Annotated in this window: 190 protein-coding genes (2 of these 190 cut by a window edge); 108 read left to right on the forward strand and 82 right to left on the reverse strand. The window is 62.3% G+C overall.

Annotated features, from left to right (window positions below):
* Window positions 1–398, reverse strand: partial view of a dihydrodipicolinate synthase family protein gene (locus tag P1M51_RS17380; RefSeq protein WP_276275212.1) — the 5' portion only. The gene continues 505 nt to the left of window position 1, outside the view; only the first 398 of its 903 coding nucleotides appear in the window; the start codon lies at window positions 396–398; its stop codon lies off the left edge, out of view.
* A gap of 145 nt (window positions 399–543) precedes the next feature.
* Here P1M51_RS17380 and P1M51_RS17385 point away from each other — a divergent pair, with 145 nt between their 5' ends.
* Window positions 544–981 carry a universal stress protein gene (locus P1M51_RS17385; RefSeq protein WP_276248867.1) on the forward strand — a complete coding sequence of 146 codons (438 nt, stop codon included), beginning with the start codon at window positions 544–546 and terminating at the stop codon, window positions 979–981.
* A gap of 2 nt (window positions 982–983) precedes the next feature.
* On the opposite strand, the gene P1M51_RS17390 is transcribed toward P1M51_RS17385, so the two are convergent.
* On the reverse strand, window positions 984–2,519 hold the full coding sequence (locus tag P1M51_RS17390) for an amidase (protein ID WP_276248866.1): 1,536 nt from the start codon (window positions 2,517–2,519) through the stop codon (window positions 984–986).
* A 152-nt stretch (window positions 2,520–2,671) separates the two neighbouring features.
* Here P1M51_RS17390 and ilvD point away from each other — a divergent pair, with 152 nt between their 5' ends.
* Entirely contained in the window at window positions 2,672–4,396 is a 1,725-nt protein-coding gene (gene ilvD / locus P1M51_RS17395) for a dihydroxy-acid dehydratase (protein WP_276248865.1), read from the forward strand.
* 15 nt (window positions 4,397–4,411) lie between these two features.
* On the opposite strand, the gene P1M51_RS17400 is transcribed toward ilvD, so the two are convergent.
* Window positions 4,412–4,663, reverse strand: a complete 252-nt coding sequence (locus P1M51_RS17400) for a MoaD/ThiS family protein (protein WP_276248864.1) — start codon at window positions 4,661–4,663, stop codon at window positions 4,412–4,414.
* A 74-nt stretch (window positions 4,664–4,737) separates the two neighbouring features.
* Here P1M51_RS17400 and P1M51_RS17405 point away from each other — a divergent pair, with 74 nt between their 5' ends.
* Window positions 4,738–5,019 (forward strand): ubiquitin-like small modifier protein 1, encoded by a 282-nt coding sequence (locus tag P1M51_RS17405; protein WP_276248863.1) that lies wholly within the window; start codon window positions 4,738–4,740, stop codon window positions 5,017–5,019.
* Here the strand turns inward: P1M51_RS17405 and P1M51_RS17410 are convergent.
* The 5 genes from P1M51_RS17410 to P1M51_RS17430 all read right to left on the reverse strand — a co-directional run bounded on the left by P1M51_RS17410 (window position 5,016) and on the right by P1M51_RS17430 (window position 12,397).
* Complete coding sequence (locus tag P1M51_RS17410; protein ID WP_276248862.1) at window positions 5,016–6,686, reverse strand: aldehyde ferredoxin oxidoreductase family protein; 1,671 nt, start codon at window positions 6,684–6,686, stop codon at window positions 5,016–5,018. The two genes, P1M51_RS17405 and P1M51_RS17410, sit on opposite strands and share 4 nt — an antisense overlap.
* 476 nt (window positions 6,687–7,162) lie before the next feature.
* On the reverse strand, window positions 7,163–9,115 hold the full coding sequence (locus P1M51_RS17415; protein WP_276248861.1) for an archaea-specific SMC-related protein: 1,953 nt from the start codon (window positions 9,113–9,115) through the stop codon (window positions 7,163–7,165).
* Between the two features lie 89 nt (window positions 9,116–9,204).
* Window positions 9,205–9,843 (reverse strand): rod-determining factor RdfA, encoded by a 639-nt coding sequence (rdfA, locus tag P1M51_RS17420; RefSeq protein ID WP_276248860.1) that lies wholly within the window; start codon window positions 9,841–9,843, stop codon window positions 9,205–9,207.
* A gap of 226 nt (window positions 9,844–10,069) precedes the next feature.
* Complete coding sequence (locus P1M51_RS17425) at window positions 10,070–10,849, reverse strand: IclR family transcriptional regulator (protein ID WP_276248859.1); 780 nt, start codon at window positions 10,847–10,849, stop codon at window positions 10,070–10,072.
* 342 nt (window positions 10,850–11,191) lie between these two features.
* Window positions 11,192–12,397, reverse strand: coding sequence for an acyl-CoA dehydrogenase family protein (locus P1M51_RS17430; RefSeq protein ID WP_276248858.1), 1,206 nt, complete (start codon window positions 12,395–12,397; stop codon window positions 11,192–11,194).
* 167 nt (window positions 12,398–12,564) lie between these two features.
* Here P1M51_RS17430 and P1M51_RS17435 point away from each other — a divergent pair, with 167 nt between their 5' ends.
* The 5 genes from P1M51_RS17435 to P1M51_RS17455 all read left to right on the forward strand — a co-directional run bounded on the left by P1M51_RS17435 (window position 12,565) and on the right by P1M51_RS17455 (window position 19,354).
* Window positions 12,565–14,019, forward strand: a complete 1,455-nt coding sequence (locus P1M51_RS17435; RefSeq protein ID WP_276274999.1) for an acetyl-CoA hydrolase/transferase C-terminal domain-containing protein — start codon at window positions 12,565–12,567, stop codon at window positions 14,017–14,019.
* A gap of 58 nt (window positions 14,020–14,077) precedes the next feature.
* Window positions 14,078–14,635: a MaoC family dehydratase gene (locus P1M51_RS17440; protein WP_276248856.1), complete on the forward strand. Its 558-nt coding sequence runs from the start codon at window positions 14,078–14,080 to the stop codon at window positions 14,633–14,635.
* Window positions 14,636–14,707: 72 nt separating this feature from the next.
* Window positions 14,708–15,445 (forward strand): aspartate/glutamate racemase family protein, encoded by a 738-nt coding sequence (locus tag P1M51_RS17445; protein ID WP_276248855.1) that lies wholly within the window; start codon window positions 14,708–14,710, stop codon window positions 15,443–15,445.
* A 79-nt stretch (window positions 15,446–15,524) separates the two neighbouring features.
* Window positions 15,525–17,291: a hydantoinase B/oxoprolinase family protein gene (locus tag P1M51_RS17450; RefSeq protein ID WP_276248854.1), complete on the forward strand. Its 1,767-nt coding sequence runs from the start codon at window positions 15,525–15,527 to the stop codon at window positions 17,289–17,291.
* Window positions 17,291–19,354 carry a hydantoinase/oxoprolinase family protein gene (locus tag P1M51_RS17455; RefSeq protein WP_276248853.1) on the forward strand — a complete coding sequence of 688 codons (2,064 nt, stop codon included), beginning with the start codon at window positions 17,291–17,293 and terminating at the stop codon, window positions 19,352–19,354. The genes P1M51_RS17450 and P1M51_RS17455 overlap by 1 nt, the downstream gene beginning before the upstream one ends.
* Window positions 19,355–19,399: 45 nt before the next feature.
* Here the strand turns inward: P1M51_RS17455 and P1M51_RS17460 are convergent, their stop codons facing one another.
* A complete protein-coding gene (locus P1M51_RS17460; protein ID WP_276248852.1) occupies window positions 19,400–20,311 on the reverse strand; it encodes an ABC transporter permease in 912 nt (303 codons plus the stop codon).
* Window positions 20,312–20,382: 71 nt separating this feature from the next.
* Window positions 20,383–21,774 carry a substrate-binding domain-containing protein gene (locus P1M51_RS17465; RefSeq protein WP_276248851.1) on the reverse strand — a complete coding sequence of 464 codons (1,392 nt, stop codon included), beginning with the start codon at window positions 21,772–21,774 and terminating at the stop codon, window positions 20,383–20,385.
* Window positions 21,775–21,964: 190 nt separating this feature from the next.
* On the opposite strand from P1M51_RS17465, the gene P1M51_RS17470 reads away from it, so the two are divergent.
* Both P1M51_RS17470 and P1M51_RS17475 read left to right on the forward strand, forming a co-directional pair.
* Entirely contained in the window at window positions 21,965–22,732 is a 768-nt protein-coding gene (locus P1M51_RS17470) for an SDR family NAD(P)-dependent oxidoreductase (RefSeq protein ID WP_276248850.1), read from the forward strand.
* A gap of 4 nt (window positions 22,733–22,736) precedes the next feature.
* Window positions 22,737–23,153, forward strand: coding sequence for a DUF3830 family protein (locus P1M51_RS17475; RefSeq protein ID WP_276275000.1), 417 nt, complete (start codon window positions 22,737–22,739; stop codon window positions 23,151–23,153).
* A 17-nt stretch (window positions 23,154–23,170) separates the two neighbouring features.
* Here P1M51_RS17475 and P1M51_RS17480 read toward each other — a convergent pair whose 3' ends face one another.
* On the reverse strand, window positions 23,171–24,016 hold the full coding sequence (locus P1M51_RS17480) for an ABC transporter permease (RefSeq protein ID WP_276248848.1): 846 nt from the start codon (window positions 24,014–24,016) through the stop codon (window positions 23,171–23,173).
* A 96-nt stretch (window positions 24,017–24,112) separates the two neighbouring features.
* Window positions 24,113–24,868: an SDR family NAD(P)-dependent oxidoreductase gene (locus tag P1M51_RS17485; RefSeq protein WP_276275001.1), complete on the reverse strand. Its 756-nt coding sequence runs from the start codon at window positions 24,866–24,868 to the stop codon at window positions 24,113–24,115.
* 81 nt (window positions 24,869–24,949) lie between these two features.
* On the opposite strand from P1M51_RS17485, the gene P1M51_RS17490 reads away from it, so the two are divergent.
* On the forward strand, window positions 24,950–25,576 hold the full coding sequence (locus tag P1M51_RS17490; protein ID WP_276248846.1) for an isochorismatase family protein: 627 nt from the start codon (window positions 24,950–24,952) through the stop codon (window positions 25,574–25,576).
* A 6-nt stretch (window positions 25,577–25,582) separates the two neighbouring features.
* Here the strand turns inward: P1M51_RS17490 and P1M51_RS17495 are convergent, their stop codons facing one another.
* From P1M51_RS17495 to P1M51_RS17520, 6 genes are all read right to left on the reverse strand, one after another.
* A complete protein-coding gene (locus P1M51_RS17495; RefSeq protein WP_276275002.1) occupies window positions 25,583–26,620 on the reverse strand; it encodes an LLM class flavin-dependent oxidoreductase in 1,038 nt (345 codons plus the stop codon).
* Window position 26,621: 1 nt separating this feature from the next.
* Window positions 26,622–27,857: a Zn-dependent hydrolase gene (locus P1M51_RS17500; protein ID WP_276248844.1), complete on the reverse strand. Its 1,236-nt coding sequence runs from the start codon at window positions 27,855–27,857 to the stop codon at window positions 26,622–26,624.
* 69 nt (window positions 27,858–27,926) lie between these two features.
* Window positions 27,927–29,120 carry an ABC transporter ATP-binding protein gene (locus P1M51_RS17505; RefSeq protein ID WP_276248843.1) on the reverse strand — a complete coding sequence of 398 codons (1,194 nt, stop codon included), beginning with the start codon at window positions 29,118–29,120 and terminating at the stop codon, window positions 27,927–27,929.
* Window positions 29,121–29,122: 2 nt separating this feature from the next.
* Window positions 29,123–30,271 carry an ABC transporter ATP-binding protein gene (locus P1M51_RS17510; RefSeq protein WP_276248842.1) on the reverse strand — a complete coding sequence of 383 codons (1,149 nt, stop codon included), beginning with the start codon at window positions 30,269–30,271 and terminating at the stop codon, window positions 29,123–29,125.
* 106 nt (window positions 30,272–30,377) lie between these two features.
* Entirely contained in the window at window positions 30,378–30,812 is a 435-nt protein-coding gene (locus tag P1M51_RS17515; RefSeq protein WP_276248841.1) for a universal stress protein, read from the reverse strand.
* Window positions 30,813–30,891: 79 nt separating this feature from the next.
* On the reverse strand, window positions 30,892–31,320 hold the full coding sequence (locus P1M51_RS17520) for a GNAT family N-acetyltransferase (RefSeq protein ID WP_276248840.1): 429 nt from the start codon (window positions 31,318–31,320) through the stop codon (window positions 30,892–30,894).
* Between the two features lie 197 nt (window positions 31,321–31,517).
* Here P1M51_RS17520 and P1M51_RS17525 point away from each other — a divergent pair, with 197 nt between their 5' ends.
* The 3 genes from P1M51_RS17525 to P1M51_RS17535 are packed head-to-tail and all read left to right on the forward strand — an operon-like array spanning window position 31,518 to window position 36,856.
* Window positions 31,518–33,617: a hydantoinase/oxoprolinase family protein gene (locus P1M51_RS17525; protein WP_276275003.1), complete on the forward strand. Its 2,100-nt coding sequence runs from the start codon at window positions 31,518–31,520 to the stop codon at window positions 33,615–33,617.
* Window positions 33,614–35,431 carry a hydantoinase B/oxoprolinase family protein gene (locus P1M51_RS17530; protein WP_276248838.1) on the forward strand — a complete coding sequence of 606 codons (1,818 nt, stop codon included), beginning with the start codon at window positions 33,614–33,616 and terminating at the stop codon, window positions 35,429–35,431. The genes P1M51_RS17525 and P1M51_RS17530 overlap by 4 nt, the downstream gene beginning before the upstream one ends.
* A gap of 60 nt (window positions 35,432–35,491) precedes the next feature.
* Window positions 35,492–36,856, forward strand: coding sequence for an MmgE/PrpD family protein (locus tag P1M51_RS17535; protein WP_276275004.1), 1,365 nt, complete (start codon window positions 35,492–35,494; stop codon window positions 36,854–36,856).
* A gap of 28 nt (window positions 36,857–36,884) precedes the next feature.
* Here the strand turns inward: P1M51_RS17535 and P1M51_RS17540 are convergent, their stop codons facing one another.
* From P1M51_RS17540 to P1M51_RS17560, 5 genes are all read right to left on the reverse strand, one after another.
* Entirely contained in the window at window positions 36,885–37,724 is an 840-nt protein-coding gene (locus P1M51_RS17540; protein ID WP_276275005.1) for a polysaccharide deacetylase, read from the reverse strand.
* A 165-nt stretch (window positions 37,725–37,889) separates the two neighbouring features.
* Entirely contained in the window at window positions 37,890–39,659 is a 1,770-nt protein-coding gene (locus tag P1M51_RS17545; RefSeq protein WP_276275006.1) for a TCP-1/cpn60 chaperonin family protein, read from the reverse strand.
* 54 nt (window positions 39,660–39,713) lie between these two features.
* The gene (locus P1M51_RS17550; protein WP_276248834.1) at window positions 39,714–41,093 is read right to left on the reverse strand and encodes a dihydroorotase family protein; all 1,380 of its coding nucleotides are present in this window, start codon (window positions 41,091–41,093) and stop codon (window positions 39,714–39,716) included.
* A gap of 81 nt (window positions 41,094–41,174) precedes the next feature.
* Window positions 41,175–42,602: an amidase gene (locus tag P1M51_RS17555; RefSeq protein ID WP_276248833.1), complete on the reverse strand. Its 1,428-nt coding sequence runs from the start codon at window positions 42,600–42,602 to the stop codon at window positions 41,175–41,177.
* Window positions 42,603–42,720: 118 nt separating this feature from the next.
* On the reverse strand, window positions 42,721–44,061 hold the full coding sequence (locus P1M51_RS17560; RefSeq protein WP_276248832.1) for an aspartate aminotransferase family protein: 1,341 nt from the start codon (window positions 44,059–44,061) through the stop codon (window positions 42,721–42,723).
* A 159-nt stretch (window positions 44,062–44,220) separates the two neighbouring features.
* Between P1M51_RS17560 and P1M51_RS17565 the strand changes: the two genes are divergently transcribed.
* Entirely contained in the window at window positions 44,221–44,982 is a 762-nt protein-coding gene (locus P1M51_RS17565; protein ID WP_276248831.1) for a LamB/YcsF family protein, read from the forward strand.
* Window positions 44,983–44,994: 12 nt separating this feature from the next.
* On the opposite strand, the gene P1M51_RS17570 is transcribed toward P1M51_RS17565, so the two are convergent.
* Window positions 44,995–46,341 carry an acetyl/propionyl/methylcrotonyl-CoA carboxylase subunit alpha gene (locus P1M51_RS17570; protein ID WP_276248830.1) on the reverse strand — a complete coding sequence of 449 codons (1,347 nt, stop codon included), beginning with the start codon at window positions 46,339–46,341 and terminating at the stop codon, window positions 44,995–44,997.
* 122 nt (window positions 46,342–46,463) lie between these two features.
* On the opposite strand from P1M51_RS17570, the gene P1M51_RS17575 reads away from it, so the two are divergent.
* The 9 genes from P1M51_RS17575 (at window position 46,464) to P1M51_RS17615 (ending at window position 59,361) form a co-directional block, all read left to right on the forward strand.
* Window positions 46,464–47,369, forward strand: coding sequence for an allophanate hydrolase subunit 1 (locus P1M51_RS17575; protein ID WP_276248829.1), 906 nt, complete (start codon window positions 46,464–46,466; stop codon window positions 47,367–47,369).
* On the forward strand, window positions 47,366–48,343 hold the full coding sequence (locus P1M51_RS17580; RefSeq protein WP_276275007.1) for a biotin-dependent carboxyltransferase family protein: 978 nt from the start codon (window positions 47,366–47,368) through the stop codon (window positions 48,341–48,343). Before P1M51_RS17575 ends, P1M51_RS17580 begins: the two co-directional genes overlap by 4 nt.
* A gap of 72 nt (window positions 48,344–48,415) precedes the next feature.
* Window positions 48,416–48,658: an acetyl-CoA carboxylase gene (locus P1M51_RS17585; protein ID WP_276248827.1), complete on the forward strand. Its 243-nt coding sequence runs from the start codon at window positions 48,416–48,418 to the stop codon at window positions 48,656–48,658.
* Window positions 48,659–49,538: 880 nt separating this feature from the next.
* On the forward strand, window positions 49,539–50,654 hold the full coding sequence (locus P1M51_RS17590; RefSeq protein ID WP_276248818.1) for an FAD-binding oxidoreductase: 1,116 nt from the start codon (window positions 49,539–49,541) through the stop codon (window positions 50,652–50,654).
* Window positions 50,655–50,860: 206 nt separating this feature from the next.
* Window positions 50,861–51,694, forward strand: a complete 834-nt coding sequence (locus tag P1M51_RS17595; RefSeq protein WP_276275008.1) for a phage integrase SAM-like domain-containing protein — start codon at window positions 50,861–50,863, stop codon at window positions 51,692–51,694.
* A 69-nt stretch (window positions 51,695–51,763) separates the two neighbouring features.
* The gene (locus P1M51_RS17600; RefSeq protein WP_276248816.1) at window positions 51,764–52,063 is read left to right on the forward strand and encodes a tyrosine-type recombinase/integrase; all 300 of its coding nucleotides are present in this window, start codon (window positions 51,764–51,766) and stop codon (window positions 52,061–52,063) included.
* Window positions 52,064–52,837: 774 nt separating this feature from the next.
* The gene (locus tag P1M51_RS17605; RefSeq protein ID WP_276275009.1) at window positions 52,838–57,202 is read left to right on the forward strand and encodes a heparinase II/III family protein; all 4,365 of its coding nucleotides are present in this window, start codon (window positions 52,838–52,840) and stop codon (window positions 57,200–57,202) included.
* Window positions 57,203–57,921: 719 nt separating this feature from the next.
* Entirely contained in the window at window positions 57,922–58,296 is a 375-nt protein-coding gene (locus P1M51_RS17610) for a Rid family detoxifying hydrolase (RefSeq protein WP_276248814.1), read from the forward strand.
* Between the two features lie 3 nt (window positions 58,297–58,299).
* On the forward strand, window positions 58,300–59,361 hold the full coding sequence (locus tag P1M51_RS17615) for a glucose 1-dehydrogenase (protein WP_276248813.1): 1,062 nt from the start codon (window positions 58,300–58,302) through the stop codon (window positions 59,359–59,361).
* A gap of 9 nt (window positions 59,362–59,370) precedes the next feature.
* Here the strand turns inward: P1M51_RS17615 and P1M51_RS17620 are convergent, their stop codons facing one another.
* Window positions 59,371–60,108 (reverse strand): glutamine amidotransferase, encoded by a 738-nt coding sequence (locus tag P1M51_RS17620; protein ID WP_276248812.1) that lies wholly within the window; start codon window positions 60,106–60,108, stop codon window positions 59,371–59,373.
* Between the two features lie 45 nt (window positions 60,109–60,153).
* Window positions 60,154–61,473 carry a neutral/alkaline non-lysosomal ceramidase N-terminal domain-containing protein gene (locus P1M51_RS17625; RefSeq protein WP_276248811.1) on the reverse strand — a complete coding sequence of 440 codons (1,320 nt, stop codon included), beginning with the start codon at window positions 61,471–61,473 and terminating at the stop codon, window positions 60,154–60,156.
* A 97-nt stretch (window positions 61,474–61,570) separates the two neighbouring features.
* On the opposite strand from P1M51_RS17625, the gene P1M51_RS17630 reads away from it, so the two are divergent.
* From P1M51_RS17630 to P1M51_RS17660, 7 genes are all read left to right on the forward strand, one after another.
* On the forward strand, window positions 61,571–62,575 hold the full coding sequence (locus P1M51_RS17630; RefSeq protein ID WP_276248810.1) for a Gfo/Idh/MocA family protein: 1,005 nt from the start codon (window positions 61,571–61,573) through the stop codon (window positions 62,573–62,575).
* Window positions 62,572–63,834 carry a CapA family protein gene (locus tag P1M51_RS17635; protein ID WP_276248809.1) on the forward strand — a complete coding sequence of 421 codons (1,263 nt, stop codon included), beginning with the start codon at window positions 62,572–62,574 and terminating at the stop codon, window positions 63,832–63,834. Before P1M51_RS17630 ends, P1M51_RS17635 begins: the two co-directional genes overlap by 4 nt.
* A gap of 112 nt (window positions 63,835–63,946) precedes the next feature.
* Window positions 63,947–64,963 carry a Gfo/Idh/MocA family protein gene (locus P1M51_RS17640; protein WP_276248808.1) on the forward strand — a complete coding sequence of 339 codons (1,017 nt, stop codon included), beginning with the start codon at window positions 63,947–63,949 and terminating at the stop codon, window positions 64,961–64,963.
* A gap of 50 nt (window positions 64,964–65,013) precedes the next feature.
* Window positions 65,014–65,904 carry a Gfo/Idh/MocA family oxidoreductase gene (locus P1M51_RS17645; RefSeq protein ID WP_276248807.1) on the forward strand — a complete coding sequence of 297 codons (891 nt, stop codon included), beginning with the start codon at window positions 65,014–65,016 and terminating at the stop codon, window positions 65,902–65,904.
* Window positions 65,905–65,966: 62 nt separating this feature from the next.
* Complete coding sequence (locus P1M51_RS17650; RefSeq protein WP_276248806.1) at window positions 65,967–66,944, forward strand: Gfo/Idh/MocA family protein; 978 nt, start codon at window positions 65,967–65,969, stop codon at window positions 66,942–66,944.
* Complete coding sequence (locus P1M51_RS17655) at window positions 66,941–67,927, forward strand: Gfo/Idh/MocA family protein (protein WP_276248805.1); 987 nt, start codon at window positions 66,941–66,943, stop codon at window positions 67,925–67,927. The genes P1M51_RS17650 and P1M51_RS17655 overlap by 4 nt, the downstream gene beginning before the upstream one ends.
* Before the next feature lie 65 nt (window positions 67,928–67,992).
* Window positions 67,993–68,955 (forward strand): aldo/keto reductase, encoded by a 963-nt coding sequence (locus P1M51_RS17660; RefSeq protein WP_276248804.1) that lies wholly within the window; start codon window positions 67,993–67,995, stop codon window positions 68,953–68,955.
* 22 nt (window positions 68,956–68,977) lie between these two features.
* Here the strand turns inward: P1M51_RS17660 and P1M51_RS17665 are convergent, their stop codons facing one another.
* A complete protein-coding gene (locus P1M51_RS17665) occupies window positions 68,978–69,742 on the reverse strand; it encodes an IclR family transcriptional regulator (protein WP_276248803.1) in 765 nt (254 codons plus the stop codon).
* A 291-nt stretch (window positions 69,743–70,033) separates the two neighbouring features.
* Between P1M51_RS17665 and P1M51_RS17670 the strand changes: the two genes are divergently transcribed.
* Window positions 70,034–71,011: an LLM class flavin-dependent oxidoreductase gene (locus tag P1M51_RS17670; RefSeq protein WP_276248802.1), complete on the forward strand. Its 978-nt coding sequence runs from the start codon at window positions 70,034–70,036 to the stop codon at window positions 71,009–71,011.
* A gap of 4 nt (window positions 71,012–71,015) precedes the next feature.
* Window positions 71,016–72,071: a Gfo/Idh/MocA family protein gene (locus tag P1M51_RS17675; RefSeq protein WP_276248801.1), complete on the forward strand. Its 1,056-nt coding sequence runs from the start codon at window positions 71,016–71,018 to the stop codon at window positions 72,069–72,071.
* A 16-nt stretch (window positions 72,072–72,087) separates the two neighbouring features.
* Here P1M51_RS17675 and P1M51_RS17680 read toward each other — a convergent pair whose 3' ends face one another.
* From P1M51_RS17680 to P1M51_RS17690, 3 genes are all read right to left on the reverse strand, one after another.
* Window positions 72,088–73,065, reverse strand: a complete 978-nt coding sequence (locus P1M51_RS17680) for a Gfo/Idh/MocA family protein (protein WP_276248800.1) — start codon at window positions 73,063–73,065, stop codon at window positions 72,088–72,090.
* A gap of 32 nt (window positions 73,066–73,097) precedes the next feature.
* Window positions 73,098–73,967, reverse strand: a complete 870-nt coding sequence (locus P1M51_RS17685) for a sugar phosphate isomerase/epimerase (protein ID WP_276248799.1) — start codon at window positions 73,965–73,967, stop codon at window positions 73,098–73,100.
* Between the two features lie 68 nt (window positions 73,968–74,035).
* A complete protein-coding gene (locus P1M51_RS17690; protein ID WP_276248798.1) occupies window positions 74,036–76,021 on the reverse strand; it encodes a hypothetical protein in 1,986 nt (661 codons plus the stop codon).
* A 75-nt stretch (window positions 76,022–76,096) separates the two neighbouring features.
* Between P1M51_RS17690 and P1M51_RS17695 the strand changes: the two genes are divergently transcribed.
* Complete coding sequence (locus P1M51_RS17695; protein ID WP_276248797.1) at window positions 76,097–77,326, forward strand: DegT/DnrJ/EryC1/StrS aminotransferase family protein; 1,230 nt, start codon at window positions 76,097–76,099, stop codon at window positions 77,324–77,326.
* 27 nt (window positions 77,327–77,353) lie between these two features.
* Here P1M51_RS17695 and P1M51_RS17700 read toward each other — a convergent pair whose 3' ends face one another.
* Together P1M51_RS17700 and P1M51_RS17705 are read right to left on the reverse strand one after the other, a co-directional pair.
* A complete protein-coding gene (locus P1M51_RS17700; RefSeq protein ID WP_276248796.1) occupies window positions 77,354–78,337 on the reverse strand; it encodes a GNAT family N-acetyltransferase in 984 nt (327 codons plus the stop codon).
* A 125-nt stretch (window positions 78,338–78,462) separates the two neighbouring features.
* Window positions 78,463–79,911, reverse strand: coding sequence for a hypothetical protein (locus P1M51_RS17705; protein WP_276275010.1), 1,449 nt, complete (start codon window positions 79,909–79,911; stop codon window positions 78,463–78,465).
* 151 nt (window positions 79,912–80,062) lie between these two features.
* On the opposite strand from P1M51_RS17705, the gene P1M51_RS17710 reads away from it, so the two are divergent.
* The 9 genes from P1M51_RS17710 to P1M51_RS17750 all read left to right on the forward strand — a co-directional run bounded on the left by P1M51_RS17710 (window position 80,063) and on the right by P1M51_RS17750 (window position 96,043).
* Window positions 80,063–80,905 carry a GNAT family N-acetyltransferase gene (locus P1M51_RS17710; RefSeq protein WP_276248794.1) on the forward strand — a complete coding sequence of 281 codons (843 nt, stop codon included), beginning with the start codon at window positions 80,063–80,065 and terminating at the stop codon, window positions 80,903–80,905.
* Between the two features lie 46 nt (window positions 80,906–80,951).
* Entirely contained in the window at window positions 80,952–82,934 is a 1,983-nt protein-coding gene (locus tag P1M51_RS17715; protein WP_276248793.1) for a S9 family peptidase, read from the forward strand.
* A gap of 39 nt (window positions 82,935–82,973) precedes the next feature.
* Window positions 82,974–83,735, forward strand: a complete 762-nt coding sequence (locus P1M51_RS17720) for a sugar phosphate isomerase/epimerase (RefSeq protein ID WP_276248792.1) — start codon at window positions 82,974–82,976, stop codon at window positions 83,733–83,735.
* A 94-nt stretch (window positions 83,736–83,829) separates the two neighbouring features.
* Window positions 83,830–87,747 carry a heparinase II/III family protein gene (locus P1M51_RS17725; protein WP_276248791.1) on the forward strand — a complete coding sequence of 1,306 codons (3,918 nt, stop codon included), beginning with the start codon at window positions 83,830–83,832 and terminating at the stop codon, window positions 87,745–87,747.
* 73 nt (window positions 87,748–87,820) lie between these two features.
* Window positions 87,821–88,717, forward strand: coding sequence for an amidohydrolase family protein (locus P1M51_RS17730; RefSeq protein ID WP_276248790.1), 897 nt, complete (start codon window positions 87,821–87,823; stop codon window positions 88,715–88,717).
* A gap of 763 nt (window positions 88,718–89,480) precedes the next feature.
* Window positions 89,481–90,503, forward strand: a complete 1,023-nt coding sequence (locus P1M51_RS17735) for an ABC transporter permease (RefSeq protein ID WP_276248789.1) — start codon at window positions 89,481–89,483, stop codon at window positions 90,501–90,503.
* A gap of 3 nt (window positions 90,504–90,506) precedes the next feature.
* Entirely contained in the window at window positions 90,507–91,526 is a 1,020-nt protein-coding gene (locus P1M51_RS17740; RefSeq protein WP_276248788.1) for an ABC transporter permease, read from the forward strand.
* Window positions 91,527–91,642: 116 nt separating this feature from the next.
* Window positions 91,643–93,571, forward strand: coding sequence for an ABC transporter substrate-binding protein (locus tag P1M51_RS17745; RefSeq protein ID WP_276248787.1), 1,929 nt, complete (start codon window positions 91,643–91,645; stop codon window positions 93,569–93,571).
* A 306-nt stretch (window positions 93,572–93,877) separates the two neighbouring features.
* Window positions 93,878–96,043 (forward strand): alpha-L-arabinofuranosidase C-terminal domain-containing protein, encoded by a 2,166-nt coding sequence (locus P1M51_RS17750; RefSeq protein ID WP_276248786.1) that lies wholly within the window; start codon window positions 93,878–93,880, stop codon window positions 96,041–96,043.
* 43 nt (window positions 96,044–96,086) lie between these two features.
* Here the strand turns inward: P1M51_RS17750 and P1M51_RS17755 are convergent, their stop codons facing one another.
* Window positions 96,087–96,314, reverse strand: coding sequence for a hypothetical protein (locus P1M51_RS17755; protein WP_276248785.1), 228 nt, complete (start codon window positions 96,312–96,314; stop codon window positions 96,087–96,089).
* A gap of 58 nt (window positions 96,315–96,372) precedes the next feature.
* The gene (locus tag P1M51_RS17760; RefSeq protein WP_276248784.1) at window positions 96,373–96,741 is read right to left on the reverse strand and encodes a hypothetical protein; all 369 of its coding nucleotides are present in this window, start codon (window positions 96,739–96,741) and stop codon (window positions 96,373–96,375) included.
* Window positions 96,742–96,828: 87 nt separating this feature from the next.
* Between P1M51_RS17760 and P1M51_RS17765 the strand changes: the two genes are divergently transcribed.
* From P1M51_RS17765 to P1M51_RS17780, 4 genes are all read left to right on the forward strand, one after another.
* Window positions 96,829–97,098: a hypothetical protein gene (locus P1M51_RS17765; protein WP_276248783.1), complete on the forward strand. Its 270-nt coding sequence runs from the start codon at window positions 96,829–96,831 to the stop codon at window positions 97,096–97,098.
* Between the two features lie 57 nt (window positions 97,099–97,155).
* Window positions 97,156–98,289: an ABC transporter ATP-binding protein gene (locus tag P1M51_RS17770; protein WP_276248782.1), complete on the forward strand. Its 1,134-nt coding sequence runs from the start codon at window positions 97,156–97,158 to the stop codon at window positions 98,287–98,289.
* On the forward strand, window positions 98,286–99,419 hold the full coding sequence (locus tag P1M51_RS17775) for an ABC transporter ATP-binding protein (RefSeq protein WP_276248781.1): 1,134 nt from the start codon (window positions 98,286–98,288) through the stop codon (window positions 99,417–99,419). Before P1M51_RS17770 ends, P1M51_RS17775 begins: the two co-directional genes overlap by 4 nt.
* A gap of 188 nt (window positions 99,420–99,607) precedes the next feature.
* Window positions 99,608–101,503, forward strand: coding sequence for an ABC transporter ATP-binding protein (locus P1M51_RS17780; protein ID WP_276248780.1), 1,896 nt, complete (start codon window positions 99,608–99,610; stop codon window positions 101,501–101,503).
* A gap of 33 nt (window positions 101,504–101,536) precedes the next feature.
* Here the strand turns inward: P1M51_RS17780 and P1M51_RS17785 are convergent, their stop codons facing one another.
* Window positions 101,537–103,075 (reverse strand): sulfatase-like hydrolase/transferase, encoded by a 1,539-nt coding sequence (locus P1M51_RS17785; protein ID WP_276248779.1) that lies wholly within the window; start codon window positions 103,073–103,075, stop codon window positions 101,537–101,539.
* On the reverse strand, window positions 103,072–103,272 hold the full coding sequence (locus P1M51_RS17790) for a hypothetical protein (RefSeq protein WP_276248778.1): 201 nt from the start codon (window positions 103,270–103,272) through the stop codon (window positions 103,072–103,074). Before P1M51_RS17790 ends, P1M51_RS17785 begins: the two co-directional genes overlap by 4 nt.
* 94 nt (window positions 103,273–103,366) lie before the next feature.
* Between P1M51_RS17790 and P1M51_RS17795 the strand changes: the two genes are divergently transcribed.
* The 3 genes from P1M51_RS17795 to P1M51_RS17805 all read left to right on the forward strand — a co-directional run bounded on the left by P1M51_RS17795 (window position 103,367) and on the right by P1M51_RS17805 (window position 109,541).
* Window positions 103,367–104,611 carry an Nramp family divalent metal transporter gene (locus tag P1M51_RS17795; RefSeq protein ID WP_276248777.1) on the forward strand — a complete coding sequence of 415 codons (1,245 nt, stop codon included), beginning with the start codon at window positions 103,367–103,369 and terminating at the stop codon, window positions 104,609–104,611.
* A gap of 84 nt (window positions 104,612–104,695) precedes the next feature.
* Window positions 104,696–108,409 carry a heparinase II/III family protein gene (locus P1M51_RS17800; RefSeq protein ID WP_276248776.1) on the forward strand — a complete coding sequence of 1,238 codons (3,714 nt, stop codon included), beginning with the start codon at window positions 104,696–104,698 and terminating at the stop codon, window positions 108,407–108,409.
* Window positions 108,410–108,482: 73 nt separating this feature from the next.
* Window positions 108,483–109,541: a Gfo/Idh/MocA family protein gene (locus P1M51_RS17805; RefSeq protein WP_276248775.1), complete on the forward strand. Its 1,059-nt coding sequence runs from the start codon at window positions 108,483–108,485 to the stop codon at window positions 109,539–109,541.
* A 25-nt stretch (window positions 109,542–109,566) separates the two neighbouring features.
* Here the strand turns inward: P1M51_RS17805 and P1M51_RS17810 are convergent, their stop codons facing one another.
* The 7 genes from P1M51_RS17810 to P1M51_RS17840 all read right to left on the reverse strand — a co-directional run bounded on the left by P1M51_RS17810 (window position 109,567) and on the right by P1M51_RS17840 (window position 118,771).
* Window positions 109,567–110,643, reverse strand: coding sequence for a Gfo/Idh/MocA family protein (locus P1M51_RS17810; RefSeq protein ID WP_276248774.1), 1,077 nt, complete (start codon window positions 110,641–110,643; stop codon window positions 109,567–109,569).
* Between the two features lie 67 nt (window positions 110,644–110,710).
* Window positions 110,711–110,980: a hypothetical protein gene (locus tag P1M51_RS17815; RefSeq protein ID WP_276248773.1), complete on the reverse strand. Its 270-nt coding sequence runs from the start codon at window positions 110,978–110,980 to the stop codon at window positions 110,711–110,713.
* Between the two features lie 85 nt (window positions 110,981–111,065).
* Entirely contained in the window at window positions 111,066–113,168 is a 2,103-nt protein-coding gene (locus tag P1M51_RS17820) for an ABC transporter permease subunit (RefSeq protein ID WP_276248772.1), read from the reverse strand.
* Between the two features lie 63 nt (window positions 113,169–113,231).
* Window positions 113,232–115,070, reverse strand: a complete 1,839-nt coding sequence (locus P1M51_RS17825) for an ABC transporter substrate-binding protein (RefSeq protein ID WP_276248771.1) — start codon at window positions 115,068–115,070, stop codon at window positions 113,232–113,234.
* Between the two features lie 107 nt (window positions 115,071–115,177).
* The gene (locus P1M51_RS17830) at window positions 115,178–116,608 is read right to left on the reverse strand and encodes an arylsulfatase (protein ID WP_276275011.1); all 1,431 of its coding nucleotides are present in this window, start codon (window positions 116,606–116,608) and stop codon (window positions 115,178–115,180) included.
* 50 nt (window positions 116,609–116,658) lie between these two features.
* Window positions 116,659–118,560 (reverse strand): heparinase II/III family protein, encoded by a 1,902-nt coding sequence (locus P1M51_RS17835; protein ID WP_276248769.1) that lies wholly within the window; start codon window positions 118,558–118,560, stop codon window positions 116,659–116,661.
* On the reverse strand, window positions 118,553–118,771 hold the full coding sequence (locus P1M51_RS17840; protein ID WP_276248768.1) for a hypothetical protein: 219 nt from the start codon (window positions 118,769–118,771) through the stop codon (window positions 118,553–118,555). The genes P1M51_RS17835 and P1M51_RS17840 overlap by 8 nt, the downstream gene beginning before the upstream one ends.
* A gap of 460 nt (window positions 118,772–119,231) precedes the next feature.
* Here P1M51_RS17840 and P1M51_RS17845 point away from each other — a divergent pair, with 460 nt between their 5' ends.
* From P1M51_RS17845 to P1M51_RS20160, 4 genes are all read left to right on the forward strand, one after another.
* A complete protein-coding gene (locus P1M51_RS17845) occupies window positions 119,232–120,359 on the forward strand; it encodes a GNAT family N-acetyltransferase (RefSeq protein WP_276275012.1) in 1,128 nt (375 codons plus the stop codon).
* 40 nt (window positions 120,360–120,399) lie between these two features.
* Window positions 120,400–121,245, forward strand: a complete 846-nt coding sequence (locus tag P1M51_RS17850) for a GNAT family N-acetyltransferase (protein ID WP_276248766.1) — start codon at window positions 120,400–120,402, stop codon at window positions 121,243–121,245.
* A gap of 79 nt (window positions 121,246–121,324) precedes the next feature.
* Window positions 121,325–122,389, forward strand: coding sequence for an ABC transporter ATP-binding protein (locus P1M51_RS20155; RefSeq protein ID WP_369685320.1), 1,065 nt, complete (start codon window positions 121,325–121,327; stop codon window positions 122,387–122,389).
* Complete coding sequence (locus P1M51_RS20160; RefSeq protein ID WP_369685321.1) at window positions 122,386–123,495, forward strand: oligopeptide/dipeptide ABC transporter ATP-binding protein; 1,110 nt, start codon at window positions 122,386–122,388, stop codon at window positions 123,493–123,495. Before P1M51_RS20155 ends, P1M51_RS20160 begins: the two co-directional genes overlap by 4 nt.
* Before the next feature lie 21 nt (window positions 123,496–123,516).
* On the opposite strand, the gene P1M51_RS17860 is transcribed toward P1M51_RS20160, so the two are convergent.
* Window positions 123,517–123,738, reverse strand: a complete 222-nt coding sequence (locus P1M51_RS17860) for a hypothetical protein (protein WP_276248765.1) — start codon at window positions 123,736–123,738, stop codon at window positions 123,517–123,519.
* A 75-nt stretch (window positions 123,739–123,813) separates the two neighbouring features.
* On the reverse strand, window positions 123,814–124,242 hold the full coding sequence (locus P1M51_RS17865; RefSeq protein WP_276248764.1) for a hypothetical protein: 429 nt from the start codon (window positions 124,240–124,242) through the stop codon (window positions 123,814–123,816).
* A gap of 92 nt (window positions 124,243–124,334) precedes the next feature.
* Here P1M51_RS17865 and P1M51_RS17870 point away from each other — a divergent pair, with 92 nt between their 5' ends.
* The 3 genes from P1M51_RS17870 to P1M51_RS17880 all read left to right on the forward strand — a co-directional run bounded on the left by P1M51_RS17870 (window position 124,335) and on the right by P1M51_RS17880 (window position 126,599).
* On the forward strand, window positions 124,335–124,940 hold the full coding sequence (locus tag P1M51_RS17870; RefSeq protein ID WP_276248763.1) for a hypothetical protein: 606 nt from the start codon (window positions 124,335–124,337) through the stop codon (window positions 124,938–124,940).
* 2 nt (window positions 124,941–124,942) lie between these two features.
* Entirely contained in the window at window positions 124,943–125,797 is an 855-nt protein-coding gene (locus P1M51_RS17875) for a metallophosphoesterase (RefSeq protein ID WP_276248762.1), read from the forward strand.
* 67 nt (window positions 125,798–125,864) lie between these two features.
* Window positions 125,865–126,599 (forward strand): fumarylacetoacetate hydrolase family protein, encoded by a 735-nt coding sequence (locus tag P1M51_RS17880; protein ID WP_276248761.1) that lies wholly within the window; start codon window positions 125,865–125,867, stop codon window positions 126,597–126,599.
* 38 nt (window positions 126,600–126,637) lie between these two features.
* Here the strand turns inward: P1M51_RS17880 and P1M51_RS17885 are convergent, their stop codons facing one another.
* Window positions 126,638–127,606, reverse strand: coding sequence for a mannonate dehydratase (locus P1M51_RS17885; RefSeq protein WP_276249005.1), 969 nt, complete (start codon window positions 127,604–127,606; stop codon window positions 126,638–126,640).
* A 100-nt stretch (window positions 127,607–127,706) separates the two neighbouring features.
* Between P1M51_RS17885 and P1M51_RS17890 the strand changes: the two genes are divergently transcribed.
* Window positions 127,707–128,408: a PIG-L deacetylase family protein gene (locus P1M51_RS17890; protein WP_276248760.1), complete on the forward strand. Its 702-nt coding sequence runs from the start codon at window positions 127,707–127,709 to the stop codon at window positions 128,406–128,408.
* A gap of 386 nt (window positions 128,409–128,794) precedes the next feature.
* Here the strand turns inward: P1M51_RS17890 and P1M51_RS17895 are convergent, their stop codons facing one another.
* Entirely contained in the window at window positions 128,795–130,000 is a 1,206-nt protein-coding gene (locus P1M51_RS17895) for an aminotransferase class V-fold PLP-dependent enzyme (RefSeq protein WP_276248759.1), read from the reverse strand.
* A gap of 322 nt (window positions 130,001–130,322) precedes the next feature.
* Between P1M51_RS17895 and P1M51_RS17900 the strand changes: the two genes are divergently transcribed.
* The gene (locus P1M51_RS17900; RefSeq protein WP_276248758.1) at window positions 130,323–131,957 is read left to right on the forward strand and encodes an alkaline phosphatase family protein; all 1,635 of its coding nucleotides are present in this window, start codon (window positions 130,323–130,325) and stop codon (window positions 131,955–131,957) included.
* Between the two features lie 48 nt (window positions 131,958–132,005).
* Here the strand turns inward: P1M51_RS17900 and P1M51_RS17905 are convergent, their stop codons facing one another.
* Together P1M51_RS17905 and P1M51_RS17910 are read right to left on the reverse strand one after the other, a co-directional pair.
* Complete coding sequence (locus tag P1M51_RS17905) at window positions 132,006–132,395, reverse strand: hypothetical protein (RefSeq protein ID WP_276248757.1); 390 nt, start codon at window positions 132,393–132,395, stop codon at window positions 132,006–132,008.
* Window positions 132,392–133,186 (reverse strand): ParA family protein, encoded by a 795-nt coding sequence (locus P1M51_RS17910; RefSeq protein WP_276248756.1) that lies wholly within the window; start codon window positions 133,184–133,186, stop codon window positions 132,392–132,394. The genes P1M51_RS17905 and P1M51_RS17910 overlap by 4 nt, the downstream gene beginning before the upstream one ends.
* Before the next feature lie 490 nt (window positions 133,187–133,676).
* Here P1M51_RS17910 and P1M51_RS17915 point away from each other — a divergent pair, with 490 nt between their 5' ends.
* Entirely contained in the window at window positions 133,677–134,027 is a 351-nt protein-coding gene (locus P1M51_RS17915; protein WP_276248755.1) for a DUF6788 family protein, read from the forward strand.
* A gap of 163 nt (window positions 134,028–134,190) precedes the next feature.
* On the opposite strand, the gene P1M51_RS17920 is transcribed toward P1M51_RS17915, so the two are convergent.
* A complete protein-coding gene (locus P1M51_RS17920; RefSeq protein ID WP_276248754.1) occupies window positions 134,191–135,360 on the reverse strand; it encodes a mandelate racemase/muconate lactonizing enzyme family protein in 1,170 nt (389 codons plus the stop codon).
* A gap of 1,656 nt (window positions 135,361–137,016) precedes the next feature.
* Here P1M51_RS17920 and P1M51_RS17925 point away from each other — a divergent pair.
* Window positions 137,017–138,261 carry an orc1/cdc6 family replication initiation protein gene (locus P1M51_RS17925; protein ID WP_276248753.1) on the forward strand — a complete coding sequence of 415 codons (1,245 nt, stop codon included), beginning with the start codon at window positions 137,017–137,019 and terminating at the stop codon, window positions 138,259–138,261.
* A gap of 575 nt (window positions 138,262–138,836) precedes the next feature.
* Here the strand turns inward: P1M51_RS17925 and P1M51_RS17930 are convergent.
* Window positions 138,837–139,340, reverse strand: a complete 504-nt coding sequence (locus P1M51_RS17930; RefSeq protein WP_276248751.1) for an Lrp/AsnC family transcriptional regulator — start codon at window positions 139,338–139,340, stop codon at window positions 138,837–138,839.
* 318 nt (window positions 139,341–139,658) lie between these two features.
* Here P1M51_RS17930 and P1M51_RS17935 point away from each other — a divergent pair, with 318 nt between their 5' ends.
* The 6 genes from P1M51_RS17935 to P1M51_RS17960 all read left to right on the forward strand — a co-directional run bounded on the left by P1M51_RS17935 (window position 139,659) and on the right by P1M51_RS17960 (window position 145,711).
* Window positions 139,659–140,951, forward strand: coding sequence for an ABC transporter substrate-binding protein (locus P1M51_RS17935; RefSeq protein ID WP_276248750.1), 1,293 nt, complete (start codon window positions 139,659–139,661; stop codon window positions 140,949–140,951).
* A gap of 50 nt (window positions 140,952–141,001) precedes the next feature.
* Entirely contained in the window at window positions 141,002–141,712 is a 711-nt protein-coding gene (locus tag P1M51_RS17940) for an ABC transporter ATP-binding protein (protein ID WP_276248749.1), read from the forward strand.
* Window position 141,713: 1 nt separating this feature from the next.
* Window positions 141,714–142,433 (forward strand): ABC transporter ATP-binding protein, encoded by a 720-nt coding sequence (locus P1M51_RS17945; RefSeq protein ID WP_276248748.1) that lies wholly within the window; start codon window positions 141,714–141,716, stop codon window positions 142,431–142,433.
* Window positions 142,434–142,478: 45 nt separating this feature from the next.
* Complete coding sequence (locus P1M51_RS17950; protein WP_276248747.1) at window positions 142,479–143,354, forward strand: branched-chain amino acid ABC transporter permease; 876 nt, start codon at window positions 142,479–142,481, stop codon at window positions 143,352–143,354.
* Window positions 143,351–144,343, forward strand: coding sequence for a branched-chain amino acid ABC transporter permease (locus tag P1M51_RS17955; protein WP_276248746.1), 993 nt, complete (start codon window positions 143,351–143,353; stop codon window positions 144,341–144,343). The genes P1M51_RS17950 and P1M51_RS17955 overlap by 4 nt, the downstream gene beginning before the upstream one ends.
* A gap of 78 nt (window positions 144,344–144,421) precedes the next feature.
* Window positions 144,422–145,711 (forward strand): ArgE/DapE family deacylase, encoded by a 1,290-nt coding sequence (locus tag P1M51_RS17960; protein WP_276248745.1) that lies wholly within the window; start codon window positions 144,422–144,424, stop codon window positions 145,709–145,711.
* A gap of 21 nt (window positions 145,712–145,732) precedes the next feature.
* Here P1M51_RS17960 and P1M51_RS17965 read toward each other — a convergent pair whose 3' ends face one another.
* Window positions 145,733–146,173 (reverse strand): hypothetical protein, encoded by a 441-nt coding sequence (locus P1M51_RS17965; RefSeq protein ID WP_276248744.1) that lies wholly within the window; start codon window positions 146,171–146,173, stop codon window positions 145,733–145,735.
* A 165-nt stretch (window positions 146,174–146,338) separates the two neighbouring features.
* Here P1M51_RS17965 and P1M51_RS17970 point away from each other — a divergent pair, with 165 nt between their 5' ends.
* From P1M51_RS17970 to P1M51_RS17980, 3 genes are all read left to right on the forward strand, one after another.
* Entirely contained in the window at window positions 146,339–146,923 is a 585-nt protein-coding gene (locus P1M51_RS17970; RefSeq protein ID WP_276248743.1) for a TetR/AcrR family transcriptional regulator, read from the forward strand.
* Window positions 146,920–148,368: an MATE family efflux transporter gene (locus P1M51_RS17975; protein WP_276248742.1), complete on the forward strand. Its 1,449-nt coding sequence runs from the start codon at window positions 146,920–146,922 to the stop codon at window positions 148,366–148,368. Before P1M51_RS17970 ends, P1M51_RS17975 begins: the two co-directional genes overlap by 4 nt.
* An 82-nt stretch (window positions 148,369–148,450) precedes the next feature.
* Window positions 148,451–149,485 (forward strand): M48 family metalloprotease, encoded by a 1,035-nt coding sequence (locus tag P1M51_RS17980; protein WP_276248741.1) that lies wholly within the window; start codon window positions 148,451–148,453, stop codon window positions 149,483–149,485.
* A gap of 5 nt (window positions 149,486–149,490) precedes the next feature.
* Here P1M51_RS17980 and P1M51_RS17985 read toward each other — a convergent pair whose 3' ends face one another.
* The 4 genes from P1M51_RS17985 to P1M51_RS18000 form a co-directional block, all read right to left on the reverse strand.
* The gene (locus P1M51_RS17985) at window positions 149,491–150,822 is read right to left on the reverse strand and encodes a PQQ-binding-like beta-propeller repeat protein (RefSeq protein WP_276248740.1); all 1,332 of its coding nucleotides are present in this window, start codon (window positions 150,820–150,822) and stop codon (window positions 149,491–149,493) included.
* Window positions 150,823–150,900: 78 nt separating this feature from the next.
* A complete protein-coding gene (locus tag P1M51_RS17990) occupies window positions 150,901–151,722 on the reverse strand; it encodes a hypothetical protein (RefSeq protein WP_276248739.1) in 822 nt (273 codons plus the stop codon).
* Window positions 151,723–151,809: 87 nt separating this feature from the next.
* Window positions 151,810–153,150, reverse strand: a complete 1,341-nt coding sequence (locus tag P1M51_RS17995) for a S8 family serine peptidase (protein WP_369685129.1) — start codon at window positions 153,148–153,150, stop codon at window positions 151,810–151,812.
* Window positions 153,147–154,466: a M14 family zinc carboxypeptidase gene (locus tag P1M51_RS18000; RefSeq protein WP_276248738.1), complete on the reverse strand. Its 1,320-nt coding sequence runs from the start codon at window positions 154,464–154,466 to the stop codon at window positions 153,147–153,149. Before P1M51_RS18000 ends, P1M51_RS17995 begins: the two co-directional genes overlap by 4 nt.
* A 203-nt stretch (window positions 154,467–154,669) precedes the next feature.
* On the opposite strand from P1M51_RS18000, the gene P1M51_RS18005 reads away from it, so the two are divergent.
* Entirely contained in the window at window positions 154,670–155,143 is a 474-nt protein-coding gene (locus tag P1M51_RS18005) for a hypothetical protein (RefSeq protein WP_276248737.1), read from the forward strand.
* A gap of 103 nt (window positions 155,144–155,246) precedes the next feature.
* Window positions 155,247–155,636 (forward strand): hypothetical protein, encoded by a 390-nt coding sequence (locus tag P1M51_RS18010; protein ID WP_276248736.1) that lies wholly within the window; start codon window positions 155,247–155,249, stop codon window positions 155,634–155,636.
* Between the two features lie 19 nt (window positions 155,637–155,655).
* Here P1M51_RS18010 and P1M51_RS18015 read toward each other — a convergent pair whose 3' ends face one another.
* Together P1M51_RS18015 and P1M51_RS18020 are read right to left on the reverse strand one after the other, a co-directional pair.
* Window positions 155,656–156,150 carry an MOSC domain-containing protein gene (locus tag P1M51_RS18015; RefSeq protein ID WP_276248735.1) on the reverse strand — a complete coding sequence of 165 codons (495 nt, stop codon included), beginning with the start codon at window positions 156,148–156,150 and terminating at the stop codon, window positions 155,656–155,658.
* A gap of 62 nt (window positions 156,151–156,212) precedes the next feature.
* Entirely contained in the window at window positions 156,213–159,863 is a 3,651-nt protein-coding gene (locus P1M51_RS18020; RefSeq protein ID WP_276248734.1) for a glycoside hydrolase family 97 catalytic domain-containing protein, read from the reverse strand.
* A 274-nt stretch (window positions 159,864–160,137) separates the two neighbouring features.
* On the opposite strand from P1M51_RS18020, the gene P1M51_RS18025 reads away from it, so the two are divergent.
* Window positions 160,138–161,529: a GntP family permease gene (locus tag P1M51_RS18025; protein WP_276248733.1), complete on the forward strand. Its 1,392-nt coding sequence runs from the start codon at window positions 160,138–160,140 to the stop codon at window positions 161,527–161,529.
* A 54-nt stretch (window positions 161,530–161,583) separates the two neighbouring features.
* Here the strand turns inward: P1M51_RS18025 and P1M51_RS18030 are convergent, their stop codons facing one another.
* The 3 genes from P1M51_RS18030 to P1M51_RS18040 form a co-directional block, all read right to left on the reverse strand.
* A complete protein-coding gene (locus P1M51_RS18030; protein WP_276248732.1) occupies window positions 161,584–161,787 on the reverse strand; it encodes a hypothetical protein in 204 nt (67 codons plus the stop codon).
* 91 nt (window positions 161,788–161,878) lie between these two features.
* On the reverse strand, window positions 161,879–163,171 hold the full coding sequence (locus tag P1M51_RS18035; protein ID WP_276248731.1) for an LVIVD repeat-containing protein: 1,293 nt from the start codon (window positions 163,169–163,171) through the stop codon (window positions 161,879–161,881).
* Between the two features lie 69 nt (window positions 163,172–163,240).
* Entirely contained in the window at window positions 163,241–164,875 is a 1,635-nt protein-coding gene (locus P1M51_RS18040) for a multicopper oxidase family protein (RefSeq protein ID WP_276248730.1), read from the reverse strand.
* A 355-nt stretch (window positions 164,876–165,230) separates the two neighbouring features.
* Between P1M51_RS18040 and P1M51_RS18045 the strand changes: the two genes are divergently transcribed.
* From P1M51_RS18045 to P1M51_RS18075, 7 genes are all read left to right on the forward strand, one after another.
* Entirely contained in the window at window positions 165,231–166,175 is a 945-nt protein-coding gene (locus P1M51_RS18045; protein WP_276275013.1) for a peptidoglycan-binding protein, read from the forward strand.
* Window positions 166,176–166,288: 113 nt separating this feature from the next.
* On the forward strand, window positions 166,289–167,860 hold the full coding sequence (locus P1M51_RS18050; protein ID WP_276275014.1) for a lamin tail domain-containing protein: 1,572 nt from the start codon (window positions 166,289–166,291) through the stop codon (window positions 167,858–167,860).
* A gap of 107 nt (window positions 167,861–167,967) precedes the next feature.
* Window positions 167,968–169,104 (forward strand): citrate synthase/methylcitrate synthase, encoded by a 1,137-nt coding sequence (locus P1M51_RS18055; protein WP_276275015.1) that lies wholly within the window; start codon window positions 167,968–167,970, stop codon window positions 169,102–169,104.
* A 256-nt stretch (window positions 169,105–169,360) separates the two neighbouring features.
* Complete coding sequence (locus P1M51_RS18060) at window positions 169,361–169,741, forward strand: hypothetical protein (protein WP_276275016.1); 381 nt, start codon at window positions 169,361–169,363, stop codon at window positions 169,739–169,741.
* 62 nt (window positions 169,742–169,803) lie between these two features.
* Window positions 169,804–170,550 (forward strand): hypothetical protein, encoded by a 747-nt coding sequence (locus P1M51_RS18065; protein WP_276275017.1) that lies wholly within the window; start codon window positions 169,804–169,806, stop codon window positions 170,548–170,550.
* 110 nt (window positions 170,551–170,660) lie between these two features.
* A complete protein-coding gene (locus P1M51_RS18070) occupies window positions 170,661–171,452 on the forward strand; it encodes a helix-turn-helix domain-containing protein (RefSeq protein WP_276248724.1) in 792 nt (263 codons plus the stop codon).
* Between the two features lie 91 nt (window positions 171,453–171,543).
* The gene (locus P1M51_RS18075; RefSeq protein WP_276248723.1) at window positions 171,544–171,726 is read left to right on the forward strand and encodes a hypothetical protein; all 183 of its coding nucleotides are present in this window, start codon (window positions 171,544–171,546) and stop codon (window positions 171,724–171,726) included.
* Window positions 171,727–171,772: 46 nt separating this feature from the next.
* On the opposite strand, the gene P1M51_RS18080 is transcribed toward P1M51_RS18075, so the two are convergent.
* The 3 genes from P1M51_RS18080 to P1M51_RS18090 form a co-directional block, all read right to left on the reverse strand.
* Window positions 171,773–172,375, reverse strand: a complete 603-nt coding sequence (locus P1M51_RS18080) for a TetR/AcrR family transcriptional regulator (RefSeq protein WP_276248722.1) — start codon at window positions 172,373–172,375, stop codon at window positions 171,773–171,775.
* 300 nt (window positions 172,376–172,675) lie between these two features.
* Window positions 172,676–175,123: an RND family transporter gene (locus P1M51_RS18085; protein WP_276275018.1), complete on the reverse strand. Its 2,448-nt coding sequence runs from the start codon at window positions 175,121–175,123 to the stop codon at window positions 172,676–172,678.
* The gene (locus tag P1M51_RS18090; RefSeq protein WP_276275019.1) at window positions 175,124–177,007 is read right to left on the reverse strand and encodes a CARDB domain-containing protein; all 1,884 of its coding nucleotides are present in this window, start codon (window positions 177,005–177,007) and stop codon (window positions 175,124–175,126) included.
* A gap of 321 nt (window positions 177,008–177,328) precedes the next feature.
* Between P1M51_RS18090 and P1M51_RS18095 the strand changes: the two genes are divergently transcribed.
* The 7 genes from P1M51_RS18095 to P1M51_RS18125 all read left to right on the forward strand — a co-directional run bounded on the left by P1M51_RS18095 (window position 177,329) and on the right by P1M51_RS18125 (window position 187,414).
* A complete protein-coding gene (locus P1M51_RS18095) occupies window positions 177,329–178,081 on the forward strand; it encodes a TrmB family transcriptional regulator (protein WP_276275020.1) in 753 nt (250 codons plus the stop codon).
* A 173-nt stretch (window positions 178,082–178,254) separates the two neighbouring features.
* Complete coding sequence (locus tag P1M51_RS18100; RefSeq protein ID WP_276275021.1) at window positions 178,255–180,267, forward strand: alkaline phosphatase D family protein; 2,013 nt, start codon at window positions 178,255–178,257, stop codon at window positions 180,265–180,267.
* A gap of 84 nt (window positions 180,268–180,351) precedes the next feature.
* Window positions 180,352–181,572: a CBS domain-containing protein gene (locus P1M51_RS18105; protein ID WP_276275022.1), complete on the forward strand. Its 1,221-nt coding sequence runs from the start codon at window positions 180,352–180,354 to the stop codon at window positions 181,570–181,572.
* A 216-nt stretch (window positions 181,573–181,788) separates the two neighbouring features.
* Entirely contained in the window at window positions 181,789–182,997 is a 1,209-nt protein-coding gene (locus P1M51_RS18110; protein ID WP_276248717.1) for an Nramp family divalent metal transporter, read from the forward strand.
* Complete coding sequence (locus P1M51_RS18115; RefSeq protein WP_276275023.1) at window positions 182,998–185,028, forward strand: hydantoinase/oxoprolinase family protein; 2,031 nt, start codon at window positions 182,998–183,000, stop codon at window positions 185,026–185,028.
* The gene (locus P1M51_RS18120; RefSeq protein ID WP_276275024.1) at window positions 185,025–186,680 is read left to right on the forward strand and encodes a hydantoinase B/oxoprolinase family protein; all 1,656 of its coding nucleotides are present in this window, start codon (window positions 185,025–185,027) and stop codon (window positions 186,678–186,680) included. The genes P1M51_RS18115 and P1M51_RS18120 overlap by 4 nt, the downstream gene beginning before the upstream one ends.
* Window positions 186,680–187,414, forward strand: a complete 735-nt coding sequence (locus P1M51_RS18125) for an aspartate/glutamate racemase family protein (RefSeq protein ID WP_276275214.1) — start codon at window positions 186,680–186,682, stop codon at window positions 187,412–187,414. Before P1M51_RS18120 ends, P1M51_RS18125 begins: the two co-directional genes overlap by 1 nt.
* Window positions 187,415–187,449: 35 nt before the next feature.
* Here P1M51_RS18125 and P1M51_RS18130 read toward each other — a convergent pair whose 3' ends face one another.
* Together P1M51_RS18130 and P1M51_RS18135 are read right to left on the reverse strand one after the other, a co-directional pair.
* The gene (locus tag P1M51_RS18130) at window positions 187,450–189,945 is read right to left on the reverse strand and encodes a DEAD/DEAH box helicase (protein WP_276275025.1); all 2,496 of its coding nucleotides are present in this window, start codon (window positions 189,943–189,945) and stop codon (window positions 187,450–187,452) included.
* A gap of 1 nt (window position 189,946) precedes the next feature.
* Window positions 189,947–191,401 (reverse strand): ribonuclease H-like domain-containing protein, encoded by a 1,455-nt coding sequence (locus P1M51_RS18135; protein WP_276248713.1) that lies wholly within the window; start codon window positions 191,399–191,401, stop codon window positions 189,947–189,949.
* A 261-nt stretch (window positions 191,402–191,662) separates the two neighbouring features.
* Between P1M51_RS18135 and P1M51_RS18140 the strand changes: the two genes are divergently transcribed.
* Together P1M51_RS18140 and P1M51_RS18145 are read left to right on the forward strand one after the other, a co-directional pair.
* On the forward strand, window positions 191,663–192,079 hold the full coding sequence (locus P1M51_RS18140; RefSeq protein WP_276248712.1) for a DUF2178 domain-containing protein: 417 nt from the start codon (window positions 191,663–191,665) through the stop codon (window positions 192,077–192,079).
* Window positions 192,076–192,282, forward strand: a complete 207-nt coding sequence (locus P1M51_RS18145; RefSeq protein WP_276275026.1) for a helix-turn-helix transcriptional regulator — start codon at window positions 192,076–192,078, stop codon at window positions 192,280–192,282. Before P1M51_RS18140 ends, P1M51_RS18145 begins: the two co-directional genes overlap by 4 nt.
* 19 nt (window positions 192,283–192,301) lie before the next feature.
* On the opposite strand, the gene P1M51_RS18150 is transcribed toward P1M51_RS18145, so the two are convergent.
* Entirely contained in the window at window positions 192,302–193,060 is a 759-nt protein-coding gene (locus tag P1M51_RS18150; protein ID WP_276248710.1) for a hypothetical protein, read from the reverse strand.
* Between the two features lie 251 nt (window positions 193,061–193,311).
* Here P1M51_RS18150 and P1M51_RS18155 point away from each other — a divergent pair, with 251 nt between their 5' ends.
* Window positions 193,312–194,190 (forward strand): WD40 repeat domain-containing protein, encoded by an 879-nt coding sequence (locus tag P1M51_RS18155; RefSeq protein WP_276275027.1) that lies wholly within the window; start codon window positions 193,312–193,314, stop codon window positions 194,188–194,190.
* A gap of 35 nt (window positions 194,191–194,225) precedes the next feature.
* Here the strand turns inward: P1M51_RS18155 and P1M51_RS18160 are convergent, their stop codons facing one another.
* Complete coding sequence (locus tag P1M51_RS18160; protein WP_276248708.1) at window positions 194,226–195,689, reverse strand: ATPase domain-containing protein; 1,464 nt, start codon at window positions 195,687–195,689, stop codon at window positions 194,226–194,228.
* Between the two features lie 387 nt (window positions 195,690–196,076).
* Here P1M51_RS18160 and P1M51_RS18165 point away from each other — a divergent pair, with 387 nt between their 5' ends.
* From P1M51_RS18165 to P1M51_RS18180, 4 genes are all read left to right on the forward strand, one after another.
* Entirely contained in the window at window positions 196,077–197,066 is a 990-nt protein-coding gene (locus P1M51_RS18165; RefSeq protein ID WP_276275028.1) for a MarR family transcriptional regulator, read from the forward strand.
* A gap of 137 nt (window positions 197,067–197,203) precedes the next feature.
* Window positions 197,204–197,767 carry a HalX domain-containing protein gene (locus tag P1M51_RS18170; protein WP_276248706.1) on the forward strand — a complete coding sequence of 188 codons (564 nt, stop codon included), beginning with the start codon at window positions 197,204–197,206 and terminating at the stop codon, window positions 197,765–197,767.
* Window positions 197,768–197,938: 171 nt separating this feature from the next.
* Window positions 197,939–199,375 carry an ATP-binding protein gene (locus tag P1M51_RS18175; protein WP_276275030.1) on the forward strand — a complete coding sequence of 479 codons (1,437 nt, stop codon included), beginning with the start codon at window positions 197,939–197,941 and terminating at the stop codon, window positions 199,373–199,375.
* A gap of 693 nt (window positions 199,376–200,068) precedes the next feature.
* On the forward strand, window positions 200,069–201,634 hold the full coding sequence (locus tag P1M51_RS18180; protein WP_276275031.1) for a hypothetical protein: 1,566 nt from the start codon (window positions 200,069–200,071) through the stop codon (window positions 201,632–201,634).
* A 21-nt stretch (window positions 201,635–201,655) separates the two neighbouring features.
* On the opposite strand, the gene hemG is transcribed toward P1M51_RS18180, so the two are convergent.
* From hemG to P1M51_RS18200, 4 genes are all read right to left on the reverse strand, one after another.
* Entirely contained in the window at window positions 201,656–202,222 is a 567-nt protein-coding gene (gene hemG / locus P1M51_RS18185) for a menaquinone-dependent protoporphyrinogen IX dehydrogenase (RefSeq protein ID WP_276275032.1), read from the reverse strand.
* A gap of 83 nt (window positions 202,223–202,305) precedes the next feature.
* Window positions 202,306–202,707, reverse strand: coding sequence for a MaoC family dehydratase (locus P1M51_RS18190; RefSeq protein ID WP_276248702.1), 402 nt, complete (start codon window positions 202,705–202,707; stop codon window positions 202,306–202,308).
* 90 nt (window positions 202,708–202,797) lie between these two features.
* A complete protein-coding gene (locus P1M51_RS18195) occupies window positions 202,798–204,072 on the reverse strand; it encodes a transposase (RefSeq protein WP_276275033.1) in 1,275 nt (424 codons plus the stop codon).
* A 179-nt stretch (window positions 204,073–204,251) separates the two neighbouring features.
* Window positions 204,252–205,244 (reverse strand): helix-turn-helix domain-containing protein, encoded by a 993-nt coding sequence (locus tag P1M51_RS18200; protein ID WP_276275034.1) that lies wholly within the window; start codon window positions 205,242–205,244, stop codon window positions 204,252–204,254.
* Between the two features lie 223 nt (window positions 205,245–205,467).
* On the opposite strand from P1M51_RS18200, the gene ppc reads away from it, so the two are divergent.
* Entirely contained in the window at window positions 205,468–208,206 is a 2,739-nt protein-coding gene (gene ppc, locus P1M51_RS18205; protein WP_276275035.1) for a phosphoenolpyruvate carboxylase, read from the forward strand.
* Between the two features lie 25 nt (window positions 208,207–208,231).
* Here the strand turns inward: ppc and gfo6 are convergent, their stop codons facing one another.
* Entirely contained in the window at window positions 208,232–209,308 is a 1,077-nt protein-coding gene (gene gfo6 / locus P1M51_RS18210; RefSeq protein ID WP_276248698.1) for a D-xylose 1-dehydrogenase Gfo6, read from the reverse strand.
* Window positions 209,309–209,383: 75 nt separating this feature from the next.
* On the opposite strand from gfo6, the gene dgoD reads away from it, so the two are divergent.
* The 3 genes from dgoD to P1M51_RS18225 all read left to right on the forward strand — a co-directional run bounded on the left by dgoD (window position 209,384) and on the right by P1M51_RS18225 (window position 213,209).
* Complete coding sequence (gene dgoD, locus P1M51_RS18215; RefSeq protein ID WP_276248697.1) at window positions 209,384–210,538, forward strand: galactonate dehydratase; 1,155 nt, start codon at window positions 209,384–209,386, stop codon at window positions 210,536–210,538.
* Between the two features lie 171 nt (window positions 210,539–210,709).
* Window positions 210,710–212,518 (forward strand): SLC13 family permease, encoded by a 1,809-nt coding sequence (locus P1M51_RS18220; RefSeq protein ID WP_369685326.1) that lies wholly within the window; start codon window positions 210,710–210,712, stop codon window positions 212,516–212,518.
* Window positions 212,519–212,579: 61 nt separating this feature from the next.
* The gene (locus P1M51_RS18225) at window positions 212,580–213,209 is read left to right on the forward strand and encodes a rhomboid family intramembrane serine protease (RefSeq protein ID WP_369685322.1); all 630 of its coding nucleotides are present in this window, start codon (window positions 212,580–212,582) and stop codon (window positions 213,207–213,209) included.
* A gap of 1 nt (window position 213,210) precedes the next feature.
* Here P1M51_RS18225 and P1M51_RS18230 read toward each other — a convergent pair whose 3' ends face one another.
* Entirely contained in the window at window positions 213,211–213,675 is a 465-nt protein-coding gene (locus P1M51_RS18230; protein WP_276275037.1) for a GNAT family N-acetyltransferase, read from the reverse strand.
* Between the two features lie 28 nt (window positions 213,676–213,703).
* Between P1M51_RS18230 and P1M51_RS18235 the strand changes: the two genes are divergently transcribed.
* The gene (locus P1M51_RS18235) at window positions 213,704–213,865 is read left to right on the forward strand and encodes a hypothetical protein (RefSeq protein WP_276248694.1); all 162 of its coding nucleotides are present in this window, start codon (window positions 213,704–213,706) and stop codon (window positions 213,863–213,865) included.
* A gap of 43 nt (window positions 213,866–213,908) precedes the next feature.
* Here P1M51_RS18235 and P1M51_RS18240 read toward each other — a convergent pair whose 3' ends face one another.
* Genes P1M51_RS18240 through P1M51_RS18250 form a run of 3 tightly spaced genes read right to left on the reverse strand, consistent with a single transcriptional unit; the run spans window position 213,909 to window position 216,350 of the window.
* Window positions 213,909–214,562 carry a hypothetical protein gene (locus P1M51_RS18240; RefSeq protein WP_276275038.1) on the reverse strand — a complete coding sequence of 218 codons (654 nt, stop codon included), beginning with the start codon at window positions 214,560–214,562 and terminating at the stop codon, window positions 213,909–213,911.
* A 4-nt stretch (window positions 214,563–214,566) separates the two neighbouring features.
* On the reverse strand, window positions 214,567–215,415 hold the full coding sequence (locus tag P1M51_RS18245; protein ID WP_276248692.1) for an ABC transporter permease: 849 nt from the start codon (window positions 215,413–215,415) through the stop codon (window positions 214,567–214,569).
* Window positions 215,412–216,350 carry an ABC transporter ATP-binding protein gene (locus tag P1M51_RS18250; RefSeq protein WP_276248691.1) on the reverse strand — a complete coding sequence of 313 codons (939 nt, stop codon included), beginning with the start codon at window positions 216,348–216,350 and terminating at the stop codon, window positions 215,412–215,414. Before P1M51_RS18250 ends, P1M51_RS18245 begins: the two co-directional genes overlap by 4 nt.
* 252 nt (window positions 216,351–216,602) lie before the next feature.
* On the opposite strand from P1M51_RS18250, the gene P1M51_RS18255 reads away from it, so the two are divergent.
* The 3 genes from P1M51_RS18255 (at window position 216,603) to P1M51_RS18265 (ending at window position 220,148) form a co-directional block, all read left to right on the forward strand.
* Window positions 216,603–218,207 (forward strand): Na+/H+ antiporter NhaC family protein, encoded by a 1,605-nt coding sequence (locus tag P1M51_RS18255; RefSeq protein ID WP_276248690.1) that lies wholly within the window; start codon window positions 216,603–216,605, stop codon window positions 218,205–218,207.
* A gap of 111 nt (window positions 218,208–218,318) precedes the next feature.
* Window positions 218,319–219,098, forward strand: coding sequence for a hypothetical protein (locus P1M51_RS18260; protein ID WP_276248689.1), 780 nt, complete (start codon window positions 218,319–218,321; stop codon window positions 219,096–219,098).
* 51 nt (window positions 219,099–219,149) lie between these two features.
* Window positions 219,150–220,148: an NAD(P)-dependent oxidoreductase gene (locus tag P1M51_RS18265; RefSeq protein WP_276275039.1), complete on the forward strand. Its 999-nt coding sequence runs from the start codon at window positions 219,150–219,152 to the stop codon at window positions 220,146–220,148.
* Here P1M51_RS18265 and P1M51_RS18270 read toward each other — a convergent pair.
* A complete protein-coding gene (locus P1M51_RS18270) occupies window positions 220,145–220,708 on the reverse strand; it encodes a metal-dependent hydrolase (RefSeq protein ID WP_276248687.1) in 564 nt (187 codons plus the stop codon). The two genes, P1M51_RS18265 and P1M51_RS18270, sit on opposite strands and share 4 nt — an antisense overlap.
* Window positions 220,709–220,789: 81 nt before the next feature.
* Here P1M51_RS18270 and P1M51_RS18275 point away from each other — a divergent pair, with 81 nt between their 5' ends.
* The 3 genes from P1M51_RS18275 to P1M51_RS18285 are packed head-to-tail and all read left to right on the forward strand — an operon-like array spanning window position 220,790 to window position 223,106.
* Complete coding sequence (locus P1M51_RS18275; protein WP_276248686.1) at window positions 220,790–221,068, forward strand: hypothetical protein; 279 nt, start codon at window positions 220,790–220,792, stop codon at window positions 221,066–221,068.
* On the forward strand, window positions 221,065–222,114 hold the full coding sequence (locus P1M51_RS18280) for a DUF4350 domain-containing protein (RefSeq protein ID WP_276275040.1): 1,050 nt from the start codon (window positions 221,065–221,067) through the stop codon (window positions 222,112–222,114). Before P1M51_RS18275 ends, P1M51_RS18280 begins: the two co-directional genes overlap by 4 nt.
* Window positions 222,111–223,106, forward strand: coding sequence for a MoxR family ATPase (locus P1M51_RS18285; protein ID WP_276248684.1), 996 nt, complete (start codon window positions 222,111–222,113; stop codon window positions 223,104–223,106). Before P1M51_RS18280 ends, P1M51_RS18285 begins: the two co-directional genes overlap by 4 nt.
* Window positions 223,107–223,115: 9 nt before the next feature.
* On the opposite strand, the gene P1M51_RS18290 is transcribed toward P1M51_RS18285, so the two are convergent.
* Window positions 223,116–224,054, reverse strand: a complete 939-nt coding sequence (locus tag P1M51_RS18290; RefSeq protein WP_276275041.1) for a DMT family transporter — start codon at window positions 224,052–224,054, stop codon at window positions 223,116–223,118.
* Between the two features lie 160 nt (window positions 224,055–224,214).
* On the opposite strand from P1M51_RS18290, the gene P1M51_RS18295 reads away from it, so the two are divergent.
* Complete coding sequence (locus tag P1M51_RS18295) at window positions 224,215–224,994, forward strand: winged helix-turn-helix domain-containing protein (protein ID WP_276275042.1); 780 nt, start codon at window positions 224,215–224,217, stop codon at window positions 224,992–224,994.
* A 407-nt stretch (window positions 224,995–225,401) separates the two neighbouring features.
* Here P1M51_RS18295 and P1M51_RS18300 read toward each other — a convergent pair whose 3' ends face one another.
* From P1M51_RS18300 to P1M51_RS18310, 3 genes are all read right to left on the reverse strand, one after another.
* The gene (locus P1M51_RS18300) at window positions 225,402–226,247 is read right to left on the reverse strand and encodes a hypothetical protein (RefSeq protein ID WP_276248681.1); all 846 of its coding nucleotides are present in this window, start codon (window positions 226,245–226,247) and stop codon (window positions 225,402–225,404) included.
* Window positions 226,244–226,696, reverse strand: coding sequence for a hypothetical protein (locus P1M51_RS18305; protein ID WP_276275043.1), 453 nt, complete (start codon window positions 226,694–226,696; stop codon window positions 226,244–226,246). The genes P1M51_RS18300 and P1M51_RS18305 overlap by 4 nt, the downstream gene beginning before the upstream one ends.
* A 69-nt stretch (window positions 226,697–226,765) precedes the next feature.
* A complete protein-coding gene (locus P1M51_RS18310; RefSeq protein WP_276275044.1) occupies window positions 226,766–227,815 on the reverse strand; it encodes a hypothetical protein in 1,050 nt (349 codons plus the stop codon).
* A 283-nt stretch (window positions 227,816–228,098) separates the two neighbouring features.
* On the opposite strand from P1M51_RS18310, the gene P1M51_RS18315 reads away from it, so the two are divergent.
* Window positions 228,099–230,264 (forward strand): PGF-pre-PGF domain-containing protein, encoded by a 2,166-nt coding sequence (locus tag P1M51_RS18315; protein WP_276275045.1) that lies wholly within the window; start codon window positions 228,099–228,101, stop codon window positions 230,262–230,264.
* Between the two features lie 119 nt (window positions 230,265–230,383).
* Window positions 230,384–230,686, forward strand: partial view of an ABC transporter ATP-binding protein gene (locus P1M51_RS18320; RefSeq protein WP_276275046.1) — the beginning only. It continues 441 nt past the right edge of the window; the window shows 303 of its 744 coding nt (coding positions 1–303); the start codon lies at window positions 230,384–230,386; its stop codon lies beyond the right edge, outside the window.

The following is a 230,686-nucleotide window of genomic DNA, read 5'->3' on the forward strand; positions in this document are numbered from 1 at the left end:
GCGGCGTCGTCCGCCACCCCGGTGAGAAACGCCTCGTTGCCGGCCGGGTCGTTCGCCCCGTGGAAGTAGGGTAGCACGATGAGCGCCGCATCCGCGCCCGCCTCGGCAGCGGTGTCGATTCGCGACAGCGTGCCTGAAACGGTGGTGTGGGCGGTCCCCGCCATCACCGGGAGGTCGGTCGTTGCCTCGACCGTCGTTTCGAGAACGCGACGGTACTCTTCGTCCGTGAGACTTGCGAACTCACCTGTCGTCCCCGTCGGAACGAGGCCGTCCATCCCTGCAGATTCGAGGTGGCCGACGAGGTCCGCGAGTGCGGCCTCGTCCACTCCGTTGTCGCCGTCGAACGGCGTGACCAGCGGGCACAGTACGCCTTCTATCGCTGTATTCGCACCTGACATGGCCCGATAAAGAGGGGGCAGGCAGTTAATTCTTCCCAGTGTCCCGAATCTTGCCCGCGGTGTCGGTGGCTGGCCACAGACACACCGGCAAGTGCTGCGCTATCACGGCACAATGTTTAATAGACGGTTCTGTGTTCTCCGTACCATGACGATACTGGCAGCGGTGGACGGTGACGTGACCGAAGACAACGTCGTAACCGTGGGTGCCGACATGGCCGACGCGTACGACGACGACCTGACCGTCATCAACGTCCTCTCGCAGGAAGACTTCGACGACCGGCAGGCAGACCGAGCCGATTCCGACATCGAGTACTTCGTGGACGACGGCATCGCGGACGCAGCGAAGGTCGCCGCGGAAGTCGTCGAAGGGACGGTCGAAAAACCGGGTCGAATCGACGCGAAAGGGCGCGTCGGTGACGTGACGGAAGAACTGCTCGACGAAGCGGCTCGCCAGGACGCCCGCTACCTCGTCATCGGCGGGCGAAAGCGCACGCCGGTCGGGAAAGCACTGTTCGGAAGCACCACCCAATCCATTCTGCTGAGCGCCGAGTTGCCCGTGGTCGTCGTGATGAGCGACCCGTAGGGTCACTCGGCGACGAACTGTTCGAAGGCGTGGCCCACTTGCAGGACCTGCTGGTCTGCGTTTTTCGCACCGATGAACTGGATGCCGACGGGCATGCCGTCCGCGGTGCCACCGGGGACCGAAATCGCGGGAATCCCGGCCAGGTCGGCGGGGCGCGTGTTCACCGCGAGCGGCACGTCGAGTGCGTTCTCGTCGTCACCCTCGCTAAGCGGTTGCCACGCCCCAATTTCCGGCGCGACGACGGGCATAGTGGGCGAGACGAGGGCGTCTACGTCCGCGAGCGCCGCGTCGAATTCCTGGCGAATCCGGTCGCGAACGGTCTGGGCCCGGACGTAGTGGCGGCCGCCGTAGGTGTGGAGCAGGTGTGCCCCCTTGACGAGGTTCCGCCGGAGCACCGCCCCGAACTGGTTTTCGTTGGCTCGCACACCCGCGATAACGGCGTCGTACCAGTCCACGTCGAAGGGGCCGCGTCGCTCGACCGGCGTGACCGTCTGCCCGAACGCCGCCGCGAGTTCCGTGTTCGTAATCGTATTCCAGGCAGGGACGCCGTCGGCGAGCGACGGGATGGACACCTCGACGAAGTTCGCACCCGCTTCGTCGAGTTCGTCCAGTCGCGTCTCGAACACCTCGCGAACGCCCGGCGAGACGTGGTCTGCGACCAGTTGCTCGGGGACGCCGAGAGTGAGGTCGCCAACGTCGGGACTGGTAGCGAGTGAATCTGCGGTCTCGCCGACGCCGATTCGACCGGCGAGGGCGGAACTCGGGTCGCGGACGTCGTAGCCGGCAATGGCGTCGAACACGCGCGCCGCGACTTCGACGTTGCGGGCGAGTGGGCCGATGTGGTCGAGGGTGTAGGCGAGGTCGACGAATCCAGTTCGGGGGACGGCCCCCCACGTCGGTTTGAAGCCGACGACGCCACAGAAAGCGGCCGGGATACGAACGCTCCCGCCCGTGTCGCTGCCGAGGGCGGCGTCTGCATCACCGGCGGCCACCACCGCGCCGCTGCCCGAGGACGATCCGCCTGCGACGCGAGTTTCGTCGTGAGGGTTCGAGACGGGGCCAAAGCCGCTCGTCTCACTCGTCGGGCCGTAGGCCATCTCGTCCATGTTCGTCTTCCCAGTAAGGGTGGCTCCGGCCGCGAGGAGTCTATCGACCACGGCGGCGTTCTCGCTCGGGACGGCCGCAGAGAGCGCGCGCGACCCGCAGGTCATCGGCACGCCCGCCACCGCCATGTTGTCCTTGACCGCGACTCGAAGGTCTGCGAGGTCGGTGTCCCCGTCCGCGTCCGTCGCCTCGAACGTCGTGACGTAGGCGTTGTGCGGGTCACGCTCCGGGCCAGGGTGGCGGACAACCGACGAGAGGTCGAACGTCGGGCGTGTCGAGGCCTGCGTCGCCGCTTCGAGCGTCTCTGCGTCGGCGTTCGCGTCGGCCACCGCGTCCTCGTATTTTCGGCGCTCCCGGTCGGACAGTGAGAGGCCGACGTGCGCGCCGAGGTCGCCGATTCCCTCCGAGGCGACGCGTCTGAATCGGTCGTTCACGCCGTCCCACCCGTGTGTCGATTCCCGACCGCAGTCGTGTGTTGCCGTGCCATACCACCTTCTCTCGATGGTCGCGCAAAAAGCTTCGCCCGCCGTCGCACAAATTCCCGGGTCGTGAACACTTATTAGCACACGGGACACACGTTGAGGCCATGAGCCTCGAAGAATCAGAGCGCAGCAAACGGCCGGACCTCCCCAGCAACGACGTGACGGAGGGACCGGAGCGAGCACCCCATCGGTCGATGTTCCGGGCGATGGGGTTCGACGACGAGGACCTCGCCTCGCCGATGATCGGCGTCCCGAATCCGGCGGCGGACGTCACCCCGTGTAACGTGCATCTGGACGACGTGGCCGCCGCCGCCATCGAGGGCGTCGACGAAGCAGGTGGCATGCCAATCGAGTTCGGCACCATCACCATCTCGGATGCGATTTCCATGGGCACAGAAGGAATGAAGGCGTCGCTCATCTCGCGGGAGGTCATCGCCGACAGCGTCGAACTCGTCGCCTTCGGCGAACGACTCGACGCGCTGGTCACGGTGGCTGGCTGTGACAAAAATCTCCCGGGGATGATGATGGCGGCCGTCCGCACGGACCTGCCGAGCGTCTTCCTCTACGGCGGTTCGATTATGCCCGGCCAGCACAACGGCCGCGACGTGACCATCCAGAACGTCTTCGAGGGCGTCGGCGCGTATGCCGAAGGTGAGATTAGCGAGGACGAACTCGACGACCTGGAGCGAAACGCCTGTCCCGGCGCGGGGTCCTGCGGGGGAATGTTCACGGCGAACACGATGGCTTCCGTCAGTGAAGCCATCGGCCTCGCCCCCCTCGGATCTGCGGGTCCACCGGCGGAGGACGACGACCGTTACGAGGTCGCGGCAGAAGCGGGGGAAATCGTCCTCGACTGTGTGGCAAACGACCGCCGCCCCTCCGACATCCTCACCCGGGAATCCTTCGAGAACGCCATCGCCGTGCAAGTCGCACTTGGCGGTTCGACGAATGGGGTGCTGCACCTGCTGGCGATGGCCGCCGAAGCAGGAATCGACCTCTCCATCGACGACTTCGACGAAATCTCCCGGCGTACGCCGAAAATCGCCGACCTCCAGCCGGGTGGGTCGCGGGTGATGAACGACCTCCACGAGATTGGGGGCGTCCCGGTGGTCATCCGTCGCCTGCTGGGAGCCGGTCTCATCCACGGCGACGCGCTCACGGTGACGGGTCGAACCATCGCAGAAGAGCTCGACCAGCTCGACTTACCCGCAGACGAGGACATCGAAGCCGACTTCCTCTACACCGTCGAGGAGCCAAAACACGACGAAGGCGCGATTAAAATCCTGAAGGGGAATCTCGCACCCGACGGCGCGGTGTTGAAGGTCACTGGCGACGACAAGTTCCACCACGAGGGCCCTGCCCGGGTGTTCGAGGATGAGGAAAAGGCGATGGCCTACGTCCAGGAAGGACACATCGAATCGGGCGACGTCCTGGTCATTCGGAACGAAGGACCACAGGGCGGGCCCGGAATGCGTGAGATGCTCGGCGTCACCGCAGCCGTCGTCGGCGCGGGCCACGAAGACGACGTCGCCCTCCTCACCGACGGGCGGTTCTCCGGCGCGACGCGCGGCCCCATGATTGGTCACGTCGCTCCAGAAGCGGCGGTCGGTGGCCCAATTGCGGCCATCAGGGAGGACGACATGGTCACGGTGGACATCCCAGACCGCACCCTCGAAATGGACGTCTCGGACGCGGAACTCGCTGAGCGATTGGACGACTGGGAGGCCCCCGAGCCGAATTACAGCGCGGGCGTCCTCGCCAAATACGGGCAGACCTTCGGGTCTGCGGCAAGCGGCGCAGTCACGAATCCGGGCGCGAAACGCGACTAACTGCTCTCACGATTTTTAGTCCTCGACCATCGGCGGGTTCGAGACGCTCAGCACGTCACCGGCAGCGAGAATCGTCTCCGTTTGGACGTGTGTTCCTTCCCGCATCAGCACGAGTTCTGTATCTCGCTGGTCGGAGAAATCGGCGTGAGTCGACGCGAGTTCGTCGAGGGCGTCTTCGACCGTGGCTTCGGCGGGCACGTCCACGGAGACTACCTTCTGGCCGGTCGCCGCTCGGACACTGCCGTAGCACTTTACGTTTACCTTCACAGCGAGGCCTATGAAGGGAATGAGCAAGGGCGTTTCGACGCAGGAACCAAGTCATCCGACGCCGAAGGCAGGCTATGAACATCGAGGTAAATCTGTTCGGTCCCTTCCGCGAGGCGGTCGGTGAGAAGACCGTTCGCCGCGAGCTGCCCGACGGAGCGACCGTCGCAGACCTCTTCGCCGAACTCGCAGACGCCCATCCCGACCTGGAGGGACGAGTGCTCACCGCCGAGGGTGACCTCTCGGGAGCGGTCACGGTGACGAAAAACGGGAAGCCGGTGTCGCTGTTCGACGGCCCGGCGACCGAACTCACAGACGGCGACGTGATTCGAGCCGCGCCGCCGGTCCACGGCGGTTAGTCGGCGTTCGAGTAGGCCGCGACCGTCTCGTCGGGAACGGTGCCGTCGTCGTTCCAGCCGCGCAGTTCGTAGTACTCAGTCAGTGCGTCTTCGATGCCCGGCAGGTCGTAGGGGAGGCTGTCGTCGGCGCGGTCCATCCCACGCTTGTTGTTGAAGTGGCGTTCGAGTTCGACCACGCGTGACCCGACAGCGAGCAGGTCCTCGTAGTCACAGCCGAACAGTACTTCGTGTTGCTCGGGGTTGATGAGTTCCGTGCCGCCCGCGAACGCACAGACGATACCGCTGTCGCGGAACGCAGCGTGGTCCTCGCGCTCCCGGACGATTTCGGCTTTCCCGTCTAAGCCCTCCGGGTCGATTTGACCGGAGTATTCGAGCCGGAGCGTCGTCGAGTACATGTGGTCGCCGCCGCGGTTGGCGACCGCGTAGGAGAGGCCCTGTCCGTGAAGGACGCGGCCGTCGTGGGCGGCGAACTCCATGTCCTTTACCGTGTAGTTTCTGACCCCGAGGTCGTCTGCGAACCGTGAGATTCCCTCTGCGAGAGTGTCGCCGATGCCCTCTCTGTGAGCGATTTTCTCGACGAGTTCGTGGACGAGGTCCGCGTTACCGAACTCGTCTTCGGCCTTGAGGTAGGCGGCGACGGCGTTGCCGGCGCTGATGGTGTCGAGCCCGTAGATGTCACAGAGTTCGTTCGACTTCATCACGTCCACGATGTCGTCGACCATGAGGTTCGACCCGAACGAGAACACCGTCTCGAACTCGGGGCCTTCGGTTTCGACGCCGCGCGCTTCGTCGCGGGTGGGGAGCTTGCACGCGAAGGCACAGACCGAACAGGCCGCCTTCTTGTACTTCTTTTCCTCCACAGCATCGCCGCCGATTTTGTCCGCGTGCTCGAAGTGGTACTCCTCGAAGTACTTCGTCGGGAGCGAGAAGTTGTCGTTGATGAACTCCGTCCCCTGCGTCGTCCCCTGACGGCGCATCATGTCGTCGGACGTGGCCGCATTCTGGTGGACGGTGGACTGGACCTCCTCGTCCATCTCGATTTCTGGCGGCGAGTCGCCCGCGAAGGTCACGCATTTGACGTTCTTCGCACCCATCACCGCCCCGAGTCCACCCCGCCCGAAGGCGCGACTGTCGTAGGTCATCACGCAGGCGTAGCGGACCAGATTTTCACCGGCAGGCCCGATGGTAATCAGGTTCTCCGCTTCGAGGCCGTGGTGCTCGTTCATGTATTCGGTGACCGCCGGAACCTCCGCCCCTTCGAGTTCGGGCACTTCTTCGAAGGAGACCCCGTCGTCGGTGACGTGGACGGCGAGCAGTTCGTCGCTCTCCCCGGCCAGTTCGAGAACGCTGATACCCGTCCCGGTGAAGTTCCGCGACAGGTATCCCCCGGCGTTCGTCGAGAGCAGGCCGTCCGTGAGCGGCGAGAGGCCCGTCATGTTCATCCGCCCGGTGAAGCTCATGTTCGACATCTGAAGTGGCCCCGTGGACAGATACACCCGATTCTCCGGGCCGAACGGGTCCGCGTCGAACGGAATGCGGTCGTGGGCGAGTTTCGTCGCCACGCCGCGGCCCCCGATGAACGTTCCCAATTCGTCGTCGATGTTCGTCTCGGTCGCTTCTCGCGCCCCCACGTCCACTGTCAGTAGTGGACCGACTGCGTGCATCATGTGGTTTGTCACACAGTGGCAAGAGCAATAAACCCCTGCGCTTTTCGAGTGACTGGTTCCGACCACCCACATAAATCCCTGCATTCCGCCCACCAATCCAAACCAGAAAAACTATACAAACTATCAAAAATTACGTGCGATAGAGAGGAGGTTAAGATTGGACATGGTAAACTCATCAATTCTACAGCCATATTATTATCACCTTCATTCTATTTATGCTAGTAGAATTTGATTGAGTCTTTAGTTGAGAATATGCAATAATTATCGCAAATTCAGAACTATATCCGCGTATTCTAGTATTTAGTAATAATTACGTGATATACTGCCAGATATTAATTCCGGGCCAAAGAAAGAATTGGCTCGGTTTATGTTTTTGACTGGAATTGTACGTTTTTATTGTAAAATTAAAATATATTCGGCGCACGTGACTCGGGACGATTTCTCAAACCGCAACACGGCCGAAAATCGACCGGCGATTAAATCGTGGTGACTCGCTGGTACTCGTCCGAGAGTGCGGCGGCGTCTTCGGGGAGCAACGCGACCACGAGGTACGAGGAGTAATCGGCGAGGTATTCGAGGAGCGTCGCGATGCGCTCTGAGTCGATGGCTTCGAGCGAGTCGAGCAGCATGAACGGGACCGATTCGTGGACGTCGTGGGCGAGGTAGCCGGCGAGGGCGAACACGAGGCCCGTCACCTCGCGCTCACTCTCGCTCAGGTGGTCGACCGTGTCCTCGTAAGTCGCCCCGGACGCCGTCGACCGGATGACGTGCAGTTCGAAGATGCTCTTGCTGACCTTGCGGCGGCCCTCACGGACCTCGCGTTCGACCCGTTCGAGCCAGATGCGCTCGATGTTCGCGTAATCGAGGAGTTCGAGCACGGTGTCCATGTGCTCGTTGAAGCCTTCGATGGCCTCGTCCTCGATGCGCTCGATTTTCGTCCGGAGTTCCTCGATTTCCGCCTGTACCTCGTCGCGTTCGGCCTCGACGGCGTCGCGCTCGGCGATACGGGATTCGAGGGACTCGATTTCGTCCTCGACGCGTTCGAGGTCGTTTTCGAGTTTACCGAGTTCGTATTCGAGTTGGTTAGCCGCCTTGTGAACGTCGAGAATCTCGCTGTAGGAGTCGTCCTCCAGGTCCTCGACTTCTGCTTCGATGGCTTCGATCTCCTCCGTGAGTTCGGTACGGCGGTCACGGAGCGTCTCGATGTTCTCTTCGCGTGCCTCGATTTCGGATTCGATGTCGGCGAGGCGGCGTTCGACCTGTTCGCGCTGTTGCTGTTTCTTCTCTAAGTCACGGCGTTCGGTCTTCAGTTCGTCCAAGTCGTCTTGAATCTCGTTTACCGACGAAATCTTCTCGCGATTGATCTCTTTGAGCTGGTCGACCGTGGTCTGAATCTGGTCGGTTTCGACCGTGCTCCCGCACGTCCAGCACGTCGTCGCGTCGTCTTCGAGCAGTTTGTCCGTCACCGACCCGGACTCGTCTGCACGCTTCGCCGAGAGCACCTGGAGCACCTCGCGGTTCGACCCTTCGAGCATCTCCTCGTTGAAGCGGATAGTGCTCTGGAGCTTGTTGATTTCAGTCTCGATAGTCTGCTTTCTCGAACGGAGGCGCTCGACTTCCGACTCGATTTCCTTGATTTCGCCGACCGGTGCCTCGGGAAGGTCCGCGTCTTCTGCTTCGAGTTCGTTCTGCTCGCCCGTGAGCGCGTCCAGACTCTCCTGTTCGGTTTCGAGGTCGTAGCGAACGTCGTCGAGCGCCGACCGCTTCGACCGGAGGTCAGAAAGCCGGTCTTCGAGTTCGGCTTTCTCGTCGCGGGACTCCTCTACGTCCGCGTCGATAGCCTCCAGTTCTTCTTCCTTCGCTTCGAGTTCGACTTTCTTCTCCTCGATTTGGTCCTGGAGGTTGCCCCGCTCGGTTTCGAGTTTCGGCAGGTTCCCCTTCAGCGAGTCGATTTCGTCGAGTTCGCTTTCGAGGGATTTGCGCTCCGCGACCAGCCGGTCGATTTCGGCCTGTATCTCGTCGGTATCGACCGGACGCATGATGAGTTCGCGCAGGTCCTCGCTCAGCGCGACGGCCCGCCGTGCCTCATTCGATTCGAGGAGGAACGCGAACAGGTCTGCGAGCATCGAATCGTCCAGAAGCGGGTCGCCGTCCCCGCTCACGACGCCATTGTGTCGCGACAGCGACCGTGTGTACGTCTCATCGCCGAGTGTCAACTCGACGTAGGCTTCGTCTGCGTCGCCTTTGACGGAGACGTTGTCACTCCCACAGACGGTCATAATCGCCTGCAGAAACGACGTTCGGTTGGTCGCGTTACGACCCGCAAGAATGGTAACACCGGGTGAAAACGCAAGGTCGGTCTCTTCGATTCCGCCCACGTTCTCGACGTGGATACGGGCACCTTCCTCGACTGGTTGTTCTATGCTCATTCTTAAGGTTAATTGAAAGCGAGTGGCCTTAAGTGTTCAGGGTGTCTCGAACCCAGCGCAGGGAGCGGAATCGGGGTAATAGAATTCCCTCAGAGGGAGGGAGAACAGTCACAGCCACCACGACCGAGGAGTTCTCCGAGTTCGAACTGGCCGCCACAATCTTCACAGAAAACCCGAACGCTCACCATGACGCGAAACTCTCCGAGCGTGAGGTCTTCACTGGTTGCGAGTTGGGAGAGTTTGCTCTGGGTGACCGTCTCGGTCCGCCCGCGAAGCTTCTGGAGGCTCTGATTGGTCCGTTCGAGACGGTTTTCGTCGTCCGATTCGTACTCGACGCCGCGATACTTCGTTAAAAAGGTCCGAATCGCCTGATACGAGACGAAGTCCCGCTCTAACTGGTCCACGTCCACGCCATCGCGCTGTAGCCTGCGTCTGAGCCTGAGTCGGTCGCCCGAACTCGCCTCTTCGTCGGTCAACAGTCGATAGGCTGTCTCCACGTCGCCTTCGAGAGTCTGCATCCCGGCCTCCGTCATCGCGGATTCGAGCATCGCGGTGTTGAAGTACGTCGCGAGTTCGCGGAGGCTTCGCTGTTGGGTGCCGCCCGTGCCGTTCCACGACCGCTCCAGTTCGCCCGCCAGGTGGGTCAAGTCGTACGTTTCGAGTTGCCGTTCTACTTTGCTCCGTCGTCCGGACGAACGCCCTGTCGTTCCGTCGTTTTCGTCGGCCATCGGTTGTGGGTACGTTGGATGCTGACCAACTTCACTGTTTCCATCACAGTAGTACAGCTGTTATGAGTAAGGGGTGGGAATTCGATCGAATTCGACTGCCATCGTTCAGTTCCATGGTGTAGCCCAGGTTTGGTCCGAACGCGGAAGTGTTCGGGAGGGTGGAACACGGTTCGTGATAGCACGAGTGGTGCAGCGTCGAGAACGGTCGAAATTTGTGGGGGCAGACTCACCGAGGATACGCCAGATTCAGTTCGATTTCGTTGGCGAGTCCCAGCATGAAGTCGGGGATCTCCTGTTCGAAGTACTGGCCCTTGAAGCGGTGGGAAGGGCCGGAGACGCTCATCGCCCCGAGGACGCCGTCGTTGGGGTCTCGAACGGGGACGCCGACCGCGTTGAGGCGCTCTAAGTTCTCCTCGCGGTTGAACGCGTAGCCTTGCGAGCGGATCTGCTTCAACTCGGCGAACAGTTCGTCCTCGTCGATAATCGTATAGGGAGTGACGGCAGGCAACCCCCAGGTGTCGATGATTTCGTGGATGCGCTCGGGGGGCATGTGGGCAAGAATCGCCTTGCCCGCGGCAGTCGAGTGGAGATAGATGCGTTTGCCGACGCCGGAGTCGGTCCGCACGGCGTGGCGACCGGTCTCGCGAAACAGGTAGACGCCGCGCCCGTTCTCCTCGACGATGAACTGGGCGCGCTCCTCGAAGTGCGTCGCGAGGTTCTCCGTGTGGCGCTGGAACAACTGGTATTTCGGGTGGTTGTCGCGAATCTCCTCGCCCAGTTCGAGGAACCGCCAGCTGAGTCGATACTTGTCACCCTCTCTGACGACGTAATCGAGATGGCACATCGTCTTGAGGTGGTTGTGCACCGTGCTCTTTGCGAGGCCCAATGTAGTGGCGATGTCCGTAACTCCCGTCTGCTGGGTGTCTGCGAGGAGTTCCATGATGGCGAACGCCGTTTCGACCGATTTGATGGTTCCCGTCCCTGTTGGCGTTTCCGACATGTCCATGTAATCACTTACCACAGTGGGACAAAAGTGTTCCGTCTGGAAAACCCCCGATTCGTGGGCTACAGCACTCATATCTGTCATCTAACCGTTCGTGAGGTGCGAACACGTGCCACGTACAGGGGAAGTTCAAGCATGTCCGAATGTGTTACCCAGTGACGCGCGTTTTCGGGACTATTTCCGATATTCCAGATTATTTGCGGACAGGGTTCGATAATTTCGCTGGATAACAGACGGATATTCAGTTGTCTTGTGTTCCACGCTGCCGAACGCGGCAATCTATGCGTCGTCTTGCGGCTCGACAGACCTGTCGGTTCGGCGAGGCGAATGGCCAAGACCAGCCCGTCAGTAGGAACGGGGAAGGTTGAGCACTTTCGTCCCTACGTAGTTGAGCACGAGTTCCTGCGTAATCGGGACGAGGCGCGTAAGTCTTGCCTCGCGGAAGTAACGTTCGACGTGGTACTCCCGAGCGATACCGAACCCGCCGTGGCACTGCACCGCCGCGTCCGCGGCCTCGAACGCGGCATCCGCCGCGAGGAACTTCGCCATGTTCGCCTGTGCACCCACGTCACGGCTCGAATTGCCGTCGACGTCCGCCGCCGCGCTGTAGGTCATCTGTTTCGCCGCCTGCACCCGGGCGTACGCCTCGGCCAGCGGGTGCTGGATGGCCTGATTCGAGCCGATTGGCCGGTCGAACACGACCCGGTCGCGGGCGTACCGCACGCCACGGTCGAGCGCCAGTTCGCCGAGGCCGATGCACTCGGCGGCGATGACCAGTCGCTCCTCGTTCAGCCCGTCGAGCAGGTGGTAGAAGCCCTTACCCTCCTCACCGATGCGGTTGGCCGTCGGCACGCGCAGGCCCTCGAACCAGAGTTCGAAGGCGTGGACGGCGTTGCTCGCAGACTTCGGAATCGGCTTCATTTCGAGTTGGCCGTTCGCCTTCGCCTCCTCGATATCGACGAGGATGAGAGAGATGCCACGCGTCCGTTTCTCGACCTCCGACTTCGGCGTCGTTCGCGCGACGACGAGGAGATAATCGCTCGCGTCCACCCGCGAAATCCAGATTTTCTGGCCGTCGATGACGTACTCGTCACCGTCTCTGGTCGCTGTCGTCTCGATAGACGTCGAGTCTGACCCGGCGTTCGGTTCGGTCAGCCCCAGCGACTGAATCGCCTTTCGGCCGTCTGCCACCTTCGGGAGCAGGTCGGCTTTCAACTCGTCGCTGCCGTACTTGACGATGGGGACGCTGTTGTAGATGCCACCGTGAATAGCCTGCGCCGCGGCGAAGCCCCCGCCGCTCGCGGCGATTTCTTCCATCATCACGACCGTTTCTCTCGTCCCCATGCCCGCGCCGCCGTACTCCTCGGGAATGAGGATACCAAACCAGCCACCCGCCGCGAGTTCGTCGACGAACGCCTGCGGGTACTCGTTGTTCTCGTCTTTCTCCTGCCAGTACTCGTCGTCGAACTCGCTACAGATGTCCCGAATACTGTCACGCACCAGTCGCTGTTGTTCCGATAGCGCTACCGTATCGGTCGGTATCTCGACCATCGCCTTCTGCTTCGCGGCCGCATCAATAAAGCTATGCGACGAGTCGGGATAGTTGGCTCGAGGCAAACGCTTAACACCTATTCACACCGAGTGTAGGTGTCAGCCGCACGATCTGGTGTCAGAGAGCGGAGACACTCGTTCGACTGGCAACACCGAGAGACCGAGCTATGGACCTACCCCCAACTCGAACGAGCGGTGCATTGCCCATCGGCTCGCCAGCGACGGCAGCCGAACGTATCAGCGACGATGCCACGCTCGTCTTGAGCGGGTTCGGCCGAGCCGGCTATCCGAAGGCCGTCCCACTGGCGCTCGCAGAGAGCGACCGGGACCTGTCGCTCACCATCGTCTCCGGCGGCAGCGTCGGCGACGAAGTCGATACCGCGCTGGTCGAAGCCGGCGCAATCGCGCGTCGGTTCCCCTATCAGGCAACCGCGAGTGCGCGGGCGGCGGTCAACGACGCGACCATCGCGTTCCACGACCGCCACATTTCTCGACTCGGCGACGAGGTGGCGCTCGGCCACTACGGCGACCCGGACGTTGCCATCGTGGAGGCAGTCGCCGTGGGCGAAGACTGGCTCATTCCGACGACGTCCGTGGGTCACACGCCGTCGTACGTCCAGAGCGCGGAGAAGCTCATCGTCGAGGTGAACCACGCACAACCGCTCGCGCTCGCGGCACTCCACGACGTGTACCAGCGGGCGTTGCCACCACGGCGCGAACCAATTCCCTTGCGCGGGCCCGGCGACCGAATCGGGTCTGCGAAGGTATCGTTCGCGCCAGAGAAACTGGAACTGGTGGTGGAAACAGATCGGCCTGACAAACCCTACGAGTTTCGCGAACCGAACGGCGCAGACCGGCAGGTAGCAGCCAACCTCGCCGGGTTCCTGGCTTCGGAATTTGCCGAGAGTCCGCTGTACGAGGAGGCGGTCAATCTCCAGTTCGGCGTCGGCAGTCTCGGGAACGCGCTCATGGCGTCGTTCGAGGCATTCGACTTCGGCGACCGCGCCGTCGCCTACTACGGCGAGGTCATCCAGGACGGACTGCTCGACCTCATCGACGCCGGCACCCTCGACTCGGCGAGCGCCGCGTCGCTCGCGCTGTCCGCCGCGGGCCAGCAACGATTGTTCGAGGACATCGACCGGTACGCGGAGTCCGTCGTCGTGCGAAACGCGGACATCTCGAACAGTCCGGCGCTCATCGACCAGTTGGGCGTCATCGGCGTGAACAGCGCACTCGAGGTCGACATCTTCGGAAACGCGAACTCGACGCACATCGGAGGCACCCACATCGTCAACGGCATCGGCGGGAGTGGCGATTTCAGCCGCACGAGCACGCTGGCTGTCATCGCCCTCTCGTCGACCGCGAAGGACGGCGAAATTTCGCGAATCGTCCCGTTCGTCCCGCACGTAGACCACACCGAACACGACATCTGCGTCGTGGTGACCGAACAGGGCGTCGCCGACCTTCGCGGCCTCTCTCCCAGAGAACGGGCGACAGCACTCATCGAGAACTGCGCCCACCCACGGTACGAAGAGGCACTCACTACCTACTTGCGGCGGGCCGAATCGAGCGGCGGGCACATCCCGCTCGATACGGCTGCCGCATTCGACTGGACCGACTGAGCGAGTCTGTCACGATGCAAATCTTCCTATAGGGCGAGGGCGTGTGTTGGAGTGACGCATGACCGAAACTACCGACCGACGGCTGGTCGCCGGATGGGAAGGACGTTACTACGAAGATTTCACCGTCGGTGACATCTACAAACACCCATACGGCCGTACCGTCACTGAGACTGACAACGTCTGGTTCACGAACATCTCGATGAACCTGAACCCAATGCACTTCAACGAGGCGTACGCTGCCCAGACGGAGTTCGGCGAACGACTCGTAGACGGCACGTTCGTCATCGCGCTCGCCGTCGGGATGAGCGTCATCGACGTGTCGGCGAACGCGACGGCGAACCTCGGTTACGACGCCATCCGCCACCACGGACCCGTCTACCACGGCGACACGCTGTTCGCAGAGAGCGAAGTGCTCGAAAAGCGCGAGAGCAGTTCCCGCGACCACGTCGGCATCGTCACGACCGAACTTCGCACCTACAACCAGGACGGCGACCTCGTCCTCTCGCTCGAACGCACGCCGATGGTGCTGAAACGCGAGTACGCGAAACCGTCGGCGGCGAAACCCACTGGCTGGCCTGAAGGCATCGGGACTCAGTCGGAGGACCTCGACGACTGAGGGCGAACCATTTATCGTCTGAGAGTCGATTGTCACCGTACCGCACGGACCAGCCGTCCGTGAGTGACGCCAATGAAAATCAAAGCCATCAACCCGAACACGACCCAGGAAATGACCGAGAACATCGGACGGGTCGCGGACCGATACACAGCCGACACGACGGAAATCGTGGCCGTTTCACCGGCACGGGGACCGGTTTCCATCGAATCCTACTACGACGACTACCTCGCGGTTCCGGGCCTCTTAGAAGAGATACTGAACGATCCAGACGAGGAGTTCGACGCCTTCATCGTCGCCTGCTGGGGCGACCCCGGCATCGAGGCCTGTCGCGAGGTAACCGAGAAACCGGTGGTCGGCATCGCCGAAGCCTCGATGTACGTCGCGAACATGCTCGGCGCGAAATTTTCCGTCGCCACCATCCTCCCGCGCGCGAAACACTTCATCGAGGCCGCGGTCATCAAAACCGGCCTCCAGTCGCAGTGCGCCTCGGTGCGCTGTACCGACCTCACTGTCATCGAGACGGAGACGGCGCGGGAGGCGACGGTAGAGGGACTCCTCGAAGTGAGTTGGCAGGCCATCGAAGAAGACGGCGCGGAGGTCATCTGCCTCGGGTGTGCGGGCATGGGCGGCCTCGACGAGGCACTCGAAGCCGAACTGCCGGTTCCCGTCATCGACAGCGTCGGCGCGGCCGCCGTCCTCGCAGAGTCGCTGGTCTCGCTCGGGAAGTCAACGAGCAAGATTATGACGTTCAAGCCCCCCGAGGCGAAGGAAATCAAGGGATACGGCGACCTGTACCAGCACACTGACTGAACGTCAGCGTGCGGGAGTGTCTCGATTTCGGGGCCAACCCTCCGCTACACCTATTTAGGTGGTATGCGAGTCAGTAACTGTGACACGAAGAGAGATAGACCCGATTACCCTCTCGGTTGTCCAGGGGGCACTCGAGACGGCGCAACGGGAGATGACGACGACGATGATGCACACCGCCCGGTCGAGTGTGCTCAACATCGCCCGGGATTACTCGAACGCGCTGTTCGACGCTGAGGGCCAGATGCTCATCCAGGGCCAGGACATCCCGATTCACCTCGGCAGTTTGATGCCGGCGACCAAGGCCATCATCGAACGGTTCAAAGACGACGTCGAACCCGGCGACGTGATGTACCACAACGACCCGGCGCACAAGGGCAGTCACATCCTCGACTGCTGTATGTACAAGCCGGTGTTCGTCGACGACGAACTCATGTACTGGACCGTCTCGAAGGGTCACGTGACCGACATCGGCGGCCCCGTCCCGAGCGGTTACAACCCCGAGGCGACCGAGATTTACGCGGAAGGCCTTCGCATCCCACCCATCAAACTCTGGGAGGCTGGCGAACTCAGAACCGACGTGCGCGACCTGTTGCTCGCGAACGTTCGTTCAGCCGAGGACTGGAAGGGCGACCTGAACGCCCAACTCGGCGCGGTTCAGATTGGTGAGCGACACCTCGTCCAACTCGTCGAACGCTACGGTGCGGACACCGTAAACGCCTGCTTCGACCAATTGTTAGACCGTGCAGAAGAACAGATGCGCGAGGAAATCGAGACGATTCCAGACGGCACGTATACCGGGACGGTGCCGCTCGAAGATTCCGGCCACGGCCTCGGGGAAATCGACATCACGGCCCACGTGACCATCGACGGCGACGAGGCACACGTCGAACTCGAATCCCCCGAGCAGTTGCCCTACTACATCAACTCCTACGAGGCAAACTCGGTAAGCGGTATCTACCTCGGGTTCATGATGTTCATGCAACTCGACCCGCCGTACAACGAGGGGCTCTACCGACCCATCTCGGCGGACGTGGGCGAACCCGGCACGATGACGAACGCGACGTCACCGGCCCCGCACGTAAACTGCACGACGACGCCGAGCGAGACGATTACGGACGCGGTTCGGACGGCGCTCGAACACGCGGTTCCAGAACGCGCTGTCGCGTCCTGGGGTCACACGAGTGGCGTGAACATCGCCGGAACGAAACCCGACACCGGGGCCGCCTATACGACCATGGTGCTCGCCTCCATCATCAGTGGTGCCGGTGCCTCGAACGACGACGACGGCTGGCACTCGCGCGGGCCGCTTTGTTGCTTCGGCGCGCTGTCGAGTGGCGACGTCGAAATCATGGAGCACATGTACCCGTTCATCCTCCACCAGTACGCGCTGCGCCCCGACAGCGGCGGAGCGGGCCACCACCGCGGCGGCTGTGGCACGATCTGGGAGGTCGAACCGCGTGACCACCAGATGCAGGTCATCATGTGGGGCGAAGGGCGCAAGAACGAGACGCCGAACGCGCTCGGGTCGTACAACACGCTCACCGAACCGAAACTCGGTCGCGTCGAACACGAGACGGCGGACGGAACCGTGACCGAGTACCGCGAGAACACCATCATCGAGGTGGCCCCCGGCGAGCGGGCGCGGAACTACAACCCCGGGGGCGGCGGCGTCGGTGACCCGATGACCCGCCCAATCGAACTGGTCGAAGCAGACCTCAAAAACGGCATCGTCACCGCAGAAGGGGCGACGACGGAGTACGGTGTCGTGGTGAACGAAGACGGAACCGTGGACGTGACACAGACGACACAGCGCCGCGAAGCCGCGGCCAACGGAGGGGCGAACTGATGTACCGACTCGGCATCGACAGCGGCGGAACGTTCACCGACTTCGTCCTCGCGGGCGACGGCACGCTGAACGTCTACAAGACGCCCTCGACCCCAGACGACCCCTCGCAGGCGGTAGTCGATGGCCTCGAACTCATCGCCGCGGACCACGACACCAGCGTCTCCGGCCTGCTCGAATCTATCAACATCATCATCCACGGGACGACCGTCGCCACGAACGCGCTCATCGAACACACCGGCGCGAAGACGGGCCTCATCTGCACGGCGGGCCACGAGGACTCCCTCGAAATCCGGCTCGGCCACAAGGAGGACGGCCACCGCTACGACGCCTCCTACCCGATGGCGGAGATGCTCGTCCCCCGCCACCTCCGGATGCCCGTCCGCGGGCGCATCCTCTCGGGTGGCGAAGAACACGAACCGCTGAACGAGGAGGACGTGTACGCCGCCGTCGAACGCTTCCGCGAGGAAGACGTAGACGCCGTCGCCGTCTCGCTCGTCTGGTCGTTCGAGAACCCGGCCCACGAGGAGCGAGTCCGAGAGATTCTGGAAGCAGAACTGCCAGACGTCTACACCTCCGTCTCCGTGGACGTACTCCCGCAGATTCGCGAGTACACCCGGACGAGCACCACCGTCGTGAACGCCTACGTGAAGCCGACGCTCGACCAGTACGTCGCCCGCGTGGACGACTACCTGGAGGAGAACGGCTTTACCGGGCAGATTCGCTACATCCAGGCCAACGGCGGCATCGCCAGCAGCGAACTGCTCCGCGAGCGCCCGGCCTACGCCATCAACTCCGGGCCAGCGGGCGGGCCGGCAGCAGGACTCCACCTCGGCCAGCAGTTTGGCTCCAGCGACGTCATTACCATCGACATGGGCGGGACGAGTTTCGACGTGAGCCTCACGAAAGACGGCGCGACGGAGATTCGCAAGGACTTCGACCTCATGCGCTATCGCATGGGTTTGCCCATGTTGCAAGTCGAGACCATCGGCGCGGGTGGCGGGTCCATCGCTGCGTTGAACCGCGGCGTCCTCGAAGTCGGCCCCGAAAGCGCCGGCGCAGAACCCGGCCCGGCCTGCTACGACCGCGGCGGGACGAAACCGACCGTCACGGACGCACTGGTCGTCCTCGGCTACCTCAACCAGGAGGAACTGCTCGGCGGACGCATGCAAATCGACGCCGAGGCGTCGCGCCGCGCCATCGAGACGAACATCGCCGCAGATTCGCAGTTGGACGTGGAGACGGCCGCCGCGGGCATCCTCGAAATCGTGAACAAGCGCATGGTCGCCGGCATCCGGCAGGTGAGCATCGAGAAGGGTCACGACCCGCGTGACTTCACGATGGTGTGTGGCGGCGGGGCCGGCCCCGCCCACGCGACTGGGCTCGCGGACGAACTCGGCATCCGGCGCGTGCTCGTTCCGAAGACGGCGAGCGTGCTCTGTGCCTACGGTGAGGTCGTCTCGAACTACCGGCACAACCACCTCGCGTCGTATCCCTCGGCTATCGGGGACATCGACGCCGCAGACCTTGAGGCGCAGTTCGCCGCCCTCGAAGCCGATGCGACCGACCAGTTGCTCGCAGAGGGTATCGACGAAGAAGACATTCGCTTAGAGCGCGTCTTCGAGATGCGCTATCAGAATCAGATCAAGGAGTGTGAGGTGTCGATGCCGGCCGAGGAGATAACCGACGAGTGGCTCGCCACGCTCCGCGACGCCTTCGACCGTCGCCACGAGGAACTCTACACCTACGCCGAACCCGAAACGCCGGTCGACCTCATCAACATCGAGAGCGTCGCCCACGGTCGGGTCACTCCCCCGGACATCACCGGCGATATGCCCGAGGGGACCGACCTCGCGGCGGCACAGGAAGGAACTCGCGAGGCGCTGTTCGAGGAAGAGACGGCCGCAAGTTCGGTGCCCGTCTACGACGGCGAGCGAATCCCCGTGAACGCGAGCGTCGAGGGGCCGGCCATCATCGAGGAACCGACCACGACCATCGTGGTAAATCCTGCGTGGACCGCACGACTCGACGAGTCCGGAGTCTACGAACTGACGAAGGCAGACTAAAGCGGTCGCTCGACGGGCGAGCATTTTTTCGAAAAAGAAAGCAGCTCAGTTTTGCGCGATGTCCGTGATGTCCACGTAGCGCGTGAGCAGGTAGACGATACTGAAGATGATGATGAGCAGCGTGATAGAGAGCGCCGCTGCGTCGGGGTAGTTGAGCCCGTTGTTCACCGAGAGGTAGATGAGCGTCGTAATCGTTCCCGTCCCGCCCGAGAGGAACTGGGGCACGGTGAAGTCACCGATGGAGAGGACGAACACGAAGATGACGCCGATGATGACGCCCGGCATCGAAAGCGGCAGCGTGACGTGGCGGAACGTGTCGAGCGGGTTGCCACGCAGCGTTTCCGAGGCGTCGAGCAGGTCCTCGTCGATTTGCGCCAGCGAGATGTAGATTGGCGAGGCCATGAACACGACGAACGCTGCGATGTAGCCCACCGTCTGTGAGAACGGCGAGAACAGCAGGAACCCAAGCGGTGCGTCGATGAGGCCCCACGAGATGAGGAGTTTGTTCACGACGCCAGTCCGGCCGAGAATCGGGTACCAGCCGATGGTGCGGATGACCGCAGAGGTCCAGAACGGGATGACGAGGAACAGCAACAGCAATATGCCGCCGTTCTGGCTCATGTAGAACCGCATGTAGTAGGCGAGCGGGTAGCCGACGACGAGCGTGAGCACCGTGACCACGACGCCGATGAGGAGCGAACTCGCGAACACGCTGTAAATCGTGGGCTGGAACACAGCCTCCCACGCCGCGAGCGTGAACGTGAACTCGACGTTGAAGCTCGTGTAGGTGAGGAAGCTGTAGTAGAGGATGACCACGAGCGGTGCGAGCAAGAACAGCGCAAACCAGAGAATGGTCGGCCCGACCAGCAACTGGATTTCGCCGATGCCATTGTGCCGAATCCGCTGGGGGAGGCTTTGCTCCTGGCTGACAACTGTGTCTGATGTTTCCGAACTCATTGGTTGACGATAACGCTTATCATGAATGTAGGTTTCGGTTGGTCGTGAAAACGAAAGGGTCGTCGTGCGCTCTACGCGCTCGTGAACTCCTTCCAGCGTTCTAACATGTAGTCTGCGTTGCTCGGCCAGATCTGGAAGAAGCCAATCCGGTCGATGCGTTCTTCCACGGGACCACTGTTACGAACCTGTCCGTCCGAGGCGGGCGAGCCCTCCTCCATCGACCACTCGTACTGCTGTGGGTCGAACAGGCCGGGTTCGTCCACGGACTGGTAGGTCGCCTTACCTTCGTATGCCCAGTCGTAGTACTCTGGACCCATGCCCTCCCCGGAGTCGTCGGAGCCGTCGCGGACGAGTTCCTTGTTCGGGTAGTGGGGCACGGAGTAGCCCCATCCCTGGATGAAGCCGGGGAACCACGCGCCGTAGTGGACGTCGTTGATGAGCTGGTGGACCTCGTCTACGTTGTTGCGGTCGGACGCACCGGGGTTGAGCGGTGCGATACCACCGAACCAGTAGCGGTAGCCCTGGATACCGTCTTCCATCGTCGCGTAGGTACACGGCGTCCCGGCGCGGCGAACGTCCAGACAGGCTGGCTGCCAGATGTCGCCGATGATGGCTTCCTCACTGGACATGAGGTTCACGGAGTTACCGTACGCCACCCACGTAGAGCGGAACTGGCCGGACTGCTTTTGCTTGATGAGGAAGTCCACGGCCGCGTCGAGTTGGTCCTCGGATGGGTTGTTCAGGTCGCCCACCTCGCCCTCGATCATGTCGTTGTCCATGAGGTGCATCAGCGCCTCGGGGATGCTGATGGCAGAGGTCGCGCCCATCGCGACCTTCCCCTTGTACTGTTCGTCGAACAGCGCGCTCCACTTCGAGACGGAACTCTCGTCGACGAATTTCGGGTTGAGCCCGATCGCGTCGAAGTTGTACACGTGCGGCGGGAAGCGGAGTTCGGTCTTCTCGTCGTCAGCCCACAGTTCGTCGAGCATCGTGTCGGTCTGTGCGCCAAGATAGCTAACGCGCTCTCCGGGGTTCGTGAACAGTTCCGTAATCTTCTCTTCGTCCCATTTGTCGAGGGCGTCCTTCGGAACGGACAGACTCGCGTCGTTGTCCTTCGTGAGTGCGCCGGCACCCGACGAGTCGATGGAAAAGGCGTCGAAGTTGGCCCGGTCACCGCTCAGCAGTTTCTGCTGGGTGGTGGGGATGTCCGCCGTCGTCGTTTCGACGTCGATGCCCGTCATCTCCGTATATTTCTGTGCCTGCCCGTCCCGCACGGCCCAGGCCGGTCCCATCCACTTGAGTGGGCGAGAGCCGTCGTCGGTGGAACCGCCGCCGCCGCCACCGCCGTTGCCGTCGCCATTTCCATCGCCGCCAGTGCCACCAGTGCACCCGGCGAGTGCGAGTGCTCCTGAGACTGCGCCAGCGCGAACCATGAAGTTGCGCCTATTGATACCACTTGGCATTGTTTGTGAGTGGTCAGCCTGAGTACTTATAGATTCACATATATACACTGAGATTGGCTTGCACCAAACGTTTTTTCGGATTTCTGACTTATTTTGTCACCGTCTCGACGCATCTGCCAGCCGCCGTGATACTGGTCAGCCGGAGGTCTCGCGCCGATAACGCTATTCCAGTCGGGATGAATGGGTTGGTATGTCACGGCTAGCAGACAGAGTCGCACTCGTAACGGGTGCAAGCTCAGGAATCGGTAACTCCATCGCCGCCACGTTCGGGCGTGAGGGGGCGAAAGTGGTCGTCGCGGACGTTCGAAAAGAACCGAAACTCGACGACGAACGCTCCGTCTTCGACCAGTTAGACGACTCCGGGGCCGAATACTCGTTCGTCGAAACGGACGTGACGGACCCAGCCCAGGTGCAGGCGGCGGTTGACGTGGCCGTCGATGCGTTCGGCGGCCTCGACGTCCTCGTGAACAACGCGGGCATCTACTACCAGTACGCCGTCGGCGAGACGCCATTCGAAGAGTGGGACGAAATCCTCGACGTGAACCTTCGGGGACTGTTTCTCTGCTGTAAGGCGGCGCTCCCCGAACTCGAAAAGAGCGACCACGCGAAGATAATCAACCTCTCTTCGATCTACGGGCTGGTCGGCGGGAAAGGCAGCGGGGCGTACTGCGCCTCGAAGGGAGCCGTCTCGAACCTTACTCGACAGATGGCACTGGACTATGCCGCGGCAGAAATCAACGTAAACGCCCTCGCGCCGGGCATCATCGAGACCGCCCAGAACGCCGAGTGGCGCGAGACCGACCCCGAACTCCTCGAAGACTGGCAGCGGGCCACGCCGTGGCCGCGATTTGGCAAGCCACAGGACGTCGCCAACGCCGCGCTGTTTCTCGCGAGCGACGAGAGCGACTTCGTAACGGGAACCGTTCTGAGCGTCGACGGCGGCTGGACGGCGAGGTGATAGCATGAGTGAAATCGAATTCGTCGTCGGCGACAAGACGTACACCGGAACGCTCCTCGAAGACGAAGCCCCAGAATCCATCGCGGCGATGCGGGACTTCCTCCCGCTCGAATCCGAGATTCAACACGTCCGCTGGAGCGGCTATGCGGGCTGGGTCAACATCGACGACGTTGACCTCCCCGACATTCCACGGGAGAATCACACCGTCTACCCTTCACGGGGCGACGTGTTATTGTACCCGGGCTACCGGAACGAAAAGGAGATTCTCATCGCTTGCGGGCCGACCTGCTTCAAGAGCCCCGCGGGCGAACTCGCGGGCAACCACGTCGCCATCCTCGACGCGACCCGTGAGGAACTGGCGGCGCTCGAAGTCTCGCTACTGAAAGACGGCGCACAGGACATCACGGTTCGGATAAAATAGGCGGCCCCTTTTTGGCGTTACTTGGTTCGCCCGTAGAACACCAATAGCCCGGCGAAGGCGAGCAGGATGGTCGAGGCGATGGTGGTCACGCTCCCCAGCGCGAACAACACGGGCGTCGCCCGCGTCGCAGAGGCGATGGAGAACACTTCGAGGGGCATCGTGTTGCTCCCACCGAGGAGCAACAGGCTGCGGGTCGCTTCGTTGTACGAGAGGGTGAACGCGAACACCGCCGCGCCGAGCACCGTCGGGGCGATTTGAGGGAGGATAATCTTCCGGAACACGGTGACCTTGTCTGCGCCCATGACGCGGGCGGCTTCCTCGTTTTCGGCGAGGTTCGGCGGGAAGCCGGCGAGCAGCACGATGAGCGCGAACGGGAGCGTCCACACGACGTGCACCGGTGTCGCGAGCCAGAGCCCCTTTTCGAGCCCGAGCAGTTCGTTCAGGAACAGCGTCGCGCCGACGCCGTAGGTGATACCCGGGGTGATGATACCGAGGATGAACAGGAACAGCACGCCGCGTTGGCCCCAGAAGTCGTAGCGGTAGGCGAGCGCCGCAGCCGTCGCCAGAATCGTGGTGATTATCATGACCACGATGGCCAACTGGAGCGACCGGTAAACCGCGGACACCATCGATTCGGTCGCGAGCAGTTCGCCGTACCAGTCGGTCGTAAACTCGAGGAAGGGGAAGGTGAGTCCACCCGAGTTAAACGAGAACCCGATGACGGAAAGTATCGGGAGGTAGATGTATATCGCGATGAGCGCGGTGTACACCATGAGGACGTGCTTGATACTGATTCGTTCCCCGAGCGAAACGAGCGTGGACTGATTGCGCTGCTCGCCCGGCCGAGCGCTTTGTGTTGCCATCTACCACACCAGTTCTCGTGCAGCTATATAAATTCTCAGGAGGAGTCGCGAGATTCGTGATACGTGACTGGAACGTTTCGAGTCGGGCGCAACCGCTCAGTGCATCGCGTCTCCGCCGTCGGGGCTGAGCGTCTGGCCCGTGTAGTAGCTGCTGTCGTCGGACGCGAGGAAGACGGCGGTCGGAACCACGTCGTCCACCGTACCGAGGCGGCCCATCGGCAGTTCCGCCTCCTTCGCCGCGCGCCACTCCTCGGAGATGTCCGCGAGCAGGTCCGTCTCGATTGGGCCGGGAGCGATTGCGTTGACCGTGACCGTCGGCGCGACCTCACGAGCGAGGGCCCGCGTGAACCCGATGACGCCGCCTTTCGCCGCCGAGTAGTGGACGAGTTCCGGCGCGCCCTTGAAGCCGAGCTGAGAGGCGACGTTGATGACGCGGCCGTGGCCGGCGTCGAGCATCCCGGGAAGGACGTACCGCGTGACGAGGAACACGCCCCGGAGGTCCACGGCCATCACGTCGTCCCACATCTCTGACGACATCTCCACGAGCGGCGACTGAGTGACGATGCCCGCGTTGTTCACGAGGACGTCTGCGGGGCCGAAGCGCGACTCGAACCGCTCGACCATCGACGTGACGCTCTCCTCGTCGCTCACGTCCCCCTCGAGTGCGATTGCGACGCCGCCGGCATCCTCGATTTCCTCGACCACTTCCTGCGCCTTGCGTTCCTCCCCCTCTCCAGGTGGGTGGTTGACCGCGACCGACGCGCCCGCTTCGGCCAGTCCAACCGCGATTCCACGTCCGATACCCGCGCTCGCCCCGGTCACGAGCGCTGTCCTGTCTGCTAAACGATCCATGCGCACTACTCTCACGGGCACAGCAAAAGTGTTCGCTGCGCCGCCTGAACAATTATCACGACCGACGCTAACTAGTGGCACATGTCGAAGGAAGCCGTGTACGAACGAGCGAGCATGGACAACAGCGTGGGCTACGGCGAGCGCCCGGCGGTGCTGGTGGTCGATTTACAGAAAGGATTCACCGACCCAGAGAATCCCCTCGGTGGCGACCTCTCGGGCGTTCTCGACCGGACGAACGCCATTCTCGGGGCGGCCCACGCGGCGGATGTCCCGGTGGTCCACACCCGAATCGTGAGCAGTCACCCGACCTGTGCGGACATGGGCATCTGGCAGGAGAAGATTCCGCGACTCGACACGCTCGCGGCGGGCAGCGAATGGGTCGAACTGGACGAGCGACTGGCCGTCGCCGACGACGACCACGTCCTCGACAAGCGACAGGCGAGTGGCTTCCACGAGACGGAACTCAACTCGATGCTCGTCGCGTGGGGCGTCGATACGCTCATCGTGACGGGGTGTACGACCAGTGGGTGCATCAGAGCCTCCGTGGTCGATGCCTGCGCCCACGGCTATCGCACCATCGTGCCCGCAGAAGCCGTCGGCGACCGGTCTGCGGCCCCACACGACGCGAACCTGTTCGACATGAACGCGAAGTACGCGGACGTCCGGCCGGTCGAAGAAGTCGTCGAATACCTCGAAAAAGGTCGCTGAGGAGGGTCAGTCTGCTTTGAACGGGGCGAACGTGTCGATGACCTCCTCGACGTTCGGCCCGAGCGAGTAGAGCGCGGGTTCCGTACAGCCAGCGTCGCAGTACTCCTGAACCTTAGTGACGCAGTCATCGGGCGTCCCGGCGGCGACGATGTTCGTGACCACTTCGTCAGAGACCAGCCTGCTCGCCCGTTCGATGTCTGCGGCGTCGGCGGGCCAGCCGCCGAGTTCCTGTTCGACCTGCGCGCCGATTTCGGGGTCGATGCCACAGGCCTTGCGGATGTGGGGTTGCTGGCCGATGTACTGGGTGACGAGGCCCCGAGCGTTGTCGATGGCCACGTCGCGGTCTTCGTCCATCGAGACGGCGATGAGTTGCGGGCGGTCAACGTCGTCGATGCTCCCGCCCTGTTTTTCGACGCCCTTCTGGAGCGCCTCCATCGCCTGCTCGTTGTGGGACGGCGGAATCAAGTAGTTCATGAACACGCCGTCGACGACGCCGAGACCGGTGAGTTCGCCGGACATCTTGTTCATCGTGAGGCCCGTCGCGCCGATGTAGATGGGGACGGTCCGTGGCTCTGCGTTTGCCCGCACGAGGTCGAGTTCGATGTCGTCGACGTCGATGAACTGCCCGTCGTAGGTGACGTTTTCTAAGTCGAGAAGTTTGCGCAGGACGGTGCAGTACTCCCACATGTAGCGAAGCGGGTTCTTGCGGTCGATGCCCACCTTGCTCGCGAGTGGGTCCCACCACGCGCCGATGCCGAGCATGGCTCGGCCACCGGAGAGTTCGTGGAGCGTCGAGAACGTCTGTGCCATGAGCGCGACGTTCCGGGTGTAGCAGTTGGTCACGCCCGGGGCGAACTTGATGGTGTCCGTCACCTGGGTGTACGCACCCATCACCGTCATCGCGTCGCGGACGAGGCGAGACTCGCCCTGCCAGACGGTGTCGAAACCGTTGTCTTCTGCGTATTTTGCGTACCGAATTTCCTCACGGATGTCCGGGCGCTCCCAGTTCCAGATGGCCAGCCGGTCGAAGGTTGGGTCTGCCATGTTAGCGCTCCTCCGCGATGTTGACAGCCGCATTCGCGAGCGTCGAGGCGGCCGAATAGCAGTCGTCCCAGCTCGTGTACTCGCTTTCGTTGTGGCTCTTACCGTTCTCGCTCACGGCGAACACCATCCCGGTGTCACAGACGCTGTGCATGTGGGTCGCGTCGTGGCCCGCACCGCTGAAGATGCGCATGCTGTCGAGTTCGAGGTCGTCTGCGGCCTGCTGAACCGCGTTTACACACTGATCTGCGAAGGTGACGCTCGGCGCGCGCATTCGCTCGTGCCACTCCCACTCGACGCCCTCGCGCTCTGCAGCCCACTCTGCCTCCTGGAGGACGCGCTGGTAGGCTTCCTCCACCACGTCGTCGTCTGCGTCTCTGAATCCCCAGGTGATGGTTACCTCGTCGGGGATGATGTTGATAGAGTTCGGCTTTACGTCCACGTAGCCGACTGTCCCGACGGTCCGTTCCCCGAGCGTGGCCGGAATCCGACGGACCGCCGTGATGACGTCCGCCGCCGCGACGAGCGCGTCCTTGCGGTAGTGCATCGGCGTCGGGCCGGAGTGGTCTGCGTCGCCGTGGAAGGTGATGGCCCCCCAGGTGAAGCCAACGATGCCCGTGACCACGCCGACGTCCTTCTCGTTTTCCTCAAGATACGGTCCCTGTTCGACGTGAAGTTCGAGGTACGCCTCGTACTCCTCGGGGGGTTCTGCGGGCAGGTCGCCCCGGTAGCCGATGCGTTCGAGTTCCGCCTCGAACACCGCACCGTTCGCGTCTGTCTTCGCGTACTCTTCTTCTATCGGGTGTGCGCCCGCCCAGACGCCGCTGCCCTGCATCGCGGGCTGAAAACGCGAACCCTCCTCGTTGGTCCAGTTCACGATTTCGATTGGGTGCGCCGTCTCTACGTCCTGGTCGTTGAGCGTACGAATCAGTTCGAGCGCGCCGATGACGCCGAGCGCCCCGTCGTAGATGCCGCCGTAGGGCTGGGAGTCGAGGTGCGACCCGACCAGCACCGGCTTTGCGTCCGGGTCGGTCCCCGCGCGGCGTCCGAACATGTTCCCGAACTCGTCGACGCGCGTTTCCAGTCCTGCCGCCTCCATCTGCGTGGCGAACCAGTCGCGAATCTCCTTGTCCTCGTCGGACAGGGCGAGTCGATGGAGTCCCCCGCCATCTGTGCCCCCGATCTGGGCTTGCTCTTTCATCGTCGCAACAAACCGGTCTCGGTCCAGTTGTACTGGCATACTATCCAATCTCGGAAGCGCAAGATAAGTATTTGCGTGGCAGGGCGAAATCCGGAGCGAAAAAGGTGGTTACTTGCCGAGGATGTCCGTTTCGAGGTCGACGTCCGGGAGGACGCTCGTCCGCTCTAGGATGATGGTGTCCCCCGCGTCCCACCCGACGGTGACCCGGTCGCCATCGACCGTGAGACGGTCGTCGGATTTGAGTTGAATCTCCTCGCTCGTCCCTGACTCGGTGGTCGCGTGAAGAATCATCTGCGTCCCAGACCCGGACTGGTAAAGTACGTCTTGAACCTCGCAGTCGAGTGTGTTCTCGGCCGTCGAATCGAGCCGGACGTACTGGGGACGAACCGCGAAGGGAACCCGCTTGCCGACGAGGCTGCTCGGTTCGGAGTCGAGATTTTCAGTACTCACGGCAAACTCGCCCAGCGCCGTCTTGATGGTGGCACGGGTTTCGTCCGCCGAGAGGCCGACGAGTTCGCCGTCGAACAGGTTCGAGTCGCCGACGAACGCCGCGACGAACGCGGTGTTGGGGCGGTTGTACACCTCGTCGACCGGCCCCGAGTGCTCGATTTTCCCGCCGTTCATGACGATAATCTGGTCTGCGAGGCGCATCGCCTGCGTCTGGTCGTGGGTGACGTAGACGAACGTGGTGTCGAGTTCGCGGTGGATGCGCAGTAACTCCCGCTCCATGCGCTTTTGGAGTTTGTAGTCCATGTCGCCGAGCGGTTCGTCGAGCAACAGCAGTTTCGGTTCGAGCACGAGGCTGCGAGCGAGGGCGACGCGCTGTTTCTGTCCCGCAGACAGTTCACGCGGCTGGCGGTCGCGCAGTTCGTGCAGTTGCATCATTTCGAGGACGTTCTCCAGTCGCTCGTCGATGGTCGCCTCCGGGAGTTTCATCCGCTTTGGCCCGTAGGTGACGTTCTCCGCGACGGTCAGGTGGGGGAATAACTGGAAGTCCTGGAACACGAGGCCGATGTCTCGCTGGTAGGTCGGCTTGTTCGTGATGTCCTTGCCATCGAGGATGACCCGACCCTCGGTCGGTTTAATCTTCCCGACCAGCGAGTGGAGCGTCGTCGATTTCCCGCACCCGGACGGCCCGATGACGACGCAGAAGTCCCCTTCCTTGATGCTAAAGGAGATGTCGTCTACGGCGAGCGTGCCGTCGGGGTAAATCTTGGTGAGATTTTCGACGCGAAGCACGTCGGTTGGGTCTTGGGCTTGCTGTCCGCCTTCCGCGTGGTCTGTGAGATTGGTTTCTGACACGATTATACCTCCATCAGGTCGTCGACGGTGACGGTATCGACCACGCTGAGCGTGGCGTATGCGATGCTATCGGTGGCGTCCCAGCCAATCGTCGTCCTCTCGCCGACGGTGTCACTCGGCACGTTGCCGGTGATGACGACCTGGAACTCCTCCGTGTCGGGACCGATAGAGACGCTGAACTCCGTCTCCTCGCCCGTGTAGGTCCGACCGACGACGGTCGCGGGGAAAGAGTTCTCCCGGGCAGTAGCGCCCTCGCCGATGGTGATGTCTTCGGGCCGAATGAGCACCATGACCTCGGTTCCGGTGTCCACGGGGCCGTTGCGAGACTCGCTTACCACCGTCCCCTGTGGGGTTTCGACGACGACGTGGTCGTCTCGCGTCTCGACGACGCTGCCGAGCAGCGGGTTCGAGTCGCCGATGAAGCGGCCAACGAACGCAGTTGCGGGATTCCGATACACCTCGTCGGGCGTTCCGACTTGCTCTATCATGCCGTGGTTCATCACGACGAGTTTGTCGGCGAGTTTGAGCGCCTGGTCCTGGTTGTGCGTGACGTAGACGAACGTACTCCCCATCGAATCGTGGATGCGGCGCATTTCGAGTTCCATGCGCTTTTGGAGTTTGTAGTCGAGGTCGGCGAGTGGGTCATCGAGAAGCATCACGTCGCACTCGCGGACGAGTTGCCGGGCGAGTTCGACCCGCTGTTGTTGCCCGCCGGAGAGTTCCGATGGTTTGTTCGCGCGTGTCTCGCTGATGGCGAGGAGGTCGAGCACCTCGTCTATCTTCTCCTGGATTTCTGCTTCGGTGTAGGAGTCGTCCGACTGTCGGAGGCCGAAGGCGACGTTCTCTGCGACGCTCATGTGGGGGAACAATCGCTCCTCGAAGTCCTGGAAGACGTAGCCGAGATTACGGTCTTCGATGGCGATGTCGTCTACGTTCTCTCCGGCGAGGTGAATCGTCCCGCCGTCGTACGGAACGACGCCCGCGATAGCCTTGAGCAGCGTCGATTTGCCGCTCCCGCTCGGCCCGACGACGACGCAGAATTCGCCTGATTTCACTCCAAAATCGATGCCCCGGAGCACCTGTTCGTTCGCAAAGGACTTTTCGAGGGCGGATATCGAGATGATATCCTCGCCTTTGCTAATTGCACTCATGAATGGTGAATCGCCAAGAGCGACTTTAATGTTTTGGGACAGTAATCCGACACGTTTCGCGTATCTTCCGAATCTTGTGTGGGGAAATTAAGCTGGCGGCTCTCGATTAGCCGAGATTATAGACGGTACAGGGCACCGATAGACCGAGGATGATGTCCTGGCTCGTGCTGCCGAGCAGAGCCTTTCCGGCCGGGCTTCGTTTTCGTCCGCCGATGAACACGTGGTCTACGTCGTGGGTGTCCACGTAGTCGATGACTTCGTCTGCCGTGTTGCCGACGAGGCCGACCACCGTCTGTTCGAGACCTGCATCTTTCACGACACGAGCCGCCTCCCTGACGACGGCGTTACGTTTCGCCATGTCGGAGGGGTCGGCAGAGTCGTACTCGAACCCGTCTAAGAGCTGTTTGAATTCACCCGCCGCGTACACCCGCAACAGGGTCACGTGGGCGTCGAACGGCGTGGCGATTTCGACGGCCAGTTCGGTCAGTTCCTCTACGTGCATCCGCTCTTCGCCGACGGCGATGAGAATTCGCTCGATCATCTGTCTGCCAATCCATTTGCACAACGACACGATAAATGTGCGCACCGGGCCTGGAGTCCCATCGCAGGCACGAAAACAGTCAGTCGAGGTCCTTCTTGAAGGTGTAACAGTAGCGGTCGTAGTCCATTCGCTCCTCGTAGAAGCGGTGGGCGTCGTCCCGCCAGAGACCGGAGGCGAGTTCGATGACCGCACAGTCGCGCGCCGTCGCCCACTCCTCTAGGAACGTGAGCAACGTCCCCCCGTGGCCCGCAGACCGGCGGTCCTCGCGAGTAACGAGGTCGTACACCCACGCGTGTTTGCCGTGGTACAGTGTCGTCGAGATACGTACCCCGCCGACGGCGAGCAGTTCCTCATCGTCGAAGAGTCCGAACAGTCGATAGCCCTCCTCGTGCATCTGCCTGAGGTAGGTCATGTACTGGTCCTCTTCGAGGGGGCGCAACTCGGACATGACGGGGTACGCCGCTCGCCACTCCTCGGCCGTCGTGAGTTCGGTCACTGTCGTGGACATATGTGTTCACCGTATTCGAGACAGTCCCACACGATAAATCATTGTTCGCCGGAATTCGAAGGGGAATCCCACAAAAACGACCCACTCCGCCGCCTTTTATCGAGGGAAACGAGCCGGAAGCAGTCGGAGCGACCCGAGCACCTGTCATCGGTCGGTGAGAAACGGTTATGTGGGTGACCGGTAAGGTCAGTGTGTGTATGTCACGCAGTACCAGGAGTAGCCTCGCCAGTGTACGTATCGGAGTGGACGTCGGCGGGACGAACACCGACCTGATTCTCGTCACGGAGGACGACGAGTTCATCCACAAGACGCCCTCGACACCCGACCCATCGGATTCGACGGTGACCGGAATCGTCGAACTTTGCGAGCTTGCGGGCGTTGCCCCGAGTTCGGTGGAACAGATTTTACACGGCACGACCGTCGCCACGAACGCCTTGCTCGAACACGAGGGGGCAGAAACCGGGATGCTCACGACTCGCGGATTCAGAGACGTTATCCACATCGGCCGCCACCGCAAGCCACACAGTTTCTCACTCCAGCAGACGATTCAGTGGCAGGAACAACCCATCGTCAAACGACGCCATCGAAAGGAAGTCACCGAACGAATCCAGCCGCCAGGCGACGTGGTCACCCCGCTCGACGAAGACGACGTGTTGAACGCGGTGGAGGAACTCGTCGAAGACGGTGTCGAGTCGGTCGCCGTTTGCTATCTCCACTCGTACCTGAACGGAGACCACGAAGCTCGGACGAAGGAACTCATCGAGGAGCACTACCCCGACCTGTTCGTCTCCACCTCTCACGAGGTCATCTCGCAGTTCCGCGAATTCGAGCGGTTCACGACGACGGCGATTAACGCCCGCCTCGCGCCGGTGATGTCCACGTACCTTTCGCGACTGGAGCGACGACTCGGTGAGGAGGGGTTCGACGCGGAAATCCTCATCATGCAATCGAACGGCGGGATGGCAAGCCTCCAAAACGTGGCCGAACAGCCGGTGACGACGCTCGTCTCTGGGCCGGCGGCGGGCGTCCTCTCCGCGGAGTTCGAGGGCAAGCACGTCGGCAAACCGAACCTCATCATGCTCGACATGGGCGGGACGAGCGCGGACATCTCCGTCGTTCCCGGCCGGGTGCTCGAACGCGACCCGCGAGACAGCAAGGTGGGCGGCTATCCGGCGATCGTCCCCATGCTCGACATCGCTACCATCGGTGCTGGCGGTGGTTCTATCGCCTGGTTCGACGGCGCGATGGGATTCAACGTCGGGCCGAAGAGCGCGGGTGCCAATCCCGGCCCGGTGTGTTATGGCCGGGGCAACGACCAGCCGACGACGACCGACGCCCAACTCACCCTCGGGCGTATCGATCCCAACTCGTTCCTCGGCGGCACACTTGACCTCGACCACAAAGCGGCGGTAACCGCCATCCAGACGCAGCTCTGTGACCGCGTCGACCAGGAACGGTTCTCGACACCCGAACACGCCGCGCTCGCCACGCTCGAAGTGGCGAACACGAACATGTACCGGGCGATTCGCGAACAGACCGTCCAGCGCGGATACGACCCCCGCGAGTACACGATGGTTGCCTTCGGCGGTGCGGGACCGATGCACGCCGCGAGCATCGCAGAACAACTGGAGATGTCGAACGTCCTGATTCCGCCGTCGCCCGGTATCGCGTCGGCGCGTGGCCTGCTCACGGGCAACGTGAAGTACGACTTCCAGCAGACGGTGAGCCAGCGCCTCGAAACGGTCGAAGCCGACTACATCGACGAGGCGTTCGACCGCCTCGAAACGAACGGGCGCGACCAACTCTTGCGCGACGAAATCGACGAATCCCGGTGGGAGTTCAGACGGACTATCGACTGTCTCTACGAGGGACAGGGTTACGAACTGAGCATCGACTTCGAGGGCACGGATGGCGACTGGCACGCTCGAATGCGCGAGAAGTTCGAACAGAAACACGAAGCCGAGTACGGCCACTACTTCGAGGCGGACCCGGTTGTCATGCTCAACCTTCGCGTGACCGCAATCGGGGACATCCACTCCTACGAACCGCTCGACGTCGAGGCAGGTGACGAGAATCCGGCGGCGGCACAGACGACCGAAACGACGGTCTACTTCGGCGATTCGGCCGCACCCGAGGAACTGACCGTCCCGCGCTACGACCGCGAGAAACTGGCGGTGGGGAACGTCGTCACCGGCCCGGCCATCGTCGACGAGTTCGACAGCACCGTCGTCGTCAATCCGGGTTGGACGGCCACGGTGTTACAGAACGGTGCAATCGAACTGCGGAGAGAGCCATGAGTCAAGACCACCCAAAAACCGACGACCAGACCGTACAGACCAGCGCGACCGAAATCCTGAAAGGCAGGAATATCGACCCCGTGACGATGCAGGTCATCGGCGGGGAACTCGACACCATCGCCCAGGAGATGGGCTACAAACTCATCCGGTCTTCGTACTCCTCGATTATCAGGGAGAGCGAGGACATGGGCGCGGGCATCTTCACGACGGATTGTCGGGAGCTCTGTGAGAGTGACTCGACACCGATGCACGTCGGGTCGCTCATCGGCTACCTGCAGGGGATGTACGACACCTTCGAAGAACGCGGCGTCGAACGCGAGGACATCATCAACGAAGGCGACGTGTTCATCCACAACCACCCCCACTACGGGGCGAGTCACTCGCCGGACATCGCCGTCGCGGTGCCCATCTTCTACGAGGGCGAGCACATCGCGTGGGCGGCGAACACGGCCCACCACCTTGACATCGGCTCTGCGACGCCCGGCCTCGCCATCGACTTAGAGGACATGTACGCAGAGGGGAGCCTATTTCGGGCGACCAAGGTGTACGACCAGGGCGAGCGCGTGGACGAAATCTGGAACTTCATCCAGGACAACGTCCGCACGCCACGCGAGGTCATCGGCGACCTGCAAGCCCAAATCTCCTCGTGCAACGTCGGCAAAGACCGCTACCTCGCGCTCGTCGAGAAGTACGGGCTGGAGGAAATCCAGCTCGCGGGCGAGGCGCTCATGGACTACGCTGAGGCCCTACTTCGCAACGAAATCCGGAAGATTCCGGACGGCACGTACTACGCCGAGGACTATCTCGACGACGACGGGCGCAATCGCGGCAAGCGGCTGAAAATCGCCGTCGAAATTACCGTCGATGGCAGCGACATCACCGTGGACATGAGCAAGTCCGCAGACCAGACGCCGACAGGGTACAACATCCCGTTCCACGGCTCGACGGACGTGTGTATCTACTTCACCATCCGGTCGCTGCTGATGGACACCTTCGTCCGCGACGAATACCTGCCACAGAACTCCGGGACGTTCAAGCCCGTCCACCCGAAGGCGCGACCCGGCTGTATGTTCAACCCAACGCCGCCCACCTCTGCGTTCGCGCGCATCAATCAGGTGGACAAGATGAGCGACCTCATCATCAAGGCGCTCGCGGAGGCGCTTCCAGAGCGCGTCTGTGCCGGCACCTGCGGACAGGTGTACTTCGTCAGCTACGGTGGGACGGACGACGCGGGTGACTACTGGGTGTACCTCGAAGTCAACGAGGGGTCCTACGGTGGCCGCCCCGCCGCAGACGGACTCGACGCGGTCGACGCACTCGTTCACAACACGAAAAACCGACCGGTCGAAGACATCGAACTCTCACACCCGATGCGCGTCGAACGATACCACCTCCGCGAGGACGGCCACGGCGCGGGCAAGCACCGCGGCGGCCACGGCATCGTCCGCGAGTCGCGCTTCCTCACGAACGCCGTGATGACGATGGAAGGCGACGGGAACACCTACCGCCCGCACGGCCTGTTCGGCGGCGGCGAGGGAACCCACGGCGACCTCAAACACATCAAGGCCGACGGCGAGGTCATCGACCTCAACTCGAAGGAATCCGGCTACAAGTTCGAACCCGGAGACCGCGTGCTCATCAAGACGGCCAGTGGCGGGGGCTACGGCAACCCACACGAGCGCCCGGCAGAGCAGGTGTACGCGGATTATCTCGATGGGCTCGTGTCAGTGGAAGCCGCCCGCGACGACTACGGCGTCGTCATCAAAGACGACGAACTCGACCTGGTGGCGACGACGGACCTGCGCTCGTCCTGAGCCAGCACCGTGGCTACCGGTGACACAATCTTTTAGCCCCGGACCACCGAATCATGACCAATGACCCAGTCGCCAGCGGAGCGCACGAAAACCCCAGAACATATCCTCGCGTCGTTCGTCACCAGATTGACCTACGAGCAGGTGCCAAAAGAATCGGTGGAGACCGTCGAACGCGCGTTCGTCGATACCGTCGGCGTCACGCTCGCCGGTGCAGTGGCCGACGCCGGAAAACGCGCCATCGCCATCGCGCAACCCGTCACCGCCGACGACGGCGGCGTAACTCTACTCGGAACCGGCCAGCAGGCCGCGCTGACTGACGCCGTCCTCGCCAACGGAACTGCGGGCCACGCCCTCGACTTCGACGACCTCTCGTGGGCGATGGACGGCCACCCGAGCGTGCCCCTCGTCGCCCCCGCGCTCGCGCTGGCCGAGCAACTCGACGCGAGCGGCAAAGACGTGATTACGGCGTTCGCCGCGGGATTCGAGGCCGAGTGCTACATCGCAGAGCCGGTGAGTCCGGCCCACTACGAACAGGGCTGGCACCCGACCGCGACGTTCGGAACGTTCGGGGCCGCGGCGACGGCGGCCCACCTGCTCGGCCTCGACGCCGAGGCGACCGAGCGCGCGCTCAACATCGCCGCGTCGATGCCGTCTGGCCTGAAACGCAACTTCGGGTCGATGACCAAGCCCCTCCACGCCGGACTCGCCGGGCGCTCTGGCGTCACCGCGGCGAGATTGGCGGCAGAGGGGTTCACCGCGGACGACGCCGCAATCAGCGGGGCGCGTGGCTTCTGGGACCGGTACGGCGACGGCGCGACCCGGGTGGCCGACCCGCCGGGCGACCCGTGGCGACTCGTCGAAACGGGAATTAGCATCAAGGCCTACCCCTGTTGCTATTTCACCCACACGAGCATCGCCGCGGCCCAGCAGCTGGTCGAAGACCACGCCATCGTGCCGGCGGACGTAGAACGCATTCGAACGGTCACGTCGCGGGGTGCGGGCGACGCGCTCGTCCACCCGATTCCCGAAACGGAACTGGAGGCGAAGTTCTCGATGGAGTACGCCCTCGCCTGTGGGGTGGCCAGTGACCGCATCGGCCTCGCCACGTTCGAGCCAGCGACCATCCGCGACCCCACCATCCAGCAGGTACGCGAACGCGCCGTCTTCGAGGTAGACGAATCGCTTCCCTACAAGTCGAATCTGGCGACAGTCACGCTGACGACGACCGCCGGAGAGACCTACGAGGCGACGCTCGAAGAACCACCCGGAACGCCGAACAACCCGCTCACTGAGGCGGAGCTGCGGGCGAAGTTCGTGGACTGTGCGACGAGAGCAGTGGAAGAATCAGTGGCAGCGGACACGTTCGAGCGGTTGCTCTCACTGCGCGACCAAGCGAGCGTTCGTGATATCCTCGCCGTGCTCTGAGCGCGGTCGAAAGAAAATAGTCGTTAGGTTAGTTTTCGTCTCTGAACTCGCTCGCGACGGTGTCCATCTCTTTGAACTCGACGTCGGGCTTGGTCTGCATGTGCTGGATGAGTTGTTCGAGGCGCATGATACGGTGAGCCTGCCCGATGACCTGCGGGTGCATCGTGAGGATGAACACGCCGTTGTCGATGTTGTCGTACATCCAGTCGAACTGGTCGTACCAGCGCTGGAAGATGGAGTCCTCGCTCACGTAGCCCATCCGGTGGGGGCGGGCCCAGGTGAAGGTAAAGGGTGGCCAGTCGTCGCGCTGCCAGGAGACGGGGAGTTCGACGATGTCGGTGGGTTCACCGCGGTCGTAGGGGCCGTCTGGTGGAGCGCTCCACCCACCGTAGACGTAGTGGGGTTTGAAGTCGGAGGCCATCTTGCTCGAATCCCATTCGATGCCGATGTCCTCTAAAATGTCGAGGGTGTTCGCAGAGAAGTCCCAGGCTGGCGACCGGTAGCCGGTCGGTTTGCGCCCGGTGAGGTCGACGATGCAGTCCACGGCGCGTTCGACGTCGGCGCGTTCGTCCTCTTCGGATTCGAACGTTGCCGGGCCGGTGTGACTCCATCCGTGGTGCTGGATGTCGTACCCGCGGTCCCACACCTCGCCGCTGATTTCCGGGAAGCTGTCGATGGTGTGACCCGGAATGAACCAGGTCGCCGGAATGTCGTATTTGTCGTGAAGGTCGAGCAATCGCGGGGCTCCGACTTCCGCGCCGAATACGCCTCGGGAGTGTCTGGTCGGCATGTCCCACGAATCGTAGGACCACAGCCAGGTCGATACGGCGTCAAAATCGTACGATAGGCAAACGGTAGCTTTTGGCATACGTCAGGCTACAGTTCTCAGCGATATCGGTTAAACCTTTCCAGAGCTATCACTATTCCGCCAATTATCGCTCAGTCGAAAATTGCCGGTTACGAACCTGAACCTCGTGAAAACAGACGTGAAAATCAGACAACAAACGCGAGCCGGTAGGTGTGTGTCGGTGAACTAGGTGTCCCACCGGGTCCCGGGATTCTCTTCGAGGTGGTCTAAGTGCTTCTCCGCCCGGTCGTCGTAGATGGAATCGCCTGGGCCGAGCGGTTCCTTCGTGAACGTCGCGTCGATGGCGTCGTCCACCCGCAAGATGAGGTCTGCAACTTCGGTTGCGGAGACGAGCAGTCGGTGCTTGTAGGCGGTCGGGTCGAGCACGCCCGCCGCTGTCGCGTCGGTGATCTCACCCGCAGGATAGACGAACCCGAGTGCCGTCTCGCCACCCGCGCGCGCCGCACGAAGGTCGGCCAGCATCGAGAGCCGGTCGTAGCCACCATTGTAGACGAGCGTCCCGACCACGCGTTCGAGGGCGTCGGCGAAGGATTCGACCGCGAGTTGGGCGCGGCCATCAACTGCGCGAGCGGACTCTCGGACTGCCGCCGCCATCGTGAGTTCGATTGCGCCACCACCCGGAACCACGCCGGGCCGAGCCGCGCCTTCACCCCGAGCGGCGGCGAGTGCGGCGGCCGCTTTTCGAACTTCTGTGGCGGCCTGCGTCGCGGGTTGCCCAGACACCCCGTGGACGACGGCGGAGACACCCGTTGCCTCGGGGCAGTCGTCGATGACGATCATGTAGCGGTTCTTCCGGCGGCCCCGGCGCGGGTCGATGCGAACCTCTGAGACGCTCCCCGCGAACCCGAGGTCGGCAGCGGAGACGTCGCCCGGATGGCGGACGAGCGCGGCTCCCGTCGCCCGTGCGCACTGCTTCATTTCGAGCGGACTCACCCCGCGAACGGCGAGGATGTCCGCGTCGGCGAGGAGGCGCTGGTACGCCTGATTGATGCCCAACCGCGTGACTACGACGTCCACCCCGAGCGAGACGTAGTGGTCTACGAGCGCCCGGCGGGTTGCGGCCTGGTGGTCACGAACCGCGTCGAGTTTGTCGAGCGAATCGAGTTTCAGCGTGGCGTCTTCGTCCCACTCCGGGTCCTGCAGGCCGCCGGTGGTGTGCCCGTCGAGCAACAACACGGTGGCGTCCTCGACTCGGCGGGGCATCTCGTCGTTCGCCCGCGTGTTCCGGTCGAGAACCGCGCCGCGAAATAGCCGCGAGTCGGCAAGCGACCCTGATCCGAGACAACGGACGGTGAACGTCTCCTCGGTCGGGCGGCCGATTCGGTCTACGGCCTCCACGGCGAGTGCCGCCCACGAGTCGGCGAGGCCGCCAATGTCGTTACCCGTCATTGCGGTTCTGGCGACGGCGGCCGCCGCCCAGTCTGCGTCCTCGAACGACGAGAGCGAGCGGGATTCTGCGGCGAGCGCCGCCAGCGCCCGGTCCATCGCGAGCGCGTAGCCGTGCCGGATGTCGTAGGAATGGAGTCCCAGTTCGAGTAACTCCTCCGCGTTCGAGAGCAATGCCGCCGTCAGGACGACGCCCCCGGAGACGCCGTCCGGGATGTCCTGTCCCTCGATGGACGTGTCGCCGGGGCGCTCTGGGCCGAGAATTCGCGTGACGATGGGCGCGACGGGGTGTTCCATCGGCAGTGCGTTCAACAGCGTTGCGCCGTCGTTTGCGACGGTGTAGTCGTCCGTGGCGGGGACGCCCTTGTTCTCGGGTTGGTCGCGTGTCGCGAGTCGGTTGACGACGAGTTTGTCGCTCGACCGGGGACCGAGGGTCGATGCCAACACGTCCGCCATCGCCTGGACGGCGATGCAGTTCGCCTGGGGAAACTGCGGAACTGGCTCTTCGGCCTCGTCCCCGGCAGGTGGCCGGGTTTGTACGCTACTCATCTACCATCATGTTACTCCGTACCAATAAAAGAGTGTTCCCCCGCAGGTCGCGATTCAGACGCTCCAGTCGGGAAGTTCGCGCGCGACGAACTGACCGTGGCCGGGCTTGCCGACGACTTCGCCGTCCTTCGCGACGCACTCGCCGCGGACGAACGTCTGTTTGACCCGCCCGGTCACTTCGCGGCCCTCGTAGATGGAGAAGTCCGCCGCAGAGGCGTTGTCTTCGGCCGTGATGGTGTACGTCTCGTTCGGGTCGAACAGGACGATGTCTGCGTCGGTTCCGGGGTCGAGGGTTCCCTTCCGCGGCATGCCGAACGTCTCGGCGGGGTAGGTACTCATCACGCGGACGAGGAACGGGTAGGACAGGCCGCGGTTGTTCACCGCCTCGTCGTGGACGACCGGCAGACTGGCTTGCAGGCCGTTCGCGCCGAACGTGCTCTCCCACCAGTTATCGACGTTCTTCCCTTCGAGTTTGTAACCACAATGGTCGGTCGAGACCACGCCAAGCGTGCCCTTCGTCAGGTGTTCGAACATCGCCTCGTTGTCGTCGGGCTTGCGAATCGGCGGGGCAATCATCGCCTGGTTGCCGAGGTCGGCGTAGATCGAGTCGTCGAGGACGAGGTAGTGCGTACACGTCTCCCCGCGAACCAGCGACCCGTCGACCTGGAACTGTTCGATCACGTCCGCCGATTTCCGGCAGCTGGTGTGGATGCCGTAGTACTTCGCGCCCGCTTCGGTGGCCATGCGCACCGCGTCCTCTGCGGCCATCGCCTCGGCATAGTCGGGGCGGGACTGGGGATACCACGTCGGGTCGCCCTTGCCCTCTTCTTTGAACTGCGCGGTCAGTTCGTCGCAGACGTCTGGGTCTTCCGTGTGGAACACGCCAACCGCGTCGAGTTCGGCGATGCGCTTCAGGACGGAGTTCATGAACCCGTTGTCCAGACCGATTTCGTAGGCGGTGAACATCTTGAACGAGGTGACGCCAGCCTCCACCGCTTCTTCGAGTTCGTCGATGACGGCGGGGTCCTGGCGGGTGAGTGCCCCGTGGACGCTGTAATCGACGATTGCCTTCTTGCCTTTCTCCTGTTTCTCCGCGATACCCTCCATGAGGGTTCCCTCCTCCTCGTAGTTGCTCAACTCGCCGACCCACGCCTGCCACGCGAAGTCGATGTACGTGGTGACGCCGCCGAGGGCCGCCGCGCTGGTTCCTGTCTCGTACGTATCGACCGAGAAGTGGTCCTCGATGTGGACGTGCGGGTCGATGATGCCTGGCATGACGAGCAGGCCGGACGCATCGACGACCTCCGTCGCCTCGGGCATATTCTCGTCGCGGCCGACGGCGACGATTTCTCCGTTGTCGATGGCGATACTCGCGTCGAACACGTCGGTCGACGTGACGAGCGTCCCCCCGCTGATGACTGTGTCTACAGGCATATCTATGTCAACTCGTGACACTACAAAAAGGTTCTCAGAGGTGGCTGAATACCGTCAGGAATCGGGTGAATGGTAAACCGCTCAGTTTGCGACCTGTTCGAGCGCGGCGGCCACGCGAAGCGCCGTGGCGTCGTCGAACTGCGGCGCAACCGCCTGCGCACAGACGGGGCGGCCATCGACCGTTTCGACGGGCACGGAGACCGCCGGCGTGCCGGCGATGTTGAACGGCGCAGTGTTGCCGATGAGCGGCAGCAGGTCCGCTCGCGTCGTCGTCTCGCCGACGGCGGGAGGAAGCGTTCTGAGCGTGGGCATCACGAGCGCGTCCACATCCGCGAAGGTGGCCGTGAGGCGCTCGCCGAAGTCGATACCCGCTCTGCGCGCCTTCGCGTATGCCCGACCGTTCGTCTTCGCGTCGAGAAAAGCCGGCGGGAGGATACGGCGGGCGACGTGGTCGCCGAGGCCACGCTCACGGGCCGCTTCGAAGGCAGCCCGCAGTTGCTCGCTGTACCCCGACCCGAATCCGCGGACGACGCCGTCGCCCGCGAGCAACCACGAGAACTCGGCGGAGCCGATATTCAGATAGGTCACTTCGAGGTTCAGGTCGAGAGAGACGGGTGTCGTCTCCACGCCGACCGCGTCGAGACGGCTCGCCACCTCGCGGACCGCGTCTGCCACCGCGTCGTCAGCCCGGTCGAATCCCGTATCCGGCAAGCCGACGGTGAGTCCCTCGAAATCCGCGACCGTGTCGCCAACGCCCTCAAGCGTGGCGCGGGCACAGGTGGGGTCTCGCGGGTCCGGCCCCGCCATCGCCTCCAGGGCGCGAGCGGCGGTGCGAACGTCCCGCGTGAGCGGGCCGATGGTATCGAGGGAGGGGGCGAAATCGACGAATCCGTAGCGCGGGACGAGGCGGTGTGAGGGTTTCGCGCCGACGACGCCACAGCACGCCGCCGGAATGCGGATGCTCCCGCCCGTGTCGCTGCCGAGGGCGACGTCGACCGTCCCCGCCGCGACCGCCGCGCCGCTTCCGGAGGACGACCCGCCCGCAACGTGGTCGGGCGCGGTTGGGTTCGTGACGTGGCCGAAGTCACTGAATTCGCCGGTCGGCCCCATCGCGAACGGTTCCATGTTCGTCTTGCCGACGAGGACGGCACCCGCGGCCAGCAACCGTTCGATGACGGTGGCGTCGAACGACGGAATGACCGAGTAGCTCGCAGAACCACAGGTCATCTCGAGGTCCGCCACCGCGATGTTGTCCTTGACGGCGACGGTGAGTCCCGCGAGCGGGCCATCCGGCGTTTCGAGTCGTGGTTCGTCGTAGACGGCGAGCATGGCGTTCTCGTCGTCTGCGCTACTGTGACCGCGGTCGGTCCCCGCCGGCGGTGCCCGGTCGTCCGCCAGGTCGGCTTCCGCGAGTGCGGCGGTCACGAGGTCCGCGAGAATCTCGTCTGCGAGGGCGAAATCGAATCGGGCCGCCTGCGTCCGCATCAGTTCGAGGTCCGTCTCGGTCATCCGCGCCTCCTGGCGCTCGCTGGTCGTCGCTTGCTCGCCATACCCATACCTCCGTGGGGGGTGTAATAAGTGCGCCGTCGGCGGCAGCGTCACGTGAAAACGACGCTCGACAGTCAGTTCACGGCGCGTGGGCTTCGATGCCCTCGACGATGATGTCCATGCCGACTGCCGCCTGTTCGTTCGTCATGACCAGTGGCGGGAGCAGGCGCAGAACGTTGCCGTGGCGACCCGCAGACCAGATGAGGACGCCGCGTTCGTAGCAGTACTGTTGGATGTCCTTGACCCGCTGTTTGAGCGGGTTGCCGTCCGCGTCACGGAACTCAGCGCCGATGAACAGGCCCTCGCTACGAATCTCAGCCAGTTCCGAATTCGCCGCGTCAGCGAGACGGCCGGTGATGTAGTCGCCGAGGTCGCGGGCGTGGGCGAGCAGGTCGTGTTCCTGGATGTACTCGATTGCCCGGACGCCACCGCGCATGGCGGGGACGTTTCCGCGGAAGGTGCCGACGTGGCCGCCGGGCCCCCACGTGTCGAACTTCTCGTGGTACATGACTGCGCCGAGCGGGAGGCCCGCGCCGCCGATACCCTTCGCCATCGTCATGGCGTCGGGAGTGACCCCCGACCACTCGGAGGCGAACCACTTGCCGGTGCGGCCGAACCCGGACTGGATTTCGTCGAAGATGAGCATGACGTCGTTGTCGTCCGCTAGGTCGCGCAGGCCGGGCAGGAACTCTCGAGGTGGGACGACGACTCCGCCTTCGCCCTGTACCGGTTCGACCCAGATGCCCGCCGGATTCTCCTTGCCGCTGTAGGGGTCTTCGAGGATGGACTGAATGTGTGCGAGCGAGCGTTCACACGACTCCGCGTCGGTCGGGTACGGCGCGTGGACGACGCCGGGAAGGAGCGGTTCGTAGCCCGCCTTGTACTTCTTGCCGGCGGTCAGGCTGAGCGCACCGGCAGTCGTGCCGTGATACGACCCCTCGAAGCCGAGCATCCCGGTGCGACCCATGTTGTGTTTCGCGAGTTTGATTGAGCCCTCGATGGCGTCGCTGCCGCTTGGTCCGCCGAAGACGACCTTGTTGTGTCCCTTGAGGCCGCCGGGAGCGATTTCGTCGAGCGCCTCGATGAAGTCGAGACGGGCCTCGGTCGGGAAGTCGATGGTGTGGGTTATCTTCTCGGTCTGTTCCTGGACGGCTTCGAGGACGTACGGGTTCGAGTGCCCGACGTTGAGCACGCCGATGCCCGCGAAGAAGTCGAGGTAGACGTTTCCGTCCACGTCGCGAACAGTCGCGCCCTTCGCCGAATCGAGGGCGATGGGAACGCTGCGCGGGTAGGCGACCGCGTTGCTCTCGATGTTTCGCTGGCGCTCTACCAGTTGGTTCGACTTCGGTCCCGGGATGGGGGTTTCGACGTGCGGTGCGTCCGCGAAGTGGAGTTCGTCTATCGGCGGCCCTGCGGTCATTACGTATGCCTTACTGAGGGGACTAATATAGATTGCCACATGCACACACGGAGCTGTCATCCGTCGAACCAGTAGGCGGCGCACCTGTCACCGACCATGAAGCTCAGGTCCGAACCACAATGCGGAAGGATTAATTGGGATGTGGTGTGAGATACTGTCATGGTATCGGTTGACATCAACTGCGACATGGGCGAAAGCTACGGAAACTGGACGATGGGCAACGACGCGGGAGTGATGCCCCTCATTACGTCGGCCAACATCGCCGCGGACTACCACGCCGGTGACCCACACGTCATGCGCGAGACCATCAAACTGGCCGCAGAACACGACGTTGGCGTCGGCGTCCACCCCGGCCTGCCAGACCGGATGGGGTTCGGCCGCCGGACGATGGACGCCTCACCCGAGGAGGTGCGCGACTTCGTCATCCACCAGTTGGGCGGCATCATGGGCTTCGCCGCGTACTACGACGTGCCGGTCCAGCACGTAAAGCCTCACGGCGCGATGTACACGATGCTCTCACAGAGCGCGGACCACACACGCGCGGTGGTCGAAGGCCTCCTCGAAGTGGACCCGAGTCTCGTGTTCGTCGCCACGGACATGAACATCTACAACGTCGCCCAGGAGTACGACGCCCTCCGGTCGGTCTTCGAGGGCTTCATCGACATCGACTACCGACCCGACGGGACGCTCATCGTCGAACGACAGGTCGGCCCGCGCGACACCGACCTCATGGTCGAACGGTTCGTGAGCATCGCCACTGAGGGTGAACTCGAGACGCCATCCGGTGAGGTCATCGACATGCCGGCAGAAACGATTTGCATCCACGGCGACGGCGCGAACGCCGTCGAAATCCTCGAAGCGATTCACGCAGCAAAGGACGACTACGGCATCGAACTGGCGACGCTCGACGAAATCGTCTGAAATCCCAACTCTTTATTCGACGCCCTCGAAGTCGTCGTCTACGTATTTCGTGGTGTGCTCGCTGTCGAGGAACCGGTCGTCAGAGAGCACCGCGAGGTGGAACGGAATCGTGGTCGGAATTCCCTCGATTTTTGCCTCGTTGAGCGCCCGGCGCGCCCGGCGGATGAGTTCCTCACGGTTCTGGCCACTGACGACGATTTTCGCGAACATCGAGTCGTAGAACGGCGAGATGGAGTCGTCCTGGTCCACTCCGTCGTCCATTCGAACGCCCATCCCGCGCGGTGGAGCGTAGTTCGTGAGCGTGCCGGGGTGCGGACGGAACTCCTGGGTCGGGTCCTCGGCGTTGATGCGGAACTCCATCGCGGCCCCACGTGGGTCCACGTCTTCCTGAGCGAAGTCGAGTTCCTCGCCCGCAGCGATGCGCAGTTGCCACTGGACGATGTCGATGCCCGTCACCGCCTCCGTGATGGGGTGTTCGACCTGAACCCGCGTGTTCACTTCGAGGAAGTAGAACTCGCCGTCCTCGTACAGGAATTCGACGGTGCCGGCGTTCTGGTACCCGGCCTCTGCCATGCCCCGGCGGGCGGATTCACAGAGTTCCGCGCGCACCTCTGGCGTGAGCACGGGCGAAGGCGTCTCCTCGATGAGTTTCTGCTGGCGGCGCTGGACGCTGCAGTCGCGCTCGCCGAGATGGCGGACGTTGCCGTGGTGGTCCGCGATAATTTGGACCTCGATGTGGCGCGGGGCTTCCAGATACTTCTCGACGTACACCGTCGAGTTGTCGAAGTAGGCTTCGCCCTCGCGCTGGGCGTTTACCAGCGCGTCGTCTACCGATTCTTCGTCCTCGACGATGACGAGGCCGTGGCCGCCGCCGCCGCCGTCTGCCTTGATGGCGATGGGATAGCCGTGGTCTGCGGCGAAGTCGCGAATCTCGTCGCCATTCGTCACCGGGTCGGTCGTGCCGGGAACGATGGGGACGCCCGCTTCTTGCATCACTTTACGGGCTTTCGTCTTCTCGCCGAGTTGCTCCATGGAGTCTGGCCGCGGGCCAATCCACGTAAAGCCCTCTTCCTCGACACGTCGGGCGAAGCCTGCATTTTCCGCGAAGAATCCGTAGCCCGGATGGACGGCGTCGACGCCCGCTTCGTGGGCGACCTCGAAGATGGCATCCTGATTGAGATAACTCTTCGCCGCCGCGGAGGGGCCGATGTGGTAGGCCGCATCCGCGTGACGGACGTGTTTCGCATCCTCGTCCGTGTCGCTGTAGACGGCGACGGCTTCGACGCCGAGTTCTTTGCACGCCTGGATGACACGAACCGCTATCTCGCCCCGATTGACGACGAGTACACTGCTGAACATCTACTCATAGGTTAAAGGAGTCCCCCTTAAAATGTATGGGCAAATTATGCTCCAGCCACATGTTGCCCTTGTAACATACAGCAACTATACATAAGTGTGGTGTGAACGTTGCTCACATCGAGATGGTTGCGAATAGCATCACACCGAAATCTCTTCCAGAACCGCGATACGAACATGGCGGTGACGACTACATCTTCGTCGAGTTAGACGAAGAGATGAGTTTCGACGCCAACTTCCAGGCGATGGCGATTACCCAGGAGCTTCGCGAGTCCGACCTCCCGGGAATCATCGAAATCTGCCCGGCCAACGCGTCGTACATGATTCACTTCGACCCGGAAATAATCGCGCCGGACGACCTGGTCGCGAAATTAAAGGAGACCGCCGCGGACATCGACCTCTCCGACTATCAGTGGGAGACACGAATCGTCGATTTTCCCGTCCTCTATCAGGACGAGTGGACTCACGAGACGCTCATGCGGTTCCGTGACAACCACCAGGAGAAGGATTCGACGGACATCGAGTACTCCGCCAAAATCAACGGGTACGACTCGGTCCAGGATTTCATCGACGCCCACACGGGCGCACCCCACATGGTGACGATGGTCGGGTTCGTTCCCGGCCTGCCGTGGTGTTTCCAGATGGTCCCCCGTGACGAGCAAATCGAAGTGCCAAAGTACGTCTCACCGCGCACCGACACCCCCTCGCGGGCGGTCGGATTCGGTGGGGCATTTACCGCCATCTATCCCGTACAGGGAGCCGGTGGCTACCAGTTGTTCGGCCGCACGCCGGTCGAGGTGCTCGACGTGGACCAGCGACTCGCCGACTTCGAGGAATCGATGGTGTTCCCGACGCCGGGTGACATCCTGAAGTTCCGCCAGATTGACCGCGACGAGTACGACGAGATTCGTGAACAGGTAGAAGACGGAACATTCCGCTTCAAGACTGAACCGGTCGAATTCTCACCGGAGGAGTTCTTCAACGACCCAGCGGGTTACAACGAGGACCTCCTGGAGGTGTTGTACGAATGATAGAAGTGTTAGACGGCGGGCTCTCGACCACCGTACAGGACGACGGTCGGTACGGCCAGTACCACATTGGCGTGCCGCCATCAGGCGCGATGGACCAGTTCGCCCACAGCGTCGCGAACTACCTCGTCGGCAACGACGAAGAACACGCTACCCTCGAAATGACGTACAAGGGCTGTGAACTGCGCTTCGAAGAGGACACCGTCATCGCGTTGACGGGGGCTGAGATGGCCGGCACGCTCGGTGGCGAACCGCTCCCGATGTGGGAAGCCGTCGCTGTCGAAGCGGGCGACGAACTGGAACTCCAGTTCGCTGTCTCGGGTGCGCGAAGCTACCTCGCCGTCGCTGGCGGTGTCGACGTCGAACCGGTGATGGGCAGTCGCTCGACGTACGCGCTCATCGGCATCGGCGGCCACGAGGGTCGAACGCTCGAAGCGGGCGACACACTCGCTGTCGGGGAACCCGCCTCGAACGCCACAGACTACGTCGGTACGCGGGTACCAGACGATCACATCCCGACCTACGACGACGACGATGCGACCATCCGAATCGTCATCGGGCTCTGTGACTACCGGCTCACCGACGAGAGCAAAGAACGACTCACCGCAGAGAAGTGGAAGGTAGCCGCGGACGCAGACCGCGTCGGCTACCGCCTCACCGGGCCGGAACTCGATTTCGTCCCGCGCGAACAACCGTTCGGTGCCGGGACCGACCCGACGAACGTGGTCGACCTCGGCTATCCGGTCGGGTCGATTCAGATTCCACAGCAACCCATCGTCGTGATGCGTGATGCCGTCACAGGCGGCGGGTATGCGACGGTCGCGACCGTCATCAGCGCCGACCGCGGGAAACTCTCCCAGCGCCGGACCCACCAGGCGGTCTACTTCGAGGACGTCTCCGTAGACGAGGCGCTCGCTGCTCGTAAAGAACAGCACGCGCTGCTCGACGAAATCAAAGCGGCGGTGACCCCCTCGTAGGGGACGCCCTCGAACGCGACTGGACTGCCTGCAAAACAATTATCCCCTCAACCGACAAGATACACAGCGAATATGAAAGAAACCATCAGTGCTCCGATGCCAGGCGTATTCTACCGACGATCAGACCCCGACGACCCACCGCTCGTAGAGGAAGGTGACACCGTCAGCGCAGGCGACGTCGTCTGCCTTGTCGGCGTCATGAAGAATTTCTACGAAGTGACCGCCGAAAGCGACGGCACGGTGTCGAAGATTCTCGTAGAGAACGAGACGGAAATCGAAGCGGGCGATCCGCTCATTGAAATCGACGTCGCCTAATCTAGACGACCCGTTTTTTCTCACAGCAGACCAGCACGCTCCCGACGAGTAGCTACACGTGTAGTCACATCGGCCCCGCGTGGTGCGAATTAGCCAATCCGTCCGAGACGGAAGAGATAGGCAAACAGTCCAAACAGTCCAAACCATTTTGTACGTAAACCACGACAGCAGCAGTCAGGCACGTCAGACAGGTTTTTGTCATAGACAGTTTTTTGATATGCTAACGTGTGGCGGATGGGCGACCATCGACCGTAATACACGTTATCAATAAGAACTTCTCGATAACGCGCTTTTTTAGCAGTGTTTATCCGTAATTTACAACGTTTAATTTAATTTTTATCGATTTTTTAATATCGGTTTCAATCGAATATCGTGATACTATATAATTTTAAGTAATTTTTTCGATTGTTTAGAATAAGTAACGTTTTTTAATGACTTTTTGTGGGCAGAATCAGTAGCCATCATCAAGGCCGTAGAACTGGCGGTCCGTGAAATGGGCGGGCGACATCCCATAACAAAAGTACCGGTGTTATGCATTTGCTGACCGGCAGCGGAGATGCCGCCAGCTACGCCTCATAGAAGCATCCCGCTCTGCACTGAAACACTAATTGCCTTCAGTGAGTTCCCAACGAAACATAAAGGTACGGAAAAGGAACCGACCGGGACGCGCTGTTCACCGAGTACACCGAAGAATCCAGACAGCGCAGCGAGACTGACTCGGTCGTCGGGAGCGATGACTGACGATAGCGCCAGTCTCGATATGCGCCATGCAGTCTGCGAGTAAAAGAGACAAACTGCGAGAATCTAGCAGAAGACCATCCCATTTTGTCAAAATTCTATTCAGAAGAATATTGTAACGGCGACCGGTACACCGTCAGTGATGGATCCGATCGTCATCGTCGGCGGGGGCATCGTCGGGGCAAGCGTCGCCTACCACCTCCGGGATGCCGCGCGGCCCGTCGTGCTGTTCGAGCAGAACTCCGTCGGTTCGGGCGCGTCGGGTGATTCGGTCGCAATTTTCGTGTGGCACCAATCTGAGCCAGACCAGTCGAACCACCGACTTCGGGAACTGGCGTGGGAGACCTACGAGCCGCTGGTTCGAGACGGGACGTTCAGTTTCGAACAGATCGGAACGTTCGACGTCGCCTTCACCGAGGAAACCGCAACTGCCCTCGAAGCCGCGGCGACGACGCTCGACTCCTACGGCGCCCGGGCCGAATGTATCCCGCCGTCGTCGTTGGCAGACCATGGCGTCGAACCAACAGGAATCACGGGGGCGTTGCACACGCCCGACGACGGCTACATGGACCCGTCTGAAATCATCCACTACTTCCTCGGAGAAGCCACGGCGAAGAATCTCACCGTCGAAACGAAAACGAAAGTGACCGACGTTCGCACGTCGGACCGGGGAGTCGAGGGTGTCGAAACCGCATCAGAATTCCAGCCGGCGGCTGCGGTCGTCAACGCCGCCGGCCCGTGGGCCCCGACGGTGAATCGAATGGCCGAGGTCTCACTCCCACTTCGGCACAACCGCGGGCCAATCGCCGTCCTCCAGAAGGACGAGCAGTTCTCGCTTCCGTTCGTCCAGTTCGAAGACGGACTCTACCTGCGTGGGGAGGGAGACAGGCAGGCGTTCGCCGGACGATTCGGCGCGAGTTACGAGGCTGCGAGTGAGTTACGCCCAGACGAGGCCCATCCCATCGACCACGAGTTCTACCTCGACATCCAGACTCGAATCAAGGAGTCGATTCCAGCGCTCGCGGACGCACAACTCGTAAACGAATGGGTCGGCATTCGAACACTCACGCCCGATGGAGTCCCTCTCGTCGGCGAATCGTCAGTACCAGACTTCTACGTCGCCTGTGGAATGAACGGACTCGGTGTGACACTCGCGCCAGCGGTGGGTGAAGTACTCGCCGCACAACTCACCGACAGCTCAGTCGATGCGTCACTGAAAGCGTACCTCGACCCAGCCCGACCAGAGGCGACGCAGTAGGCAGCTCCCGTTTATATCGCGTGTAGCAGTTATTGAGAGGTAGCCAGTACCAAGAATTTATTATAGCAATATACAGTTTATTTGTACGCCACCGGACCGCAGTATGGCGATTTTTCCGAATTGCGAGTGTTCCGAATCCACTGTTGATTATTCCAATAGTCAACACCAGAATTTAGTACCCCGCCTCCGTCTGTTACTCCAACTCCATGCCCACGCCCCACGACACGCCTCCCACACCCGATTCCGCCGATTCTACGACCCACCATTCCGACCACGACTCCAGGGGTGAACCCATCCACGACGCCCTTCCAAGCTTCATCGCGAGCAAGAGCAAAGGCGAAACCGGGTCGGGCAATTACCAGCGAAACGCCCGTCGCGTCGTCAGTCAGTGGACGACCTGGGTAGCAAACCGCGGGGTGGAAACGTTTTCGGACCTCGACGTCCGAACCATGCGGGCTTACGCCCGGTATCTTGCCCAACGAGTGCGGAGCGGGGCGATCATCGCCTCGACGGCCCACAACTACTACGCCACCGTCCGTGCGTTTCTGACCTGGTGTGTTCGCGAGGAGCTCGTAGAGGAAAATCCTGCGGCGAAACGACGGGCGGAGGAGGAACTTCCCGACCGGTCGGAAGGGCAAAAGAAGGCTCCAGAGCAGTTCTGGTCGCCTCGCGAACGTCGCGAGATACTTCGGTTCGTCAACGAACGCGCCTACGAGGCGGTCGAAACCCAGGGGAGCCAGGCGGTCGAAGAAACGCGGGACAGAGCCCTCGTCGCACTCCTCGCCTATTCCGGCGTTCGCGGTGCAGAGGTGTTCAGCGCCCCTGGTGACAGTCGGAGAAACGGACTTCGGTGGGAGGACATCGACCTCGACGCGGGCATCCTCACCGTGCTCGGGAAATCTCAGGAGCGAGAACCGGTCCAGCTCCCGCCGCAGGCCCGTGACCCACTCGCCCGGTATCGTGCGATACTGGACCCTCCGCGCCCGGAATGGCCGGTGTTCCCGACGCGAAGTGCGCCGACGCTATCGAACCGTCCGTGAGAGGCTCGAAAATAGGGGTTCGAAGCAGCAGACATCGAGGAACTTCTCGATGCGCACGATACCGAGGAAATGCTCCGCGCGTACGACATCGTCCCGCCGTCGCTGACGACGACCGGTGCGCGAGCAGTGATGAAACGATTGTGTGAGACGGCGAACCTGAAAGTCGACGGCGACAGCGACTACTTGACGCTCCACGGTGCGCGTCGTGGCCTCGGCGAGACGCTGTATCGAGAGCACGGGCCGGCGACCGCCCAGCGCGCATTGCGACACAAATCACCCAAGACGACGTCTCGTGCCTACGCCCACATCGAAACAAGTGACCTCGCAAAGCAAGTGGGGGACGTGCTCGACGAAGTGGACGGGACATAGTCCCAGAAACGGTCAAAATTCTGTTAGACGTGGCAGTTGAAGAGGAAAATGAGCCAAAGCGTCCGACCAATACGAACCGTCCAAACCATGCGAATTGGTCAAATTCGTAGAACGGTTCCTGGGAGCCGAGAGGGACAAATTACGCAAAGTGTCCAAACTATCCAATTCAGACAAACCGTTTGTGATGGGCGATTCACTCCAACCAACCAAATCGGGTCGAGTGAGTTTGGAGAGACAAACTCGCGTAGGTTGCCAGAGAGTGAGGGATAGATCCCAGAAAGACAGGCTATTCAGAGGGAGGCGCAAAAGTTCTATATGTTCAGAAGAAGAAAGGACATCAAACTCGTCAAAAATAACCCAACTGTCAAAACTATACAATCTTTGTTTCTGTGTGTGTTTTAGATTCTAATCCAAAATATCCAAACTGGCAGAGCCGTACGAACCGAAAATAGGAATTAGACGTTCGTAAACAAATTTGGTTATTTAGGCGGCGAGCTGGCCCCCACCCTCGTGGACAACAGCGACGATGTGGTCGAAACCAGAGCAAGTACCGCAGATCAATCCGTCCGAACTGTCCGAATTGACCTATCGACGTAGTTCTATACAAACCATCCAAACCATCAAACTTGAATTGGCTGGATAGGAAGGTAAACCCGTTTGTACTGATTCGGACAGTCGAGTGCCTTCGCCGGCAATCCGGAGGTCAGCGTTTGAAACAGTCAGGTTTGTCGAAATACTTATCTGAACGGTAGGTGTGGAAAATATTGCGGGAGTATGAGAGACATTCACAAACAGCCACACGGCGCGGGCGAGAATAGTCAATTGAATGGTATTTATGGGGAGCGACTGTCGGTCGGGAGACGAGACATCGTGAAGGGGGCCGCACTCATTGCGGCGCTCGGACTGGCGAGTTCTGAACGGGTTCAAGGAGCGGCCACGACTGCTGAATCAGGCAAGACGCGGGCGACCTACTACACGCCGGACCGGGTGCAGAACGCACGCGAGAACATCGAACAATACGACTGGGCGAGAGCGGAGCGAGACGAAGCCGTCGCACAGGCCGACGAGTTCCTCGACAGACTCGGGCTGGAGGGGCTCTGGTCGTGGGTGACCTCACAGAAGCTACCCCGGTCGTGGACGCCGAACGAGGGAAAGAACATCCACTACGGAGCGTGGCAGCCAGTAGACGGTGAGCGATTCAAAGTCACTGACGGAAAATGGACACTGCCCACGAATGACTTCGAATCGTACTACCAATCCGGACTGGATGAGAGAGGGTTCTTCGAACCGGAATTGGCCGACGATTCACTGTTGGTCAACGAAGAACACCCAGAGATGGGCGAAGGCTGGGGCGTCGACGACGGGTACGGTTTCGTCGACGATGCAAACGACCTGGGGGCTGGGGCGGGCACGCAGTGGAAACCGGTTGCGTTCTGGAATCTGGAGACGATGTGGAAACAACTCCGAGGGGTGATGCTGCCAGCGTTCCGAGACGCCTACCTGTTCACGGGTGACAAGCGGTATTCGCGGGCGGGAACCATTCTGCTCGACCGGATGGCCGACATCTATCCGACCCTCGACCTGAGCGCCTACATCTGGCCGGACGGATTTCAGGCGTCGCACGGCTTCACCGGCGAGGGAAAGTGGGCGGGGTCGATTTCCGAGGCCGCCTGGGCGGACGTGTACTGCCAGGCCTACGACGCAGTGTTTGAGGGGCAACCCGACGATACAGAACTCGTACAGTTCCTTTCGGCGAAAGCCGACGAGTACCCCGGCCTCGGCGATAAAAGCACGCTCGGGGTGATTCGCGAGAACATCGAGGAGCGACTCGTAAAGGAGGTACTCCCTGCGGTCAAAGACGCCCAGTTGCGCGGCAACTTCGGCCACCACCAGTCCGCCCTCGCGATGTCTGCCCGTGTCGCGGACGAACCGGACGGCTACACGAAAGAAGCCCTCGAATTCATGTTCCGCGCGGGAGACCTCCATCAGGAAGACGATGGGACGTACTGGGGTGACTGGTACATCACCGGTGGCGACGTTATGTCGGCCCTGGTGGGCCGGTTCGACCGAGACGGAATGGCAGACGAGTCCTCGCCACACTACAACCGCGTCGTGTTCAGCAACGTTCTGAAGGCAGGTCAGTATCTCGAAGGGTACGACGCCTACAGTGGGTCGAATCTCTTTGCCAACCCCAAGTTCAAGCAGATGTTCTACCCGTGGGGCGACCTCGTTATCCTCGACAACTACACGCCGAGCATCGGCGACCACGGACTCGCCGGCCAGAACGGCACGCACCTGCCGAGAAACAATCTCATCGACGGGTACAGCGCCTACGGTGGGACGGAACTCGCACAGACGGCGTACTACGCCAACGGGGGAACGACCGCGGGCATTCAGGGTGATATATTCGACGAGGACCCGGCGCTGGCAGAGCAAATTCAGGCAATCATCGATGCCGAGGGCCCACTCGACTTCGACAGCACGAATCAGCCTGGCTACGGGCTCGCTGTGCTCCGCGACGGTGAGAACTACACCAGTTCTGACTGGGGGACTACGTATGGCTACCACGGGCTTTCGGTGGTCGAACAGACCGCGGAAACCACGTGGTTCTCGGGGAGCGGAACGCTCCAGTTCAACGCCACAGAAGCTGGCGAGCATATCACGTTCGAGTTCCAGGTGCCAGCAGGCGACGAGTATCGGCTGGACTGTTCGCTGTTCAAAGCGTCCTCATACGGGAGATACGACATCGAGGTCGACGGAGCAGTCGTCCACGACGATTTCGATTTCTACTCGGCGCAGACCGGCACACGAGACTTCGATGCACTCTCGTGGGTTTCACTCGACGCCGGGACGCACACGATTACCTTCCGGAACGACGGGAAGAACCCGGAGTCCTCGAACTATAAAATGGGCATCAGAAAGCTCCGTCTCATGACCAAAACAGACGTCGCCGCCAAGCGACGCTCCGAGGAGCAAGGGAATCTGAAACGTGCGGTCTGGCTCTACTACGGGCGAAATTCCGGGGAAACCGGCACCTACCACACACACGGCGACACGCTCAACCTCGGCATCATGGCCCACGAACTCGACCTGGCCCCCGACCTCGGTTACCCACACACGTTCGACGACCAGATCTACAATAGTTGGCTGCGCGGGACCATCAGTCACAACACGGTGATGGTAGACGAACGCCGCCAGCGACCCGAATGGGCAGGCGAACCACATCACTTCGACCACACAGACCGCGTCCAACTCATTGACGTTTCCTCGGACGATGCCTACCCGCAGGTAGACGCCTACCGACGGACCACGGCCCAGATACGGGTCGACGAGGCGGACTCCTACGCCGTCGACTTCTTCCACGTCAACGGGGGAACGGACCACCACTTCAGTTTCCACAGCGCGAAGACGCCGAGTCCGCACCTCGAATTCGAACTGCAAGACGGCGTCTCGGAGTTCGTCGTTCGCGACGGGGCAGGAGAAGTCAAACCGACCAAGCGTGCTGCCTACAGCGACGAGACGGCCATCACGTTTGCCGACCCGAGCGGCGACGCACACGACTGGCGTGGCCTGGCCATAGACCACGGAACGAGCGACGTGACCGTCGAGACGTACATCAAATCCGCCGTCACGGGAGAGAACTTCTACTGGCACCACAACCACTCGGTGTACCTCGGACGCGACGGAGACGGCCGCCACGTCGTCGCCGGCATCGGCAATCAGGCGGCAGGACACGACCCACGAATCGGCATCTACTACCCCGAGGAAAATGCGTGGGGCGATTACACCGCAATCGAACGCTGGGACAAGGACGCCTGGTACGAACTCTCGGTTTCGAAGACTGGAACGGCGGTCGATATCGCGCTCACCAGCGCAGACGGCAGCCAGACGCACGCGAGCGGGACGTTCGAACTCGCGAGCGACACCGACGCCGCCGTCGGCATCTTCGGCGGCATCGGGAAGGGCCAGACCGGGAACCTCTACTTCGACGAGGTAACGGTCGATGGCTCCGTCGTCGAGTTCTTCGAGACGACGTTCGTCACGAATTCCGGAATCGACACGACGGGCCTCGACCTCGTCGAACAGGACGGTGGTACGTACGCAGGGGCGGACGTTCCCTTCGGCGACGCCGCCTACAACGAGGCGAACGCGAACGCATTCAACTATTTAGAGCGAGTCTCCCGCGACGAAAATCCGGAGGAGAGCATCGCCGTCGAGTGGAACGTAGCGGACCACTGGAACGCGAGAGACGACGACGCAGAAGACGTCCGGCTCAGACTGACGGCACTCACTGCATTCGACGACGTGTCGCTCGCAGACGGGCGGCCACCCAACCGCGCGGGCAACCCGGAGACGCTTCGCTACCTGCTCGGCCACCGCACGGGTACCGACCTCGAATCGACGTTCACCTCGGTCATCGAACCGTACGACGGGCCACGATTCGTCGAGTCGGTAGAGCGCGTTCCGGTCGAGGTGGTGCCAGCGGACGACGAGGACGGCGAGCGACCCGAAGAATTCCACGGTGCCGACGCGAGCTCGGCACCGGATGCGGTCCGTGCAGTGAAAGTCACCCTCGCGAACGGGCGCACCGACTACATCGTCCGGACGGACTCGGCTGACCAGTTGTACACGGTCGACCGAGAGTTCCAGGTGAACGGATTCTTCGCCGTCTACTCGCTCGTGGATGGTGAAGCGGAATACGCCTACCTCAACGACGGCACCGTGTTGCGCCCCATTCACGCGAAAGAAGGGGCGAACGAGGACGAGGTGTACGAAGCGAGCAAACCGCTCGTCCAGCAGTCGAACGGCGCGTTCGAGGGCACACTCGTGGACTTCACGAAGTCCCTCGGCCTGGAGAACGAACTGGTCGTGAAGGTGTCGAAACAGCCGAGCGAATACGACCTCGAATCGCTGGCCGAAAAGTGGGTGTACGTCGATGCGGAGACGAATCGAAACGGGGCCTACGAAGTCCTCGGCGTGACAGACATCTCGGGCAATAGAGTGACGCTCGACATCGGCGAGAAGACGACCGTCCGTGAGTTCGTCGACCCACAGGACCCGAGCGCCGGCTACGAGTACATCGTCGCTACGGGCGCGGCAGTTACCTGCCCGACGAGTCTCACCTGGCGCGCAGACTGAGCGGTCGCGGCAAATCCCATTTTTTCGCCACCCAACCCGGTCGCGGTGAGCAATCCATCTTGTTTCCCGAAAGCCCACACTGGTGTTTCGAGTTACAAAACGCCGATAATAGCAGCGAAAACCCACGCACTGGAGCACTGTTGTAGAGAAATCGGTACCGAGTGATTGCCCAATCTGTAACAGCAGTACGGCTGTTATTGGCGACGGGAGACAGTGAGTGAGTGCCGACGAACAGTGTCGGCAACTGCGTCCCCGCTTGTTGTTTTTTCCAGCAGCCGAGTGCGTGTTTGGTGATTGGAAACAACGCGACTTAACGTGGAGAGCGTCGTGGTAAAGACGAGTGAAAACCCGAAAAGCACCGCAGCTTGTGGTCTCGGCTTAAGCCAGCGATGGCCGATACGGTGACGGATACAGACGTGGTGGCGCGAGCTAGCCAAACCGTTCCGAATCGCCAAACGAACTGAGGGAAATTGCCGCCGAGGAAACTACCGGATACGGCCACCAATTCAGGTTGAATTTGACTCATTCCGCGCCGAGCGGCGTTTCGAGGGGTGAAACAGCCGTTTTGAACGGTTGCGGTGAACGGGAGCGGGATACTTATGCTCCGACGGGCAGAAAATTGTGGCGATGACTGACACGAGAACGACACGGCAAGTGAGCGGTGTGCCCGCTCCTGGGACTGATGACAGCCCAACTGTGGACCACCAGCGGAGGTCACGATGAAGGAAATCAGCACCGACGACGCACCGGCGAGCATCGGCCCCTTCTCGCAAGGAATCGTCGATGGCGACCGAATCTACGTCTCCGGTCAGGGGCCGGTGGACCCGAAAAGCGGCGAGATAATCGAGGGAGACATTCGCGACCAGACGGCGCAGACGCTCGAGAACGTCGCGGCAGTGTTGACGGCGGCGGAGGCATCGCTCGACGACGTGGTCAAAGCGACCGTGTTCGTCCGCGATATGGCCGACTACGCCGCTATCAACGAGGTGTACGGCGAGTACATGACCGCGCCGTACCCGGCCCGCAGCGCGGTCGAAGTGGCCGACCTGCCCATCGACATCGGGGTTGAAATCGAAGTCATTGCGAGGGCGTGACCGATGAAAGCAATCGCCGTCCATCGCGGCGAGACCACCCCACGTGTCGTCGACGTTCCGCGGCCGACGCCCAACGTTGGTGAAGTGCTCGTTCGAACGCTCCGCGTCGGCATCGACGGGACCGACCACGAGGTCATCGAAGGCAACCACGGCGGCTATCCAGCGGGGGCAGACCGTCAAATTCTGGGCCACGAAGCGGTTGGCGTAGTCGAAGACCCAGGCGATTCGGCGTTCGCGGAGGGCGACCTCGTGGTGCCGACGGTCCGACGACCGCCGGGCGACTCGAACCCCTACTTCGAACGCGGCGAACCCGACATGGCTCCAGACGGGATGTACGTAGAGCGGGGAATCGCCGGCGCTGACGGTTACATGGCCGCGTACTTCACGAGTCCACCTGAATTCCTCGTCCGCGTCCCCGACTCGTTCGCCGCGTTTGGCTTTCTCGTCGAACCACTGAGCAACGCAGAGAAGGCGCTCGAACACGCCGTCTCCGCCCGGTCTGCGTTCGACTGGCAATCCGAGAGCGCGCTAGTGCTCGGTAACGGCCCGCTCGGCTTGCTAACGGTGGCGTTGTTACAGAACTCGTTCGACCGCGTCTATTGTCTCGGCCGCCGGGACCGGCCGGACGCCACCATCGACATAATCGAGAAACTGGGGGCGACCTACGTCGATTCGCGGGAGACACCGGTTCCAGCGGTTCCGGACGCCCACGAGGGTATGGATTTCGTCTTCGAGGCGACCGGCTACGCAAAACACGCCTTCGAGTGTATCGACGCGCTCGCCCCGAACGGCGTGGCCGCGCTGCTCGGCATCCCCGAAAACTGGACGTTCGAACTCGACGGCGGGCGGCTCCATCGAGAAATTGTCCTCCAGAACAAGGCGCTCATCGGGAGCGTGAACTCTCACGTTCCGCACTTCGAGGCGGCGGCAGATTCGCTCGTGTCGTTTCCCGACTGGTTTGTTGATGCGCTCATCACCGACGTCAACCCGCCAGAACAGGTCGCCCGCGCCTTCGAACGGCGCGACGAGACTATTAAATCCGTCGTCGAGTTCGCCACGAAGTGAACGCGAACCTCACCGATCCCCAACCACGGCGTCGATGACTGCGCCCCACAGCGTCGGCAGGTGGTCCCAATCGAGGAACGCGTCGGGTGCCCAGTGGGGTGCACAATCGGTCGCGTAGGCGAAGGTTCCACCCGCACCGTGGTCGCCGACGACGAGAAACGGATCGTCCCCGACAGTCGCCCAGACGTCCGCCCCGGGGTCAGCGGTGAACCGGTTGTAGCCGAGAATCGTGGGCCACTCTGCAGGCAGCGATTCGACGGGAGTCGCGACGTTTTTCGGCGTGACGCCAGCAGGCGTCTCGACGCGGTCGTCGCCCTGTCCGATGGTGACTGGCAGCGCCTTGCCAACCGGTGTGGTTCCGTAACGAGCCTGCCCACCTTTCCCCGCGAAACTCATGTACCCGCCGACCATCCCGAGCGCACCGCCATCGGCGACCCACGATTCGAGCAGCGCACAGCGGTCTACGTCCGTCTCGCCCCCGGCTACTTGCGGGGTAATCTGGAGCGTGTCCGCGCCGACGTCGCTCAGAATCACGAGGTCGTAGGCGTCGAGTTCGCCCCTCGTTCGGGGAAAGTCAGTGGCCGCGACGTGACACGGCTGGTAGGTCACCGACGCACCGGTGGCTTCGAGCGTCTTGACGAAGCGGCCGGCAGCCTCTTCGTAGGTGCTGTCTCGGAGCACGTTCTGTCCCTTGATTTCGAACTGGAGCGTCACCCACGACTCCCCAGCGAGGAGAACCTCGACCATGGCAGACCGTACAGCAACCGGGCCGATAAGCGTGCCGCCGCCGGCTTACTCGCTGACGAGCTCGAATCCCACCTCGCGGAACGTCGCCATCGCTTCGGGGGAGAACTTGCAAGTCGCCACCTCGTAGCCGCCGTCTGGGAACGCCGTCTGGGTGGGAAAGTAGCCGACGTAATCGTCCGCATAGCCGGCGACGAACAGGGTGTCCGCGGTCGCCGCTGCCTTGAAATCGAGGCCGTGCTGGACGAACGCTTCGCCGGGAATCGTGAGAAACGCGAGCGGGCCGAGTTCGACGTGCGACAGGCGCGTTTCGAAGGCGTCGACACCCCAGTCGTCGAGTCGGAGTTTCTCCTCTGCGTACCAGCGGTCGAGGAGGAGGTCCGCCCGCTCGTCGTCGGCCGACTGGAGTTCCGAGAAATCGGGGCGGTCGCCACCACCACCGAGTCGCTCGATTTCCGCGGTCAGGTCGTCGTATCTGGCCTGCAACTGGTCGCGCGAGTCGAGGTGCTGGATGGCGAGCGACAGTGGTTCGTGGGAAATCGAAATTTCCGGAGTCGAGAGTGGCGTACCCTCTCTGGCGTCATCGAGTGCCGTGAGCGCCGTCTCCGCGATTGCCTCGCCGACGCCCGCCATGTAGTCGTAGAGGTCGTCACCCGACCGCCGACTGCGGCTGTCTCGGGGGTTGATTTCTGCCGCCGCGCCGTTTACGAACAACGTCTCCATGTCCGTCTCCGCGCGAACCCGGTCGTAGAGCGTCCCCGGCCAGTCGGCGCTCACGAGCGTCTCCCGAGCGTTCGTACAGACGGGATGGCAGGCGAAGTTCACGACGAGCACGTCAGGGCCGGACTCCGTCGTGACCGACAGAACCGCGAGCTCGGGATCAATTGGACCGGATTCGTCGCGGCGGTTGTGCTGAACCGTGTCGTTGTGGGCGTGCCCCACGCTGAGCGCCGCCGGTTCCAGTCGGTCGTGTGCCGCCTCGATAGCGGCGACGGTGGCGGATTCGACGGTGGCGACGTAGTCGGTTACCTCCACGTCGTAGGAGAGCAGTGGATTCACTTCGAGGAATTTGCCGGGCATGTACGGTGCGGCGTGAGTGTGCGTCGCCGTGACCAGCACGTAGTCCAGTTCAAGGTGGGCGACGCGCCGCCTGACGGCCGCCGTGAACTCCTCGAAGACGTTCAGAAGGTCGAGGCTCACGAGCGCGAACGAGGTGGTCCCGTCGTCGAAAACGAGCGCCTTCGCCGAGAGCGGCGAGTGAACACCGGTCGAGACGCGCTTTCGGGTGCCGGGACCGTAGCCGCTCAACTGGCGCGGTTCTGCCGGCGTGCAGTCTCGGGCGGCGTAGCCAGCGCGTAATCGAGTCATATGTGCCCATCCACCACGCTCGCTCGCAAAACTCTTTCCCACCGAGTGACAGGCTGTGACACAACGTTTATCGTGTCAGCCCGACGGAGTTCTATCGATGATAGCTATTGGAATCGTCGGCCGTGGACTGATGGCCAGAACCCACGCGCTCAGGTACGCCCGTCTCCCGAACGCGGCGGTGGTCGGCGTAGCCGCCCGCGGGCGACCGACCGACTTCGCCACCGAGGTCACCGACGGCGCGACGGCCTACCCCGACGCCGAGACGATGTTCGCTGACGCGGACCTCGACGCGGTCGACATCTGTACGCCGACGGACACTCACCGCGAACTGGTCGAAGCCGCCGTGGACCACGGCCTCGCGATTCGCTGTGAGAAGCCACTCGCCCGAACCCTGACCGACAGTCGAGCAATCGTCGACGCCGTCACCGCGGCAGACGTGCCGTTCTGCCCCGGTCACGTCGTCCGCTTTTTCCCAGAGTACGAGACGGCGAAACGCCGCATCGACGACGGCGTCATCGGCACCGTCGGAAACGTCCGCGCCTTCCGCGAATCACCCTTCGCCGCGCTGGGAAGCTGGTACCAGAATCGCGCTCGAAGCGGCGGGGCACTGTTCGACCTCGCGCTCCACGACTTCGACTTCCTGCGATGGGTCTGTGGCGACGTCGAGCGCGTGTTCGCCCGGCGTTCGGTGGTGGGCAACGAGGAGTACGCGCTCACGACGCTCCGATTCGCAGACGGCACCGTCGGCCACGTCGATTCCCGGTGGAGCGACCGGGAGGACGGTGAACTCCTCACCCGGTTCGAGTTCTCGGGAACCGACGGTCACATCAACTATGACAGCACGGAATCCAATCCAATCGAAGTGAAACGCGGCGAGGTTCCACCCTTGAGCGACCCGGTAGAGATGCCGCTTGCGACCGACCCCTACACGCGCCAACTCGAACACTTCCTCGCGTGCGTGGAGGGGGATGCGACACCCCGCGTGACCGCCGCGGACGCCCTCGAATCGGTCACGGTTGGGCTCGCCGCGCTCGACTCCGTGGAACGAGGGGAACCAGTTTACGTAGACGAGTTCGACGGTATAGCCGGAGGGACTTCGTGAGCGAACAGTCCACGCTCTCAGTATCTGACGCCACAGGAGACGAACCCACCTGGTCGCTGTTCGTCGCGGGGGATTGCTGTCTCGACGAGCAAGCAACGGACCGCCGATTGCTCACCCCGGCGCTCGAATCCCGGGTGAGGGCGGCAGACTGCGCCGTCGTCAATCTCGAAGCACCGATTCCTACGGACGGCGAACCGATACCGAAGAGTGGTCCGGCGCTCACGACGGCCTCGGAGACGCCCGCCCTGCTTGGAGAGAGTGGCTTCGACGTGGCGACGCTCGCCAACAACCATAGTTTCGATTACGGCCCCGAGGGAGTTTTCGAGACGATTGCCGCCTGTGAGGAGGCGGGCCTCGCGACGGTCGGGGCGGGAGAGGACGCGAGCGATGCACTCGCGCCGGTTCGAACGACCGTCGCAGGCAGTGTGGACCTCGCCGTGTTCAGCGTCTGTGAGCGCGAGTTCGGCGTCGCCGGAGCGGAGACGCCGGGAACCGCGTGGAGCGACCACCCGGCGATAGACGACGCGATTCGAGACGCAGCCGAGACGGCGGACGTCGTGGTGGTACTCGGCCACGGCGGCGTCGAGTACGTCCCCTTCTCGCCGCCCGCCCGCCGCTCGCGGTTGCGCGACTTCGTGGACGCGGGGGCCGACCTCGTCGTCGGCCATCACCCCCACGTCGCCCAGGGGTGGGAGCGATACGAGGACGGCCTCGTCTTCCACAGCCTCGGGAATTTTCTGTTCGACCGGCAAGCAGCGGGTGAGACGACCGGTTGGGGACTCGCACTCGACGTGGAATTCGCCGGTGACGCCATCGCAACCGTCGAACTGGTTCCGACCGAAGTCGAGGATGGAATCGTCGCCGACCTGGGGGCGAACCGGTCGCGTGCGGCCCATCTCGACTACCTGCACCGTCTCGCGGCGTGTACGGCGGACGACGATCGGTTTTCGGCGTACTGGCAGTCGGTCGCCCACAGACTGTTCTACGAACGCTACTGGAACTGGTTGCGACCGGGGTTCGACGAGGACCGACTCCGCGAAATCGACGGGGGACGAGACGGTAGTCGAGACGACGGGGCAGCAACCAACGACCGCGAGGAGTTGCTCGCACTCCTCAACGTGGTCCGCAACGAATCCCACCGGGCGGTGGTGACCACCGCGCTCTCGCTGATGACTGACGAACGCCCGGACCACCGGACGAAGGAGACGACCACGACGGTCGAGGAACTGCTGACGTGGACGATGCGGGACGAGCCGTGACCGAGCGTTCCGTCCTCAAATTTTATATGTCGAGGCGACGCGGTAGTGGCATGGTACGCAGAGTGACACGAACGCCAGCGAATCGACCGGGTCGGCCGCCGAGGTGGGAACGATGACCGTCTCAATCGGCCTGCTCTCGACTGCCCACGTCCACACCGGCGGGTTCGCGACCGTTCTCTCGGAACTCGACGACGTGTCGTTCGTCGGTGTCGCGGACGACGACCAGGACCGTGGGGCCGCGGTCGCAGACCGGTTCGACGTAGACCTGCTCTCGACCGACGCGCTCCTCGACAGAGCGGACGGCGTCGTGGTCTGTTCGACGAACGCGACCCACGGCAAGTGGGTTCGCGCCGCCGCTGAGGCCGGCGTGCACGTCCTCTGTGAGAAACCACTCGCGACGACGCTCGCTGAGGCCCGCGATCTCGTCGAAACCTGTGCGGAGACGGGCGTGACCCTTGGAATGTGCATGCCACTTCCCTTCACCGAACCGGCCCGCCGCGCACGGGAGGCCTATCAGTCGGGCGCAATCGGGGAGTTGGTGCTCGCGACGGGGACGAATCGCGCGAAACTCCGCAATCGCCACAAAACCGGCTGGTCCGCGGACCCGGAGCACGCCGGCGGTGGCGCGGTGATGGACCACACCGTCCACATCGTGAATCTCGTGCGGTGGATTACCGGCGGTGAGGTCACGCGCGTTCACGCCGAACTCGCCACGATGGAGGCGGACCTCGACGTGGAAGACGTGAACGTACTTTCGATGGAGTTAGACGACGGCACGCCCTTCACGCTCGACGGGTCGTGGGACCGGCCCGAATCCTGGGACTACTGGGGAGATGCCACGCTGAACCTCGTCGGCACGGACGGCGAACTCGCCATCGATTGCTTCGACTACACCTTCACCGAAACCCGCGACGGCGGCGAGTCGCCGGGCATCAACTCGGTGTACTGGGGCGACGAACCGAACGCCGGCCTGTTCGCCGACTTCGTCGCGGCGATTCGTGATGGCCGCGAGACGGTCGTGACCGGCCGCGATGGCCTGCGCGAGGCGGCCGTTTGCCTCGCTGCCTACGAGTCAGCGGCGTGCGGGGAACCGGTGTCGGTCGCCGACTGGGAGGACGTCGATGCTTGAGACAGGGGAGACGTATTTAACGATTGCCGCGAGAGAGTACGTGTACGCAGATGACTGAGATTGGCATCGTCGGGTTAGACACGAGTCACGCGGAGGCGTTCGCCTCCGTGCTCGACGAGATGGCGGACGTGACCGTGAGCGGGGTGTGGGACGGCAATGCCGTCCGGAGCGACGAGTACGTGGAGGCGTTCTGTCGCGACAACCGCGCGACCCGGTACGACGACGTGGCCGCCCTCGCCGAGTCCGTGGACGCCGCGATGGTCCTCACCGTCGATTGGGAGTCCCACGTCCCGCTCGCGACGACGTTCCTCGATGCGGGCCTTCCGACGATGGTGGACAAGCCCATCGCCGGAACGGTGGACGACCTCTCACGACTGACGGCTGCGACACAGAACGCGCCCCTGTTCGGCGGTTCTGCCGTTCCGTTTCACCGCTCGTTCGCGGATTTCCCCCGCGGCGGACGCGGCCGCACACTGTACGCCGCCGGGTTCAACGATTACTTCTACTATCGCGTCCATCTCACCGACACGATTCGCTTCCTCGCGGGGCAAAACTGGACGCGGGTGAAACGCGCCGCGGAACCGGGGACGACGGTCGATGTCGAATTCGAAAATCACACCCACGCGACGCTCCGCTTCGACGGCAGTCCCGACGATGGGATGTTCAGCGTCCTCGATGTGGGTGAAACGACCAACGCTGTAGCCATCGAAAGCAATCGCGATTCGCTCGCGGCGATGTATCACCCGTTCATTGAGTCGTTCCTGGACGTGGTGGCCGGCGAACGCGACGACACCGACCGACTGCTCGACGCGGCGACGCTGCAACTCGCCGTCGAAGCGACCATCGACACCGGCGACGCGATTACGCCTGAAAGCGAGGCGCTGGCCGCGATATCGGTGGACAGCGCGCCGTTCCTCGCAGACTACAATCCGTACTACTGAGCGCAGTCACACACGCCGTTTTCGCCCCCTCGTTTTATGCTACCAGAACCCACATTCGGACTGTGACCCGTGTCGGAATCGCGGGGACGGGTTTCATGGCCCGAACCCACCTACAGCAGTACCGTGAACTGGGCGCGAACGTCGTCGCCGTCGCCGCGACGAGCGACCCGACCCCGTTCGTCGAACGCCACGACCTCGAAGCAACCGCCCACACGAGCGTCGCTGACCTCTGTGAATCGAGCGAGGTGGATTGTCTCTCCATCTGCACCCCAACCGACACCCACCGCGAACTCGTCGAATGCGCCGCAGACCACGGCATCGACGTGCTCCTCGAAAAACCGATTGCGGGAACCCTCGCGGACGCCGCCGCAATCGAACGCGCCGTGAGCGAGAGCGAGATTTCGCTGCTCGTCGGCCACGTCCTCCGGTTCGACCCCGGCTACGAGCGGGCCAGAGACGTGGTCGAAACCGACGGAATCGGTGCGCCCGGCGTCGCTCGCGCTCGACGACTGTCGCCGTTTCCCGACTGGGGATCAGGCGACTGGTACGCAGACCGCGAACGAAGCGGCGGGCTGTTCCTCGACCTCTCGATTCACGACCTCGACTATCTGCGGTCGTTGTGGGGGCCGGTCGAGCGCGTGTTCGCCCGGCGAACCGCCGGCGAGAAATTCGAGCATGGATTCGCGACGCTCCGCTTCGAGAACGGCGCGGTTGGCTACGTCGAGGCGTCGTGGGCACAACCAGAAGCTCGGAAACTCACGAGCGAACTCGAACTCGCCGGAGATGGTGGCGTCGTCGAACTTTCGAGCGACGACCACCGGCCTGTTCGAGAGTTCACCGACGACGAAGTCCGGGTCGAACGGCCGGTTTCGGCTGACGGCTACCGCCGGGAGGTCGAACACTTCCTCGCGTGCGTCGAATCGGGTGAACGACCGGCTGTGACAGTGGACGAGGCGACGACCGCGCTCAGACTGGCACTCGCGGCGAGGGAATCCGCAGCTAGCGGGCGACCAGTCGCGCCCGAGGAGGTGGACAAATGACGACGCCGCTCGGCATCCTCTCTGCGGCTCACGTCCACACCGACAGTTACGCACGCCTGCTCTCTAAGATGGACACAGTCGAACTCGTCGGCGTGGCCGACACCGACGACGAACGCGGACGGGAGTTCGCGACCCACCACGGCATCGAATCCCTGCCAACTGACACGCTACTGGACCGCGTGGACGGCGTCGTCGTCTGCTCGCCGAACGCCATGCACGACCGGTGGATTCGCGCCGCTGCCGAGGCCGGCGTGCACGTCCTCTGTGAAAAACCGCTCGCGACGAACGTCGAGACGGCCACCGACGTCGTGAGAATCTGCGAGGAGGCGGGGGTCCACCTTGGGCTCGCCATGCCGCTTCGATTTTGCGACGCGGCGCAGGCGGCGAAGGCCAGACTCGACACCGGCGACCTCGGCGCGGTGCGGGCGGTGTCGGGGACGAATCGCGGGCAGATGCCCGGTGGCTGGTTCGCCGACCCCGACCTCGCCGGCGGCGGGGCGGTGATGGACCACACCGTCCACATCGTGGACCTCGTCTACCACCTGACCGGCCAGCGCGTGACCGAGGTGTACGCCGAGGTGGACACGCGATTCCACGAGATTCCGGTCGACGACGTGAACGTCTTGTCGATGGAACTCGAAGACGGCACGCAGTTCCTGCTCGACGGATCGTGGAGCAGACCCGAACACTGGCACACCTGGGGAGACGCGACGGTCGAACTACTCTGTGCCGACGGCGTGCTGTCGGTGGACTGCTTCGACCAGTCGCTCGCCCACACCGCAGACGACGGCGACGAGCCGGGCCGGCGCACCCAGTTCGTCGGCACCGACCCGAACCGTGGCCTGCTCGAAGACTTCGCCACAGCGGTCGCCGAGAACCGTCCGCCTGCCATCCCAGGAGCAGACGGCGCAATGGCCACGGCGGTCGTCGCGGCCGCCTACCGCTCGGCGGAACGCGGCGAGCCGGTCGCCGTGGAGTACTGACGTCGCGGCGACGACTCGTTTTTGCGGGCACCAAGAACTATACACTGCGTGGTCGTCGTCTGCCCATGGAGTCAGTTAGACTCGGTTCGACCGGTATCAAGACCGCACCGCTCTCTCTCGGGACGTGGCGCTTCGGCCTCGAACGCGACGGCGTCCTCGAAACCTCCCGGGAGGAGGCCCACGAACTCCTGGACGCCGCCTACGATCGCGGCATCGATTTTATTGACACGGCGAACTCCTACGGCGGCGGCCGCAGCGAACAGTGGATTGGTGAGTGGCTCGAAGACGTGGACCGCGAAGACGTGGTCCTCGCTTCGAAGGTGTACTGGGCGATGCAAGGCGGTGAGAGTCGGAACCTCTCGCGGAAGAACATTCGCGCGGAAATCGAGGGCAGTCTCGACCGCCTCGGCACCGACTACCTCGACATCTACTACATCCACGCGTGGGACCCTGAAACCCCGATAGCAGAGACGCTGTCGGTCCTCTCTGACCTCGTTCGCGAGGGGCGCGTCCACTACCTCGCGGCGAGCAACACCGCCGCCTGGCAGTTGACGAAGGCGCTCTGGCAGAGCGACGTGCACGGCTGGGACCGCTTCGAAATCGTCCAGCCGAAGTTCAACGTCGCGTATCAAGAATCACCCGACGAGGTGCTCTCTGTGTGCGCAGACCAGGACCTCGCGGTCTGTCCGTACTCGCCGCTCGAAGGCGGCTTCCTCACCGGAAAGTACGAACGCGACGGCGACGCTCCGTCCGACTCACGCGGGGCGCGAGAATCCTGGGAGAGGCGCTTCGAGGACCGCCAGTGGCGGGTGCTCGACGAGGTTCGCGACATCGCGGACGTGAAAGAAGTGACGCCCGCACAGGTGGCGCTGCGCTGGCTCATCGACCAGGAGGCGTACACCTGCGTCCCCATCGTCGGGGCGCGAAGCGTGTCGCAACTCGACGAGAACGTCGGAGCCACGGCGTTCGAACTCTCAGGAGAGGAACGCACTCGCCTCACGGACGCCTACGAGGGGGAGTCGGCGTAGCAAAAAAGCGGGAAACAGAGATTCAGAGCGAGGTCGCGTTGATTTCGATGACGTTGACGGTGTGGTAGATTAGCTCCGAGATTTCCTCGAGTCGGTCGTCCGACATTCGACTCGTCGGGCCGATGACGCTGATGGCCCCGTAAACGCCACCGTCCTGATTGCGGATGGGCGCGCCGACGCCGACGAGACCCGGAATCGTCTCCTCGCGGTTGTAGGCGAACCCGGTCTCTCGGACCTGTTCGAGTTCGTCGCGCAGTGCCTGTTCGTCGGTTATCGTCTCGTTGGTGAGCGACTCGAAGTCGGTCGCTTCGAGGATGGCGTTCAGTTCGGACTGGGGTTTGTACGCGAGAATTGCCTTGCCCACGGCGGTGTGATAGAGATTGTTGCGATAACCGACGTAGAGTTGCGTGCGCACGGCCTGCTCGCCGCTCGCCTTGTAGAGACAGATACCCTTGTGCTGTTCTTCGACGGTGAACAGCGCCAGTTCGCCGCTTTTTTTGGCCAGTTCGTCCACCTCGTCGGTGACGAGGTCGTAGAGGGCGTGGCGGTCTCTCACGCGGTGGGCGACGTCGATAAAACGCAGGCCGAGGCGGTACTTGCCTGCGTCTTTCACGACGTAGCCGTTTTGTCTGAGCGTCGCCAGGTGACAGTGAACCGTCCCCTTCGAGATGCCAAGTTCGTTCGCCAACGCCGTCACACCCACCCGGTCGTGTTCCTGGAGCGCGTCGATGATATCGAGGGACGTCTGGACCCCCTTCACCGGATTGCGCGCTTCGTTCGTCATCATTGTTTGCTAGCATCTCACGATTCGAGCATAAATGTTTGGGATTAACAAACACCTTGATTCGAACGACCATCCTCGTGGAGTTGAGAAATGCTGGCAGAGCGCGAACCGCGCGGCGTCGCCGGCCGTTTTGGACGGAGAAACGAGGCCGGTGCGTGGTGGTTTCGATGGCCGGAGGCACAAACTATAATTAACCAGTTATCCAACGATTCCCATGGCTCATCTCACGAGACAGTGTCTAGCACGAACCGGCCGACGCGCCACGGGAGACCGGTGGACCACGGTGGTCGCCCGATGAAGTTCGGCGTCTTCCTCAATCAGTACTACACGGAAGCCGGTGAGTTCACCGAAGCGGACCTGTTCGAGCAGGCCGACCTGATGGAAGCGGTCGGCTTCGACTCTGCCACCGTCGGCGAACGCCACGTTCACGAGGAGGGGTTCGTCGAACCGATTACGGCCCTCGCCGCCCTCGCCGCCCGAACCGAGTCGCTCGAACTCGGAACCGCGGCGATGCTGCCCGCCCTCTACAACCCGCTTCACCTCGCAGAGCAGGTGGCGATGATAGACGAGTTCTCCGGCGGCCGGATGAACTTCGGAGCGGCGCTTGGCTACCGCGAGCGCGAACTCGCCCCCTTCGACGTGGAGATGGACGAGCGCGTGGGGATGTTCCTCGAATCGCTGTCCGTGCTGCGACGGCTCTGGACCGAGGATTCGATCACCCACGACGGCGACTACTGGTCGTTCGACGACGTGTTCATCAACCCGCGACCCGACGACCTGCCAATCTGGATTGGTGGCCACGCCGACATCGCCATCAAGCGAGCGGCCTACCGGGGCGACGCCTGGATTGCAAGCGCCTCCTCGACTACCGAGGACCTGCGACACCAGATTGGCGTCTACGAGGACTCGCTGGAAGAATTCGGCATGTCCCGCGAGGACAACGACGTCATCCTGATGCGCGATTGTTTCGTCGCCGATTCGGTCGAAGACGCTCGCGAGACCATCGAACCGTACCTGCTCAATCTCTACGAACTGTACGCCCGCTGGGGGCAGACGTACATGGACGAACACGAGGTGTCGGTCGATTACGACGAACTGAACGAGAAGTTCGTCATCGGGTCGCCGGAAGCGTGTATCGAGCAACTGCGCGAATACGAGGACCTCGGGGTGGACCACGTCCTCATCCGGTGTCAGTTCCCCGGCCAGCCACAGGATACGACTCTCGCCTGCCTCGAACGGTTCGGCGACGAAGTCATCCCGGCGTTCAGGTGACCACATGACCAAACGCATCGGTTACGTCGGCCTCGACCACCACCACCGCGCGCCCTACATCGAGAGCATCCAACACTTGGACGCCGAGGTGACTGCCGTGGCAGACCCGGACACCCACCCCGAGGACGTGGAGGCAGATTCACTCACGGAGGTTCCCTACTACCGCGATGTCCCGTCACTGCTCGACGGGGCGGACGTGGACCTGCTCTGGGTGACCCTCTCGAATCGCGAGACCCCCGCCGCCATCGAAGCGGCGGTCGAACGCGGCGTGGACGTGTTCACCGAAAAACCAGCGGCCCGCTCTGCGAGCGAGTTCGAACCGGTTGCCGAGGCTGTCGCCGCGAGCGACGCGACGGTCGGTTTCTCCTACGCCTGGCGAGGCCACCCCTTCTCGAAACGGCTGGCCGACCTCGTGGCGCGAGGGCACTTCGGAGACGTGAAGTCGTTCGACGTTCGGTTCGTCGCCTCGCAGTTAGCCACCCGAAACACGGACCACTACCTCTTCGACCGGGCGGCGAGCAGGGGCGGCATCGTCCAGTGGCTCGGCGTCCACTGGATCGACCTCGTGCCCTGGGTTCTCGACGACCCCATCGTCCGCGTCAACGCCCGAATGCGGGCCGACACGCCCGCCGTGGACGTCGAAGACGGAGCCGTTCTCCAGTTCGAAACCGCCTCGGGCATCCTCGGTTCGCACACCTGTGGCTACTACCTCGGCGAGGGACGCTACGACACGGAAGTGAAACTCTACGGAGAACAAGGAAGCGCCTCGTGGGACCCAATGGGTCCGACCTTTGGTTTCGATGGAGAAACCGAACTCCACCTGTCGAAGACCGACGAAACGGGCCGCCACCATGAGGAACAACTCGTCCACGACTACCGACCCGTCTCCGGCTACGGCGGCGAGTGGGGCCTCGCGTTCATGGACCAGTTCCTCGCCGCCTGCGACGGCCGCGCGTCCAACCCGGCTGACGTGACCGACGCGATGCGCGTCCTGCGCGTCCTCGACGCCGCCTACGAATCAGACCGGACCGGCGAGTGGGTAGCCGTCGAGAGGGAGTAGGCGGAGTTACGACGGTTCAGGACTGGACGACTGTTTTTCGTTCGCCGGTTCGGTACAACGCTTCGACCACTCGCTGGACCGAGAGGGCTTCTTCGAGCGTGCCGTTGGCAGGCGGGACATTTCGTTCGACGGCAGCGAGAAATGCCTCGTCCTCGGGAGCCAGCCAGTCTGAGGTCTCAGTTGAAACTGTCTCCGCCGCAGCCCCGTCGCCGGGGAAGACGCGAAGCGTCTGAGTGGCGATATCGAGGTGTGCGCCGCCCTCGTCGCCGCGGACGACGAGCGACTGGGCAGATTCGCAGTGGGCCGCCCAGGAGACTTCGAGCGCGAGGCTCTGTCCGCTTTCGAACCGGACGAGGCCGCTCGCGCTATCCTCTACGGGCAGTGGGTCGCGCTCGGTGCGGACACAGCCGAACGTCTCGGTGACCGCCGGAAAGTCGAGGACGGCCATCGCGAGGTCGAGGACGTGAATGCCCACGTCGAGCAGCGCACCGCCGCCGGCAAGGTCGGGGTCGGTGAACCAGCCGCGTTTTGGCGCACCCTGGCGCCGAAGGTAGTTCGCTTCGACGTGGTGTACCGTCCCGAACTCGCCGCGTGCTGCTCGGTCGAGCAACTCGGTGACGGCGTCGTAGTAGCGCATGACCAGCCCCACCGTGCAAAAGGCGTCGCTGTCTCGGGCAGCGTCGGCAATTCGCTCTGCGCTTTCGAGCGTGTGCGCGAGCGGTTTTTCGACGAGCACGGGGATGTCACGGGTGAGGGCTGAAACGGTAAACTCCTCGTGGAAGGCGTTCGGGACGGTGACGACGACGCCGTCAAGGCCGTCTTCGTACATCGCTTCGTGGTCGGCGTACACTTGCGTCTCGAACCGGTCTGCGAAGGCGGCGCGAGCGTCGGCGTTGATGTCCGTGCCCACGACCATCGCTCCGGCGTTAGTGAGGCGGCTAGCGTGATTCGACCCCATCGTTCCGAGTCCAACGACTCCGATGCGTGGCGGCATACACGACAAAACAGGAGCGGAGGGTATAACGATTATGTGCCGGCAGCTTCGATGAGCGCGGTGAGGCGTTCGTACTCTTCGCGCGCGATTTCCTCGTCCGTGAGCGACGCGGAGGGCGGGATGTGGCACTCGTTGGTGAGGTAGCCGTCGTAACCCATCTCGGCGAGCGTTTCGACGACCGCGTCGTGGTCTGTGTCACCCTCGCCGAGCAGGGTCGGTTCGTACCAACCCATCCCCTTTCGCGTGTCGATTTCGAATCTGCCCTCCCCGTCGCCGTCCGGGACGGCGCGTTCGTCTTTGACGTGGACGTGACAGAGACGGTCGCCGAGTTTCTGGACGGATTCTGCCCCGCTCGGGACGTGTGAGATGTACATGTTCCCGGCGTCGTGGATGGCACCCACATTGTCGCAGTCGACCATGTCGAGGAAGCGAAGCGCGTCCTCGCTCGATTCGACCAGCGTATTGCTGTGAATCTCGATACCGAGTGCTTTGCCGTGGTCGGCAGCCACGTCCGCAGCCTTCTGATACCACTCGGCGGCCGTCTCGTAGTCGGCGTCAGTGGCCTTGTACGACCCCGGCCCGCCAGGCCCGTGGCGGATGAGACTCACGTCGAGCACGTCGGCCAGTTCGCAATAATGTTCGAGTTCGTCGAGTTCTGCCTGCCGTTCCGCGTCCGACTTCCCGACGTAGCCGCCCGTGTAGGTGGCGATACACGGGACGGTGAGGCCGAGGTCGTCCAGGTGTTCGCGCAGGTCGCGAGCCTCGTCGAGCGTGGTTTCCGGGCCGAGGTGGTTCGCAGACCCCGTCAGTTCGACGCCGTCGTAGCCGATGTCCGCGGCGAGTCGGCAGGCGTCCTGCAGGGACTGGTCGCTAAACACCTTCGTGAGGATGGCTGTCTGCATCCCGTGTACGTCTCGTGGCAACCGTCTTGTATCTTCGGGAGGCGTCGAGAACCCTCTCGACGGCCGCGCTACTCCCCGAAATCGAGCGTGGTCGTCGTCTCGCCCCGTAATTCGTCGCGGGTCTCACCGAACTCCGTGGTGCAAAATCGATTGTCGATGCGTGGGTAGTCCGCCAGACCGATTTCCCTGCCGTCGACCGTGAGCGGGCCGTCCCACGAGAATTCGACCGTTCCGACGGTCGGGGACTCGTAGGTTACGTTCGTGCCCGACCCCGCCACCGAACTCCCGGTGATTGCTTCGACGAATTCGTCGAACGAACCGTGTTCGGTGGCCGACCCGAGTTCGCACAGCCACGCCGTTTCGGTCCCGTCGGCGACGAGTTCGTAGGGCTCGTTGGTCGCCCCGGCATCGATGGGAAGCAGGTCGGTGACCGCCGGGTCCGGGTCGCGCCAGCGAGTCGGCGTGGTCGCGGCGATGGCGACGTACCCGTCGTCAGCGCGGCCGAACTGCCAGTCGTCGCCCGACACGAACTCGTCGAAGGCGTATCGCGGGACGAACGCGTGGGTGTACGGCGTCTCCGCGAAGGATGCGTCGAAGCCCGGAATGTCGGGCACCGGGTGGGGAGGCGTGCCGACGCGAAATAGGCAGCAGAGGACGTTTTCGTATGCTGCTGCACGCGGGTGCAGGCCGTTTCCGCACCAGTAGCCGTCGGGGCCGACCGATTCGAGCGGCCCTTTCGGGTGGTTCGCGAACACAGGTGCCCGACCCGCGAGCGTCGCCTGCCAGACGTGCTGCTGGAAGCCGAACTTCCCCTTGCGGAAGTCCTGGGCGCAACTCAGCATGTACTCGGGGCGACGAGAGGTGTACACGTCGGCTTGCGTCATGGCCGTGTTGTTCGGGTCGGGGTCGTAGTCTGGATGATTCGCGAAGGTCTCGTGGTACGCCGCAGCCCCGGAAATTTCCGGCAGGCGCTTCTCGTATGTGGGTGAGACGCGGGCGAGCGCCGCGTCCACGACGTCCCGGTGGCCCATCGCGAGTGCGCCCCAGAAGAACAGTTGGTCCTCGCGCGAATCCGGGTCGAGGCCGTAGGCTGTGGCGTCCTCTACGTCGAGGCTGTGGCGTTCGCGCGTTTCGACCCTCGGTGTGAGTGCCGCTTCCTGGACGACCGGCGGGACGCGATAGTCGTCAGAAGCGAGGGCAACCGCTGCGAGGCTCAGCGATTGCTCGACCGTGCCCGCACCCCAACAGAGGTACTGAAGCGCACTCGTCGGTTCGCGCAGGGGGTCGAGGACGTACCGGGCGTAGGTTCGCCCATGCGTGCTCCCGAAAACGCCGCGATGGGAATTGCACGCCACGTCGAACAGGGTGAGGTCGATGAGCGTTCGACTCCGTTCGCGGAGGGCGGAGTCGGCCGCGAAGACAGCGAGGTTCGCGAGCGCGACGAGGTCCTCGTCGTAGTAGGCGTTCGAGAGCCACTCGCTGAACCCGAATCTGGCCCGCCAGTCCAGCCAGCGGTCGATGGCGGTTCGTGCCCGGTCACGATGCCACGACCCCGGCTTTCCCGTCACCGCGAAGGTCGTGTCTGGAAACAACTGGCCAGCGAGCAGTTCCGCCGTGTGAAACAGAATCTGGTGGTTCTCCGTGCTGAACCACATCTCCGTCGCCGCGTCGTCGAACCAGTAGACGAACCCGCAAACTGCCTCCTGAATGGCGGTGCGAAGTGCGGGCGAGAGACGCGGTGAGTCGGCGTACCGGTAAAGGAATCTGAGAAGCGCGTTCAGGCCGAAATCGGCGCAGTCGGCGCGTCGCTCCACCACCGAGAGCGTCGCCTCGATGTTCGACTCGTCGACTGGCGGCGGGTCGTGACCCCGGCGGGCCAGTTCGAACTTCGGCAGTTCGAGATACGCCGCCGAGTGGTCGGGCACGTCAGAAATCGTGTGGTCTCCGGATTCGTGGGCGTAGAAGCGGAGCAGTCGCTTGCGGAGTGGCTCGGGGTCGACCGAATGTGGCGAAGGGGCCATCGGACACGAGAGACAACCGATTCGGAGGGACATAGTTCTGCCCCCGACAGGCGAGAGGTGTTACCACCGGACAAACGCTTAATACTTGGAGAAGAAACAGGTGAGGCGATGAGCGAGTTAGCATTGCACGGTGGACCGAAGGCAGCCGACGCCCTCGAAATTCCGACGTGGCCCCAGACCCGTGAACAGGACAGAGAGAACGTACTCGACGCGCTCGAATCGGGCGCGTGGTGTCGCAACAACGGCAACGCCCAGTGGGTCGAACGATTCGAAGACGAGTGGGCCGAGTACCACGAGGCAGAACACGCCATCGCGGTGGCGAACGGGACTGTCGCGATTCAGGTCGCCCTCCGGATGTGCGACGTCCGGCCCGGCGACGAGGTGCTGTTGCCTCCGTACACCTTCATCGCGACGGGGAGCGCAATCACCGCCCTCGGCGCGGTGCCGAAGTTCGTGGACGTGGACCCGGAGACGTACAACGTGGACCCGGCGTCGGTCGAAGAGCAAATCACGGACAAGACCGTCGGCATGGTCGGCGTCCACATCGCTGGCTACCCGATGAATTTCGACGAACTACTTCCCGTCCTCGACGAACACGACCTGTTTCTCGTCGAGGACGCGGCCCACGCCCAGGGCACCGAGTGGCGCGGCAAGAAAATCGGAACCTTCGGCGACGTCGGGACGTTTTCGTTCCAGGAGACGAAATCCCTCTCCGCCGGCGAGGGCGGCGTCGTCATCACCGACGACGAACTGCTCGCAGAGCGCGGCCACCTGATTCACAACATCGGCCGCGTGAGCGGGAAGGCGTACCGCCACTACGAACTTGCGGGCAACTGTCGCATGACCGAATTCCAGGGGGCGTTGCTCTGCTCGCAACTCGAACAGCTCGAAGCGCAGAACGAAACGCGCAGGGAGAACGAGCGCATCCTCCGCGAGGAACTCGAGACCATAGACGGCGTCTCGGCGAAACCCGACGACGACCGCATCACCGCACGGGGCTACTGTCTGTTCGACCTCAAGTACGACCCGGCTGCCTTCGGCGGCCTCTCGCGCGACGATTTCCTCGAAGCACTCAACGCCGAGGGCGTTCCGGGGGGCACTGGCTACACCTACCCGATGTACAAGCAGCCGACGTTCTCGCGGGAGAAGGTGAAGGCGCTCGTGCCGGACGACGTCGACGTGCCCGCGTATCGCAGTCTCCATCTGCCGGGCGTCGAGGAAGTCGTCGCCACGAACATCACCTTCTCGCACGTGATATTGCTGGCGGAACCGGAGGGGATTCGGGCCATCGGCGACGCCATCCGAAAGATTCAGCGCAACGTCGACGAGCTGCTGTAAGTCCCGAGTCGTCTCCTATCGACCGACTCAAAGCGTCGCTCGATAGGAGACGAACTCGATGTCCGGTTCGAAGCCGAGTTGGGCGTAGTATCCCCGCAATCCGTCGGCCACCCCGTCGATGACCATGTGCTGGTAGCCCCGCTCGCGGAAGGCCGCCATCACGTTCGCGATGAGGAGGAGTCCGTGGCCCTCGCGCCGACGCGATTCAGCGACACCGATTGGCCCCAGCCCGCAGGTCCGTGGGCCCCACTTTTCGACCCAGTTGAGGCACGCAGAGAGGACCGGCGAGTCTGCCGTGCCGGTGCGTGCGAACGCCACGACTTCGCCCTCGTCTCTCACGACCCAGTAGTCGTCCACGCCTCCGGGGTGAGTGCAGTTTGCCTCGACCTGAAACTGCCAGCGACCGGGGAACTCGCGTGCCATAAAGTCGTGGAGGGCCGGCTCCGTCGCCGGCTCGACAGGTCCGACGTCGACGCTCGCGGACGGCGAGCGGTGCTCGCTGAGTCGCTCGTCTGTCCCTGGTGCGCGCAGGTCGCAGTAGAGGTCGGCGACTGTCCCGCCGGCCTCGAAGTCGACGGCTTCGAGCAGGTCCGCGTAGTGGTCGTGGACAGGTCGCGGCAACGCAGGCATGAACTTGCGGATGTCGCTCCCGAGGATGACGGTGGTGACGCCCCGGTCACGCAGGTGGGAGAGCGCGGTTTCGAGCAGGTCAGCGCCGTCGTCAGCCACGTCGCAGGCGACGGGGTCGAGCGCGAACAGACTGAGCCACCCCGTCGTCGCGTCCTCGTATCCGGGGACGGGCCGTGAGAGATGTTTCGTGATGGCAAAACCAACCGGGGCGTCGCCGGATTCGGGGACAACGCCCCAGACGGTCACGGAGACGCCGGGCGCGGGCACGAAAATTCGCTGTGCGGCGAGTCTGCGGGCGAACGGAACGGATGGGTGAATCGCGTTCCAGCGGTCGATACAGTCGAGAATCGTCCGTCTGGTGGTGAGTCGCGTTATCTCCATTCGAAAAGCCACAGCGCGCGGTGTAAAGAGCGTTACCCCGGTGGAGGGCGAAGGGGTGTTGAGTGAGGGCCGAAGCGGGTTTTCAGTGGAGTGCCGAAGCGAATTTTCGCGAAGTCGGTGCGAGGCTACTGGTAGATTGACTCGACGCGCCAGTTTTCGATCGGCGTGAAGCGAGTCGCGGAGAGGTCAACGTCGTGGCCGAAGGGTGCGGCGAGTACCGAGTCGATGCGGATGCGACCATCGCGGATGTCGAGGGTCGGGAAGCCGTCTTCGTGGCGGCGATAGAGGTCGTCGTGTGCATCGAGGACGTTGTCCTGAACCTCCGTTGGAAGCATGCTCAACCCTCGGTAATAATGGTGTCCATTGCGCTCTACGTGGTCCATCCCGAGCGTCGCCATCACGGCGAGGTCCTCCTGTAGTTCGACGGGACCGAGCGTCGTGAGGTCCTCGCCGCTCATCAGATACTCGCGGTTGCCGTCGGTGCGTCGCCGGTGTTCGATGAGACAGCGATTCGCGATGCCCTTGAACACGCCCTTGCAGTTTTTGTGACTCGTTCCCGCGTAGCCACAGTCGAGCGCCGTCGCGAGACTGGTGACGTGGTCGTCGGATTCGTCGATGATGACCGGCGGGTGGTCTGCCCACTCGGCGAACACCCGTCGCGTCTCGTCGCTAAAGGCCTCGTCGCGCGAGAGTGGTTGTTCGACGTAGAGCAAGTTGTCGAGGAACGAATCGAGGTTTGCATCTGCTTGCATCGTCTCCCACTGCTCGCGAAATTCACCCACACTTCCGTATTGTTCGTTCGCGTCGAGCGTGAAGGCGTAGTGTGAGAGCGAGCTGTCGGAGAGAAGCGTGTGAATCCGTCGAAGGCGGTCTGCATCGCCCTCGTCCGCGGCGAGTTTAATCTTGAAGTGGGCGACGCCCTGTTGTTCGACGTACTCGGAGAGGGTCTGTGGAAGGCCATCGTCGAGGCGGTCGGCTGGTTCGACGTCGGCGGGGACAAGCGGGTCGCTCAAACCGACGGTGTGGCGGACGGCAATCGACCGGGTGGGTGAGTCGGGCAAGAGGTCGGTCGGTTCCACCCCGTCGAGGTCGTCGTAGATTCGCCCGAGGTCGATGCCGAGTGTGTTCTCGTGAACGGCATCGGGAAAGGCGGTGTCGGTGGCTCGACAGAACGCGTCGATGAGTGCCTGTTCGACCAGGCTCACTCCGTAACTCCAGAGCAATGGCGGGTGAGGGGTGTCCGCCGCCCAGTCACCGACGGCGTCGTAGAGCGACCACCACGCGTCGAAGACTGTCGGTTCTGCGTCCGCAGATTCCGCATGGTCACAGGCGGCCTCGAAGACGGTTACCATGTCAGCGACGCCTTCTTCCATACCCATGTCGGGATTCTTGTGGAACCACATCGGCGCGAGGGCACCCATGCTCAGGCCGGTTTCGCGCACACCGTCTACGTCGGCGGTGAGTTCGAGCAGTATCTGTGGCCCCTCCGCGACGTGGACGTTCCCAAAGTGAAACGTCATCCGTCGCGTCATGTTCAGGACATACAGGTTCGTATCCGTGATGGAGACTCCCATACCTGCACCTCACCTCGCGCCGGTATAAATGTCCCTCATCCTGGAGGTTCTGGAGGCACTCGCGTCCACAGCATGTCGCAGTGACCACCCGACCACGCCCCCGTGTGTGACCGGGCGACACACTTAGTTAGGTACAGCCGTTTGGTAAGGTGTGATAGATATCGCCCCGCTCTCTCCGAGTGACGTAGACCAGGCCCTCCGCCTCTCGACGCAGGCGGGGTGGAATCAAACCGCGGCCGACTGGAACCGCGTTCTCTCGTTCGACCCAGACGGCTGTTTCGGCGGGTGGGTGGACGACGAACTCGTGGCGACGACGTGCGTGGCCACGTACGACGACGCGGTGCGCTGGGTCGGCATGGTACTCGTGGACGAAGCTCACCGCCGGCAGGGCTACGGGACGGCCCTGTTTGAACGGGGATTAACCTACGCCACCGACCGGGAAGACGTGGCTATCGGCCTCGACGCCACCGAGTACGGAGCGCCACTGTATCGCGAGTTCGGATTTCGCAGCGAGACCCCAATCGAACGCTGGACGGGGCTGCTCGCTCCGGTTTCGACGTCGCTCGACGCCGCAGTCGTCCAACCACAGTACGTCGAAGCGCTCTGCAAACTCGACCGCGAAACCCTCGGCGTGGACCGCTCTGCGCTGTTGACCCGCCTGCTCTCCGAGGTGGGAACTACGGCCATCGGCGTCCGCGATGGTGAGGACCTCCGTGCGTACGCGGTGGTTCGGCCGGGACTCGAACGCCCACAGGTCGGCCCCATCGTCGCCCACAGCGGCCCCGAACTGTCGGCGCTCCTCAACCGAATCGAAGACATGCTCACAGACCCCCGCGTCATCGTAGACGCGCTGCCGACCGACGATACTGTGGACCGACTTCGTGAACACGGCCTTCGCCGGAAACGGAGTCTCGTCCGGATGACACACGAGTCGGCCGACCCGCTGTTGGCCGCGCCGTCGGTTCGCGCAGCCGTCGGCTTCGCCTGGGGCTAGCGGTCACACAAAGGTTTACTGCCCCGCTCCCCGTCGGTGCACGCAGATGAACCGAACCTTTCTGCAGAACGTCGATGGGTTCTACGACGTCGAAGACCAGCTTCCGCAATACCTGCGGCGACTGGCCGCGACGCACTTCGAGCGAGCGAACCGCGAACGAGACGCGGTCGATTCGCGACGGGCAGCGCGGCGGCACGGGGAGACGGCACGTGCCAACTTCTTCGACGCACTCGGCGGCCTGCCGACCGAACGCACGCCACTAAATCCGACGATAACCGACACGCTGGACCGTGACGGTTATCGCGTCGAACTGGTCGTGTTCGAGAGTCTCCCGGACGTCCACGTCACGGCGAACCTGTACCTCCCGGACGACGCCGACGAACCGGTCCCCGGTGTCCTGTTTTTCTGTGGTCACTCGGACGCCGGCAAGGCGGCCGCAGTCTACCAGAAGGCGTGTATCGAACTCGTTCAAAATGGGTTCGCGGTACTCGCCGTGGACCCAATCGGGCAGGGCGAACGCCACCAGTTTTTCGACCCGGAGACCGGCGAGATTCCGCGCCGGAACGTCATCGAACACTCCTACCTCGGCCACCAGTGTATGCTCGCAGGGACGAACCTCGCGCGTTACTTCGTCTGGGACGCGATGCGAGCGATGGACTACTTGCGCGAGCGGCCCGAAGTCGACCCGGACCGCATCGGCGCGACGGGCAACTCGGGAGGCGGGATGCAGACGGGTTACCTCATGCTCGCAGACGACCGCCTCGCTGCGGCCGCTCCCTGCTGTTTCGTCACCTCGAAAGAAGCCTACATGAAGACTGGTCAGGCCCAGGATGGCGAGCAAATCATCTGGCGAGCAATCGAACGCGGGCCGCGCTACGACGACTTCCTCACCGGATTCGCGCCGAAACCAGTGTGCATCGGTGCGTCGCAATCAGACTTCCTCTGTATCGAGGGTGCCCACCAGACCTACGAACGGGCGAAACGCGCCTACGAACTGTACGCTGCGCCCGCCGCTATCGATCTCGTCGTCTCGCCGACGACTCACGGCCTCGACCCAGTGCTCCGGGAGGCGGTCATCAACTGGTTCCAGTCGCACCTGCAGGGGATTGCGCCGGATTTCGAGGCTGGCGACCCGGAAACCGAAACTGAATCCGCGCTCACCTGCCTCGAATCGGGCGAGGTGAACGCCGCGTTTCCAGCGGAGCGACACGTCGTGAACCTCACGCGAGAATACCTCGACGGGAGTAATCCAACTGAACCGCGAGCGGTGGCCGACGCAGACGGAACGCCGATGCGCAAACTCGTGAGAGAGCGATTCGACTTAGACCGGATCGCACCACCACGCTTCCCCCGAGTCATCAAGACGGAAGACGACGGCGACCTCGTCTGGGAGAAAGTGTTCTTCAGGAGCGAATCCGACATCGTGACGACCGGCGTGCTGGTTCGCGACGAGCGGGTTTCCTCCGCAGAGAGCGTGCCAACCGTCGTCCTGTTGAATCGCGGAACCGACGACCTCCCCGAGTACGAGCAGGCGGTCCGCACGCTCGCCACAGAGCGCGGGGCGGTGTTCGTCTTCGACGTCAGAGGGGAGGGCGGCGTCCGCGCTCGTGACGTAAACACACCGCTCGCAAACGGTGGAGAGTACTACGACACCCACGGAACGGCGTACAAACTCACGTCCGACGCGCTCATGTGTGGCACGTCGCTCGTGGCGCTCCGCGTCTTCGACGTGCTGCAAGCGGGCGATTACCTCGCAAACCGTTTCGGAACCGACAACCTCGGCGTCATCGGGGTCGGAACCGGCACCTTCCACGCGCTGTACGCCGCCGTCGCAGACCAGCGATTCGGCACTGTCCTCGTCGAGGACGTCCCCACCTACTACGAACGGGCCACGAACCGAGAGGTTCCAATCGACCACGACCTGCTCCAGTTCGGCGTTGTGGGAGAACTGGACATTCCGCAGTTGCTCCCGGCACTCTCCGAGCGCGAGGTGACGGTTACGAACATTTCGACAGACCACTTCGGCTAACTAGGCAACTGTTTTATCCCATGCGCGGGAGGTACACCCATGCGATTCGGACTGTGTACCATCTCGAATCAGGAACGGTCGGTTTTCGACGTGCTCGCGAGCGCGGCCGATGCGGGCTACGACGGCGTCGAAATCTGGGGCCGTGACCACGTCGGCGACGGAACCGCCGCCACCTGCCGCGAAATCGCCGAAGCGGCCGAAAAACGAGGGCTCGAAATCCCAGTGTACGGGTCGTATCTTCGGCCCGGAACCGTCTCGTTCGCGGAAAAATTGTCCCACGAACTGGCAGTGGCCGAGCGACTCGGCGCGTCGCTCATCCGCGTCTGGCCGGGCGAACAGGAGTACGGCGACCACAGCGAAGCCCACTTCGAGCAGGCGGTAGCCGACCTCGAAACGCTGACCCGACGAGCGACGAAACGCGGCTTCGGCGTCACCGTCGAGAAGCACGAGGGAACGCTCTCGAACACCCGTGAAGGCGCAGAACGACTCATTACGGCTGTGGACGACCCGAACTGCGGATTGAACTGGCAGCCGCTGTTCTCGATGCACCCAGACGATTTGCGCGCCGAGGCCGAGGCTCTGGCACCGCTCTCGAACAACGTCCACATGCAGGCCGTTGGCGAGCGCGGGACCCGCGACCGCTGTGCGCTCTCCGAGTCGTTTTTCGACGTCGAGGCGGTTCTCGAACCGTTCGAACGGGCGGGATTCGAGGGCTACGTCAACGTGGAGTTCGTGCGCGGGGATTGTGAATACGACGCGGCTATCGAAGCCGATCTCGACTTTCTCGACGCAATTGTCTGAGTGCATAAGTTCCCGGTAAACTGAGAGTCAAAATTCCCGGTGATTGTTGCAGCATGACATATACTTAAACGATACGTTGGTGTTGGCTGAAACGATGTCGAGCCATGATGACACACCGCAAGGTAAAACTATCGACTGGGCTGACGCGGCCACGGGCGACGGGTTACTCGACCCGGACAGATTGTTACCGGACACCGACCGACGACGATTCCTGAAGGCGTCCGGCGTCGCCGCGCTGGGTTCGCTCTTCGCAGGTGGGGCGAGCGGCGCAACACCGACCACGAACACCGCGGGGAAGACGAGAGTGACGTACTTTACAGAAGCAGACAGACAGGCGGCGAGAGAGAACGTAGAGAACTACGAGTGGGCGAAAGCAGAGCGCGACGACGCCGTCTCGCAGGCGGACACCGTACTCTCTACATTCACGCTGGACGACCTCTGGCGGTACGTTGGCTCTCAGGACATCCCACGGGCCGCGTTTCTGGCGAATGGGAACGCTGGGTACTACCCGTGGGAGAGCGAGTGGGGGCCGAAAGAACCACTTCCCGATGTCAGCTACGCGACGAAGCCCGGAGAGCAGTGGAAGATTACGAACGGCGAGTACACCCTGCCGACCAACGATTTCGAGGCCTACCGCGAGAGCGGAATGGACGACGAAGGGAAGTTCGACCCGACGCTCGCCGACGACTCGCTGCTCGTGAACGAAGAACACCCCGAGATGGGCGAGGGCTGGGGCGTCGACGATGGAACGGGCTGGGTGGACGAGGATGGCGACCTGGGCACGGCCGGGGTTCGTTGGGTCCCGGTCGCGTGGGCGCACCACTGGAACACCATCTACGGCTATCGCTCGATGCTGAACGCGCTGTACCAGGCGTATCTGTTCACCGAAGAGCAGCGATACGCGCGGGCCGCGACGGTCGTCCTCGACCGGGTTGGGGACGTGTACCCCGAGTTCAACCTCCTCGACACCGTACAGTTCGAATCCGGTGGCTATTCGTATCTGAACGGGTTGCCGATTAGCTCACACGGCGGGACGGGCCGCGGGAAGCAGGTCGGGTCCATCTGGGAGTCGTTCTGGGTGAAAGCCGTCCTGAAAGCCTACGATGCCGTGTTCCCCGGTCAGGACGGGGACGCGGAGCTCGTCGAGTTCCTCTCAGGAAAGGCTGCGCAGTATCCCGGGCTGGGGCCGAAAGACTCGCTTGCCGACGTGCGGCGGAACATCGAAGAAGGATTGCTCCAGCAGATTCTCCCCGCGATGAAGAACGCGCAGATTCGCGGGAACTTCGGGAGTCACCAGACAACGCTCGCGCTCTCTGCGATTATCCAGGATATGCCAAACGGGTACACCGCAGACGCCCTCGACTTCCTGTTCCAGGCCGGCGGCCTCGAATACGAGGACGACGGAACGCCGTGGGGCAACTGGTACATCTCCGGCGGTGACGTGCTCTCCTCGATTCTGACGAAGTTCGACCGCGACGGCCATCCCTACGAGGGGAGCATCCACTACAACAGTCTCGTCGCGAGCGCGCTGCAGGGGACCGCGGATGCGCTGAACGGCTACGACGCCTACGAGGGGGCAGACCTGTATCAGAACCCTATCTTCAAGCAGTCGTTCCAGACCCAACACCAGGTCACGTTCCTCAACAAGTTCGTCCCGAAGTACGGGGACAACGCCGGGGCCGGCGAACCCGGCTTCGAGAACATGATCGGCGTTGACAACCTCGTGCGTGCCTACGACGTCTACGGTGGCGACGACCTCGCTCGCTGGATTTACCTCCGGAATCGCGAGTCCATGGACGGTCTTCGGCAGGGCATCTACAACGAGAACCCGAATTCGGTGAAAGCAGACATCGAGGCGATTCTGGAGGCGAAGGGACCGCTCGACATCGGTAGTACACAACTAGCCGGACAGGGACTCACCGCGCTTCGGAGCGGTGAACCGGACGTTGGCCGCGCCGTCTGGACGTACTACGGACGCAACGGCTTTGGCCCCGACGCTGGCTACGGTGCGGGTCACACACACCGAGACACGCTCAACATCGGATTGTTCGGTCACGGACTAAATCTCTCACCCGACCTTGGCTATCCAGAGGAGACGGGTAATTGGCCAAAGCGATGGAACTGGACAGGGAACACCATCAGCCACAACACGGTTCTCGTGGACGAACAACGCCAGGACAAACAGTGGGTCTCGACACCCCGCCACTTCGACCACACAGACCGCGTCCAGTTGTTCGAAATCGACGCCGCGAACGTCTACCCACAGTGCGAGCAGTACGAGCGGACGACGGCGCAGGTGACCATCGACGACGAGAACTCCTACGTCGTGGACTTCTTCCGGGTCGATGGCGGCGACGACCACATTTTCAGTTTCCACGGCGGGACGGTTCCCACCGACCAATTCACCTACGAACTGAACGAGGGCGTCTCCGAGTTCGTGGTTCGAAACGGTGGCGGGTCGCTCGAAGCCTCCCGCGAGAAATCGTACTCGGGGATGTGGTCCACTCGCGTCCGCGACCCCTCGGGGGACGTTCACGACTGGCGCGGCCTCTCTGTCGACACAGGGACGAGCGACGTGGACGTGTCCGTGAAAATCAACACAAGCGTCACCGGCTACAACGACTACTGGCACCACAACCACTCGGTGTACCTCGGACGCGACGGAGACGGCCGCCACGTCGTCGTCGGCGTCGGCAATCAGGCGGCAGACGACGACCCGCGAATGGGACTCTACTATCCCGAGGACAACACGTGGGGCGACCACAAATCGATTGCCGATTGGGAGAAAGCGACGTGGTACACGCTCAACGTGTCGAAGACCGGCACCAGCGTCGAGGTGTCGCTCGGAGACGAGAGCGGGACGACTCACGACGCGGGAGCCTTCACACTCCCGAGCGACACCGACGGCGCCGTCGGCGTCTTCGGCGGCATCGGGAAGGGACAGACTGGAGCGCTCTACTTCGACGACTTCGTCGCGAACGGGTCGGCCTACGACTTCTTCTCGACGAACTACACGGAGCAGGCGGGCATCGAGACAGCCGGCCTCGACCTCGTGGCGCAGAACGGCGGGACCTACGCCGGAACGTCCGTTCCAAAGCCGGGATACGGCGAAGACACCACGTACAACGACGAGGTTGGAAACGGCTTCAACTACCTCTATAACGTCGAGCGCGACGACGCGCCGGGCGAGTCGTTCGCCGTCGATTGGGACCTCGAAGACTACTGGGACGTGCTGGACGAACCGGCGGACGTCCATCTCCGGATGACCATGCTGACCGACGTCGACGAGGTGGCCATCTGCAACGGTGACCCGCCACAGCGGTGGGGCAATCCGGAGACGTTCAAGTACGTGCTCGCCCGTCGGATGGGGAATGACCTCTCGACGCAGTTCACCTCCGTCTTCGAGTCCTACGACGGTGAGCGACAGGTCGAATCCATCACCGAAGTTCCGGTTGCGAGCGACGACCCGACCGCACGGGCGGTGAAAGTCGAACTCACGACCGGTCAGACCGACTACGTGGTGAGCGCGTCGAACCACGAACTGGAACACGCCGTCGGCGACGTGTTTAGCTTCGTCGGCGCGTTCGCTGTCTACTCGACCGACGTGGACGGAAGTCACGAACACGCCTACGTCCACGACGGGAAACTCCTCATCGCGGGCGGTGACCAGCTTATTAACGAGTCACAAGGTCGAATCGAAGGCACAGTCGAGGACTTCACGCGCGATCTCTCGATGGAGAACGTCATCGACATCAAGACCACGTCCGGAAATAGTCGCCTCGCTGAGGCCGACGGCATGTGGATTTACGCGGACGCAGTCGAGATGCGAAACGGTGCATACGCGATTCGTGGCATCGAATCGGGCGACGCAAACCGCGCCACCGTCGATATCGGCGAGCGAACGACGGTAAAGGAGTTTATCGACCCGAAAAATCCCGACGCTGGCTACGAGTACATACTCGAAGCGGGCGGTGAGTTCGTCATTCCACTCAGCGCCAGCTGGTCGGCCTGAGAACTGCGAATTCACCCTGTCGGCGTTTTTCGGACGAATCTTCAAGACCCGTGCCTGCGAGGTACAAATTGACATGGCGAGCAAGCGCGAGCAGTATCTAGCGAACGCGGTGTACGACAAGGACGAACAGCCAGTCTCTACGCTCATCGACGCCCATACCCACATCGGGCAGGTGCGCCAGTACGACCTCGGGGTGACGCCAGAGCGAATGATAGAGTACATGGACTCCCACGGCATCGACAAGGCGGTCCTGTTCCCGCTCGAATCGCCCGAGGGCTCTGCCTACCTTATCACCACGCGAGAGGTGCTCGCGGCCGCCTCCCGGTTCCCAGACCGATTCATCCCGTTCTGTTCTATCGACCCCCGGTCGCACCCCTACTACGACGAGTCGCGATTCGAGGACGCCATCGCGGAGTACGTGGACCTCGGCGCGCGCGGGTTCGGGGAACTCAAGTGTGGTCTCCCGGTTGACGACGAACGGATGCAGACGCTCTATCGAATTTGTGGCGAGCAGGACTTGCCCATCCTGATGCACATCGACGACCAGTGCTGTACGGACGAACCCGGCCTTCCCGGCTTAGAGCGGATGGTCCAGCAGTATCCCGAGACCAATTTCATCCTGCACGCACCCGGCTGGTGGGTCCACATCTCTGCGGACGTCGAAGCGGGCGACCTCGGACGGTATCCAAAAGACCCCGTCGTGCGCGGGGGTCGGTGTGACGAACTGCTCTCCGAGTACGACAACCTGTACGCTGATTTCTCGATGGGGTCCGGGTTCAACGCGCTCACCCGTGACGAAGCGTACGGTCAGGAGTTCCTCTCACGCCACCACGAGAGCCTCATCTTCGGCTCTGATTACCTCTATCCCGGCCAGCCGGTGATGCAGTTTGGCTTCTTCGCCGAGTTCGACCTCTCGACCGACCAGTGGGAGAACATCTGCCATCGAAACATCGAATCACTCCTCCTGTAGGGCAATTCGACCGCGAATTTTTCCGAACGACGGTCACACGCACCGACCACCGGAGAGCCAACGGTTTGACGGTACGAAACGGCTGCAGAGTTCCGAATGGGGCGGAAGATAAGCGGATCAGAGCTGCTCCCAGCTGCCGTGGCGCGTCGAAAAACAGCTTGCGAAAATGTCGGCGGTCAAACGACGGTGAGGAGCGTTCGTTTGGGGTAGCTAAACGGAATCGAAATTGGGCGCGAAGCTCGATGCCCTTCGGCCTCGTCGAGTGAGCGTCAAATCGAAGGGCAGGTGACCTGCTGCTATCGGTTTTTCGAGGGTGTCAAGACTCTGATTTTACATCTGTACGTTTGTAATGTTAATGTCGAGGTAAGAGCCATACATAGGGGCAGATATTGACTGGTAAACACCCACATACGTTCCCAATTTGCCCGTCTAAGAGGGTTTGAAGGGTAGATACAACCGTTTCGAATATTGTTTAGTAATTCAAAACAGCATATCGTTCACCCGGATGGGTTCGAGGCGGCTGGCGACCAGCGCGATAGTCACAGACGAATAAATGGAGGTCGCGCCCGATTTATAATGATTAATGGCATCGTTTGTGTGGGGGAATCGAGAGGCTGTGTGCGTTTCGCGTTTCCAAACGATTATTGGAACGAGAGCGGTGAGTTGCCCGAATCGAGGGGAGCGGTCAGGACGGCAAAACGCGGCGCATGACACGTGGCACCAAAATACATATATCGCCTTCTGTGAATTGTGCGTATAGCTGATGAGGTACTACATCACCCGCATTGGGCAGGCAGTGTTCACCCTGTTCGCGGTCTTCACCATCTCGTTTTTCATGTACCGGCTGCTCCCCGGAGGGCCGGTCGAGGCGATGCGCCAGCAGATGGTATTGGAGGCCATGTCAACAGGCGGCGAGGTCGATATGCAGCGCATCAATCGACTCGTCGAGATATACACGGGCATCCAACCCACGGAACCGCTTTACGTACAATACTTCAACTACATCCGGGACATCGTGCTGTATCAGGACTTCGGGAAGTCCATCTGGAAAAACCAGCCGGTGTTCCAGATTCTGTTCACCGCGATGCCGTGGTCCGTGTTCGTGAGCATCTACGGGCTCCTGCTCGGCTTTACCACGAACATCCTGCTCGGGTCGCTGATGGCCTACAGAGAGGGGGGCCGATTCGACAAGACGATGTCAATCGTGGCCACGATTTCCACCTCTGTTCCCTACTACGTCGCGGCAATCTTGATGCTCTCGTATCTCGCCTTCGAACTGGGCTGGTTCCCGACCGGCGGGCGATACGACTCGCAACTCACCTCACCGGGATTCAACGTGCCGTTCATCGTGAGCGTCATCAGGCACGCCGCGTTGCCCATCCTCACCGGGTTCGTCGTCGGCTTTGGCGGCGGTGCACTCGCCATGCGCGGCAACAGCCTTCGCGTGATGGGTGAAGATTACATCCGTGTCGCCCAGTTGCGCGGACTGAGCGAGACGCGCATCGCGACGCGGTACGTGACGCGCAACGCCATCCTCCCGATGTACACCAGTCTGATGATTGGAATCGCGAGCATCTTCAGCAGTTCCATCATCATGGAACAGATCTTCAACTACCCCGGTGTCGGCTGGTACACCTTCGGGGCAATCGAAAACCGCGACTACCCACTGCTGATGGGCGTGTTCATCTTCTTCACTGTCATCACGCTCATCGGAGTGTTGATAGCAGAGTTCACCTACGGGTTCATCGACCCACGGGCAAGCACCGGCGACAAGGAGACGTACTGACCGATGAGCAAAGACCCACAGCAACAAAGCAACAGAACGCAAACGAGCATCTTCGACCACGGTGGAGACTTCACCGGACAGACGAGCACTCGGTCAGAGCGCGCCTACCGGCACGCAGACCAGTACGTCCTCGCGCCGATTCGCGTCGGCCTCACCGACTGGCGAATGCCCGTTGGCGGCATCATCGTCTGCTTTTTCATCCTGCTCGGGACGATCGGCGTCGACTACGTGCCTGCGCCGAAGACGAGCGACGGTGTGCCGAAAACTCCCGCGTTCGTCGATTGGGCCGTCCCGCTCGGCACGGACAATCTGGGGCAGGGCGTGGCCAAACAACTGGTCCACGCGACGCCGGCCATGCTCAAGATGGCGCTCGCCGGGGCAATCGTCGCGACCGGCCTCGCCGTCATCATCGGCACGGTTGCGGGGTACAAAGGCGGAACCGTCGATTCGGTGCTGATGACCCTCACTGACGTGGTGATGACCATTCCCGCACTCCCGCTAGTCATCGTACTCGCGGCCATCTACCAGCCAAAAGACCCCTTCGTGGTGGGGATGATTCTCGCCATCGACAACTGGCCGGGCCTCGCCCGGGCGCTCCGGTCGCAGGTGCTCACCATCCGCGAGGAGTCCTACATCGAAGCGGCGCGGACGATGGGGATTTCCTCGCCGACGGTGCTCGGACGTGACATCGTCCCGCAGATGATGCCGTACATCCTCATCAACGCAGCAAACGCCGCCCGGACTGTCATCTTCGAGTCCGTCGCACTCTACTTCCTCGGCTTCCTGCCGTTCTCGACGTTCAACTGGGGCGTGATGCTGAACCTCGCCTACCAGGCCGGTGCGATGTCGAACATCGACCTGTTCGGCCACTGGCTAATCGCGCCGATGGTCACGCTCGCGGTGTTCTCGTTCGGACTCATCCTGTTCTCACAGGGCCTCGATCGCGTGTTCAACCCGCGACTGCGAGCGCGACACGCGAAAACGGTTTCGAGCGACGACCGAACCGACATCAGCAGCGATTAGTCGGTTCGGGTTTTCCGTTCCGTCGCACCCTCCACCGGAAAGGAATTAATTTTCACATCCCAATGTCGTCAAAATAATAGAGTATATATACGTTAACATTGAACAATGCGGTGTATATGGACAGTGCTAGTAATACGACTCCGAGCGGACGGAAGCGAGACGTTTCTCGACGCACCTGGCTCCGTGGCCTCGGCGTCGCGGGAATCGGGGCAATCGCCGGCTGTAACGACACGGGACGGTCGGGTACCACAAACACTCAGACCGGTGACCCACCAACTAACGCGAATGGCGAACCGATGGAACCGGTCATCGACGAAATCATGGGTACCTCCGCGATTCCCGCCGACATCCAGTGGAATCCGTGGGCGACGCCGTGGTCCGGAAATCTCGCTGGATTCGCGATGGAGTACGGCGGGCTGTTAAGCGCGAAGGGCGAACTGATTCTCTCCGGGTTCGACGATTGGAGTTTCGACGGTGACGAGAACGCACTCACAATCGTCCTCGACGAAGAGCTGAAAAACTGGAATGGTGACCGGTGGACAGCCTCCGACATGATGGCCTACTGGGGCGTCGTCCACCACCAGGCCCCCGAGTCGAGCCAGTGGGAGCAACTGGAAGTCGTGGACAAATCGACCGCGCGGTTCTACTACAAGGAACCGCAAAATCCCGACCTGCTCAAGAACGTCGCGATTCACGGCTCAATCATCGGCTGGAACGAGGACATCTGGGGGCCGTGGGTCGACCGCTACAAGGACGCCGCAGACCAGGACGAACGCGACCAAATTAGCAAGGAACTGGTCGAGACCATCATCCCACACAGCGAGTTCCAGGAGAAAGGGCTTGGCACGAGTCCGTACAAATTGGACGCCATCACCGAACAGGAGGTCATCTTCAAGCGGTGGGACGGCCACCGCCTCGCGGACGACATCGAAATCGAAACCATCCGACGGCCGTACGCGGCGAATCAGGCCCGCGAGGACGAACTCATCACGAGCGACCAGGTGGACTTCGAGAACGGGCCGCTCAACCAGCGCTTCGAGGGGCAGGTGCCCGACTACATCCAGAACCTTACGACCTGGCAGGGCAAGTGGCTCATCAAGATGCTCATCAACTGGCGCAACCGCGAGTACCTCCAGGACGTGAACGTCCGCCGGGCGATGGCCGCCGTCATCGACACGGAGGCCGTCGCGACGAGCGTCGGATCGGGGAACCCCGTCAAGGTCCACTCCGGGATGGACTACGGGTTCACCGAGAAGTACGCTGGCAACCAGATGGACAAGTACATCGACTACGGTTCGAAGGCGGACTACGAACTCGCAGACGAGTACCTCGCGAAGTCGGGCTACTCGCGCGAAAACGGGACCGTCGTGGACGAGAACGGGGACGAACTCGAAAAGCTTCGCTTCGTCGCGGGAACCGCGAAGTCGTGGTTCCTGCCGGCACAGGTCGCCTCCGCACAACTCAAGGAGTACGGGTTCAACGTCGAGTTCAACTCCGTCGAACGGGGGACGAAACTCGACATCGTCGAGAACAAGATGGGTGACTGGGACCTGAGCACCGAAAGCCACTACGCAGGCAGCACCTACCACCCAATCTCCTACTTCAACTGGGGGTCGTTCTGGGGCTGGCGACTGGCGAAAGGTCGGTTCGGCGCGGCCGCCGGGTCGAAACAACAACTTAGCGAGTGGCTCGACCAGGGTGAGGAGTTCTCGCCGTACAACGGCAAACCGCTCACGCCCGAGGTACCGACCGAAATCGGCGCACAGGACCTTTCCGGGGAGACCAAGCGGGTCAACGTCTTCGAACTCTACGAGGAAGCCCACACGCCGATTTCACAGGAGCGAACGAACGAGATTATTCAGGACCTGAGCTGGGCGTGGAACTTCTACGTTCCGGACATCGACCTGTACAACGCCCAGCAGGGCTGTTGGGCAGACACGAAGAACTTCGATTGGCCGGACGACGAGACGGTTCTCCAGATCGTCAACGGCGGCGGGCCCGGCTACTGCGTCCAACACGGACTCACGAAGTACAACTACAAATGACAGTCTCCCCGCCTTGACGGGCGAGGAGTCCCACGTTGGGATGTTCTGGTATACGACGTGTCGCACTCGAATACCTGCTCGGGATTGCTGCTACCGACTTCGGCTTTGTATGTGAGCAGCCAGGTGAAGTGGTCGAACACTCACCTGCCGAGGCCCAAACCGCACAATCAAGTTCTACTGCCAAGGACTATCAGAACCCGGAGAATGAGTGTCGCAATCCCGAGAACTCCGAGAGACGGGTCAAACGGTAGCGATCTGCGTTCTGCTGGTCGCATTATTTAATACGGTGCTGGGACGAAATTCCCCATGACTCGGTACTATCGCCACGAGGAGGGAGCATCGGGAACCGCCGTCGTGGAGCTGCAACCTGAGATCCGAAGCGAGGCGACTATCGACCCGAACCTGTACGGAAAGTTCGCCGAGCACCTCGGCTGGAACATCGACCATGGGATGGAGGCACAGCTTCTCTACAACCCGACGTTCGGTCGGTGGCGATTCCGGACGAAGAACGCGACCGAAGACGGTGGCTACGTCGGCACGACTGACCCGAAACACCGTCGCGCGATGATCGAAAGTCACGCCGCTCACCTCGACTTTCCAGCAGCGGAGGAACTCGAATCAGCTGTCGCCGACGGACTTGCTTTCTGGTGGATGCGGTTAACTGGGGGCACGGACGAGGTGGTGGTCAGCCCTGACGTTGGCCCTCACGGGAACCGAGCCCAGCGGGTCGAGATTCGAAACGCTTCACCGGAGGCGGCACGTGGAATCTTCCAGTGGCTGTATCTCCCCCTGCAACGTACCACCGTGTACGAATACTCGATCACGGCACGCGCCAGAACAGGCACGAAAGCGACGCTGACACTCGGGCTCTCTCTGGTCGACGAGGACGGAGTGCCGACGACTAAGCTCGCATCCGACGCGGTCACCGTTCGTGACGAGTGGTCGACCGTCGATGGCCGACTCGGGGTGCCGCCAGCTAAAGAGCCCGAACCGGACGGCCTCCTCGCAGTCACCATCTCGGCCACGGCTGACTGCAACGTCGTGATAGACCGCGCACTCCTCTATCCAGACGATCACGTTGGTGGTGCCGACCCGGACGTCGTCGGGTTCTTGCGTGAGTCGAAACTCCCGTTGTTACGCTGGCCGGGCGGGAATTTCGTCTCCGACTATGATTGGCGGGACGGTATCGGTCCGAAGGCCGAACGGCCGACGACCGCCAACCCCGCATGGGGCGGTGTCGAGCCGAACCTCTTCGGCACCGACGAGTTCGTCGCGTTTTGCGATGCAGTTGGCTGTGAACCGCTCATTTGCCTCAACGCTGGGACTGGCACAGCCGCTGAAGCGGCCGCGTGGGTGACTTACTGCAACAGTGACGCCGACGAGACAGCATTGGGTGCACTCCGGGCCGCCCACGGATACGAGGAGCCGTTCGACGTGAAATACTGGGAAATCGGAAACGAACTCTACGGCAGATGGCAGCCCCATTGGACGACCCCGGACGGGTACGTGGACAGGTACCAGCGGTTTCGGGAGGCGATCCTCGCAGCCGACCCGGGGGTTACGGTGCTCACCTGCGGCGCAGACCCCGACTGGAACGAGCACCTGATCGCGGAAGGGGGGACGGATATCCGAACGATCGCGACCCACATCCTCGCGGGGCCGACCGTGCCGGACGACGTTGACAGAAACGACTTCTACCACGCGCTGATGGGGTACACTGAACAACTGCGCGAGAGACATGCCGAGCTGGTAGCCGAAATGCGCGCAGCCGGAATCGAAGACCCACACTACGCCATCACGGAACTCCAGCTTATCCCCTTCCTCGAGTCGGACCGCGGGACGCACGTGCTCCCACCGCCGTGGCGGGGAAGTCGACATCACCCAGCTACCGCGGAACTCCCGGGAAAAAAGACCATCGCGGAGGCAATCTTCGATGCGTGCATCATCCACGACTGCATACGCAGCGAAGGCGTCGCGGAACTGGTGACCCACTCCGCAACGGTCAATCACGGCGGCGGCCTTCAGAAACACAGAGAACGCGTCTGGGCGGACCCGTGTCACTACGGTCACGCGATGGGAGCCGTCCTGTTCGAAAAGCAGCCACTCGGTGTGACGGTGACCTGCGAAACCGTCTCTACCGATCGGCCCTTCGACGCCATCGAGTCCGTCTCCGACCTCCCTGTTCTCGACGCGCTCGCGGCAGTCGACGAGGACGAACTGGCCGTGATGCTCGTCCATCGTGGCAGCGGCGTCGGCGACGTGGAGACGACGCTCGACCTCGCCGGACTCGTCCAGGACGGGACAGCGGCCGTAACGACAATCGACGCGGAGACGATGCACGCGGAGAACACGCTCGAGAATCCCACTCGGATCGCTCCCCGGACGACGACCCGGCCTGTTCGAGGGGATGAGGTTGTGGTCACGGTTCCCGAATATGGGCTCGTCCAGGTCGTCGTCACAGGGAAAGAGTGAGAGACGGTGTCCGCCGGAGACGACCGATGGTCGTTCGTCACAGTCACTTCGGCTGGCATCGCCGCAACAAGCCGCCAGTGACCGCGCCGACGACGGCGACGGAGATGAGGTCGAGAATCACGATGACGTAGGTTGCAGAATCGGGTTCGACGACGGTGAGCGAGATGAGCAAAAGCGGGAGCATGACCCCACAGAGGCCAAAGACGGCCCAGAGCGCGGATTCGTGGGCGCAGAGATTGTCGAACACCACCGCGCGGAAGCCTCGGTTCATGCTCATCGACTACACGGCTGGGCATGTAAAACGTGCTGTCGACTGGCGCAGACGGGAGTTAGGCTTCGAAGTCGTCGGGAAGCGTCCCCTTCCCGTCCCAGATGGCCTGCAGAAGCGAGGCGAAGAACGTAGTTCGCTCGGGATACTCGCCCTGTGGGGGCGTCGTCATGGGTTTCGCCGCGAGCGCCTCGACGAATTCGCCGGGGTAGTCCATCGAGGCGAGCGTCTCAGCGACGTCGAAGCGCATCGTGTTGTCCTCGTCTAAGTCGAGCCACGACGCGACGTTCGCTCGTTCGTCGTAGGTGACGGCGTACGTCTCGCCGCCGAGCAGCGTCTCGATGTCAGCGAGGTCGCCGACCCGAAGTTTGCCATCGTCTCGTTCGACGTACACCGTTCCGTCCTCGAGTACCGTGTCGTATCGATCCATCGTGGCTACACTGGAGGGGCGGACGCCATAAGCGTACTGTCCTGCGCTAGCACAACACTTAGATGGGAGTTTCTCGTTAGTAATGACATGGCATGGAATACGACACCCGCCGGACGCAGTGAAAGCGCCGGGTTGGTAGAGCGAGTCGTGGTGGCGCTCAGGCGCTCGTTTTTTCTCTCGTTCGCGACCTTCGGGGCGTTCCTCCTCGCACTCGGCTACACGTTCGAGTTGCTGTGGATGGTCGGCTACCCGGTCGAGGACGGCATCATCGCGGGAATGTTGGCCATCTGGGGAGCCACCGCGCTCTTCATCGGTGGCATCGGGTACGGCGTGTTGCGCTACTTGCGAAATTACTGATGACGGGACAACAATTATTGACACAGACGAAGAAACCAACACCCGAAGCAATGAGTGATGTTGTCAGTGGCCATGGGTGCCGACCCGCCGCCACAGTCGAATCCGTCCGAGGTGAATCGAGTGGCGCATAACCAGCGGTCGCGGACGGCGAGTCGCACGTCAGGGGATACCATCCTCGAACTGCGCGATGTGACGGTGCAGTTCGACATGGACCGTGGGCAATCGCGCGTCCTCGACAGCGTGAGCATGGACATCTATCGGGAGGAGATTCTCGGTATCGTCGGCGAGTCGGGGTCGGGGAAGTCGATGCTCGCCGCCGCCCTGTTAGACGCCGTCGTCGCACCCGGGATGGTGGAGGGAGACATCACCTACTACCCGCGAAACGGCGACCCGGTGGACGTGCTCAACCTTCGCAAAGACGAGTTGAAGAAGCTCCGATGGAACGAAATCTCGATGGTGTTCCAGGGGGCGATGAGTTCGTTCAATCCGACGATGAAGATTCGCGGCCACTTTGAGGAGACGATTCACGCCCATCGGGCGAGCTACGGAGAGCGGATGGAACACGCCTATCAGCTCCTCTCAGACCTCTATCTCGACCCGGAGCGCGTGATGGACGCCTACCCACACGAACTCTCGGGTGGGATGAAACAGCGGGCGCTCATCGCCCTCAGCCTGCTGCTCGAACCTGAGGTGCTGGTGATGGACGAACCCACCGCCGCTCTCGACCTGCTCATGCAGCGGTCGATTCTCACCCTGCTCGCAGACCTCCAGGAGAACTACGACCTCACCGTCGTGTTCATCACCCACGACCTGCCGCTTGTCGCGGGGCTGGCAGACCGCCTCGGCGTGATGTACGCCTTCGACTTCGTGGAGTACGGACCTTCCGCAGACGTCGTCGAGAAGGCGGCCCATCCCTACACCCGGGCACTGCTCCGATCGGTGCCGAGCGTTGACTCCTCGCTCGACGAGATGCGCCCCATCGAGGGGGAGGCCCCCGACCCGGTGAACGTCCCGTCGGGATGTTCGTACCATCCCAGGTGTCCGCTCGCGGACGACCACTGCGTCCAGAACGACCCACCCTTCGGCGACGTTGGGGCCGACCACGAGGCGGCGTGCTTCTATCCGACGGAGTCGCGTGAATCCATCGAGTACAGCCTGCTCACCGACGTAGAGGGGGTGCAAAATCCGTGAGTCGGAAGCCACTCGTCTCCCTCGACGACGTCGAGGTTCACTTCCAGACCGACAGCATTCTGGACCGGGTATTCAAACACGAGCAGTCAGTCGTGAAGGCAGTCGACGGCGTCTCCCTCGACATTTACGAGGAGGACGTGGTCGCGCTCGTCGGCGAATCCGGCTGTGGGAAAACCACGCTCGGGAAGACGGCGATTGGCCTTCAGCGCCCGACCGGCGGGGCAGTCAAATATCGCGGCCAGGACGTCTGGCAGGCCAAAGACGGAGCCGACCCAGACATCGAATACGAGGAGATTCGTCGGTCGTTGCAAATCATCCACCAGGACCCCGGGAGTTCGCTGAACTCGAATCGCACCGTCCTCTCCTGTTTGTCGGACCCACTCAAACGGTGGCAACCCGACATGGCCGCGGACGAACGCGAGTACCACATCCACCGCCTCTTAGAACGCGTGGGCATGAAGCCAGCAGAGGACTACGCAGGACGCTTCCCGCATCAGCTCTCGGGCGGGGAGAAACAGCGCGTCGTGCTCATCCGTTCCATGCTGATGGAACCGGACCTCATCCTCGCAGACGAGGCCGTCTCCGCGCTCGACGTGAGTCTTCGCGTCGAGATGATGGACCTCATGCTCGAACTGCAAGACATCGTGCAAACGTCGTTCCTGTTCATCGCCCACGACCTCTCGAACGCACGGTATCTGGCGGCGAAAGCAGACGGGCGTATCGGCATCATGTATCTCGGTAAACTCGTCGAGATTGGCCCGGCAGACGAGGTGCTCGCGAACCCACAGCACCCCTACACGAAGGTGCTCATGTGGGCGACGCCGCCGCTCGACCCCGAACTAGCGCGGAAGGCCCAGCGCACGAACCCACCGGTCAGAGAAATCGATATCCCGGACCCGAAGAATCCGCCGAGTGGCTGTCGGTTCCACAACCGCTGTCCGGAAGCCAGAGAGGCCTGTAAACGGCAGACACCGACGCTCATCGCGACCGACGAAGCGACGCAGGCGGCGTGTTTCAGACTCGACGAACACCACGAGTACTGGCAAAGCGCGCCACTCGACAGCGAGTCCGCGTCGGAGTTCGAGGCACTCGACGACGCGGACGGGACGGCCGTCGGCGGCGACGACTGAGGCTGGCACGGCCCTTCGAAGATTGCTCCTTTCCATACAGCTAATATCGAATCGTTCACAGGTTCACGGGTGGAGTGCCCTATCCGAGATGTATCACATACAGCAGCCGAGCCGACCCGACCTGCCCTCCCCGAACTGTAACCGTCGAACCGGCGCGGTGACGCGCCAGAGAGGAGCGGTGTTGCCCGATGGCGGCTAGAAGCAGAGAGGAGTTGCTCGTCGCGGAGCGCGAGGAGGTTGATTGGCCGATGCTTCGGTTGTTCCGGGAGTACGGGCGGCGATTTCCCGTCCCCATGGGCGTCGCCCTCGCTTCGAACCTCGTCTCTCCTGTGCTGGTGCTCGTGCCCGCTTACCTGCTCAAGGTGGCCATCGACTCGCTGTTCACGCAGGAAGCGCCGTTCGCCCTCCCGCTCGTTCCTGATGTGTGGCTGCCAACGACCACGGCCGACCAGCTCGTGTTGTTGTTCGGCCTGCTGGTCGCAACGTACGGCCTTCGCGCCATGCTCACGTGGACGGGCAGTTGGGGCTGGGCGCTGTTCGCAGAAAACGTCCAGCACGCGCTTCGGACGGACGTATATGACAACATCCAGTACCTCGGGCTCGAATTCTACGCCGACAAACAGACCGGCGAACTCATGGCCATTCTCGCGAGCGACGTGAATCGCCTCGAAGGGTTCCTGAACGGCTGGGTCGGGCGCATCATGAACATCGTCGTGCAGGTGGTGGCCATCGCCATCGTCATGACGGCTATCAACTGGGAACTCGCGCTCGTCGCGCTGTTTCCCGCGCCCATCCTCCTCGTGGTAAGTTACAAGTTCATCGAGAAGGTGCGCCCGAAGTACCGAGACGCCCGCGAGACGTTCGGCGAACTCGCCTCTCGGCTAGAGAACAACGTGAGTGGCATCGAGGTGGTGAAATCGTTCACGACCGAACCGTTCGAGTCAGAACGCGTTCGAGAATCGTCGGCGAATCACCGCGACGCCCGCTGGAACGCGCGGCGCTGGGGAGTGCGCTTTGGCCCGACGCTCACCTTCATCAACGGGTTTGGCTTCGCCTCCGTCCTCCTCGTCGGTGGCTGGTGGCTCCTCATCGGCCCGCCGCTGGTGTTCTCCGGGGCGGTCACCGTCGGCGTCATCGTCATGTTCTTAGACTACACGCGCCAGATTCAGGCGCCCATGTCCGAGGCGGGCGTGTTGCTCAACAACTTCGAGCGAGTGAAAGCCTCTGCAGAACGCGTCTACGTCCTCCGAGACTACCCCTCGCACATCGAAGAACGCGCCGACGCGATGGAGCTGGCGGGCGTCTCCGGCGGCGTGACCTACAAGGACGTGACCTTCACCTACCCCGACGGCGAGCAGGCACTGACGGACGTGTCGTTCGCCGTGAAACCCGGTGAAATGGTCGGCCTCGTCGGCCCGACCGGTTCGGGTAAATCGACGGTGATGAAACTCCTGTTGCGCTTTTACGACGTGGACACGGGGGCAATTCGTGTGGACGGCCACGACGTGCGCGACGTCTCGCTCACCAGCCTGCGTCGCTCCATCGGCTATGTCAGTCAAGAACCGTTCCTGTTTCCGGGGACGATTCGCGAAAATTTGGCCTACGGGATGGCCGCCACAGACGCGGAAATCGTCGCCGCGGCGAAGCGAGCGAACGCACATGAATTCATCAGCAAACTCGAAGACGGGTACGAAACGGAAGTCGGCCAGCGCGGGGCGAATCTCTCCGGGGGCCAGCGCCAGCGCATCGCCATCGCCCGCGTTATCCTGAAAGACCCCGAAATCATCGTCCTCGACGAGGCGACGAGCCACGTAGACAACGAGACGGAACTGCTGATTCAAAACAGCCTCGCCGAACTCATCGCAGACAAAACGACGTTCTCGATTGCCCATCGCCTCTCGACGGTTCGCCGGGCGGATCGCATCCTCGTCCTCGAAGATGGACAAATCGTCGAACGCGGCAGCCACGAACACCTGCTCGCCGCGGACGGCCTCTACGCGAACCTCTGGCGGGTGCAGGTGGGCGAGCTCGAGTCGTTGCCCGACGCGTTTCTGGAGGCCGCCCAGAAGCGAGACGCTCGCTGAGTGCGTGAGCACGCACCAGCAGAGAGGGAAGGGTCAGTTGGGAATGTCGAGGCCGAGTCTGCGATACTGATTTTCCGGCACGTTCAGTTCCGCGAGTGCCTCGTTCAGTAACGACCGCATCCGTGATTCGGTCGCGCTGTCCGTGCCCACGAGATCGGTGGTCTGTTCGGGGTCACGCTGCGTGTCGAACAGCATGGGCGTGTCCTGTCGGGCAAAGGATGGCCCCGAATACCGCCAGACGGGACAGTCGGTGAACGAGAGGAACTGGCCCGATTCTGCGTCCTGTTTGGGGTCGAGCGGTTTGAAGTTGCCTCGTGGGTTCATCATCGACGTCGAGTGGCAGACGGCGTCGACCGACTCGTCGCATGGGTGGAAGTAGGTGTACCGGCCGTCGGTGACGTTGACGCTCGACCCCCAGTAGCCGTAAAGCGCCCAGTCGCGGTGGGCATCGCGAGCGCCGGTGAGCAACGGGTGAAAACTTCGACTGTGGGCGTGGGCTCGAATCGGTGCGTCGAGGGCGTCGAGAATCGTCGCGTAGAGGTCGACCGCGGTGGTGAGCGCATCGACCCGCTCGCCGTTGTGCGCACCGTCGGGATACCACACCAGCAGGGGCGTCCGCGCGATGACGTCGTAAAGCGGCGCGCGCGGTTTCCCAATCCAGCCGTGTTCGCCGAGATAGTGGCCGTGGTCGGCCGTCACGACGACCATCGTGTCGTCCCACGCCTCAATTTCGTCGAGTGCATCGAGAACGCGTCCGAACCAGCGGTCGACCATCGTCACCTTGCCGGCGAACTGCGAGCGGACGAACGCGAGTTCGCGGCCGGACAGTTCTGCGAGTCCTTCGTCGACACGACCGTAGTGGGGCCAGAAGGTCAGCTCCGGGTCGCGTGGGTCCTCCTCCGTGTACATTGAGGCGTAGGGTTCGGGGCAGTGGAACGGTTCGTGAACGTCGAAGCTATCGACGTAGGTGAACCACGAGTCCCAGTCGCGGTTCTCGCGGAGCCATCGGGCCGTGAAGTCGAACACCTTCGGCGCGAAAAAGTCGGCCTCGTCGGTCTGGTCGAAGCGGGAGACGTTGCGGGCGTACTGCGCCCGGTTGATGTATTCGAGGCCGTCGGCCGGCCAGCGGTCGGGGTCGGTGGTCTGACGGAGGAGGGCCTCGTCTTCGGGAATTCGAGGGGCCGTCCGCCAGGCGTCCGCCTCGTGGCCGCGGATGAACTCGAAGCCGTGGAAGTCCTCGTAGTAGCCGTGGGCCCCGTGCTGGAAGTAATGGTAGTGGTCGGTGACGAGTTGGGTCAGCACGTCCGCCTCGCGGGCCGCCCGCGGAAGGGTGACGTCGTAGGCTTCGACCGGTCCCCACGGCCGCCAGAGGAAGTCTTTGACCCCTGTGAGCCACTCCCGGCGGGCCGGCATGCACGCGAGACTGCCGACGTAGTGGCTGTCGAAGACGGCCGCGCGCTCGGCGAATCGGTCGAGATTGTCCGTTTGGACGTCGAATTCGACCGACCGGCCTCCATAGCAGGTGAGGAAGTGTCGCGAGAGGCTATCGATGGAGATGAACAGGACGTTCATGGCTCCGTCACTCCGACCGACCGCAGGATTTCGGCGTGCGTTTCCCCCGTATAGAGCGTTCCGTCGACCGCCAACATCGCCGACTCGTAACAGCGTCCACATTCCCAGAGACAGGGCCGCGCTTCGCACACCGTGGGCAACGAACCGCGCACCGCACGCGGGACGTTGTCGATGCAGTACTCGATGAGGTCTGGCATGTGAACGGCTACCAGTGCAAGGTGCATATAGCTGTGCGTCAGGGTCCGGGCGACCGGGAGATTGATTGAAGTATCTTCAATCCGTTGACTGGTTATGGATTGGTCGAACGAAGAGGCGGCGACCGGTCGGTGGACCCGGCTGGCGACCCGCCTCGAACAGCTCGGGCCGGCGCTCGTCCTCGCCGCCGTCGTCGTCGGGCCCGGGAGTATCGCACTGAGTACCATCGCCGGCAGCCTCTACGGCTACCAGTTACTCTGGGTGCCCGTCGTCGCGACGACGTTCATGATCGTGTACACCTGGATGGCCGCCCGAATCGGGCTGGTCACCGGCAAGACGCTGTTTCAGGCGACGCGCGAGCGGTTCGGAGCCACAGTTGCCACCCTCGGCGGCCTCGCGGGCTTCCTCACGATTCTGGCGTTTCAGGCCGGAAACACGGCGGGAATCGCCTTCGCCGCGAACGCGCTGTTTGGCTTTGACGTCCGCCTCTGGGCGTTGCTGTTCACCGCCGTCGCCTTCGGCTTCGTGCTGTTACCGAACCTCTACGACAAACTCGAACTGCTCGTCAAGGTCGTCGTCAGCGTCATGCTCGTCTCGTTCGTCGGCACGCTCGCGCTCGTGGGCATCGACTTGCAGGCGGCGGCCGCCGGCCTCGTTCCCGGCTTTCCCGACCGGGCGAGCATCTTCCTGACACTCGGGATGGCAGCCACGACGTTCTCCATCGCGGCGGCGGTCTACCAAACCCACCTCATGCGCGAAAAGGAGTGGGGTCCAGAGCGTCTCGGCGTCGAGGGTGCAGACACCGTCATTGGCATCGCCCTCCTCGGCGGCATCGCGATGGTCGTCCTGCTCACGAGCGCGAGCGTCATCCACGGGACGGGCGACGCCGTATTCTCGGCACAGGCGATGGCGAGTCAACTCGAACCACTCGCCGGGCCGGGCGCGTTCTACCTGTTCACGATTGGCTTTTTCTTCGCGAGTCTCTCCTCGCTCGTGGTGAACGCGCTCATCGGGGCGACGCTCCTCGTGGACGGCCTCGGCAAATCGCCAGCGATGGACGGCCGCCCGGTCAAACAGTGGACGGGCGTGGCGATGGCGGTGGGACTCGCCGTCGTGGTGCTGTTCGGTGGGTCCCCCGTCGAACTCCTCCGCGTCGCCCAGGGGCTCGCAATCGTCGCGTTCCCAATCCTCGGCTTTCTGGTCCTCGCGCTCGCCAACAGCGAGCGCCTCATGGGCGACCACACGAACGGAACAGTCGTCAACGCTCTCGGCGCGCTCGGCTATCTCGTCATCGTCGCCATCGTGGGGAACTACCTGCGTGAAGTGGTCACCGCACTCTGAACACGGCGATAGCTCGGTGACGGAGGTTGTCAACGAGAATTGATTGGATAAATATAAGGTATCGGGGCAGTTCATTGTTTGTGAATGTCACGCAATAGCAATGGTGATTTCGACACTGACCAGCCCGCCGAACCGACGACCGACACCAGGCCGCCGTCGTCTATTCATCGACGCTCGTTTCTCGCGGCGACAGGGGTGCTTTCGCTCGGCGCGCTCGTGCCAGCTGCTTCGTCCGTGGGTGCGGCGGAACCCGCGGACACGCTGAACGCGAAGACGCGAACCACCATCTGGACCGCGGCGATGCGCGAGAACGCCCGCCGCAACATCGACCGTTACGAGTGGGCGCGCGGGGAGCGAGACAGCGCCGTGGCGCTCGCAGACGATTATTTGGACCGATACAGTTTGGACGACCTCTGGAGCCTCGTCACTTCCCAGAAGATTCCGCGCTCGGGCGGGACGCGCGGGGAGCGAAGCGCCCTTGGGGGCATCTCCGACCCGGGGACGACCCGAGCGTGGAAGATGATTTCCGCAGACGGCTACACCCTGCCGACCAACGACTTCGCCGCCTACCGCGAGAGCGGCCTCGACGACCGTGGGATGTTCGACCCGACGCTCGCCGACGACTCGTTGCTTGTGAACGAAGAACACCCCGAGATGGGCGAGGGCTGGGGCGTCGACGACGGGTACGGCTGGATTGACGAAGCCGGCGACATCATGGGCCCAGGGACGCGACTGAACCTCGTCGCCTATTACAATCACTGGCACGTCTGGCGGCCCGGGGGGATATTGCGCATCGTCCGCGCACTTTCCCGGGCCTACCTGTTCACCGGCGAGCAGCGCTACGCGCGGGCCGGGACAGTCCTGCTCGACCGCATCGCCGACGTGTACCCCGAAATGACCATCGCGGACTACCAGCAACCAGACTACTGGAACAACCACGGCGGCCGACAGACCGGGAAGGTCATCGGCGGTGGGTGGGAACCGAATCTGGTTCGGGACATCCTGCGGGCGTACGACGCCTTCTTCCCCGGACAGGAGGGAGATGCTGAACTCGTCACCTTCCTCCAGTCGAAAGTCGAGCAGTATCCCGGACTCTCCGCGAAAGATTCGGTCGAGAAGATTCGTTCGAATATCGAGGACGGCTTCGTCAGGCAGATGCTCCCGGCGGCGAAGAACTCACAACTCGTCCTCACCCGGGGTCAACTCAGCACGGTTGCCATCTCCGCCCGCGTCCTCGACGAGCCAGACGGCTACACGAGAGACGCCCTCGACTACATCTATCGCCCCGGCGAGGAGAAGTTCGTCGGCGACGTGTGGAACGAGGAACCGGAAAACTGGATTACGACGGGCGGCAACATTCTCGCGCCGCTCGTCGATTCGGTGGACAGAGACGGATACTTCAACGAGACGGCTCCGCTCTACAACAGTATCCGACAGAGTTCCATCCGGCAGGTCGCAGACGTGCTCAAGGGCTACGATGCCTTCTCGGGGTCCGACCTCTACCAGCACCCGAAGTTCAGACAGACGCTGCTCCAGAACGCCCACCTCATCCTGCTCGACCAGCACACGCCGGAACTCGGCGATACCCACGTCCAGGAGTCGGGCAACTATCTGAACAAGGCGAGCATCACGAACGGCTTCGACCTGACCGGAGACGACATCTACGCCCAACTCTGGTACTACCTGAATGGAGATACGACGACCGGCATCCGCGGCGGCATCTTCGAGTCGGAACCGGAAACTGTCGGTGACCAGGTGCAGGAAATCATCGACGCCGATGGGCCACTCGACCTCCCGAGCGTGAACCTCGCGGGATACGGCTTTGCCGCACTGCGCGACGGGAAAAACTACCTCATGCGGGACATCGGCGCGGTGCAGTACGACTTCCTCTCGGTGCCCATCGTCGAGAGTTCAGTCGGGACGAAACGTTTCGAAGGCAGCGGCGTGATTCAACTGGAAGCCTACGACGCAGGCGAGCACATCACCTTCGAGGTGGAGGTGGCTGACGCAGACAGCTACGCCCTCGAATTCACCTATTTCGAGGCGACGAGTTACGGCATCTACGACGTGCTCGTCGATGGGGAAGTCGTGGGCCGCCACGACTTCTACTCCCCGCAATCGGGGATGCACGGCGAGTTCGACCGGTTCGCAGCCGACGTGAACCTCTCCACAGGAACCCACACCATCACCTTCCGAAACGTCGGCAAGCATCCCGACTCCTCGAACTACAAGTTCGCGGTCGGCAAACTGCGCCTGCTCGACCCTGCGGCACAGGAGGCGCTCGCCGAAGTCGAGGAGAAGGGCAACGCGAAACGCGCCGTCTGGCTCTACTACGGCCGAAACAGCCTCGGCGCGGGTGGCACGTTCCACTCTCACCGCGACACGCTGAACCTCGGCGTCGCGGCCCACCAACTCGAAGTCTCCCCCGACCTCGGCTACCCGGAGGAGACGGGCCACTGGCCGAAACGACTCAACTGGACGGCGAACACGGTGAGCCACAACACCGTCACTGTAGACGAAGAAACGCAGCACTCTGCCTGGTCCGGCCTGCCCCGACACTTCGACGGGGGCGACGAACGCGTCCAACTCGTCGACGTCGAAGCGCCCGAAGTGTACCCGCAGACCGACGAATACCGCCGAACGACGGCGCTCGTGAACGTGGACGACCAGCGGTCATACGCGGTCGATTTCTTCCGCATCGTCGGCGGCGACGACCACGTGTTCAGCTTCCACGGCTGGGTCGGCGACGTGGAGACGACGGGTCTCAGCCTCACCCAGCAAGCAGGCGGATCCTACGCGGGCGAAACCGTTCCATTCGCAGACCCCACCTACAACGAGACGGTTGGAAGCGGCTTCAACTACCTCGACAACGTCGCTCGCGACGACGATCCAGCCACGAAGGTGAGCGTAGACTGGGACATCGAAGACTACTGGGGCGTCCGAGCAACCGACGCGGATATTCGCCTTCGCCTCACCTCATTCGGCCCGTTCGACGAGGTGGCGCTCGCGGACGGCCACCCGCCACAGCGCGAAGGGAACCCTGACCACCTTCGCTACGCCCTGCTCAGGCGGTCTGGAACCGCGCTCGAAAGCACGTTCGCGTCACTCATCGAACCCTACGAAGGCGAGCGATTCGTCCAGTCGGTCGAGGAAGTCCCCGCCGTCCCCGAAGACGAGACGAACGGGACGGCGCGAGCTCTCAAAGTCACATTGACGACGGGGCGAACCGACTACGTCGTCTTCACGACGGCTCCGCAAACGACTCACACGGTGGACGAGACGTTCGACTTCCGCGGATTCTTCGGCCTGTACTCGACGGAAAACGGTGAGTCCGAGTACGCCTACGTCAACGACGGCACCCACCTCGAACCGCTCGGGGAGAAGCCACTCATCAACCAGCCCGCGGGCCGCGTCCGCGGGTTCGTCGAGGAGTTCACGAAGGGAATGAAATTCGACAACGAACTCGTCGTCCGCGTGGCCGACCGCTACCAGAACAGAATCGACGACATCTCGGGGTGGGCGTTCGTCGATAACGACGGCAGCGGCGGGTGGCGAGGCGACGACGACCCCGAGACGCCCATCTGGGGGCGCGGCAAGCGCGGCCTCGGAAACGGGGCGTACGAAATCAAAGGCGTGAGCGAGCGAGCGGAGAATCTCGTCACCCTCGACGTGGGCGACCAGACATTCGTCCGGCAGTTCGAAGACCCGGACCAGCTCGAAGCCGGCGGCTACGAGTACATCGTCGAAGCGGGCGACGACGTGCTCATCCCACTCACCGCTGTCTGGAGTCGGGACTGAGGGCGGAGGCGTCCCCACCTTCCGAACGACCGCGACGCAAGCATACAAGTACCAGTTGTGAGTATGACAACATATGACAGCTGTTACTGTCGCCTTCATCGGTACCGGACCGAATCCAGAGAATCCGCAGTGGGGAACCAGTGCGGCGATGGCCTACCGCCACGCCCGCGCCTACGACCACCTCGACCAGTGTACACTCGTCGCCTGCGCCGACCTCGTCCGCGACCACGCCGAAGCTTTCGCCGAGGAGTTCGGCTTCGACGCCGTCTACGAGGACTACGGCGAGATGCTCCGCAAGGTACAGCCGGACATCGTAAGCGTCTGTACGCCGGTGCCGACCCACGCGCCCATCGTCACCGACGTCGCGGCGAGCGGCCACGTCCGCGCCATCCACTGCGAAAAACCGATGGCGAGTGTCTGGAAGGACTGCGAGGAGATGGCCGCCGTGTGCGACGAACACGACGTACAGCTCTCGTTCAACCACCAGCGCCGATACGCAGAAGAGACGGAGACGACGAAACGACTGCTCGACGACGGCGAACTCGGGGACATCGAACGGTTCGAAATCGGCGGCCTCAACCTCTTCGACTTCGGCAGCCACCTCATCGACCTCTGTAACTACTTCAACGGCGAACGCCCCGCCGAGTGGGCGCTTTGCCAAATCGACTACACGGAGGAGAATGTCCGCTACGGGACGCACAACGAGAACCGCGCGCTCGCGAGTTGGGCGTACGAAAACGGCGTCAACGCACTGCTCGCGAGTGGAAGCGACGCGGACCTCGTCGACTGCCTCGTCCGCGTGTGCTGTACCGGCGGAACGGTCGAACTGTGGCCGGACGACGGCGAGGCGACCATGCGCGTCCGCCGAACCGGCGAGGAAGCGTTCGAGGAGTACGAGTGCGACGAGCGCCAAATGATTCTCGGCGCAATCGAAGACGTGGTCACCAGCCTGCAGGACGGCACAGAACCCCTCGTCTCCGCGGCGAACGTGCTGAACGCGAACGAGATTATCTTCGGCTGCTGGGAGTCGGTCAGACAGCACGGGCGCGTCGAATTCCCGATCGACATCGACGACAACCCGCTCGAATCGATGGTCGAAGACGGGACTTTCACGCCTGCTCCCAAGAAGTGAGTTGCGAGCTGAGGTGAATCGACGGTCAGCGAGAGTGCGACGGTGACTGAAGTTGGCGCTCGCCCGATTCGACGAGTTCGGCGAGTGCATTGCCCTCGGTTTCGAGCGGAAGGTCGATGCGACCCCGTCGCTTCGCAGACTCCCAGACGGCGAAGACGAGTTCCGTCGCTCGCATCCCATTTTCGGCGCGAAGGGACGACGGCGTCCCCGAGCGATACGATTCGACCACGTCCCGCAGGGCGACTTGCTGGCCGTTCATTGGCGGGACGTCGAGGGCCTTCCAGCCGCCGTTGTCACAGTGGAGGACGCGCACCGTCGGGTCCTCCCAGAAGCGAATTTCGACGCGCGCCTCGCTCGTGAGCAGGCGCAGTTGCGGGCCGAGCACCTCGCTCGCGTGCTCGCCGGTCGCCGCGAGACCCGACACGCCCGAGTCGTACATCCAGAGGGCGAGGCCCTGGTCTTCGCTGTGCATGTCGGTGTACCACACGTTTTCGGTGCGGTAATCGACCTGTCCGAGCACCCACGAGACGGGCGTGTCGCCCGCGAAGTAGTTCGCGAGGTCGATGTTGTGGATGCCGGTTTGCATCAAGTCCGCACGCGAGACTTCGACGCGTTCGAGGCGGCCGAGGTCGCCGCTGTCGAGGAGGTTTTTGACGGCTTTGACCGCCGGACGGCCGCGATTCTGGAAGTTGAACGTGAGCGCGACGTCCGCCTGCCGACAGGCCTCGACGATGCGCTTGCAGGCACCCCACGTCGGGGCGATGGGTTTCTCGCAGTGAATCGCGCCGACAGCATCGCTCGCAAGGCAGTCTTCGACGAGCGGTTCGTGGGTCTGGGGCGGCGTGCAGATGCTCACGAGGTCTACGTCCATCGACGCGAGCAGTTCCGCGTGGTCGGTGAACACGGCCGATTCGGGGAGGTCGAATTCGTCAGCGAAGGCAGCCGCGTTCTCGGCGTCGATGTCGGCACATCCGACGACGTGACAACCTTCGACGGCTCGGTAGGCGTGAGCGTGGCGGTAGCCCATCGAATAGCCCTTGTCGTCTCGCGTCTCGTCCGGAGCGGGGCCGGTCCCGATAATTCCGACTCTGGTGGAAGGCATCGTTATCGACTGGTCGTCGTCCAGCGTGAAATAACCCCCTGAAGGCACTAGCCGGGAAGGCAGTCGATTAGAGCCGGCGAATCAACGTGTAGGTTCCCACGAGCGAGAGCGCGAGGCTACCGATGATGACGGCGAGCGCACCGATGAGGCCGGCGACGTGTCTGAGCCCGGTCTCGCCGGGGGGAGCGGGGCCGGCAATCGTGCCGATGACGAAGCCAGTCACCAGCAACACGAGTTCGAAGACGAGGAACGCCGAGAGCAGTTTGTGCTCGGCCAGTGTGGCGAGCAGGCCGCTCGAACGTGGCGCGTTCGTGGCCGTCTGCGTAGAGTTCGACATACTTGCATATCCAGCCGGGAGAGCATAAGTACTGTGTTACCGTGGACCACCACACAGCCAAAAAAAGGAAGCGCGACCGGGCCGGTCAGTGCTCTGCGACCGTGTCTGGGGTCGTCTTCATGTGCCGCGCCCTGATGCGCGGGTTGAAGATGCGGTCCATGCCTTGACCGAACAGGATGAGCCCGAGCGAGAACACCACGATGGTCAGGATTGGGACCAGAATCCAGTGGACGGCGTTCATGTTGTACCACGTCGCAGACGAGTAGGCGCTCTGAAGCATCACGCCCCAATTCGCCGTCGAGTAGGGCAGAATGCCGAGGAAGTAGAGTGCCACCGAGGAGATGATGACGCTGCGAGCACGGCCCACGAAGTTCACCATCACGAGCGGCATCAGGTTCGGGATGATGTCGATGAACAGGATGCGCGGCGTGGACAGTTGCATCGTCCGAGAGGCTTCGACGTAGGACTTGTTGCGAAGCGTCAACACCTGCGAGCGAAGCGCCCGGGCGAAGCCAGCCCAGCCGTTGATGGTGAGGATGATACCGACGACGAACGGATCGCGCGGCTGGAGCAGCGTCGAGATGACGATGATGAGCGGCAGGCCGGGAATCGTCATCAGGATGTCTGCAATCGTCATCATCGCCCGGTCGATGGACCCACCGGCGTAGCCAGCGAACACGCCCCAAATGAGGGACATTCCGGTGGCGAACACGGCTCCACCGACGACCATCTTGAGCATCGCGGGCGTCGCGTGAACCGTCTGGGCGAACAGGCTCTCGCCGAGGTCAGAGGTGCCAAGCGGATACTCCATGGTCTGGAACGGCTGGAGCAACACCGGCCCCTTGCCCGCTTCTGGCGGGGCGACGACGAGGACGCCGACGGTGCCCATCAACACGAACACCGTGATGATGCTGAGCCCGACGAGCGCCCGCCAGTCCTTGCTGATGACGCGGAAGGTGGTGAGCACTTTCTCGTCGAACGCCCGCCAGTACTGCTCCCGGCGGGAAAGCGACGTTCCCGAAACTGCGGTGAACGGCGACCCGGCGTCCGGCGTTTCGATGCCGCCATTCGACGCCTTGCGCGAGTCAGGTTCGTCCGCGCTGGTGGAGACCGCCGACACGAGACCGTCGCGAATCCCGCGGACGAATCGAACGAGTGATTCGAGCGAGATGCCGCCGCCGTAGGACTCGCGGGTGGAGCTGCTGCCCGCCCGTGGGTCGACGAACCCGTACGTGAGGTCCGCGATGTAGACACCGACGATGACGCCGATCGTGATGAACAGGAACGACCCCATCATGAGGGGATAGTCGCGAGCGCTCACCGCCTCGAACATGTAGTAGCCGATGCCGGGGTAGTTAAACAGCGTCTCCAGGATAATCGACCCACCGAACAGCGACCCGATGGAAATCATCATGCTCGTGTACATCGGGAGGATGGCGTTGCGGCCGACGTATCGCGTCGAGATGATGCCGTCTGGCAACCCGCGCAGGCGGGCGACGCGGAGGTAATCCTCCCCGAGGACGCTGATGCTGTTCCCGCGCATTCCGAGGGCGATGCCGCCGATACCGGTGATGACCAGCGAGAGAATCGGCAGCGCGCTGTGCTCGATGATGGTCAGGATGAACGGGAGGGTGAATCCCGGTTCCGCGTGCGCGCCGACCCGGCCGCCGATGGGGAACCAGTCGGTCGAGTACGAGAAAATCCAGAGCATCACCACCGCAAAGACGTAGTAGGGAACCGATTCGATGAGAATCCAGGAGATGGAGGAGGCCACGTCGAAGCGCCCGCCTTCCTTGTACGCCATCGCCGCGCCGTAGGCGATGCCGATGGAGAAGATGATGACCATCGACACTGCAGAGAGGTAGATGGTCCATGGCAACGCCTGGATGATGATATCGAGTACTGGTTCCTGATACCAGATGGAGATGCCGAGGTCACCCTGAAGCATCGAGGACATGTACGAGATGTACTGGACGTGGAGTGGCTGGTCGGGCCGCAGATTCGTGTAGGACTCCATCATCACGTTGAGTTGCTGGGGGTCGATGTCCTGGTTCATCATCTTCGCCATGAAGTAGTCCTCTGGTCCCCCGGGCATCCACCGAACCATCACGAAGGTGAAGGAGATGACGCTGAACAGCGTCACGATGGCTTGGACCGTCCGACTGAGTAGATATCTATTCGAAGGCATGTGGGTATCGTTGGGTTAGGTTGAATCGTTCGGGAACCGATAAATACGTGCGGGGTAGCTGGGTTACTTCGACTTCGCCTGTAACTTCCCTTCGCGAATCATCTCGCGAGTCATCACGCCGTAGCGCGTGCCATTGTATTCGTCCTTGTTCGGGTAGTTCCAGGCGTCGCTGGTGACGACCTGCTGGCGCGTCTCGTGGGAGACGGGGATGACGAACATATTCTGGTTGAACACCCAGCCCAGTTCCGTGATGAGTTCGGCCTCTTTGTCGCCGCTCGCCTTCTGCAGGGCGGAAATCTTCTCACGATAATCGACGGTCTGGAGGTCGCCGTTCGGGTCGCCAATCGGGTACGGCGCTTGCACTTCAACCTCAGAGAGGCGGTTCCAGGCCGGGCCGCTCGTCTCGCCGCTGTAGAGGAACTTGTAGTCGTAGTACGGAAGCGGATTCCACCGCTCACCGAACGCCCAGCTCGCGATGGTCCAGTCGCCCTCGCGGTAGCGCTTCCAGTAGGTGGAGGCATCAGAGACTTTCATCTCCGCGTTGATGCCGAAGTCGTTCAGTTGCTGGACCGCGATGGTCGATTCTTTGATGCGGTCCTGTGAGTTCGAGTCGACTGGCAAGACGAGGTTCCACTCGTCGCCGTTTGGCATGTACACGGAGTCGTCTTCGACAGAAAAGCCAGCATTCTCTAAGTGTTGAGTCGCCTTCTCTGTGTCTGGTTCGTAGGTGGAGAATTTGTCGAGCGTGTCAGCAGGAATATAGCTTTCCGTGACTGAATCTGGCATTCCAGTGAAATGAGTGACGGGCGTTGCAACGAAGTTAGACGCCTTCGCCATCTGCTGTTGGTCCAGGATGTAGTTGAGCGCCATCCGGACGTCGCGGTTGCCGTAGACGTCGTCGTTCATCATGAACATGATGGCGTTGCCGCCGAACTTCGGCGTAATCCAGGCGTCGTGGTGGTCCGGCAGTCCCTCTAAGAACTCGTTGGACATCGCCCACACCTCGGCGTCGAGTTTGTCTGCCTTGAGCAGCGACATGAGGGCGTTCGCGTCACGGACGATCTGGTACTCGAGTGAGTAGTTCAGGTTGTCCGCGTTCGGGTAGTGTTCGTTCGGCTCCATGAGGACGAACTGGTTGTTGAACTCCGACATCTTGAACGGCCCACTCGTCTTCGCGTGGAGGTCCTCCATCGAACTGTCCCACGGATTGATGGTGAGTTCCTGGAGTTCCTTCTGGATGGCCTTCGTCTCGTCTTCGGAACTCGCTTCGTCGAAGCGTTTCGCGTAGTCGCCGTAGAGCGACTCGGGCGTGCTCGCGGCCGAAATCAGGAACTCCATGCCGAGGATGTTCCTGCTCGTATCGGGGGCAGTGAGTGAGATTTCGACGGTCCGGTCGTCAGTCGCCTCGATGGAGTCGAACAGTTCGCCGACACCATACTCCATGCCTTTGAGAATCTTGTAGTGGGTGGCGAAGTCGTGTGCCGTAATCGGGTCACCGCTCGCCCACCCGTAGGAATCCGACATCGTGACCGTCAAGATACCGTCAGCGACGGAGAACTCCTCTGCGATACGCGGGAGGAACTCGCCAGTTTGGGGGTTAAACTGCATGTACCGGTCGATGGCGATGGCCGAAATCTCCCCACCCTTTCGCTGCGGATTGTAGCCGTTCATCCCCCACGAATTCTTCTCGAAAGGCATGTTCGGATTCGACGCCATGGTGAGTTTGTTGTCCATGACACTATCACCACCACCACCAGTGCCAGTGCCAGTGGTGTTACCGGGGTCATCCGTGCTGGTACACCCCGCGACCGCCCCGGCAAGGCCAGTGGCTGCCGTCAGCCTGAGCAGTCGGCGGCGGGAGATAGCATCGTCGCTCGTACGGAGAGTTCGCTCGTGCGCCATGCATGATAGTTATTGACCAACATATTAACCATTTCCCAAAGTGAAATAATTCAAGAAGTAAATATATGAGTAAAAGGAACCTGTTGGAGGTGCGGACAGTCACCTGGCTACAGGGAGGCCGGATCGCTGACCTGTTCGAGCGACGTTCCGTCGCTAAATCCCTCCGGACGGTCTTCGAGCCGTGAGACCAGCCGACTGCGCCAGCGTTCGAGGGTCTCCGCGTTCTCCGGTTGCGTTGAGAGGTCTATCTCTTCACCGGGGTCTTCGGCCAAGTCGAACAGCAACTCCTCGCCGGTGACGGGGTTCCAGACGTACTTCGTGGTCGCATCGACGAGGTAGTGCATCGCGTTGTCGTCGTGGTAGATAGGCCCGTGTTCGCCGTGGTAGAACTCGCGCCACGGGGCATCGGGGTCGGTCGAAAGTGCTCCAAGGTCGCGACCCTCCACGGACGGCGGGATATCGGCACCGGCGGCGGACAGCAGCGTCGGCATGACGTCTTCGAGGCCGACGGGTTCCTCGACGAATCGCCGCTGGGAGGTTGCCATCGACTCGGGAAATCGAAGGATGAGCGGGACCCGAGCGGAGCCCTCGTATGCGTAGGTCTTTCGCCAGAGGAGGTGGTCGCCGAGCATGTCACCGTGGTCTGAGAAGAAGACGACGACGGTATTCTGGAGTTCGCCACGCACTTCGAGGTCCCTGAGGAGTCGGTTTATCTGGTGGTCGACGTGCGTAATCGAGCCGTAGTAGCCAGCCCGGGCGCGCTGTTCGACCGTCGCGGGCAGGTCGGCACACCACGCGCTCGGTTTGGGATGGTCGGGAACGTACCCCCCGTAGACGCGCTCCGCCCAGTCGCCCCGGTAGGGGCCGGGCAGGTTCCGGTCTGCGTACATGTCCCAGTAGGGCTGGGGCGCGTCGAACGGCTGGTGGGGTCGAACGTACGAAACGGTGTGGAAGAACGGGCGCGTCGGGTCGCGTTTCTCGAAAAATTCGAGCGCGCGGTTCGTCGTCCACGTCGTCGGATGGAGCGATTCGTCGAGGTGCCACGGGCGGGGGTCCCACGAGTTACGGCCGATTCCGTGGGCGGTTTCACTCGAATTACCGCCGGTTTGCCGGTCGAGCCACGCCGAGTAATCGTCCGCCTCGCCCGCCAATCCCGCGTGGAGGACGATATGTTCGAAGCCGAAGTGGTTGCGCTGTGGCAGCGAGTGGGTCTTGCCGGTCAGTCGCGTCTGGTAGCCAGCGGCGGTGAGTAATTCCGGCAGCGTGTTCGCGAACGACCACGGTTCTGTCGTCCAGTTCGGACACCCGTTCGTCGCGGGCGTCTGGCCGGTCCAGAGACATCGCCGTGCTGGAATCGACGACGGTGCGGGGGTGTACGCGCGACTGAACAACGTCCCCGTCGCCGCGAGGTGGTTCAGGTTCGGGGTGTGAACGACCGGTTCCCCGGCCCCGTCGTGGGGTGTTGCGGGGTCCGCACCGATGGTGTCGCCTCGCTGCTGGTCGGTCATCAGCAACAGGATGTTCGGACGGTCAGGCATACTTCACTGCTCACAGGTGGGCGTAATAATTCTTTACCGGAAGCCGAGGGTTACTGGTGCTCGATGGCCAGTCGAACGCGCGCTTGGCCATCGGTTGCTGACGTGGTGAATCGAGCACGCCACACGTCCGGGAAGTCCGCGGGCGGGAATCGACGCTCCGTCTTGTCGATGTTTCCCTCCAGTCGCTCGACCGACCGCTCGACCGCGTTAGCACTCGTCACGGTCGCCGACCTGGTTTCGCCGACGATGCGAACACCGCCGTCGAATGGTTCGATGGGGAAGTAGGAGACGAGCACCGACGTCAGGGTTGCGTCCGATTCGTCGAATCTCGCCGTGTCTTCGAGGGTCAACAGACCCGGCTCCGTGCGGGAAAGCGAAAAGCGACGGCGGAGCGCCGCGAGGCCGGCCGCACGCGGGTAACAGGCAGTAAGGTCGAGTTCGAACACCGACTCGCTGTCGGTCGTCGCACATCGCTCGACGGTCGCGGCGTGTTCCTCCCCGACCATCTGCTCGTGGCCGTTTACGTACGGAACCGAGTGCCCGAGTGACCGAGCGGCGAGGTACTCGTATCGCCGGTCGGTGAAGTAGTAGTTGTCGTAAGTGTGCGCGCCGAGGTCCGTGAGCAGCGACTCGCCTCCAACGTGGTACACGAACGACCCGCAGTCGTTGTGGTTGTGCGATTCGCCGTTGTGTCCGCCCTTCGCGGCGACGACGAGCGCGGACTCGTCGGCCGGGTCACACCGGGCGAACCACCACCCGTGCCCGGACAGCAATCTGCTGGTCAGGTGGTTCGACGGCGGAACCTCCGGTTCACTGTCGGGACACCAACAGAGCGTTCTAATGGATTTCGAGAACGGACGAATCGTCTCTGCGAGCGGCGGTGTGCGGTCCGCAGCCTGAAACGCCCGCCAGCCCAGCGCCGCGAGGCGTGGGAGGTCGAATCGGTCGCCAAGCCAACATGCGAGATACGGTTCGACGGCGTGAGTTTCGTCCGCGTCCGAGAACGCCGGGTAGCGGCCCGGGCGCAGCGCGATGCGAACGGGATACTGCGCGATTTCGCGCACCACCGGCGGTGTGAGCAGCGATAGTTCCCCGGCCGTCCGGGTCTCCAGCGTCGCCGCGAGTTGGACGTAGTTCTCGAAGCCGTAATTCCAGTAGCCGATTCCTTCGGGCGTACAGCCATCTGCGTCGAACGACTGGATGTAGTGGTCCAGATTCGCCACCGCACGCGAGACGAGGCTGGCACGGCGGTCGAGGTCACTTTCGAGGTACATCGCGGCCATCCCGACGCCGGCGTTGCAGACGGCGTTCCAGTTGTTCGCCGGGGGACGCATCCACCACATTTCGCGCCGTTCGAAGGGCTGGAACACACGCCGGTCTACTTCGGTGCGGATTCGAGACCGGAGCGCGGGGTGGAGCTCGTCACCCAGGACGTAATCGACCTCGCCAAGGAGTTTCGCGATTTCGGCCGGTCGCAGGGCGACGTTTCGCGAGGCAGGCGGGGCATCGACCGGGAGACCGTCACAACGCTCGCCTTCAGCGAGATTCGCGGGGTGGAGCCAGGTCGTCTGTTCGCAGAGCGCCCACGCATAGTCGAGAATCGTCGCGGTAAATCGGCCGTCCCGTTCTAAACACGCCGCGAGCACCAGCGTCGAGAGGGCTTGCATGCGGTCGAGCATCGGTCGCATCACCGCCTTCTGTGAGACTCGCTCGTCCTCGTGATAGGCGAGGTACTGACTGGCCGGATACGCGGGAACGGGTTCGCCCACGAAGTCCGCCGCCGCATCGATGTGGGAGTCCGCGAGCGACCGGGTGTGCTGGCCGGTACGAAGCGACTCCCAGACGCTAGCCGCTTCGTACTGAGGAACGGAGAATACGCGATCGGCCGACTCGAACGCTCGGCGAATGACGGCTGCGTTCCAGTCGCGGGGTGGATACGCGTGGTCAGTCATAGTGCGACGATGCGTCCGGGTCTGTGATGCGCTCGATTCGCGGGGCGATGCTGTAGTTGTAGTAGAAGACCCAGAACACGGAGACGACAGCGGCGGGAGCGACGATGAGCGCGGGCGACAGGTCGGTGAACAGTTTCTCTACGTACACCCCGGAGATGACCGCACCGAGGGTGTACATGTACCGAACGAAGTCACTTCGGGTGACGTCCATGTTCCGAACGTTTGCGAACGAGTGACAAAGTTCTTTGCCCAGCGACCGTCGGCCATCGGGCGATTCGCCCGGCGGAAGTGGTCGAGACGTGAATTCTGACCAACTGTTTTGTATCACAAAATTCTCGATGAGGATGCCACAGACAAGCGTCTCAGCGTCTCTCTGGGTCGGCGCGTCAGACAACCACCCATGCAGATTCATGTACGATTACAGCCCTATGTCTGTAACGGACGACCGCACAGCCACAGCGGGTAGTGTTTTGTATTATCAAACGATTTTGCCTGGTAGGCAGTCGTCCCTCGCAGCACGTCGCTACGACGCTCGGTGTGAACGCGGCAGCCGGGGGTCGAATAGGGTGTGGCCGAGAACCGACCGACACGGGCCTGTGATTCGGCGTGACGAAACGCGCCGACCGTCAGTCGAACCAACACTTATGGCGATAGCCCGCCCCACCACGGCCATGGTGACAGTTGAGGGGCCGCGACTCGCGACGGCGGACGACTTCCCCGGTATCCACGACCTCGTAGACCGGGCGTTTCACAAGGAGCGCGGGGGAATGGCCGCCCGCATCCCGACGTGTTACGACGAGCAGTTTCCAGAACACCACGCCGTCATCTGTGAGGAGGGTGCAGTCGTCGCGCACGCGGCGGCCGTCCCGGAAACGCTGGTCGTCGGCGACGGCGATCTCGCCTGTCGCGGCATCGGCGGGGTCTCTACGGAGCCGGACTGTCGCGGCAAGGGCTACATGAGCGACCTCATGGAGTTCTGGCTGGACCGCGCCGACGCGGCGCTCTTCGAACTCGGAGGCGACCGCCAACGGTACGGTCGGTTCGGCTGGGAAGACGGCGGGCGAGAACTCCGGTATCGCATCACCGAACGGTCGCTGTCCGCCGCTGAAACCGCCGCTGAGACCGCCGCCGAGGGTCGTGCCTACACCGCGGGCACCGACCTCGAAACCCTTCGTGGGGTCCACGAGGCAGAACCGCTCCGCGTGAAGCGAACCCGACGAACGAGCGAGCGGTTGTTCGGCAAACGCGGCGTCGAGACACTTGTGGTCGATGCTGACGACCCATCCTACCTCTGCGTGGACCGCGAGCGTCGCGAGGCAAACGTCGTGGAGTTCGGCGGAACCGAAGCGGGAGTCCGCGCCCTCTTACAGACCGTGTTCGCGCAATTCGACATCGACTCGCTGACCGTTCGAACGCCGCCGACCCACCGGTTGAATCCACTGTTCCACGAGGTGTCTTCGGTGTGGACCACTGCCCCGCTCCGAAAGGTGAACGTCCGTGACCTCGGGGCGGTGCTCGCGGCATTTCAGCCACAGATGACAGCTCGCCTCTCCCGTCACGACGTCGAACCGGAGACCGTGAGCCTCGCCATCGAGGGCGAAGAGGGCGTCGAGTTGCAGTACGAGGGTGCGCTTTCTATCTCGCAGACTGACGACCCCGACATCACGCTCGGGCGGCGCAAACTGACGACGGTGCTGTTCGGCGAACCGTCACAGGGTGCGACAGTGCGGCGGCGGTCTCCGCTGCTCGAAGCGGCGTGCCCGCTCACCTATTTCGTCTGGCCGAGCGAACGGGTTTGAGCGTCGATAGTTTTAGTTACTATCGCGGAGAAGTGAACCTATGTTAGAGATTACCAGGCTTCGGAGCGCCGATATTCAGGCCAGCCATCGGCTCTCTGCGAGTGCTGGCTGGAATCAGGTACAAACGGACTGGGAACGATTGTTGGCGCTCTCCCCCGATGGATGTTTCTGTGGGCGGACGGACGGGGAATTGGTCGGTACGACCTGCGTCGTCACCTACGCCGACGAACTCAGTTGGATTGGGATGGTTCTGGTTGACGAATCCCACCAGGCGAACGGCTACGGCACGGCGCTATTCGAACGCGGCCTCGAACACGCCCTCGATAGCGGGACCAACAGCATCGGTCTCGACACGAACGACGCGGGTGCAGATGTGTTCCGGCAGTTTGGCTTTCGAGAGACCGCCACAATCGAACGCTGGCACGGCAACCTGGGGACGGTAGAGACCCCCCACGACGCGACGATTCTCTCACCGGCACAGATTGCAGACCTCTACGAACTCGACGAGGAACACCTCGGTATCGACCGCAGCGCACTGCTCTCCTCGCTGCTCTCTGGAATCGGCGTCTCGGGAATCGGCGTGTACGACCAACCGGGTGAGTTGGCCGCCTACGCCATTCTTCGCCCCGGCAAGGTCCATCCGCAGGTCGGTCCCGTCGTCGCACCGGACGCAGATTCCTTCTCTGCGCTGTTGAATCAGGTCACGTCGATTCTCGCGGACCCGCGAATCATCATCGATACGCTTCCCGAAGCCACGATTCGGTCCCGACTCGATGCCCACGGACTCGCCCCAATACGGGAGTTCTCCCGGATGACCTATGAATCAGACCAGTCGCTGCTCGCAGACGGCGACGTTCGTGCGGTGGCTGGCGTGGAGTGGGGGTAACCGTGTCGGGTGAAAACCTATATACAATCCCGGTTGAATTTCCGTATCATCACGAACTCACTCCCCGCACCTACTGCCCATGAATCTGAATGACCAAACCCACGCGACACACGACCGCACGCGAGACACAATCCTCGAAGTGCGCAACGCGAGCGTCTCGTTCGATATGGACCGCGGCAAATCCAAAGTTCTGGACGACGTCTCGTTCGACATCCACAGAGAGGAAATCCTCGGCATCGTCGGCGAGTCGGGATCGGGAAAATCGATGTTCGCCGCCGCCCTGTTAGACGCCGTCGTCGAACCCGGCGTGCTGACCGGCGAAATTACGTACTACCCCGAATCCGGCGACCCGATTGACGTGCTCAACTTCTCCCCGAAAGAGCTGAAGAAGTTCCGCTGGGAACAAGTCTCGATGGTGTTCCAGGGGGCGATGAGTTCGTTCAACCCCACCATCAGCATTCGGGCGCACTTCAAAGAGACGCTCAAAGCCCACAACGCAGACCAGAGCGAGGGGATGGAGCGGGCCCACGACCTGCTCGCTGACCTCTATCTCGACCCGGAGCGCGTCCTCGATTCGTATCCCCACGAACTCTCGGGTGGGATGCAACAGCGAACTCTCATCGCCCTGAGTCTCGTCCTCGACCCCGAGGTGCTGGTGATGGACGAACCCACCGCCGCCCTCGACCTGCTCATGCAGCGGTCGATTCTGAAACTGCTCCAGGAAGTCCAGCAGAAGTACGAATTGACCATCATCTTCATCACCCACGACCTGCCGTTGGTCGCAGAACTCGCGGACCGTCTCGCGGTGATGTACGCCTTCGAGTTCTGTGAAGCCGGACCGACCGACGATATCGTCCGTAACGCGGCCCACCCCTACACGCGGGCGCTGCTGAATTCGACGCCGAATCTCGACGCGCCAATCGACCAGATGCGCGCCATCGAGGGGTCGAGTCCGGACCCGGTAAACGTCCCCGTCGGGTGTTCGTACAACCCGCGGTGTGAACTCGCAACCGCGAAGTGCCGCGAACAGAACCCGTCGTACCAGTCGGTGACTTCTGACCACGTCGCCACCTGCTTCTACTGGGAGGAAGCACGCGAAGAGATTCCACTGAGTCTTGCAGCGAATCCGGAGGGAAGCAAATGAGCACCGACCAACCTGTCCTCTCGCTCGAAGACGTCGAAGTCCACTTCGAGAAAGAACGCGGCTTCCTGAGCGCGTTCACCGACCCGGCGACGGTGAAGGCCGTCGATGGCGTCTCACTGGACATTTACGAGGAGGACGTGGTCGCGCTCGTCGGCGAATCCGGCTGTGGGAAAACCACGCTCGGGAAGACGGCGATTGGCCTTCAGCGACCGACTGGCGGGGCGGTCAAATATCGCGGCCAGGACGTCTGGCAGGCCAAAGACCGCACGGGCGACGTGGAGATTCCGCACGTGGACATCCGCAGAGCCCTGCAAATCGTCCATCAGGACCCGGGAAGTTCGCTCAACCCCTACCGGAAGGTCAAGAAAAGTCTCGAAGAACCGCTGAAGCGGTGGCACCGGGACCTGAACCACGAGGACCGTGAAGTGCGCATCCTCGGGATGCTCGAAACCGTCGGCATGAGCCCGCCACAGGACTACGCGAACCGCTACCCACACCAGCTCTCGGGCGGGGAGAAACAGCGCGTCGCACTCATCCGAGCACTGCTCATGAATCCCGACGTGATTCTCGCGGACGAGGCCGTCTCAGCGCTCGACGTGTCCCTCCGGGTGGACATGATGAACCTCATGCTCGACCTCCAACTCCACTTCAACACGTCGTTCCTGTTCATCGCCCACGACCTCTCGAACGCCCGCTACATCGTGGAGAAAGCCGGCGGGCGCATCGGCATCATGTACCTCGGACGACTCGTCGAAATCGGGCCGCCCGAACAAATTCTGAACAACCCACAACACCCGTACACCAAGGCGCTGCGGTGGGCTTCGCCGACGCTCGACCCGGACAACGTCGCCACGGGCGAGCTGCCGATGCGGAAAATCGACATTCCTGACCCGGTGAACCCGCCGAGTGGCTGTCGGTTCCACACGCGGTGTCCGGAAGCGCGGGAGATTTGCACCCGCCAGTCGCCGGCGCTCAGCGACAGCCCCGACGCGCCGAACCAGCAGGCGGCGTGCTTCCGGGTCGAAGATGACCACGAGTACTGGAATAGCGAACCACTCCCAGCGGAGACGGAACTCGACGCGCCCGCAGAAACGCAGTCCGATTGAGGGCGGGCGTTTCGAACGCGGTCAGAATTCGCGACTTCGACACCGGCGCAGCATGTAGCCCGACACCGCCACCAGCGGCACGACGAGCGCGACGTTCAGCATGCTGACGTAGTAACTCGCAGAGTCGGGTTCGACGAGGGCGAGCGAGACGGCGAGCAAGACGAGTAAGACGACGCTTATCGTGAAGGCAACCTGCCAGAGCGCAGGATTCCCACAGACGAAATCCCAGAATTCCTCGCGCATGTCCCACCAGTCGGGGCATCCCGAGTTAAACGTTGGCGTGTCGGATGCGTGAACACCGTTGTGAAAAACGACCGTCTATTGTGGACACGCACCCGGACCCTCGGTCGAGGAACCCGACGCGATGCCCGTCTCGCCGTCGGGCGCGGTCGTGACGAATTCGATTGTACAGCCAGCTTCGTGAGCGTCGTCCCCGGTGTAGTCTGCCGTCAAAGTCGCGTCGCCGGTTGAAACGCTAACGAGGTACGTCGCCGGGTCTGCGGACCAGGCGGGTTCGACAACCTGCTTCGTCTCTGCATCGAGCGTTAACGATTCGGTGGCGACCTGCTCGTCGTCGCGCTCGACGACGAGGCGGTAGTCGTGGGCCTCGTCGTCCATGTTCTGGACGTGCAGTTCGCCGAGCGTCGCGCCCTGCGAACTGGTGGTCAGGCTACCGAGACAACCTGCCGTGCAGGCGAGCGACCCGGCGGCGAGCAGCGTCCGGCGCGTGAGTCGGGAGGGGACCATATCACCGCGTTCTCAGCAGCAGTTTGTAACGGTTCGCATCGCGGAAGGTTGGACGGAGTAACACTTACTACCACGGCACATGATTCTCACCCATGCGAGATGGTCCTGTTAGTGACACGCAGCCTGAGCGCGCCGACCGGCGAGCGCGCCAAGACCCGAAGAGTTCTGCCAACCGATTGGTCGCCCGGCGCGACCCGGTCCCACAATCAGAGAGCGGGTTGCTCTCCCGGGATTACCAGCCCCGACACGGCGGTCCGGAACTCATCACCTCCTGGCCCCTCGGCCCCGCGCCGGGGCAGACCGAACCGGGGAACGTCGATTGGGAGGTTACAGAATCGTCGTGGGTGCAACTCCAGCGCAACCTCACGGTGAATCACTTTCTCGGCCCCATCGAGTACACCAAGATTTACGCCGGTGTCAGGGGGCGAGCGCGGGTCGAAGGTGGAGGGACGCTCTCGCTGCGACTCGAACCGCTCCACCTCGAAGGCGACGAGTACGAGACGACGATTACGCTCACGAACGTCGCGGACGAACCGTTCATGACGCCGATGGTGGAGTTCACGCCGGATCGCCGCGATTACAGAGAGCACTCGTTCATCGGCCGCGAGATGTACGGCGGGTACGTCCTCTCGGCGAAGGTCGAGGACGGAATCGGCTACCTCGACCAGGGAACCGGCGTCCACCTCTGGAGTGAGTGACGATGCAGACGATTGGCCTCCTCTACGACCTGCACATCTGTATCGGGCGGTACGAGTACGAAGACGAGCGCGTCCAACACGCCGCCATCGAGAAACTGAACGAGGTGGGCGTCGACTGGACGCTTGCCGGTGGCGACCTGCGACTGCTCTCGCCATGGGAGGAAGAGACCGAGTGGGGCGAGTGGCACGGCGACCCCGACGACGCCTTCTACCCCAGTGAGTTCGGGCGGGCGAAGGAACTGTTGGACGACAAACTGGAGAGCGACTACTACGTCATCCGCGGGAACAACGAGCGACCGATGAGCGCCTACCGAAAACACTTCCCCGAAGACGAGTTCCCGCTCTGGTTCCACTTCGAGGCGGATGGGGCGCGATACGTCTTCCTCGATTCCAACCCCCACGAGGGCTACCACCCACTCACGGAGATTCAGAACTTCGTGACGGCCCCGCAAATCTCCATGCTCGAACGGCTCATGGACGAAGACCCCGAGATTCCGACGTTCGTGTTCTGCCACGCGCCGCTGTGTAAGCACACCGAACTGGACGACAACTGGGAGACGAAATCGAAGCCGTACTTCTTCGTCCTCAACTACCAGGCGGTCCAGAGCGTGCTCGCCCGGGGCAACACCGTGCTTGTCAACACCGGCCACTACTACTACGACCACGGCCGCGGGAGCAAGGTCGAAAACGGCATCGAATTCGTCCTCGCACGCCACCTGAGCCACATGTCCGAGGAAGCCGATTACGGCGGCGACGTGCGCTGGATGAACGTCGATACCGAGAACCGAACCGCCGAGGTCTGGTACTACGACGTCGGCGCGGACGAGGAAGGCATCCTGACCGAGACGAGCTGGTAATTCGGCCACGCGAATTTTTCCAGCCCACCCAAAGAGTATTGACCGTCCTACGTGATACTCAGTTGAGATGCGAACAGTGAGATTTCGTGACCACACCGGTCACGTTCGGACTGGCGAGTGGACCGACCACGGCATTCGAACCGCGAGCAGAGAGTACGACCCCGAGTCGGTAGACATTCTGCCCCCCTGTGAACCGACGAAAATCGTCTGTCAGGCAGGCGGCTATCAGGACCACCGCGACGAGAGTGGCCGCGATATGCCAGCGCGCCCTGACTTCTTCCTCAAGGGGCCGAACACCGTCGCCGGCCACGAGGACGTCGTCGAACTGCCGCCCGGCAAGGAGACGGTTCACTTCGAGGCGGAGTTCGCCGTCGTCATCGACAAACAGTGCAAGGCCGTGAGCGAAGACGAGGCGATGGACTACGTGCGGGGCTTTACCTGCGTAAACGACATCTCGAATCGCGACGACCAGCGGGCGGAGCAAAACTGGGTGCGCGGGAAGGCGTTCGATTCCTCGCTGCCGATGGGGCCGGTGCTCGCCACGCCCGACGAGGTGCCCGCGGACGCCCGCCTCCAGTTGCGACAGAACGGTGAAGTGAAACAGGAGACGACCCGCGACATGCTCATCTTCACCGTCCCGGAACTCATCGCGGAGATAACCAAACTCATCACGCTCGAACCCGGCGACGTCATCGCGACAGGGACGCCGTTTGGCCCCGGCCCGCTCGCAGACGGTGACGTGGTCGAAGTCGAGTTCGAGGGCGTCGGCACGCTCACGAACTACGTCGAATCCCAGAACTGAACGGTCGAAAGCGGACGTACGGGGACGATTGTACCCGGTCAGTACGTCGCTTCGATCAAGCCTTTCATGTAGCCGATGGCGAACAGCCGACCCTTCGACTCGTAGCCAGCGGACTCGTTCTTTTCACCGGACATCGTTGGGACGTGGTCCGGACGAGCTGGGCCGTCGAATCCGATGTCGCGGTAGGCCTCCATCGCCGCGTGCATGTTCGTCGGGCCGTCGTCCTGCCAGACCTCGACGAGGGTCTCTGCGTCGCCCTTGATGTCGCGGAAGTGGACGAACGAGATGTCGTCGCCGAAGTGGCGAATCGTCTCTGGGATGTCCGCGCCCATGGCGACGAAGTTCCCCTGACAGAAGTTCACGCTGTTCGCCTCGCTCGGGTAGATGTCGAGCATGCGGTCGTACGCCTCGACGCTCGTCATGATGCGGGGCATCCCACGGACGGGGCTGAGCGGCGGGTCGTCGGGGTGCATCGAGAGACGCACGCCCGCGTCCTCCGCGACGGGGACGGCACGTTCGAGGAAGTATTCGAGGTTCTCCCAGAGGTCCTCCTCGGTGACGCCGTCGTAGGGAACCGGCGGGCCACGTTGCATCTGTTCGTGATCGTAGGCGGTGGTCCACGACCCGCCGCGGGTCGGGAAGGTCGTCGTCGTGCGAAGCCACCAGAAGTGGGTCATCCAACTGTAACAGAGAATGGGAATGTCGAGTTGCCCCATCGTCTCGACGAACTCACAGAAGCGGTCGATTTCCTCGTCGCGCCCGTCGAGGCCGAGCCGCGTCGTGTCCGTGAGCGGCGTCCCCGCCTCGATGACGCCCACGTCGAGGCCGGTCTCCTCGAACGAATTTTTCAGCCGGAGGAGGTCGTCGAACTCCCACGGCGTGTCGCCGCGTCGTCCGTTTTCGACCTGACTCATGTAGGGATGGATGACTGCCTGTTCGACGCCGATTTCTGCGGCGAGGTCCCACCGCTCGTCACGCTTCGCTGGAAGCGCCAGTGCTGTCTTGATAGTCCTTCAACTCCACTGACACCGACGGGAGTGTGGTAGATTATTGTTTCGGCGAGCGAGGCGGAACAACGCTTAATACGCCGTTGGGTGATGCAAACGCATGCACCTGTTAGCGATAGTTGCGCATCCAGACGATGCGGACATCTTCTGTGGAGGAACCCTCGCGAAACACGCTGCCCGCGGCGACGAGGTTACCATCGCCTACATGACGCGGGGAGAGTACGGCGGGTTCGACACGACGGAGGCTGAAGTTGCGGAAACGCGCGAAGCGGAGGCGCTCGCGGCCGCGGAGACGCTCGGCGCAAGCGCAACCTTCCTCGGATTCGAAGACGGGCGGGTGACCTACTCGCTCGAAAATCGACTTCGCATGGTCGAGACGATTCGCGAGCACCGCCCGGACCTCGTCCTCACCCACTTTCGCGACGACATGCACCCAGACCACCGCGCGACGTCGCGCCTCGTCACCGACGCCTACTACATGGCGGCGTTACCATTGGTCGAGACGGACCACGACCCGTGGGAACCGGACAACGTCTACTACTTCGGCAAGCCAACCTCGTCGTTCGAACCCGACGTCGCCGTGGACATCACCGAGTTTCAATCCCAGAAGGAAGAGGCGATTCTCGAGCACGAATCGCAGGTCGAGTGGCTCGCCGCCCACGGTGGCATCGACGCCGAGTTCGAGGGGCTCGTAGAGGACACACGGGCAAGTGCACGGACCTTTGGCCGCGTTCACGGCGCGGGGTACGCAGAGGGGTTCTCGTCGCTGCACAAATCGGCCAGACAGTTCCTCGGCGAGTAGCATAGAATATGGCCAACAACACACAACAGAGTTGTCGTTGTTGACACGGACTGATTGTCAGTTCAGAAAATGAGGAGAACGTGAAAGACCAGTTTTCGTCGTGTTGACGTTGAGCCAAACTTAGACATGACGGAGGTTTTTCGAAGAATCGAGAACAGAAGCGAATGAAAATTATTTAACATGCGGATAGTGTGTCACTCTTGCCTGGTTCGAGAATTGATGTGAAAACACGAGAGGAGTGTATTAATAGCACAATTCTCGAAGGTAGTGAAGGGTCCATGCCAGTGAGAACCTTCGGGGTGTCAAACCGGATGGTCACCACCCCGAGAGGGCAGTCCTCGCGCGACCGGAATCGAATGCGTCGGTGTGCGTCGCCAGATTGACTCTCAGAGGTGGTGAGAGAGGCGGTCTGCGACGTATTCGGCCTCCTCGTCCGTGAGACACATCGGATTGATGGTGAACGCGGCGTCGGCAAGGGAGTCAGCGCCGACGAAAATTCGCGGCGTTTCACGACGGAGCGCGCTTACAAGGTCTGTGGCGTCCGTTTCCGCACTCGAGGCATCGACAGTAACGAGAATTTCGGGGGCGACGGCCACTTTCTGCCCGCCAGTCACCTCGTAGGTAACACCGTCGAGGGTGTCGAGGGTCTCGGTGAAGATGTCGATGCGGGCGTTCCACTCCCGTTGGAGTTCGGCCGTGTCCTCCTCCATGAACAGCTCTAGCGCCCGAATGAGTCCGACGAGTTCCTCCTTCCCAACTTTGAGCGAGCGCCCGATTCCCTGGCGTGGGACTCCGTATAGTTTCATACGGTTTATCAAGTCAGTTGGCGGTTCCCAGACTTCGGCTGCGGCATGCATGTCCAGGTGTTGGAGGGCAGCCGATTCGATGAGGGCTGCCCGACCAGCGAGGATGCCTGTCGACTGCGGGCCGCGAATCGCCTTCCCCCCACTGAAGACGACCAGGTCCGCCCCGAGGTCGACGAACCGCGAGAGGTTGCGCTTTGGCGGGAGTTCGGCCGCTGCGTCCACGATGACCGGCACATCGTGGTCGTGAGCGATTTCGACCACCGTTTCGAGGTCTGGCGTGGTGTACTCCTTCTGGACGTAGGCGACCGCAGCAGTGTCCTCACCGATGGCGGCTTCGATTTCCCACGGTTCGGTATTCGCAGCCCCCGTCCCCAGGTAGTGGTCGTTCGTCCCGACGTCCACGATGGTCGCCCCAGCAGCCCGGAGCGCGTGGTCGTAGCCGGTTCGATGGGTGCGCGGCATCACGATTTCGTCGGCAACACCCGTCGTGTCCGGGAGCTGGGCCATGACGCCGAGGTCGTCGCCTGCGATACAGGCCGCCGCGCCGAGCAACATCGCCGCAGACGCGCCGCTCGCGACGTATCCCGCCTCCGCATTCGTACACTCCTGGATGAGCGTACTCGCTCGGGCTTGCAAATCCGAGATGCGAACGAAGTCTTCGGCGGCACGGGCCATCGCCTCAACTGCCTCCGGGCGAATTCGGCTGCCGCCGATGCGCGTTTTCGTGCCAGTGGCGTTTACGACACGGGGGACGCCGAGGTCGTCGTAGATAGAAGTTCCTGACATGGAGTTCACATCTTACGGTCACGGGCGGTCCCGATAAGTTCGGGGGTCGTGGGCGATCCCGACCATCAATGAGTGGTGGTGTCTACGAGCCCACGGGACAGTTCACAAATGTATCAGTCCGAACCGGCAACCGGTGCCGCCTCATTCGCCAAACCAGCATATTGCGGCGACGGCCACTGGACTTATGCATACCATAGTAAAATAAGTAGAATCAGTACTGAACTCCAATGGATATGGAACGCGTCGAAAAACTGGGAAGGGCTTTCCGCCAGAGGGGCGGCGGAAAAACGTCTGTTTTGAGACATATTCTCGGTGGGAACTGATGACGGGCAACGTAGATGTCCTGTTGATCGGTATCGATGCTGGATGTCTCCCCGTATTCGAGCGGTTGTACGAGGATGACGTCATTCCGAACATACAATCTATCTGTGAGGAAGGGGCCGCAGCACCGCTCGAATCACAGATTCCACCCTGGACTCCGAGCGCCTGGCCGTCGATGTACACCGGCGTCAACCCCGGAAAGCACGGCGTCTGTGGCTTCGTCACCTACGACGGTTACGACTTCCGCGTGGTCAGCGGAACAGATGTAGAAGAGCTGTCACTCTGGTCGCTCCTCGACCAGCACGAAAAGAGCAGCGTCGTGGTCAACGTTCCGGTGACCCACCCGCCAGAGGAATTCGACGGGGCGCTCATTCCTGGATTCATCGGGCCGGAGAACCCGAAGTGTCACCCAGAGGGACTGCTCGACGAGGTACGAGACGCCATCGGCGAGTACAAAGTCTATCCATCCTACGCGCGCGACGATTCTACCTTTAGCGACGCGCAGAAGATGGAAGAGTACACTTCACTCGTCCGGATGCGCGGCGAGGCGTTTCGCTACCTCGCAGACAAGCACGAACCCGACTTTGGCTTCGTCCAGTTCCAGAAACCGGACACCGTCTTCCACGAATTCGAAGGCGACTGGGACAAGGTCCGAACCGTCTACGAGGAGACCGACCGCCAGATTGGCAAGGTTCTCGAGGCGTGTGAACCGAACACTGTGTTCATCGCGAGCGACCACGGGATGGGTCCCTACGACAAGTACGAGTTCCGCGTAAACGAGTTCCTGCGCGACGAGGGCTACGTGAAATCGCGGAAGGGCGGCAAGGGGATGCCGTCGTGGAATCCGATTCAGGAGGAACTGCGCTCTGGCAAAGACACCCGGACGTGGGAGCCAAACACCCTTGAACGCGCCGCGGCGACCGTCGCGAGATTCGGCCTCACCGCCTCGAAGATTCGTGCCGGCCTTGAAAAGGTCGGCCTCGCGGAAATCGCAAAACAGTACGCCCCGAAGAACGTCGCCCGGACCGCGAACGAACAGGTCGACTTCCCGAAATCGACTGCATACATGCGCGCTCGCACCGAGCTTGGCGTCCGCATCAACCTGGAAGGCAGGGACCCAGCCGGCGTCGTCCCACAGGAAAACTACGACGAGGTGCGCGAAGAGTTAATCGAGAAACTCAGTGCGGTCAGAACCCCAGACGACGAACCTGTCTTCGGCGAAGTCGCGCCCCGAGAGAAGTACTTCCACGGGAAGAACGCGGACAACGCCCCCGACATCGTGACGATTCCGAACGACATGGGTCATTTCCTGTCCGCCCAGTTGCTCGGAGACTACTTCGCTCCGCCGACCGAACCGTGGAATCACAAGATGGACGGTATCGTCGCCGCGAAAGGTGCGGGAATCGACGTCGACGCCATGCCCGCCCGGGCCCACCTCTTCGACGTGGCTCCGACCATCATGTCCGCGCTGGGCGTCCCCTACAGCGACCGAATGGACGGCACCGTAATTCCCGTCGTCCCCGACGTCGGTTCGGAGACGTATCCGGAGTACGACGAACAGGCCGAAGCCGCGGTGAGCGACCAGGAGGAAGCCGACGTAGAAGAGCGGTTGGCTGACCTCGGCTACATGCAGTGAGCCGATCTCAACGTTTTTCGAACAGGCGGTAGAATTCTTCGAGCCGATTTAGAGGTCTTCGAGCAGCGCCTTGATATCTGCCGCAGACGCCCCATCGAGCGTCTCGATGCCATACTGGATAAGCAGCGGGAAGAAATGGCGGTTCTTCTCGAAGTCCGCATCGAACTCGTATTCGTACTGCGCCTTCGCTACTGTGTACACCCGTTCGAGTTCCTTCTTCTGACTCTCTGGAAGGTACATGTAGGTCCCAACCTGTTCTTCCTTCACCGAACTCTGTTCGGGGACAGCCGTCTCGTCCGGTTTTGACGGTTCGGCCGGTTCGGACTGATTTGCGGCGTCGTCCGTTTCGCCCTCTTCGTCCGGTTCGACCGTCTGAACTCGCTCTTTGGCCGCTCTGCGCCGCGTCCTGAGTCGGTTCGCCCGGCTGTCATCGCTCATGCTTTGACCTCCACGAAGCCATACTCTTCGTCGAGACCCTCTGCGACGGCGAGGAATGCGTCGAACATGTCGCTCTCAGGGTTGTACTCGATGAGCGAGACACCGGATTCGAGCGCCTTCTGGACGTCTGCCCGCTCGCGGACCTCGTAAACCGGGATGTCCGGGAACGCGGCGTTGATCCACTCGACCATCTCGTTTGCCTGGTTCTTGCGCACGTCGATGCGGTTGATGACGACGCCGCGTTCGACGATGTCGATTTCGTAGTCGAGTTCGAGCGCTTCGACGTGGTCGAACAGGAGTTCGAACGCCCGCTTGCTCGTGGACTCTGCGAGCGCCGGGATGAGGACGTTCTGCGTGGCGTAGAGGGCGTTGTCCATCAGGTTGCCGAGGTTCGGCGGGCAGTCGACGATGATGTAGTCGTAGTCCTCCTCTACGGCCTCGAGCAGGAGGTCTAACTGCTCGCCACTTCGTCGCGACAGGGTGAGCTCCGGCTCTGCGGCCGTCATGTCGATGTTCGACGGGATGACGTCCATCTCCGGGTGCTCGCGGATGATGTCGTTGATGACCTCGCGCTGTTCTGGGTTAGTGAGGCAGTCGAAGAGCGTCGGTGGTTCGTCCTCGTAAGCCTCCATCAGGCCGAGATTCTCGGTCGCGTTCCCCTGTGGGTCTAAGTCCACGAACAGGACGTCGTGGCCGCGGTGGTTCAGCGCGCCCGCGACGTTGATAGCCACGGTCGTCTTGCCCACACCGCCTTTTTGATTTGAGACGCAGAGTTTGGCCGGGTTGCTCATACAAACTGGTTTGTATATCCAAATGATATAAAGGTATGTCAGACGGAAGGTGCTGCCCCAAACTCACAAACATGGCGAAAAACCCATTTTGAGCGTCTAAGAGTGGGGAGTACGGCGAAATGATTCGAGGACCGAGTGCCGAAAGTCTGGTTCCAGATATGAGAGTGCCTAAGCTATCACAGACATACAAACTATCCAAGCGGGACAAACAATACAAACTGAGCAAACTATTCGAAAAGGACGAGACAGTACATCGAAGTTGCACATCCTGCAAAGTTCAGCCGCCCAAGCCAACCCAACCAGCCAAGCGAACAAAGCGAGATTGGGCGTTTGATACGCCTCGACTGTGCGAGCGATTTTTTCCTTCTCAGACGCGTTGTACGGTCCAGATTTTCTCAGTGGTCGAGCCGAATACGGTAGGGATGGTTCCAGTGGGCATATCGTATCTTACCAAACAATGATGGGCTGTCGATTCGAAATGTTAGGTAAGATGGCGAACGAACCACCAGACGCACCTGAGGAGATTCCGACCTACATCCGCGAGGGACTCGACCGCCAGGATCGCAACTCTCTCGAAAAGATTGTCGAGTACTGTGAGGCCCGAATCGGGTGGCTTGCAGCGAAGCCCGTCACCGAGACGACACAGTTGGACGCTGCGGACGATGAGTTAGTCGAGGTTTCTCAGGAGCAAAGCGGGACGGTCGTCATCAAGAAGGTCACCTGCGGAAAGTCTGGATGTCGCTGTACGCGCGGTCACCTTCACGGTCCGTACAAGTACGTCGTCACGAGACGCGGAGATTCGCTCCATTGGGACTACAGAGGGGCAGTTTCTTCGGAATAACAGCGGAAACAGTGGTGTTGGCTGTGTGCAAGACAGCGCCTGGTCGTTTGATAAACCATATGTCGAGATATGAAGTGTGGAGCGGGTGTGGAAGAACAGTTTTTGGATTGGTCGCGATAAGTTGAGGTTCGGGCAGGGATAGAGGTTCAGTAGTGGTAAAGGTTCAGGTACCTGGTGGGTGTTCCTCCAGCGCGGACTCGTCTGGTTCACAGCCCCACCCTGGTTCGGTCGAAAGCTGTAGCTTCCCGTCGCGATACGTCGGTGCGGTGGTGAACAGGTCAACGTCCCAGGCGAGGCGGTCGATATCGGTTTCCATGATTCTAAGATTGGGGATGGCGGCCGCGAGGTGCGCGTTCATGAACGTCGCGAGATGGCCGTAGTAGTTGTGGGGTGCGACGTGATACTGGTGAGCGTCGGCCATCGATGCAATTTTCGTGGATTGCTGAATCCCGTTCCAAAGTGCGTCGATGATGACCACGTCCATCGACTGCTCCCGGAAGAACGACACGAACGACTCGTGAGGGACCAGTGCCTCACAGGAACTGATGGGATGTGGACTCGCCCGCCGGACGTCAGCGAGCGCCTTCGCATCCGGCATATCGATTTCGACCCAGAACAAGTCGAAGTCGGCGAGTTCCCGGAGCAGCCGGATGTAGCCCTCTGGTTTCATGTTGTAGTTGAGGTCGAGAAGGATGTCCACGTCGGGACCGGCACCCTCGTGGAGCGCTTCGAGGTAATCTCTCTGGGCTGCCAATTGGTCGGCCTCGATGGTCAGCGACGGATGGAACGGCCCACCGAATCCGGGTCGCCACCCCTGGGGTTCGTCGCCACGGAAGTCGAAGATGTTCGTCTTCAGTGCCGTGAACTGACTGTCGCGCACCTCCTCACCGAGTGCTCGCACGTCCTCAAGGCTCTCTACCGGGTCATAATACTCTGGATAGTTGATGCGGTACGTTCCACAGTGCGACCAATAAACCGGAATTTCGTCGCGAACCGCCCCACCCAGCAGGTCTACACAGGGGACACCGAGTTCTTTCGCCTTCGCGTCTAAGAGCGCGTTCTCAATCGCGCCAAGCGCCATCGCCCCGACGCCGGTATAGGATTGTCGCACTCGAGGGATGAGCTTCGCTCGGATGCGCTCGATTGCCATCACCGATTTGCCGACGACCACGTCGGCCATGTCCTCGATTATCGTGGTGATACCCGTGGCACCCAGATTCTCGTCGTATTCACTCCACCCCACCACCCCCTCTGTGGTGGTTACCCGAACGAAGTGATAGTTGCGCCAGCCGGCGTTGCAATGTCTCGTTTCTACGGACTGGATCGTGCTCATTGTACACAATTAACATGGATGAGGTCGTGGCCCATTATTGTATGCACATTCCACCCTCCTTGCTGGTAGTGAAGGTCCCCGCAAACAGACGGAGTTCCGGGCGACAGGAGTTGTACGGTGACAGCGTACGAGAACAGAGAGTGATGGGATGGAAAACCAGAATACGAAACAACGGAAACACCGGTGTCTGACGCACGAAAGACAACGGAAACAGTGGTGTGGAGTTTACCGAACAAATCAAGAGACTATACTGAAAGATGATGTAGAAATCGGGGGCAGGAATGATGCAAATTTGACCCACTCACACCACCATTTCCGCTGTTTCTGTCGAGACTGAGGAACGGACTCGGGATTGTGGTGGTGGGAGACCCTCCCACCCCACTATTTCCGCTGTCTTTTTGTGAGAGAGTGGGTGGGAAGAGGAAGGGGACTGAAGACGGAAGATCGAGAGGTGAAACGAGACGGCACGGAAAAGAAATCCCCAACAGCTGATCGAACATCACTAGCCAACTAGACGAACCCTAGCTAGTGTCTAGCTTAACTTACTAAACACACAACTAATTTATTAATTAAATAAGTTGTTAGTTCCCTACCACAGTTGTGGTTGGATGTTTTGTGTTATAAAACTATCGCTCTTAGAAAGGTCCCCGCTCACAACCCCCTCTCCCTTCTCCAAGATAACAGCGGAAATAGTGGGGTGGGAGGGTCTTTATATTAAAACAAACATCGGAAACACCACTCCCACAACACCTTATAAAAAACCAATCAAACGAAACAGCGGAAACGGCGGTGTACACGTTCCCTCCTCCCGTCTAACTCGCTTTGTCCGGTGCTAATTCCTTCCTTGTTTCATTTTTCACGCTACTTCAGTTGTTTCTCTGGTTCGACTCCATATTCCAGGTTACCTAGCCACCGTTCTCGACCACGACAGCCCATCGTACTCCGCTCCGAACAATCCGACACCACCATTTCCGTTGTTTTCGAGCGTTGGATTACCATGGCAATACCGGTCAAATCCATCCAACTTCACCCCAACCTCTCCAACCTCAACCAAACTTCACCAATTCCAATTGAACCTCGCTTATCCTCGATTCCACACTCACACATCTCCCATTCGCTATCCTGCACGCTCCCTCATACCGTATCCTGAACCCTCTCTCACTCGTGATTGTCCTGTATTTCGATGTTCACACACCGAGCAACTGTCCTGGAGGTCTTTCAGCTTCCAGTTGTCGACCGAGCGTCTTACCAAACAGATGAGAATATTGACGTTCGAATGTTTGGTAAGACGGGATTGTCGAACCATCAATTTTTGCGCTCCACTCCTCGAACAGCCTTCGTCGACCGAGCGGTTGATTCAATCAATTCGCGTGAAAATACAGGACGCTGACTCGATGAAACAACGGAAATTGTGGTGTTGCTTCACAGAGTTACGCTCGAAAAATCCGCCTCGAACCGTCCGACTCGAACCATCCGGCTGGTCTGAGTACACATTCGCGTCCTGTGGAAATCAAACAGCGGAAACGGTGGGGAGTGAGTTTATAAATAAACAATGACTTCGGAAACGCTGGTCCTCCTCCATATATAAACGAATCCGACAGCGGAAACAACGGACGCCATAGTTTTATGTACGCTGTTATCGAACAGTATGGCAACGTGACATCCTTCAGCTTCGAGCGGGACGATTCCCTCTACAAAAACCGTGACGCGCTGCTTGAGGAGTACACACCCGAAGAGCTGGTCGGTCGTGACGAAGAACTCGAGGAATTCCACGCTGCGCTGCAACCGGTCATCAACGGCGAAGCACCGTCGAACATCTTCCTGTACGGGAAAAGTGGGGTCGGAAAGACTGCGGCAACCCGATTTCTCCTCTCACAGCTCAGAAACGACGTCGAGCGATACGAGGACGTCACGCTCAACGTCATCGAGGTCAATTGCGACGGGCTCAATTCGAGTTACCAGGTCGCCGTCCGACTCGTGAACACGCTTCGCGACCCGGCGAACCACATCAGCAACACTGGCTATCCGCAGGCGCAGGTGTACTCGTACCTCTGGGACGAACTCGACAGCCTCGGTGGAACCATCTTGCTCGTCTTAGACGAGGTAGACCACATCAGAGACAACTCAATCTTATACCAGATTCCGCGCGCGCGAAGTAACGGGTACCTCACGAACTCGCGCATCGGCATCATCGGTATCAGCAACGACCTGTCGTTCCGTGATTCGCTCTCTGCGAAGGTCCGGTCGTCGCTCTGTGAGAAGGAAGTCTCTTTCCCGCCGTACGACGCGAACGAACTCCAGTCAGTGCTCCGTCAGCGCGAAAAAGTCGCCTTCCACCCGGACGTTCTCTCAGACGACGTCATTCCACTCTGTGCGGCCTACGGTGCACAGGACGCGGGTGACGCTCGCCAGGCCCTCGACCTCTTGCTCGAAGCCGGGGACCTCGCTCGAAAAGATGGAGCGGAGAAAATCACCGTCCAACACGTCAAAGACGCCCGCGAGAAATTAGAACGCGACCGTATCGTCGACGGCGTCTCGGAACTCACCCAGCACGCACGACTCATTCTCTATGCGCTTGCTTCGCTCGACGCAGAGGACGAAACCCCAGTTCGGTCGCGTCAGATACGCCCGCGCTACGAACAGCTTTGTGACCAAATTTCGACGGAACCGCTCACCAGCCGTCGGATGCGCGACCACCTCGCCGACCTCTCGATGCTCGGAATCGTCACCTCGATCGAGAAGAACGAGGGGATGTCGGGCGGGAAGTATCGTGAACACTCGCTGAAACAGGACCTGCAGGTGGTGCTCTCTGCGCTCACCGATACCATCGAATTCGTTGGTACCCACGAGAGTATCAAGCGGTACCATCAGCCAACGCTCGACGAAGCCGTTCGGAAGTAACACGTTCTGAGACACCGTCGATAGCCGTTCCCACGTGCGAATCGACACCACTATTTCCGCTGTTTTCCCGCCAGGAGAGCAGACAGTAACCCTCGGGGCTACAATCTGAGCGACCCTGTCACTCAGATTCAAACCTATCCAAAACGTCCAAACCAAATTCGCTATCTTCTGCTGGCGACGGGGTGAACGGTGCAACCCCATCCTCGAGAGCCGGTTCTGCAATCACGTGGCTGAACACCACCATTTCCGCTGTTTTCAGGGCGACGGCCCGTGCGACATCCTCGGCCCAACGAACGATGGTCGAACAAACAAACCAGCCATACTCTCCAAGCTTCACAAACTGTACAAACTGAAAAAACCATCCAAACTATCAGCTTGCTATTGCATCCCGTTCTGTAAACAGCCGCCGACAACTCGAAATATGAGAGAACCACCGTTCTAAACGTACTGCGTACTGGGATGTTGAACCCACGTACTGGGATGTTGGACCCAGGACAAAAACGGGATAGAAAACGGGAGACCGGAATTCAGGGCAAATTAATCCACAGACAGACGTGTAATAAAATCTTTGGTCGTCAGTCGAATGCGCCCGACGTGGAGAGGTCGACGCTCTGAAGCGTGTCGAGGCTGTAGTTGTTGAAGGGATTCGGTTCGTTTTTGATGGTGGTGATGACGAACTTCGAACTCGTTCGACTCACGCCGTCGACGGCTTCGTAGGAGTTAATCAGCCGACTGACGAACTGGCTGTTTGGCAGGTGAGCGATAACGACGAAGTCCGTGTCGCCCATCGTGAAGTAGACGCCGGAGACGCCCTCGATGGCCGCGAGTTTTTCGCCGGTGGTCTTCTGATAATCCTCCTCGTACTCGGCCATCACTTCGGTGATGACGGTGATACCGAGACCCGCCTCCGTCAAATCGACGTCGTAGAGGTCGTTTTTCAGGATGCCAGCCTCCCGGAGCTTCCCAAGTCGGTAGTGAACCGTCGATTTCGGAACGCCCGTCTCTGCGGCAATCTGTTTCGGACTCGGGTCGCCGAGTTCGAACAGGACCTTCAGAATCTCGATGTCTCGCTCATCCATCCTCACAGACCCCCGCGCTCGGCGGCGACGCGCTGACCGCCCTCCATTACTAGCGTTCCGTCGGGGACTGAGAGCCCATCCCTCACCGAGGCGACGCCACGTTGCAAAGCAGTCCATTTAATGACAGCACAGTTGACCAAGCAGGAATCCTGCTCGGTATCGGTAGTCACCATGTTTGATAACACCTCACACTCTGGCTATTTACCTATTGTCCATCGCCAAACGATTATTTTGGATTATATCTCGAAAGTTTAAGTGATTTTGAATGTGGGCCAACATTCTCAAAAAACTTAAATAGCTGGTGTTTGATTTCCGACTATGGTACGAGATAACAATAATCGGGGACGCAATCGGCGGGCGTTCCTTCGGGCAACGGGTGCAGGTATCGCGGCAGCGTCACTTGCAGGGTGTGTTCGGGGACTCGGTGGCGGAGACGGTGGCAGCGGCGGGCTCAAAATCGGGTTTTACGGGCCATTCTCCGGTCCCGCGTCGAACATCGGTGAACAGAAACAGAACGCAGCGAAGTTGGCCGCAGACTTAATCAATGAAGACGGCGGCGTCCACGGCGAGGACATCGAACTCGCGTTCGGTGACTCCGAGTCGAAACCGGCAAGTGGACGCAACGAGGTCAACCGCCTCATCCAGGAAGAAGGCGTCGACATCGTCGGCGGGGGCTTCCACAGCGACGTCGCGTTGACCACCGTCGAGGTGACGAACCAACACGAGGTCCCTCAGATTATCGACGAATCGGTGTCGAGCGCCATCGTCGAGAAGATCAACGAAAACGAACTGTGGAACGCGTTCAAGACGGCACCGCCGTCCGAGGCGTACGCAGTCGGCTGGAAACAGCTCATCTCGCAGCTTCAGGAACAGGAAGTCGGCTACTTCCCGTACGAGAAAAAACGCATCGCGCTCATCGGCGAGGACACCTCCTACGGCCTGTCCATCATGGACCTGATGGAAGAACAGATGGCTGAAATTGGCTGGGAGGTCATCTCCGAAGACGAAGTGGGCCTCGATGAGACGAACTTCACGTCCCTGCTCTCTCGCATCAAGGACAACGACCCGGACATCGTCTGGGGCGTCCAGACGTCGTCGTCGGGGTCGGGCAATCTGGCCAAGCAGTTCGCAGAGACTGGATTCGAGGAGACGCACTTCTTCCACAACTACGGGCTCACCATCGACGAAGCCCGGGAGACGGCCGGCAGTGCGGCGGACGGCGCGATTACCCTGATGAACGCCGGTCGAGTCGACAAACTGCTCGAAGAACGCGGCGCGCTCTCTGCATGGGACGAGCAGTACGACATGCAGTTCACCGGCAGTGCCGCGCTCTCCTTCCAGAACGTGCTGGTCATCGCGGAGTACGCGAAAGCCTTCGACAGCCTCGAGGCGTTCCGTAACGCGAGCATCGACGAGTGGGCGAGCACCGTCATCGACCACGACCCCATCAAGGGCGGCACCGGGTACATCGACTTCCAGGACAACCACCAGGCTGCGTGGGGTTCGACGGAAACGCAGTCCGCACTCGGCTACCAGGTCGTCGACGGCGAACTGAACTTCGTCTGGCCGGAAGAACTCGCCGCAGACGAGTTCGACGAGAGTCTCTACTGAACTAATGGCTTCACACGAACTGCCTACGAACCAGCGAGGGGGTCGCCGCCGTGAGTAGCCTGCTCTCTACGGCGAACCTCACCAAGTCGTTCGGCGGTATCACCGCCGTAGACGACCTCAACATCGAGATACACGATGGGGAACTCGTCGGCCTTATCGGGCCCAACGGGGCGGGGAAATCCACGACGCTCAACCTCATCACGGGGTTTCTGTCGCCGACGAGCGGCACGATTCGCTTCGATGGCGACGACGTGACCAAAGGCAAACCCCACGACCTTTCGAGTCGCGGCATCGGTCGCACGTTCCAGATTTCGAAGCCGTTTGGCCGGCTTTCGGTCTTCGAGAACATGCTCGTCCCGAACGTCCCCGTGGGTCCGGCTGAACAGGAAGCACGCGCTCGCGAACTGCTCTCGGAACTCAACCTCGATGCAGTCGTCGAGAATCGGGCGGATGCACTCAGCGGTGGGCAGAAGAAACTGCTCGAACTCGCACGCGTGTTGATGCTCGAACCCGACCTGATTCTGTTAGACGAACCCGCGGCGGGCGTCAATCCGGCGCTCATGGACGACATCATGGCCGACATCCAACGCATCAACGACCGAGGGACGGCACTCGTCGTCATCGAACACGACATGACCGTCATCAGAGAACTTTGCGAACGCGTCATCGTGATGAACGCCGGCCACAAGGTGATGTCCGGGACGTTCGACGAGATCCAGGCGGACGAGCGCGTCCGCGAAGCGTACCTCGGGGGTGCGTGAAATGTCACTCATCTCTCTCGACAACGTGGACGCGGGCTACGGCGAGAATCAGGTGCTCCACGGCGTCACCCTCGACGTGGAACCCGACCGCGTAAACTGCATCATCGGCCCGAACGGCTCGGGGAAATCGACGCTCCTCAAGACCATCTGCGGACTCGTCGACGTCTGGAGCGGGAGTCTCTCGATTCAGGGAACCGACGTAACCGGTGCCCACCCGCGGACCGTCATCGAACAGGGTGCAGTCCTGCTCCCCCAGGGGGGCAACGTCTTCCCCGACATGACGGTCGAAGAGAACCTGCGGATGGGTGGCTTTCTCACGGACGACAGCGACGTACTCGCCCAGCGGTTCGAGGACGTCTACGAGATGTTCCCGGTGTTAGAAGAGCGAAAATCCCAGCGTGCGGGCCAGATGAGCGGAGGCCAGCAGATGATGGTCGCCTTCGGGCGGTCGCTGATGGCAGACCCCGACATTCTCCTGTTAGACGAACCAAGCGCGGGACTCGCCCCCGACCTCGTGGCGAACGTCTTCGAGGAGATCGAACGTCTCAAAGACCGAGGTCGGAACATGGTCATCATCGAGCAGAACGTCCGCAAGGTGCTCGACATCGCGGAGTACGTCTACGTGTTAGACCAGGGGACGTGCGTCTTCGAGGGCGCGACCGAAGAACTGCGCGGCGAAGACGAAATCATGGATATGTACATCGGAGAACGCCACGGATGAGCGAGCACTGCACGGATACCCCAGGCGGACGCGGAGGGCCACACCGTGGTTAGTGGGAGCCTCGTCGCCCAGCAGGTGGTAAACGGCCTCCTGTTCGGCGGCCAACTCGCGCTCATCGCCGTGGGTCTCACCCTCATCTGGGGGGTCGCCCGCGTTCTCAACTTCGCACACGGCGCGCTGTTCATGATTGGCGGCTACGTCGGCTTCTTCGGCCTCCAGTGGACGGGCAACCTCGTAGTCGCCATCGTCCTCGCGACCGTCGTAGTGTTCGTCGTCGGCTGGCTCATCGAGTCCGTCTTCGTCGAACCGCTCAGGGGCCGCGAGGAGTTCGACATCGCCTCGATGGTCATCACGCTCGGTCTCGCCATTTTCGTCGAGAACACGCTGCTCGTCGGCCTCGGCTCACAGCGCCGGACGTTCCCGCAGTTGCTCGACGCCGTCTGGAACGTCGGCGGCATCACGATAAGTGCCCAGCGCCTGCTCATCTTCCTGATTTCGGTCACGGCGCTCGGCGCGCTGTTCGCCGTCATCTTCTACACGAAACTCGGCCTCGCGGTCCGGGCCGTCTCCCAGGACAGCGACACGGCGCTATTGATGGGCGTCCGCCCCGAGCGCGTCTACGCGTTCACGTTTGGCGGCAGTGCAGCACTCGCCGGGCTCGCCGGCGTGTTGCTCGCACCGCTCTACACCATCTACCCCTCCGTGGGCTGGAGCCCGTTCCTGCTCGCGTTCATCGTCGTGATGGTCGGCGGATTGGGCAGCGTCAGAGGGACCCTCGTCGCGGCGCTCGCGCTCGCAGTCATCCGCAGTATCACCACCATCTGGGTGGCGAGCGAGACGGCCATGGTCGTCCTGTTCGTCATCATGGTCGCCGTGCTCGTCGTCGCTCCTGACGGCATCGGGGGGTGGCTCGAAGCATGAACGGCGACTCGCTCCGCGTGACCCTCGGTCGCGTCGGTCGTCGGCTTCGCGAGGACGCGAAAACCCGCAACGGAAAACTCTTCCTCGCGGGGGCGACCCTTTCGTTGCTCGCCCCGGCGATTCTCACGAGCTACGCGCTCGAGATATTCATGCAGTTGTTCATCGTCGTGTTGCTCGTCGGTAGCTGGATTTTCATCGCGGGCTACTTCGGCATCTTCACGTTCGCTCACGCGGCCCTCTACGGGGTCGGCGCCTACGCCGCCGTGTTGCTCGCGGGCGAACTCGGCGTTCCGCCGTTGCTCACTATCTTCGTGGGTGGGCTGGCCGCCGTCGTGTTTTGCCTGCCCATCGCCTACCCCGTGTTGCGCCTGCAGGGTGCCTACGTGGGAATGGTGACGCTCGCGTACGCGGAGATTATCTACCGTGGAACCATCATCTTCCGCGACGTGACCGGCGGGCCGACCGGCTACTCGGGCTTCCCGGCGTTGTTCGGCGGCGACCGCCTCGTGATGTACTACTTCGTGCTCGTGACGGTGGCGGCGTTCATGTTGCTCCAGTACGGTTTGCTCGTCAACCGCTTCGGGCTGGTCGCACGGGCGATACGTGAATCCGAGGACGCGGCCCAGATGCTCGGGAACAACGTCTCTCGGTACAAGCTCACGGGCTTCGTCATCGGTTCCGGTATCGCAGGCATCGCCGGGGCGTTGCAGGCGTACACGATTCTCATCATGTCGCCGCCAGTGCTCGAACTCACGCAGATGATCGAAATCATGGCGATGGGCATCATCGGCGGCCCCCGCACCCTCGGCGGTGCGGTGTTCGGCGGCCTCGCAGTGTTTGGCCTCGCGGAGGTCCTCCGCGGTCTCGGGGAAATTCGACTCATCATCTGGGGTGCGATGCTCGTCATCGTGACCCTATATTTCCCCGACGGCATCGCAGAAAGCACGCTCAACCTCAAGTCGCGGCTCAAGGAGTTGGTAGACCGGTAGGGAGTCGCAGCTTGCAGCACCGCCCGCCGCCCTCGGCGAACTAACTCCGTTTCACCCTAACCCAACTTTCGACGTACAATGACCGACAAACAGGCCGTCTGGAACCGAATCGAATCGAACGAAGAACACCTGCTCGACCTCGTGTCGAGTCTCGTCTCCACCCCGACCGTGACCGGCGACGAAACCCCCGGCCAGCAGGTCGTCATCGAGGAACTCGAAGCGCTGGGCCTCGAACCTGACGTCTGGGAACCATCGGCTGCCGACTTGGAAGGCCACGAAGGCTACTTCGAAACCTCGTCGTACGACGCGGTCGGCTACGAGGGCAGAGAGAACGTCGCCACCCGAATCGAGGGCGGCGACGGCCCCACGCTCACGCTCGGGGGCCACATGGACGTCGTCGACGTTACCGAGAGCGAGTGGGAGCGCGACCCGTGGGCGCTCACCCAGGAAGACGAAACGCTCTACGGTCGCGGCGTCGCCGACATGAAAGGTGGCCTCGCGGCGATTCTGCTCGCGATTCGCGCGCTCCGCGAGGAAGGCGTCGAACTGGGCGGCGACCTCATCTTCCAGAGCACTATCGAGGAAGAAGACGGCGGCGTCGGCGGGGCGCTCTCCGTGCTAGAACGTGGCTACGTCCCGGACGCCGCGGCCATCGCCGAACCGTTCAACGTTCCGAACATCGGTATCGCGAGCGCCGGCGTGATGTACTTCGAAGTAAACGTCCCCGGCAAGAGCGTCCACGCGGCGTGGGGTCACGAGGGCGTAAACGCTATCGGCAACGCGATTCCGATCTACGAGGCGCTCGAGGACCTCGACAGTCGCCGCAAGGCGAACATCGACTACGAACCGGCCTATCGCGCCGACCCGTCGCTCGAAGGAAACGTGACGAACATCAACGTCGGCATGATCGAATCGGGCGACTGGCCCTCGACGCTCCCGTCGAAGGCCATCCTCAAAGGCCGCGTCGGGTGGCCACCCGGTGAGACTCGCGAGGACGTGCGCCAGCAAATCGAGGAGACCATCGCGGAGGCCGCGGCGGACCACGAGTTCCTCGCCGAGCACCCACCGGAAATCACGTGGTTCGGCTGGCAGGCGATGCCCCACGAGATTTCCCCGGACGAAGCGATTGCACAGCTCGCGCTCGACAATGCAGAGGAAGTGACCGGGCGAACCGGGTCGTTCGTCGGCGGGAACGCCGCGCTCGACGAGCGATTCTACGCGCTCTACTACGACGTTCCCGCCGTCTCGGTTGGGCCGCAGGGCTGGAATCTCCACGGCGCGGACGAGCACACGACGGTGCCGGCACTCATCGAAACCGCGAAGACCATCGCCGGGCTGGCGATGGACTACTGCGGCGTAGAGAACTGACCGCCTCGGCACCTCGTCGCGTTAGAGAAACTGCTTCAGGTAATCGACGGTCGATTCGACGCCTGACCCGTCTTCTTTCAACTCCTGTTTGTCGGCGGCCGCACTCGCCGCTTCGTCCGTGACCTGTGTTTCAGGTTCGGCCGTCGACTCCTCGTCTTCCTCGGTGAGGTGGGCCTGTGCTTGCTCGTAGGCTTTTTCGTTCATCGTCAGCGTCTTGAACGACAGGTCGATGCGCTCGCTCTTGTAGCGATACGCGCCCTGCTGGTGGATGGTGACCTTCCCGAAGTTGTCAACCGACACCGCGTGCGTCCCGCGAAACGACGGCGTCTCGACGTGGACTTCACTGTCCGTTACCTTCACCGCGACGACCGGTTCGTTTCTGAGAATAGCTTTCGCGAGCGTCTGGGCCTGGTCTCTGTCACCGTGTGTGAGTAACTGCCCGAAGCGCTCGTCGAAATTCATTAGTTGGTAGATGTCACCCGAGGATAAGACACTTCCGTACGTGTACTTCACGTGATATGATGTGACCGAAGCGACAGGAGGTGGCCGGGAGCTGGAGTGTGAGATTGGGTCACGTCCACCTCCCGAACTCTTTTGACTAACTGGTTAGTAAGTTCGACCAACTGAATGACTGCAGAGACCAAAGAACAGATTCTGGAGGCGACCCATCAGGCGATTTGCGCCCACGGATACGCCGATTTGACGATGCAGCGAATCGCCGACCACTCGGCGCTCACGACCGCGGCGATACACTATCACTTCGACACGAAAGAGGAGTTGCTGAACGCATTCTTAGACCACCTGCTCGCCCGCTTCGAGGACCGATTGGTCTGTGAGGCCCGCGACCCCCGCGAGCGACTCACGTCGTTCCTCGACGCCATTTTCATCTCACCTGCGGAAGGGCCGACCAGCGTGTCCATCGCCCTGATGGAACTCAAAGCACAGGCTCCCCACCACGAGGCCTACCGCGCCAAACTCCTCGAGATGGACGAGCGGATGCGTGCAATCCTCACCGACGCCATCGAGGACGGCATCGAGGCGGGCTACTTCGCCGACGTCGACGCCGCCTCGGTCGCTCGATTCGTCCTCACCGTCATCAACGGCGCGCACGCCCGTCACGTCGCGCTCGACGAACCGCCGATAGAAACCGACCGGGACCTGCGAGCGTACCTCGCCCAGCGACTGGACTGGACCCCGGAGGCGGTTGTGTGAAGCTTTTCAAGGGACAGAGCGAACTCGAACTGACCGAGGGTGGCATCGTCGAACCACTGGTTTATCTCTCGCTACCCATCGTCATCACGAATCTGATGCAGACGGCGTACAACCTCGCCGACACCTTCTGGCTCGGTCAGTACTCCACTGAAGCCCTCGCGGCAATCTCCTTTGGCTTCCCGATGGTGTTCCTACTCATCTCGCTTGGCATGGGTCTGTCCGTCGCGGGCAGCGTCCTCGTCGCCCAGCACACGGGGGCCGGCGAGACGGAGGAAGCGGAGTACGCCGCTTCTCAGACGGTAAGTTTCGCGTTCATCGCGTCGATTATCCTCGGCGCGATTGGTTACCCGTTGGTTCGCCCGTTCCTCGCGTTCCTCGGGGCATCACCGGAGGTGCTGCCCGGCGCGACAGCCTACATGCAGGTCATCTCGCTCGGCCTGCCGTTCATGTTCGGGTTTTTCATCTTCATCTCGCTGATGCGCGGAGCGGGGGACACCATCACACCAATGGTCGTCATGTTCGGCACCGTCGTCGTGAACGTGGTTCTGGACCCCTTTCTCATCAATGGGTGGGCGTTCTTTCCGGAACTGGGGATTCAGGGCGCAGCCATCGCGACGGTGTTCTCCCGGAGCCTCGCCATGGTGGTCGGCCTCGCAATCATGGTCTCGGGAACGAGGGGCATCCAGATTCACCTCGCGGACATGAAACCGGACTTCACCTACCTCCGGAAAATCGTCCGCATCGGGATTCCGGCGAGCATCGAGGGCACGGGCCGGGCACTCTCGGTCAACGCGATGTTGCTCATCGTCGGCATGTTCGCGACGCCCGTCGTCGCCGCCTTCGGTATCGGCGTGCGCGTTTTCTCGGTAATTTTCATGCCCGCTATCGCGGTGGCCCGCGGCGTCGAAACCATGACTGGCCAGAACATCGGCGCGGGGCGCTACGACCGTGCAGAGGAGGCGAACTACATTGCGGCGAAGGGAACGTTCGTCATCCTCTCGCTGGTCGGTGTCCTCATCTTCCTGTTCCCGACGCCCATCGTCGCCGTGTTCACGGACGACCCGCTCGTGCTCGCTGAGGGGAGTACGTTCCTCCGGTACGTCGCACTCTCCTTTGGCTTCACTGGCATCATGCGTGCGTTTACGGGTGGCTTTCGTGGCGCTGGCAAGACGCTCGTCGCGGCGACCATCTCGATTCTCGCGCTCGGAGGGATTCGCCTGCCGGTCGCCTACGTCGCCTCGCAGTTCCGGTTCTCGCTCCCCCTGATTCCGACCGACGCCATCTTCGGCGTCCGCGGTATCTGGGTGGCGTTTTTCGTCTCGAACGTCACCGGGGCGCTCATCGCGTGGGCGTGGTTCTCACGAGGGACCTGGCGCGAGACGAACGTTCGCGGGTCGCCCGACGCCGGCCCACCGGACGTGGACGCGACCATTTCCGACGACTGACCTCTCACCTCTCTATCCCTTCATCGCTGAAGATGTCTCTCAACTGAAACGCTCAAGAGGTGAGCGAGAGTAGGGCGAGATAATGCAGTGGGAACCCGACCGCGGCCTCCAATATCGCATGGCCGTCGCCCTCGTCTTGCTCGCCCTGATGCCCCTCGCCTTCGTTACTGCCATGAGCCTCGCGATTTCGTACATCGTCGTTCCGCTCGCCGAACTCCTCCTCGAAACCCAGATTGCCTGGCGGTTCACCGTAAGCTTGCCACTCGTCCTCGTGTTGACGGTCGGTGGTCTCGCATTTCAGTTCCTGTTCGGCGACCGCCTCGCGCTTCACTCGATTGGCGCCCGCCGCGTCGAACGCGCCGACTACCCGGAGGTGTACGCCCGCCTCGACCGCCTCTCGACGCAGGCCGTCCTCCCGACGCCACGCCTCGCGGTGGCCCCAACTCGCGTCCCGAACGCCTTCGCCACGGGCCGCTCCCCGGAGACGGCGACCATCGCGGTCACCCGCGGCCTGCTCGACACGCTCTCGGGCGACGAACTCGACGCCGTGTTGGCCCACGAACTTTCCCACGTGAAAAACCGCGACGTGGCGGTCATGTCGCTCGCCTACCTCTTGCCCTCGTTCACTTACGTGGTCGCCACAATTGCCTACACTCTGCTCGGCGGCCTCTGGAACGTCATCGGCCACTTCCACCACAGCGACAGCGACGACGCCCGGCCCCTGCTCGTGTTCATCGTCCTGTTCGTCGTCACCGCCCTGCTGACCATCCTCATCGCCACCGTCTTCTGGGTCGGCAGTTTCCTCCTCTTTCGCCTGCTCTCGCAGTACCGAGAGTACGCCGCAGACCGCGGGGCCGCCCGCATCACGGGCAACCCACTCGCCCTCGCGAGCGCCCTCGGGAAGATACACGAGACGATGGCCGGCCTGCCCGACCGCGACCTGCGCGAAATCGACGGCGGCGTCGAAGCCCTCTACATCGCCCCGCTCGACCTGCCGATGTTCACCGACGGCGACAAGGCGCTCATCAGCCGCGACATCTTCCCGGAGACCCACCCGCCGACGGCGACGCGAATCGAGCGCTTGCAGGCGCTCGCGAGAGACTTAGAAACTCGATAACCTACTCAATCGACGATACAGTGTCCCAGAACGGGCAGATTACACGTCCCGAACGCGAACAACTCGCCGTGATTGGTGGGTGCGAACACGAGGTCACTGGCAACCGCAGGCCGGGTGGCATGGAGTTGCGAATTCCTCCCCAGTTTGGCGCGGGCCTGCTCCTTGCCGGTCTTCGCGTCGAGGACGAACACCTGTCCGAACACCGTATCTCGCTGTAACCACCCGGGTACGTAAACCGACCCTCCGGAGACGACCGGGGTCGAGACGAGGTCGATTTCGGGATTCCCCTCATGGGCTTCGACACTCACGTCCTCCGGCCGACCGAACCGCCAGCTGCGTTCGCCAGTCTTCACATTCCTCGCGTCGAGGCCGAACCCCGCGGCGTGGTAGAGGAGTCCATCCGCGACGGCGAATCCGGCGTCCGTCCATCGCGGCGTGATCTCCTGTTTCCACTTCGTCTCTCGCGTCTCGCGGTCGAGTGCGACGACGTACTCCTTGCCGTCTTTGGTGCGTTCAGAGAGCGCGACGAACAGCGTGTCGTCGACGATAGTGGGGGCTCCGTCAATCAATAGCTGTTCGCGCCACAGCTCCTCGCCAGTCTCCATGTCGAGGGCGATGAGGAGGTCGTCGGCAATCATCGGGACGTAGACGATACCGTCTGCGGCTGATAGTTGCCACATGAGTGTTTCTTCCGGGAATGTGGTTTTCCAGCGTTCTGACCCGTCAGCAGGGTCGATACCGTACACTGCTTCGACTTGGCCCTGGTCTCGAAACGGTGACCCGTACGTCCCGGCCACGACCACGTCGTCGGTCACGATTGGTGGGACCACGTCGGGCCGCTGCTGGGGTTCGAAGAGATTGTCGAACGTCCATTGCACCGTCCCGTCCAAATCGAGCGCTTTCAGCCCGGGTTTCGTCTGGACGTAGATGCGGTCGTCGTGGAGGACGAGCGAATCTGCGAGATAGAAGTAGTAGAACTCGTCGCTGCGCCACAGTTCGGTCACCCACCGCGATTCGCCGGTCGTTGCGTCGAGGGCTTCGAGCCACGCGCCGCCCGGATTTTCTGTTCTGGGTTCCTGCGAGAAGCCGAAATAGACGGTGCTATCCCCGACGACAGGCGAGGTGATTACGACGCCACCTTGGTCACGACGTTGTTTCCATTCCGTGTGAAGCGCCGAAGCCGGCCCCTCGATGCCGGTGTGGCCGGTGTGGGAATTGTCGATGGTCGAGCGGGGCCACGTCCCCTCTGCTTCGGAGGAATCGAGGGAGAGACAGCCAGAGAGGGCTGCGAACGCGCTTCCGAACGTCGCGAGAAACGTTCGGCGATTCGAGGGCATTTCAGGAATGTTGACAGATTCGAGGTAAATATCTTCTGTTGAATCGAGTGCGCGTGGCGGTGCCCGCGTCGAGGTTCCTCACGCGGTGTTGGATTCGAGCGAACAGGCCACCGCTCCCCCACCGTTCACGCTCGACTGCGCGCCCGTCAGCCGGTAATCGAACGAATAGGCCGCGCTCCCACCGCGCCCGTGAACCACCGTAACTTTCCCAGTTCGCTCCGCGCCGTCGCAGGCGTTGGCCGGTGCGCCGTCGGGGAACGCGAAGGGTGCGTACGTCGTCTCGAACGCTCTGGTCTCACCGCCCGGGACGATGAGGTCGGGGCGGTCGGGCGTGAGTGGCTGGTTCGCTCCGACGCCGATGACGCCGGGGTCGAAGCCGAGTGAGGAACGGTCGAACGACTCGCTCTGGGGGTCGACCGTCGGATTCGGCACGTCCCCGGAGATAGCGACGAATCGAATCAGGAGCGGTGAATCGCCCTGATTCTGGATGTCGAACCGAGCGCGGCCGTCGGGGAGGGCTTCGACGTGGTTCGTCCAGGCGTGGACGGAGCCGAACGCCCACTCGCTGGTCCAGCCGTCGGCCGTCTTTGCTTTGACGTGGGGCATTCCGGTGAGACGGGTTTCAAACGTTTCCGGGAAGATGACGCGGAACCGCGCCGTCTCGCCGGGATGGCTCACGGTTTCGTGCTCCTCGTCGGTGTCTTCGTCGTAGAAAACGACTTCCTCGACGATGACGTCCTCTCGAAATTCGACCACGAGGTCTGCGCCCTCGAATCGGTAGGAGGAAAACACGTCGTCGGACTTCGGAGGGCCAGTCACGAACGGAACCGAATCGACGCAGCCGGCGGAGAGCAACGCGCTTCCCGCGGCCAGCGAGTGGAGGAGTGGGCGGCGCTTCATGTAACGGTGTTATCAAAATCCGCGATAAGCTTTCGGGTGTTGCGTTGCTGTCACGTTGACTCCGCACCCGAAAAACGGAGACTCGGGTTACTCTGTCAGTGCATCGTAGGTGTCGAGGTAGCCCGAACCGTAGTACTTCTTCTCGTACTCGTCTGGCACTTCGGCGACGCGTTTGAGCGTGCTCTGTAGCTGATTCGCGTTCATTCTCGGGTTCGCGCTCTTGAGGAGCGCCACCGCGCCCGCGACCTGCGGGGCAGCCATCGACGTGCCGGCGTACCAGTCGTAGCCGTAGTCCGCGCCGAGGTACTCGCCGTTCTCGTCGTAATTCGGCTCTGCGACGGTGTTCACGACGAAGTCGTAGTGCCAGTTTGCGCCCGTGCCGACGGCGTCCGAATCGGCGTTGCCGCCGGGTGCGCCGAGGTCCACCGCGTTCGTCCCGTGGTTGGTGTAGTAAGTCGGTGCGTAGGGCGGTTCTTCGAGGCCGTCTTCGCCCCACTTGAAGCCGATTGGGCCGGTGGCGGCGACGGTGAGGCCGCCGGCCATCTCGGAGGAGTCGCGCTGGTCCTTGTCGAACTGGAGCGTGCCGCCCCAGTTGCCACAGGCGTGCGTGAGGACCGTCCCCTGTCGGTTGGCGTAGGTGGCGGTGCGCTGCATCGCCTGCCCCCAGAATTTGCCCCACCCGTCTTCGCGGAAACGGAACGTCCAGCCGAGACTGAGGTTCGCGGCGTCCGCCCCGATGTCCGCGGCGTAGACGATGGCGGCGAGCACGTCGCCCATCCACGCGGCGAAGTCGGCCGAATCCACCTGCGAGAACACGCGCAGGTCAACGAGCTCCGCGCCGGGTGCAGAGCCGACGACCCCGGAGTCGTTCTCATCGCTGGCTGCGATGATGCCCGCGACGTGCGTGCCGTGTGCGCCGCCGTACGGACCGGGTGCGCCGAGCGAGTCGGGCGTGAAGTTCCGCGAGAGGTCGTGGTTCACCGTCCCTTGTAGGTCGGGGTGACCCGCGCCGACCCCGGAGTCGATGATGGCGACGCGCGTCCCTTCGCCCCGGGTAATTTCGTGGGCTTCGGGGATGCGCTGGTCCTGTTTGTCCCACTGGTAGGCAGTGAGGTCCTCGCCCTCTGGCGGGTACTCGACCCGCGTTGCACGGCCCGGAGCCGGGTCTGGAACTCGCGGTTCGTAGCGGCCATCTGCCGCGTATTTGGCGCCGTCGAGGGCCGCCTCGTCTGCGCGGACGACGAGCAGGTCGACTGCAGAGAGGTCGTGGAGAATCTCGACATCTGCGTTCTTTCGCAGGCTCTTGCTGTCGACGAGGTAGCGCCGCTTCTCACTTGCGCCGGCGAGCGACGTGCTGAGTGTGAGTCCGGCGAGTGCTGTCCCCGTCGCTTTCAGGACGCTCCGCCGATTCGTTCGGGGCAGGGTCATCGCAGATTCACCTCCTCGCCGTACAGCGGGGTATCGAAGTAGGTGTCCACGCTGTAGTCAGTGAGCGTCGGGTCGTCTGCGAGCGCGGCGAACGATTCGAGGAAGCCGACTTTCGTGAGTTGGAGTTGGCGGCCAAACGCCTTCTGCCCGAGGTGGTCGGTCTGGTAGGCCACTTCGTAGAGCATCCCAGCGGCTGTGTCGCCGCCGTTGGCGACGTTCGGACAGAGAGCGTCCAGATACGACCCCCAGAGTGGGTAGTAGCCGTAGCGCGTAATGCTGTCGTAGACGCTGTTGCCGCGGTCTGCGAGCGCCTCGATGACGAGCGAGTTGAGTTTGATGGACTTCGTGCTGGTCTCGTAGTCAAGGAACGGATTGACCGCTTCACTGACCGGCGTGTGGTCGTCCGGGAAGAAGGGCGACTGGGCGAGGTAGTCCTCGCCAAAATTGGCCATGACGCTCATCAGCGTTTGCTTCGGCGGTTTGTTGCCGTCGCCCGACCCCGGAATCAGGTCGCCACCCTTGTGGTGGTGAGTGATGGCGTAGTCCGGATTTGCCTCAATGAACGATTCGGTGACGGCCCGCACTTCTGGCGTGAGGCGGAGGCCGCTCGCAAAGAGCGTGTGCCCTTCATAGGGCATGTCCATGTACTGTTCGTTGGCCCACCAGTCCGCCTGGTCGTCAGTTCGTGGATTGAACTCAGAAGGTGGACGGATGTTGAAGTCCCGGTTCATGTCGTAGCCGGGGTCACCCACCGGGTCGGTCGAGTGATAGTACGGCTTGTAGCGCGATTCACCCTCCCACGCCTGGGTGTTCTGCCGGCGGGCCACCCACTCTTCGCGGCCGTCGTCGTCGTAATCGTAGTGGTACATCGCCCCGTCGGGGTTGATTCGCGGGATGATGGTGAACGAGAGGTTGTCGAGGATGTGTTCGACCTGTTTCGAATTGCTCATCCCGAAGGATTTGATGAGTTTCAGCGCGACTTCCGTTCCGATGGCTTCGTCGCCGTGAATCTGGGTGACGAGGTGGATGTGGGTGTCGCCCTCGCCGACTTTCACCTCCCAGATGGGGTCGTTTCGACCCGCAGAGCGCCCGATTTCTCGGAGCGAGATGCGGTCGCTTCGTTGTTCTACCTGAGCGAGTTCCGTCGCGAGTTCCTCGTTGGTGTGGAACGCGTTCAGGTTGATGAAGTTCTCAGTGCCCTGTTTCGGCCCGCCCGGTCTGTACGTTTGTTTGTCTGGGTCGGCGGACACGCTCGTGAGGCCTGCCACGCCGAGTGCTGCTGTACCCGTAGTCTGGAGGAAGTGTCTTCGTTTCATCTTCGGATGCGAGTCGGTGGACCTGGAGGGCTGTCTCCGTCCCCGACTATCCCGGTCAAAAATGCGGGCAGCCACTACTTAGTGTTATGCACTACCGTGGTTGGTTGAAACAATCACATATCTGGTTAGAAGGGACTGTGCAGGTGGGGCCCCGGCCGTGTACCATGCTATCATTCATAATGGATAGTCCCGAACAGGTCAGTATGGCCGTCGATGACACCAGAGTGGACATCCTCGAGTTCGAGTTCGAGCGAGCGCTCACCGACAAAGCAGAGACGGACCTCTCGGATGCGTGGCCGTTTCGCGAGGTACACCTCGCGTATGTGGGTCCGGACGAGGTCACCCACGCTCCGAAACAGCCTCAGTTCCTGGTGAACATGTCCTACGAACTGCCACGGGACATGGACTGGTCGCGACTCACGTTCGACGAGCGCGACCCGGCGGAACGGCGAGAACCGAGCGAACCGGCCGGCCCGGCCACGGCGATGACCGACGCACTCGCCCACGCCCAGGGGTACGACGCTATCGACTATCTGGCCGATTTCGCCACGGCGTATTCGAACGCCATCGACGAATCCTACGAGACGGTGGTGAAGTACTTCGACGACTTCTACGTGGTCAACGCCGATCGGCGCGAGCGACTCGTCTTCTTCGTCGGGAGTCTCCCAACCAGCTGAGTTTACGAGTAGAACCCACAGACTGAGCGGTCGGTAAAAATGTTATTATCTTGATGTATGTGTCTGTCCAATGAATTATACGTAGTGGCGCAAATGGGAATCTATGCAAACGCTGGCCAATCGGGTCTACGATGAACTCGCCGAGTGGCTCGGAACTGACCTCGTCGGGGTGGCGTACTTCACGCAGGATTCGTGGGGCGTCGTCGATACACGCGCAGATTTACGGGAGAAGTATCCAGACGAGGTGGTGATAGAGAATATCATCAAACCGATGCAACTCGATTCGCTCGCCTCCCCGCTCTACGAAGAACCACACGGAGAGCGACTGACGGCGACCTGTCGCCTCTACGAGCACATCGTCGTCGCTGCCATCCTCGTCGGCGAAGAAGAGGGTGAGGGGCTGATTCTCGGGCTCGAACGTGGCACCGACTATTCGCTCGTCGAAGTCGTAGACCACGTCCAGATGCTGGCGACACAGGAATCTGCTGACTAATTCTTGAAACCGCCGGATTCTACTCGTCGAGGACGGTGATTTCGTCCCCAGGTCGAATCGTGCCGCCTTCGAGAATGTCGGCTCGCAGGCCGCCGCGGTGGGTGAGCGCACTGAGAACGCCGTCTGCGGTCACGCGCTGGAGGTGACTGCACGGCTCACAGAGGCGGTCGCCCCGACAGACCACGTCCCCGACCGTGAATCGCTTGCCGACGAGGTGATTGAGCGCCGCATCGCGCGTCTCCACGTTGCGTCGATGTTCGCCGGGATTGAGTGTGAGTCCAGCCTCGCGCTCGATTGCTTCGATGGCTTCCTGTTCGATGAGCGTCAGGTCATACCCCGTCGGCCGGTCCTCGTCGCGCTCCCACTCGACGAACGTTCCCGACTCGATGTCCCGAAAGTACCGGTCGCCGCGGAGGCCGGCTCCGGCGACCGCCTCGACTGCCGACTGTTCGCGCATCTCTGCTTCTGCCTCAGGAGCGATAAAAATCCGCTCGACTGTGCCCTGTCCGTTCATACCTCACTTCGGTACGTCCGAATCTTGAGTGTATCCCCTGGGAATCGCGGACTGTGCCCGGTCTATCCCAGCGGGACGAACGGGAGCGTCGCTCGCTCTTCGCTCGAGTAGTCGAGTGCGCCTGCCTGCGAGACTCCCGCCGGCGTGAGCAGGTCCACGATACGCGGTGCGTTTTCGACGGCCCCTGCTTTCGCCCCGCCAAACACCCACTCGGCGTTCGATTCTGCGACCGGGCGAAGCGTGCCCCGGTCCTCCGATTGTACCATCGGAATGACTTCTAGATTTGCGGCATCGACGCCGTCGAACGCGGCCCGGTCGAGGGTGAGCGTGATCGTCCCGGCGTCGGTATCGACGCGCTGGTCGAGACTCACTGCCGACCCCGACTCAGTAGTGAGCGTTCCGCCGCCTGCATTCACGGCGCTCTTGGTGAACCCGCTCACTTCGAGGCGGTAGTGCCACGGCTGTTCGAACTCGGTCGTCGCCGCGAGGTCCGAGCGACTTTCGGTCGTCCCTCCTTCCTTGGCCGGGTCGCGTACCCAGAGCACGAACATGTGTGGTGAAAAGCCGGTTCCACTCCCGAAGGCGTTGTAGAGGTTCTCGACCTCGAAGGTGAACTCGTAGAGGGTGTCGGTCTGTGCGGCCGAGAACGATTGCAGGTCGAACGCACCGGATTCGAAAGCGGCGTTCGTCGGGTAAGTGTAGGAACCGGGGCCATCGTCGTCACCATCTGCATCGGTGAGCGTCGCGACCGTCTCCGGTGGTTTGACGCGCACCGTCTGTGCGGCAAGTTCGGTTCCGTCGGTGGTTCTGACGGTCACGTCGTAGGTTCCCGGGTCAGCTATCGTGTAGGCGAAGTCGTCGGTTTGCTCACTGCTGTTCGGCGGGAAGCGGACGTTCTCGGTCGCGACGACGTCGCCATCGACCACCAGTTCGACCGTCGTCCCGCCGATGTAGTCACCGTCGTTCGACCCCGTCGCAGTGATGAACGATTCTTTGACGAACGTCTCGGCTGGAATCGACACGCTGAGGTCCTGCTGTGGTCGTTCGTAGGTCGGCAGCGTGGCGATTTCTTTGCCGCGAGCGCGACGCAATCGGATGGCCGTCCCGCCAGAGCCGACCATCGACGCGAGAATCGTCGTGCTCGGATTCACGAGCACCCGGTCGATACGCACGTCTGCGAGGTTTTCGTCGTAGGTGGCGTCGATTCCGTCCGAGTAAATCTCCGCGACGTACTTCGGTCCCTTCGCGTGCTTGCCAGGGCCCTTGCTCAGGAAGTCGAGCCGAACGTCCAGCGCCCGCCCGTTTCCGTCGGTCATGGCTCCGACGTACCACTCGTCGTCCTTCTGCCGGGCGGTGACCGTGTACTCGCCGATGGCCGAATCGAGGACCCGGGTGTCACTCCATCCACAGGCGGGCACGTCTTTCACGAACTGGAACTCGGGAACTGTCGGCCCGCGAATCGGGTCCGTCTCGGGGTCGGGCATGACCGCCCCCGGCTGCGTCAGCGCGATAGCGTCGAGGTTGAACCCGCCGCTGTCGCCTTCGCCGAGTGTGAGGTTCAGGTCGGTCTCGCCCGCGGCGAGCGAAACCGTCGTCGAGGCCGTTGCCCAGTCGTCCCAGTAATCCGTCGGTGCGAGTGTGAGTTGGGTCGTCGTCTCGCCAGCCGACACCGTCACGGTGCGCGGTTCGTCGGCCGGGACGGCGTTTTCCTCCGCGTCACTCGCATAGCGCAGGTGGAGGTCGTACTTCCCGCGCTCGGGCACATTCTCGACGGTCCACGACACGCTCGCACCCGTGTCTGCGATGTTGGGGTCGAATCGGACGTATCGGCCGCTCTGGGCGTTCGCCCACTTCGCGGCCCGTGGCAGGCCCTCGCGGTCGGCGAATTCGGCTTGTGCGACCGACCCGACGGCGACCGTCGCTGCCTGTTCTGCGAGGTACGAACTCGGCAAGTCTGCGACCATGTGCAGGCCGCTGAAGTAGGTCGGGTACATCGCGAGTTGCTTCGCCCGCGTCGTCTCGATGCCGCCAGACCCGGAGTCCATGTCGAAGATGCCGGGCGTGTACTCGACTGGCCCGCCGAGCATCCGGGTAAATGGGAAGGTGACGTGGTGGTCGGGGCTGACGTAGCCAAAGGAGTCGTACTCCTGGCCGAGGACGCCCTCGCGGGTCATCACGTTCGGGTAGGTCCGGCGCTCCCCGGTCGGTTTGATGGGTTCGTGCACTTCGAGCATCTGACGGTGGTTCGCCGCCTCCTGATAGACGAGGTGGTGGTGGTTCACCAGCGCCTGACAGTGGTGGTTGTAGGTCTTCCCGTCGACGGTCATGCCATCGTCTGCGACGTAACCGGTCTTGATGGACCGAATCCCGAGTTCCTCGTAGAGTGCGAATGGATTCGGCGAGTCGTCGAGTTGCGCCTCGTAGTTCACGAAGTTCCCAGAGGTTTCGTTGTGAGAGGTCATCTCGACCGGTGGGTCCAACTGGAGACCGTACTCGGTGACCTCGCGCAGGTCGAAATCGGGGTAGGGGTCGTCGAAGTCCATCGTCGTCCCATCGCCGGGGAACGAGTCCCAGCCCTCGTTCCACCCTTCTACGAGCACGCTCGGAATGTCGTGTTCGCTCGCGAAGTCCATGTAGCGTTTCATCCGGCCGGTCTGTGCGCCGTGATTCCCGGTCTCCGGGCCGTTGTACTCCCAGTCTGCACGGCCGGTAATCATCATCCACCACACGCCGAGGAACTTCTGTGGAGTGATGAAATCGGTCCCTTTCGGGAATGCATCCGCGTCGAACGGTTCGTTCAGGTTGACCACGAGATTCGACTCGACTAGTGCCCCGGGTCGGTCGGCAACCTGAATCGTCCGCCACGGCGTCCGGTGGGGGGCAGCTGCAGTGACTTTCGACCCGTCGGGCATAGGTGCGAGGACGGATTCGAACGTGGTGGCTCCCGGGGAAACAGGTTCGAGGCCCATCCCGGCGTAATCGACGAGATTCGCCTCGTGGATGCTGACGTAGCGATTCTCGTCGGCCCGCATGGTCATCGGCGTGTGTGCGCCGCCGAAGGGACTCAGGTCGCCGATTTCGCTCAGGGCTGACTCCGTGTACTCGTACTCGTAGCTGTTGAAGTCGTTTTCAATCCACCACGCGGTGTAGTCACCCGCGAAGGCGAACTCGGTGCGCTCTGCGGTGATGGTGAAGTCTCCGAACCCGCCGTCCTCGGGGAAGACGTAGCGAAAGCCGAGGCCGTCGTCGAAGGCGCGAAATTCGAGGGTCAGCGAGCGACCCGGTGAGCCTGTTTCCTCGAACCCGATGCGGAGCGCCCGGTAGTGCTCGCGAATCTCGTCGTACTGGTCCCAGAGCGGTTCCCAGGTGTCGTCGTACGTCGTCCGCTCTGTGCCCGTAACGCGGATGCCGTCGCCGAACGGTGCCTGCGTGGCGAACTCGAACCCAAGCATCGAGTCCTCGACGACCGTCTGCCCGTCGTAGGCGACGCTGTAGACGGGAACGCCGTCTTCGAGGTCTATCGTCGCTTCGACGCGGCCATCGGGGGATTCGAGCGTCTGTGGCATGGAACTCGTTCCAGTATCGACTTTCGCCGCTGTTTCTTCTGCGAGGGAGAGGGACAACGCAGACGCCGCTGCGAGCGAGGTGAGGCCGCTCACGAACGAGCGTCGGTCGAGGGGCAACCCAGAGCAGGATGTTGGTTCGTCAACCATTATTTCCACCAACACGAACAAGAATGATAAATTTACTGCAACTTGAATTAATTTTTATAATATGTCGAACCGATGAGAAGTCAGACGGTTCATTCCGTGGCACGAAACGGACAATTTGAGCAGCGTATCACCGGAATAAACGCGTACACAACGGAGCGTGCACGCGGTATGCAGAACGGTTGAAAATTACCCTCTAACAGTAGTAAAAAATAATTGCAAATTTGTAGAATAGAAATCAATTTCAATGGGGAATCTCGTTGCCATTGAATAGCACATGGCAATACAGTTTGCACACAGTCCACTGCTCACCTTCGCGGTTGGACTCGTCCTGGTCGTCCTGCTCCTCGTCGTCTGGGACCTCCCGGCGTTCGTGGGCCTCGCACTCGCCGCTTTCGGCGTGGGAATCGTGAACGCCGCGTTCGTCCCCGATTTCGCCCTCGCACAGGCGGCGACGAAAACAGCAACCGAATTCGGCGCTGGCATGGCCGGCATCGGGATTCCCATCCTGATGGCCGCCATCATCGGCAAGTCGATGCTCGAAAGCGGCGCGGCCCAGCGCATCGTCCGGTCGTTTCAGTCGCTCGTGGGCACGGGCAACAGCGACATCGCACTGTGGGGCAGCTCCACGGTCCTCGCCATCCCGGTGTTCTTCGACAGCGTATTCTACCTGATGGCTCCCCTCGCCCGCTCGATGCGGGCACGGGTGGGCAAGAACTACGCGCTCTACCTCGTGGTCGTCGGCGCGGGCGCGGCCACCGCACACGTGTTCGTTCCGCCGACGCCCGGCCCCCTCGCCGTCGCCGAGCAGATTGGTGCTGACCTCGGCGTGACGATGGCCATCGGCGTCGCGGTGGCCGTCCCCTCCGCGACGATGGGCGGCCTCGTCTACGGGCGCTGGATAAACCGTCGGCTCGACATCCCACTTCGCGATTCGATGGGCACCACCACGGAGGAACTCAAAGAACGTGCGAAACGAGACACCGACTCGCTGCCGGGAGTCCTCGAATCGATTTTACCCGTCGTCCTCGCCGTCGTCCTCGTCGGCTCGCTCACCGTGGTCGATGCGCTCGTCGGTTTCTACCCCGACCTCACGACGGTCGAACCGTTCGTCGCCTTCGTCGGCGACAAGAACGTCGCGCTCACCGTCGCGGCCCTCGTCGCGGCCTACACCTACCTTCGCTGGAGCGACCTCGCGCGGCCGGCGTGGGAATCTGAACTCACGGAAGCCCTGAAAAGTGGGGGAAACATCGCCGCAATCACCGCGATGGGTGGCGCGTTCGGGGCGCTGCTCGCCGCGTCCGGTATCGGCCCATACCTCGCAGACAGTCTGGAGGGCGTCGGCATCGGCCTGCTCGTGACGGCGTGGCTCATCGCCGCCATCGTCCGCATCGCACAGGGGTCTGCCACCGCAGCCATGCTCACCGCCGCGGGCATCATGGCCCCACTCGCGAGCCAACTCGCCGTCCACCCCGCCTACCTCGTGATGGTCATCGGCGCGGGCGGCAACATCTGCTCGTGGTACAACGACTCCGGGTTCTGGCTCGTCAAGGAAATCGGCGGCCTCACCCAGCGCGAGACCCTGCAGACGTGGACGGCGCTCACCACCATCATCTCGATTACCGGCCTCGTCGTGGTGCTCGTCCTCTCGACGCTGTTCCCGTTATAGGGAACTCACACGTAACTCGCGGGCTGGCAGTCGCGCCGACTCGTGCCGGTTTCGTCACTTTTTCGCGTAGTGTCTGATGAGTCCGCACTCCGGGCAGACGGCCACGACCGTACCCAGTTTCTCCTTGACGCCGAGGCCGCCGAGGAGTCCCGGCTTCGGTTCGTTGGTCACGAGATAGAGTTTGAAGCCGTCGCCGGTCTGTAGTTCCATCTGTTCCATCCCCACGCCACAGTCTGGACATCGTCTGGTGGTCGCCATCGTCCCGTACAAAATGACAGCCGGGGGTATTAACGCAGCGTCCACTGGCTCGATCAGCACGTCGAAAAATGGGCCGAAACCCTTCGAGGATCTACTCCCGTCCGCCGGCAGCCGGGGATACCTTGAACGTGTAGATGCCGGTGGTCATGTCGCTCGCGACCACGAGGTCACGCGCTTCGTTGTAATCGGCACCCCACGCGTTCGGGGCCGAACCGAGCCACTCTGCGCCGTTCGCTTCGTCGGCTTCGTCGTCGGTTTCGTAGATGTCTACGGGGACGGGGTCGGTCGGGTCGCTCATGTCGTAGACGACGACACCCTCGTGGTAACCGCCGTCGACGAGGAGCGTCGTGTTCCCCTTCGAGATGATGTCGTGGTTGTGCGTCGTCCAGTCGTAGGTCTCCTTTTCGTCGTCGCCCTGATACTCTGCGTTCGGCGAGTAGGTGAAACCGATGTGTTTCGGGTTCTCCGGGGACCCGTCACCCCAGCCGATGTCGAAGATGTGCTTGCCACCGGGCCAGCCGTGGCCGATTTCGTCGCCGACGACCGCGAGTCCGCGTTCGGGGTCGTAGTTCGCGTAGTGACAGCTCTCGAAGCCGGGTTCACCCTGTTCGAGGCGCTCCTCGCTGTAGTCGGGCCGCCCCTCGTAGTCGAATCGACCGACCTCCGTCGGGGCGGTCGGGTCGCTCATGTCCATGATGACGTAGCCGTCGAGGCCGCCACCGATGTACGCACAGTGCATGAACTCGGTGTCCGGGTCGATGACGAGGTCGTGGAGTGCGCCGGAGGGACCGGCTTCACCAACCTTCTCCGGGTTCCACGGGTCGCTCACGTCGAAGATGTCGAACCCTGTGTTCTCCTCGTCCTCGTGCCCGCCGTGGGCGTTCGTGGTGTACACCACGTCCGCGTTCGGATGGGCGAAGATGTTGTGCGTGTCCTCCGCTTCCAGTCGGCCCACGATTTCGGGATTCTCCGGCGTGGCGTCGCCGTAGCCGTAATCGATGATTTCGACGCCGCCGACGCCGTCGTCGTCGTTTGGCTCCTGTGACCGGTAGTAGAGGCCATCGCGGGTGTCGAACTTGGCATCCGCGTTCCGGGTGTGTTTGGAGGAGGGCACGCGGTGGACCTCCGTCGGCTGGGTCGGGTTCGTGATATCCACGAGGAAACTCCCGCCTTCGCCGAAGAAACTGCCGAGGACTGCGTACTGTCCGTCATCGCGGACGTCGACCTCGGCGTAACTCCCCGGCGGGTCGGAAAGCAGTGAGTGGCCGAGTTTCTCGATTTTGCCCTTTGGCTTCGATGCGCTCACGGTCCCGATTCCTGCGCTCCCGAGAACTGCCCCTGCCCCGAGTGCCTTGAGAACCGAGCGGCGAGTGTTTTCCACCATGTTGTATTCCCAACAAGAATGATTATGGATTAAAATAATTATGGACGAAATCAAGCAGGTTTGACGTGCTTATCGTCGTTCATTCCCCTTCGTCACCTCGAATGGGAGCATCATCTCCTGGTCTTCGTGTTCGAGGATGTGGCAGTGCCACGGGTAGCGACCGGCAAAGTTCTCGAACGTGGTTATGATGCGCACCGTTTCGTCTGGATTGACCCGAACCACGTCCTTGTCCCCGCGCTCGTTCGGGAGCGGTTCAGCCGTGCCGTCCGGTCCCCGTCCGATGACTTCGAAGCCGACGAGGTGCATGTGAATCGGGTGGGTGTGGTGGGTCATGTTCTCGAACTCCCAGATCTCCGTGGAGCCGAGTTGCGGGTAGACGACGGCGTCTTCGTCGTTCCAGTGAGCGTTGTTGAGTAGGTGCGTGTCCAGTTCACCCGTCATGTTCATGTTGAGCGTCATGTGACGCGTTTCCTTCGCCGCCTGCTCGCGGAACGTGGTTCCACCGGGAAGGTCCAACTCCGCGGGTTCCGCGCTGTCGTCTTCGGGTTTCTCCGCCGGGTCGGTCACTCGAATCTGAAGCAGTTCCGGAAGGTTGGACCCCGCGTTCTCACCCTCGTACGGGAACTCGGCGTCGTTCGTGAGCGTGAACGTCTCCCCTGCGAACTCGCTGAAATCCACGATGACGTCGGCGCGCTCGAACGGAGCCAGCGTCAGCGAGTCGAGGTCGCCTTCGGGGCCGATGGAGACTACCGATTCGAGGAATCCCTGGTCCGGGGCGAACTGGTGGACCTGTGGTGCCCCCGTCCCGTCGTCGTTCGAAAGTCGCATGTTGAACGTTCGGCCGTTCGACTGGTTCACGAGTCGGAACCGGTACCGCCGCCGTTCGACTTCGAGATACGGCCAGGCCGTACCGTTTACGACCGCGGTGTCCCCGGAAACGTTCGGCTCGAACGACTCGGGATAGTGCAGCGCCCCATCTTCCTCGAAGGCTTTGTCCTGGAACAGGAGGGGTATCTCGTACTCGTCGCTCGGCAGATTCATTTTCTCCTCCTGCTCGCTCCTGATGAAGTAGAACCCGACCAGCCCCGCATAGTTGTTGAGACGGGTGATGCCGAGCGCGTGGTCGTGGTAGGTTGACGTCATTCGAGATTGTCGGTTCGGAATCTCGTGGACCGACTGGGCGAACAGCGGCCCTTCGACCCCGTCCGGTGAGGTCCAGGCTTCCGCTTTCCCGTCGCTCTCGGGTTCGATGTTCAACCCGTGGAAGTGGGTCACCGTTCGGACTTCGGGGACGGGGCCGTCGTAGTCGGGGTAATCGTCCGGGTTCGTGCCGTTGACTCGTTCGTCAACTGAGAGCAGGTGGTCGTCGGGGAGCGCGCTATTGTCGAACTCGACGGCGAGACGTTCGTGCGTGTTCCCCTCGATGAGTGGTCCGGGGAATTGCCCGTCGAAGCCCCAGAACGTCGTGTCGGCGAGGTCGGGATGGAAACTGTGGTCGAACTCCTCGAGTTTGATGTGGTGGTAGTCTGCACCGTTTCGCTTGCCGTCGGGGGCTTTCGCGCTCGGAATCGGAACCGGCTCGACGAATTTTTCGAGGTTGGGAGACGGTTGGGCTCGTGCGGGCGCAATCGAATTGAGGATGGTCCCGGAGAGGCCGAGTGCGGTCCCCGCCTGAAGCACGCGCCGTCTGGTTACCTCTCTCATCGACGATTCGCTCCTTCGTTCGCGACGGGAAGTGCGGATGCGACGCTGAACTTGTCCGGAGGGCTACATCGCGACATAGCAGAGACATGAACACGATGTAATTAATCCTTTTTACCGATACGATTATCAAAGACTCTGGCTGAATTTTTCACCGTTTGCTGCCAGTTTCGTTCGGTGGTCAGCCGCCCGCCCATGCCGTTAACGGAAAGCACAACGTGGTCAACGGTGGCGACATGCACACCGAGGGGCGTCGCTCGTGTCGATTCTCATCCTCGCTGTATGCCTCTATTCGTCAATGAACAACCATTAGAAAACTTTTTTGCATAGCACTTTTAATTTAAATCGAAATTAAACAATGGGAAAGAAATGGGCGCGACGAAACTTCCTTCGCACCGTTGGCGCAACCGCACTCACGCTTCCCGTGATGACCACGACGGCCGCCGCCGCCCAGGCCGACTTCGTCTGGCCGGTTTCAGACCACATCAACTCTCCGTACGGCCCACGCGGAAGCGGCTACCACTACGGGGTCGACATCGACGGCGAAACCGAAGACCCAATCTACGCTTCCCGTGCGGGGACGGCGTACGCCGCAGAGGACCCGGGCGGCTATGGTCAGTACATCTACATCGACCACGGCGACGGGTACGTCTCAGAGTACGGCCACGTCAACAGTTACGACGTTTACGACGGCGAGTGGGTCGAACGCGGCGAACAGATTGCTGGTATGGGGACCACCGGTTCGTCGACCGGCGTCCACGTCCACCTCGAAATCGAGCACGACGGCTCGCCGCAGTCGATTCCCGGCGATAAGGGCGACTGGGTCACGCAGGGCGAACCCATTCCGAAGGACTTCCCCGGCATCGGCGGAACCGACACCGGCAACTATTACAGTTGGCCAACCTACTCCCGGGGCGACCAGTCTGAGGGGGTCTACTCGATTCAGTACCTCCTCGAAGAGCAGGGGTACAACCTGAACTACCACGACGGGATTTACGGCTCCGAGGTCGAGAACACGGTCGAATCCTTCCAGTCCAGCCAGGGACTCAGCGTCGACGGCATCGTCGGGCCGAACACGTGGGAAGAACTCTACGTGACGGTGTACGACGCGAACAATGACCCCTACTGGGCGACCTACGGCGCACAGCACCACCTCCGCTACGACCAGGGCTACAGCATCTCGGTCGACGGCTACTACGGCCCAGAGACGGAGGGTGCAGTCGAGGACTTCCAGTCGAACGCCGGGTTGACTGTGGACGGCATCGTCGGGCATGACACGTGGCAGGCACTGATGGACCTCTAACACGGACACCGACGGCTCTCACCACGCTTTTTGCGGTGAAACTCACCGACACTAATAGCTGAATTAACCACCTCGGCAATGAACTATAATAACTAGCGGGGCCGACTGCGGGTATGACGGAATCGGCGACTATTCTGAAAGTGGTGGATGGGGATACTGTGACCGTCGAACTCGAAGACGGAACCGAGGAGACGGTTCGCGTCCTCGGCATCGACACACCAGAGACGGGGGACAACGTCGAGGCGGAGCGGCGCGCCGAATGGGAGGGAATCGGCGACCTCGACTATCTGGGGAAGTGGGGGGACCAAGCCAGCCTGTTCGCGAAGGACGAACTCGCCGGCGCAGCGGTCGAACTCGAAGCCGACGAAAACGAACCCGACCGCGGGACCTACGGCCGCCTGCTCAGGTACGTCCGATACACCCCGAGCGACGGCGACGACTCAGTCGTCTACAACCGCCGGGCCGTCGCTGAAGGATACGCCCGCGTCTATCACTCTGGATTCGCCCACCACGACGATTACCTCGACGCGGAACTGGATGCCCGTGCCGACCAGCGCGGCGTGTGGAAGCGAAGTGACCCGGACGCCTCGCCAGAGATTCGCGACAAACCGGTGGGTAAACTGTACGTGCCACGGGCAGCGAGCATCCACACAGAGACGGGGGCTGTGGACGAATCGCGCGTCCCGGTGTTCGCCGAATCGAGCGCGACCCAACAGCTCGATTCCGGCACCGCGTACGACGAGGCACTCCCGCTCGTTGCCGTGGACGAGGAGTCGCGGGTCACACTGGTCTCCGGCCCGCTCGTGGATGAATCGTACGAAGAGGCGGAGAGATTCTCGGAAGACACGAGTCGATACGGAAACTTCCCGTTCGTGACGAATCTCCTCACTTCGCTCACGGACCGCTCGGGACCAATTTTCGTCGACGGCGGCCACGGCCAGTTCAACGCCGACTTCGCCCTCTCACTCGAGGACATGGCCTACTATCTACGCTTCCTCGAGGGACAGGACGTGGCCCTCCATCAGGTCAACTCGTGGACCGAAGAAACGCTCGCTGAGGCTCGGGGAATCGTCGTCACCGCGCCGGCGGAGCGGCTGACCGAGGACGAACGAGCCGCACTCGCGTCGTTCGCAGCGTCTGGCGGGGCCGTTGTGCTGGTCGGCCACGCCGCGGCCGATATGCCAGCGCGTGCTCGGGAAAATCTGAACGAAGTCGCTGCCGCCCTGGACACTGACCTCCGCCTCAATGGTGACACCGTCTCCGACGAGGCGTCCCACCTCGCAGACGACCCACGGCTCGTCGTCACGTCGAACCTGAACAGCGAATTCGAACACCTCTTTTTCCCGGTCACGCAGGAGCAATCCCGCGACGGCCACCTCGCCGTAAGCGAGATTCGACCGTCAGTCGAGGGGCACGAGTATTCTGAACTCGTCGTCCTCGAGAACACTGGCGACTGCCCTCTCGACATCTCGAACTGGCGCGTCGAAGACGCCTCTGGCAAGCGCTTCGAGTTCCCCGTCGGAACGACCCTACCGGTCGGCGGTCGCGTTCAGGTTCGAACCGGTGACGGCGAAGACGCGGTCATTCTCCACTGGGACCACTCTCAGGGCGTCTGGAACGACGATGGCGATACCGTTTCCGTCGTCGATGATACCGGAACGGTCGTGGCTGAACGGACGTACTGAACGGTCTTCGCATGCCGCCCGTCCCAGAATACAACGCTCCGTCGCGTTCGACCGGGTAAATTTCCGCTGCTCTCGGATATTTACCAGTGCCCGGCGTTTGCTTCACCATGGCTGACGAGCAACTGAATCGGGGCTTAGAGGGCGTGGTTCTCGCGGAGACGCGACTCAGCAGCATCGACGGCGAGGCAGGCGAACTCACCATCGGTGGGTTTTCGGTCGGCGAACTCGCCTCGAACGCGACCTACGAAGAAAGCGTGTTTCTGCTGTTGCACGACCGACTCCCGACGGTCTCTGAACTCGCCTCCTTCCGCGAGGAACTGGCCGCAAACCGTGCTATCACGCCAGAGGTGACGGCGGTTCTCGAACGGGCGGCCCGCGAGGAGCGTTCTGCGATGGACGCACTGCGCATGGGCGTCGCGGCCGCCAATCTCGGCTTCGAAGGCGGTGCTGATACCGACGCCCTCCTGAAGCGTGTCGTCGCCGTCTTCCCGACAATCGTGGCCGCTTATTGGCGGTTCCGAGAAGGGAACGACCCACTCGCCCCACGCGACGACCTGGGTCACGCCGCGAACTACCTCCACATGCTGACGGGCGAGGAACCGACCGACGACGCGGTGCGAGGCCTCGAAACCTACCTCAACACGGTTATCGACCACGGCCTGAACGCCTCGACGTTCGCCGCCCGCGTCGTCGTCTCCACCGAATCCGACCTCGTGTCCGCGGCGACCGCGGGCGTTGGGACGCTCAAAGGACCGCTGCACGGCGGCGCACCCGGCCCGGTCCTCGAGATGCTCATGGCGGTCCACGAATCCGGTGATCCTGAGGGGTACATTCAGGAGAAATTCGACGCAGGCGAGCGCCTGATGGGCTTTGGCCACCGCGTCTACAAGGTTCGCGACCCGCGTGCGGAGGTGCTCGAAACCGCCGCCAAACGCTTCTACGCGGGCAACGACGAGAGCACCTTCTTCGAGACGGTCGAATCGTTCGAGGAACTCGCCGTCGAAAAGCTCGCAGAACACAAACCCGGTCGCCGCCTCGACACCAACGTCGAATTCTACACCGCCGCGTTGCTCCACGGCGTGGGCATCCCACAGGACCTGTTCGCGGCGACGTTCGCCGTCTCCCGGGTCGGTGGCTGGATGGCCCATTGCAAGGAACAACTCGCCGACAACCGCCTCATTCGACCGCGAGCCCGCTACGTCGGCGAGACGGGAAGGCAGTGGGTCCCGGTCGGGGAGCGGTGAGCGCGTCTCTCCTGGTCAGCACCTCGCACCCGATTTAATGACCTGACCAATACGACCGTTCGACTACCTTGAAACTAACTCACGAACAGAGAATCGTGAAAAATATATATTTTTATGCAACACCTGCTGGGAAATTCAGCATTCACAATCATTACGTGAATACTTTTCGGAGAAACACCTAACATGGCGGCCAGAGACCTACTATCCATAGTGCTTCGACTAATGACGCGGTGTCCGACTGCGGAGGTGGCGTGAGATGATTCAGTGCTTCGACTGCGACCACACGTATCTCTATATAGGTGCTGACTCGCACCCTGGCATCTGTAACGAGTGTGGGTCACGTTGCGTCAGCCTGAGCGGCGAAGCCGTTATCGAGACGGTCGAGACCCACGAACCGCTCGTCGAATCGTTCGACACGTATCTCGACGTGCGGGTGTCGGATGCGACAGACCGGTTGTTCCACTACATGTTCAGCGTCCAAGAAGACCGCATCGCCCGACTCGACCTCATCTGTGTCGGGGAGTCAGAACTCAGAAGCGAGACTGGCTGGCCGGACGAACTCCTTCCGTCGGTGGTCGTCGACGCGGTTTCCGACGCTGGCTACGCGATTCCCGGACGCGCCCTTCAGCGAGACTGACAGAGACGGCTGGAGCGCCGTCATTCCTTTTACTGGTGGTCTCCCATTGACACGTAGGGAGGATGGTTCTCACTGACTCGTTTGGGGTGTTCGCGGGGGCGATTGCGCTCGGTGCGTTCCACGGCATCGAACCCGGCCACGGGTGGCCAGTCGCGGCCTCCTATGCCCTCGGCACGGCGAACAAGTGGGCCTACGGACTGGCCGCGAGCGTCATCCTCGGCGTTGGCCACCTCGTGAGTAGCATCGCGATGGTCGGGGCGTTCTTCTACGCGAAAGCGTACTTCGACCTCACGGAGGTCAACCAGCCCATCACGATTTTCGGCGACGTGCAAATCGGTGGCCCAGTCAGTCTGGCCGCCGGATTCCTCCTCATCGGTCTCGGCCTCCGCGAATACGTCTCCGGACACTCCCACGGTCACGGCGGGCACGACCACGATCATCCACACAGCCACGAGGCTGGTCACTCCCACGACCACAGTCACGACCATAGCCATTCCAACGACCACGCTCGCGATTCTCACACCGACCGCGGCCTGCTCGGCATCGCGTGGTTCGCCTTCCTCCTCGGATTCGCCCACGAGGAGGAGTTCGAAATCATCGCCCTCTGTGCCGGGTCTGACTATTGCCTCGAACTGATGGGCGCGTACGCCCTCACGGTCATCGCTGGTATCGTGGGACTGACGCTCCTGCTCATCGCCGGCTATCAGGAGTTCGAGGAGCAAGTCGAGCGGTACACGCCTTACCTGCCCGTCTTCTCTGCGGCGGTGCTCGTGGTCATGGGAGTGGGCTTCATCAGTGGCCTCCTGTGAGGCGGCGCCTCTTACACACTGCGTCGTCGCTCGACTCGCTCCTCTCGTTCACCGTGAAGAGTTGCACTATTGCAAAGAAGGGCTAAATCCACACCTATCCTACGTCTCCTATGCGCGAGTACGTCTTCCTGTTCGAGTACGAGCGGGGGGTCCACGCGGTTCGGGACAGCTTCATCGACCACCCCGAGTTGATGGCCACGACGCTCGCAATCTCCGCGTCGACGGATTCTCGGTGGCGCGTAGAGCGTATCACAGGTCCCGAGGACGCACTCGATACGCTCGAAGCCGTGTATCTGAATCCGGACATCTGCAACGAGTGCATCTACCCCCATCCCGCGTGCGACGCGGTCGCTGTCTACGAAGTTCTCGAAGCCGAACCGACCGCCCGGACCATCTACCGTTCGACGACCGAAGTCGAGTTCTGTTACTCGGTTTCCTCGCTCGCCGTCGCCACGCTCGGCTCTGGGCTCGTGTTCGACGCCGTCCAGCGCGGCCCCTACTACGAGTGGCGCGTCCTCGTCCCGGCGGGCCGCGACCTGAGCGCCTTTCACGAGGCGCTGCACGCAGACCTTCCTGCGGGTGTGACGCTGTCCATCCGCCGGGTCGGATCGCCGGAACCGTGGGCACACCGCCGTCCGAACCGGGAACTCGCCCTCCCGTACGAACAGCGCGTCGCGCTCGAAACCGCGACTCGGCTCGGGTATTACGAGCACCCGCGACGCGCCGACTTGACGGACATCGCCCGCGAACTCGACCTGCCGCTTACGACGCTCAGATACCGACTTCGCCGGGCGGAGGCGTGGGCGGTGTCGCTCGCCGCCACCGCGACCCAACCCGGCGGCGCATTCCGAGAGCATTCTGATTTCTCACCCGACACGTCGTCGCCACTGGTCGAGCGATAGGCCGCCGGCTGGCGCAAAACCGTGTGTAGTGAACCGATTTGCACTACTACAAACGCAGGCCTATCGCCTCCGCCGTCGTCTCTTCACCTGTATGTCGAGCTTACAACAGGGAGAACGGATGCCTCACACGCGCGTCCGCAAGAAGTACAGCATCGGTGGTGGCGTCGAATGTATCCACCCCGTCGAAAACCGCCGATATCTCGGTCATCAGGGAGAGGGGGCGTACTTCCAGTGTACACTCTGTGAGTCGGTGGTTATCAGCTACGGACGCTAGCCAATATCGATTTTTCGCGCTGGAATCGCACTCAGAGAGTGCAGCGTCAGGCGGCCAGGTACTCTTCGATGTAGGAATTGAGCGCAGAGCGGAGGTCCTTGATTGCCCGTGGGTTGTCGGCGGTCACGCGTTCCAGTATCGCGCCGTTGATCATGGACAGAAAGAGTTGCGCCGTCGCCTCGGAGTCGACTTCCCTGAAGGTTCCCTGTTCGATGCCCGATTCGAGGTACTGCTCGATCGTCTCGCGGATGAAGCGGTCGGTCTTCGTGAACTGTTCGCGGTAGACCTCGTTGTGCGGAGCCTGCGCGCGGATTTCCAACAGCGCGGTCTGGAACTCCCGTTGTTCGTCGTCGAGCGCGGGAGGAATGAGGCGGTCGAAAAACGAACGCAACTGGGCCTCCGCGTCGTCCCACGCGTCGAGTGTGATGTCCGCGGCGAACTGGTCGATGAGGTACTCGAGGAAGGCGACCAGCAGGTCGTCTTTACCGTCGTAGTGATGGTAGAGCAACGATTTGCTCTTTTCGAACTCCTCTGCGATTTTCGAGATAGAGAGGTCTGCGTACCCGTGTTTTCGGAGTGCTTGATACGTCGCCTCCATTATCGCCGTCTGGGTGTCGCTCGTGTTCGATGAAGCTGAGGTTGATGTCATGATTGAACCGTCTTCAGTGGCCGTCGGTCGGGGTCTTTTTCGTCGTATTACCGTCGGCCATTAATAGTTATCTCGTCTGGTCGGCCGTCGTACTAACAGGCCGAACAGTTCGCGACCCCGGCGATACGGGGCGACTCATCGAACCGACGAGCGCGCCGAGTGTGACGAGGAGGGCCGAAACGAGTGTCACAGCGGAGAGGCAGGCGGCGGGACGCCGGGCGCGAACGATTACGGCCTACTTTGACTAAACATTCGTTCAGCAAGAAGGTTTCGCTATAAAAAGCCGGCCGCCGCGAGCTTTCACGCGACGATGTCGTCCCAGATGACGGCCGCAGACGGCGTGACGAGCAACGAGGCGACGAACGAGAAGAACACGCTCAGCGCGATGACGAGTCCGAACTGACCGAGGACGGGCGTAATCGCCAGCGCGAGAACTCCGGTTCCCGTCGTGGTCGTCAGCATCGACCCGGCGAGTGCCCCACCGGTACCTCGAACCGAGTCGTCGAGGGCGCCGTGAACCTCGCCCTTCTCGTCGTACTCCTCGGCGAATCGGTGGACGATGTGGGCGGAGTAGTCGATGCCGAGTCCGATGGCGATAGAGAGCACCGTCGCGGTGAGGGCGTTTAGCGGAATGTCCAGCAACCGCATCGACCCCGCGAGCAGCGCGACGGTCACGACGATGGGGATGAGATTGAGCACGCCGAGCGACGGGCGACCTTCGAGTAGCCAGTAGACGAACACGAGGAAGATGCCCGTGGCGACGAGCGCAGCGATGAGGCTCTGGATGGCCGACGCGAAGATGATGTCCGTAATCGCGGCGAACACCACCGTCTGGCCCGTTGCGATGGCGGTCATCCGATACTCGGCGGCAACCGCTCGTCCGTCTGCGGTCACCTCGCCCTGCGTCGCAGAGGCTTCCGTGGAGTAGACGACGCGTGCCGTACTGAAGTCCTCGCTCACGTACGAGAGTGCCTGCTCGCGGACCGGCGAATCGAGCAGGTATTCGTAGATGGCTTCGAGGTTGTCGTCGGGAACGCCGTTGTCGTTCAGGTCGTTTCGCTCGACCAGCGCGGCGAACTGCGAGTCCTGTCTGGCGTAGGACCGAATCACGCTGACGATGCTCGACGCTTCTGCCTCGCGGTCACGGGTGACGAACGACGGTGGCGGCGTCTGTGAGGCGCGGTGAATCTGCTCTAAACTGTCGTCCTGGCGCATCGGTTCGTCGATGAACACCGTGACTGTGTTGCCCTGTGCGGACTCGAAGTTTTCCTCCAGGAAATTAAGCGACTTCGTGACGGTGTAGTCGCCGGGTGCGAACGGTTCGGGGAGCGCCTCGATGTAGTCCGGTATGTCTTCGGGCGGCAGGAAGTCCTCCTGTGAGAAGGACGTATCCACGCCGGTTCCGTACGCGCCAGCGGCGGCCGAAGTGACGAGCAACAGCCCGAGAAACGCCTTGGGCGCGCGGGCGGCGAACCAGTTGCCGACCGTGAGCGCCCGGCCGAAGGCGGAGTCACCGCTCCCGATGGGCGTCGAATTGAACGCAGGGACGCCAGCACGTTCGCGCCACTCGTCTAAGAGAATCTTGAGCGATGGGAGGAACACCCCGAAGATGAGGAACGTAAAGACGATGCCGATGGCTGCGACCAGCCCGAAATCCCGGATGGGACCGAGGTTGCTCAGCAGGTTGGCCGCGAATCCGAGCACCGTCGTCCCGGTGACAATGAAGAACGCGACGAGCAGTTGGTCCGTCGTCGGACGCATTGAGCCACGGATTCCCTTCCCCGTCGCCCGCTCCTCGCGGTAGCGATTGATGGCGTGGATTCCGAAGTCGATGCCCACCGCGAGCAACAGGACGGGGACGGCGATGGTCATCTGGCCGAACGGAATGCCGGCGAGGCCCATGAACCCGAACGTCCAGACGATGGTCATCCCGAGGGCGACCAGTCCGAGCAGCAGGTCGATGGGGTCGCGATAGGCGAACAGCATAAACACGAGGATGAGCACGAGCGCGGCGGGCACGACGATGGCGAGCGAGTCACCGATGACGCCCGACAGTTCGCCGGAAGTGATGCCGCTGCCGAACACCGTGAATTCGCCGTCTGCGGCGTTTGCAATGTGTTCGACGCTCCGCTGGATGTCGGTGAGCGGACTCGTCCCGCTCGTGCCTGCCGACGAGGACACCCCGCCTGGAACCTCGTGGGTAACCGCACCGATTGTTGCGGAGGCGGTCGCCGCTTCGGCGTTGAAGTCGGTGCTCAGAAGTGAGGCGAATCCGGGCGCAGCGGCCGCCCGTTCGACGGCGGCATCGACTTCGCCGGGCGTCGCCAGTCGAATTGCCTCCTGCTGAGCCGACAGTGTCGTCGCGTTCGGGTCGAGTTGCCGGGCAACGATTTGCGCCGCGCTCGACGTCCCCGTGACCCGGAGGTCCTCCTGGGCTGCGATGCGCTCCTGTAGCGCGAGCATCCGGAGCAGTGCGGGTTTCGAGAGGACGTTTTCGCTCCGCTGGATGAGCTGGGTCGACCCGGTGTCCGTCTCGAACGCGCCCGGCCCGAACTCCTCGTTTACCTCCTCGAAGGCTTCCTGTGCGGGCACGCCGTCGAGGAACTGGCTCGTTCCGGCGTCGGTGCTCACGCCGCCGAGTCCGGCGGCGAGTACCGCTGTCACGAGAAGGAAGGCGACGACCACCGTCTTCGGGCGGTCGACGATCCACCGGTCGAGTCGTTCGAGAATCGAGTCTACAGACACCATCTATCGGTATCGCGTGTAGGCGAAGCCAATCGCGCCGAGTAACACGACGGCCACGCCGCCGATGAGCGTCATCGAGACGCCCCCATCGTCCGTGGCGGCAGTCAGCCGAATTGGCACCTGGTAGGTGTCAGAGAGGCGGGTGTCACCGTCCGGCTCGTCGTACTGGAAGTCGAGTTTGAGCGGGTAGGCCCGCTCGTCGGCGTCTTCGGTGGCCGAAAGCTCGAACTCGACGGTCGTCGATTCACCCGCTGCGAGCGACGGCACGTAGGATTCGTCGCTGTCGGCCGAAATCGGGTCGTCGACGAACGCTTTGGCGTTGATGTTCGTGAGGTTCTCGTCGCCGTTGTTCGAGAGACGGAGGGTGACGCTGTCGCTCGAACCCGCCGCGAGCGAGGTGTTGACCGGTTCGACGCTGAACACGTCACGCTGTCCGGCGACTGTGACCTGCTCGCTCAGCGTGCGGCTCTTTCGTTGCTCGCCGTCTGCGTTCTGGTACTGCACGACGACGGAGAACTGTCGGGGGCCGGCCTCACTGCCTTCGCTCACGGAAACCGGGAAGGAGAACGAGGCCTCTCCACCGGCTTCGAGCGACCCGACGGCGTACTCCGGGGATTGGGTGCTGATGCCCGTTCCAATCGGCTGGAGGACCACGACGGCGTTTTCGACGCCAACGGGTCCGTCGTTCACGAGCGTTCCCTGCACTCGTCCTTCGGTGTCCACGCGGAGGTTTGCAACGACCGAATCGAGTGAGAAGTCCTGTTCGTCACCGACCGTGACGCGGGTCGTGAGAGGTGCGGTCTGTCGGAGTTCGTCGTCCGCGTTCTGGTAGTTGACGACGAACGAGAACTGTCGCGGGCCGGGTTCTGCGCTCTCTGCGACGCGGATTGGGTACTCGATGGTCGCCGATTCGCCCACGTCGAGCGTGCCGAGCGGCTGGCTCGGCTCGACGGGCACGACCGTCTCACCGTTCGGTTGCATGGCGATGGTGGCGTCGTGGAGCGGATTCGGCCCACGATTCGTCACCGTCGCGGTGAGCGTCCCTTTCTCACCGACGAAGAGGCGACTCGACACGTCGGTGAGTTGGGCGGTCTGTTTTCCGGCTGGCGTCACGCTCGTCGTGAGTTTCTGTGAGGTCTGAGTGATGCCGTCTTCCGTCTCGTAGGTCACGGTGACGTAGAGGGGCAGCGGCCGGGTTTCCGCGTCGGGAGTCGCCATCCCCTCGAAGCTCACCTGCTTCGTCTCGTCGTCGCCCCATTCGCCGACGTAACGCGAGGCGCTGGCGCTGTTGCCAAAGGCGATGGTCGGCGAGCCAGATTGCACCTCGACGACGGCCGAAGTGACCTCGTCGCCGACGTTTTCGAGGTCGAACGTGACGTCACCGCGTTCGCCGACGCTCACGTCGGAGCGAACGTCGTTCACCTGAAAGCGCGCCCCGTCTGCGACTTCGACTTCGATTTCTGGGCGAGCGGTTCTCGTGACGGTCTCGCCGTCTGCGTTCGTGTACTCGTAGCGAACGTCCACGTCAACGTCGTAGGTGCCCGGTTTCGCGTCCTCGTCTACGGTGATGGCGAACGTCGCGGGTATCGTCGCGCCGTTCGGGACCGACCCGAGTGGAATCGTCCCGGTCTTCACGTCGATGGGCGCGCCATTCTCGTCGAGAGAGACGCGGACGTTCCGGGCGGTTCCCGAGGCGTTACCCGCCCCGCTCGTGGCCGAATTAACGAGTTGGACGCCGAGTGAGGTCTGCGAACCCGGCTGGACGGTGTTGTCCGGTGCGTACGCAGAAAAGCCCGGTTGAAGTGTGGTCGCCGCCCCGAGCCCGGTCGCGCCAAGCGCGGACCCGACCAGCAACAGGACCAGGCCGACCGCAGCCGCCCGTCTCATCGATGGTGCCTCCGTATCGCCGACGAGGAGGAACCGGTTTTCGCCAGCACGTATGGGCTGAACATTTGTTCAATTCGTGGCTAACGGTCCCATCGCTAAAAGTGTTTGTACTATCCTACAAACAGTACTGGATTCCAGTATTCGGCCTTATGGTGTCGATTTTTCTCCGGAAAATTCGTTACTTTGACCGCGATACGAGCGGTGGACTTATCTTGACCGAGTGTTCAGTTAGGGTGTGCTATCGTCCCGTTTCTCGACCCAGTCGCGTTCGCTCGGGAGGGGCCGACTCCGCCCGCTGCCGCGAGCGGCCAACGCAGACACATGAGCGACCCAGATGGTCTCACGGCACTGCGCCGCCTCGGTCTGTCCACCTACGAGGCGAAGGTGTTCGTCGCCTTACAGCGTCTCGGTCCCGCGACCGCGAGCGACATCGACGCGACGACCGACGTTCCGCGCTCGCAGGTGTACGGCGCGGCGGACGACCTCGAAGCGAGAGGCCTCGTCGAGGTCCAACAGGAGACGCCAAAGCGGTACCGTTCGGTGTCGCTCGACGAGGCAGAACAGCGACTGAGAGACCGCCTCGACGTGGAGACGAATCGGGCCTTTTCGTACCTCGAAACCGTTCAGGGCGAGGGCGCTGGGGACGAAGCCCACCAGGAGAACATCTGGATGCTCCGGGGGTCGGCCACGATAACCGACCGCATCGAATCGCTGATTCGGGAGGCAGACCTACAGGTCGTCCTCGCCGTCGGCGAACGCCTGCACACCCCTGCCCTCGAAAACGCCCTGGCCGCGGCCGTGGCCCGTGGCTGTGTGGTCACGGTCATCTCGGAGGACGAGTCAGTCATCGAGTGGGCTGAGACAATCGCCGACGTTTCGGTCCACCGACCACCCCACGAAGTCGACACGGAGTCGACGATTGCCGGTCGCTTCCTCATGGTGGACGGGCGCACCATCATGATTGGCATCCTGAACGAGTCGTTCGGGAACCCCCAGGAGACGGGAATTCTCAGTTCGGATTCGGGTTTCGCCCAGATTTTCATCGGGCTGTTCGAATCGCATCTGCGCGGGTGACACACCGTTTTGGCTCCTCGCATGGGAAGGACGCACGAAGCCGTACGCTGCGAGAAAGACGAGTGAGCACGGCGGAAATCTGGCGGCGAAACGCTATTTCTTCACTATATTTCTATGTTGTCTTCATATAAAATTCAAAATACTAATTCGCTAAAATTTCTGGCGGAGCTTCGATGCCCCCGACAAATCAACCCAACGCCAGCGAAGACGAACCGGACGACGAACGACGCACCTTCCTCAAGACAATTGGCGGTACGGCGGCCGCAGCGACGACACTTGCTGGAACCGTGAGCGCAGAGCAGACCGGGGCGGACACTGTCCCCCTGACCCATGGGGTCGCGGCAGGCGACGTAACAGCCACGACAGCCGTCGTCTGGGCGCGGGCCGCAGACGAGGGCGTTCTTCACGTCGAATTCAGCGTCGACGACTCGTTCGACAGCGCACGCGAGCAGCGAACGACGGTCGATTCGACAACCGACTACACGGGGACCATTCGTCTGAGCGGACTCCAGTCAGGGACGCGCTATCATTACCGAGCGTGGGCGACGAACCGGAACGAGTCCGCCTCGGACGCTCCCGCCTCCGCACCGACTGGCACCTTCGTCACGCCACCGAAGGAAACTGACGCTGCGCCAGTCACTTTCGCCTGGACTGGTGACACGTGGGGGTACGGCACTAACCCTATCGAGCCGCCGTTCACGGGGTTGCAGACGATAGCTGATCTCGATCCCGAGTTCTTCCTCTACCTCGGTGACACCATCTACGCCGATGCCGACACGCCGGCCGGGAAGATTACCGACAACACGCCTCCCGGCGAAGCTCTCGACATCTACCGGGGGAAGTACAAGGAGATGCGCGACCCACCCGCTGAGATTGCAGACCGGTCTAACCTGATGCGATTGCTCGAATCGACGTCCGTCTACACCGTCTGGGACGACCACGAGGTCATCAACAATTTTGCGGGGCCTATCGAACCGCTCATGCCCGAGGGCCGTCGGGCGTTCGAGGAGTACTGGCCACTCGACCGAGGTGGGCGCGGAAAGGGTTACGAACACCGCCTCTACGACTCGTTCCGCTGGGGCGAGCACATGGAACTGTTCATCCTCGACACCCGCCAGTACCGTGACCCGAACATCGACCTCGATTCGAAGACGCTACTCGGTGCGGAGCAACTCGCCTGGCTGAAGGACGCGCTCTCCGACTCGGACGCGACGTGGAAAATCCTCGCCTCGCCCGCGCCGCTCGGCTATCCGTCTGACTCCTGGGCGACCGAGACTGAGCGGACCGGCTACGAGGCCGAACTCCTCGACGTGGTTGAACACATCCAGACCGAACCGATTTCGAATCTCGTTGTGGTGGCAGGCGACGTTCACAAGTCTGTCGTCGGCGCATACGACCCTGACGACGACGGCGAATTCGAGTTCTACGAAGCCATTGCCGGCCCACTGGGCGCACCCTCCGGCGAACCGGACGACCTGTACGCCCCGCTCAACCCGACGAAATTCTTCGCGAAAGGCGGCTACCTGAACTTCGGGACCATCTCGATTGGAGAGTCGGGTGAGACGCTCACCGTCAGCATCTTCGACGAGGACGGCGACGAGCAATTCGAGAAGACCATCGAGGCGTCAGTCCTCGAACCCACCGCGGTTCCGGCCCGCATCGAGAGCACCTTCGACGACGACCCAGAGGGCTGGCTCGTCTCGAAAAACGGCGGCAGCGACCGACCGGAATATCACGCCGAGGGCGGCAGCCCAGGCGGGCACGTCAGCGACGAGGAGAACCAGGGCGGCGTGGCGTGGTACTATCAGGCACCGTTCAAATTCCTCGGCAACCGGGAGGCGTTCTACGGTGGCACGCTCTCGTTCGACATTCGCCAAAAGCAAACTGACCAGCAGTTCGACGCCGACCCAATCGAAGGAGGAGATATCCTGCTCCAGAGTGGCGACCGCAAACTCGTCTACGAGTTCCGCGGGCCCGACTCGACTCCGGAAACGGAGTGGACGACGCTCGATGCCCCGCTTACCGCAGCAGCGACGTGGGTAGATATGCAGAGCGAGGAGCCACTCGCGACCGAGGAGGCGTTCCGCGAGGTGCTGTCGAATCTCGAATTGATTCGGATTCGGGGTGAGTATCGTGCTGGCGACGACCGAAGCTATCTCGACAGCGTCGTCCTCGAACGGGACTGAGCACCGTACCCAGCACACGCAGCTTTTCGGTCGGTGAGACAGGGCTAACCGTTCATCACGCTTACCTCAGTGAGGTGAAAGACGATGGATATCGCTGAGGTCATTTCGTCGGAGTTCGTCGAGTTCGATATCGGCGCGCCGCTTTCGAAGGTCGCTGGTGCGTTCGCAAATCAACAGCTTGACGCGGTCATCGTGACAGACGGAGACGAATATTGGGGCATCGTTACCCGCCGTCAACTGGCAGCGTCGTCCAATCACTCGTCAGCCAAAGTGGGGTCACAACTCCACCACGTGCCGACCGTCGAGCGGACGGAGGACGTCCGCGAAGTCGCCCGCCTCATGATCGGAAGTGGCGCGAAAACGCTCCCGGTGGTGGAGAATGACCACATCCTCGGCGTGGTAACCGCGAATGCGGTGCTCGAAGCCGTAAAACCGTTCCTCGACGTCGTGACCGTCGACGACGCCTACTCTGAGGAACTGTTGCGTGCAGCACCCGATACCACGCTTGGGGAGGCTCTCAACACGCTCCGCCGAGCCCGTATCACGCATCTGCCGGTCACCGAAGCAGGAACACTAGTGGGGATGTTGAGCCTGTACGATGTCATCGAGTTCACGACGCGCGGCGGGCGCAAGAGCCAGGGTGGAACGGCTGGTGATTTCGGTGGGCGCGGTGGTGGCGGGCAGAAAGCCGGTGGTACCCACGGTGGGTTCGGTGCACGCGAAGGTGATACAGACCGTATGCTCGACCTCCCCGTGCGTGATTTGATGACTGATGGAGTCGTTACGGTGAGCCGCGATGCTACCCTCGACGAAGTGGTCGAAACGATGTTCGACCGAGAAATCTCCTCGCTCGTCGTCACGGCTGACAGTGCGACCGAGCCGGTTGGAATCATCACGAAGACTGACGTCATCGAGGCGCTCACCTGGGAGGAAACGGGGCGACGTGGGGTGCAGGTCAGCGGCATCGAACTGCTCGACGACATGGACTACGAGGAGGTCTCGACGCTAATCGAGGGTCTCGACACAAAGTATCGCCAGATGAATGTCATCAAGGCGAGTATCGAACTCAAAGAGCACAAAGAGATGAGTCGGGGCGTGCCGCTGATTCTCGCTCGGATTCGATTGGTCACCGATAGGGGCTACTTCACGGCCGACGGCGAGGGCTACGGTGCGTCACACGCCATTCGCCTCGCGGCAAACGCCGTCGAACGCCAACTCCTCAAGGGAAAGACGTACGCCAGTTCGAAAAAACACCCAAGCCTAGCCGAGCAGGAGCGTCTCTACGGCTGGTGGCTCGGCGGTTGAGTGACCTCACGGCAGGGGAGGACGCCTCCTCTGCCTCATGTAGCCACCGTGTAGATTCGAGCCAACCGGTTCATCCCGCTCCTGCTGTGCGTTCTCTACCTTCACAATTGTTCATACAGTCTCATACAGCCCGTGTACTGCATACACACGGGTCATAACAACATTTTAACCCATAATCGCGTTTCGTGTGAACATGTCTCGCAAGAGGTGTACGCAATGAACATCGTGGAACGACTCCGGGCAATCGGTCCCGGGGCGATGGTTGCAGCGGCATTCATCGGCCCCGGCACGGTCACGACGGCCAGCGTCACGGGTGCGCGCTTCGGGTACGCGCTCATCTGGACCATCGCGTTTTCGGTCGTCGCGACCATCATCCTCCAGGAGATGAGCGCCCGTCTGGGCCTCGTCACCCGCGAAGGACTGGGCGAGGCGCTGCGAAACCGCTTCGACAATCCTGCGCTCCGCTACGCGAGCATCGCGCTCGTCGTGAGCGCCATCGGCATCGGGACCGCCGCCTACGAGACGGGCAACATTCTCGGCGGTGCAGCGGGCCTCGAAACCGTGACCGGCGTGAGCGCCTCGCTCTGGGGACCGTTGATGGGCCTCATCGCGGGGGCGCTGCTGTGGACGGGTAAGTACAAACTCATCGAACGGGCGCTCATCGCGCTCGTGGCCATCATGGGCGTCTCGTTCCTCATCGACGCCATCCTCATCGGCCCGGACCTCGGCGCAATTGTGACCGGGTTCGTCCCGACCGTCCCCGAGGGCTCTGCATTCCTCATCACGGGCCTCGTCGGCACCACCGTCGTCGGCTACAACCTTTTCCTGCACGCGAGCAGCGTCCAGGAACGCTGGGGCGGCCCCGAGGACCTCGCGGCGTGTCGCACGGACACCATTGCCTCGATCGTCGTCGGTGGATTCATCACGCTCTCGATTCTCGTTTCCGCGGCCGCCGTCTTCCCTGTCGGGACGGAAATCTCGGACGTCGGGACGATGGCCGAGCAACTCGAACCCGTCGCAGGCACCTACGCGAAGGTGTTCTTCAGCATCGGCCTGTTCGCCGCCGGGTTCACCAGCGCGACGACCGCGCCGCTCGCGGGTGCCTACGCGACGGCCGGTGCTCTCGGCTGGGAACGCGACCTCACCTCGCGAAAGTTCCGCGCTGTGTGGATGACCATCCTCGCGACTGGTATCGTCTTCTCTGCCATCGGGCTCAGCCCCGTCAGAGCCATCCTGTTCGCACAGGTCGCAAACGGGATTCTCCTCCCGATCATCGCACTCTTCCTCATCCTGATAATGAATGATCGCTCCAAACTCCAATCCTACGTCAATTCGACTGCACAGAACGTCCTCGGCGGACTTGTCACGCTCATCGTCATCTGGCTCGGCGTCCGCAGTCTCCTCTCGCTCGCGGGGGTATTCTGAATGAACACGGGGGGCAACCAGCCGCCAGAAACGACCGTCGGCGTGGACGTCGGCGGCACGTTCACGGACGTGGTCCTGCTTCGCGGCAACGACCTCATCACTGCGAAGGTGCCGAGTACCGCAGACCAGAGCGTCGGCGTGATGAACGGCATCGAGAAAGCCTGTGAAAAGGCGGGCATCGCACCCGGCGACATCGACGACTTCGCCCACGCCATGACCGTCTCGGTCAACGCGCTGCTGGAAGAAGACGGCGCGAAGACGGCGCTCGTCACTACTGAGGGCTTCCGCGACGTCCTCGAAATCGGCCGCCAGGACCGGCCATCTCTGTACGACATCAACGCCGACAAGCCAGCGCCGCTCGTCCCACGCCGCCGTCGATTCACGGTCGGCGAACGCGCAACGACCGAGGGCGTCACCCAGTCGGTAGACGCTGCTTCGGTCCGCGAGGTGGCCGCCTCGATTCGAAACTCGGGCGTGGAGGCCGTCGCGGTCTGCCTGCTCCACGCCTACGCACACCCCGAAAACGAGTCGGCCGTCGCGGAGATTCTCGAAGGCGAACTCGACGTTCCCGTCTCCGTCTCCCACGAGGTGCTCGCAGAGTTCCGCGAGTACGAACGCACCTCGACGACCGTCGCAGACGCATACGTCACCCCGGCCATCGACGCCTATATCGGCCGGTTGGTCGAAAGAGCCGCGGACGCCGGCGTGCCCGAACCGCACGTCATGCAGGCAAACGGTGGCATCACCGACGCCACGACGGTCCGCAATCACGCGGTTCGGACGTGTATGTCCGGGCCGGCCGCCGGCGTGGTTGGCGCTCGGGCGAGCGTTAACGACGTCGCCGCAGACCGCGGTCTCGAAGGCCTCGTCACCTTCGACATGGGTGGCACGTCCTCGGACGTGAGTCTCGTCCGCGACGGTGCGGTGGAGCAGACCACCAACGCCAAAATCAACGGTCGCCCCATCAAGACGCCGATGGTCGACGTGACCACGGTCGGTGCCGGTGGCGGCAGCAAGGGCTGGGTTGACCCGGGGGGTGCGCTCCGCATCGGCCCCGAGTCGGCCGGCGCGAACCCCGGCCCGGTCTGCTACGGACGCGGCGGCACCGACCCGACGGTCACCGACGCGAACGTCGTCCTCGGCTACATCGGGTCGAGCACCAGTCTCGGCGGCGAACTGTCCATCGACGTGGACGCCGCCCGCGACTCGCTCGCAGAACTCGCAGACGAGGCTGGCCTCGACGGCCCGCTCGCGGCCGCACAGGGGATGTACCGCGTCGCCAACGCGACGATGACTCGCGCCATCCGCGCGGTCACGCTCGAACGTGGCTACGACCCACGGAACTTCGGCCTCGTCGCCTTCGGCGGTGCCGGACCGATGCACGCCGCCGCTCTCGCAGACCGCCTCGACATCGGCACGGTGGTCGCCCCACGCGCCTGTGGCGTGCTCTCTGCGTTCGGCCTGCTCGCCGCAGATGAGAAACACGACGTGGTGCGGACGAACCGCCGACCGCTCGACGCAATCGACGTAGACGAGATGGAGGCCACCTACGCCGACCTCGAAGCGTCGGTGCGCGACGAGTGCAGCGACCCGGACGCGGCCGTCGTCACCCGCCGGGCAGACCTCCGGTACGCAGGGCAAAGTTTCGAACTCACCGTCCCCGTCGATACGCCGTTCGACCCCGAGGCCGCCGCCAAGCGATTCCACGCGGCCCACGAAACGGCCTACGGCTACCGGATGGACGAGGCGGTCGACCTCGTGAACGTCCGTGCCGAAGCAGTCGTCGAACGCGCAGACCCAGCAGTCACCTACGACGCACCCGGCGACGCCGTCGTCGACGAGCGCGAGGCACACTTCGCGGACGGAGCCTACACGACCACCATCTACGACCGGATACGCCTGCCGCCGGGCGAGACGGTCACCGGCCCAGCAGTCGTTGAACAGGACGAGAGTACCGTCGTCGTGCCGCCACGATGGGAGGCGACGGTGCGCGTCGATGGAACCCTCGTCCTCACGGAGGTGGCCCAATGACGAACAACGCCGTCCCTTCGAACGATGGTGCTGACATCGACGCCGTGACGCTCGAAATCCTCCGCAACCAGCTCGAAAGCGTCGCAGAGGAGATGGGTCAGGTGCTCATCACGGGGTCGTACTCCCCGAACATCAAGGAGCGCCAGGACTGCTCGACCGCGCTCTTCGACGCCAAAGGCCGAATGATTGCGCAGGCAGAGCACATCCCGGTCCACCTCGGCGCGATGCCCGAAGCCGTCGACGCCGTGCTGGAACGCGACCCCCAGCCTGGCGACGTGTTCATCCTCAACGACCCGTTCGACGGCGGGACGCACCTGCCGGACGTGACGCTCGTCTCGCCGCTCGCGCCCCGCGGTGAAGTCGTCGGATACGCTGTCTCACGCGCCCACCACGCCGACGTGGGTGGGATGACGCCGGGCAGCATGCCTGCCGGCGCGCGCGAAGTGTACCAAGAAGGGCTCAGACTTCCCCCAACCCGACTCGTGTCAGGCGGCGAGGTCAACGAGGACGTGATGGGGCTCATCCTCGCGAACGTCAGAACGCCGGACGAACGTCGGGCGGACCTCCGTGCGCAGATTGCCGCCAACGACCGCGCCGAGGAGCGCCTCGGCGACCTGCTCACCGAACACGGCGACCTCGTGCTCGGGGCGTTCGACGCCGTTATCGACTACTCGCGCGACCGCATCGCCGCCGAGATTCGCGACCTGCCGGACGGGACGTACGCCGCCCGCGACGTACTCGAAGGTGACGGCGTCCTCGAACACCAGTCGGACGTGGATCCGGAAACGGTCGAAATCCCAATCGAGACGACGGTCACCGTCGACGGCGACGAGATTATCGTCGATTTCGAGGGGACGGCAGCCCAGGTGCCGGGCAATCTGAACGCGCCGCTCGCGGTCGCGAAGTCAGCGGTCTACTTCGTGGTTCGCTGCGTGACCGATCCCGAGATTCCGCCGAATCAGGGCTGTTACGACCCGGTCACGCTCAACGTACCCGACGGCTCGGTGCTGAATCCGAACCTACCGGCGGCCGTCGTCGGCGGGAACGTCGAGACCAGCCAGCGCGTGACCGACGTCGTCCTCGCCGCGTTCGCGGAGGCTGTCCCAGACCGCGTGCCAGCGGGCGGGCAGGGGACGATGAACAACCTCATCATCGGCAGTCGCACGGGGTCGTTCACCTACTACGAGACCATCGGCGGCGGATTCGGTGCCCGCCCGACCAAAGACGGGATGGACGGCGTGCAGGTCGGCATGACCAACACGCTCAACACACCCGTCGAAGCGCTGGAGACGGCCTACCCGCTCCACGTCGAACGCTACGGACTTCGCGCAGGAAGCGGCGGCGACGGCCGGTTCCGCGGGGGACTCGGCCTCGAGCGCTCGGTCACCATTCAAGAAGACGCCACCGTCTCGCTGCTGACCGAGCGTCGGCGCATCCCGCCGAAGGGGCTCGCCGGCGGCAAAGACGGCGCGGTCGGCCGCAACCTCATCGACGGCGAACCCGTCGCCGCGAAGACCTCGGTCGACGTGGACGCCGGAACGACCGTCACCGTTCTCACACCGGGCGGCGGGGGCCACGGGAACCCGGACGACCGGGACCCGGCACTCCGCGAACAGGACCGCCTCGACGAGAAGGCGGACGGAGACGAATGATGAATGACCCCACGACCCACGGCGACCGCCTGAAACTCGGCGTCGTCGTCCCATCCTCGAACACGACGGTCGAACCGGAGTTCGCCTACTGGACGCCCGCGGACGTGTCGGTCCACGCGGCCAGAATGCCGCTCGTTGACGTGACCGTCGAGGGGCTGGATGCGATGGCCGACGACGCCGTCGCCGCAGCCGAGCGACTGGCTGACGCCGAAGTCGACGCCATCGCCTACGCCTGCACGACGGGGAGTCTCGTCCACGGCCACGGCTTCGACGCGGACTTAGAAGCGCGACTCAGCGAGGCCGCAGGCGTGCCTGCCGTTGCGACGGCGCTCTCGGTGCGCCGCGTGCTCGACGCACTCGACGTGTCGCGAATTGCGGTTGCCACGCCGTACATCGCGGAGCTGAACGACCGAGAACGCGACTATCTCGACGAAGCCGGATTCGACGTGCGCCACCTCGACGGCCGGGGAATCGAGCGCAACACCGACATCGGGAGACTCACCCCGGCAGACGCCCGCGAGCAGGCGTCGGCGGCGCTCGAAGTGGCCCCGGACGCAGAGGCGCTGTTCATCTCGTGTACGAACTACGCGACGCTCTCGGTCATCGACGAACTCGGAGCAGGCGGCGTCCCCGTCTTCTCCAGCAATCTCGCGACGCTCTGGGACCTCGCCCGCGTTTCCGGCCTCGCCATCGACGGGTTGCCCGGTGGGCTTCCGGCTCCAGACGCTCGGTAAGCGTCCCCAGGGCTCCCTCCCCTCTCGCCTTCTTCCTACGAAATCGACCCTTTTGGCCGCTGTCCGCGCAACTCCTCGATTGTTTCGTCGTCGATGTACGTCTCCAGTTCCTCCCGCCGCAGATTTCCGAGGAGGTACTGCAACACGTCCGTCGCCGCGGGCGAGTAGAGCGGTCGGTTGTCGTTTCCGCAACGAACGTCCATCGTGCAGGCCGGACAGCCCTCGTCGCGACCGCACGAGCAGTCGGCGATGAGGTCGTAGGCGCGACGCGCGACCGCCTCGAAGTGGTCGTAGATGGCGCGCGAAAAGCCCATCCCGCCCTCGACGCCGTCGTAGATGAACCAGCCGCTCGATTCGGGCGTCCCGGGCAGGCGGTTGGTCGCGAGGCCGCCGAGGTCGGTGGCGTCCACCTTGAGTTCGAGCGGTGCGACGCCAATCATCGCGTGTTCGACGGCGTGAATCCCGCCGAGGTAGCCGTGGAGGCGCGGCGGCAGGTCCGTACACTCGGGATTCTGGTAGTCGCTGTGCTTCGAGAGCATGGCGAGTTCGAGTTCGTCGGGGACTTCGACCCAGCACAGTTGGGTGCGCATTTCGAGCGGTGGAAGTCCCGTCTCGAGGCCGATGTCGTGGACGTCTCCCGACCCGATGTCGCGTTTCAGGTAGGAGGCGTAGTGGACCGACACCGTGCCGTAGCCCCAGTTGAGCCTGAACGGGCCAATCATCCGGAACTCTTCGACCTCGGTGTCGAAGATGTGGACCTGTCCCTGCGATTCGGTGTAGTAGCCGACGTTCACGGGTTCGAGTTCGACGAACGGCTGGGGTACGTCCTCTCGGAGCGTCGTGACCTGGTACTGGTCGCCCTGGTAGAGGACGGTCGCGCCCTCGTGGTAGTCCCGGTAGGCGCGGTCACGGCCGATTGGCTGGTGGTCGAACGACTCCCGTCTCGGACACCGAACGTCGAAGGCGTTGCCGCCCGAGGCGTAGAGGCTCACCGCGTCCTGCGGGCGGTCGCGGTGGGCGTACATGACCCCGCCGTCGAGCGTGCCTTCGAGCGACCCGGTTCGTCGGCCGTACTCGACGGCGCGTTCGAGTCGCGACTCCCCACCAAAGCGGTCGGCGTCTACCCACGTCAGTGGCAACTCCTGGGCGGCGCAGTTGACGTGCTGAAGGTAAACCGGATTGTTTTCCAAATCGACGACGGCGCTCTCGTGGTCTTCCTCCAGCACGTACTCGGGGTGGTGGAGGATGTACTGGTCGAGCGTCGAGTGGTTGGGGACGAACACCGAGAGCGCCTCGCGCTCGTCGCGTCCGGAGCGGCCGATTCGCTGCCAGAACGACTGACGAGAGCCGGGATAGCCCATGAGCACCGTCCCGTCGACGCCGCCGATGTTGATGCCCACTTCGAGGGCACTCGTCGTGGCCACGCCGTCGAGCAAGCCCTTTTTCAACTGGTACTCGGTCGCCCGGCGCGACTCCTTGCCGTGGCCGGCGTTGTACGGTTCGAGCGCAGGCAGGTCGTCCGCCAGCGGGTTCGCCTCCCGGAGGAAGTTTTTGCCCCTGTCTACGGCGAGTTCCGTGAGTTTTCGCGAGGGACAGAACAACAGCGACTGGACGCCGCCGGCACAGAGGTGCGCCCAGACTTCGGGGGCTTCGACGGTCGCTGGCCGTTTCGCGAGCGGCGTCCACCCGGAGTCTTCGAGTCCGCTATCCGACTCACTCCCACTCTGTGGTGGGTCCCAGAACACGAGGTCGCGCTCGCCGCGTGGCGACCCGTCTTCTTCTACGACGGTTGCCGGCTGGCCGGTCAGGGCATGGGCGTGGACAGCGGGATTTCCGATGGTCGCCGTCGTGAGGGCGTACTGCGGGTCGCCGCCGTACCAGTCGACGACGCGCTGGAGGCGACGGAGAATCCACGCGACGTGCATCCCGCTCAGGCCGGTCCAGACGTGGGCTTCGTCCACGACGACCAGTTCGCAATTTGCGTGGAAGTCGGCCCACAGGTGGTGACCTTCGAGGTACTGGTTGAGGCCGACGAAGTTCGTGATGACGACGTTCGCCTCCTCGCGGATGCGCCCCTTCTCGCTCGATTTGGTGTCGCCGTCGTAGACGCCGACGGTGATGTCGAGGCCGAGTGTGTCGAAGAGGTCGTTCAGTTCCTTCTCCTGGTCGCGACTGAGCGCCTTCGTCGGGTAGACGATGAGCGCCCGCGTCTCTGGGTTTTCGAGATATCTGCGGGCGATGTGGAGGGCGTAGACGAGCGTCTTCCCCGAGGAGGTACTGGTCGCGACACAGACGTTCGCTCCCCGGTCAAGCGCGGAGAGGGCCGTCGCCTGATGGGTCCACGGGTCGAACGGCAGGCGCGTGGCGAGTTCGGGCGGCAGACACTCGGTGGCCGGGACTGTTTGCGCCTCACGTGCGGGAATATTGAACTTCGCCTTGACCTGCCCCCGGTAGCGATTCGGTGGGTACGTCTCTGCGAGGTCGTCGCCGGAAAGCGCCAGTCCGTCTGTGGTGGTGTCGTCTTCGTGCATCTTAGAAGTCCGTGAGGCCGGTCTGCGTCGTCGAATCGTCGGTTGGTGCGTCTGCGCGTTCTCGGCCGGGTGTCGCCGCGGCGATTGCCTCGTACACGGCGGCGAGTTCGCGCACGTCTGCCTCGCAGTAGGCGCGGGCGGCCTCCCAGTCGAGTTCGCTTGCGAGGTCTGGCGACTGGAGCGCCCGGCCGACTGCACGGGCGAGGGATTTTCCGTCGAGCGACGCGGCCTGTGCGCCCCGTTCGAGGCCGAGCGCGGCGGCCACGGCTTCGAGGCGGTTCGTGCGGCCGGGGAGGACGGCATTGCCCTGCCGAATCGCCCAGTCGTAGAGGTCGTATTCGAACACCGACTCGCGCCAAAACTCGGCGAACTCGGGGGCGTGATGGGCGATGAAGCTGTTCAGGTGCTTGAAGTCGAAATTGTGGCCGTTCCACGTCACGAGTGAGGGGCGGTCGTATTCGGCGGCCAGCCACTCGACGAACTCGCGGGTCGCCTTGCCCGGGTCGTCGTGGGACGGTGCGGTGTCCACGAAGTCCACGTATTCGTCCCGGGCGGGGTCGTACACGCCGACGAGCCAGATGATGGTCGGACTCAAGCCGTCGGTTTCGATGTCCACGAACAGCGGCGAGTACGTCGCTGCGGGAATTGGTTCGTCGGTCTGGCGGACGACGCACCCCTCGGCCAGCGCGCGGGCACTCTGTCGAATCGTCCGGGCGGTCGACTCGCCGATGCCGTGGATGGCCCGCAGGTCCGCTTCGCTGGCCTCCGCAACCGCCTCTCGGGTTTCGTAGCCAGCTTTCTTCAGCCGCAACGCGGTTGTCGACCCAACGTTCGAGAGCGCTTGCAGGCCGAATCGGTCTGCCGGGGCCGAGGTGACCGCAATGTTTCCCACTCCGTCGAACGTGAGACAGGCGAGTTCAGGGTGGCCGGACCGACGAAGCGGCGCGAGTCCGCGGACCGGCAGGCGAACCGCCTCGCCCTCGACGGTCGCCTCCCACACGTGGTCGTAACTCGCCTCGAACGCGCCGGTAAGAAACGTCGTCTGTCCGTCTGTAGACGCCTGAAAGCGGGTGACGTCCGCGAGACCGTCGAGGCTGGCCGCCAACGTGACGGCGTCGATCCGGGGTTCGAGGCCGTCGCAGATGACGTAGTCTGTGTCCCTCGGAATGCTCCCCCGGGTCGCGGCGTCTGCGATGAGGGCCGTCGAATTCACGAACGCGAGGGACACGCCGCTAACTGTCTCGGTGCGGATGCCACGCAGGCCGTCGGCGTGGATGACTGAGCAGTCACTCGCGCGCTTGAGTCGGCTCACGGTGCGCATGTCAGCTCGTTCACGGACGACGTAGACGAGGTCCGGGTCGAAGTGGGCGACGAGGTCACCGAGGGCGTCGCTCGCGAGCTCCGCGACGGCGTCACACCGAACTGCGAGCAGTCGTGCGCCCTGCCCCGTTTGCATACGTCCACTTGCGCGCTTTCGGCCATAAGATTTCGTCCTCGGTGTAACTCGTTCGAACGCCGTTCTCACGCGCGCTGACCGCCATAGCAACGCCAAAACAGCACGGCAACTGCGACTCTGAACTGACTACGGGACAGGAGATTTGTTCGGTTTGTACGTCCAAACTAGTTTGGAGCTGTCGCACCCTTAGAGTTAAGAGGCGATGTAAAGTACTCTTTACTGTAAAGCGAGCTTTACGGAATGCCTGTTTTACATCTGCCAATGACACAAACACAAACTCATCGCTCCCCACTCGCGAAACAACGCCTGTACCGCCGCCTGATGGTCGGATTCGTCATCGCTGGCACCGTCCTCGGCGTTGCCCTCAGAGAACTCCTCAACTACCCGCTGGTCGGCGAAGTGGTGTACTGGGGCGGCATCGTCGCCTTCCTCGCTGTCTGGCGTGGCTCCTCGGTCACGCTCTTCGACGAGCGAGACAAGGCGCTCGAACGACGGGCCAGCCACCTCACGATTACGCTGTTCGCGGTGGTGCTCGTCCTCGGCGCGTCCGCCGCCCGCATTGCCACGTACACCGACCTCTATACGTTTCCCGCCGGCTTCTGGACGGTCCTCTGGGGGTACGTCGCGGTGTTCGTCACCTACGCCGTCGTCTACGGCTGGCTGCGCTACGTGCGATGAAGAACGACGTTCGCAGGCGACGCGAGGCAGCAGGTTTGAGCCAGGCCGACCTCGCGGCCGCCGTCGGCGTCACCCGCCAGACCATCAACGCCATCGAGCGACGTCGATACGACCCCTCGCTCGTACTCGCGTTCAACCTGGCCGCCTACTTCGACTGTGCGGTTGAGGACCTATTCGACCCCGAGTTGGACGGCGAAAAATAGGCTGCTGAGGTGTTTTTCGTTATGCCTGTGCGTGCGCTCCGGCAGTCTGCGTTGCTTGCGCACTGCTGAGTTGGTCGTAAATCGCGCCGAGGAATCCGAGCACGACGAGCGAGAGTGGCGTAGCGAAGATGCTCCCGACGACCGCGCCGACCGTGGGATAGCCCGCCGCTTCGGCGACGAGTGCGACGACGAACGAGAGGACGCCGCTGATGATGGAGAGCGCGACGATTGCGATGAGCAGGACGACGAAGATGCGAAGCCAGTTGCCTCGGGTGAGTTTCCAACTCTTCTTGAGCGCGGCGACGAAGCTCTGGTCTTCGACTGCGATGAGGACGGGCATCAACAGGAACGCGACGTACGCGATGATGCCGGGGACGAGCAGGAATATCGAGGCGATGCCGACGATGATGCTGTAGACGATGCCGCCGACGAGCGTGTTCGCGAGCACCCAGCCGATACGCCGGGAAAACGTTCCCTCCGGAATCGTCGTTCCCTTCCCGCTCACGACGATGCGGATGGTTACGATGCCGAGGTAGCTGAACAGCAGTAAGGCGAGTAGATTGCCCGCGACGAGGAGTGAGACTGGCGCGTCGAACGTCGGGTAACTCTCACGGAACGCAGCACCGAGTTCCCCGCTGAACACCTGGACCATGAGGCTGTTGAACAGGAACTGGTAGACGATGCCCGCGAGGGCGTAAACGCCAGCGATTGCGAGGCCGTACTTCGTCACGACCCGTTTGAGGCCGTTTTCGAGCGTGAAACCAATATCGAGGGACACGATGGTGCATCGCTGTTAGAACAAGTTAACCTTTGTTGAACAGTTGACAAATTTGCCGCAATCGACCTGTTTTACGCGAGACCTCCCTCTTCGTGCGAGGCTCCACAATAAACCTGGAAATTACGACCCGTCCCAAGCGAGTACGGGCGAGTCGCGGATTCTACTGCGAGAATCACTGTCACAAACATACGCGAGTTCACAATAATCCGGTTCAGGGAATGGCTATGCCCCTTCCAGCAGTCGGTCGACATATGCTCCTCGCTGGAACGACCGACGGCGTCTACACACTCACCGAGGTTGCGGGCCCTGCGCCGCCAGTCGCTGAGAAAGTTCTCGACGCATCGGACTTAACTCGCCTCGCGGAATTCGACGCTGTGGAGGGCGTGTTCGCAGCGACCTACGACGGACTGTTCCACTCTGTCGATGGCCGCGAGTGGACGAACCTTTCCCTCCCAGAAGCGCACGTGTGCTCGGTCGCAGTACACCCTGAAGGCGATACAATCAACGCGGGGACGAAGCCAACACGCCTGTTCGAAGCGTCACTCGACGCTTCGCCTCGTCTCGATGACCTGACCTGGAGGGACGTTTCTGCGTTCGACGAACGGCGCGAGCGAAGCGACTGGAGTCTTCCCCGACACGACGACCTCGCAATCGTTCGCAGACTCTGTACGCATCCCGACGTTCCAGACCGCCTCGTTACCGGCGTCGAAGTGGGCGGCATCCACGTGAGCGACGACCGAACTGAATCACTGGAAACGCGCTCAGTGAGTGGCTTCGATGCTCCACACACGGACGATATCCACCACATCGAACTGGAAGACAGCGACACGCTCGTCGCCTCGACGGGCAGTGGCCTGTATCGCACGACAGACCTCGGGCAGACGTGGACGCGATTGGATACGGGCCACAACCAACGCTACTTCCGTGAATCGTTCGCTCACGATGGACGGAATCTCGAACGTGTGCCGTCGCAACGCCCGAAGAGGCTGCCGGCGGCTGGTGTGCAGTTGAGGGCACGATATTCGCATCGACGTACAAAGGTCCGCTCTTTCGACGGGAGACGGATGGTTGGGAGATTGCAGGGACGATTCCCAACCCCGAGGAGGTGCTCAATCGGTATCTTCCATTGATGGGGTTCGAGAACTGACCGTGGCCGTCAGTTGAACTAGTCTTCGTTCTCGTCGAGTTTGACCGTCGGTGTGTTGCTCAGGATGCCGCTCAGGTTCGTGAGCGGCTCGCCCACCTTCAGTCCGTGTTCGGTAATCTTGAACTCCCGGAGCATCCGCTCGAAGTCGCTCGTGCGCTTTTTGAGCACGCCGATGACCTTGCGCATCTCGGCTTGCAGTTCGAGGTGGCGCAGGAAAATGATGTTGTCCGCGAGGTAGCTGATGCCGACTTCCGTTGCGGTAAACTCGCCGGTTACCGTGCCGATCTCCTCGACGAGGATGACGGTGACGCCCATGTTCTTAAGGTAGCGACACAGCGAGTGGAGTTCGCGGACGAGGTCCGTCTCGTCGCCCTGCAACGAGAGTTTGTAGCCGTCGATGCCGTCTATCATCACGATTTGCGTGTCGTACTCTTCGACTTCGCTGCGCACCATGCTCGCAAATTCCCCAGCGGAGTAATCGAGTGCCTCGATTTCGTTGACGTACAGCGAGTCCTGTTCGAGCATCTCGCGGACGGGGATGTTGATTTTCTGACTGCGTTTGAGGAACGTGTCGACCGTTTCCTCGAACATGTAGACCACGGAGCGCTCACCCCGGCCCGCTGCTTCCTTCATGAACTGCGTTCCGGCCGTCGTCTTGCCCGCCCCGGTTGGCCCGCTGATGACGGTAATCGTTCCACGCTCGATGCCGCCGTTTAGCATCTGGTCCATCGCCGGGATACCGGATGGGACCGATTCTGACGGGAACTCGCGTTTATACTGGTTCGGGCGCAGTTTCGGGTACACTTCGATGCCGTCGTCGCGGATGCGCATCGAGTGAGAACCGCTCTGAACGTTCGACCCGCGGAACTTGGGGACGTTTACGTTGCGTCCGGCCTCCCCGGTCTCGATTTCGATGGTGCCGTCGCTCATGAACTGGAGGTCGTCGTCGGGAATCTCGCGGGTGTTCTGTGAGGTGAACACGACAGTTGCGCCCGCCTCGCGGAGGTACTGCATGAACGAGATGACCTGCTGGCGAAACTGGTGTTCGTCGGGGGTGAGGTGGCGCAACCGCGAGATGGGGTCGATGAACACGCGGTCGGGTTCGAGGGCTTCGACGCGACTCGTTACGGCCTCAGTGAGTGATTCTTGTTCGACTTCGCTCGGGGCGAAGATGTCGTACGACTGGTTGCGGGCGAACATCTCCGAATCGGGGCTCAGGTCGAGAAACTCGACGTCGGCTAAATCGACGCCGAGCGTCGCCGCGTTCGTCTTGATGTCCGCCGTTGGCTCCTCTAAGTTCACGTACAGGGCGGTCTCTCCCTGTGCGGTTCCCGCCTTCAGAAAGTGGATGCCGAGAATGGTCTTGCCGGCCCCAGGGTCGCCACGGACCAGGTAGCTACGATTTTTCAGCAAGCCGCCGTTTAGTACCTCGTCGAGTCCGCCGATTCCTGTGGAGATTCGCTCCGGCGTGCGTACACTCATCGCTGGTGATACGCAGAAGTGGCGCAGTGCGATGTGATAGGTGTATCGGTGCCGTGGAAATCGTGGCTCCATTCGGCTCTTTCGACAGGCGTTCTACCGCCCTCCTTCGATGGACACAGTTTGTCACTGACATAATTCAGATACTTACCACAAAGTTATTACCAGAACATGGCGATAGCTGAATGAGGTCATTCAGTGCATCTAGCAGACCGATCCATCCCTACACCGTGTGCTGGTCACCGCACCCTTACACAGTGTACCGCCCTCGATCCGCAAAGGCAGTTTCACGTACCTGTCGACGACCGGAATTGTTAACCGAGTGAAACTTACTGGACGGTCGCGTGCTGTCAGTTCACGTTCGACCACTCACCTGCACCTGGAGCCCCAATGACGACAGATACCCTCGACGACTCGAAGCTCGATGAAGCTTCGAATGTGCTCGTGCTCGCCCCCCTCACCCCAACTGGCAACGGTGCCTTCCGCGAGTTAGTGACGGCAATGAGCACGACTTCGGAGACGAACCTGGCGGCGATAACCTACACCCAACCGCCGGAATCGTGGCTCGAAGATTGGCAAACACACATCGGTTCGCTCCCCGCTTCCCTCTCGTTCATTCACGCGAATGGAGCAGCGGTCACCCACGAACCGGAAACCGTTCCGCCCCACCTCGAAGCCACCTCGATACTGAAGGTCAATCCGCGCGAACCGATGGACATCATCGCGCCGTTGACCAAATGTTTGATACAGTGGCAGACGACCGACCGCCAGTCGGTGGTGTCGGTCCAGACGCTCAGCATCCTCCTCGAATACGTCGATTTCGACACCGCGTTTCGCTATCTCCACGTTTTGACCCACCGAGTGAAACTCTACGCAACCGGATTCTACCAGATGGACCCCGACCTCCACGACGCGAAGACGGTGTACACGCTGAAGACGCTGTTCGACGCCGTCGTAGAACTCGACGCAGACGGCTGGCACGTCACGAAGACGTACACAAGCCAGCCAGAAGACAATTCGACCGCCGAGACCGACGGCCTGCTCAGCGCGATAAGCGGCGTCATCGACCGACTCTCCGCATTCGGTGGGGGCCGTGAGACGCCGGAAACGCCGGCCACGCCACCCGAGCCAACACCGCAAGCCAGCGCCTCCTCCGAGTTCACGAGCGACGCAGACCGTATCTGTGAACTGCTCTCTACGTACGGCGGGCGCATGAAGCAAGCCGATGTCATCTCCGAAACGTCGTGGTCGAAGGCCACCGTGAGTCGAAAACTCTCGAAAATGGAACTCGATGGCATCATCTCCCGCGTTCGCGTGGGCAGAGAGAACGTCGTGTTCCTCGCGGGATACGAACCGGCACCCGTCGAGACGGTGCGGTGAGTGACGAATGCGTTTCGCATCACCGCCGAGAACCGCCCACTCGACTTCCACTTCACCAGCAATTGCTGGCCTGCTGTGTGTACCGACCCAGAACGCCCGCACGACCCAACACCGAACCAGACCCCCGATAGCTGAACATGTCTAAGCAAGCGACAGTACTCATCGTAGACGACGAACGGCCGATTACCGACGCATTCGCTACGTGGCTCGAATCCTCCTACGAGGTCCGGGCCACGTACAGCGGACCGGAGGCACTCGAACACCTCGACGCGGACGTAGACGTCGTGCTCCTCGACCGCCGGATGCCCGATATGTCCGGCGAAGAAGTCCTCTCGGTCATCCACGACCGCGGCCTCGACTGCCGCGTGGTGTTGGTGACCGCCGTCGAACCCGACTTCGACATCCTCGAACTGGGCTTCGACGACTATCTCGAAAAGCCGGTCTCGGACCCGTCTGTCCTCCACGACACCGTCGAATCGTTACTCCGGCGCTCGACCTACGATTCCCAACTTCAGGCGTTCTTCGCTCTCGCCTCGAAGAAAGCGGCACTGGAGACGAAAAAGAGCCGCGCCGAACTCGAAGCAAACCAGGAATATGGGTCGCTCCAGCGAGAGTTGGCCACGCTGCGGGCGGACCTCTCGACGACAACGAGCGCGCTCGACGACCAGGACCTCAGAGCAACCTTCAAGTCTCGCAGTTAGGGTCGCTACAACCTTCTTCACCCGGTACGGCTATGCGTCCCGGGTGTGAGTTTAGACCAAGAGAGAACCGTTCGCTTCTCCCGATTCGTTCGTACCAGTGTCTGAGGCGGTACCACGACGGCGAACGAACCACCAGTCCGTCTGCCGGCCCTGCCCGTCGCCCTCACAACAATGATCGAACACGACACCCTCGAACCGCCTCGCACACGAGCGACCAGCGGTCGAATCCTACTGGTCATCCAGAACGACCGAAACCGCTCGCTGCTCCGCGAGTTGCTCGCCCCCGCCTACGATGTCGCCGTCGCGGCCGGCCGTGACGACCTCGACGGCCCGTTCGACCTCTGTCTACTCGACGACCGCTCGTTTTCGCAACTCCGTGACCTCCTCGCGGCGCGCAAGGAGGCGGACCGTCCCCTGTTTCTCCCGTATCTGCTGGTCACCTCGAACGAATCTACAGACGGCTTCGAGACGGAGACGGGCGTGGACGAAATCGTTACCAAGCCGGTTCGAAAGGCGGTGTTACACGCCCGCGTCGAGGGGTTGCTCGACCGCAGACAGCTTTCGGTCGCGCTGGCTCGACAGAAGGCCCAGAGCGACCAGCGCTTTCGCACACTGTTCGAGACGAATCCGGACCCGGTATACGTCCTCGGTGACGACGGCAGCCTCTTGCTCGCGAACGCCGCGTTTCGTGACTTGCTCGAACAGGAAGCAGACGACCTGCTGGGGCGACCGCTCGCGGATTTCGCGGTATTCTCGCCCAAAACGGCGGCGACGCTCAGCGAACCACGCGACGGGGAGTTGGCGACTATCGAATACACCCCCCAGACAGGGCCGCCTGGGTACGCCGAGGTGAATACGGCGCGAATCTCGCTCGCCGGCGACCGGAGTGAACTCGTCGGTGTCCTGCGAGACGTGACCGAACGGCGTCACAGGAAGCGGGAGTTACAGCGACAAAACGAGCGCCTCGACGAGTTCGCGTCGATTCTCGCCCACGAACTCAGAAACCCGCTCGGTATCGCCCAGATGTATCTCGGAATGGCGCGAGCAGGTGACGGGGCTGCGTTCGAGCAGGTCGAAGACGCCCACTCGCGCATCGAGGAGATGATTAACACGCTGCTCGACCTGGCCAGAAAGGGTGAGACGGTGGGCGACGTCGAACCGCTCTCGCTCGCGGATGTGGTCGAACGCGCCTGGCTCGCGGTGGACACCAGTGGAGCGACGCTCTCTCGCGATGGAGTAGACCGCTCCGTGCGCGCGGACGCAGACCGCCTGCTCGAAGTGTTCGAGAACCTCTTTCGCAACGCCGTCGAACACGGCACAGACGGACAGGCTGCGGCGAATGCGAATTCGTCCCTGACCATCCGCGTCGGCACGACGGCGGCGGGATTCTTCGTCGAAGACGACGGAACGGGTATCCCGGCTGGACAGCGAAAAACCATCTTCGACCGCGGCTACAGCGCTGCAGACGACGGTGTCGGCATCGGATTGACCATCGTCAAACGAATCGTCGAGGCCCACGGCTGGTCGGTCGCTGTCACAGAGAGCGAGGCAGGCGGGGCGCGATTCGAGGTCACGGGCGTTACCTTTCAGTCGTCGAGCGTGGAGTGAGCCAGCCGGCCCCGTCGGAACCGGTCTCCGTGTGATATCTAATTACACCTAAGTTGAACGACAGATGGCGATTTCGGGCTGTTTTACGGTGGGAAAATCACGCGATGCTGGCTGCCGTGACGTAGCGCTCCGACTGACGCCACATTTGTGCTGCTTTGGGCACGAGTCATCTGTCATCACTGACACGTCCGTGGAGGTTCGAAACACGGTTTTCCCCAGCAGAAGTGGTGGACTATTCGAAACGAACGTGTCGTTTGGCGCGAGAACGAGGGTATGGTTGGGTCCATTGGGCTGATTTCTCAACGTTCCGAGCATCAAATGTGGGTGATGGCGTGGAATTTCGCGCTCAAAAGTTGGATGATTGACAACACTGCGCCGTTGGTGTTCGGGCGCTCTCGTCTATGTTGAACTACTGGTATGTTTCGTTTGGACAATTTCACTGGCGTAAGCTTTGTGGAACCACCAACTCTCGGATAACTCTCGGTCTCGATTACTAGATGTATCCCGAAATTGGGAGATAGAGGCATGGAAACGCCTTTGTGTGGGGGTCTGGACTATGGTGGCAGACAGTGATTCAGGAGCATATTACTGTCAGCAAATACGGAATGTATTGATTGCAAATATCTCTCGGGCTGGGGGCTGCTCTCCACATCCGGACGCACGTTCGGAAGACAGACGACCTACGGGTTATCTATGACCACGCGAGACACGATCCACACATCGGACTCGGCACACGAATCGAACGACACGAACACTTCCCTTGGGCGACGGACGTTCCTGGGTGCGGTCGGGGCGACTGCGGCGGGCGCGACGCTTCTCGGCACCGGGACGGCGACGGCTTCGTCGAGCCTCGAGGACAACTACGACCGCGTCGTCGACATGGTCGAGGACGCGGGGGCTGACAACACCGGCGAGGAGTCGATTACCCCGAAAATCGAACAGTACGCGGGTAACGACACGCTGCTCAAATTCCCCGAGGGCCGGTACTTCATGGATTCGCAGTTCCGGTTTACCAACTTCCGGAACTTCGGCATGGTCGGGGACAACGCGACGCTCGTCCCGGCGAACTACCACAACTACGACGGCCCACAGTACCGGATGTTCCGCCTCGGCGTCGATTACGACCCTGGCGTGGACCTCCACATCGAGAACTTCACCGTCGACCTGCGGGCGAACGACACCGGCATTCGGGCGTTTGAAGCACAGGTCAAAGACGGACTGTTCGTTGACAACATCAACATCGTCGGCCAGCACGACAGCGGGACGAAAGGCCCCGGCATGTTCGTCATCACCGACCCGGACGGCCACGGCATGGTCAAGCGGTTCCGGGCGAACGACGGCGGGGCGTTCTCAGAGAACGCGCCCGGCGACATCTGGCGTGGCCCATCCGGGATTTTCACGTCGAAGTACCACAAGGGGACCATCGAGTACAAAAACTGCGAGTTAGACGATTGGCCGGACAACAGTCTCTATTGCCCGTCGAACGGCAGTATCATCGTCAACGGCGGGCGCTACGCCAACGGCGAAGCCGCGAGCATCCGCCTGCGCGGCCACGATTGTCTCGTGACGGGCGCGAAAGTCGTCGTCGACAAACAACGCGAGGAGAACGAAGGCCAGCGTGGCATCCGCCTCGATGGTGGGTCCGACATGCGCGTCACGGAGACGACTATCGAACTCGTGAAGCCGAACGGCCACGCCCTGACGGTGATGGACGACGTGAAGAACGCGAAGATAGACCACGTGAACGTCACCGTCGGCGACGAGGTGAACCACGCCTTCGTCGTCCAGCCCGGAGCTGGCCCGACGACGATTCGACGGTGCGACTTCCACATGGAACGCGGGGGCAACGCCATCCAGATTCGCGGCGACGACGCCGGAAAGGTCGTCTGTGAGCACCTCGACATCACCGGCGACGCCGAGGGCTACATCTGGCCGTCGGCGATTCGCAACTACCGCAACAACGTCGTGTTCCACAACGTCAACTTCCAGCAGCGCGGGGACGAGAACCGCAAGGCGTTCTGGCTCGACGGCGACGACGTTCGCGTCACCGGCGGCGGTCAGTACGCTACTCACTACCCAACCGTAGTGAACGGGAGCAACGTCGTCATCGAAGACATCGAGGCGGAGTCGGTGGACGGCTACGAAGCCATCCGCCTGAACGACGGCAGCAAGAACGTCACCATCCGCAACAGCTACATCAAGCGCGGTGTCGAGGACAACGGATGTGAGAACTTGGAGATGTACGGGAACGAGACCTAATCGGCTCCCGCACGCTGTTTTTTACGTGGACGGTGCATCCGCCAGGTTGCTCTCGACGAGCGTCGCGAAGTCCGTCGCGAACTCGTCGACCGCGTTCCAGTCGGTGTACTCGTAGTCGCGGGCGGTGTCCACGTCCCCAGTCGTCTCACGGGCGATTCGCTTCATCATGAGGCGCTTCAGGAACCCGTATCTGGTGTAGGCGAGCGCCCCGGCGAAACTCGTGATGCGGTCGGGTTGCCATCCCGTCCCGGCGACGAACTCGTCGAGATAGCTCTGCGCTTCGGCCCGCGACTCTGGGTCGGTTCTCGACGAGGCGAGACACACCTGGAAAAAGCCCGTCGGCAGGCCTAAGAGCGTCTCTCTGTTTGACGCCACGAACCGCCGCATCGCCCGCGAGTGTCGCCCGTAGTGGACCGAACTTCCCACGAGCACGCCGTCGACCCCCGTAAACGAGGTGTTCCGTGGCAGCGACGCGACGTTTGACAGCGTCACCTCGTGGCCCGCCGCACGGAGTCGGTTCCCGATGTAGGTTGCAATCTTCTCGGTTTGCCCCTCTTTCGTTCCGTAAATCACCTGAATCGATGCCATTTCTATCCCCACACTAGAATCGACGGGAAGCGAGATAACGACACTTCCTCGGTCTCAGACGGAGAAACTGCCCGCAGAGACGGTTACGTCTGCTTTCGCTTCACCATCACGTGAGCGGTCATCGTCATCAGGACTTCGCCCTCGCCGGTGCGGACCTCGGTGTCAACGTCGACCAGCCCTCGGGAATCAGTTTCCACGGATTTGTCGACCACGGTGGTGTGCGCAGAGAGGGTCTGTCCTGGGCGTGTCGGCCGCCGCCATCGAATGTTGTCCACGCCGGGTGACCCGAGCGCCACCCACTCTGAGAAGAGCGAATCGACCGTCATCCGCATCCAGATGGCGGTGGTGTGCCAGCCACTCGCGATGAGTCCGCCGAACATCGACGCTTCTGCCGCCTGCTCGTCGACGTGAAACGGCTGGGGGTCGTACTTCTCCGCGAACTCCGTGATTTCCGCTGCTGTGACCGAATAATCGCCGTACTCCATGCTGTCACCGACCTCAATATCTTCGAATTGACATCCTCCCGCGCCTGAAGACGCGGGAATCCCACGGCACCGCACCGCTGGGTTGGGATATTAAGGTTCGCGGTTCACGACCTGTTCTCGTGGGGCGAAAACGCCCTCACTACGGTCGAACAGGTGAACCGCAGGCTGTGCCAACCAGCCGTTATCCCTATCACCGCCATCCGTGGCGAGACTCGGGAGTACCTTTTGCCGAATGTTCTCCGCACCGTTCACGTCAGCGTTCGCAACCGTCTCGCACTTCTCGCACACGTACAGGCCACGTTCAACTCGCTGGTTGTCATCGGTGTGACCGCACGCCGAACACGACTTCGACGTATCGCGTTCCGACACCACCTCAACGTCGATGCCCTCGGCTTCCGCCTTGTAGTCGAGTAGCGTCGTGAAGCGGTCGAACGCCCACCCGTGTAAGTCGAGATTACCGTGGTCACCCCAATTCCGAGGTTCGGCATTTTCATCGTCTTCTCGGATACCGCCGAGGTCGCCAACAACGAGTTTACCGACACCCCGTTCGATGCACTCCTCTACGATTGCTTTCGAGAGGGCGTGCAAGAAGTGCGTCCGGCGGCCCGTTCGCTTCCGGTCAAGACGAGTGGCTTCACGGGACGAGGAATCGTCGCACTCAGCTTTCTTCTTCGTGAAGTAGTATTCGTCCTCTTTGAGTGCGCCACCCGGATACAACAACGACTCACCGCCGAACGAGACGGCGGCGAAGTTGCAAATCCCAAGGTCAATACCGGCCACTTCGTCACCCGGCGGTTCCGGGTCGATGACGGTTCGACAGACGAACTGAAGCCGCCACTCGTCGCGCTTGTAGACGGCGCGAACCTGTTGAATGTCCCACTCGGTCAGGTCAAGGTCCGGGCGCGTCTCATACTCGCACAGAATGAAGTCTGAACGGTGTTCTTTCAGGTTGCGGCCTTTCGAGAGGCGAACGCGGGTGAACTGTGCGTCGTGTTTGAAGCCAGCCGCTTTGAACGACACAGTTGAACGCGGGTGGGAGTCGCCGGTTTTTCGGTAGCCGGGCGGTCGGGCACGGTTGTCGCCGTTTCGACGCTTGCCGAACCAGCCGTTGAACGCTTCAGCGAGTTCTTCGAGAACGCGCTGACTGGATTGCGAATGCAAGTCCGTGTAGCGTTCGTGGCGTTTGAGTTCGGCTTTGAGTTCCCCGTCATCGGGAATCTCGCCCGTTTCATCCCACTGTTCTTGCGTGTAGTAGCGACCGACGTTCCAGAGTTTTGAGGCGGCCCATCCGAGTTGGTCGAGGTCGTCACGAACCTGTTGCTGGTTCGGTATCGTTGCCTCGAAGGTTCGGATGGTTCGACCCATTTTCTGGCTTCATAACCGGTTATGGACGCCGTTTTCTCAATAGTATTGATTGGCGTGGAATATCCAGCCGTGTCATCGACGGTGGAATATGGAGGAATTGTCGGATTCATCCTGGCCCTAAAGGGTCAGGTATTCTCCTCGATTCTGTATAATCTCGCGGTCGTTTCGCTACTCGCACATTACCCGGCGTCACCTGCGACCGTAGACGGCGTGTCTGCGGTTCGGGTGGTGTCTTCGACCTGCAATTTTTCGTCGATGGTCACCGCCAGCGTCTCATCGTCGAGCAAGATACGAACCGTGACGCGAAGTGGGTCTGTGGTGACGATGGTCGCGTACTCGCGGCTCGACGCCGGAACGCACCACGGGAGCGTCCAGAGTGGTTCTGCAAACAGGTCTCGGCCGTGGTCGCGGAAGAACTCGACGACGGCTGGTTCGAACAGCAGCGTCTCGCCCATCGTCAGGTAGTACCAGACGTCACAGTGTTCGCACTCGTAGACGACGCCGGGGCCGTGGATGGCGTCCATTGTTTCTGGAATCTTCACGTGCAGGATGTCCGCTGGCAGCGGGTCGGTAGGGCCGAGAACGGTTCGCCGATTCGTCCCGGTACAGCCCGGACAGACGCCGCTCATCGAGAGAAAATAGCTCGCTCGAATTCGTCGGTCGCTCGCCGCGAGCACCTCCGCCGGTGTTCGCCCGACGAGGCCACCTGGCGAGAACACGGACAGGTAGTGAAGCAAGTTGCAATCCACACAGTTCACGAGGGCGAGTTCCTCCTCGTAGCGCGCCGAGAGTCCGCCGCCGCAGGCGACGCACGTTCCGTCGACGGGGAAGGGCGGAATCGTCGGGTTGTCGGTGAACGACCCTGCGGTGATGGCGCGGACGACCTGTGCGCCGGCCTGATTGATGTGAAAGCCCTCTGCGGTGCGCTCGGCGAAGTTCGGGACGAGTTTGCCGAGGTGATAGTTGAACTGTGACCCGTCGCGCATTCCCACGCGCTTTCTGAGTTCGGTGAAGGTGAGCGGGCGGTTTTTCGCCGCGAGCAACTCCTGGAGGATGGCGAGGCGCGTCTCGTTACCGATGATTTTGAACGCCTCAGTCGGGTCGAGGTGCTCGCCCTCTCTGCGATTCCCTACGTGTCTCTGTCCTTTCGCACCCCTCCCCTCTCCTGACATCTACGTACTATGACGCCGAGTCGCGGCAAAACCTTGCGTCCTCACTGCCCTGACAGTCAGGTTCCGGAGAGCGAAGCGCCACCCGTTGGCGACTGGTTGAACAATCGCGAAAACTATCACGAATTTTCGCCAATCGCCCAATTGTTCACTCTTTTTCCTCCCAAACCCTGATATTTGCCACCGTCGGGGCACCTAAGTATGTTATGTGTGAACAACGTTCGAGATGGGTGCGCTACACGCCAGAGACGTCGAACAGGACGTTCGCGAACTCGGTGCCCTGCTCGGCAACGTGCTCGCAGCACAGGCTTCCGAAGCAGCCTTCGAAACCGTCGAATCGGTCCGCAAACAGTCGATTTCCTACCGCCGCGGCGACGCGGAGACGCGAACGGCTCTCACGGAGACGCTCACAGACCTCCCGGCCGCCCGTGCGGGAGAGGTAGTGCGGGCGTTCACCACCTACTTCGAACTTGTGAACCTCGCAGAGGAGCGCGAACGCGCCCGCGCCGTCCGCGAAGCCGAACAGGACGGGACGCCAGCCGACTCGCTCGCGGCGGCCGTCGAGTCGCTCGTCGCCGCGGACGTAGACAGCGAAACGGTCCAGCGCCTGCTCGACGATACGCTGATTCAACCCACCTTTACCGCCCACCCGACCGAGGCGCGCAGGAAGACGGTGAAGGCGAAACTGCGCTCGGTCGCCGGCGACCTGAAGACACTTGACGAACAGCGACTCACCGACGCCGAACGCGAGCGCGTCGAACGGTCGATTCGTGCAGAGGTCACGAGCCTCTGGCAGACGCCGCAGGTGCGCGACCGTCGCCCGGAGGTCGCAGACGAGGCACGAAACGTCCAGTGGTACCTCGAAAACGTCCTCTTTGACGTGGTCGGCGACGTGTACGACCAGCTGGACGCCGCGCTCGCAGCCCACTACCCTGACGTCACCGTCCCGAAACTGTTCGAATTCCGGTCGTGGGCGGGGTCGGACCGCGACGGCAACCCTTACGTCACCCCCGAGGTGACCGCTGAAACGCTCTCACGCCAGCGGTCGGTCGTCCTCGCGCGCTACCGTGGCGAACTGAAGCAGATCTCCGGCGTCCTCAGCCAGGACGCCGGGATGATGGGCGTCGGCGACGCCGTCTACCGGCGCATCGACACGCACGCGGCGGCCCTGCCGTACGTCGCCGAGGCGGCGAAGGAACGCTACCCCGACGAACCCTACCGGCAGTTGCTCAAACTCATGCGCGAGCGCATCGTCCGGGTGGACGACGTGCGACCCGGTGGGTACGTGGACGCCCGCGCACTCAGACGCGACCTCGAAGTGCTGGCTGCGGACCTGCGTGAAAACGGTGCAGAGAGCGTCGCCGCTGCCCACGTCGACCCGCTCGTCCGGCAGGTCACCACCTTCGGATTCACGCTCGCGAGCCTCGACTTGCGCGACCACCAGGAGAATCACACGCAGGCAGTCACCGAGGCGCTCGCCCGTGAGGGACTCGACTACGAATCGCTCGACGAGGACGAGCGCGTGGACCTGCTCACAGAGGCCATCCTCCAAGACGAACCACTCATCGACGTGGACGCGACCGATGACCTCTCTGAAACCGCAGAAAAGGTACTTACCCTGTTCGCGAACACTGCCGAGTGGCAGCGCCAATACGGCGAGGACGCCATCGACACCTATTGCATCAGCATGTGCGAGGAGCCGAGCCACGCCCTCGAAGTGCTGTTCCTCGCAGACCAGGCGGGAGTCGCGGACCTGCCCGGCCACTGTGGACTCGACGTGGTTCCACTGCTCGAAACCGAGTACGCCCTCTCCGGAGCGCGACGCATCATGGGGACGCTGTTCGAAAACGAAGCCTACGCCGCTGCCCTCGAGGCCAGAGGCGCGTCGAGTGGAGCCACCGAGTCCCCAGCCCAGGACTCGACCCGCGGCGTCCAGGAAATCATGCTCGGCTACTCAGATTCGAACAAGGAAAACGGCTATCTCGCCGCCTGGTGGTCGCTCTACCGCAACCAGAAACGCCTCGCCCGAATCTGCGACGATTACGACATCGAGATGCGCCTGTTCCACGGTCGCGGAGGGTCAATCTCCCGTGGGGGCGGCCCGATGAACGACGCGCTGCTCGCGTTGCCTCCCAAGACGGTGACCGGCCAGGTGAAGTTCACCGAACAGGGTGAGTCCATCGCCGAAAAGTACGCGAACCCGGAAATCGCTCGGCGAAACGTCGAACAGATGTTGAACGCCCAGTTACGCGCCCGCCATCGGGCGCTCGAATACGACGCGGAGACGGTTCCAGATGGCTGGCACGAGACGATGGAGACGGCAGCAGACGTCGCCCGCGACGCCTACCGCTCGCTGCTCGCGACCGACGGCTTCGTCCAGTATCTCGAACAGGCGACCCCCATCACCGTCATCGAGGAGTTGAACCTCGGGTCGCGGCCCGCTTCCCGGTCGGGCGAACGCACGGTCGAAGACCTGCGGGCGATTCCGTGGGTGTTCTCGTGGACGCAGACGCGGTGTATCCTCCCGGGCTGGTACTCGCTGGCCGCGGGACTGAACGCCGCCCTCGAAACAACCGACATTGAGACGTTCCAGGAGATGTACGACTCGTGGCCGTTCTTCCGGACGATGCTCGACAACGCCGCGCTCGCTCTCGCCCGGACCGACATGGACATCGCCCGTGAGTACGCCGCACTCGCAGACGACGACCTGCAGGAACGGGTGTTCGGCCCAATCGTCGGGGAGTACGAGGCGACCGTCGAACTGGTGCTTCGGATTACGGGCCGCGACTCGCTCGTCGACCGCGAGTGGCTCGTAGAGAACTTAGACCGTCGGAATCCTTACGTGGACCCGCTCAACCTCATCCAGTCTGACCTGCTCGGGCGCGAGGACCTCTCGGCCGCGGAACGACGCACGCTCAGACTCACGGTGAAAGGCATCGCTGCGGGGATGAAGAACACGGGGTAAGTTCTCACCGCCACCTGCGAGAGCGTCAGCGAGTCGCCACTCGAACGAACGCGCCGCTTTCTATCGAGTCGTAGAGCGCCGAAAGCGCGTACATATCGACGAGTCCGTGCGCGCCGTCCGCCTCCGGGTCGCGCCCCGATAGCAGGCAGTCTGCGAAGTAGGCGAATTCCTCTTCCATTTCGTCTACCTGCGGTGCGTCGAAGGACACCTCCCGACCGTTTCGGGCGACCGAGAGGCCACACTCCATGTGGAAGGCGGGTTCGAGGCGAATCCGGCCCTCGGTGCCAGTAATTTCGAGAAACGAGTCGTTGTAGGCGTGCTGGCTGGTGGTACACGCACCGAGCGTGCCATCGTCGAATCGGAGATTGAAGGCCGCCCGCTCGTCGGGCACGTCGTCGAACGCCTCGTGGGTTGAGTCGGCCATCGCGCTCACTTCGACGGGGTCGGCACCGAGTAGGAACCGGGCGGTGTTCAACGAGTAGATGCCGAGGTCCATGAGCGACGTGCCGTAGCCAGTCAACTCGGGATCGAGTCGCCACTGGTTGGAGTTCGGAATCATCTCCAGGAGGCGCTGGGAATTGTGGCTGCGGACGAATACGGGATCGCCAATGAATCCCTCGCGGAGGAGTTCTCGCGCCCGCCGAACCGCGGGTTCGGTGTGCATCCGGTAGGCAATCATGAGCGTCACGCCTTCGCGCTCGCAGGCGGCGACGAGTTCTTCGGCCCGTTCGGCGGTCGCTTCCATCGGTTTCTCACAGAGGACGGCTTTTCCCAGCCGGGCAGCGGTTTCGACGTAGGGCAGGTGTAGGGCGTTCGGAGTGGCGACGTAGACCGCGTCGTAGGCATCGGCGTGGTCGCCGTCGTGGAACTCGTCGTAGCTCATCGCATGAGAGACGTCGTTTTCGGCCGCTACGTCCGCCGCCTTCTCGCGGGTGCTGCTCACGACCACGGTGGTCTCGCAGGTGTCGGTGGCTTCGATGGCCGGAATCGCCTTGTCCACGGTCCACCAGCCGAGACCGAGGAGGGCGAAGCGAACGGTTCCGTCGGCCCCAGTCTCCCAGTCGCGGGCGGTGAAGTCGTCCAGAGCGGTGGCAACGTCCATGTCTTTCCCTATCACGCTCGGCCCCTAAGTGTTGGCCGTCGGTAGGTATTTGGGCGACTAGTGGGAGTTCGTAGCATGCCAGAGATTCACGACTACGAACTGTACGAAGTCCCGCCGCGCTGGCTGTTCTTGCGCCTCGAAACGAGCGACGGCCTCGTCGGGTGGGGCGAACCCGTCGTTGAGGGCCGAGCGAAGACGGTGCGGGCGGCCGTGGAAGAACTCCTCGATACGTACCTCCTGGGCGAGGACCCCGCGACCATCGAGGACCATTGGCAAACGATGTATCGCGGGGGGTTCTACCGCGGTGGCCCGGTGTTGATGTCGGCGATTGCGGGCATCGACCAGGCGCTCTGGGACATCAAGGGAAAACGATTCGGCGCGCCCGTCTACGACCTGCTCGGCGGCCCGGTCCGCGAGAAGGTCAGAGTCTACCAGTGGATCGGCGGCGACGAACCTGCGGACGTGGGCGAACAAGCCGCGAAAAAGGTCGAAAACGGCCTCACCGCGGTGAAGATGAACGCGACCCCCGAACTGGAGCGCATCGACACGCCCGCAGCCATCTCCGACGCGGTCGACCGCATCGCGGAGGTCCGGGAGACGGTCGGTTCCGAGGTGGGCATCGGGGTGGACTTCCACGGGCGAGTCTCGAAACCGATGGCCAAACGCCTCGCCGCGGCGCTCGAACCCTACGACCCGATGTTCGTCGAGGAACCACTGCTCGCAGAACACAACGACGCGCTCGAATCACTCGCTGTCCACACCACGACGCCAATCGCGACGGGCGAGCGAATGTACTCTCGGTGGGACTTCAAGGAACTCCTCCACGACGGGCACGTAGACGTCATCCAGCCTGACCTCTCGCACGCCGGGGGGATTACCGAGGTCCACAAAATCGCGGCCATGGCTGAGGCCTACGACGTGGCGCTCGCGCCCCACTGCCCGCTCGGCCCCATCGCGCTCGCCTCGTGCATTCAGGTGGACGCCTGCGCGCCGAACGCGCTCATTCAGGAACAGAGCCTCGACATCCACTACAACGAGACGAACGACGTGCTCGACTACCTCGCCGACCCGAGCGCCTTCGCCTTCGACGACGGGTTCGTCTCGCTGCCCGAAGGTCCGGGTCTCGGCGTCGAAATCGACGAGGAATACGTCGCAGAACGCGCAGAACAGGCGGTCGACTGGCACAGTCCGGTCTGGCGACACGCAGACGGCAGCGTCGCCGAGTGGTAACGAGCGAAGCAGGTCGACAGACTGAAGCGCGCGGCGGCGTCCACTCGACGAGTGGTGGGCAGACGCGTCGATGCCAGCCTTTTTCCCTGCCAACCCCGTTCGGTCGGTATGTTCTTCTCTGCTGCTTGGCTGGTAGCCCAGACTGCCGCTCCCGCTGGGGTGACGATCGACATGCTCGTCGTCTTCGTGGTGATTCTCCTCGCCCTCTTTCTGTTCGCGACTGAGTGGTTCCCAATCGACGTCACCGCCATTCTCATAATGGTCACGTTGATGGTGCTCGAACCGTGGACCCAAATCTCCGCACAGGAGGGGATTTCGGGCTTTTCGAGCCCAGCGACCATCACCGTGCTGGCGATGCTCATCTTGAGTACGGGCATCAACCGGACGGGCATCGTCCAGCTCATCGGTCGAAAGATGTCCGAGTTCGCCGGCACTGACCAGCGCAAGCAACTCGCGGCGACCATCGGCGTCACCGGCCCCGTCTCCGGGTTCATCAACAACACGCCGGTCGTCGCCATCCTCGTCCCGGTCATCGCCGACCTCGCGCACAAGGGAAAGACGTCGCCGTCGAAACTGCTCATGCCCCTCTCGTTCGCGTCGATGTTCGGCGGGATGCTCACACTCATCGGAACGTCCACGAACATCCTCGCAAGCGACATCTCCGCCCGACTCGGGGCGGAATCGCCCGAGTCCGGCCTGCACGCCTTTGGCATGTTCGAGTTCACGCAACTCGGCATCGTCGTCTTCGGCGTCGGGGCGCTCTACCTCATGACGGTCGGCGTCTGGTTGCTCCCAAAGCGCGTCCCCGCAGAGGAGGACCTCGTAGAGGAGTACGCCCTCCAGGAGTACCTCGCGGACGTCATCGTTCCGGAGAACTCGTCGCTGATTGGGCAAACGGTCGAAGAGGCGCTCGGGGCCGATGCCCTCGACATCGACGTCCTCCAGTTGATTCGCTACGGCGAGCGCTTCTCTGAGCCACTCGCGAGAAAGGAAATTCACGAAAACGACACCCTCCGCGTCCGGACGAACCGCGACACGCTGGAAGAAATCATGGCAGCAGAGGGGCTTCGCTTCGTCGGTGGTCCGCGGTCTCAAGACGACCTCGACTCCGGCGAAGAGGAACCCGTCCTCGTCGAAGTGGTCATCCCCTCGGGGTCGTTCCTCGTCGGCGAAACCCTCGCTAGTTCGACCTTCCGCCAGCGTTACGATGCCAACGTCCTCGCATTCCGAAGTCGCGGGAAGGTCGTCCGCGACCGATTCGAAGACATCCACATTCGCGTCGGCGACACGCTACTCGTCCAAGCCCCACCAGACAGCCTCACCCGGCTCGTCCAGAACGAGGACTTCATCGTCGCCCACGAGTTCGACGACGTCGAGTACCGAACGGAGAAGATTCCGTTCGCCATCGCCATCATCGCCGGCGTCGTTGGCCTGCCCGCCCTCGACATCCTGCCCATCGTCGTCTCCGCGCTTGGCGGCGTGGCCGCGATGATTCTCTCAGGTGTGCTCAAACCGAACGAACTCTACCAGTCCGTCGAGTGGAACGTCATCTTCCTGCTCGCGGGCGTCATCCCGCTCGGCATCGCCCTCCAGCAGACGGGAGCCGCCGCCCTGCTCGGGAGTGCGGTGGCCTCGACGGCCGCGTTCCTCCCCGCCATCGGCGTCCTCTGGGTGCTCTACATCGCGACGGGCCTGCTCACGAGCGTCATCAGCAATAACGCAAGCGTGGTGTTGATGATTCCCGTCGCCGCCACGGCCGCCCAGTCAATTGGGGCGAACGCCTTCGCGTTCGTTCTCGGCGTGACGTTCGCCGCCTCGACGGCGTTCATGACGCCCGTTGGCTACCAGACCAACCTGTTCGTCTACGGGCCCGGTGGCTACCGCTTCTCCGACTTTATCCGCGTGGGAGCACCGTTGCAGTTGCTCCTCTCTGTCGTGACGGTGGTCGGGATTGCCTTCTTCTGGGGCATCCGCGTCTAACGCGCTTCTCTGAATCGAGACGAACCGTTTTGGCGCTGTGTGACCGAGTAACTGGTATCCCGTGTCCTCGCCTGCGCACCAGCCCGCCCGACGCAACAACTCGTCTCTGAGCGCCGCGTTCTTTGGAAACCCCGTCGTCGAGACGCTCGTCGCGATGACCGTCGTGACCTTCCTCACGTGGGTGAGTTTCTTCACTGGCCTCGGCGGGTTGTTCGTCCTCGCCCAACCGCTGCTCAATCCACCGTGGGCGCTCGTCACGAGCGTCTACGCTCACGCGGGCGTTGGCCACCTCATCTCGAACGCCGTCATCGTGATTCTCGCGGGGAGTCTCGTCGCGTGGTCCACGACCCGCCTGCGCTTTCACGCGTTTTTCGTCACGACGGGCGCGCTCGCCGGCGTCGCAGAAGTGCTCATCTCCGGTCTGCTCGGCCAGCCAACGGCCGTCCTGGGCGCGAGCGGCGCGGCCTTCGCGCTCGTCGGCTACGTCCTCGCGGCGAATCCCGCCTCGACCGTGCTGTTCGACCGCCTCAACCTCCCACCTCGCGTGCTGGTCGTGCTCGTCGCGGCCGCTGGCCTCGTCCTGACGTTCCTCTTCAGTGCTCCCGGGAGTGCGCTCATCGCCCACCTCACGGGCGCGATGCTCGGCCTCGTTGCCGGCAGAATGCGCCTGCTTCGCGTTCCGAAACGGTAACTCAGCGGCGTTCCGCGTACGACACCTGCTTTTCCTCGAATCCGAGGTTTTCGTAGAACTCGCGGGCTGGTTCGTTGTCCCACTCGGCGGAGACGGTGATGTAGTCGCAGTCCTCGGCGTCGGCGACGGCCCGCGCCTTCTCGACGAGTGCCGTGCCGAAGCCCTCGCCTCGGTGGCCCTCCTTGACGTAGAGGTCAACAATCGAGAGAAACGCGCCAAGACGCCGCGAGGATCGCACGCCGGTTTCGACGAGGATGTAGGCGACGTCCTCGCCGTCCGCTTCGAGGAGGAATACACGGTGAGTGTCGTTTTTCAACAGTCGTCGAAACCCGTTCTCTGCATGCTCTCCGGCGTCCGCTCGCAGGTGGTTTAGCTCGGAATACGCCTCCATCTCCTCGGCGAGTGGCACCCAGAACTCCGTGGCGATGAACGCTGCGTCCCCCACCTCTGCCTCTCGAATCTCCATAGGATGGCTTACTCGAATCTTGAGTTAAGTGTTCGGCCCGCTCATCTCGCCCGATACGAGCACCGTCCCGGTGGTCATCTACACGATGCTCCGGACGGGGCTGACGCCGACGATTAACGCCCTCTCGGTGGTGCTCATCGTCGTCATGCTCGTGGTGGCGCTGAGCAGTCGGCGTCTCTCCTCGTCCTGACGCTCTCGCTGTTCTTGACTGCGAAACGTTGTTTCTCGCGTTCTCAGGGTTTCGAGCGCAGGTAGCCGCCGACACCCAGCGCGATGACGCCCCCGACAACTGCGCCGAATCGACTGAGTCGTGCGGGATGGGTCGCGCCCGGTTCCTGGGTTCGAACCTGCATCACGTCGTATTTCGCAATCTGCTGGCGATACTCTTCGACGGTCGGGCCGTCGTCTGTGCCGCTTTCGCTGTCGCTTTGGCTATCGCTTCCGCTGTCGCGGCCCGCTTCGCGTCTCTGTTCTCGCTCCCGTTCGAGATGCTCCGCGATGTGCGTGGGTTCGTCTGCGGGCGGCAGTGTCGAGTTTGCAGGGCGCTCGATGACGATGTACGACAGGGAATTTCGCTCTTGGTGGTCGCTTGCTTCGCTCAGTTCTTCGCCCGTCGCGTACGGGAAGTCGGGTGCGCCCTCGCTGGCCGGGACGGTGTAGCGCCCGCCGTTTTCGAGCGTCTTGACGTAGAGTTCCTGCCCGCGTTCTGAGAGATTCTCGTAGGCGATGATCTGGTAGCCTTCGCGTTCGAGGGCGGTCGCGTTCCCGCCGTTTCCGGGGTGGGTGTTGTGGTACTTCACCGGTTCGACCGGGACGAACGCGGGGGTGATGAGCAGGGCCAGGCTGAGGACGACGAGGAGGTTCGCGAAGGTGGCGTGTCGGGACATTGGCTTATTCTAAATCCGCGCGGTCGAATCGTCGGTAGCCGAGCGCGAGCGGGACGGCCACCCAGAGGGCGAGGACCACGAGTGAGAATTCGTCGGTGAGGTACACGGGCAGTTCGGCGTTCGCCTCGGCGGCCCGCCTGAACACGACGGTCTGCTGGTCGGGTGGGAAGACGAGGTTGGTCGCCTTCTGGTAGGCGATGTACGGGCTGAGGTGGGTAAGGCCGTCGTAGAGATTCGGCGTGGCCTCGAAACCGAGGACGTTTTCGTGGACCATTCGCAGGAGGTCGGTGATGCGGATGGCGACGAACGACATCACGAGGACGAAGTAGAGGCCAAACGCTCCGGCGATGGCGCGACTCCGGGTGGCGAACGCCGCAGAGAGCGCCACGCCAACGCAGACGAACGCCGCGCCGTAGACGAGCGAGACGACGAACAGGCCGCCAATCGTCCCCAGCGGGAACGCGCCAAAGCGGGTGAGCGCGATGCTCGCCGCGGTGAGGAAAGCGACGCCGAGGCCGACGCCCAGCAGAGTCAGGCGACTCGCCAGCTTGCCGACGAAGACGTCGCGGCGCGTGTTCGGAACCGAAAGCAAGAATTTGATTCCACCGCTCCGGCGTTCGCCTGCGATCGCCAGATAGCTCGCGAGCAGCGCGACGATGGGGAGGATGAGGCCGAGCGTGAACGCGAGCGTCTGGAAGATATTCGTGACTGACTCGGTGGCCGAAAGCTGGTAGCCGCGGATGGTGTAGGCTACGAGCGCGACGAACAGCGTGAGCACGACGCCTGCCGCCCAGACGGCTCGCGAGCGACTGATGCTCGTGAGGTCGCGTTTGGCGACGCTTACGAGGTTCACGAGGAAGCCTCTTGGGTGGCTATCTCGCCACGTTCGTGGCGATTGCCAGTGAGTTCGTTGAACAGTGATTCGAGCGAGACGGTATCGGAGAGGATGTCCCGAACCTCGGCCTGGGCGGCGACGTGGCTCACCACGTCAACCTTCACACTCGGGTTGGTGCAGGTGGCGACAAGGGTGTTCTCCTCGACTGAGACTGCGGCAACGCCTTCGATGGTTTCGACGCCGAGAGTGGTCGGTGACGTCGCGCAGGTGAGTTCGATGGTCGCCTGTCCCCCGGTGGTCTCGCGCAGGCCGTCGATGGTGTCGACGGCGACGAGTTCGCCGTCGTTCATCACGCCGACGCGGTCGCAGATGGCTTCGACTTCAGAGAGGATGTGACTCGAAAAGAAGACGGTCGTCCCGGCTTCCGCACGTTCGCGGATGAGTTCGCGCATGTCCTGCATCCCATTCGGGTCTAAGCCCGAGGATGGTTCGTCGAGGATGAGCACCTCTGGGTCGCCCGCGAGCGCCATCGCGAAGGCGAGGCGCTGTTGCATCCCCTTCGAGTACGATGAGGCGAGGCGTTCGGCGTCTGCCGACAGGCCGACTTGCGAGAGGAGCGCGTCTGGGTCGTCGGCCGCCGATTTCGTCTCGATGGCCCAGGCGACGTGTTCGCGGCCGGTGAGTGAATCTTCGAAACCGTAGCCCTCGGGGAGCACGCCGACACGCTCTCTGACGGCTTCGGGGTGCTTCTGGGCGTCGATGCCGAGGACTTCGACCGTGCCCGCCGTGGGGCGAATGAAGTCGAGGATAAGGTTGATGGTCGTCGATTTTCCGGCCCCGTTCGGCCCAAGAAAGCCGAACACCTCGCCCTCGGGGACGGTGAGGTCGAGGTCCGAAACGGCGACGAGGTCACCGAATTGTTTGGTCAGGCCACGTGTCTGGATGGAGGACATATCCTGGTTTGAACCGCAAACCTCAATCGAATAAGTTTTGTGCTGGATTCGCTGAACTAACAGGGCAACGTCGGATTGTTCTTTTCAATCAGGCAATGTTTATCCCATCTTTCGCGGAATGGTTCGTGGTCACGAGTTTGTATTATTCGACCTCCTGACAGGGGTTTGAATCGAACAAATGTTAATTTCGAATGTATATTTGCCGATATTTTGAGTAAGTGTTTTAATACATGACGTATGAAGCCATATAGCATGGCAGCAAACTTCGGGGCATTATCACTAGCGCCACCGCTACTCGCCATTGCGTTGGCCATCATCACACGTCGGGCAATGTTGTCACTGTTCGTCGGCGTCTGGGTAGGCGCCGTCATCTATGCGGGCAACATCGGCGTTGCACAGACTTTCACCTGGATTACAGAGGCAATCGGTGCCAGTACGTTCAACGCGACGATTCTCATCTTCACCATGCTGCTTGGTGCAGGAATTGCGCTCCTCTGGAAACTGGGCGGCGCGATGGCGATTACCAGATTCGCCACCAAACGCATCGACTCTCACCGGAAAATCGGCGTCACGACGTGGTTGCTCGGCATCCTCTGGAACTTCGACGACTACGCGAACAACGCCATCGTCGGCAGCTCGATGAAGAACCTCGCTGACGAACTGAAGATGTCTCGCGAGAAACTTGCGTACATCCTCGATTCGACGGCCGCACCCGTCGCGACCATCGGAATCTCGAGCTGGGTCGCCTTCGAAATCGGGCTCATCCAGTCTCAGTACGAGAACATGGGTATCACCGACCAGGTGCCTTCTGCGGCAGCCACCTTTATCCAGTCGATTCCGTACAACATGTACTCGATTCTCGCGGTGGCGATGGTCGGCGTCATCGTAATCTCCGGGCGTGACTTCGGGGAGATGCTCGACGCGGAAAATCGCTCGGTGAAGACGGGGAACGTCATCCGCGAAGACGCAAATCCACTCCAGAACATCAAAGACGACCTCGGTGAACCGGTCACTGACGACGCACCGCTTCGTGTTTTCACGTTGCCAGTGACTGCACTCGTCCTCACGGTTATCGGCGGGGCAATTTACATGGGCTACGCGCCCGACCGCACACTTATCGAAATCGTCGAAAACACCGGCGTTGCAACGGCCCTCGTCTGGGGGTCGTTCGCGATGGTCGCTACCGCCGTGCTCATCGGCGTCGGCGAGAAGATGATGTCCATCGGGCAAGCCATGGAGACCGTCTTAGACGGTTTCGCGACGATGCTTCCAGCAGTCAGCATCCTCGTGCTCGCGTGGTCGATTGGCTCGGTCGCCACCGCACTTGGGACGGGCGATTACGTCACGCAGTTCGCAACCGGCGTCGTCTCACCGATGATGGTGCCCGTCGTCGTGTTCGCCACCTCGGCGTTCATCGCGTTCGCCATCGGGACCTCGTGGGGGACGATGTCCATCATGACGCCAATCGTGATTCCGATGGCGTGGACCATCGGAAGTCAGTCGCCGCAGTTCATCGCCGTCGCCGTCGGCGCGATGTTCAGTGGCGCGGTGTTCGGCGACAACTGCTCCCCAATCAGCGACACCACGGTGCTGGCCTCGACGTTCTCCGGGTCGGACCACATCGACCACGTCCGGACGCAGATGTACTACGCCTTTACCGTCCTCATCGCGACGGCCGTCATCTACCTGCTGTACGGTATGACGAACCTGAGTCCGCTCGTGCTCCTGCCACTCGGCGTGCTCGTGCTCGTCGTGTTGGTGTACGGGTTCTCCGAAATCGACGCCAGCCGCAAGGACCTGGACGCACAACCCGGTCGGGCCCGTTCGTCGGGTCGGACGCTCACGAGCGACGACTGAACACTCACACCACCGTTTTTCATTTTTCGTTAGGATAGTGACTACTCCTGGTGATTTTGTGGGTTTTGACCGTCAATATTTTTGTACACCTGCACAGAAAGAAAGTAGCACATGAGTACCCGCTCTGATTCTCGGCTGGACGCGTTGAAACAGCCGGCGTACACGGGCGAGAATCGCTGCATTCCCTGCACACTGGTCAATCTCGTCATCGCCGCCGTAGTGAGCCTCGGCGTCTACGTCGCCGCCGCCGCTCCGGGTGTCGCGCTCGTCGTCTTTGCGCTCTTTGTCGTCGCCATCTACTTTCGCGGGTACCTGATTCCCGGCACGCCGACGTTCACGAAGCGATACTTCCCAGACCGCGTGCTCGCGTGGTTCGACAAAGTTCCAGAAACTACCATCGACAGCGACCTCGACGTCGAAGCCCAACTCGCCAGTCTCGGCGTGGTCGAACCCGCAGCAGACGACGTGTACCTCGCCCCCGATTTCGAGCGCGAGTGGTGGGCGAAAATCGAGCAGGTGGACGCCGACTTACCCGCCCATCTGGCAGACCAGTTCGCGGTCTCCGACCTCGAAATCCACGACGAAGAGGACCGCCTCGTCGTCCAAAACGAGACGGTGGTCGCTGGCCAGTGGCCCTCTCGCCCCGCGCTGGTCGCGGACATCGCCGCCCTATCACTGCTTCGCGAACGCGCCGCGAACTGGGAGGACCTCTCGCTCGACGCCCAGTCTCAACTCGTCTCTGGCCTGCGTATCTTCCTCGACTCCTGTCCCGCGTGCGGGGGTGACCTCTCGTTTTCGGAGGACGTCGTCGAATCGTGCTGTCGGACGATGGACGTCGTCACCTACGACTGCGACGCCTGTGGGGCCCGCCTGTTCGAAGCCCGAGTGTAACCCTGAATATTCCTGCTTGAATATATATACGAGCACGAATTACTTCTGCCCATGACAGTGAAACAGCCACACGTCGCCGTGACCGGCGCGGCTGGCTACATCGGCAGCCGTGTGGTTCGCGACATCTCTGAGGCCCATCCCGACTGGACGGTGACGGCCCTCGACAACTTCTATCGCGGGCAGGTTGAGGAAATTGGGGACGTTCCGGTCGACCACGTCGATATTCGCGACCGTGACCGACTCGAAGACGCACTCGCGGGGGCGGACATCGTCATGCATCTCGCGGCGATTTCGGGCGTGAAAGACTGCGACGAGAACCCGGACCTCGCCTACGAGGTGAACGTCCAGGGCACGACCAACGTGGCGTGGTTCTGCAAGAAAACGGGTGCGGGGCTCATCTTCCCGTTCAGCATGGCCGTCGTCGGCGACCCCGAGGCGTTCCCCATCACCATCGAAAACCCACGGGACCCGATGAACCTCTACGGGCGGACGAAACTCCTGAACGAGCGCACTATCGATACGCTCGCGGAGGGGGCGTTCCCGGCCCACCTCTTTCTGAAATCGAATCTCTACGGTGCCCACGAAATCGGCGAGACGCGCGTCTCGAAGCCGACGGTCATCAACATCTTCGTGGGGCGTGCCCTGCGCGACCAGGACCTGACGGTTCACGAACCCGGCACGCAGGCGCGAAACTACGTCCACGTCAAGGACGTGGCACGTGCCTACGTCCGCAGTGCAGAGCGACTCCTCACCGAACTCGACGCGGGCGAGACGGGCGTCTCGAAGTTCGAACTCGCGGGCGACGAGGACCCCTCGGTCATCGACGTGGCCGAACTCGTCCAGTCACAGGCCGCCGAGGTACTCGACTCGCGTCCCGACCTCGTCATGCTCGAAAACCCCCGCGACGAGACGCTCGTCGAACGCTTCGACGTAGAGACGAGCAGAACAGAAGAGGAACTCGGCTGGGAGCGCCGTCACTCCATCAAGCGTGCGATTCGAGCGGACCTGAAACGCCTCGCCGCAGGCAAAGAAAAACCACCGTCTCCCTAATCAGTCGACTCACGCTTCCGATTGGTAAGCCCGAGCAGGTCGGTCACGGTGAACAGTCCGGGCATGCCGTCGTACACCCAGACCGTAATTGCAATCGCCGTGATGCCCAGTTCGATGGCGAAGAACGTAGACCAATCGAGCGCGAGGAGATGTTCTACGATGCTCCGCGACTCGTTCTCGTAGGGCGGCAGCGGGAGAAGCGGCCACCCGAGATAGGTGAGAAACTCGAACTGGCCGAGGACGAAGGGCTGGAAGCCGTCTGCGGCGAGGTGCGAGAGGTAGCCAAGGCTGAACACCCAGGCCACGCGCTCGCGGTCGAATCGCCGTGCGATGGCGACGACGATTGCGATGACGACGAGCGCCGTGATGAGCGAGTGGGCGAGCGACCGGCCACTCGGCAAGAGTGCGAGGTCCCAGCCGAGGGGTTTGTCCACGAGATCTGGAAACTGCGTGCCGAAGGCGACGGCGAGCGCTTCGTGCCCGCGAAGCGACGCGTCGCGCCACCGTGCGCCGAGCGAATAGGAGAGATAGCCAACCGCGAGATGTCCCCAGGGCCACATGGAGGTGGCTTGCGGGGACGCGGATAAAGACGCTTCGTTCATCCGATAGTTTCTAACCGCCCGCCGTGTAACCGCAAGCAAATGGCGACCCAGCACAGACAGCGGTTCATCGTCGGGCAAACGGCGTGGATGCTCGCGACGATTCTGTGTCTGGCGTTGCTCGATAGCCTCTCGCTCGAACTCTACTTCGTCGTCTCGCTCATCGGCTTTCTCGTCGTCGTCGAACTCACCGCACCCTTCGCGGTCACGCCCACCTGGCGCGCCCGTCTCAAGTGGATCATCCTCATCGGTCTCGCCGGGTTCGCCTACGTCGTCGTCAAACGCATCCTCGAAATTCTGCCTCCGGGGGTGTTCGGGTGAACTGGCGCGACCTCGACATCCCACGGGTCGTCCTCGTCGTCCTCGTCGTGCTCACGGCGAGCGCCGCCGTCGTCGGCGCGAGCACCTCGACGGCCTCGTTCGGCGTCTACAACCCCGCGTGGGACGGGGCCTCCGACCTCCGCGGCGTGGCCGACGACACGGGCACGAAGACGACGCTCGTCCGGAACACCTCTCGCTACGTGGCGTTCGCGCCGAGCGAGACGGTGGCGTTCGTGCTCTCGCCCGACGACGCCTACACGCCCGCCCAGCAGGCCCGTCTTCGCGCGTTTGTCGAGGGTGGGGGCACGCTCGTGGTCGCGGAGGATTACGGCATGCACTCGAACGACTTGCTCGCGGGCCTCGGCGCGACTGCCCGCTTCGACGGGACGCCCGTCCGCGACGAACGGCGCAACTACCAGTCGCCCGCCATCCCCGTCGCGAACAACGTCTCCGCCCACCCACTCGCAAACGGAAGCAATGCCCTTGTACTGAACCATGGGACGGTCGTCGAGGCGAACAACGCGACGGTGCTCGCCCGCACCTCCGAGTTCGCCTATCTCGATGCGAATCGCAACGACGCACTCGACGAAACTGAGTCGGTCGGGACGTACCCCGTCGCCACCGTCGAACAGGTCGGCGCGGGACAGGTCGTCGCGGTGAGCGACCCGAGCGCGTTCATCAACGCGATGCTCGACCGCCCCGGAAACCGGGCGTTCGCTGAGGCACTCGTCAGCGCACACGACCAGCTCCTGCTCGATTACTCGCACGCAGACCAGTTGCCGCCGCTCGCCGTCGCCGTGGTCATCTTGCGTGAATCTGCGCTGGTGCAAGCCCTCGTCGGCGTGCTCGGACTGGGCGCGGTGTTGCTCGTCTCCCGGCGCGTAGTCGGTAGTGAGGACGAACCCGCAGTAGACCGGTCGGTCGGCCTCACGAGCGCGGAGGTGGAAGCTTATCTCGCCCGTCGCCACCCCGACTGGGAGTCGCGGCGAATCGAGCGCGTCACACAAGGGATTATAGTGACAGAGGAGGAAGCGGAAGAAAGATGACTGACTCCGCGTCGCTCTATTCTTCCTTGCAGACAGAGATGGAGCAGGTGCTCATCGGGAAAGAGCAACTCGTCGAACGCCTGACTATCTCGCTGCTGACCCGCGGGCACGTCCTCTTAGAGGGCGTTCCGGGCGTAGCGAAGACCACGATTGCGAACTTGTTCGCGCAGGCTTCTGGCCTCGGGTACAACCGCATCCAGATGACGCCCGACACGCTTCCCGCAGACATCACGGGCACGCACGTCTATCGGGAAAACACCGGGCAGTTCGACCTGAACCGCGGTCCCATCTTCGCGAACATCGTCGTGGCTGACGAAATCAACCGGGCGACGCCAAAGACCCAGAGTGCGTTGCTCGAAGCGATGCAGGAGAACAACGTCACCGTCGAGGGGACGACGCTCACCCTGCCGACGCCGTTTTTCGTTATCGCGACGCAGAACCCAATCGAGATGGAGGGGACGTTCAGGCTGCCCGAGGCACAGCGCGACCGCTTCCAGTTCAAACTCACCGTCGAACTTCCCGAACGCCACGACGAGCAGTCGCTGCTCGACCGCTTCGACACGCACCCAGACCTCGGCCCTGAGGACGTCTCGCAGGTGGTCTCGCTGAGCGACATCCAGCGCGCCCAGAAAGAGGTCGATGGCGTGCACGTCGATGCCAAGGTCAAAGACTACATCCTCGACATCGTGGAAGCCACCCGCGAGAGCCCCGACACCGAACATGGGGCTTCGCCGCGAGCGTCGCTCGCATTCCTCAAAACGTCGAAAGCGCGGGCTGCCATCGAGGGACGTGAGTACGTCATTCCGGACGACGTGAAGACCCTCGCGATTCCGATTCTCTCACACCGGCTCGTGTTGAGCACGGACGCAGAACTCAGCGACGTTTCGGCTGGTGACGTGGTGGACGACGTGGTCTCGCGGGTCGAACCACCGGGCAGCGAGTCAGTTCAAACGGCCGTCGTCGACGGCGGCGAGCACGCAGACGAAACCTAGCTCTCTCGGTCACTCTGCCAGCATCCGCTCTTTGACGTGGGTAAACTCGTTGTAGAACTCAGCTCGTTTTAACACCACGAACCCGGCCAGAATGAGGAGAAACCCGGCGAGCGTTCCGGTCGTGAGTCGCTCTCCGAAGAACGCCCAACTGAACACCGTTCCAGACATGGCAGCGCCGTAGGTCACGAGATTGAGTTCGACGGACCCGAGCCGAGAGAGTAAGTCGAAATACAATAGATATCCGACTGCGCTCACGAATACGGCGAGGTAGACCAGTGCGAAGACACCCTCTATCGAGAGGTGAACCTGTTGGAGGGATTCACCCGGACTCGCGACGCTTACCGCGTGGGTGAACAGCGCCCCGACGGCCATCGCCCAGGCGGTTCGTGGGGCAACCGGAATTTCGGCGCTGGCCCACTGCGTCAACACGCCGCCGAACGCGAACGAAGCGGCAGCGAGAACCAACAACAACTGTCCGAAAGTGTCCGCGGCAAACAGATTTGCGGGGTCTGGACGCGTGATTATCACCAGTCCCGCGAACCCGAGGCCGACTCCGAAGAGTTCGCTCGCGCCGAATCGCTCCGTTGGGAGCAACAGTCTGGCGAATCCGATCGTGAGCAGGGGAATCAAGCCAGCGAGAATCGCCGCGATGGCGCTCGAGACCGTCTGCTGGCCGATGTTCAGGAGGATGCTGTATCCGGCAAGCATGAGGATGCCACCGGCGAACACTGTGACCCAGTCGCGGACGGTGCGGGGCCGCCAGTAGTCGAACGCGTTCACCGCGTACACCAGCAACAAGACGGCGGCGACGTCGAATCGAAGCGCCGCGTAGAGAATTGGCGGGAAATCCGCGAGCCCCACCTTCACCGCGGGATAGGTTCCACCCCAGAGACAGGCCAAGCTGACGAACAGCAGTGCATTGCGATATCGTCCGAACACGGTGGTCACCGTCCGACCACCGCACGGGAGGCGCGAATTTTCATGTAGCCAGTGTTCCTGTTTCGGGAATATAGTCGATTCTCGAAACTTTTTCAGGTCAGTGCAATCTTTGCACCGCGGTACAGGCTCACGAACGGCCACTTATACCGACTCAGTTCGTCCTCGTTGCATGGCACAGTCACTGGATGAAATCGAGTTCCTCGCTCGTTCTGAAAACCGGGTTCACGTCCTCGCACTTCTTTCGACCGAGTCGCACACCCGTCGGGAACTGGAGGCGGAAACCGGTGCCTCGCAGGCGACGCTCGGTCGGATTTTAGATGGGTTTTCCGAGCGGGGCTGGGTCGAAAAGCGCGATGCCAGTTACGAAGCAACCGCCATCGGGTCGTGGGTGGCAAATCGGTTCCGTGCTCTCCAGCAGGCAGTCAGCGTCGGTGAGGAACTCAGTGAGTTCGCGCCGTGGCTCCCCACACAGGTCGAGGGCTTCGACGTGAGTTGGCTCGAAGCTGCGAGCAGCATCACCCCGACGCCGACCGAACCGCACGCGCCGATGGACCGGGTGGAGGCCGCATTGCGCGCTGGACAACGCGTCCGAGTGCTTTCGTACGCCTACAACAGACACTGCCTCGACGCGAACGTGACAGCGGTCCACGACCGAGACCAGCGCTACGAAGGGGTGTACACGGACGCGGCGATAACCTCACTTTGCGACGTTTCAGCACGCGCTCAGAAATTCGAGACGTTACTTGAAAATGACCGTGCCACAGTACGCGTCTTCGACGGCGAGATTCCGTGCTCCATCGATATCATCGACGAGACGGTCCACGTAATCGTCAGAGACGACTCCGGAATCGTCCGCGCCGTGGTCGAATCCACCTCCCAACCGCTCCGGGAATGGGCAATCGACCTGTTCGAACGCTATCGTCGGGACTCCACACCGCTGTCTGACTGAGCGCGCTGTGTCGTCGATGGCCGTATTACAGAGATTCAAGGAGAAAGCCCACGACTTTAGTCGTGGGATGAATCCGACCAATCCCGTCAACACCGCACTACTTAGCTTGAATGGGGTCGGATGTTAACGCAACTCTCTCGGGAAACTTGGAGTTGGCTTGGGGTCTCCGTCACCAAAAAGCAACCCTGCCCAAGTGAGGCTCGGACGCGAGTCCGAGTCGGGTCGATGGCACGGCCTGTAGGGTGTCAGCAGGGTAGTCCGAACGGACTGGCGTCACCACGCGCCCACCGCCCCGACGCACTACCTACAAACCGAGACCTCCCTCGGGAGGGAAGGTGCCTCCGTTGGTGTCGGAACGACCGACCCCAAGCGCGAGGAATCCCACGACTTCAGTCGTGTGGAGGATGTCAATCGTCCTGCCACGACGCGGTGACGAGATAGGCCATCCGGTCGTCGCCCGTCGTCGTCTCGACGGTGACCGGTTGGTCGAGCGCGCTCGCGAGGCCGACGCCGATGAAGGAGGCGACGGGGTGGTCGAAGCGGTCCGGGCGGCCGTAGGCTGGGCCGTTGACCCCGACTGTCGCTCGGTTTTCGGCCTTTTCTACGTCCACCCGCGTGTTTTCGACGAGTTCGAACTGCGATTCGAGCGCGTCGGTGAGCTGGACGAGCGCGTCGTTCGGCCCCGACGCGAGGTCGCCTGCCAGTGCATTCTCGAACTCTGCGAGGAGCGTCGTCGCGGTTGGCGTGAGGGCGACCCCTCGTTCTGTATCGTCGTCCCCGGTCACGAACAGCGCGTCGAATTCGTCGGGAAGGCTGTAGGACGTGTGTTTCGGGACGAAGAGTCGAGCGTCGCGGCCCCGTGCTGTGTTCCCCGGGATGTAGACCGCCGTATCCTGCAACCCGAGTTCTTCGGTGATTGCCTCGGCGTTGTCCGCGCTCGCGTCGAAGACAGCCTCGCCGACGGAAGCCGCGAGGAATCGCTCGGGGGTGAGGTAGTAGGTCAGCACGCCCGCGAAGACGCCCGTTCCGCCGAGAGCGAGCAACACGGTGCGTGCCGTCTCGAACAGCGCGCCGCCCGCGATGCCGACGAGGCCCACGGCGACCATCGCGAGTGCCGTCTTTCGATACTTCGACTGGCGTGCGCGGGCATATTCTTCGCGGAGGCGTTCGTTCTCTTCCTCGACGACGGCGAGTCGTGCACGGAGGTCTTCGAGTTGCTCTTGGGGCGTTGGCTCGGCTGACTCCGAACTCATGGCTCACCCCCGGCGAGGCCCAGTTTGAAGCGTTCGATCCGGTGGAGGCCGTAGGAGAGGAACGACACGGCGACGACGAGGACGAGCGCCGCGAGCCACAGCTCGGTATCCGTCGCGAGGAGTCCCTGCGTGAGCGCGAGCAGGAGAGCGAAGCCGCAGAGTGCAGCCGCGCCATCTCGAACGGTGGGCGCGTCGCTCGCGACGAGGAGGCCGAAGCCGGCTTCGACGGCCACGAGCGATTCGAGGGAGAGGTCGGGGCCGCCGAGGAAGGCGACTGCGAGATGGCCAATCGCCACCGCGTAGGGCGTGGGGAGCGCGCCGAGCGTCACCGCGACGACGCCGCCCGCCGCGACCCCGAGGGGCCCGGCGACGTACGCGAGCGCCGCCGTGAGGACGGCAAGCCCGAGGACGCTCCCGGCGTACTCACGTCCAATCGACACAATTCGCATTGGGACAGTCCAGTCGGCCAATCTGTTTAGTTCTACCTGTCCGTAGTTCCGCAAAAGTGGGTCGGCGGGTCAGAAGCCGCGTCTGAACGCGACGATGCCCCCACTGACCACCGCGATGAGAGCGACGCCTGCGGCGAGTTCACCCGTCGAGAGGCCGGTTCCCTCCACGAGTTCTGGTTCGTCGGTGGGTGATTCACTCGTCGGTTGGCTCGGGGTGATGACCGACTCGTCGGTGGTCGATTCGCCCGTGGTGGCTGGTGGCTCCGTCGTTCCGTCGGTCGTCGAAGCATCGGTAGGCGAGGCGCTCGCCGTCGCTGTCGCCGTCGTTTTCGGAGTCCCCGTCACGGTGGCCGTCGTCGCCGCTGGTGGCTCGTCGCCACCGCCTCCGGACGCGGTCGTGGTCTTCGCCCGGGTGATGTCCAGTGTGTTCGTGTTGCTCAGCCCGAGCAGTTCCTCTGAGCCGAAGGCTTTCTCGGTTCCGCGGACCACGGCGTACACCTGGTGCTCGCCCGTGGAGAGTTCGGAGAGCGAGACGGTCGCCCGGTAGCTGCCGTCGGCTCGTTTCGTGGCCGTTTCGATGACAGTCTTTTGGTCGTTGCCGATGCCGACTTCTACCTCGTGGGGGTCGGCCATGTCACCACGCGGGGTGACGGTCACGTCGACGGTCACCGAGGAGTCGGTGGTCGCCTTGTTCGGTGCGTCGAGGCTCACGTCGTAGCCCTTCACGAGGACGGGGTGGATGGCTCGGAAGATGCCGTCCTGTTTGACGACGAGGACGTACGACCCGGCGTCGTACCCAGAGAGGTCGAACTCGAAGGCTGCGGAGGCTTCGGCGCGCTTCGAATCGAGAATCTGGTTTTCCTTGTTGTAGAGGTAGACGCGATAGATGGTGTCGTCGGGGCCGGTCACGCGGGCGGTGATCGTCTGGTCTCCGGCCGTCTTCGAGACCGCGGGTACGGTGTACTCGTCACCTTCGAAGGTGACCTCGCGTGACGGCGTATCGACGCTGCCATCGACCGATATCTCGTAGGTTGGTGCCGTCGTGGGGAGTGCACTGGCCCCGCTTCCACCGAGCACCAGCAGGAGGGCTCCCATCACGAGCCACCAGGAGTCAGTCATATTGACAGGTCTGTGACCTGTCCTCTTAATCGTTCCCACTCCCCCAATAACTGTCCGTCCGGATTGCGGTTGCTCGCTGAATTCCATCCACTCAGCTGTCAAAAATTACCAGAATGGAAATAAATTATTTTTGGAGTTGTTAGTGGAAAACACTTTATAAATTGCCAATAAACGTTCGCCCAGGATGCAATTATCAAGGTTCGTGAGTAACCGAGGTGGGGGAGCCCTGGTGCTCGTCGCACTGATGGTCTTCTCACTTTTCGCCAGCGCACCAGTAGCAGGGATGAGCGACCACACAGGACCGCTCACCGCAGACCAGTATTTCGAGGGGTCTGCCGACGTGAACGTCTGGGAGCGGGGTTATCTCCCGCTCCGGACGGACATGAGTAATGCGATGACGAAGGTAGACGAGGCTGACTGGCAGGTCAGGACCACTGACGATTCCGAAATCAGCGTCGGGAAAGAGCAGATGGGCGTCTACTCGAAGGACGCGACCATCAATCTCGACTTCCAGGACGCACGCGCTCAGAACAGCGACTTCAACGGGCAGCAGGTCCAGCTCATTGCCGCCCACATCAAGGGCGACCCGAGCACGGACATCCCCGACTCCTTCTCGGAGATGGTAGACCTCGTCTCTATGCAGAACTCGAACGACGTGGCTACCTTCGAGGAAGTCGGCCAGAAGTCTATCGACAGTGAGGGGAACGTCGAATTTAACCACACCGCGGGCCAGTCAGGGATGTACGTCTACTTCCTCGCGCTCACCGAGAGCGGGCAGGACGGCTACACGGTGAACAGCGCGGGAGAACTCTCGCTCGACGGTAAGGCGACGGTCATCGGCATCGAGACGGCCGCCGTCCAGAAGGGGGCCTCGTCGGTCGACCACCAGAACTCCGTCACGCGCGGGAACAACGTCAACTTCGACGTTGACGCGAGCGACCACCTCTCCGGCAACGACGTCACGCACACGGTGTTGCTCTACGACGAGGACACGTACGTCAACCAGCGCTTCATGCTCGACTTAAAAGAGGAGCCGTCTGCTGACTTTAGTTTCTCTGAGGACGCCACGCTCGAACACAGCGTTGGCGACGTAAACGGCGTGATGGAAGTTTCGGGCAATCCGGACTTCTTCGGCGCAACCATGTCGGACGAGAAACTCACCGGCATGAGCAGCTTCGCCACGACACTCGACTTCTTCGCCGACAAGTTCCACACCGTGTCGCCGGAGACGACGGCGACCGACGATACGCGTCTCGACGCCTCGATGAAGGTCATTGAGGGGAGCGCGACCGAGCAGGTCACCGTCGAGACGATGAGCAACTGGCGACCCGGAACCTACCGCTGGGTGGCGGTTTCCTCCACCGAAAATAGCGAGGAATTCGTGACGGACATGGGCACCATCACCATCAAGAAAGCCTCCTCAGGAGGCGGTGGCGGTGGAGATACGCCACCATCTGACCCACCAGACGACGCACCCGGTGACCCACCGGTCGAAATCGACCGCGAAGTGACCGAAGAGGGCATCGTCAAGCTCACCATCACGAACTTCCAGTCCGGCAAGACGGTCACTATCGACCTCGCGGACACGCCCGCCACGAAGCAAGGCGGCGTGAAACTCAACGCGGTGCAGGCGACGATGGCCAACGGCGAGGCGTTCACCATGTCCGTGAACGCGCTCGACGACGTACCCGAGGACACGCCACCGGTCACCCGACGTGGCGCGGTTCGCCCGCTCACCTACATCAACGTCGAACACAGCAACACGAACGACGCCTTCAGTGGGGGGACGTTCGAGTTCACCGTCGACGAGGAACAACTGAACGGTGAGGACCCAGAAAACGTAGGTCTCTACCGCTTCAACGACGACGAGTGGAACCCACTCGACACCCGGCTGGTCAGCCAGTCTGACGGCGAGTACACCTTCGAGGCAGACACGCCCGGCTTCTCGGTGTTCGCACTCGGTGTCAAGCAGGCACAGATTTCGGTCACCGACGCGTCACTCGCCCAGCAATCTATCGCACCCGGCGAACAGTCGACGGTGAGCGCCACCGTCACGAACGACGGTGAGGCCGCCGGCGAATACCTCGTCCAACTGTTCGTCGACGGTAATGTCGAAGCAGAGCAGTCCGTCCAGGTCGGCGCCGGCGAGAGCCAGACCGTGACCTTCGACCGGACGTGGGACGACGCTGGCTCCTACGACGTCGCGGTCAACAACCAGTCTGCGGGCACGCTCGACGTGGCCCAGCAGACGGGAACCGCGACGGGAACTGCAGACCCCGGAACGGGGACGCCTGACGGCGAATCACCAGGCGCGACTGACGGCCCAGAGGATACCGAAGAACCGAGCAACCCGCTCGACACCATCCTGTCGATTCCGGTGCTCATCGGTGTGGTCGTCATCATCCTGATTGCGGCCATCTACGGGCTCGACACCTCGCGCAAAGAGTAGGCCTGCACAGCGATTCGACCATATTTTTATTTTGTCTGACACAGAGATTCGACCAACAACAGTCAGCGCCTCGTGACACTCGGGGTGGTTGACACTCCACGCTATCCCATCCATTCCACATGACCCACGCCGAACACGCCGCCGCAGAACCCCACGGAACCGCTCGCGTCCGCTGTGAGTCCGTGAGTCGCGTCTACTCGCGAACCTCGGGGGGTGGCTGGTTTTCGAGGCAAACTGAGACACCAGTCGTGACCGCGCTCGACGACGTGTCGCTCACCGTCCGCGACGGCGAACTCGTCTGTCTCACCGGCCCGAGCGGGAGCGGGAAGTCCACGCTCCTTCACCTGCTCGCGGGCCTCGACACGCCCACTTCGGGGACCGTCTCGCTCGCGGGGACGGACCTCTCCTCGCTCTCAGACCGG

The sequence above is a fragment of the Haladaptatus sp. QDMS2 genome, from assembly GCF_029338295.1.
Classification (GTDB): domain Archaea; phylum Halobacteriota; class Halobacteria; order Halobacteriales; family Halococcaceae; genus QDMS2.

What these genes read in the sequence shown, in the direction of transcription:
- P1M51_RS18070 (WP_276248724.1), top strand. Translation starts at nt 170,661, where the DNA reads ATGCGCGAGTACGTCTTCCTGTTCGAGTACGAGCGGGGGGTCCACGCG.
- P1M51_RS18025 (WP_276248733.1), top strand. Translation starts at nt 160,138, where the DNA reads ATGGCAATACAGTTTGCACACAGTCCACTGCTCACCTTCGCGGTTGGA.
- P1M51_RS18135 (WP_276248713.1), bottom strand. Translation starts at nt 191,401, where the DNA reads ATGCAAACGGGGCAGGGCGCACGACTGCTCGCAGTTCGGTGTGACGCC.
- P1M51_RS17510 (WP_276248842.1), bottom strand. Translation starts at nt 30,271, where the DNA reads ATGAGTGCAATTAGCAAAGGCGAGGATATCATCTCGATATCCGCCCTC.
- P1M51_RS18180 (WP_276275031.1), top strand. Translation starts at nt 200,069, where the DNA reads ATGACCACGCGAGACACGATCCACACATCGGACTCGGCACACGAATCG.
- P1M51_RS18080 (WP_276248722.1), bottom strand. Translation starts at nt 172,375, where the DNA reads ATGACATCAACCTCAGCTTCATCGAACACGAGCGACACCCAGACGGCG.
- P1M51_RS17455 (WP_276248853.1), top strand. Translation starts at nt 17,291, where the DNA reads ATGTACCGACTCGGCATCGACAGCGGCGGAACGTTCACCGACTTCGTC.
- P1M51_RS17960 (WP_276248745.1), top strand. Translation starts at nt 144,422, where the DNA reads ATGACCGACAAACAGGCCGTCTGGAACCGAATCGAATCGAACGAAGAA.
- P1M51_RS17805 (WP_276248775.1), top strand. Translation starts at nt 108,483, where the DNA reads ATGACAGCTGTTACTGTCGCCTTCATCGGTACCGGACCGAATCCAGAG.
- P1M51_RS17930 (WP_276248751.1), bottom strand. Translation starts at nt 139,340, where the DNA reads ATGGATGAGCGAGACATCGAGATTCTGAAGGTCCTGTTCGAACTCGGC.
- P1M51_RS17740 (WP_276248788.1), top strand. Translation starts at nt 90,507, where the DNA reads ATGAGCAAAGACCCACAGCAACAAAGCAACAGAACGCAAACGAGCATC.
- P1M51_RS17700 (WP_276248796.1), bottom strand. Translation starts at nt 78,337, where the DNA reads ATGGAGATAACGCGACTCACCACCAGACGGACGATTCTCGACTGTATC.
- P1M51_RS18100 (WP_276275021.1), top strand. Translation starts at nt 178,255, where the DNA reads ATGCCCCCGACAAATCAACCCAACGCCAGCGAAGACGAACCGGACGAC.
- P1M51_RS17540 (WP_276275005.1), bottom strand. Translation starts at nt 37,724, where the DNA reads ATGCCAAAAGCTACCGTTTGCCTATCGTACGATTTTGACGCCGTATCG.
- P1M51_RS17580 (WP_276275007.1), top strand. Translation starts at nt 47,366, where the DNA reads ATGATAGAAGTGTTAGACGGCGGGCTCTCGACCACCGTACAGGACGAC.
- P1M51_RS17795 (WP_276248777.1), top strand. Translation starts at nt 103,367, where the DNA reads ATGGATTGGTCGAACGAAGAGGCGGCGACCGGTCGGTGGACCCGGCTG.
- P1M51_RS17765 (WP_276248783.1), top strand. Translation starts at nt 96,829, where the DNA reads ATGGCATGGAATACGACACCCGCCGGACGCAGTGAAAGCGCCGGGTTG.
- P1M51_RS18260 (WP_276248689.1), top strand. Translation starts at nt 218,319, where the DNA reads ATGAGTACCCGCTCTGATTCTCGGCTGGACGCGTTGAAACAGCCGGCG.
- P1M51_RS17515 (WP_276248841.1), bottom strand. Translation starts at nt 30,812, where the DNA reads ATGATCGAGCGAATTCTCATCGCCGTCGGCGAAGAGCGGATGCACGTA.
- P1M51_RS17535 (WP_276275004.1), top strand. Translation starts at nt 35,492, where the DNA reads ATGACCCAGTCGCCAGCGGAGCGCACGAAAACCCCAGAACATATCCTC.
- P1M51_RS18110 (WP_276248717.1), top strand. Translation starts at nt 181,789, where the DNA reads ATGAACATCGTGGAACGACTCCGGGCAATCGGTCCCGGGGCGATGGTT.
- ppc (WP_276275035.1), top strand. Translation starts at nt 205,468, where the DNA reads ATGGGTGCGCTACACGCCAGAGACGTCGAACAGGACGTTCGCGAACTC.
- P1M51_RS18010 (WP_276248736.1), top strand. Translation starts at nt 155,247, where the DNA reads ATGCAAACGCTGGCCAATCGGGTCTACGATGAACTCGCCGAGTGGCTC.
- gfo6 (WP_276248698.1), bottom strand. Translation starts at nt 209,308, where the DNA reads ATGGACGTTGCCACCGCTCTGGACGACTTCACCGCCCGCGACTGGGAG.
- P1M51_RS17690 (WP_276248798.1), bottom strand. Translation starts at nt 76,021, where the DNA reads ATGTCCCTCCGAATCGGTTGTCTCTCGTGTCCGATGGCCCCTTCGCCA.
- P1M51_RS17485 (WP_276275001.1), bottom strand. Translation starts at nt 24,868, where the DNA reads ATGGATCGTTTAGCAGACAGGACAGCGCTCGTGACCGGGGCGAGCGCG.
- P1M51_RS17770 (WP_276248782.1), top strand. Translation starts at nt 97,156, where the DNA reads ATGTTGTCAGTGGCCATGGGTGCCGACCCGCCGCCACAGTCGAATCCG.
- P1M51_RS17990 (WP_276248739.1), bottom strand. Translation starts at nt 151,722, where the DNA reads ATGAAGCGCCGCCCACTCCTCCACTCGCTGGCCGCGGGAAGCGCGTTG.
- P1M51_RS17895 (WP_276248759.1), bottom strand. Translation starts at nt 130,000, where the DNA reads ATGTCAGGAACTTCTATCTACGACGACCTCGGCGTCCCCCGTGTCGTA.
- P1M51_RS17850 (WP_276248766.1), top strand. Translation starts at nt 120,400, where the DNA reads ATGTTAGAGATTACCAGGCTTCGGAGCGCCGATATTCAGGCCAGCCAT.
- P1M51_RS17520 (WP_276248840.1), bottom strand. Translation starts at nt 31,320, where the DNA reads ATGTCCACGACAGTGACCGAACTCACGACGGCCGAGGAGTGGCGAGCG.
- P1M51_RS17460 (WP_276248852.1), bottom strand. Translation starts at nt 20,311, where the DNA reads ATGAGTTCGGAAACATCAGACACAGTTGTCAGCCAGGAGCAAAGCCTC.
- P1M51_RS17480 (WP_276248848.1), bottom strand. Translation starts at nt 24,016, where the DNA reads ATGGCAACACAAAGCGCTCGGCCGGGCGAGCAGCGCAATCAGTCCACG.
- P1M51_RS17840 (WP_276248768.1), bottom strand. Translation starts at nt 118,771, where the DNA reads ATGGACGTCACCCGAAGTGACTTCGTTCGGTACATGTACACCCTCGGT.
- P1M51_RS17915 (WP_276248755.1), top strand. Translation starts at nt 133,677, where the DNA reads ATGGCGAACGAACCACCAGACGCACCTGAGGAGATTCCGACCTACATC.
- P1M51_RS18155 (WP_276275027.1), top strand. Translation starts at nt 193,312, where the DNA reads ATGCTCCTCGCTGGAACGACCGACGGCGTCTACACACTCACCGAGGTT.
- P1M51_RS17725 (WP_276248791.1), top strand. Translation starts at nt 83,830, where the DNA reads ATGTCGAGCCATGATGACACACCGCAAGGTAAAACTATCGACTGGGCT.
- P1M51_RS17905 (WP_276248757.1), bottom strand. Translation starts at nt 132,395, where the DNA reads ATGAGCGATGACAGCCGGGCGAACCGACTCAGGACGCGGCGCAGAGCG.
- P1M51_RS18065 (WP_276275017.1), top strand. Translation starts at nt 169,804, where the DNA reads ATGGTTCTCACTGACTCGTTTGGGGTGTTCGCGGGGGCGATTGCGCTC.
- P1M51_RS17430 (WP_276248858.1), bottom strand. Translation starts at nt 12,397, where the DNA reads ATGGTCGAGATACCGACCGATACGGTAGCGCTATCGGAACAACAGCGA.
- P1M51_RS18090 (WP_276275019.1), bottom strand. Translation starts at nt 177,007, where the DNA reads ATGAGACGGGCGGCTGCGGTCGGCCTGGTCCTGTTGCTGGTCGGGTCC.
- P1M51_RS17685 (WP_276248799.1), bottom strand. Translation starts at nt 73,967, where the DNA reads ATGCAGACAGCCATCCTCACGAAGGTGTTTAGCGACCAGTCCCTGCAG.
- P1M51_RS17590 (WP_276248818.1), top strand. Translation starts at nt 49,539, where the DNA reads ATGGATCCGATCGTCATCGTCGGCGGGGGCATCGTCGGGGCAAGCGTC.
- P1M51_RS18115 (WP_276275023.1), top strand. Translation starts at nt 182,998, where the DNA reads ATGAACACGGGGGGCAACCAGCCGCCAGAAACGACCGTCGGCGTGGAC.
- P1M51_RS17565 (WP_276248831.1), top strand. Translation starts at nt 44,221, where the DNA reads ATGGTATCGGTTGACATCAACTGCGACATGGGCGAAAGCTACGGAAAC.
- P1M51_RS17560 (WP_276248832.1), bottom strand. Translation starts at nt 44,061, where the DNA reads ATGACCGCAGGGCCGCCGATAGACGAACTCCACTTCGCGGACGCACCG.
- P1M51_RS18075 (WP_276248723.1), top strand. Translation starts at nt 171,544, where the DNA reads ATGTCGAGCTTACAACAGGGAGAACGGATGCCTCACACGCGCGTCCGC.
- P1M51_RS17385 (WP_276248867.1), top strand. Translation starts at nt 544, where the DNA reads ATGACGATACTGGCAGCGGTGGACGGTGACGTGACCGAAGACAACGTC.
- P1M51_RS17790 (WP_276248778.1), bottom strand. Translation starts at nt 103,272, where the DNA reads ATGCCAGACCTCATCGAGTACTGCATCGACAACGTCCCGCGTGCGGTG.
- P1M51_RS17995 (WP_369685129.1), bottom strand. Translation starts at nt 153,150, where the DNA reads ATGACCCTGCCCCGAACGAATCGGCGGAGCGTCCTGAAAGCGACGGGG.
- P1M51_RS17435 (WP_276274999.1), top strand. Translation starts at nt 12,565, where the DNA reads ATGGACCTACCCCCAACTCGAACGAGCGGTGCATTGCCCATCGGCTCG.
- P1M51_RS17600 (WP_276248816.1), top strand. Translation starts at nt 51,764, where the DNA reads ATGCTCCGCGCGTACGACATCGTCCCGCCGTCGCTGACGACGACCGGT.
- P1M51_RS18195 (WP_276275033.1), bottom strand. Translation starts at nt 204,072, where the DNA reads ATGGGTCGAACCATCCGAACCTTCGAGGCAACGATACCGAACCAGCAA.
- P1M51_RS17675 (WP_276248801.1), top strand. Translation starts at nt 71,016, where the DNA reads ATGACCAAACGCATCGGTTACGTCGGCCTCGACCACCACCACCGCGCG.
- P1M51_RS17780 (WP_276248780.1), top strand. Translation starts at nt 99,608, where the DNA reads ATGGCGGCTAGAAGCAGAGAGGAGTTGCTCGTCGCGGAGCGCGAGGAG.
- P1M51_RS18300 (WP_276248681.1), bottom strand. Translation starts at nt 226,247, where the DNA reads ATGAGTTCGGAGTCAGCCGAGCCAACGCCCCAAGAGCAACTCGAAGAC.
- P1M51_RS17645 (WP_276248807.1), top strand. Translation starts at nt 65,014, where the DNA reads ATGACTGAGATTGGCATCGTCGGGTTAGACACGAGTCACGCGGAGGCG.
- P1M51_RS18130 (WP_276275025.1), bottom strand. Translation starts at nt 189,945, where the DNA reads ATGCACGAAGACGACACCACCACAGACGGACTGGCGCTTTCCGGCGAC.
- P1M51_RS18145 (WP_276275026.1), top strand. Translation starts at nt 192,076, where the DNA reads ATGAAGAACGACGTTCGCAGGCGACGCGAGGCAGCAGGTTTGAGCCAG.
- P1M51_RS17965 (WP_276248744.1), bottom strand. Translation starts at nt 146,173, where the DNA reads ATGAATTTCGACGAGCGCTTCGGGCAGTTACTCACACACGGTGACAGA.
- P1M51_RS17825 (WP_276248771.1), bottom strand. Translation starts at nt 115,070, where the DNA reads ATGGCGCACGAGCGAACTCTCCGTACGAGCGACGATGCTATCTCCCGC.
- P1M51_RS17405 (WP_276248863.1), top strand. Translation starts at nt 4,738, where the DNA reads ATGAACATCGAGGTAAATCTGTTCGGTCCCTTCCGCGAGGCGGTCGGT.
- P1M51_RS18265 (WP_276275039.1), top strand. Translation starts at nt 219,150, where the DNA reads ATGACAGTGAAACAGCCACACGTCGCCGTGACCGGCGCGGCTGGCTAC.
- P1M51_RS18105 (WP_276275022.1), top strand. Translation starts at nt 180,352, where the DNA reads ATGGATATCGCTGAGGTCATTTCGTCGGAGTTCGTCGAGTTCGATATC.
- P1M51_RS18285 (WP_276248684.1), top strand. Translation starts at nt 222,111, where the DNA reads ATGACTGACTCCGCGTCGCTCTATTCTTCCTTGCAGACAGAGATGGAG.
- P1M51_RS17470 (WP_276248850.1), top strand. Translation starts at nt 21,965, where the DNA reads ATGTCACGGCTAGCAGACAGAGTCGCACTCGTAACGGGTGCAAGCTCA.
- P1M51_RS18200 (WP_276275034.1), bottom strand. Translation starts at nt 205,244, where the DNA reads ATGTCAGGAGAGGGGAGGGGTGCGAAAGGACAGAGACACGTAGGGAAT.
- P1M51_RS17945 (WP_276248748.1), top strand. Translation starts at nt 141,714, where the DNA reads ATGTCACTCATCTCTCTCGACAACGTGGACGCGGGCTACGGCGAGAAT.
- P1M51_RS17475 (WP_276275000.1), top strand. Translation starts at nt 22,737, where the DNA reads ATGAGTGAAATCGAATTCGTCGTCGGCGACAAGACGTACACCGGAACG.
- P1M51_RS17695 (WP_276248797.1), top strand. Translation starts at nt 76,097, where the DNA reads ATGAGCGAGTTAGCATTGCACGGTGGACCGAAGGCAGCCGACGCCCTC.
- P1M51_RS17730 (WP_276248790.1), top strand. Translation starts at nt 87,821, where the DNA reads ATGGCGAGCAAGCGCGAGCAGTATCTAGCGAACGCGGTGTACGACAAG.
- P1M51_RS17880 (WP_276248761.1), top strand. Translation starts at nt 125,865, where the DNA reads ATGCGAACAGTGAGATTTCGTGACCACACCGGTCACGTTCGGACTGGC.
- P1M51_RS20160 (WP_369685321.1), top strand. Translation starts at nt 122,386, where the DNA reads ATGAGCACCGACCAACCTGTCCTCTCGCTCGAAGACGTCGAAGTCCAC.
- P1M51_RS17900 (WP_276248758.1), top strand. Translation starts at nt 130,323, where the DNA reads ATGACGGGCAACGTAGATGTCCTGTTGATCGGTATCGATGCTGGATGT.
- P1M51_RS17415 (WP_276248861.1), bottom strand. Translation starts at nt 9,115, where the DNA reads ATGAGCATAGAACAACCAGTCGAGGAAGGTGCCCGTATCCACGTCGAG.
- P1M51_RS18315 (WP_276275045.1), top strand. Translation starts at nt 228,099, where the DNA reads ATGAGCGACCACACAGGACCGCTCACCGCAGACCAGTATTTCGAGGGG.
- P1M51_RS17670 (WP_276248802.1), top strand. Translation starts at nt 70,034, where the DNA reads ATGAAGTTCGGCGTCTTCCTCAATCAGTACTACACGGAAGCCGGTGAG.
- P1M51_RS17800 (WP_276248776.1), top strand. Translation starts at nt 104,696, where the DNA reads ATGTCACGCAATAGCAATGGTGATTTCGACACTGACCAGCCCGCCGAA.
- P1M51_RS17860 (WP_276248765.1), bottom strand. Translation starts at nt 123,738, where the DNA reads ATGCGCGAGGAATTCTGGGATTTCGTCTGTGGGAATCCTGCGCTCTGG.
- P1M51_RS17750 (WP_276248786.1), top strand. Translation starts at nt 93,878, where the DNA reads ATGACTCGGTACTATCGCCACGAGGAGGGAGCATCGGGAACCGCCGTC.
- P1M51_RS17500 (WP_276248844.1), bottom strand. Translation starts at nt 27,857, where the DNA reads ATGCCAGTACAACTGGACCGAGACCGGTTTGTTGCGACGATGAAAGAG.
- P1M51_RS18005 (WP_276248737.1), top strand. Translation starts at nt 154,670, where the DNA reads ATGGCCGTCGATGACACCAGAGTGGACATCCTCGAGTTCGAGTTCGAG.
- P1M51_RS17910 (WP_276248756.1), bottom strand. Translation starts at nt 133,186, where the DNA reads ATGAGCAACCCGGCCAAACTCTGCGTCTCAAATCAAAAAGGCGGTGTG.
- P1M51_RS18255 (WP_276248690.1), top strand. Translation starts at nt 216,603, where the DNA reads ATGGCAGCAAACTTCGGGGCATTATCACTAGCGCCACCGCTACTCGCC.
- P1M51_RS17545 (WP_276275006.1), bottom strand. Translation starts at nt 39,659, where the DNA reads ATGAGTAGCGTACAAACCCGGCCACCTGCCGGGGACGAGGCCGAAGAG.
- P1M51_RS18050 (WP_276275014.1), top strand. Translation starts at nt 166,289, where the DNA reads ATGACGGAATCGGCGACTATTCTGAAAGTGGTGGATGGGGATACTGTG.
- P1M51_RS17870 (WP_276248763.1), top strand. Translation starts at nt 124,335, where the DNA reads ATGCGAGATGGTCCTGTTAGTGACACGCAGCCTGAGCGCGCCGACCGG.
- P1M51_RS17845 (WP_276275012.1), top strand. Translation starts at nt 119,232, where the DNA reads ATGGTGACAGTTGAGGGGCCGCGACTCGCGACGGCGGACGACTTCCCC.
- P1M51_RS18055 (WP_276275015.1), top strand. Translation starts at nt 167,968, where the DNA reads ATGGCTGACGAGCAACTGAATCGGGGCTTAGAGGGCGTGGTTCTCGCG.
- P1M51_RS18220 (WP_369685326.1), top strand. Translation starts at nt 210,710, where the DNA reads ATGCTCGTCGTCTTCGTGGTGATTCTCCTCGCCCTCTTTCTGTTCGCG.
- P1M51_RS17655 (WP_276248805.1), top strand. Translation starts at nt 66,941, where the DNA reads ATGACGACGCCGCTCGGCATCCTCTCTGCGGCTCACGTCCACACCGAC.
- P1M51_RS17550 (WP_276248834.1), bottom strand. Translation starts at nt 41,093, where the DNA reads ATGCCTGTAGACACAGTCATCAGCGGGGGGACGCTCGTCACGTCGACC.
- P1M51_RS17865 (WP_276248764.1), bottom strand. Translation starts at nt 124,242, where the DNA reads ATGGTCCCCTCCCGACTCACGCGCCGGACGCTGCTCGCCGCCGGGTCG.
- P1M51_RS18000 (WP_276248738.1), bottom strand. Translation starts at nt 154,466, where the DNA reads ATGAAACGAAGACACTTCCTCCAGACTACGGGTACAGCAGCACTCGGC.
- P1M51_RS17465 (WP_276248851.1), bottom strand. Translation starts at nt 21,774, where the DNA reads ATGCCAAGTGGTATCAATAGGCGCAACTTCATGGTTCGCGCTGGCGCA.
- P1M51_RS17820 (WP_276248772.1), bottom strand. Translation starts at nt 113,168, where the DNA reads ATGCCTTCGAATAGATATCTACTCAGTCGGACGGTCCAAGCCATCGTG.
- P1M51_RS17935 (WP_276248750.1), top strand. Translation starts at nt 139,659, where the DNA reads ATGGTACGAGATAACAATAATCGGGGACGCAATCGGCGGGCGTTCCTT.
- P1M51_RS17495 (WP_276275002.1), bottom strand. Translation starts at nt 26,620, where the DNA reads ATGGCAGACCCAACCTTCGACCGGCTGGCCATCTGGAACTGGGAGCGC.
- dgoD (WP_276248697.1), top strand. Translation starts at nt 209,384, where the DNA reads ATGCCAGAGATTCACGACTACGAACTGTACGAAGTCCCGCCGCGCTGG.
- P1M51_RS17705 (WP_276275010.1), bottom strand. Translation starts at nt 79,911, where the DNA reads ATGGGAGTCTCCATCACGGATACGAACCTGTATGTCCTGAACATGACG.
- P1M51_RS18030 (WP_276248732.1), bottom strand. Translation starts at nt 161,787, where the DNA reads ATGGCGACCACCAGACGATGTCCAGACTGTGGCGTGGGGATGGAACAG.
- P1M51_RS17575 (WP_276248829.1), top strand. Translation starts at nt 46,464, where the DNA reads ATGGTTGCGAATAGCATCACACCGAAATCTCTTCCAGAACCGCGATAC.
- P1M51_RS18230 (WP_276275037.1), bottom strand. Translation starts at nt 213,675, where the DNA reads ATGGAGATTCGAGAGGCAGAGGTGGGGGACGCAGCGTTCATCGCCACG.
- P1M51_RS17410 (WP_276248862.1), bottom strand. Translation starts at nt 6,686, where the DNA reads ATGATGCACGCAGTCGGTCCACTACTGACAGTGGACGTGGGGGCGCGA.
- P1M51_RS17810 (WP_276248774.1), bottom strand. Translation starts at nt 110,643, where the DNA reads ATGCCTTCCACCAGAGTCGGAATTATCGGGACCGGCCCCGCTCCGGAC.
- P1M51_RS17630 (WP_276248810.1), top strand. Translation starts at nt 61,571, where the DNA reads ATGATAGCTATTGGAATCGTCGGCCGTGGACTGATGGCCAGAACCCAC.
- P1M51_RS18295 (WP_276275042.1), top strand. Translation starts at nt 224,215, where the DNA reads ATGGCACAGTCACTGGATGAAATCGAGTTCCTCGCTCGTTCTGAAAAC.
- P1M51_RS17985 (WP_276248740.1), bottom strand. Translation starts at nt 150,822, where the DNA reads ATGCCCTCGAATCGCCGAACGTTTCTCGCGACGTTCGGAAGCGCGTTC.
- P1M51_RS17875 (WP_276248762.1), top strand. Translation starts at nt 124,943, where the DNA reads ATGCAGACGATTGGCCTCCTCTACGACCTGCACATCTGTATCGGGCGG.
- P1M51_RS18170 (WP_276248706.1), top strand. Translation starts at nt 197,204, where the DNA reads ATGTCTAAGCAAGCGACAGTACTCATCGTAGACGACGAACGGCCGATT.
- P1M51_RS18165 (WP_276275028.1), top strand. Translation starts at nt 196,077, where the DNA reads ATGACGACAGATACCCTCGACGACTCGAAGCTCGATGAAGCTTCGAAT.
- P1M51_RS18095 (WP_276275020.1), top strand. Translation starts at nt 177,329, where the DNA reads ATGAGCGACCCAGATGGTCTCACGGCACTGCGCCGCCTCGGTCTGTCC.
- P1M51_RS17785 (WP_276248779.1), bottom strand. Translation starts at nt 103,075, where the DNA reads ATGAACGTCCTGTTCATCTCCATCGATAGCCTCTCGCGACACTTCCTC.
- P1M51_RS17625 (WP_276248811.1), bottom strand. Translation starts at nt 61,473, where the DNA reads ATGACTCGATTACGCGCTGGCTACGCCGCCCGAGACTGCACGCCGGCA.
- P1M51_RS18310 (WP_276275044.1), bottom strand. Translation starts at nt 227,815, where the DNA reads ATGACTGACTCCTGGTGGCTCGTGATGGGAGCCCTCCTGCTGGTGCTC.
- P1M51_RS17720 (WP_276248792.1), top strand. Translation starts at nt 82,974, where the DNA reads ATGCGATTCGGACTGTGTACCATCTCGAATCAGGAACGGTCGGTTTTC.
- P1M51_RS20155 (WP_369685320.1), top strand. Translation starts at nt 121,325, where the DNA reads ATGAATCTGAATGACCAAACCCACGCGACACACGACCGCACGCGAGAC.
- P1M51_RS17830 (WP_276275011.1), bottom strand. Translation starts at nt 116,608, where the DNA reads ATGCCTGACCGTCCGAACATCCTGTTGCTGATGACCGACCAGCAGCGA.
- P1M51_RS17980 (WP_276248741.1), top strand. Translation starts at nt 148,451, where the DNA reads ATGCAGTGGGAACCCGACCGCGGCCTCCAATATCGCATGGCCGTCGCC.
- P1M51_RS17640 (WP_276248808.1), top strand. Translation starts at nt 63,947, where the DNA reads ATGACCGTCTCAATCGGCCTGCTCTCGACTGCCCACGTCCACACCGGC.
- P1M51_RS17970 (WP_276248743.1), top strand. Translation starts at nt 146,339, where the DNA reads ATGACTGCAGAGACCAAAGAACAGATTCTGGAGGCGACCCATCAGGCG.
- P1M51_RS17605 (WP_276275009.1), top strand. Translation starts at nt 52,838, where the DNA reads ATGAGAGACATTCACAAACAGCCACACGGCGCGGGCGAGAATAGTCAA.
- P1M51_RS18085 (WP_276275018.1), bottom strand. Translation starts at nt 175,123, where the DNA reads ATGGTGTCTGTAGACTCGATTCTCGAACGACTCGACCGGTGGATCGTC.
- P1M51_RS18175 (WP_276275030.1), top strand. Translation starts at nt 197,939, where the DNA reads ATGATCGAACACGACACCCTCGAACCGCCTCGCACACGAGCGACCAGC.
- P1M51_RS18015 (WP_276248735.1), bottom strand. Translation starts at nt 156,150, where the DNA reads ATGAACGGACAGGGCACAGTCGAGCGGATTTTTATCGCTCCTGAGGCA.
- P1M51_RS18035 (WP_276248731.1), bottom strand. Translation starts at nt 163,171, where the DNA reads ATGGTGGAAAACACTCGCCGCTCGGTTCTCAAGGCACTCGGGGCAGGG.
- P1M51_RS17595 (WP_276275008.1), top strand. Translation starts at nt 50,861, where the DNA reads ATGCCCACGCCCCACGACACGCCTCCCACACCCGATTCCGCCGATTCT.
- P1M51_RS18040 (WP_276248730.1), bottom strand. Translation starts at nt 164,875, where the DNA reads ATGAGAGAGGTAACCAGACGGCGCGTGCTTCAGGCGGGGACCGCACTC.
- P1M51_RS18190 (WP_276248702.1), bottom strand. Translation starts at nt 202,707, where the DNA reads ATGGAGTACGGCGATTATTCGGTCACAGCAGCGGAAATCACGGAGTTC.
- P1M51_RS17890 (WP_276248760.1), top strand. Translation starts at nt 127,707, where the DNA reads ATGCACCTGTTAGCGATAGTTGCGCATCCAGACGATGCGGACATCTTC.
- P1M51_RS18140 (WP_276248712.1), top strand. Translation starts at nt 191,663, where the DNA reads ATGACACAAACACAAACTCATCGCTCCCCACTCGCGAAACAACGCCTG.
- P1M51_RS17585 (WP_276248827.1), top strand. Translation starts at nt 48,416, where the DNA reads ATGAAAGAAACCATCAGTGCTCCGATGCCAGGCGTATTCTACCGACGA.
- rdfA (WP_276248860.1), bottom strand. Translation starts at nt 9,843, where the DNA reads ATGGCCGACGAAAACGACGGAACGACAGGGCGTTCGTCCGGACGACGG.
- P1M51_RS18250 (WP_276248691.1), bottom strand. Translation starts at nt 216,350, where the DNA reads ATGTCCTCCATCCAGACACGTGGCCTGACCAAACAATTCGGTGACCTC.
- P1M51_RS17680 (WP_276248800.1), bottom strand. Translation starts at nt 73,065, where the DNA reads ATGCCGCCACGCATCGGAGTCGTTGGACTCGGAACGATGGGGTCGAAT.
- P1M51_RS18045 (WP_276275013.1), top strand. Translation starts at nt 165,231, where the DNA reads ATGGGAAAGAAATGGGCGCGACGAAACTTCCTTCGCACCGTTGGCGCA.
- P1M51_RS18240 (WP_276275038.1), bottom strand. Translation starts at nt 214,562, where the DNA reads ATGTCCCGACACGCCACCTTCGCGAACCTCCTCGTCGTCCTCAGCCTG.
- P1M51_RS18125 (WP_276275214.1), top strand. Translation starts at nt 186,680, where the DNA reads ATGAATGACCCCACGACCCACGGCGACCGCCTGAAACTCGGCGTCGTC.
- P1M51_RS17660 (WP_276248804.1), top strand. Translation starts at nt 67,993, where the DNA reads ATGGAGTCAGTTAGACTCGGTTCGACCGGTATCAAGACCGCACCGCTC.
- P1M51_RS17570 (WP_276248830.1), bottom strand. Translation starts at nt 46,341, where the DNA reads ATGTTCAGCAGTGTACTCGTCGTCAATCGGGGCGAGATAGCGGTTCGT.
- P1M51_RS17440 (WP_276248856.1), top strand. Translation starts at nt 14,078, where the DNA reads ATGACCGAAACTACCGACCGACGGCTGGTCGCCGGATGGGAAGGACGT.
- P1M51_RS17525 (WP_276275003.1), top strand. Translation starts at nt 31,518, where the DNA reads ATGTCACGCAGTACCAGGAGTAGCCTCGCCAGTGTACGTATCGGAGTG.
- P1M51_RS17610 (WP_276248814.1), top strand. Translation starts at nt 57,922, where the DNA reads ATGAAGGAAATCAGCACCGACGACGCACCGGCGAGCATCGGCCCCTTC.
- P1M51_RS17490 (WP_276248846.1), top strand. Translation starts at nt 24,950, where the DNA reads ATGTCGAAGGAAGCCGTGTACGAACGAGCGAGCATGGACAACAGCGTG.
- P1M51_RS17615 (WP_276248813.1), top strand. Translation starts at nt 58,300, where the DNA reads ATGAAAGCAATCGCCGTCCATCGCGGCGAGACCACCCCACGTGTCGTC.
- P1M51_RS17425 (WP_276248859.1), bottom strand. Translation starts at nt 10,849, where the DNA reads ATGGACATGTCGGAAACGCCAACAGGGACGGGAACCATCAAATCGGTC.
- P1M51_RS17745 (WP_276248787.1), top strand. Translation starts at nt 91,643, where the DNA reads ATGGACAGTGCTAGTAATACGACTCCGAGCGGACGGAAGCGAGACGTT.
- P1M51_RS18060 (WP_276275016.1), top strand. Translation starts at nt 169,361, where the DNA reads ATGATTCAGTGCTTCGACTGCGACCACACGTATCTCTATATAGGTGCT.
- P1M51_RS18305 (WP_276275043.1), bottom strand. Translation starts at nt 226,696, where the DNA reads ATGCGAATTGTGTCGATTGGACGTGAGTACGCCGGGAGCGTCCTCGGG.
- P1M51_RS17620 (WP_276248812.1), bottom strand. Translation starts at nt 60,108, where the DNA reads ATGGTCGAGGTTCTCCTCGCTGGGGAGTCGTGGGTGACGCTCCAGTTC.
- P1M51_RS18020 (WP_276248734.1), bottom strand. Translation starts at nt 159,863, where the DNA reads ATGGTTGACGAACCAACATCCTGCTCTGGGTTGCCCCTCGACCGACGC.
- P1M51_RS17760 (WP_276248784.1), bottom strand. Translation starts at nt 96,741, where the DNA reads ATGGATCGATACGACACGGTACTCGAGGACGGAACGGTGTACGTCGAA.
- P1M51_RS17715 (WP_276248793.1), top strand. Translation starts at nt 80,952, where the DNA reads ATGAACCGAACCTTTCTGCAGAACGTCGATGGGTTCTACGACGTCGAA.
- P1M51_RS18160 (WP_276248708.1), bottom strand. Translation starts at nt 195,689, where the DNA reads ATGAGTGTACGCACGCCGGAGCGAATCTCCACAGGAATCGGCGGACTC.
- P1M51_RS18275 (WP_276248686.1), top strand. Translation starts at nt 220,790, where the DNA reads ATGGCGACCCAGCACAGACAGCGGTTCATCGTCGGGCAAACGGCGTGG.
- P1M51_RS17665 (WP_276248803.1), bottom strand. Translation starts at nt 69,742, where the DNA reads ATGATGACGAACGAAGCGCGCAATCCGGTGAAGGGGGTCCAGACGTCC.
- P1M51_RS17735 (WP_276248789.1), top strand. Translation starts at nt 89,481, where the DNA reads ATGAGGTACTACATCACCCGCATTGGGCAGGCAGTGTTCACCCTGTTC.
- P1M51_RS17815 (WP_276248773.1), bottom strand. Translation starts at nt 110,980, where the DNA reads ATGTCGAACTCTACGCAGACGGCCACGAACGCGCCACGTTCGAGCGGC.
- P1M51_RS17555 (WP_276248833.1), bottom strand. Translation starts at nt 42,602, where the DNA reads ATGACCGAGACGGACCTCGAACTGATGCGGACGCAGGCGGCCCGATTC.
- P1M51_RS17920 (WP_276248754.1), bottom strand. Translation starts at nt 135,360, where the DNA reads ATGAGCACGATCCAGTCCGTAGAAACGAGACATTGCAACGCCGGCTGG.
- P1M51_RS17955 (WP_276248746.1), top strand. Translation starts at nt 143,351, where the DNA reads ATGAACGGCGACTCGCTCCGCGTGACCCTCGGTCGCGTCGGTCGTCGG.
- P1M51_RS17530 (WP_276248838.1), top strand. Translation starts at nt 33,614, where the DNA reads ATGAGTCAAGACCACCCAAAAACCGACGACCAGACCGTACAGACCAGC.
- P1M51_RS17445 (WP_276248855.1), top strand. Translation starts at nt 14,708, where the DNA reads ATGAAAATCAAAGCCATCAACCCGAACACGACCCAGGAAATGACCGAG.
- P1M51_RS18120 (WP_276275024.1), top strand. Translation starts at nt 185,025, where the DNA reads ATGACGAACAACGCCGTCCCTTCGAACGATGGTGCTGACATCGACGCC.
- ilvD (WP_276248865.1), top strand. Translation starts at nt 2,672, where the DNA reads ATGAGCCTCGAAGAATCAGAGCGCAGCAAACGGCCGGACCTCCCCAGC.
- hemG (WP_276275032.1), bottom strand. Translation starts at nt 202,222, where the DNA reads ATGGCATCGATTCAGGTGATTTACGGAACGAAAGAGGGGCAAACCGAG.
- P1M51_RS17755 (WP_276248785.1), bottom strand. Translation starts at nt 96,314, where the DNA reads ATGAACCGAGGCTTCCGCGCGGTGGTGTTCGACAATCTCTGCGCCCAC.
- P1M51_RS18270 (WP_276248687.1), bottom strand. Translation starts at nt 220,708, where the DNA reads ATGTGGCCCTGGGGACATCTCGCGGTTGGCTATCTCTCCTATTCGCTC.
- P1M51_RS17835 (WP_276248769.1), bottom strand. Translation starts at nt 118,560, where the DNA reads ATGACTGACCACGCGTATCCACCCCGCGACTGGAACGCAGCCGTCATT.